190 protein-coding genes are annotated in these 200,923 nt (G+C 65.0%); 119 read left to right on the forward strand and 71 right to left on the reverse strand.

Annotated features, from left to right (window positions below; all coding sequences use genetic code 11):
- Nucleotides 1-3,216, forward strand: a 3,216-nt coding sequence (locus ACWKV7_RS08015; RefSeq protein ID WP_483857136.1) for a DUF5801 repeats-in-toxin domain-containing protein, incomplete at its 5' end; no start/stop codon positions are given.
- Between the two features lie 110 nt (nucleotides 3,217-3,326).
- Complete coding sequence (locus ACWKV7_RS08020; protein WP_483857137.1) at nucleotides 3,327-3,668, forward strand: tryptophan synthase subunit beta; 342 nt, start codon at nucleotides 3,327-3,329, stop codon at nucleotides 3,666-3,668.
- Nucleotides 3,669-3,775: 107 nt separating this feature from the next.
- On the opposite strand, the gene lapD is transcribed toward ACWKV7_RS08020, so the two are convergent.
- The 4 genes from lapD to ACWKV7_RS08040 are packed head-to-tail and all read right to left on the reverse strand — an operon-like array spanning nucleotide 3,776 to nucleotide 7,481.
- Nucleotides 3,776-5,713 carry a cyclic di-GMP receptor LapD gene (gene lapD / locus ACWKV7_RS08025; RefSeq protein ID WP_483857138.1) on the reverse strand — a complete coding sequence of 646 codons (1,938 nt, stop codon included), beginning with the start codon at nucleotides 5,711-5,713 and terminating at the stop codon, nucleotides 3,776-3,778.
- 9 nt (nucleotides 5,714-5,722) lie between these two features.
- Nucleotides 5,723-6,415 (reverse strand): cysteine protease LapG, encoded by a 693-nt coding sequence (gene lapG, locus ACWKV7_RS08030; RefSeq protein WP_483857139.1) that lies wholly within the window; start codon nucleotides 6,413-6,415, stop codon nucleotides 5,723-5,725.
- Between the two features lie 60 nt (nucleotides 6,416-6,475).
- Nucleotides 6,476-6,880: a YbaN family protein gene (locus tag ACWKV7_RS08035; protein ID WP_483857140.1), complete on the reverse strand. Its 405-nt coding sequence runs from the start codon at nucleotides 6,878-6,880 to the stop codon at nucleotides 6,476-6,478.
- A gap of 13 nt (nucleotides 6,881-6,893) precedes the next feature.
- Entirely contained in the window at nucleotides 6,894-7,481 is a 588-nt protein-coding gene (locus ACWKV7_RS08040; RefSeq protein ID WP_483857141.1) for a UPF0149 family protein, read from the reverse strand.
- Between the two features lie 232 nt (nucleotides 7,482-7,713).
- On the opposite strand from ACWKV7_RS08040, the gene recQ reads away from it, so the two are divergent.
- From recQ to ACWKV7_RS08070, 6 genes are all read left to right on the forward strand, one after another.
- Nucleotides 7,714-9,837 (forward strand): DNA helicase RecQ, encoded by a 2,124-nt coding sequence (gene recQ / locus ACWKV7_RS08045; protein WP_483857142.1) that lies wholly within the window; start codon nucleotides 7,714-7,716, stop codon nucleotides 9,835-9,837.
- A gap of 112 nt (nucleotides 9,838-9,949) precedes the next feature.
- The gene (locus tag ACWKV7_RS08050) at nucleotides 9,950-11,110 is read left to right on the forward strand and encodes a GGDEF domain-containing protein (RefSeq protein WP_483857143.1); all 1,161 of its coding nucleotides are present in this window, start codon (nucleotides 9,950-9,952) and stop codon (nucleotides 11,108-11,110) included.
- Nucleotides 11,111-11,274: 164 nt separating this feature from the next.
- A complete protein-coding gene (locus tag ACWKV7_RS08055) occupies nucleotides 11,275-12,291 on the forward strand; it encodes a DUF2804 domain-containing protein (protein WP_483857144.1) in 1,017 nt (338 codons plus the stop codon).
- Nucleotides 12,292-12,367: 76 nt separating this feature from the next.
- Nucleotides 12,368-12,805 (forward strand): MarR family transcriptional regulator, encoded by a 438-nt coding sequence (locus ACWKV7_RS08060; RefSeq protein WP_483857145.1) that lies wholly within the window; start codon nucleotides 12,368-12,370, stop codon nucleotides 12,803-12,805.
- Nucleotides 12,805-14,208: a DHA2 family efflux MFS transporter permease subunit gene (locus ACWKV7_RS08065; RefSeq protein ID WP_483857146.1), complete on the forward strand. Its 1,404-nt coding sequence runs from the start codon at nucleotides 12,805-12,807 to the stop codon at nucleotides 14,206-14,208. The genes ACWKV7_RS08060 and ACWKV7_RS08065 overlap by 1 nt, the downstream gene beginning before the upstream one ends.
- Nucleotides 14,209-14,417: 209 nt before the next feature.
- Entirely contained in the window at nucleotides 14,418-16,457 is a 2,040-nt protein-coding gene (locus ACWKV7_RS08070) for a FimV/HubP family polar landmark protein (RefSeq protein ID WP_483857147.1), read from the forward strand.
- Between the two features lie 63 nt (nucleotides 16,458-16,520).
- Here the strand turns inward: ACWKV7_RS08070 and ACWKV7_RS08075 are convergent, their stop codons facing one another.
- Nucleotides 16,521-18,701 carry a patatin-like phospholipase family protein gene (locus ACWKV7_RS08075; RefSeq protein WP_483857148.1) on the reverse strand — a complete coding sequence of 727 codons (2,181 nt, stop codon included), beginning with the start codon at nucleotides 18,699-18,701 and terminating at the stop codon, nucleotides 16,521-16,523.
- A 66-nt stretch (nucleotides 18,702-18,767) separates the two neighbouring features.
- On the opposite strand from ACWKV7_RS08075, the gene ACWKV7_RS08080 reads away from it, so the two are divergent.
- Complete coding sequence (locus tag ACWKV7_RS08080) at nucleotides 18,768-19,061, forward strand: Rdx family protein (RefSeq protein WP_483857149.1); 294 nt, start codon at nucleotides 18,768-18,770, stop codon at nucleotides 19,059-19,061.
- A gap of 92 nt (nucleotides 19,062-19,153) precedes the next feature.
- Nucleotides 19,154-19,921, forward strand: coding sequence for an EAL domain-containing protein (locus tag ACWKV7_RS08085; protein WP_483857150.1), 768 nt, complete (start codon nucleotides 19,154-19,156; stop codon nucleotides 19,919-19,921).
- Here ACWKV7_RS08085 and ACWKV7_RS08090 read toward each other — a convergent pair.
- Nucleotides 19,910-20,770: a DMT family transporter gene (locus tag ACWKV7_RS08090; RefSeq protein WP_483857151.1), complete on the reverse strand. Its 861-nt coding sequence runs from the start codon at nucleotides 20,768-20,770 to the stop codon at nucleotides 19,910-19,912. The genes ACWKV7_RS08085 and ACWKV7_RS08090 overlap by 12 nt on opposite strands.
- Nucleotides 20,771-20,932: 162 nt before the next feature.
- On the opposite strand from ACWKV7_RS08090, the gene ACWKV7_RS08095 reads away from it, so the two are divergent.
- Together ACWKV7_RS08095 and ACWKV7_RS08100 are read left to right on the forward strand one after the other, a co-directional pair.
- Nucleotides 20,933-21,751, forward strand: a complete 819-nt coding sequence (locus ACWKV7_RS08095) for a UDP-2,3-diacylglucosamine diphosphatase (protein WP_483857152.1) — start codon at nucleotides 20,933-20,935, stop codon at nucleotides 21,749-21,751.
- On the forward strand, nucleotides 21,748-22,791 hold the full coding sequence (locus ACWKV7_RS08100; protein ID WP_483857153.1) for a glycosyltransferase family 4 protein: 1,044 nt from the start codon (nucleotides 21,748-21,750) through the stop codon (nucleotides 22,789-22,791). The genes ACWKV7_RS08095 and ACWKV7_RS08100 overlap by 4 nt, the downstream gene beginning before the upstream one ends.
- 68 nt (nucleotides 22,792-22,859) lie before the next feature.
- Here ACWKV7_RS08100 and ACWKV7_RS08105 read toward each other — a convergent pair whose 3' ends face one another.
- Both ACWKV7_RS08105 and ACWKV7_RS08110 read right to left on the reverse strand, forming a co-directional pair.
- Complete coding sequence (locus tag ACWKV7_RS08105; protein WP_483857154.1) at nucleotides 22,860-24,248, reverse strand: adenylate/guanylate cyclase domain-containing protein; 1,389 nt, start codon at nucleotides 24,246-24,248, stop codon at nucleotides 22,860-22,862.
- Between the two features lie 194 nt (nucleotides 24,249-24,442).
- Nucleotides 24,443-24,760, reverse strand: a complete 318-nt coding sequence (locus tag ACWKV7_RS08110) for an Mpo1-like protein (protein WP_483857155.1) — start codon at nucleotides 24,758-24,760, stop codon at nucleotides 24,443-24,445.
- Between the two features lie 177 nt (nucleotides 24,761-24,937).
- Here ACWKV7_RS08110 and ACWKV7_RS08115 point away from each other — a divergent pair, with 177 nt between their 5' ends.
- The gene (locus ACWKV7_RS08115) at nucleotides 24,938-25,939 is read left to right on the forward strand and encodes an AraC family transcriptional regulator (RefSeq protein WP_483857156.1); all 1,002 of its coding nucleotides are present in this window, start codon (nucleotides 24,938-24,940) and stop codon (nucleotides 25,937-25,939) included.
- Between the two features lie 3 nt (nucleotides 25,940-25,942).
- On the opposite strand, the gene ACWKV7_RS08120 is transcribed toward ACWKV7_RS08115, so the two are convergent.
- On the reverse strand, nucleotides 25,943-27,394 hold the full coding sequence (locus tag ACWKV7_RS08120; protein WP_483857157.1) for a TrkH family potassium uptake protein: 1,452 nt from the start codon (nucleotides 27,392-27,394) through the stop codon (nucleotides 25,943-25,945).
- Nucleotides 27,395-27,635: 241 nt separating this feature from the next.
- Between ACWKV7_RS08120 and ACWKV7_RS08125 the strand changes: the two genes are divergently transcribed.
- Complete coding sequence (locus ACWKV7_RS08125; RefSeq protein ID WP_483857158.1) at nucleotides 27,636-28,004, forward strand: YkgJ family cysteine cluster protein; 369 nt, start codon at nucleotides 27,636-27,638, stop codon at nucleotides 28,002-28,004.
- Nucleotides 28,005-28,134: 130 nt separating this feature from the next.
- Complete coding sequence (locus ACWKV7_RS08130; RefSeq protein ID WP_483857159.1) at nucleotides 28,135-28,695, forward strand: NAD(P)H nitroreductase; 561 nt, start codon at nucleotides 28,135-28,137, stop codon at nucleotides 28,693-28,695.
- Nucleotides 28,696-28,707: 12 nt separating this feature from the next.
- On the opposite strand, the gene ACWKV7_RS08135 is transcribed toward ACWKV7_RS08130, so the two are convergent.
- The 6 genes from ACWKV7_RS08135 to ACWKV7_RS08160 form a co-directional block, all read right to left on the reverse strand.
- Nucleotides 28,708-30,018: a HAMP domain-containing sensor histidine kinase gene (locus ACWKV7_RS08135; protein WP_483857160.1), complete on the reverse strand. Its 1,311-nt coding sequence runs from the start codon at nucleotides 30,016-30,018 to the stop codon at nucleotides 28,708-28,710.
- A 92-nt stretch (nucleotides 30,019-30,110) separates the two neighbouring features.
- A complete protein-coding gene (locus ACWKV7_RS08140) occupies nucleotides 30,111-30,497 on the reverse strand; it encodes a Spy/CpxP family protein refolding chaperone (protein WP_483857161.1) in 387 nt (128 codons plus the stop codon).
- 106 nt (nucleotides 30,498-30,603) lie between these two features.
- Entirely contained in the window at nucleotides 30,604-31,281 is a 678-nt protein-coding gene (locus tag ACWKV7_RS08145; RefSeq protein ID WP_483857162.1) for a response regulator transcription factor, read from the reverse strand.
- Between the two features lie 12 nt (nucleotides 31,282-31,293).
- Nucleotides 31,294-31,695 (reverse strand): SH3 domain-containing protein, encoded by a 402-nt coding sequence (locus tag ACWKV7_RS08150; RefSeq protein WP_483857163.1) that lies wholly within the window; start codon nucleotides 31,693-31,695, stop codon nucleotides 31,294-31,296.
- 52 nt (nucleotides 31,696-31,747) lie between these two features.
- Nucleotides 31,748-32,047, reverse strand: a complete 300-nt coding sequence (locus ACWKV7_RS08155; RefSeq protein ID WP_483857164.1) for a YciI family protein — start codon at nucleotides 32,045-32,047, stop codon at nucleotides 31,748-31,750.
- Nucleotide 32,048: 1 nt separating this feature from the next.
- The gene (locus ACWKV7_RS08160) at nucleotides 32,049-32,648 is read right to left on the reverse strand and encodes a septation protein A (protein WP_483857165.1); all 600 of its coding nucleotides are present in this window, start codon (nucleotides 32,646-32,648) and stop codon (nucleotides 32,049-32,051) included.
- 77 nt (nucleotides 32,649-32,725) lie between these two features.
- Between ACWKV7_RS08160 and ACWKV7_RS08165 the strand changes: the two genes are divergently transcribed.
- From ACWKV7_RS08165 to scpB, 5 genes are all read left to right on the forward strand, one after another.
- Nucleotides 32,726-33,589, forward strand: a complete 864-nt coding sequence (locus ACWKV7_RS08165; RefSeq protein ID WP_483857166.1) for a PHP domain-containing protein — start codon at nucleotides 32,726-32,728, stop codon at nucleotides 33,587-33,589.
- Nucleotides 33,590-33,599: 10 nt separating this feature from the next.
- A complete protein-coding gene (locus ACWKV7_RS08170; RefSeq protein WP_483857167.1) occupies nucleotides 33,600-34,223 on the forward strand; it encodes an L-threonylcarbamoyladenylate synthase in 624 nt (207 codons plus the stop codon).
- Nucleotides 34,224-34,384: 161 nt separating this feature from the next.
- Nucleotides 34,385-35,599 (forward strand): tryptophan--tRNA ligase, encoded by a 1,215-nt coding sequence (locus tag ACWKV7_RS08175; RefSeq protein ID WP_483857168.1) that lies wholly within the window; start codon nucleotides 34,385-34,387, stop codon nucleotides 35,597-35,599.
- 8 nt (nucleotides 35,600-35,607) lie between these two features.
- On the forward strand, nucleotides 35,608-36,432 hold the full coding sequence (locus tag ACWKV7_RS08180; protein WP_487249202.1) for a segregation and condensation protein A: 825 nt from the start codon (nucleotides 35,608-35,610) through the stop codon (nucleotides 36,430-36,432).
- A complete protein-coding gene (gene scpB / locus ACWKV7_RS08185) occupies nucleotides 36,432-37,229 on the forward strand; it encodes an SMC-Scp complex subunit ScpB (protein WP_483857169.1) in 798 nt (265 codons plus the stop codon). The genes ACWKV7_RS08180 and scpB overlap by 1 nt, the downstream gene beginning before the upstream one ends.
- An 82-nt stretch (nucleotides 37,230-37,311) precedes the next feature.
- Here the strand turns inward: scpB and ACWKV7_RS08190 are convergent, their stop codons facing one another.
- Nucleotides 37,312-37,776, reverse strand: a complete 465-nt coding sequence (locus tag ACWKV7_RS08190; protein ID WP_483857170.1) for a methylglyoxal synthase — start codon at nucleotides 37,774-37,776, stop codon at nucleotides 37,312-37,314.
- A gap of 339 nt (nucleotides 37,777-38,115) precedes the next feature.
- Entirely contained in the window at nucleotides 38,116-39,117 is a 1,002-nt protein-coding gene (gene gap / locus ACWKV7_RS08195; protein ID WP_483857171.1) for a type I glyceraldehyde-3-phosphate dehydrogenase, read from the reverse strand.
- Nucleotides 39,118-39,250: 133 nt separating this feature from the next.
- On the opposite strand from gap, the gene edd reads away from it, so the two are divergent.
- The 10 genes from edd (at nucleotide 39,251) to ACWKV7_RS08245 (ending at nucleotide 51,443) form a co-directional block, all read left to right on the forward strand.
- Complete coding sequence (gene edd, locus ACWKV7_RS08200) at nucleotides 39,251-41,080, forward strand: phosphogluconate dehydratase (RefSeq protein WP_483857172.1); 1,830 nt, start codon at nucleotides 39,251-39,253, stop codon at nucleotides 41,078-41,080.
- On the forward strand, nucleotides 41,077-42,036 hold the full coding sequence (locus ACWKV7_RS08205; protein ID WP_483857173.1) for a glucokinase: 960 nt from the start codon (nucleotides 41,077-41,079) through the stop codon (nucleotides 42,034-42,036). Before edd ends, ACWKV7_RS08205 begins: the two co-directional genes overlap by 4 nt.
- Nucleotides 42,037-42,195: 159 nt before the next feature.
- Nucleotides 42,196-42,930 carry a response regulator gene (locus ACWKV7_RS08210; protein ID WP_483857174.1) on the forward strand — a complete coding sequence of 245 codons (735 nt, stop codon included), beginning with the start codon at nucleotides 42,196-42,198 and terminating at the stop codon, nucleotides 42,928-42,930.
- Nucleotides 42,920-44,371, forward strand: a complete 1,452-nt coding sequence (locus tag ACWKV7_RS08215; RefSeq protein WP_487249203.1) for an ATP-binding protein — start codon at nucleotides 42,920-42,922, stop codon at nucleotides 44,369-44,371. Before ACWKV7_RS08210 ends, ACWKV7_RS08215 begins: the two co-directional genes overlap by 11 nt.
- Nucleotides 44,372-44,716: 345 nt before the next feature.
- On the forward strand, nucleotides 44,717-45,970 hold the full coding sequence (locus tag ACWKV7_RS08220) for an ABC transporter substrate-binding protein (protein ID WP_483857175.1): 1,254 nt from the start codon (nucleotides 44,717-44,719) through the stop codon (nucleotides 45,968-45,970).
- A 170-nt stretch (nucleotides 45,971-46,140) separates the two neighbouring features.
- Nucleotides 46,141-47,049 carry a carbohydrate ABC transporter permease gene (locus ACWKV7_RS08225; protein ID WP_483857176.1) on the forward strand — a complete coding sequence of 303 codons (909 nt, stop codon included), beginning with the start codon at nucleotides 46,141-46,143 and terminating at the stop codon, nucleotides 47,047-47,049.
- Nucleotides 47,042-47,875, forward strand: coding sequence for a carbohydrate ABC transporter permease (locus ACWKV7_RS08230; protein ID WP_483857177.1), 834 nt, complete (start codon nucleotides 47,042-47,044; stop codon nucleotides 47,873-47,875). The genes ACWKV7_RS08225 and ACWKV7_RS08230 overlap by 8 nt, the downstream gene beginning before the upstream one ends.
- A gap of 10 nt (nucleotides 47,876-47,885) precedes the next feature.
- Entirely contained in the window at nucleotides 47,886-49,049 is a 1,164-nt protein-coding gene (locus ACWKV7_RS08235; protein ID WP_483857178.1) for an ABC transporter ATP-binding protein, read from the forward strand.
- Nucleotides 49,050-49,277: 228 nt separating this feature from the next.
- Nucleotides 49,278-50,483, forward strand: coding sequence for a carbohydrate porin (locus ACWKV7_RS08240; RefSeq protein WP_483857179.1), 1,206 nt, complete (start codon nucleotides 49,278-49,280; stop codon nucleotides 50,481-50,483).
- A 102-nt stretch (nucleotides 50,484-50,585) separates the two neighbouring features.
- Nucleotides 50,586-51,443, forward strand: a complete 858-nt coding sequence (locus ACWKV7_RS08245) for an aldose epimerase family protein (protein ID WP_483857180.1) — start codon at nucleotides 50,586-50,588, stop codon at nucleotides 51,441-51,443.
- 151 nt (nucleotides 51,444-51,594) lie between these two features.
- Here ACWKV7_RS08245 and treR read toward each other — a convergent pair whose 3' ends face one another.
- The gene (gene treR / locus ACWKV7_RS08250) at nucleotides 51,595-52,299 is read right to left on the reverse strand and encodes a trehalose operon repressor (RefSeq protein ID WP_483857181.1); all 705 of its coding nucleotides are present in this window, start codon (nucleotides 52,297-52,299) and stop codon (nucleotides 51,595-51,597) included.
- A 200-nt stretch (nucleotides 52,300-52,499) separates the two neighbouring features.
- Between treR and treP the strand changes: the two genes are divergently transcribed.
- The 9 genes from treP (at nucleotide 52,500) to rluB (ending at nucleotide 64,815) form a co-directional block, all read left to right on the forward strand.
- Nucleotides 52,500-53,942: a PTS system trehalose-specific EIIBC component gene (gene treP / locus ACWKV7_RS08255; protein ID WP_483857182.1), complete on the forward strand. Its 1,443-nt coding sequence runs from the start codon at nucleotides 52,500-52,502 to the stop codon at nucleotides 53,940-53,942.
- 62 nt (nucleotides 53,943-54,004) lie between these two features.
- Nucleotides 54,005-55,654, forward strand: coding sequence for an alpha,alpha-phosphotrehalase (treC, locus tag ACWKV7_RS08260; RefSeq protein ID WP_483857183.1), 1,650 nt, complete (start codon nucleotides 54,005-54,007; stop codon nucleotides 55,652-55,654).
- Nucleotides 55,655-55,937: 283 nt separating this feature from the next.
- Nucleotides 55,938-57,143 (forward strand): carbohydrate porin, encoded by a 1,206-nt coding sequence (locus ACWKV7_RS08265; RefSeq protein ID WP_483857184.1) that lies wholly within the window; start codon nucleotides 55,938-55,940, stop codon nucleotides 57,141-57,143.
- Nucleotides 57,144-57,208: 65 nt separating this feature from the next.
- Complete coding sequence (ptsP, locus tag ACWKV7_RS08270; RefSeq protein ID WP_483857185.1) at nucleotides 57,209-59,758, forward strand: phosphoenolpyruvate--protein phosphotransferase; 2,550 nt, start codon at nucleotides 57,209-57,211, stop codon at nucleotides 59,756-59,758.
- The gene (locus ACWKV7_RS08275; RefSeq protein WP_483857186.1) at nucleotides 59,751-60,041 is read left to right on the forward strand and encodes a PTS sugar transporter subunit IIB; all 291 of its coding nucleotides are present in this window, start codon (nucleotides 59,751-59,753) and stop codon (nucleotides 60,039-60,041) included. The genes ptsP and ACWKV7_RS08275 overlap by 8 nt, the downstream gene beginning before the upstream one ends.
- Nucleotides 60,042-60,443: 402 nt before the next feature.
- Nucleotides 60,444-61,913 (forward strand): glucose-6-phosphate dehydrogenase, encoded by a 1,470-nt coding sequence (gene zwf, locus ACWKV7_RS08280; protein ID WP_483857187.1) that lies wholly within the window; start codon nucleotides 60,444-60,446, stop codon nucleotides 61,911-61,913.
- Nucleotides 61,900-62,616: a 6-phosphogluconolactonase gene (gene pgl, locus ACWKV7_RS08285; RefSeq protein ID WP_483857188.1), complete on the forward strand. Its 717-nt coding sequence runs from the start codon at nucleotides 61,900-61,902 to the stop codon at nucleotides 62,614-62,616. The genes zwf and pgl overlap by 14 nt, the downstream gene beginning before the upstream one ends.
- 18 nt (nucleotides 62,617-62,634) lie before the next feature.
- Nucleotides 62,635-63,279: a bifunctional 4-hydroxy-2-oxoglutarate aldolase/2-dehydro-3-deoxy-phosphogluconate aldolase gene (locus ACWKV7_RS08290; protein ID WP_483857189.1), complete on the forward strand. Its 645-nt coding sequence runs from the start codon at nucleotides 62,635-62,637 to the stop codon at nucleotides 63,277-63,279.
- A 252-nt stretch (nucleotides 63,280-63,531) separates the two neighbouring features.
- Nucleotides 63,532-64,815: a 23S rRNA pseudouridine(2605) synthase RluB gene (rluB, locus tag ACWKV7_RS08295; RefSeq protein WP_483857190.1), complete on the forward strand. Its 1,284-nt coding sequence runs from the start codon at nucleotides 63,532-63,534 to the stop codon at nucleotides 64,813-64,815.
- A gap of 57 nt (nucleotides 64,816-64,872) precedes the next feature.
- On the opposite strand, the gene ACWKV7_RS08300 is transcribed toward rluB, so the two are convergent.
- The 5 genes from ACWKV7_RS08300 to ACWKV7_RS08320 form a co-directional block, all read right to left on the reverse strand.
- Entirely contained in the window at nucleotides 64,873-65,799 is a 927-nt protein-coding gene (locus ACWKV7_RS08300) for a GGDEF domain-containing protein (protein ID WP_483857191.1), read from the reverse strand.
- A gap of 262 nt (nucleotides 65,800-66,061) precedes the next feature.
- Nucleotides 66,062-66,802 carry a YciK family oxidoreductase gene (locus tag ACWKV7_RS08305; protein WP_483857192.1) on the reverse strand — a complete coding sequence of 247 codons (741 nt, stop codon included), beginning with the start codon at nucleotides 66,800-66,802 and terminating at the stop codon, nucleotides 66,062-66,064.
- 91 nt (nucleotides 66,803-66,893) lie between these two features.
- Nucleotides 66,894-67,565, reverse strand: a complete 672-nt coding sequence (mupP, locus tag ACWKV7_RS08310; protein ID WP_487249204.1) for an N-acetylmuramic acid 6-phosphate phosphatase MupP — start codon at nucleotides 67,563-67,565, stop codon at nucleotides 66,894-66,896.
- A 5-nt stretch (nucleotides 67,566-67,570) separates the two neighbouring features.
- On the reverse strand, nucleotides 67,571-68,266 hold the full coding sequence (ubiG, locus tag ACWKV7_RS08315; RefSeq protein ID WP_483857194.1) for a bifunctional 2-polyprenyl-6-hydroxyphenol methylase/3-demethylubiquinol 3-O-methyltransferase UbiG: 696 nt from the start codon (nucleotides 68,264-68,266) through the stop codon (nucleotides 67,571-67,573).
- A gap of 93 nt (nucleotides 68,267-68,359) precedes the next feature.
- Nucleotides 68,360-69,700 (reverse strand): TRZ/ATZ family hydrolase, encoded by a 1,341-nt coding sequence (locus ACWKV7_RS08320; RefSeq protein WP_483857195.1) that lies wholly within the window; start codon nucleotides 69,698-69,700, stop codon nucleotides 68,360-68,362.
- A gap of 113 nt (nucleotides 69,701-69,813) precedes the next feature.
- Between ACWKV7_RS08320 and mtnA the strand changes: the two genes are divergently transcribed.
- From mtnA to lapB, 11 genes are all read left to right on the forward strand, one after another.
- A complete protein-coding gene (gene mtnA, locus ACWKV7_RS08325) occupies nucleotides 69,814-70,890 on the forward strand; it encodes an S-methyl-5-thioribose-1-phosphate isomerase (protein WP_483857196.1) in 1,077 nt (358 codons plus the stop codon).
- Between the two features lie 125 nt (nucleotides 70,891-71,015).
- Entirely contained in the window at nucleotides 71,016-73,832 is a 2,817-nt protein-coding gene (gene gyrA / locus ACWKV7_RS08330) for a DNA gyrase subunit A (protein ID WP_483857197.1), read from the forward strand.
- 7 nt (nucleotides 73,833-73,839) lie between these two features.
- The gene (serC, locus tag ACWKV7_RS08335) at nucleotides 73,840-74,928 is read left to right on the forward strand and encodes a 3-phosphoserine/phosphohydroxythreonine transaminase (RefSeq protein WP_483857198.1); all 1,089 of its coding nucleotides are present in this window, start codon (nucleotides 73,840-73,842) and stop codon (nucleotides 74,926-74,928) included.
- Nucleotides 74,928-76,025 carry a prephenate dehydratase gene (pheA, locus tag ACWKV7_RS08340; RefSeq protein WP_483857199.1) on the forward strand — a complete coding sequence of 366 codons (1,098 nt, stop codon included), beginning with the start codon at nucleotides 74,928-74,930 and terminating at the stop codon, nucleotides 76,023-76,025. The genes serC and pheA overlap by 1 nt, the downstream gene beginning before the upstream one ends.
- 86 nt (nucleotides 76,026-76,111) lie before the next feature.
- The gene (gene hisC / locus ACWKV7_RS08345) at nucleotides 76,112-77,224 is read left to right on the forward strand and encodes a histidinol-phosphate transaminase (RefSeq protein ID WP_483857200.1); all 1,113 of its coding nucleotides are present in this window, start codon (nucleotides 76,112-76,114) and stop codon (nucleotides 77,222-77,224) included.
- The gene (locus ACWKV7_RS08350; protein ID WP_483857201.1) at nucleotides 77,217-79,457 is read left to right on the forward strand and encodes a bifunctional prephenate dehydrogenase/3-phosphoshikimate 1-carboxyvinyltransferase; all 2,241 of its coding nucleotides are present in this window, start codon (nucleotides 77,217-77,219) and stop codon (nucleotides 79,455-79,457) included. Before hisC ends, ACWKV7_RS08350 begins: the two co-directional genes overlap by 8 nt.
- Nucleotides 79,457-80,146, forward strand: a complete 690-nt coding sequence (gene cmk, locus ACWKV7_RS08355) for a (d)CMP kinase (RefSeq protein ID WP_483857202.1) — start codon at nucleotides 79,457-79,459, stop codon at nucleotides 80,144-80,146. Before ACWKV7_RS08350 ends, cmk begins: the two co-directional genes overlap by 1 nt.
- A 145-nt stretch (nucleotides 80,147-80,291) precedes the next feature.
- Entirely contained in the window at nucleotides 80,292-81,974 is a 1,683-nt protein-coding gene (rpsA, locus tag ACWKV7_RS08360; RefSeq protein WP_483857203.1) for a 30S ribosomal protein S1, read from the forward strand.
- 219 nt (nucleotides 81,975-82,193) lie between these two features.
- Complete coding sequence (gene ihfB / locus ACWKV7_RS08365; RefSeq protein ID WP_483857204.1) at nucleotides 82,194-82,478, forward strand: integration host factor subunit beta; 285 nt, start codon at nucleotides 82,194-82,196, stop codon at nucleotides 82,476-82,478.
- Nucleotides 82,479-82,520: 42 nt separating this feature from the next.
- Nucleotides 82,521-82,826: a lipopolysaccharide assembly protein LapA domain-containing protein gene (locus ACWKV7_RS08370; RefSeq protein WP_483857205.1), complete on the forward strand. Its 306-nt coding sequence runs from the start codon at nucleotides 82,521-82,523 to the stop codon at nucleotides 82,824-82,826.
- A 1-nt stretch (nucleotide 82,827) separates the two neighbouring features.
- The gene (gene lapB / locus ACWKV7_RS08375; RefSeq protein WP_483857206.1) at nucleotides 82,828-84,015 is read left to right on the forward strand and encodes a lipopolysaccharide assembly protein LapB; all 1,188 of its coding nucleotides are present in this window, start codon (nucleotides 82,828-82,830) and stop codon (nucleotides 84,013-84,015) included.
- Between the two features lie 11 nt (nucleotides 84,016-84,026).
- On the opposite strand, the gene ACWKV7_RS08380 is transcribed toward lapB, so the two are convergent.
- The gene (locus ACWKV7_RS08380; RefSeq protein WP_483857207.1) at nucleotides 84,027-84,407 is read right to left on the reverse strand and encodes a four-helix bundle copper-binding protein; all 381 of its coding nucleotides are present in this window, start codon (nucleotides 84,405-84,407) and stop codon (nucleotides 84,027-84,029) included.
- A 384-nt stretch (nucleotides 84,408-84,791) separates the two neighbouring features.
- On the opposite strand from ACWKV7_RS08380, the gene ACWKV7_RS08385 reads away from it, so the two are divergent.
- The 3 genes from ACWKV7_RS08385 (at nucleotide 84,792) to ACWKV7_RS08395 (ending at nucleotide 88,685) form a co-directional block, all read left to right on the forward strand.
- Nucleotides 84,792-85,718 carry an esterase/lipase family protein gene (locus ACWKV7_RS08385; RefSeq protein ID WP_483857208.1) on the forward strand — a complete coding sequence of 309 codons (927 nt, stop codon included), beginning with the start codon at nucleotides 84,792-84,794 and terminating at the stop codon, nucleotides 85,716-85,718.
- A gap of 105 nt (nucleotides 85,719-85,823) precedes the next feature.
- Nucleotides 85,824-86,888, forward strand: a complete 1,065-nt coding sequence (locus ACWKV7_RS08390) for a lipase secretion chaperone (protein ID WP_483857209.1) — start codon at nucleotides 85,824-85,826, stop codon at nucleotides 86,886-86,888.
- A 21-nt stretch (nucleotides 86,889-86,909) separates the two neighbouring features.
- Nucleotides 86,910-88,685, forward strand: a complete 1,776-nt coding sequence (locus ACWKV7_RS08395) for a hybrid sensor histidine kinase/response regulator (protein WP_483857210.1) — start codon at nucleotides 86,910-86,912, stop codon at nucleotides 88,683-88,685.
- On the opposite strand, the gene ACWKV7_RS08400 is transcribed toward ACWKV7_RS08395, so the two are convergent.
- From ACWKV7_RS08400 to ACWKV7_RS08415, 4 genes are all read right to left on the reverse strand, one after another.
- On the reverse strand, nucleotides 88,654-89,271 hold the full coding sequence (locus ACWKV7_RS08400; protein WP_483857211.1) for a response regulator: 618 nt from the start codon (nucleotides 89,269-89,271) through the stop codon (nucleotides 88,654-88,656). The two genes, ACWKV7_RS08395 and ACWKV7_RS08400, sit on opposite strands and share 32 nt — an antisense overlap.
- A gap of 425 nt (nucleotides 89,272-89,696) precedes the next feature.
- On the reverse strand, nucleotides 89,697-90,176 hold the full coding sequence (locus ACWKV7_RS08405; protein WP_483857212.1) for a hypothetical protein: 480 nt from the start codon (nucleotides 90,174-90,176) through the stop codon (nucleotides 89,697-89,699).
- A gap of 203 nt (nucleotides 90,177-90,379) precedes the next feature.
- Nucleotides 90,380-91,018 (reverse strand): tetratricopeptide repeat protein, encoded by a 639-nt coding sequence (locus ACWKV7_RS08410; protein ID WP_483857213.1) that lies wholly within the window; start codon nucleotides 91,016-91,018, stop codon nucleotides 90,380-90,382.
- 169 nt (nucleotides 91,019-91,187) lie between these two features.
- The gene (locus ACWKV7_RS08415) at nucleotides 91,188-92,042 is read right to left on the reverse strand and encodes a sulfurtransferase (RefSeq protein WP_483857214.1); all 855 of its coding nucleotides are present in this window, start codon (nucleotides 92,040-92,042) and stop codon (nucleotides 91,188-91,190) included.
- Between the two features lie 88 nt (nucleotides 92,043-92,130).
- Between ACWKV7_RS08415 and ACWKV7_RS08420 the strand changes: the two genes are divergently transcribed.
- On the forward strand, nucleotides 92,131-92,934 hold the full coding sequence (locus ACWKV7_RS08420; RefSeq protein ID WP_483857215.1) for a lysophospholipid acyltransferase family protein: 804 nt from the start codon (nucleotides 92,131-92,133) through the stop codon (nucleotides 92,932-92,934).
- Here ACWKV7_RS08420 and ACWKV7_RS08425 read toward each other — a convergent pair whose 3' ends face one another.
- A complete protein-coding gene (locus tag ACWKV7_RS08425; RefSeq protein ID WP_483857216.1) occupies nucleotides 92,935-93,417 on the reverse strand; it encodes a DUF1499 domain-containing protein in 483 nt (160 codons plus the stop codon). It lies immediately after the preceding gene.
- On the opposite strand from ACWKV7_RS08425, the gene ACWKV7_RS08430 reads away from it, so the two are divergent.
- From ACWKV7_RS08430 to maiA, 5 genes are all read left to right on the forward strand, one after another.
- On the forward strand, nucleotides 93,416-94,219 hold the full coding sequence (locus ACWKV7_RS08430; RefSeq protein ID WP_483857217.1) for an MOSC domain-containing protein: 804 nt from the start codon (nucleotides 93,416-93,418) through the stop codon (nucleotides 94,217-94,219). The genes ACWKV7_RS08425 and ACWKV7_RS08430 overlap by 2 nt on opposite strands.
- Nucleotides 94,220-94,521: 302 nt before the next feature.
- Nucleotides 94,522-95,604 (forward strand): 4-hydroxyphenylpyruvate dioxygenase, encoded by a 1,083-nt coding sequence (gene hppD / locus ACWKV7_RS08435; protein WP_483857218.1) that lies wholly within the window; start codon nucleotides 94,522-94,524, stop codon nucleotides 95,602-95,604.
- A gap of 19 nt (nucleotides 95,605-95,623) precedes the next feature.
- Complete coding sequence (locus tag ACWKV7_RS08440; protein WP_483857219.1) at nucleotides 95,624-96,760, forward strand: homogentisate 1,2-dioxygenase; 1,137 nt, start codon at nucleotides 95,624-95,626, stop codon at nucleotides 96,758-96,760.
- Nucleotides 96,761-96,834: 74 nt separating this feature from the next.
- Nucleotides 96,835-97,818, forward strand: coding sequence for a fumarylacetoacetate hydrolase family protein (locus ACWKV7_RS08445; protein ID WP_483857220.1), 984 nt, complete (start codon nucleotides 96,835-96,837; stop codon nucleotides 97,816-97,818).
- Nucleotides 97,819-97,905: 87 nt separating this feature from the next.
- Nucleotides 97,906-98,547 (forward strand): maleylacetoacetate isomerase, encoded by a 642-nt coding sequence (maiA, locus tag ACWKV7_RS08450; RefSeq protein WP_483857221.1) that lies wholly within the window; start codon nucleotides 97,906-97,908, stop codon nucleotides 98,545-98,547.
- A gap of 95 nt (nucleotides 98,548-98,642) precedes the next feature.
- On the opposite strand, the gene rne is transcribed toward maiA, so the two are convergent.
- Complete coding sequence (gene rne, locus ACWKV7_RS08455; protein ID WP_483857222.1) at nucleotides 98,643-101,618, reverse strand: ribonuclease E; 2,976 nt, start codon at nucleotides 101,616-101,618, stop codon at nucleotides 98,643-98,645.
- A gap of 569 nt (nucleotides 101,619-102,187) precedes the next feature.
- Here rne and rluC point away from each other — a divergent pair.
- Genes rluC through sppA form a run of 3 tightly spaced genes read left to right on the forward strand, consistent with a single transcriptional unit; the run spans nucleotide 102,188 to nucleotide 104,799 of the window.
- A complete protein-coding gene (gene rluC, locus ACWKV7_RS08460; protein ID WP_483857223.1) occupies nucleotides 102,188-103,141 on the forward strand; it encodes a 23S rRNA pseudouridine(955/2504/2580) synthase RluC in 954 nt (317 codons plus the stop codon).
- Complete coding sequence (locus tag ACWKV7_RS08465; protein WP_483857224.1) at nucleotides 103,134-103,829, forward strand: HAD-IA family hydrolase; 696 nt, start codon at nucleotides 103,134-103,136, stop codon at nucleotides 103,827-103,829. Before rluC ends, ACWKV7_RS08465 begins: the two co-directional genes overlap by 8 nt.
- A complete protein-coding gene (gene sppA, locus ACWKV7_RS08470; RefSeq protein WP_483857225.1) occupies nucleotides 103,819-104,799 on the forward strand; it encodes a signal peptide peptidase SppA in 981 nt (326 codons plus the stop codon). The genes ACWKV7_RS08465 and sppA overlap by 11 nt, the downstream gene beginning before the upstream one ends.
- Nucleotides 104,800-105,163: 364 nt before the next feature.
- Here the strand turns inward: sppA and ACWKV7_RS08475 are convergent, their stop codons facing one another.
- A complete protein-coding gene (locus tag ACWKV7_RS08475) occupies nucleotides 105,164-105,742 on the reverse strand; it encodes a Maf family protein (RefSeq protein ID WP_483857226.1) in 579 nt (192 codons plus the stop codon).
- Between the two features lie 106 nt (nucleotides 105,743-105,848).
- Here ACWKV7_RS08475 and ACWKV7_RS08480 point away from each other — a divergent pair, with 106 nt between their 5' ends.
- The 13 genes from ACWKV7_RS08480 (at nucleotide 105,849) to ACWKV7_RS08540 (ending at nucleotide 115,983) form a co-directional block, all read left to right on the forward strand.
- Nucleotides 105,849-106,376, forward strand: a complete 528-nt coding sequence (locus tag ACWKV7_RS08480) for a YceD family protein (RefSeq protein WP_483857227.1) — start codon at nucleotides 105,849-105,851, stop codon at nucleotides 106,374-106,376.
- Nucleotides 106,377-106,389: 13 nt separating this feature from the next.
- Entirely contained in the window at nucleotides 106,390-106,572 is a 183-nt protein-coding gene (gene rpmF / locus ACWKV7_RS08485; protein ID WP_108105224.1) for a 50S ribosomal protein L32, read from the forward strand.
- 2 nt (nucleotides 106,573-106,574) lie between these two features.
- Nucleotides 106,575-107,585: a phosphate acyltransferase PlsX gene (gene plsX, locus ACWKV7_RS08490; protein WP_483857228.1), complete on the forward strand. Its 1,011-nt coding sequence runs from the start codon at nucleotides 106,575-106,577 to the stop codon at nucleotides 107,583-107,585.
- Nucleotides 107,586-107,722: 137 nt separating this feature from the next.
- Nucleotides 107,723-108,661, forward strand: a complete 939-nt coding sequence (gene fabD / locus ACWKV7_RS08495) for an ACP S-malonyltransferase (RefSeq protein WP_483857229.1) — start codon at nucleotides 107,723-107,725, stop codon at nucleotides 108,659-108,661.
- Nucleotides 108,662-108,675: 14 nt separating this feature from the next.
- Nucleotides 108,676-109,419, forward strand: a complete 744-nt coding sequence (gene fabG, locus ACWKV7_RS08500) for a 3-oxoacyl-ACP reductase FabG (RefSeq protein ID WP_483857230.1) — start codon at nucleotides 108,676-108,678, stop codon at nucleotides 109,417-109,419.
- Nucleotides 109,420-109,614: 195 nt separating this feature from the next.
- Nucleotides 109,615-109,851 (forward strand): acyl carrier protein, encoded by a 237-nt coding sequence (gene acpP, locus ACWKV7_RS08505; protein WP_003283670.1) that lies wholly within the window; start codon nucleotides 109,615-109,617, stop codon nucleotides 109,849-109,851.
- 109 nt (nucleotides 109,852-109,960) lie between these two features.
- Nucleotides 109,961-111,205: a beta-ketoacyl-ACP synthase II gene (gene fabF, locus ACWKV7_RS08510; protein ID WP_483857231.1), complete on the forward strand. Its 1,245-nt coding sequence runs from the start codon at nucleotides 109,961-109,963 to the stop codon at nucleotides 111,203-111,205.
- The gene (gene pabC, locus ACWKV7_RS08515; protein WP_483857232.1) at nucleotides 111,205-112,029 is read left to right on the forward strand and encodes an aminodeoxychorismate lyase; all 825 of its coding nucleotides are present in this window, start codon (nucleotides 111,205-111,207) and stop codon (nucleotides 112,027-112,029) included. The genes fabF and pabC overlap by 1 nt, the downstream gene beginning before the upstream one ends.
- Nucleotides 112,030-112,031: 2 nt before the next feature.
- Nucleotides 112,032-113,087: an endolytic transglycosylase MltG gene (gene mltG / locus ACWKV7_RS08520; RefSeq protein ID WP_483857320.1), complete on the forward strand. Its 1,056-nt coding sequence runs from the start codon at nucleotides 112,032-112,034 to the stop codon at nucleotides 113,085-113,087.
- 9 nt (nucleotides 113,088-113,096) lie between these two features.
- Complete coding sequence (gene tmk, locus ACWKV7_RS08525; protein ID WP_483857233.1) at nucleotides 113,097-113,729, forward strand: dTMP kinase; 633 nt, start codon at nucleotides 113,097-113,099, stop codon at nucleotides 113,727-113,729.
- Nucleotides 113,722-114,708 carry a DNA polymerase III subunit delta' gene (locus tag ACWKV7_RS08530; protein ID WP_483857234.1) on the forward strand — a complete coding sequence of 329 codons (987 nt, stop codon included), beginning with the start codon at nucleotides 113,722-113,724 and terminating at the stop codon, nucleotides 114,706-114,708. Before tmk ends, ACWKV7_RS08530 begins: the two co-directional genes overlap by 8 nt.
- A 36-nt stretch (nucleotides 114,709-114,744) precedes the next feature.
- Nucleotides 114,745-115,101: a PilZ domain-containing protein gene (locus tag ACWKV7_RS08535; RefSeq protein ID WP_003245164.1), complete on the forward strand. Its 357-nt coding sequence runs from the start codon at nucleotides 114,745-114,747 to the stop codon at nucleotides 115,099-115,101.
- Between the two features lie 96 nt (nucleotides 115,102-115,197).
- The gene (locus ACWKV7_RS08540) at nucleotides 115,198-115,983 is read left to right on the forward strand and encodes a TatD family hydrolase (RefSeq protein ID WP_483857235.1); all 786 of its coding nucleotides are present in this window, start codon (nucleotides 115,198-115,200) and stop codon (nucleotides 115,981-115,983) included.
- A 235-nt stretch (nucleotides 115,984-116,218) separates the two neighbouring features.
- Here the strand turns inward: ACWKV7_RS08540 and ACWKV7_RS08545 are convergent, their stop codons facing one another.
- Nucleotides 116,219-117,352, reverse strand: coding sequence for an aminotransferase class V-fold PLP-dependent enzyme (locus ACWKV7_RS08545; protein ID WP_483857236.1), 1,134 nt, complete (start codon nucleotides 117,350-117,352; stop codon nucleotides 116,219-116,221).
- Nucleotides 117,353-117,427: 75 nt separating this feature from the next.
- On the opposite strand from ACWKV7_RS08545, the gene ACWKV7_RS08550 reads away from it, so the two are divergent.
- The 5 genes from ACWKV7_RS08550 (at nucleotide 117,428) to ACWKV7_RS08570 (ending at nucleotide 121,294) form a co-directional block, all read left to right on the forward strand.
- Nucleotides 117,428-118,048, forward strand: coding sequence for a TetR/AcrR family transcriptional regulator (locus ACWKV7_RS08550; RefSeq protein ID WP_483857237.1), 621 nt, complete (start codon nucleotides 117,428-117,430; stop codon nucleotides 118,046-118,048).
- Between the two features lie 107 nt (nucleotides 118,049-118,155).
- A complete protein-coding gene (locus ACWKV7_RS08555; RefSeq protein ID WP_483857238.1) occupies nucleotides 118,156-119,124 on the forward strand; it encodes a GTP 3',8-cyclase MoaA in 969 nt (322 codons plus the stop codon).
- 24 nt (nucleotides 119,125-119,148) lie between these two features.
- Nucleotides 119,149-120,045 (forward strand): radical SAM protein, encoded by an 897-nt coding sequence (locus ACWKV7_RS08560; RefSeq protein WP_483857239.1) that lies wholly within the window; start codon nucleotides 119,149-119,151, stop codon nucleotides 120,043-120,045.
- Nucleotides 120,046-120,111: 66 nt separating this feature from the next.
- On the forward strand, nucleotides 120,112-120,714 hold the full coding sequence (locus ACWKV7_RS08565; RefSeq protein WP_483857240.1) for a DUF4823 domain-containing protein: 603 nt from the start codon (nucleotides 120,112-120,114) through the stop codon (nucleotides 120,712-120,714).
- Nucleotides 120,715-120,724: 10 nt separating this feature from the next.
- Nucleotides 120,725-121,294, forward strand: a complete 570-nt coding sequence (locus ACWKV7_RS08570; RefSeq protein WP_483857241.1) for a DUF1285 domain-containing protein — start codon at nucleotides 120,725-120,727, stop codon at nucleotides 121,292-121,294.
- A 55-nt stretch (nucleotides 121,295-121,349) separates the two neighbouring features.
- Here ACWKV7_RS08570 and ACWKV7_RS08575 read toward each other — a convergent pair whose 3' ends face one another.
- Nucleotides 121,350-123,014 carry an electron transfer flavoprotein-ubiquinone oxidoreductase gene (locus ACWKV7_RS08575; RefSeq protein ID WP_483857242.1) on the reverse strand — a complete coding sequence of 555 codons (1,665 nt, stop codon included), beginning with the start codon at nucleotides 123,012-123,014 and terminating at the stop codon, nucleotides 121,350-121,352.
- A 319-nt stretch (nucleotides 123,015-123,333) separates the two neighbouring features.
- Here ACWKV7_RS08575 and ACWKV7_RS08580 point away from each other — a divergent pair, with 319 nt between their 5' ends.
- Together ACWKV7_RS08580 and ACWKV7_RS08585 are read left to right on the forward strand one after the other, a co-directional pair.
- Nucleotides 123,334-124,083, forward strand: a complete 750-nt coding sequence (locus ACWKV7_RS08580; RefSeq protein ID WP_483857243.1) for an electron transfer flavoprotein subunit beta/FixA family protein — start codon at nucleotides 123,334-123,336, stop codon at nucleotides 124,081-124,083.
- On the forward strand, nucleotides 124,084-125,013 hold the full coding sequence (locus tag ACWKV7_RS08585; protein ID WP_483857244.1) for an electron transfer flavoprotein subunit alpha/FixB family protein: 930 nt from the start codon (nucleotides 124,084-124,086) through the stop codon (nucleotides 125,011-125,013). It begins immediately after the preceding gene.
- Between the two features lie 53 nt (nucleotides 125,014-125,066).
- Here ACWKV7_RS08585 and ACWKV7_RS08590 read toward each other — a convergent pair whose 3' ends face one another.
- Nucleotides 125,067-125,996, reverse strand: a complete 930-nt coding sequence (locus ACWKV7_RS08590; RefSeq protein WP_483857245.1) for an alpha/beta fold hydrolase — start codon at nucleotides 125,994-125,996, stop codon at nucleotides 125,067-125,069.
- Between the two features lie 105 nt (nucleotides 125,997-126,101).
- Here ACWKV7_RS08590 and ACWKV7_RS08595 point away from each other — a divergent pair, with 105 nt between their 5' ends.
- The 9 genes from ACWKV7_RS08595 to ACWKV7_RS08635 all read left to right on the forward strand — a co-directional run bounded on the left by ACWKV7_RS08595 (nucleotide 126,102) and on the right by ACWKV7_RS08635 (nucleotide 136,065).
- Complete coding sequence (locus ACWKV7_RS08595; protein ID WP_483857246.1) at nucleotides 126,102-126,920, forward strand: substrate-binding periplasmic protein; 819 nt, start codon at nucleotides 126,102-126,104, stop codon at nucleotides 126,918-126,920.
- A 42-nt stretch (nucleotides 126,921-126,962) separates the two neighbouring features.
- Nucleotides 126,963-127,283, forward strand: a complete 321-nt coding sequence (locus ACWKV7_RS08600; RefSeq protein WP_483857321.1) for a DUF4398 domain-containing protein — start codon at nucleotides 126,963-126,965, stop codon at nucleotides 127,281-127,283.
- On the forward strand, nucleotides 127,280-128,089 hold the full coding sequence (locus ACWKV7_RS08605; protein WP_483857247.1) for an OmpA family protein: 810 nt from the start codon (nucleotides 127,280-127,282) through the stop codon (nucleotides 128,087-128,089). The genes ACWKV7_RS08600 and ACWKV7_RS08605 overlap by 4 nt, the downstream gene beginning before the upstream one ends.
- A gap of 417 nt (nucleotides 128,090-128,506) precedes the next feature.
- Complete coding sequence (locus ACWKV7_RS08610) at nucleotides 128,507-129,946, forward strand: aminotransferase-like domain-containing protein (protein WP_483857248.1); 1,440 nt, start codon at nucleotides 128,507-128,509, stop codon at nucleotides 129,944-129,946.
- 90 nt (nucleotides 129,947-130,036) lie between these two features.
- Nucleotides 130,037-131,758 (forward strand): vWA domain-containing protein, encoded by a 1,722-nt coding sequence (locus ACWKV7_RS08615; protein ID WP_483857249.1) that lies wholly within the window; start codon nucleotides 130,037-130,039, stop codon nucleotides 131,756-131,758.
- A gap of 1 nt (nucleotide 131,759) precedes the next feature.
- Nucleotides 131,760-132,341 carry an RNA polymerase sigma factor gene (locus ACWKV7_RS08620; protein WP_483857250.1) on the forward strand — a complete coding sequence of 194 codons (582 nt, stop codon included), beginning with the start codon at nucleotides 131,760-131,762 and terminating at the stop codon, nucleotides 132,339-132,341.
- Nucleotides 132,338-133,054, forward strand: a complete 717-nt coding sequence (locus ACWKV7_RS08625; protein WP_483857251.1) for a hypothetical protein — start codon at nucleotides 132,338-132,340, stop codon at nucleotides 133,052-133,054. Before ACWKV7_RS08620 ends, ACWKV7_RS08625 begins: the two co-directional genes overlap by 4 nt.
- A gap of 69 nt (nucleotides 133,055-133,123) precedes the next feature.
- Nucleotides 133,124-135,565, forward strand: a complete 2,442-nt coding sequence (locus ACWKV7_RS08630; RefSeq protein WP_483857252.1) for a hypothetical protein — start codon at nucleotides 133,124-133,126, stop codon at nucleotides 135,563-135,565.
- An 83-nt stretch (nucleotides 135,566-135,648) separates the two neighbouring features.
- Nucleotides 135,649-136,065: a hypothetical protein gene (locus ACWKV7_RS08635; protein WP_483857253.1), complete on the forward strand. Its 417-nt coding sequence runs from the start codon at nucleotides 135,649-135,651 to the stop codon at nucleotides 136,063-136,065.
- Here the strand turns inward: ACWKV7_RS08635 and ACWKV7_RS08640 are convergent.
- From ACWKV7_RS08640 to ACWKV7_RS08680, 9 genes are all read right to left on the reverse strand, one after another.
- Nucleotides 136,062-137,882 (reverse strand): long-chain-acyl-CoA synthetase, encoded by a 1,821-nt coding sequence (locus ACWKV7_RS08640; RefSeq protein WP_483857254.1) that lies wholly within the window; start codon nucleotides 137,880-137,882, stop codon nucleotides 136,062-136,064. The two genes, ACWKV7_RS08635 and ACWKV7_RS08640, sit on opposite strands and share 4 nt — an antisense overlap.
- Before the next feature lie 161 nt (nucleotides 137,883-138,043).
- Nucleotides 138,044-138,868 (reverse strand): SDR family oxidoreductase, encoded by an 825-nt coding sequence (locus tag ACWKV7_RS08645; RefSeq protein ID WP_483857255.1) that lies wholly within the window; start codon nucleotides 138,866-138,868, stop codon nucleotides 138,044-138,046.
- 15 nt (nucleotides 138,869-138,883) lie between these two features.
- Nucleotides 138,884-141,457 (reverse strand): bifunctional diguanylate cyclase/phosphodiesterase, encoded by a 2,574-nt coding sequence (locus tag ACWKV7_RS08650; protein WP_483857256.1) that lies wholly within the window; start codon nucleotides 141,455-141,457, stop codon nucleotides 138,884-138,886.
- Nucleotides 141,458-141,574: 117 nt separating this feature from the next.
- Entirely contained in the window at nucleotides 141,575-143,551 is a 1,977-nt protein-coding gene (locus ACWKV7_RS08655) for an acetyl/propionyl/methylcrotonyl-CoA carboxylase subunit alpha (RefSeq protein ID WP_483857257.1), read from the reverse strand.
- Between the two features lie 138 nt (nucleotides 143,552-143,689).
- Nucleotides 143,690-144,487 carry an enoyl-CoA hydratase/isomerase family protein gene (locus tag ACWKV7_RS08660; protein WP_483857258.1) on the reverse strand — a complete coding sequence of 266 codons (798 nt, stop codon included), beginning with the start codon at nucleotides 144,485-144,487 and terminating at the stop codon, nucleotides 143,690-143,692.
- A gap of 115 nt (nucleotides 144,488-144,602) precedes the next feature.
- On the reverse strand, nucleotides 144,603-145,763 hold the full coding sequence (gene atuD, locus ACWKV7_RS08665) for a citronellyl-CoA dehydrogenase (protein ID WP_483857259.1): 1,161 nt from the start codon (nucleotides 145,761-145,763) through the stop codon (nucleotides 144,603-144,605).
- A 107-nt stretch (nucleotides 145,764-145,870) separates the two neighbouring features.
- Nucleotides 145,871-147,487 (reverse strand): geranyl-CoA carboxylase subunit beta, encoded by a 1,617-nt coding sequence (gene atuC, locus ACWKV7_RS08670; protein ID WP_483857260.1) that lies wholly within the window; start codon nucleotides 147,485-147,487, stop codon nucleotides 145,871-145,873.
- 5 nt (nucleotides 147,488-147,492) lie between these two features.
- Nucleotides 147,493-148,362, reverse strand: a complete 870-nt coding sequence (locus ACWKV7_RS08675) for an SDR family oxidoreductase (RefSeq protein WP_483857261.1) — start codon at nucleotides 148,360-148,362, stop codon at nucleotides 147,493-147,495.
- 21 nt (nucleotides 148,363-148,383) lie between these two features.
- On the reverse strand, nucleotides 148,384-150,171 hold the full coding sequence (locus ACWKV7_RS08680; RefSeq protein ID WP_483857262.1) for an acyclic terpene utilization AtuA family protein: 1,788 nt from the start codon (nucleotides 150,169-150,171) through the stop codon (nucleotides 148,384-148,386).
- A 188-nt stretch (nucleotides 150,172-150,359) separates the two neighbouring features.
- Between ACWKV7_RS08680 and ACWKV7_RS08685 the strand changes: the two genes are divergently transcribed.
- From ACWKV7_RS08685 to ACWKV7_RS08695, 3 genes are all read left to right on the forward strand, one after another.
- Nucleotides 150,360-150,983 carry a TetR/AcrR family transcriptional regulator gene (locus ACWKV7_RS08685; protein ID WP_483857263.1) on the forward strand — a complete coding sequence of 208 codons (624 nt, stop codon included), beginning with the start codon at nucleotides 150,360-150,362 and terminating at the stop codon, nucleotides 150,981-150,983.
- A 150-nt stretch (nucleotides 150,984-151,133) separates the two neighbouring features.
- Nucleotides 151,134-151,865: a substrate-binding periplasmic protein gene (locus ACWKV7_RS08690; protein ID WP_483857264.1), complete on the forward strand. Its 732-nt coding sequence runs from the start codon at nucleotides 151,134-151,136 to the stop codon at nucleotides 151,863-151,865.
- Nucleotides 151,866-151,939: 74 nt separating this feature from the next.
- Nucleotides 151,940-152,758, forward strand: a complete 819-nt coding sequence (locus ACWKV7_RS08695; protein WP_483857265.1) for a substrate-binding periplasmic protein — start codon at nucleotides 151,940-151,942, stop codon at nucleotides 152,756-152,758.
- Here the strand turns inward: ACWKV7_RS08695 and ACWKV7_RS08700 are convergent.
- The 3 genes from ACWKV7_RS08700 to ACWKV7_RS08710 all read right to left on the reverse strand — a co-directional run bounded on the left by ACWKV7_RS08700 (nucleotide 152,709) and on the right by ACWKV7_RS08710 (nucleotide 155,112).
- Nucleotides 152,709-153,467 (reverse strand): lysostaphin resistance A-like protein, encoded by a 759-nt coding sequence (locus tag ACWKV7_RS08700; RefSeq protein WP_483857266.1) that lies wholly within the window; start codon nucleotides 153,465-153,467, stop codon nucleotides 152,709-152,711. The two genes, ACWKV7_RS08695 and ACWKV7_RS08700, sit on opposite strands and share 50 nt — an antisense overlap.
- Nucleotides 153,468-153,575: 108 nt before the next feature.
- Nucleotides 153,576-154,925, reverse strand: coding sequence for a hypothetical protein (locus ACWKV7_RS08705; protein ID WP_483857267.1), 1,350 nt, complete (start codon nucleotides 154,923-154,925; stop codon nucleotides 153,576-153,578).
- A gap of 19 nt (nucleotides 154,926-154,944) precedes the next feature.
- Complete coding sequence (locus ACWKV7_RS08710) at nucleotides 154,945-155,112, reverse strand: DUF2897 family protein (protein WP_483857268.1); 168 nt, start codon at nucleotides 155,110-155,112, stop codon at nucleotides 154,945-154,947.
- A gap of 219 nt (nucleotides 155,113-155,331) precedes the next feature.
- On the opposite strand from ACWKV7_RS08710, the gene ACWKV7_RS08715 reads away from it, so the two are divergent.
- The 4 genes from ACWKV7_RS08715 (at nucleotide 155,332) to ACWKV7_RS08730 (ending at nucleotide 158,047) form a co-directional block, all read left to right on the forward strand.
- A complete protein-coding gene (locus ACWKV7_RS08715; protein ID WP_483857269.1) occupies nucleotides 155,332-156,099 on the forward strand; it encodes a substrate-binding periplasmic protein in 768 nt (255 codons plus the stop codon).
- Nucleotides 156,100-156,164: 65 nt separating this feature from the next.
- Nucleotides 156,165-156,860 (forward strand): orotidine-5'-phosphate decarboxylase, encoded by a 696-nt coding sequence (gene pyrF / locus ACWKV7_RS08720; protein WP_483857270.1) that lies wholly within the window; start codon nucleotides 156,165-156,167, stop codon nucleotides 156,858-156,860.
- Between the two features lie 297 nt (nucleotides 156,861-157,157).
- Nucleotides 157,158-157,754 carry a TetR/AcrR family transcriptional regulator gene (locus ACWKV7_RS08725; protein ID WP_483857271.1) on the forward strand — a complete coding sequence of 199 codons (597 nt, stop codon included), beginning with the start codon at nucleotides 157,158-157,160 and terminating at the stop codon, nucleotides 157,752-157,754.
- 5 nt (nucleotides 157,755-157,759) lie between these two features.
- On the forward strand, nucleotides 157,760-158,047 hold the full coding sequence (locus ACWKV7_RS08730; RefSeq protein ID WP_483857272.1) for a YciI family protein: 288 nt from the start codon (nucleotides 157,760-157,762) through the stop codon (nucleotides 158,045-158,047).
- 79 nt (nucleotides 158,048-158,126) lie between these two features.
- Here the strand turns inward: ACWKV7_RS08730 and ACWKV7_RS08735 are convergent, their stop codons facing one another.
- Nucleotides 158,127-159,134: an NADP-dependent oxidoreductase gene (locus tag ACWKV7_RS08735; protein WP_483857273.1), complete on the reverse strand. Its 1,008-nt coding sequence runs from the start codon at nucleotides 159,132-159,134 to the stop codon at nucleotides 158,127-158,129.
- Nucleotides 159,135-159,363: 229 nt separating this feature from the next.
- Between ACWKV7_RS08735 and ACWKV7_RS08740 the strand changes: the two genes are divergently transcribed.
- Both ACWKV7_RS08740 and ACWKV7_RS23730 read left to right on the forward strand, forming a co-directional pair.
- On the forward strand, nucleotides 159,364-160,125 hold the full coding sequence (locus ACWKV7_RS08740; protein ID WP_483857274.1) for an SDR family oxidoreductase: 762 nt from the start codon (nucleotides 159,364-159,366) through the stop codon (nucleotides 160,123-160,125).
- Nucleotides 160,126-160,456: 331 nt separating this feature from the next.
- Nucleotides 160,457-162,424: a HAMP domain-containing methyl-accepting chemotaxis protein gene (locus ACWKV7_RS23730; protein ID WP_487249205.1), complete on the forward strand. Its 1,968-nt coding sequence runs from the start codon at nucleotides 160,457-160,459 to the stop codon at nucleotides 162,422-162,424.
- Nucleotides 162,425-162,450: 26 nt separating this feature from the next.
- Here ACWKV7_RS23730 and ACWKV7_RS08755 read toward each other — a convergent pair whose 3' ends face one another.
- Entirely contained in the window at nucleotides 162,451-163,647 is a 1,197-nt protein-coding gene (locus tag ACWKV7_RS08755; RefSeq protein ID WP_483857275.1) for a benzoate/H(+) symporter BenE family transporter, read from the reverse strand.
- Nucleotides 163,644-164,258, reverse strand: a complete 615-nt coding sequence (locus ACWKV7_RS08760; protein ID WP_483857276.1) for a LysE family translocator — start codon at nucleotides 164,256-164,258, stop codon at nucleotides 163,644-163,646. Before ACWKV7_RS08760 ends, ACWKV7_RS08755 begins: the two co-directional genes overlap by 4 nt.
- A gap of 155 nt (nucleotides 164,259-164,413) precedes the next feature.
- Here ACWKV7_RS08760 and ACWKV7_RS08765 point away from each other — a divergent pair, with 155 nt between their 5' ends.
- Complete coding sequence (locus ACWKV7_RS08765; RefSeq protein ID WP_483857277.1) at nucleotides 164,414-165,046, forward strand: hypothetical protein; 633 nt, start codon at nucleotides 164,414-164,416, stop codon at nucleotides 165,044-165,046.
- Between the two features lie 33 nt (nucleotides 165,047-165,079).
- On the opposite strand, the gene ACWKV7_RS08770 is transcribed toward ACWKV7_RS08765, so the two are convergent.
- Complete coding sequence (locus ACWKV7_RS08770) at nucleotides 165,080-165,529, reverse strand: MarR family winged helix-turn-helix transcriptional regulator (protein ID WP_483857278.1); 450 nt, start codon at nucleotides 165,527-165,529, stop codon at nucleotides 165,080-165,082.
- Nucleotides 165,530-165,611: 82 nt separating this feature from the next.
- Between ACWKV7_RS08770 and ACWKV7_RS08775 the strand changes: the two genes are divergently transcribed.
- On the forward strand, nucleotides 165,612-166,778 hold the full coding sequence (locus ACWKV7_RS08775) for an aminotransferase-like domain-containing protein (RefSeq protein WP_483857279.1): 1,167 nt from the start codon (nucleotides 165,612-165,614) through the stop codon (nucleotides 166,776-166,778).
- Between the two features lie 19 nt (nucleotides 166,779-166,797).
- Here the strand turns inward: ACWKV7_RS08775 and ACWKV7_RS08780 are convergent, their stop codons facing one another.
- A complete protein-coding gene (locus ACWKV7_RS08780; protein ID WP_483857280.1) occupies nucleotides 166,798-167,547 on the reverse strand; it encodes a substrate-binding periplasmic protein in 750 nt (249 codons plus the stop codon).
- Nucleotides 167,548-167,713: 166 nt separating this feature from the next.
- Between ACWKV7_RS08780 and ACWKV7_RS08785 the strand changes: the two genes are divergently transcribed.
- Complete coding sequence (locus ACWKV7_RS08785; RefSeq protein WP_483857281.1) at nucleotides 167,714-168,058, forward strand: GFA family protein; 345 nt, start codon at nucleotides 167,714-167,716, stop codon at nucleotides 168,056-168,058.
- On the opposite strand, the gene ACWKV7_RS08790 is transcribed toward ACWKV7_RS08785, so the two are convergent.
- The 3 genes from ACWKV7_RS08790 to ACWKV7_RS08800 form a co-directional block, all read right to left on the reverse strand.
- Entirely contained in the window at nucleotides 168,055-168,909 is an 855-nt protein-coding gene (locus ACWKV7_RS08790; RefSeq protein WP_483857282.1) for a substrate-binding periplasmic protein, read from the reverse strand. The genes ACWKV7_RS08785 and ACWKV7_RS08790 overlap by 4 nt on opposite strands.
- A gap of 76 nt (nucleotides 168,910-168,985) precedes the next feature.
- Nucleotides 168,986-169,531 (reverse strand): GTP cyclohydrolase I FolE, encoded by a 546-nt coding sequence (gene folE, locus ACWKV7_RS08795; protein ID WP_483857283.1) that lies wholly within the window; start codon nucleotides 169,529-169,531, stop codon nucleotides 168,986-168,988.
- Nucleotides 169,532-169,612: 81 nt separating this feature from the next.
- On the reverse strand, nucleotides 169,613-169,954 hold the full coding sequence (locus tag ACWKV7_RS08800; protein WP_483857284.1) for a winged helix-turn-helix transcriptional regulator: 342 nt from the start codon (nucleotides 169,952-169,954) through the stop codon (nucleotides 169,613-169,615).
- An 89-nt stretch (nucleotides 169,955-170,043) separates the two neighbouring features.
- On the opposite strand from ACWKV7_RS08800, the gene ACWKV7_RS08805 reads away from it, so the two are divergent.
- Entirely contained in the window at nucleotides 170,044-170,592 is a 549-nt protein-coding gene (locus tag ACWKV7_RS08805) for a carboxymuconolactone decarboxylase family protein (RefSeq protein ID WP_483857285.1), read from the forward strand.
- Between the two features lie 4 nt (nucleotides 170,593-170,596).
- Here ACWKV7_RS08805 and ACWKV7_RS08810 read toward each other — a convergent pair whose 3' ends face one another.
- The 4 genes from ACWKV7_RS08810 to ACWKV7_RS08825 all read right to left on the reverse strand — a co-directional run bounded on the left by ACWKV7_RS08810 (nucleotide 170,597) and on the right by ACWKV7_RS08825 (nucleotide 172,992).
- Entirely contained in the window at nucleotides 170,597-171,160 is a 564-nt protein-coding gene (locus ACWKV7_RS08810) for a Smr/MutS family protein (RefSeq protein WP_483857286.1), read from the reverse strand.
- 50 nt (nucleotides 171,161-171,210) lie between these two features.
- Nucleotides 171,211-171,534: a hypothetical protein gene (locus ACWKV7_RS08815; protein WP_483857287.1), complete on the reverse strand. Its 324-nt coding sequence runs from the start codon at nucleotides 171,532-171,534 to the stop codon at nucleotides 171,211-171,213.
- A 134-nt stretch (nucleotides 171,535-171,668) separates the two neighbouring features.
- Complete coding sequence (locus ACWKV7_RS08820) at nucleotides 171,669-172,262, reverse strand: cysteine hydrolase family protein (RefSeq protein ID WP_483857288.1); 594 nt, start codon at nucleotides 172,260-172,262, stop codon at nucleotides 171,669-171,671.
- Nucleotides 172,263-172,392: 130 nt separating this feature from the next.
- A complete protein-coding gene (locus ACWKV7_RS08825; protein ID WP_483857289.1) occupies nucleotides 172,393-172,992 on the reverse strand; it encodes a cysteine hydrolase family protein in 600 nt (199 codons plus the stop codon).
- 105 nt (nucleotides 172,993-173,097) lie between these two features.
- Between ACWKV7_RS08825 and ACWKV7_RS08830 the strand changes: the two genes are divergently transcribed.
- A complete protein-coding gene (locus ACWKV7_RS08830) occupies nucleotides 173,098-173,967 on the forward strand; it encodes a LysR substrate-binding domain-containing protein (protein ID WP_483857290.1) in 870 nt (289 codons plus the stop codon).
- Between the two features lie 199 nt (nucleotides 173,968-174,166).
- Here the strand turns inward: ACWKV7_RS08830 and nhaD are convergent, their stop codons facing one another.
- Nucleotides 174,167-175,456, reverse strand: a complete 1,290-nt coding sequence (nhaD, locus tag ACWKV7_RS08835) for a sodium:proton antiporter NhaD (protein ID WP_483857291.1) — start codon at nucleotides 175,454-175,456, stop codon at nucleotides 174,167-174,169.
- 180 nt (nucleotides 175,457-175,636) lie between these two features.
- Between nhaD and prmB the strand changes: the two genes are divergently transcribed.
- Nucleotides 175,637-176,560 (forward strand): 50S ribosomal protein L3 N(5)-glutamine methyltransferase, encoded by a 924-nt coding sequence (gene prmB, locus ACWKV7_RS08840; protein WP_483857292.1) that lies wholly within the window; start codon nucleotides 175,637-175,639, stop codon nucleotides 176,558-176,560.
- Nucleotides 176,561-176,613: 53 nt separating this feature from the next.
- On the opposite strand, the gene ACWKV7_RS08845 is transcribed toward prmB, so the two are convergent.
- The gene (locus tag ACWKV7_RS08845; protein WP_483857293.1) at nucleotides 176,614-177,396 is read right to left on the reverse strand and encodes a hypothetical protein; all 783 of its coding nucleotides are present in this window, start codon (nucleotides 177,394-177,396) and stop codon (nucleotides 176,614-176,616) included.
- 158 nt (nucleotides 177,397-177,554) lie between these two features.
- Between ACWKV7_RS08845 and aroC the strand changes: the two genes are divergently transcribed.
- From aroC to ACWKV7_RS08875, 6 genes are all read left to right on the forward strand, one after another.
- The gene (gene aroC / locus ACWKV7_RS08850) at nucleotides 177,555-178,646 is read left to right on the forward strand and encodes a chorismate synthase (protein ID WP_483857294.1); all 1,092 of its coding nucleotides are present in this window, start codon (nucleotides 177,555-177,557) and stop codon (nucleotides 178,644-178,646) included.
- 133 nt (nucleotides 178,647-178,779) lie between these two features.
- Entirely contained in the window at nucleotides 178,780-179,931 is a 1,152-nt protein-coding gene (locus ACWKV7_RS08855) for an MFS transporter (RefSeq protein ID WP_483857295.1), read from the forward strand.
- Nucleotides 179,928-180,548, forward strand: coding sequence for a methylthioribulose 1-phosphate dehydratase (locus tag ACWKV7_RS08860; protein WP_483857296.1), 621 nt, complete (start codon nucleotides 179,928-179,930; stop codon nucleotides 180,546-180,548). Before ACWKV7_RS08855 ends, ACWKV7_RS08860 begins: the two co-directional genes overlap by 4 nt.
- A gap of 95 nt (nucleotides 180,549-180,643) precedes the next feature.
- A complete protein-coding gene (locus ACWKV7_RS08865; protein ID WP_483857297.1) occupies nucleotides 180,644-181,189 on the forward strand; it encodes a 1,2-dihydroxy-3-keto-5-methylthiopentene dioxygenase in 546 nt (181 codons plus the stop codon).
- Between the two features lie 50 nt (nucleotides 181,190-181,239).
- On the forward strand, nucleotides 181,240-181,923 hold the full coding sequence (gene mtnC, locus ACWKV7_RS08870; protein WP_483857298.1) for an acireductone synthase: 684 nt from the start codon (nucleotides 181,240-181,242) through the stop codon (nucleotides 181,921-181,923).
- 93 nt (nucleotides 181,924-182,016) lie between these two features.
- Nucleotides 182,017-182,208, forward strand: a complete 192-nt coding sequence (locus tag ACWKV7_RS08875; RefSeq protein ID WP_483857299.1) for a PLDc N-terminal domain-containing protein — start codon at nucleotides 182,017-182,019, stop codon at nucleotides 182,206-182,208.
- A 37-nt stretch (nucleotides 182,209-182,245) separates the two neighbouring features.
- Here ACWKV7_RS08875 and ACWKV7_RS08880 read toward each other — a convergent pair whose 3' ends face one another.
- The gene (locus tag ACWKV7_RS08880) at nucleotides 182,246-182,746 is read right to left on the reverse strand and encodes a methylated-DNA--[protein]-cysteine S-methyltransferase (protein WP_483857300.1); all 501 of its coding nucleotides are present in this window, start codon (nucleotides 182,744-182,746) and stop codon (nucleotides 182,246-182,248) included.
- Between the two features lie 3 nt (nucleotides 182,747-182,749).
- Nucleotides 182,750-183,643 (reverse strand): DNA-3-methyladenine glycosylase family protein, encoded by an 894-nt coding sequence (locus ACWKV7_RS08885; RefSeq protein WP_483857301.1) that lies wholly within the window; start codon nucleotides 183,641-183,643, stop codon nucleotides 182,750-182,752.
- Nucleotides 183,644-183,827: 184 nt separating this feature from the next.
- Between ACWKV7_RS08885 and speE the strand changes: the two genes are divergently transcribed.
- From speE to ACWKV7_RS08905, 4 genes are all read left to right on the forward strand, one after another.
- A complete protein-coding gene (speE, locus tag ACWKV7_RS08890) occupies nucleotides 183,828-184,688 on the forward strand; it encodes a polyamine aminopropyltransferase (RefSeq protein ID WP_483857302.1) in 861 nt (286 codons plus the stop codon).
- A 285-nt stretch (nucleotides 184,689-184,973) separates the two neighbouring features.
- Nucleotides 184,974-185,441, forward strand: coding sequence for a DUF3015 domain-containing protein (locus ACWKV7_RS08895; RefSeq protein ID WP_483857303.1), 468 nt, complete (start codon nucleotides 184,974-184,976; stop codon nucleotides 185,439-185,441).
- A 125-nt stretch (nucleotides 185,442-185,566) separates the two neighbouring features.
- Nucleotides 185,567-187,444, forward strand: coding sequence for an Lnb N-terminal periplasmic domain-containing protein (locus tag ACWKV7_RS08900; protein ID WP_483857304.1), 1,878 nt, complete (start codon nucleotides 185,567-185,569; stop codon nucleotides 187,442-187,444).
- The gene (locus ACWKV7_RS08905; RefSeq protein WP_483857305.1) at nucleotides 187,414-188,244 is read left to right on the forward strand and encodes an alpha/beta hydrolase; all 831 of its coding nucleotides are present in this window, start codon (nucleotides 187,414-187,416) and stop codon (nucleotides 188,242-188,244) included. Before ACWKV7_RS08900 ends, ACWKV7_RS08905 begins: the two co-directional genes overlap by 31 nt.
- Before the next feature lie 22 nt (nucleotides 188,245-188,266).
- Here the strand turns inward: ACWKV7_RS08905 and ACWKV7_RS08910 are convergent, their stop codons facing one another.
- The 3 genes from ACWKV7_RS08910 to ACWKV7_RS08920 all read right to left on the reverse strand — a co-directional run bounded on the left by ACWKV7_RS08910 (nucleotide 188,267) and on the right by ACWKV7_RS08920 (nucleotide 191,457).
- Entirely contained in the window at nucleotides 188,267-190,216 is a 1,950-nt protein-coding gene (locus ACWKV7_RS08910) for a M48 family metallopeptidase (RefSeq protein ID WP_483857306.1), read from the reverse strand.
- Between the two features lie 13 nt (nucleotides 190,217-190,229).
- Nucleotides 190,230-190,826, reverse strand: coding sequence for a LemA family protein (locus ACWKV7_RS08915; RefSeq protein ID WP_483857307.1), 597 nt, complete (start codon nucleotides 190,824-190,826; stop codon nucleotides 190,230-190,232).
- 115 nt (nucleotides 190,827-190,941) lie between these two features.
- The gene (locus ACWKV7_RS08920; RefSeq protein ID WP_483857308.1) at nucleotides 190,942-191,457 is read right to left on the reverse strand and encodes a hypothetical protein; all 516 of its coding nucleotides are present in this window, start codon (nucleotides 191,455-191,457) and stop codon (nucleotides 190,942-190,944) included.
- Nucleotides 191,458-191,671: 214 nt separating this feature from the next.
- On the opposite strand from ACWKV7_RS08920, the gene ACWKV7_RS08925 reads away from it, so the two are divergent.
- Nucleotides 191,672-192,421: a DUF4336 domain-containing protein gene (locus tag ACWKV7_RS08925; RefSeq protein WP_483857309.1), complete on the forward strand. Its 750-nt coding sequence runs from the start codon at nucleotides 191,672-191,674 to the stop codon at nucleotides 192,419-192,421.
- A gap of 9 nt (nucleotides 192,422-192,430) precedes the next feature.
- Here ACWKV7_RS08925 and ACWKV7_RS08930 read toward each other — a convergent pair whose 3' ends face one another.
- On the reverse strand, nucleotides 192,431-194,368 hold the full coding sequence (locus ACWKV7_RS08930; RefSeq protein WP_483857310.1) for a DUF389 domain-containing protein: 1,938 nt from the start codon (nucleotides 194,366-194,368) through the stop codon (nucleotides 192,431-192,433).
- 369 nt (nucleotides 194,369-194,737) lie between these two features.
- Between ACWKV7_RS08930 and ACWKV7_RS08935 the strand changes: the two genes are divergently transcribed.
- Nucleotides 194,738-195,079 (forward strand): ribonuclease E inhibitor RraB, encoded by a 342-nt coding sequence (locus ACWKV7_RS08935; RefSeq protein ID WP_483857311.1) that lies wholly within the window; start codon nucleotides 194,738-194,740, stop codon nucleotides 195,077-195,079.
- 126 nt (nucleotides 195,080-195,205) lie between these two features.
- Entirely contained in the window at nucleotides 195,206-195,913 is a 708-nt protein-coding gene (locus tag ACWKV7_RS08940) for a type 1 glutamine amidotransferase (RefSeq protein ID WP_483857312.1), read from the forward strand.
- Between the two features lie 27 nt (nucleotides 195,914-195,940).
- Here ACWKV7_RS08940 and ACWKV7_RS08945 read toward each other — a convergent pair whose 3' ends face one another.
- The 5 genes from ACWKV7_RS08945 to ACWKV7_RS08965 form a co-directional block, all read right to left on the reverse strand.
- Nucleotides 195,941-197,662 carry a di-heme-cytochrome C peroxidase gene (locus ACWKV7_RS08945; RefSeq protein ID WP_483857313.1) on the reverse strand — a complete coding sequence of 574 codons (1,722 nt, stop codon included), beginning with the start codon at nucleotides 197,660-197,662 and terminating at the stop codon, nucleotides 195,941-195,943.
- 280 nt (nucleotides 197,663-197,942) lie between these two features.
- Nucleotides 197,943-199,094 carry a mechanosensitive ion channel family protein gene (locus tag ACWKV7_RS08950; RefSeq protein WP_483857314.1) on the reverse strand — a complete coding sequence of 384 codons (1,152 nt, stop codon included), beginning with the start codon at nucleotides 199,092-199,094 and terminating at the stop codon, nucleotides 197,943-197,945.
- A 178-nt stretch (nucleotides 199,095-199,272) separates the two neighbouring features.
- Nucleotides 199,273-200,070, reverse strand: coding sequence for a c-type cytochrome (locus ACWKV7_RS08955; RefSeq protein ID WP_483857315.1), 798 nt, complete (start codon nucleotides 200,068-200,070; stop codon nucleotides 199,273-199,275).
- Nucleotides 200,067-200,429 (reverse strand): rhodanese-like domain-containing protein, encoded by a 363-nt coding sequence (locus ACWKV7_RS08960; RefSeq protein ID WP_483857316.1) that lies wholly within the window; start codon nucleotides 200,427-200,429, stop codon nucleotides 200,067-200,069. Before ACWKV7_RS08960 ends, ACWKV7_RS08955 begins: the two co-directional genes overlap by 4 nt.
- Nucleotides 200,430-200,578: 149 nt before the next feature.
- Nucleotides 200,579-200,923 (reverse strand): hypothetical protein (locus ACWKV7_RS08965; protein ID WP_483857317.1); only part of this gene is annotated, 345 nt, incomplete at its 5' end.

Consider the following 200,923-nt stretch of genomic DNA (forward strand, 5'->3'; position numbering starts at 1 on the left):
GAAACCAACTTGGCGGTGGACGCCACGGCGGACTTCAGCGGCGCCTTCAGCTCCGCCTTCGGTGCCGACGGTGCCGGTGCGGTGACCTATGCGCTGAGCATCAGCGGCGATCCGAGCGGCCTGGTGGACGTGGCCACCGGCCTGGACATCGTGCTGGGCATGAACGGCGGGGTGGTGGAAGGCTGGGTCGGCGGTAACTCCAGCATCGTCGCCTTTACCGTCAGCGTCGACGGCAGCGGCAACGTCACCCTGGATCAACGACGCGCCCTGCAACACTCGGACGGCAGCGATCCGGACGATCCGGTCAGCGTCGCCGGCAGTGCCATCGCCTTGGTGGCGACCATCACCGATGCGGATGGCGACCAGGCCAGCGCCAGCCTCAACCTGGGCAACTTCCTGGTCTTCCGCGATGACGGCCCGAGCATTTCCCTGGCCGATACCGAGCGGCCCAGCCTGGTGGTCGACGAAACCAACTTGGCGGTGGACGCCACGGCGGACTTCAGCGGTGCCTTCAGCTCCGCCTTCGGTGCCGACGGTGCCGGCGCGGTGACCTATGCGCTGAGCATCAGCGGCGACCCGAGCGGCCTGGTGGACGTGGCCACCGGCCTGGACATCGTGCTGGGCATGAACGGCGGGGTGGTGGAAGGCTGGGTCGGCGGTAACTCCAGCATCGTCGCCTTTACCGTCAGCGTCGACGGCAGCGGCAACGTCACCCTGGATCAACGACGCGCCCTGCAACACCCGGACGGCAGCGATCCGGACGATCCGGTCAGCGTGGCCGGCAGCGCCATCGCCTTGGTGGCCACCATTACCGATGCGGACGGCGACCAGGCCAGCGCCAGCCTCAACCTGGGCAACTTCCTGGTCTTCCGCGACGATGGCCCGAGCATTGGGCTTTCTCAAAGCGAGCTGCCCAGCCTGGTGGTCGACGAAACCAACCTGGCGGTGGACGCCACGGCGGACTTCAGCGGTGCCTTCAGCTCCGCCTTCGGTGCCGACGGTGCCGGCGCGGTGACCTATGCGCTGAGCATCAGCGGCGACCCGAGCGGCCTGGTGGACGTGGCCACCGGCCTGGACATCGTGCTGGGCATGAACGGCGGGGTGGTGGAAGGCTGGGTCGGCGGTAACTCCAGCATCGTCGCCTTTACCGTCAGCGTCGACGGCAGCGGCAATGTCACCCTGGATCAACGACGCGCCCTGCAACACCCGGACGGCAGCGATCCGGACGATCCGGTCAGCGTCGCCGGCAGCGCCATCGCCTTGGTGGCGACCATCACCGATGCGGATGGCGACCAGGCTGCCAGCAGCCTGAACCTGGGCAATTATCTGACTTTCCGCGATGATGGCCCGCGTCTGGCTGGCACGCCCCAGGCACCAGTCCGGATCAGCGGGCTGGTCCATGAGGACCCGCTGATCAGCCCCTACCAGGGCAACACTGAGGTTGGCCAGACCTTGACTGTCAGTGGTGTCGCCGGTGCGCTCTTTGCGCTGGTCAACTTCGGTGCCGATGGTGCCGGTGCCATGGGGCTGAGCAGCGATCTCAGCTCGCTGTATGCTCAGGCACTTAAGTCCGGTGGCGAAGCGCTTAGCTACAGCCTGTCGGGCGATACGCTGACTGGGAGTGTCACGGGGCATACCGTGTTCACTTTGCAGGTGGGGGCCGATGGTAGCTATCAATTCACGTTACTCGGGCCGATCGATCACCCATTGGCCAATGGCAACGACAGCGAGACCCTGGCTGGCTTCGGCATCGACTTCTCGGCAGTGCTGACGGCCGTCGATCGCGATGGCGATCCTGTGGCGGGGGGCTTCCCGGCGGGCAGCTTCGCCATCAATGTGGAAGATGACGTGCCCATCCTGCTGGGTGTGCAGCATGGCATCACTGCCAACGTTGCAGGAATCCTGCACGGCGCGGTCGACATTGCCTTCGGCGCGGATGGCTTCGGGAGGTTCGACCTGAACGGCACGCCGCCCGACAGTGCACTCACCTACAGCAAGGTGAACAACCCCGATGGTTCTGTGGTGCTCACGGCCACGGTCACCAGTTCGGGGGCGACCTACTTCACCCTGACGATGAATGCCAACGGTACCTATGACTTCCAGCTGGTCACGCCGAACCCGACGGTGGCGATCACCAAGTCGCTGCTCGGCCTTACCGCCGGCGGACCGGTACTCAGCCTGGTATTGCCGGTCAATGGGCTGACCGCGACCTTCACCGAGCTGGCGCCTACTCCGGCCACCGGTGGGGTGAATGCCTCGGGCAACGGCATGGGTATCGACAACAACCTGATCACCCCCGGTGAGGTTCTCAAGGTGGCGTTCAGCTCGATGCTGAACAACATCGGCTTCCAGATTAACAAGCTGAGCACCAGCGACATTCTCACCTGGGCGGTGTACACGACGGGTGTGCTGGTCGCGTCCGGCACTTGGTCGCCGCCGGCGGGCAGTGGAGAAAGTAGCAATACCAACTTCGACATCCTCCACCCGGTGGCGGGCTCGACCTTGACCTACACCTTCGGTTCGGCCGCGGCCATCCAGGATAGTGGCTTCAATGAGTTGCGCCTGGGCAGCGCCAGCGGCGACTACCGGCTGCTGTCGATGACCGTTCATGAGGAAATCTTCCCGGATGACGTGAACCTCGCGTTCACCCTGAGCGGTTCGGACAAGGACGGCGATAGCGTGACCACGCCGCTGAACATAACCATCGAGGGCACTGGCAGTACGGCGGCTGGCTTCGTGCTGGCCGGCACCGGCGCCAACGAGGTCTTGCAAGGCAGCAGCGGGAACGACAACTTGCTTGGCGGTGCCGGCGATGATGTGCTGATCGGTCGGTTGGGCAACGATACCCTCACCGGTGGTGCCGGCTCAGATACCTTCAAGTGGCTGTCGGGCGATCAGGGCACGGATACCGTCACCGACTTCGCCAAGGGCTTCAACAGCGGCGGCGACCGTTTGGATCTGTCCGAACTGCTGGTGGGCGAACATGGCGCGCCTGGAGACATCGGCAACCTGCTCAGCTATATCGATATCTCGGTGTCTGGCGCGGATACCGTGCTAAAAGTGACCAGTACCGCGGTCGCCGATCCAGCGGTGGCACCCGATCAGACCATCGTGCTGCAGAATGTCGACCTGTATGCCAGCTATGGGGTGGGCAACGAGGCCGATCTGGTCCTCAGCATGCTCGGCGACGGTTCGCTGAAGGTGGATACCGTCTAATCTCACTTAACCGGACCCGCCCGCCACTCTCCAGGGTGGCGGGCTTTTTTATGCGGTCTGGAAAGGGCATGGAGCGGTCCGGCGTGCAGCGGTCAATATCGGGAGGCGGCATGGTTTATGTGCAGCGTGATGGGGCGGGGCGGTTGCTGCGGGTCGAGCACCAACCTTTCGACGGCATGACCGAGACCCTGGCGGTCGAGGACGAGGAGTTGCATGCATGGCTCAGCGCCCGCGAAGAGGTGCATGAGCGGTTGGCGCGGTTGAAGGACAGCGACCTGGAGCTGGTACGGGTGATCGAGGACTTGGTGGACGTGCTGGTTGGTCGTGGCGTGATCCGCTATACCGATCTGCCCGAGGCCGCCCGTCGCAAACTGCACGACCGCGCCGAAACCCGTTCCCGACTGGATGGCCTGAGCGGGTTGCTGGGGGATGACGAACACAAGCTGATCTGAGCCGCCGCGCACTCGTAGGTTGCGGTTGAGGAGCGCGGCGGCGACGCCCAACGAGCGGCCTGCCGTTTGCCGGCAAAGCCTTGCTCCGCTCCCTCCGCGTGTTTGGTTCATGGGGCTGGCGCACCAATCAGGCGACCTGTGACGCCATGGATGCCAAGGTCTTCCAGCACCAGCAGTTCCCCTTCGGTTTCCACCATTTCGGCGATCAGCGGCAGGTCGATGCTGTTGGTCGCCCGGTAGATGGCCTCGATGAACAGGCGCTTGTCGCTTTCCTGGTCGATGTTGCGGATGTAGCTGCCGTCGATCTTCAGGTAGGCCAGGCCGAGGTGGGTCAGGTTGCCGATCAGGCTGAAGCGCCCGCCGAAGTGCTGCAGGCCGATGTGGTAGCCGGTCTCGCGGATGCGCTGGCTCAGCTGCTCGAATTCGGCCGGGGGCGGCAGGTGGTGTTCGTCCACTTCCAGGGTCAGCAGGTGGGCCAGCTGCGGTCTGGCCCGCAGCATGGCGAGCAGTTGCTCGAGGCCGTCGGGTTCCCGCAGGGTGGCGGCAGCCAGGCTCAGCGCCAGCGGCTCCGGATTGACCGCCAGGTGCGCCAGGCAGTGTTCGAGCATCGCCAGGTCGAAGCGCGTGGTCCAGCCCAGGCGCTCGATCCACGGCAGGAAGCGCCCGGCCGCCACCGCATCGCCCAGCGGATCGAGCAGCCGTGCCAGGACCTTGCGGTGCAACACCCGCTGGCGATCGCTGCATTGCACCACCGGTTGGAAGTACAGCAACAGCTTGCCCTTGCTCAGCGCTTCGTCGATCCAGTCGCGCCATTCGTGCAGGCTCTGGCCGGGCTGGGCGGCATAGTCGTCCACGCGGGCCCAGGGCTTGCCGGCGACGCTCTGTGCCTGGGCCAGCGCCTGGTCTGCACGGCCGATCACCGTTTCCGCCTGTTCGCCGGGCGTGAAGGCCGCGACGCCGATATGGGCCACCGGCACGCGGTCGCTGGCCCCGGTCTGTTCGAGGCTTTGCAGGCCCTCGCTCAGTTCCTCGGCCAGCCGTTCGGCATCGGCGCCGGCCAGGCCGGGGGCGAGCAGGGTGAACTCGCCGCCACGGCTGCGCGCCGCCAGCCAAGCAGGCTTGCCATGGTGCGCCTGCACGCGCTTGAGCAGCTCGCCGATGGCGCCGATCAGCGCATCGGTGCGCTGGCCGCCGAGACGCTGGTTGAGGCCGCCGAGATCATGCACGCGCAGCACCAGCAGGTAGCCTTCCGGATGGTGCTCGGCAATGGTCAGCTGGTTGGCCAGACGCAGGTCGAACAGACGCCGGTTGGCCAGCCCGGTCAGGCTGTCCTGGTAGGCTTCCTCACGCAGTTTCTCGCTGCGGGCAGCTTCTTCGGCGAACAGCATCTTCAATTTGTCGACCATCTGGTTCATGGCCAGGACCACGCGCTTGAGTTCCGGCGTGCGCGGCACCCGCGGCAGGGTGAGGAACTCGCGGCGGGTGATCGCCTGGGCTTGCTGGACCATCTTGTCCAGCGGGCGCAATTGGGTGCGCAGCAGCCAGCCGCCGAGCACCGCGCTGACCAGCCCGCAGAGCAGCAGCCAGAGCAGGCTGCCGATAGCGCCTTCCCATAGCCTGGCCAGGGCGAACTGCGGGTGGCTGAACACCTCGACCCGCGCCGCCTGCTCCCAGCCCCGCATGATCAGCGCGTCGCCGCTCTGCGGGCGCAGGTCCACCAGCCTGGCGAACCAGGCCGGGGTCGATCCGGTGGCGGTGTCGGCGAAACGTTCGACGATCACTGTTTCGTCCGGGATGCGCACCACGCGAATGCTGGTGAAATAGCCGCTATCGAAGATCGAACTGACCATCAGCTCGACCATGGCCGGGTCGTCGATGTGCGGCGTCATCGACAGCCCCAGGGCGGTCGCGGCGTCCTGGGCGTGGGAGCGGAGCTGGCCGATCATCTGCTCGCGGGAGCTTTCCACCCCGGCGATGAAGCTGCCGGTGAAGGCCACCACCAGAAACAGGCAAATGGCGAGAAACAGCTGCTTGAGTAACGACATGACGTTCTCCTAGCCCTCTCCGATGGCGAAGCCTTCGGCGCGCATTTTTTTCAACAGGTCCTGCCAGCGCGACAGCTTCTTGCTGTCGCCACTGCGTTTGCCCGCGGCCAGGTACAGCCCCTCGGCATTGAAGGCGTATACCGGCAGCAGGTCCTTACGTTGCGAGGCGGGGCGGATTTCCCCGATCAGGTTGTCCAGCACCAGCGGCTCACCGCCGGGCGTGGCGTAGTAGGTCAGCACCATGTGCGCCTGGTTCAGGCGCAGCGCCTTGACGTAAGTGATGCGCAGCTTCTCGCTGGGCACCCCGAGGCGGCGCAGGGTGAAGTACTTGGCGATGGAGTAGTCCTCGCAGTCGCCGGCACCCTTGACCAGGGATTCGATGGGGGTGGCCCAGTAGTCGGTCTGGCGCCAGACGTGAACATCGTCGGAAAAGCGGATCTGCCGGTTGAAGAAGCGGTTCACCTCGACCAGCTTGTCCCGCTCCGACAGCCCGCCCGCGTGCCGCAGCAGTTCGTCCCAGGCCTCGATGCGGCCTTTGGCAATGCCCAGGGCGCCATAGCGCTGTTCGGCGTTCTTGATGATCAACGGGAAGTTCCAGGCCCAGTCACCCCAGGCGAGGCCCAGCCCCAGCAGCAGGCCGAACGCCAGCGCCGGCCCGCGCCGGAGCCGTTGCCATCGTTTCGCACGCTGCCTTGGCTGCATGCCATCTCTCCGCCGAAGATGGAGCAAGTCTAGGCGCTGCCCGGGGCTTTTGCCGATTCGTCAGCGCCGGGTCGGCAGGGTTTTCTGCTTGAGAATGTAGAGGGTGACCAGCACTGCGCTGGCGAGCATGAACAGCCGTGCCCAGGGCATCGGTACCAGGTAGCAGGAGAGGGCGATGCTCGTCCACATCAGGCCAATGGCGTAGACCTTGCCTTTGAGCGGAATGCCCTGGCCATCGAGATAGTCGCGAATCCACGGGCCGAGGCGCGGGTGGGTCACCAGCCAGAGGTAGAACCGCCGCGAACTGCGCACGAAGCAGGCGGCGGCCAGGAGCAGGAAAGGCGTGGTCGGCAGTACCGGCAGGAAGATGCCGATCACCCCGAGTGCGATGCACAGCCAGCCGATGGCCAGCAGCAGGTAGCGCACCCAGGGTTGGCGGGCTTCGCGGATGTCGCCGTGCGCCATAGGCGGCGGACTGTCAGCGTTGGCGCGGCTTGAGCAGCGCGGGCTTCTCTTCGGGCGCGTTGAACAGCAGGAACATGGCGGTCAGCAATTCGGGGATCTGCTCGATCATGCTGTCCACCAGGTCGCGATCCTGGGCGATGTCGGCGAACTCCGGCTGGTCTTCGAACAGCCCCGAGCCGACCATGATCGGTAGCAGCAGCTCGCTGATCTCGTCTTCGGCGTCTTCGAACCAGATGCCTTCGCGCAGGAACACGCCTTCCATGAAGCCGATGCACCAGCCTCGCAGGTCGGAGTCGTCCGGCTCTTCGCCGAGGTCGAGGTCGCAGGGCAGCTCCGGGTCGTCGTCGCTGGCCAGCTGGCGACCGATATGAGCCTTGAGCTGGCGCAAGCTGGTCTCGATCTCTTCGCGCTCGGCCTCGCTGCGGTAGTGCGGCGGCTCGGCGAACAGGGCGTCGATCCATTCGCTCTCCGGTACTACCTCGGGGCAGATCGACAGGGCGGTCAGATAGCCGTGGGTGGCCACATAGTCCAGGGCCTCGTCGTGCAGCTCATCGGCATCGAGGAAGGCTTGCAGGCGGGAGAGTTGTTCGGCGAAGGACATGACGGGGCAACCTTGAGGGGATATCGAGGCTGGATTCTAGCCCGGATAGCGCTGCGTGGGCGTTTGCCGCGCGGTTTTTTTTGCCGAATGGGTGTCGCGATGGGCGTGCGCCTGCCAAGCGCGACGCTCGCGTATAATGCGCGACTTTTCGCATCGTAGCGGCCGCCCGACCGGGCGAACCGCCTGGGAAGGGCCACGGAGCGGTCCTTCGAACGACACAGTGGGAGTTTTCATGCTCGAACAGGCCCGGCGCATCCTCAAAGACGTATTCGGTTACGACGCCTTCCGCGGCAACCAGGCGGCGATCATCGAGCGCGTGGCCAGCGGTGGCGATGCCCTGGTACTGATGCCCACCGGCGGCGGCAAGTCGCTGTGCTACCAGGTGCCGGGCATCCTGCGTGACGGCCTGGCGGTGGTGGTTTCGCCGCTGATCGCGTTGATGGACGACCAGGTGGCGACGCTCGACGAACTGGGCGTAGCTGCCGTGGCGCTGAATTCCACCCTGGGCGCCGACGAGCAGCGGCAGATCGCCGAGCGCATTCGCCGCGGCGAGATCAAGATGCTCTACCTTGCCCCCGAGCGGCTGGTTCAGCCGCGCATGCTGGATTTCCTCAGTCGCCTGCAGGTCGCGCTGTTCGCCATCGACGAAGCCCATTGCGTCTCGCAATGGGGGCACGACTTCCGCCCGGAATACCTGCAGCTCGGGCAACTGGCAGAGCTGTTCCCCGGCGTGCCGCGTATCGCCCTGACCGCCACGGCGGACAAGCGCACCCGCGAGGAAATCGTCCAGCGCCTGCACCTGGAGCAGGCCGAGCGTTTTCTGTCCAGCTTCGACCGGCCGAACATCTTCTACCGCATCGTGCCCAAGGAGCAGCCGCGCAAGCAGTTGCTGGGCTTTCTCGCCGAGCGCAAGGGCGACGCCGGTATCGTCTACTGCATGTCGCGCAAGAAGGTCGACGACATGGCGGCCTTCCTCACGGAGCAGGGCTTCCCGGCGCTGCCCTACCACGCCGGCTTGCCCAGTGAGTTGCGGGCCTACCATCAGAAGCGTTTCCTCAACGAGGAAGGGCTGATCATGGTGGCGACCATCGCTTTCGGCATGGGCATCGACAAGCCCAACGTGCGCTTCGTCGCCCATCTCGACCTGCCCAAGTCGCTGGAGGCCTACTACCAGGAAACCGGCCGCGCCGGCCGCGATGGCCTGCCGGCGGATGCCTGGATGGCCTACGGGCTGCAGGACGTGATCTTCCTCAAGCAGATGCTCAACAACTCCGAGGGGGACGAGCGGCACAAGCGCGTCGAGCAGCACAAGCTGGAGGCCATGCTCGCGCTCTGCGAGGAAACCCGCTGCCGCCGCCAGGCGCTGCTGGCCTACTTCGACGAGGAACTGCCCAAGCCCTGCGGGCATTGCGACAACTGCGTCGACGGCGTGCAGACCTGGGATGCCACCGAGCCGGCCCGCCAGGCGCTGTCGGCGATCTATCGCAGTGGCCAGCGCTATGGCGTCGGTCACCTGGTGGACATCCTGCTCGGCCGCGACAACGACAAGGTGCGCGGCCTGGGCCACCAGCACCTGTCGGTATTCGGGGTTGGCAAGGCGCGCAGCGAGGCCGAGTGGCGCACGTTGTTCCGCCAACTGGTGGCGCGCGGCCTGGCCGACGTCGACCTGGACGGCTTCGGCGGGCTGAGGCTTTCCGAGAGCTGCCGACCGCTGCTGCGCAGCGAGGTCAGTCTGGAACTGCGCCGCGACCTGGCCACCAAGGCACCGAAGGCCACCTCCAGTGCCGCCAGCCAGTTGGTGCGCGGCGAGGAGCGCGAGCAGTGGGAGGCGCTGCGGGCCCTGCGGCGCCGGTTGGCCGAGGAACATTCGGTGCCGCCGTATGTGATCTTCCCTGATGCGACATTGCTGGAGATGTTGCGCAGCAAGCCCTCGTCCATGGCGGAGATGGCGCGGGTCAGCGGGGTCGGTGCGCGCAAGCTGGAGCGCTACGGTGAGGCCTTCCTCGACGTGCTCAACGGTGCCGCCGAGGCGCCGCGCTCGGCCAGCGACCTGCGCCATGAACTGATCAGCCTGGCCCGCGCCGGCATGACGCCGGCGCAGATCGCCCGGCAACTGGACTGCACCGAGAAGAACGTCTATAGCCTGCTGGCCGAGGCTATCGGTCGCCAGCAACTGAGCCTGGAGCAGGCGCTGGACTTGCCCGAGGGCCTGCTTGGCGAGATCCAGGATGCCTTCCTCGACGGCGAGGGCGAGCTGCCGCCGGCGGCGGCCATCGCCGCGCAATTCGCCGGCCGCGTGGATGACGGTGTACTACAGTGTGTCCGTGCGGCCTTGCAGGCTGAGTTCGAACTCTGACGGCCTGCCTTTAGGCCGGTTGAACGCCATTTTGCCGTCGCGACATCGCGACAATGTTGTGACGCATGTCGCGAACGGCTAAGGTGGGTCCAGGCTCCTATCCATGAGGTGAATGTTGCCTCCCCACGCCTGGCTGGACGATGTCCGTCCCAATCCCTATGCCGACCAACTGTTGCTGGGCTTCCCCTGGCTGCGTTTCGTGCGGCCCCTGGAAGACGAGTACCGTGCCTATCTGCGCGACGACAGCTTCGTGCTCAAGCGTATGGCGCTCGGCATCGGCCTGCTGGTATGGCTGGCATTCGCCGCCCTCGACGTGGTGCTGATCGATACCGCCGAGCGTTGGTGGATGCTCACGGTACGCGTCATGGTGCTGGGCCTGCTGGTCGGCTGCGGCTGGCTGATCCTGCAGCGGCGCATGCGGCATCTGCTGGTACCGCTGAGCCTGGCGTGCATCATCGGCCTGGGGCTGGGCGCTGCGGCAGTGGTGGCCATCGCTCATCGGGTGGACCCCAGCTATCCCTATGAAGGCTTGCTGCTGGTGTGCATGTCGGCTTACTTCCTCATCGGCCTGCGCCTGAAGGAGGCGCTCGCCAGCTCGCTGGTGGTGCTGGCGGCCTATATCGTTTTCGAGCTATGGGTCGGGCTGCCGGCGCCGCGGCTGGTCAACAATGTGCTGTTCCTGTTGTTCGGCAACCTGATCGGCGCGGTCGGCTGCTATCTGCTGGAGCACAAGTCCCGCGAGCATTTCCTGGTCAGCCGCCTGATGCGCGAGCTGGCCGACCATGACAGCCTCACCGGGTTGAACAACCGCCGCAGCTTCAACCGCCAGTTGGAGCGCCTATGGCGCCAGGCCCAGCGGGAAGAGTGCCCGCTGGCCCTGCTGCTGTGCGATATCGATCACTTCAAGGCGTTCAACGACCGCTACGGCCACCAGGCCGGCGACCTGGTGCTGCAACGGGTGGGCCAGGTGCTGGCGGATGCGGCGCGGCGGCCGTTGGACATGTCGGTGCGCCTCGGCGGCGAGGAGTTCGCCGTGCTGCTCTACGATATCTCGGAAGCGGAAGCCTGCCAGCGCGGCGAGAGCCTGCGGGCGGCGCTGGAAGCCCTGGATATCGAGCACGCCGGCTCGGATACCGCCCGCATGGTCACCATGTCCATCGGCATCGCCTGCCTGCAACCGGCCCAGGGCGGCGAACTGGACCAGCTCTACGAGCATGCCGACCGTGCGCTCTACGAAGCCAAGGCGTTCGGGCGCAACCAGGTGGTCTGCTAGCGCCAGGCAAGGCGGTTGGCGCCTACAACGGGGCTTCACAGCCCCGACTAAAGTCCGGAAATGCGCCGACTGGCCCGTTCTGCCCCTGTCGCTGGCGCCGTTGGTGAGTCGTCGACCCGGGAGGCGGTGCTAGCATCGCCGTTCTTTGCAGCGAGCAGCCCGCCATGGAGCGATTGATTCAGGCCAACGGCCAACCGCATTACGGCATCTTCGACAGCACGCCCGGCACCATCAACTACCGCGATTTCGACTTTCGCTCGCCGATGGGCCGGCGCCTGGGGGCGCTGGCCAAATGGCGGCGCTTCCACCAGTTCCAATATTTCGGCCTGATCAGCGAGCAACTGATCGGCGGCTGCGCCCTGGCCAATCTCAGCCTGGCCGGAGTCGGTTTCGTCTACCTGTTCCATCCCGCCTCGGGGCGAATGGTCGAGCGCCAGTTCAAGCTGCCGCTGGGACTCGGCTCCCGCTTCTGCCAGACCCCGGACGACGGCGTCTGCGAACTGCGCAGCGGGCGCAATCGCCTGCGCCTGGAAAACCGCGCCGCCACCCGGGAAAAGCGCCTGCTGGTGGAACTGGACGATGGCACCCATATCGACGCCCGCTTCAGCGAGCGCATGCCGGCGTTCGAGCCCATGCGTATCTGCACGCCGACCGCGGTGAACGGCTGGGTCTACGCGCAGAAGGTGGCCGGAGTGCGCTGTAGCGGCGAAGTGCGCAGCACCCTGGGCCAGTTCGACCTGGCGGCGATCGACGCCTTTGCCCACCACGACTGGTCGGCCGGTTACATGCGCCCGGAAACCTGCTGGAACTGGGCCTGCCTGTCCGGCCGGGCGGGCGGCCTGCGCGTGGGCTTGAACCTTTCCTGCGGGGTGAACGAGACCAGCTTCAGCGAGAACTGCTTCTGGCTCGATGGCGAAATGATCAAGGTCGACGGTGTGCGGTTCGAGTTCGACCGCGACCAGCCGCTGCGGCCCTGGCGCCTGCATTCCCACGATGGCCAGGTAGAGCTTGCCTTCGAAGGCAAGGGGCTGCACAAGGAGCGCCTGAACCTCGGCTTCATCGCCAGTAACTTCAAGCAGATCTTCGGGCGTTTCCAGGGGGTGTTGCGTCCCCATGGCCGGCCGGCGATCGCCATCGAGAATCTCTGGGGCTTCGTCGAAGACCAATATGTGAAGTGGTAGGAGCGGGCCGGGCCTTGCCTCCGCGGGCGCGAATATGGTTAGCTGGCTAACAGTTTGTTCCATTCGTGAAGTGCGTATGTCCGCGGAATTCGATCAACACCGTTTCGGTATGCAACTCGCCCAGCTTTCCCGAGGCTGGCGGGCCGAACTGGACCGCCGCCTATCCGGCCTCGGTCTGTCCCAGGCGCGCTGGCTGGTGCTGCTGCACCTGGCGCGCTTTCCCGAGCCGCCGACCCAGCGCGAACTGGCCTGCAGCGTCGCGGTGGAGGGGCCGACCCTGGCGCGGCTACTCGATGGCCTGGAGGCCCAGGGCCTGATCAGCCGGCAGACGGTGGCCGAGGATCGGCGAGCGAAGAAGGTCAGCCTGAGCCCCCCGGCGCTGCCATTGATCGAACAGATCGAGACCATCGCCAGCCAACTGCGCCAGGAGCTGTTCGCCGGTATCGATGCCGAGCAGCTACGGCTCTGCCAACAGGTCCACGCACGCATCCTGGCCAACCTGGAAAAGCGCTGATGGGGCAGGACCTGCCGGCCTTGCAGGCCCGCTTCGGCCCACGTTACCCACAGTGGCTGCTGGCGCTGCTGATGGCCGGCACCATGGCCATGGTGTTGGCGTCCACCAGCGTGAACGTGGCGCTGCCGGCGATCATGGCCCATTTCGACATCGGCCGGCCGCTGGCGCAATGGCTGTCGACCGGCTATCTCGCCGCCATGACCGCCGGCTTGCTGCTTGCGGCCTGGGCCCAGGCGCGGCTCGGCGCACGCCTTACTACCCAGGTCGGTCTGGGTCTGTTCATCCTTGCCTCGTTGCTGGCGCTGGTCGCTACCCAGGCCTGGCAGCTGATTCTTTTACGCATCGTGCTCGGGCTTTGCGCTGGGCTGATCCAGCCGTTGGCGATGATCCTGATCTTCCGCGTGTTTGCCGGTGGCGGCCGGGGCATGGCCCTGGGCATCTACGGCCTCGGCGTGATGATCGCGCCGACCCTGGGGCCGACCATCGGCGGCTATTTGATCGATCATTTCGACTGGGCGGCAGTGTTCTGGCTGCCGCTGCCGCTGTGCCTGGTGGTGTTGGTCGCCGCGCAATGGCTGCTGCCCAGCCGGCGCGAACCGGGCGCCGTGTCTCTCGACCTGTGGGCCTTCCTGCTGCTCGGGGTGGCGCTGTTCGCCTGGCTGGGAGCGCTGGCCGAGGCTCAGCGCTTCGGCGTGCTGACGATGCAGGCCGGCCTGCCGGGGTTGCTCGGGCTGGTTGCCGGCGGCTTGTTCCTGCGTCGCAGCCGGCGCAGCCCTACGCCGCTGCTACCCTTGCGGCTCTGGCGCCACCCGGCGTTTCGCCGGGCGAGCTGGGTATCGCTGGCGCTGGGCATGGGCCTCTACGGCTCGACCTATCTCATTCCGTTGTTCCTGCAGACGGTGGAAGGCTATAGCGCCGGCCGCGCCGGTCTGTTGTTGCTGCCGGCCGGGGTGGTGCTGGGCATTGCCTCGTTTTGCGGCGGCTGGCTGAGTGATCGCCTGGAAGCGCCGTTGCTGCTGATGGCGGGGTTGCTGGTGTTCGCCCTCTCGGCCGCTGGGCTGGGCTGGGCCGGGCAGGGCAGCTCGTTCCTGCAACTGTGCCTGTGGGCATGCCTGGGGCGTGTCGGGCTGGGCCTGTTGCTGCCGGCCTTGAGTACCGGTTCGCTGGACGTCCTGGGCGCGGAGGAGCTGGCCCATGGTGCAGGAGCCATTACCTTCGTGCGTCAACTGGGCGGGGCCTTCGGCGTCAACCTGCTGACCTTCTTCCTCGAATGGCGCCATGCCGCCGAAGGTGGCCACGCGCTGGCCGAGGCACTGGCGTTCCGGCAAAGCTTCTGGCTGGTTGCCGCGCTGTTCCTGCTGGCGGTCTGGCCGGCCCGGGGCATGCGCAGGGCCGGCAGCTGAGCTGGCTTATGCCGACAAGTTTGATGGCATATAGCCTGATTGTCGGACAATGAAGCGTGACGGCGTTCATACTCTGAAGGCCGGGCTTTCCAGGGAGCGGTGTTCCCCCGACACAGTCTTTCATGCGGCGCCCACCTCTCCATCCCTCCCGGATGTCCAGCTAGGAGCTCGAGCGGTAGCGTTTTGCAGAACGTTTCCGGGGAGGCCCCATGGCGCGTGTCAGCCGACTTCTACTTACCCTCGCTTCTGGCTCTGCCCTGTACTCGGGCATGGTGCCCGCGCTGGGATTGGGCGAAATCACCTTGCACTCGGCTCTCAACCAGCCGCTCGAAGCCGAGATCGAATTGCTGGAAATCGGCGACCTCAACGCCGACGAGGTCAAGGTCAGCCTGGCCACCGCCGATGCGTTCCGACGATCCGGCGTCGAGCGCTTCGTGTTCCTCAACGACCTGCGCTTCACCCCGGTACTGCGCGGCGGTCGCGGAGTGATCCGCGTGGTTTCAAACCAGCCGGTGCGCGAGCCCTACCTGAATTTCCTGATCGAGATCCCACGGCCGAACGGCAGCCTGCTGCGCGAATACACCCTGCTGCTCGACCCGCCGGGCTCAACGGCCTACCGCACCACGGCAGCGACACAACCGAGCGTCGTGCCGGACCGCATCGCCGAGCCGCGCCCGGTGCCGCGCAAGCCGCAGCCACAGGTCGCACCGCCCGAGGCGCTGCGGGGCGAGCGCTACAGCGTGGTTCGCGGCGACAGCCTGTGGTCGATCGCCGAGCGGCTGCGCCAGGCCGGCAGCCTGGCCTCCCAGCAGGCGTTAATGAGCGGCATCCAGGCGCTGAACCCGCAGGCGTTCATAGGCGGCGATGCCAGTCGCCTGAAGCTGGGGGCCGAACTGCTGTTGCCGGACATGGCTGTTGCCGAGGCGACCGTCGATGCGGCCGAGCCATTGGTTGAGCCGAGCGCAGCGGTCGAGCCCGTCGTCGAAACGGCGAGCGAAGCCCTGGCAGAACGGGCCCTGGCCGATGGCAGTGCGCAGCAGCTCGCGGATTTGCAACGCCTGGTCGACAACCAGTTGGCGGCGCAGTCGGCCGAGCGCCGGCAACTGAGCGCGCAACTGGGCGACCTGCAGCGGCAGGTAGAAAGCCTGCAACAGCAACTGCACGAGCGCGACAAGCAGATCGCCGCGTTGCAGGCCGAACTGGCCAACGGCACGGCAACCCAGGCCGTGCCGCCGCGGGCCGAGCAACCTGCTCCCTCCTCGCAAAGCCTGCCGGCAAGCCGCGGGCTGGTCGCGGGCGGGGTGCTGCTTCTGCTGCTGGCCGGTGGGCTGTTGCTGCGGCGGCGTTATCTGGATCAGCGCGCCGAGGTCCTGCGCAGCAAGTTGCAGGCCCACCGGGTTCCACCGCTGCGCGAGGCGCCTGCCGAGCCGGCCTCGGGCCCGTTGCGCCTCGACCAGCCACGCCACGCGCTGGCCAGCGATCCGCTGGAGGGCGCAGACATCTACATCGCCTATGGCCGCTTCGAAGAAGCCGCGAGTACCCTGCGCAGCGCCATTCGTCAGGCGCCGCAGCGGCTCGATCTGCAACTGCGCCTGCTGGAGGTACTGGGCATGTTGAACGACAGCGCAGGCTTCGCCGCCCAGGTGGCGGTCGTGGGCGGGCTGGGGGCTGGCGAGCAGCTGGAGACCATCAAGGCGCACTACGCCGAGCAGTGGGCGACTTCAGCCCCGGATCCGCTGGGCGATACCGTGCTGACGCTGGACGACGAGCCGGCTAGCGCTGCGCAGGCCGACGAGGTGCAGCTCAACCTGGAGGATCTGTCGCTGGATGCCGACTGGGACCAGCTCAGCCCGTTCCCGGCGCCGCCGGTGCGCAGCAAGCCCAGTCTGGTGCTGGCCAGCGACTCGACGTTCCGCTCCAACCTGCGGGAGTTCCCCGAGGTGCGCGAGCTGACCGCCGACCGCGAAAACCTCAGCGCCTTCGGCGAGCCGCCGCGGGTCGAGCCGGGCGAGGACGTGCTGACCGAGGAGTTCGCCGCCTGTGCCGAGCCTTCCATCGGCGGGTTGTTGGACCGCGATCTGGAGCATCTGGCCGGCAACCGCGAGCACCTGACCATGCTCAACATGGCGCTGGCGTATATCGAACAGGGCAACCTGGACAGCGCCTGCAATATCCTTAATGAGCTGATCAGCGAGGGCGACGACGAGGAGAAGCAGGTGGCGCGCAAGCTGCTGGCGAGAATCGCCTGAGTCGAACGATGCTTCGCCGCAACGCCGCGCTCGTCCCGCGGCGTTGTCGTGAAGGGCGCCAGCCTAGAAGCTTCGCCCCAGGTTCATGTACAGCGCCTTTTCCCCGTCGTCGTTGCGGCCGTAGCTGAAGTTCAGCGGTCCCAGCGGCGTGTCGTAGCCGATGAAGACGCTGGCGGCGTTCATCGTGCCGCTGTCGAAGTCGCCGTCGCTGTTCCAGATGCGGCCGCGCTCCAGCGAGGCACCCAGGTAGAGCGGGAAATCCAGCGGCAGAAGGGAGCGTTCGGTCAGCCGGCGATAGTAGATCAGCCGCGCCAGGCTGAGGTTCTGACCGCTCAGAGCGTCCTGGCGGAAGCCGGACAACTGGCGCGCGCCGCCGAGCAGGAAGCTGGAGGTGACCACCTCGGTGTCGTCCAGCGTGCGCCCGTAGCGGCCGCCCAGTACCCAGGTGTTCGCTCCGTGGCTGAGAGCCTTGTCCAGGTTGAATTGCCATTGCCGGTAGCGCGCGTCGGAGCCCAGGGCGCTGTCGTACTGGCGCAGGGTCAGGCCGATGTCTTCGCCTTCGCGGGGAAAGTCGACGCTGTCCAGGGTATCGAAGGAATACTTCAGCTCGTAGTAGCCCTCGCTGAAACCGAAGCTCGGCAGGTCCCGCGGACCGACCCGCACGTCCGCTTCGCCCCAGGCCTGGCCGATGCCGAAGCGAATCTCGCCGTTGTTGGCGATCTGCCGGCCGACGCTGAAGCCATAGCCATAGCGTTCCAGCCGGTATTCGGCGATCGGGTCGTTGTTCAGGATCGCCTCGATATTGCGCGCCTCGCCGAACATATAGGGCGCGACGAAGTAGCGCGATCCGGCGTCCAGGGGCTGGTAGAACTCGCTGTACAGCTCCTGGCGGTCCCCGAGCTGCGCGCGGGTCAGCCACTCGGCACCCAGCGTGTTGATGCCATTGATGCGCAGGCTGGCACCGATGTTGAACGCACTATCGCCACGCAGATCGTCGGAGAGAGCCAGCCCGAGGCGAAGGTAGTCGGTGCCGGAGCGCTTGCCGCGGGCGTGGATCACCAGGGTATTGCCGAGGTGGCGGCGCTGCACGCGGTATTCCACCCGCTCGAAATAGTCGAGGCCATAGAGCGTGCCCATGTCCTTCTGCAGGCGATCGAGGTCGAGCGGCTCGCCGATTGGCTGGCGAATGTGTCGGCGGATCACCGCATCGCCCACCTTCGAGTCGTTTTCCACGCGGATCGCAGTAATCACCGGGCTGCGCTGGCCCGGCGCACGGGCCAGGCTCAGCGCCGGCTCCACCACCGGCGGGCGTAGCTCGGCCAGGCGTTCGTCGAGGTAGCGGGTAGCGCGGTAGCCGGTCTCGATCAACTGCTCGGCGCGGGCGAAGTCGGTGACGCCGTAGGCCGCCAGCTGCGGTTGCACCAGCAGGTCGTCGGTGCCCAGCGTCGCCAGCTGCGCTTCGGAATTGCGCCGGGTCATCATGGTGATCGACTGGTTGAGCACGTCGACCACCGTCAGCAGGTCCTTGCGGCCTTTCAGCGGCGTGCCGATGTCCACCACGATCAGCCGATCGACGCCCATCGCCCGCGCCACGTCCACCGGGATGTTGTCGACCATGCCGCCATCCACCAGCAGCCGGCCGTCCAGTTCCACCGGCGCGAACAGTGCCGGGATCGACATGCTCGCGCGGATCGCCAGGGGCAGGTGGCCGTGGTCGAAGACCACCTGCTCGCCGTTGGCGATATCGGTGGCCACGGCGCGGAAGGGAATCGGCAACTGGTCGAAGTCGCGGGTATCGCTGGTGTGCACCAGCAGGCTTTCCAGCAGCAGCGCGAGGTTCTGCCCCTGGATCACCCCCAGCGGCAGGCCGAGGCTGGCATCGTCGCGAAAGCTCAGGCGCTCCTTGATCAGGAAATCACGGTCGTCCTGCTTGCGGCGGAAGGGGATGTCCTTGCGCGGCGGCGCGTCGGACAGCACCTGTTGCCAGTTCAGGGTCAGCGCCAGTTTCTCCAGCTCCTCGACCCGGTAGCCGGAGGCGTAGAGCCCGCCGATCACCGCCCCCATGCTGGTGCCGGCGATGGCGTCGATGGCGATGCCTTGCTCCTCCAGCACCTTGAGCACGCCGATGTGGGCCAGGCCCCGGGCGGCGCCGCCGGACAGTACCAGGCCGACCTTGGGGCGGGCTTCCCCGGCCAGGACGATGAGAGGGAGCATCAGCAGCAGGGCGCAGAGCAGGCGGCGCATGACTCGTTCCAGGGCGGTGGCACAAAGGCCGCTATTATAGGGCGCCCACTTCCCTGGAGCCCTGCCATGCCCGCCGCCAAACCGGAAATCGTCATCACCTATTGCACCCAGTGCCAGTGGCTGCTGCGCGCCGCCTGGCTGGCCCAGGAGCTGCTGTCCACCTTTGCCGACGATCTCGGCCGGGTCTGCCTGGAGCCCTCCACCGGCGGCGTGTTCCGCATCACCTGCGAGGGCGAGCAGGTCTGGGAGCGCAAGGCCGACGGCGGTTTTCCCGAGGCCAAGGTGCTCAAGCAGCGGGTGCGCGACCTGATCGACCCGGCACGCGATCTCGGTCACAACGAGCGCCCGCGCGGCGAGTGAGCCCCTGACCGCCGCCATTCCATTGCACCGAGCATCCGGGAGCGCTCATCTACACTCACAGGCATTTACGGATTCGACTGAGGACATGACCCATGGGCAAGAGCTTCTTTCCCCAGCCATTCGAGCCGGTCGGTTGCGCCGAATGCCGTGCCGGCGACGGCCTGGATTTCGAATTCACCATGGCGTTCCAGCCGATCTTCGACCTGCGCAGCCAGCGCCCCTATGCCTATGAAGCGCTGGTGCGCGGGATGAACGGCGAGCCGGCAGGGGAAATCCTGAGCAAGGTGAACGACAGCAATCGCTACCGCTTCGATCAGGCCTGCCGGGTGCGGGCTATCGAGCTGGCATCGCGGCTGGGTCTGCAGGAAATCGAAGATTGCAAGCTCAGCATCAACTTCCTGCCGAACGCGGTATACCGGCCGGAAACCTGTATCCGCGCCACCCTCGAGGCCAGCCGGCGTTTCGACTTCCCGACCGATCGGCTCATGTTCGAAGTGACCGAGGGAGAAAAGGTCAGTGATCCCGAGCACCTCAAGCGCATTTTCAGCGAGTACGTGCGCCAGGGCTTCACCACCGCCATCGACGACTTCGGCTCGGGCTATTCGGGTCTCAACCTGCTGGCCGACTTCCAGCCCCACGTCATCAAGCTCGACATGGCGCTGCTGCGCAATATCTCGAGCGACCCGGCGCGCCAGGCGATCGTCGCCGGCATTGCCCTGGTGGCCGAGCGGCTGGACATCCAGATCATCGGCGAGGGCATCGAAACCCAGGCGGAAAGCGACACGCTGCAGGAGCTCGGGGTGCATTACATGCAGGGCTACCTGTTCGCCAGGCCCGGGTTCGAATCGCTACCGCGCTGAGCCTTCCAGGCGCGCCGAAACGAAGATCGCCAGGATGATCAGCCCACCGCCGACAAGCATGCGGGCTGTCGGCACCTCGTGGAACAGCCACCAGGCGAAGGCGATGCCGTAGACCGGTTCGAGGGCCAGGATCACCGCCGTAGTACGCGCCTTGAGCACCCGCAGGCTGGCGACCAGCAGGCTGTGTACCACGCCGGTACAGAACACCCCGAGCAGGGCGAACCACAGCCAGTCGAGCGCCGGCACGGCCGGCAGCAGCGACCAGGCGAACGGCAGCAGGCAGGCGAATACCGTGAGGTTCTGCACCAGCGCTGCCTGCACCGGGTCGAGGCCGTGGGTGGTGGCGCGATTGAGCAGTGAGAGCAGGGCGAACAGCAGGCCGGAAAACACCGCCCAGAGCAGGCCGCCGGTGGCCTGGCTGGCCAGGTCGAAATCCGGGGTGACCAGCACCAGGCCGAGGCTGACCAGGCCGACCATGGCGAACTCCGAGGGGCGGGTGCGCTCGCGAAACAGCAGCCCCTCGAGCAGCACGGTAAAGGCGGGAAAACTGGCGAAGCCGAGGGTGGCAATGGCCACGCCAGCGTGTTTTACCGCGGCGAAAAAAGCCAGCCAGTGGCCACCCAGCAACAGGCCGCCGACCACCAGTGCCAGCAATTGGCGCAAGCCGGGGCGTCGCCCCCGCACCTGGGCGAAGAGGCTGGCGAACAGCCCCAGGGCGAGCACTGCGAACAGCGCCCGCACGCAGGCGATCAGCAGCGGCCCGCTCTCGGCCAGCTTGCCGAACACGCCGGCCAGGCCGAACAGCAGGGCGCCCAGGTGAACGGCCAGCAGGGCGGAGCGGTACTGCATCGTTGCGTCCTCATGGCGAACCGGGGCCCGTACTCTACGGGCGATTCGAGCGCGCCGACAGGGGCGAGGCGCAGGCAGGCCTGTCATCGAACTGACCCTGGCCCGTCACGTGCGCTTCACCCGCTGCGCCGATCATCGGCGAAACCCTGGCGGAGAACGCCCATGAGCAGCGCCCAGCTTGTCCAACCGACCCGCAAGCAACGCGTCCGCACGCTGTGGATCTCGGACGTCCACCTCGGTACCCGCGACTGCCAGGCCGAGCACCTGGCGCGCTTTCTCAAGCACTACCATACCGACCGCATCTACCTGGTCGGCGACATCATCGATGGCTGGAAGCTGCGCGGCGGCATCTACTGGCCGCAAGCCCATACCAACGTGATTCGCCGCTTGCTGACCATGAGCAAGCGCGGCACCGAGGTGATCTACGTCACCGGCAACCATGACGAGTTCCTGCGCCGTTATTCCAAGCTGCTGCTGGGCAATATCCAACTGGTGGACGAAGCCGAGCACCTGACCGCCGACGGCCGCCGGCTGCTGGTGATCCATGGCGACCAGTTCGACGTCATCACCCGCTACCACCGCTGGCTGGCGTTTCTCGGCGACTCTGCCTACGAGTTCACCCTGACCCTCAACCGCTGGCTCAACCATTGGCGCGAGCGCTGGGGCTACGGCTACTGGTCGCTGTCCGCCTACCTCAAGCACAAGGTGAAGTCGGCGGTGAACTTCATCAGCGACTTCGAGGAGGCCATCGCCCACGAATGCGTCAAGCGCGGCTTCGACGGTGTGGTCTGCGGGCATATCCACCACGCGGAAATCCGCCAGGTGGGCGCGGTGGAATACCTCAACTGCGGCGACTGGGTGGAATCCTGTACCGCGCTGATCGAGCACTGGGACGGCAGCATCGAGCTCTATCGCCTGGCCGAGCAGCAGGCGCGCCTGGCGCAGGCCGAGCGCGATGTCGCGGTCGAGCCGGCACTATGAGGATTCTCATCGTCAGCGATGCCTGGTTGCCGCAGGTCAATGGCGTGGTGACCAGCCTGCAGGCGCTGGTGGCCGAGCTGCATGGCCTCGGCCACCAGGTCAAGCTGCTGTCGCCGCAAGACTTCCGCGCGCTGCCTTGCCCGACCTACCCGGAAATCCCCTTGGCCTGGAATCTCTGGCGGGTGGGGGCGGCGATTCGCGAGTTTCGTCCGGATTGCGTGCACCTGGCCACCGAAGGGCCGCTGGGATGGGCCGCGCGGCGTTGGCTGAACCGGCGCGGGCTGGCGTTCTCCAGCGCCATTCACACGCGCTTTCCGGAGTATGTGAACACGCGCTGGCCGTGGCTGCCGCTGTCCTGGGGCTACGCCTTCCTGCGCCTGTTCCACCGGCCGAGCCAGGCGGTGCTGGTGACCACCGAACGGCTGCGCGACGAGTTCGCCGGCTGGGGCCTGACTAGGCTCGGTCTGTGGCGCAAGGGCGTCGACGTGCGGTTGTTCCGTCCGCAACCCGAGGTGCCGCGGCCGCTGGCGCCGGTATTTCTCTACGTTGGGCGGATCGCCGCGGAGAAGAACCTGGAGGCCTTTTTTACCCTCGACCTGCCGGGCGAGAAACGGGTGGTTGGTGACGGCCCGCAGCGCCTGGAGCTGGAGGCGCGCTATCCCCAGGTGAAATTCCTTGGCTATCGTCGTGGCCAGGCCCTGGCGCAGGCCTATGCCGAAGCCAGCGTACTGGTGTTTCCCTCGCGCACCGATACCTACGGGCTGGTGATGCTCGAAGCCCTGGCCTGCGGCACGCCGGTGGCGGCGTTCCCGGTACCGGGGCCGCTGGACGTGCTGGAGCAGAGGCTGACCGGGGTCATGCATGAAGACCTCGGGGTGGCTTGCCGCGCTGCCTTGCAACTGAGCCGGGAGGTCTGCGCCGAGCGCGCTGCCCGGCAATCGTGGCGCGCTTCGGCGCTGGAATTCCTCGCCCAGCAGCCGCTACTGGATGGCGAGCCCTGCGTGGTGTTGCAGCCGGCGGTGGAAGGCACGGCCTGCTAGGCTGGCCGTCCATAGCCAGGTGGAGCGATTTCCCCTAAACGAAAAAACCGCCTCCCGGCGGTTCTTTCTTAGAGAATGACCTTGTCCCGCAACTTTTCCGCCGCCACCTGCAGGGCCTGGATCACCCGTTCCTTGTCGACGTTCTGAATGCCGTTGGTATCCAGGTACATGGAGAATCCCGGCAGCTCATGCTCGACATAGCTGGAGCTGGCGCCCAGGTCGCGGCGGAAGTCCACCACCTGGTAGATCTGCACCGGACGGCTGAAGCCCTTGACGGCGATCTGGCCCTTGTCGCGGCACATGATCACATCCTTGATCAGCGAATAGGTCTCGTGGGAGATCAGGATTTCCCCGGCTTCGGCGGCGCTTTCCAGGCGGCTGGCGAGGTTCACGTCGCGGCCGATGATGGTGTAGTCCATGCGCGTGTCGGCGCCGAAGTTGCCCACGGTGCAATAGCCGGTGTTCAGGCCCATGCGGATTTCCAGCGGCTTGGTGATGCCCTGGGCGCGCCATTGCTGCCGCAGCACCTTCATGTGCTTGCGCATGGCGATGGCCATGGAAACGGCCGCCACGGCGTCCTTCTTGGCACCCTGGGTGCTCGGGTCGCCGAAGAAGATCATCACGCAGTCGCCGACGAACTTGTCGATGGTGCCGCCGTACTTGAGGGCGATCTTCGACATTTCGTTGAGGTAGTTGTTGAGCAGGTCGGTGAGGGCCTCGGCTTCCAGTTCCTCGGAAAGCTCGGTGAAGCCCTTGATGTCGGAGAAGAACACCGTGAGCTTCTTGCGCTGGGTTTCCAGGCGCACATGCTTCTTGCCGCTGAAGATCATCTCCCACACCTGCGGGGACAGGTACTTGGCCAGGTTGCGTGCCAGCCGCGCGGCCTTTTCCTGCTCGCGCTTGATCTCGCCGCGGATCTGCGCCAGGCGCAGGCTCTGCTGGTGCACGAAGTAGGCGGTGATACAGACGTACAGCGTGGTGAACAGAATGCTTGCCAGCGCCACCTCGGTGGGCGTGGTGCCCTGCCATTGCGGACGAACCACGGCGGCGGTGATCAGCACCCCGGCCAGTGCGACGATCAGCGCCAGGCACAGGTGGCGCAGGCCGCCCAGGACCAGCGCGCTGTAGGCGAGGGTGAGCAGGAACATCAGGCTCGGCACCACCGAGAAGCCCAGCAGCACGCTGCCGGCACCGGCATGCACGGCGTCGACGAACAGCAGGGTCATCTGGGTGTGTTGCGGGTAGCTGTTCTTGTAGCGGCGGCTCAGGTGATGGGCCAGGTGCGGATAGAGCAGGGCGTAGGGCACCATCCACAGGATGTCGTAGGTGAAATATTGCGTATAGGTGCCGGCGGCGATGCTGGCAGCGCTGGCGATGTAGGCCAGCACCCGGGAGTAATACTCACGAAGCGGCGGAACGGACACACTTTGGGTCTGTCCTGAGGTGACTGCATTCATTGGGTAAAACGATCCCTGCTGTTTGTACGCCTCTGCCGGGCACATGAAGCGATAAGCAAACTTAAGTCGTGCTTATATTGGCCGGGGATCATAACCAAGCGGGTGCTTGGCCGCCAAGTATGCCTGCCGAACGGTGTGGGGATGCGTGCGGACGGTTGTCGTCCGCAACCCCGTCCGTGAGGGTTTGGCGAGGGCTAGAAGCGGATGCGTCCGGTGAAGGCATCCTTGAGCATTACCCAGTCGCCCATGAAGCTGTACAGGGGGTACTTGAAGGTGGCCGGCCGGTTCTTCTCGAAACCGAAGTGACCGATCCAGGCGAAGCCGTAGCCGGCCACCGGCACGGCCAGCAACAGCCACCACTGCTGGCTGATCAACGAGTAGCCCAGCAGGCCGAGTACCAGCAGGCTGCCGACATAGTGCAGGCGACGACAGATCGGGTTGCTGTGTTCCTGCAGATAGAACGGGTAGAACTCGGCGAAGCTGTTGAAGCGCTCGGCGGATTCGTTGTGCATGGCATGCCTCCTGTCGTCGTGGTCGCAGGTGCGACAGGCTCTCAGTGTAGGACAGCCATGCGCCGGGCCAATGACCCTGGGTGCCACATTAGCGGCTCTGCGGGCCGTTACCGACGACGCGTAAAAAAGCCTAATATCCTCGCCCACCGTGACGGATCAGCAGAACTAGAAGGCGCCATGAGCGAACGCACCACCTCTTCGAACTGGGCTTTGGGCATCGTGCAGGCTTTGGAAATGGGCGGAGTCGACTGCCGTGGGCTCTTCGCCGAGCTGGGGCTGGACTATGCCGCCCTCGAAGACTCCGACGCGCGCTTCCCGCAGGACGGCATGACCCGTCTCTGGCAGCGCGCCGTGGAGCTGTCCGGCAATCCGGCGATCGGCCTGAACATGGCCAAGGTGGTGCGTCCGGCGTCCTTCCATGTGGTCGGCTATGCGTTGATGTCCAGCCGCACCCTCAAGGAAGGGTTCACGCGGCTGGTGCGCTACCAGCGCATCATTGCCGAGGGCGCCGACCTGAGCTTTCGGCCGCTGCCGGAGGGCTACGGGCTGCTCCTGGCGATCCATGGCGACCGCCTGCCGCCGGCGCGGCAAAGCGCCGAAGCCTCCCTGGCCTATGCCCTGGCCTTCTGCCGCTGGATGACCGGCAAGCCGATCCAGCCCTTGGAAGTGCGCTTCCAGGGCGCCCCGCCGGCGGACCTTGAGCCCTACCGCCAGGTTTTCCAGGCGCCGTTGAAGTTCAATGCCGACCACTATGCCCTGGTGTTCGACCGGGTCGACCTGGAAAGTCCCTTGCCCACTGCCAATGCCTCGCTGGCGCAGTTGCACGACCGTTTTGCCGGGGAGTACCTGGCGCGTTTCGAGGAAAGCCGGGTGACCCACGTGGTCCGGCAGGTACTGTGCCGCCTGCTGCCCCAGGGCGAGCCCAAGCGCGAAGCGGTGGCGCAGTCGCTGCACCTGTCGCAGCGTACCTTGCAGCGACGCTTGCAGGAGGAGGGCACCAGCTTCCAGCAACTGCTCGACGATACCCGGCGCGAGCTGGCCGAGCAGTACCTGGCGCAGCCCAACCTGACGCTGCTGGAAGTTTCCTACCTGCTGGGCTTCGCCGATCCGAGCAATTTCTTTCGCGCCTTCCGCCGCTGGTTCGACGTCACGCCCGGCGAGTACCGGGCGCGGCTCTGACGGTCAGTGGCGCCAGAAGGAAGAGGTCAGCAGCACCAGCACGGTGATGATTTCCAGGCGACCGAGCAGCATGCCGATGGACAGCAGCCACTTGGCGGCGTCAGGCAGGCTGGCGAAGTTGCCGGCGGGGCCGATGATCGGGCCGAGGCCGGGGCCGACGTTGCACACCGCGGTGGCGGCGCCGGTCAGCGCGGTGATCGGGTCGAGGCCCAGCAGGCTCAGGGCGAGGGCCAGGGCGCCGATGGTGATGGTGAAGAAGAATGAGAAGGTCAGGATCGAGCGAACGATTTCTTCGTCCAGGTTGTGGCCGTTGTACTGCTGCTTGATCACCGCGCGCGGATGCACCAGTTGCTTGAGGGCGCTGCGCAGCAGCGTGTAGGCCACCTGGAAGCGAAACACCTTGATGCCGCCCGAGGTGGACCCGGAGCAGCCGCCCATGAAGGTCAGGTAGAAGAACAGCATGAAGGCGAAGCCGCCCCACTGGCTGTAGTCGCCGACGGCAAAGCCCGTGGTGGTCACTACCGAAATCACGTTGACCGAGGCCAGGCGCAGCGCGTCGAGGAACGGATAGTCGCTGTTCAGCCAGAGCCAGACGCCGGTGGCGACGCAGATCAACAGCATGATGCCGAGGAAGCCGCGCACCTGCTGGTCCTTGTACATCGCCAGGCGATTGCCGCGCAGCATGGAGACGTAGAGCACGAAGGGCAGCGCCCCGAGCAGCATGAACAGCACCGCGACCCAGTGGCTGGCCGGGCTGAAGTTGGCCAGGGAAGCGTCCGAGGTTGAGAAGCCGCCGGTGGCCAGCGTGGTCATCGCGTGGTTGATCGAGTCGAACACGTCCATGCCGCTCAGCCAGAAGCCGATGCCGCAGAGCACGGTGAGCGCCAGGTAAACCAGGGTGATGTACTTGGCCACCATGTGCGAGCGTGGCATCACCTTTTCCCCCCAGTCGGACGATTCGGTCTGGAACAGGCGCATGCCCCCCACGCGCAGCAGCGGCAGGATCGCCACGCCCATGCCGATGAAGCCGATGCCGCCCATCCATTGCAGCAGCGAGCGCCAGATCAGCAGCCCCTCGGAGGCATCGTCCAGTCCGACCAGCACTGTCGAACCAGTGGTGGTGATGCCCGACATGGTCTCGAAGAACGCATCGGTGTAGCTGATGTGCTGCAGGAACATCATCGGCAGGGCGGCGAAGAAGCCCACCACCAGCCAGATCGAGGTGGTCAGCAGGTACATGTCCCGTGGTCGCAGCTGGGCCTGCGCCGGCCGGCCGGGCACCACCAGGGCCAGGCCCGCGACGAAGGTGATCAGGCTGGACCAGAGGAAGGCGTTGAGACTCTCCGGGTGTTGCATGATCAGCAGGGTCAGCATGGGAATGACCATGCTGATGGCCAGGGTGATCAGGAAAATGCCGAGAATGAAACCGATGATGCGCAGAGTCGGCAGGGCCATGGATCGGGCTCGGGCTCGAAATGAGGAAAGGGCGCCATTCTACTCGCGACGGTGCCCCTGTAAACCGCTGGCGGCTCGCGAAAGGGCGGTGGCCAGGTGCATGTTTCGGCGATTTTCGGCGCGTCTTGCCAGCACGAAAATTTTCTTTGGGCGGGGTCCTGGCGCCCCTTCACAAGCGAATGCCGATGCATAGAATAGCCCCTCGGGTGCCGGCCCATTCCGGTTTCTGAGTTTCCTCTCGATGTCCTCCAATCCTTGTCTCGACTGTGGCGCCTGCTGCGCGCATTTCCGTGTGTCTTTCTATTGGGGTGAGTGCCGGGACAACGGCGGCGGCGTACCGGATGAACTGGTGGTGCCGATCAGCCCCTATCACGTCGCCATGCGCGGCACCGAGAGCAAACCGGTGCGCTGCGTCGGCCTGCTGGGCGACGTCGGTTGCGGTGTGCGCTGCACGCTCTATGAGAACCGTTCCAGCACCTGCCGGGACTTCGAGGCGTCCTGGGTCAATGGCGAGCCCAATGCCCATTGCGACATGGCCCGTGCCGCCCATGGCCTGCCACCGCTGACGCCGCCCCTGCAACCGCACCTGGCGCCTGATCGGGTGGCCTGACGCCGCCGGCACGGTACCCTTGCCGATTGGCACGGGAGCGTTTGCCGATCCGGCAATGGGTGCAAGGAACAGCAAGTTTTCGCCCGGAACACTAGAATCCCCCTTCGATTTTTTGAAGGGGAAACGACCGATGCAGGCTCTGGATCTTTTGCTCAACCGCGTGTCCATGGCGCGACTGTGCGAACCGGCACCCACCGCCGAGCAGCGCGACCTGCTTTTTCGCGCCGCCTTGCGTGCGCCCGACCACGGCCAACTGCGGCCATGGCGCTTCCTGACGGTTGAGGGTGAGGCCCGCGTGCGCTTGGGTGAGTTGTTCGCCCAGGCGCTGGCTGCCGGCTCCGGCGAAGCCAAGCCGGAGGCGTTGGAAAAAGCCCGCAAGAACCCGCTGCGTGCGCCCTTGCTGGTGGTGGTGATCGCTCGTTTGCAGGAGCACGCCAAGGTGCCGGAAAGCGAGCAGCTATTGGCCGCTGGCTGTGCCGCCCACGGCTTGCTGTTGGCCGCTCACGCCCAAGGGTTGGGGGCAATGTGGCGTACCGGGCCGCTGGCCTACGATGCCCATGTGATGGCCGGCCTGGGCCTGGGCAGCGAGGAGCGCATCGTCGGCTTCCTTTACCTGGGTACTCCCCAGGGCGATCTGCGTACCCCGGCGACGCTCGATCCGGCAGACTTCGTCGACACCTGGCGCGGTTGAAGCCAGGTCGCCTCAGGCCGGCAGATCCAGGGTCGCGCTGAAGCCGCCATCGAGGCGGTTGGTCAGCACCAGGCGGCCGCCATGGCGTTCGGCGGCGCGGCGGGCGATGGCCAGGCCCAGCCCGTGGCCGGCGCTGTCCTGGTTCGGGGCGCGGAAGAACGGCTCGCCGAGGCGCGGCAGGTACTGCTCGGCGACTCCGGGGCCATGGTCGTGCAGGCTGATCAACAGGCGATCCGCCTGGCGGTGTGCGCTGATCTCGACCGGCTGGCCAGGTGGATTGAAGCGCAGGGCGTTGCGCAGCAGGTTGTCCACCGCCCGCTCGAGCATGTCCGGCCAGCCCTGGAGCTGCAGGCCGGGGTCGACGCTCAGCTCGATGCGCTGGTCGGGCGCGGACAGCCCGGCGTCGTCGCGCAGGCGCGAGAGCATCGCGGCCAGGTCGATCGGGCGAGCGGCGCCGGGGTCGGCGTCCAGGCGGGCAAGGGCGAGGATCTCGCCGATCAGCGCTTCCAGGCGGTCGCATTCCTGGGTCAGGCGCGGCCAGAGCTTTTCCCGCTCGGCCGGCTCGGCGCGCTCGGCCAGTGCCAGGGCGATGCGCAGGCGCGCCAGCGGTGAGCGCAGCTCGTGGGAGACATCCCGCAGCAACTGGCGCTGGCTGGCGATCAGGCTTTGCAGGCGGTCGCCCATGCGATTGAAGTCGCGTGCCAGTACGCCCAGCTCATCGCGCCGGCTGGCCAGGCGGGCCAGGCTGTGCTGCTGGTAGGCGGTCTGGCCGAGGTCGTGCACCGCGCCGCGCAGGCGGTCCAGCGGGCGGGTGATCGACAGGGTCAGCAGCAGGCTGAACAGCGTCAGCACGACCAGCGCGACCGCCAGCGGTATCAGCGGCCAGACCAGGCTGCCGCGGTGCCACTCATCCAGCTCCGGATGGGGGACGCGGTAGATCAACAGATAGGTTTCCCCGCTCGTCGGGCTGGTGTATTCGCTGGTGAGGCGCCGCCAGGGCAGGCGACGTTCGCCCTGGCGCGCCTCGAAGGCGGCGGCCCGTGGCGGAAAGGTGCCCGGCACCAACGCGCGGCCCCGGTCGTCCAGTACCTGCACATGGATGCGAAAGCGCTGGCGGTGTTGCTCCAGATAGCGCTGTGCGGCGCCTTCACCCTGGCTTTCGTAGATCCGCACCCAGTTCTCGTCGAGGTCTTTGAGCCCGGGGTGCTGGCTGAGAATCCAGGAGTCCTGGTTCAGGGCGCGTCCGAATAGCATGGAGAGCCCTGCAACCAGGGCGATGGCCAGCCAGAAGCTGGCGAGGATGCGCCAGAACAGTGAACGCACAAGACCTCCTTGCAGAGCGAAAGCCCAGCGAGCGAGGGCTCCGCTGGGCTGTTCAGGCGGTTCGACGAGCGCCTCGGGTGCCCGCCGGCGGGTTACTCGGGCATCGGCTCGCCGTGTTCGGCGCGGCGCTGCTCCATTTTCTGCCGATGCTGCTCGAAGCGCTCGCGCTGCTCCGGGGTAAGCAGGGCGTCGATGGCTTCGCGGTGCTTGGTCCGGGAGGCTTCCAGCTCATCGCGCATGGCCTTTTTTTCCGCTTCCGGCAGCTTGTCCAGATAGCGTTGGGTAATGTCGCGGTGGGCTTTCATCTGCTCGCCCATCAGCTTCTTGAATTCGCTGCGCTGTTGGTCATTCAGATTCAGCTCCTTGAACAGCTTGTGCGGGCCGTGCTCGCCGCCTTGGCGCGGACCGCCGTCGGGCATGGCGGTGGCGATGCCGGGCAGGAAGGCTGCAAACAGCAGGGCAGTGAAAATCTTGCGCATGGTCATTCTCCTGTCTCGATCCCGGCTGGTTGCCGGATGAGTTCAGTCTAGGGAGATCGAGGTCAACGGCGGTCAGGCCAAGGTAAAGGCTGGGTAAAGGCCGCGGTCAGGCGCTGTAGTAGTAGCCGCGGCTGCGCAAGGAAAGGATGCGCGGGCGGCCATCCGGGTGCGGGCCGAGCTTCTTGCGCAGATTGCTGACGTGCATGTCGAGGCTGCGGTCGTAGAGGGTCAGCTTGCGGCCGAGCGCCACTTGCGCCAGCTCCTGTTTGTCCAGTGGATTGCCCGGTTGCTGCAGCAGGGCTTCCAGCAAGCGGCCTTCGGAGACCGTCAGGCTGATTTCCTGGCCGCCGACGTTGGCCACGCCGCGCGCCGGGCTGAAGCTCAGGTCGCCCAGCTCCAGGCGGGCGGGGGTGGCGGCCGGCACGCTGCGGCGCAGCACGGCGCGCAGGCGCGCGGTCAGCTCGCGGGGGTCGCAGGGCTTGGCCAGGTAGTCATCGGCGCCCAGCTCCAGGCCGAGGATGCGATCCAGCGGCTCGCCGCGGGCGGAGAGCATCAGCACCGGCAGTTCCGGATAGTCGTTGCGCAGTTGCTTGAGCAGTTCCAGGCCGCTGCCGTCGGGCAGCATCACGTCCAGCACCACTGCTGCCGGTGCCTGGGCGGCAAGGGCGGTGCGAGCACTGCCGCCGTCATGGCAGGCGCGCACCTGGAAACCTTCCTGGCTCAGCCAGCGGCTGAGCAGTTCGCAGAGTTCCTGATCGTCGTCGATCAGCAGCAGGTCGCTCATGGGGCGCTCGCGTCAGTTCAACCACTCGCGGTTGGTTCGTCGTCCGCCGCGCAGCAGGGTGCCGCAGATCAGGCCGGTCAAGGCTACGCCCGCACCGATCAGGAACCACAGCTGCTTCTCGCTGAGCAGCCGTGGCGGCTGTCCGGCCTGACTATCGAGGAGTCGCTTGAGCTGCCGGCTCTCCTCGCGCAGTCGCGCTTCCCGCTGGCTGCCGGCCTGCAATTGCGCGCTCAATTCGCTGCGCAGGCGTTCGCTCTCGGCGAGCCGCTGCTCCAGTTCATCGACATGCGCCTCGGGGCTGGTTTCCTCCGCCAGCGGCTGGCGGTCGACCGGAGCGCTTGCCTCTTCCTCGGCCCGCAGGCCGGGAACGGTGAGCAGTACAGCGAACAGCAGAAGCAGCGGAGCTTGACGCATTGGAACTCCTGTTTGCCGGTTTCTGGCCTGGGCGGACGGTGCGTGCTATCGGTTAGGGAAACACCTGCTTGAACGGTTTGACCACCGCGCTGGCGTAGACACCCGCGGCGCGATAGGGGTCGGCATCCGCCCAGGTCTGGGCAGCGATCAGCGATTCGAATTCGGCGACGATCAGGCTGCCGGAAAAGCCAGCCGGGCCGGGGTCGCTGCTGTCCACCGCCGGATGCGGGCCGGCCAGCACCAGGCGGCCTTCGCTCTTGAGCTGCTCCAGGCGGGCGAGATGGGCAGGGCGGGCGGCGAGGCGCTTGTCCAGGGAGCCGGCAACATCGGTGGCAATGATCGCGTAGAGCATGTCAGTCCTTATTGGCTGGGGCAGCGGAGGGTTCGCTCGGCTGCATGTGGCGGGCCAGGTACAGGCCCTGGCCGACCAGGAACAGCAGGGTCATACCGAGGCTGCCGAAGACCTTGAAGTCCACCCAGATGGCCGGGAAGGTGAAAGCGACGAACAAATTGGCACCGCCGCAGATCAGAAAGAAGGCGATCCAGGCCAGGTTCAGCCGCGACCAGATCGGCGCCGGCAGGCTGATGGCATGGCCCATCATGCGCTGGATCAACGGCTTGTCGCCGATGAAGTGGCTGGCGATGAAGGCCAGGGCGAACAGCCAGTTGACCACCGGTGCCTTCCACTTGAGGAAGGTCTCGCTATGGAACGCCAAAGTCAGGCTGCCGAACACCAGGCAGGCGACCAGCGTCAGCCACTGGCCTTTTTCGAGTTTGCGCTGGACCAGGTAAAGGCCGCCGTAGACCAGCAGGGAGCTGGCGATCAGCGCTGCGGTAGCGCTGAAGATGCCCCCCAGGGTGAAGCTGTGGCCAGCCAGTTCGACGGTGCTTGGATCGAGTTTGTAGACGATGAAGAAAAGAATCAGGGGGATGAAATCGATGAATTGTTTCACGGCGGCAGCCAGAAGCGGGATGTGCCGGCATAATAACAAACATCAATGAACGGGAAAGCCATCGTGCGAACCGCCTTATGAAGGTCGATCTGCATTGCCACAGCACCGCTTCGGACGGCGCCCTCGCGCCGGCCGTGCTGGTCGAGCGCGCCCATGCCCAGGGCGTGAGCCTGCTGGCGCTGACCGACCATGACACCCTCGAAGGGCTGGATGAGGCGCGGGCGGCGGCGACGGCGCTGGATATGCAACTGGTCAATGGTATCGAGCTGTCCTGTACCTGGGGTGGCGCGACCATTCATGTGCTCGGCTATGCCTTTTCCGCTGAGGCGCCGGCGCTGCGCCAGGCCCTCGGCGAGCTTTACGAAGGGCGCTGGCTGCGTGCCGAGGAAATCTCCCGGCGCCTGGCCGCCAAGGGCATGCCCGGTGCGCTGGACGGTGCGCGGGCAATCCAACAGGAGCTGGGTGACAGCGGTAACGCGCCGGCCCGCCCGCATTTCGCCGAGTTCCTGGTGCGTGCCGGCCATGTCCAGGATCGCGCCGAGGCGTTTCGCAAGTGGCTGGGCTCGGGCAAGCTCGGCGACGTGAAGCAGCACTGGCCGAGTCTCGAGCAGGCGGTCGGCACGTTGCGCGCGGCGGGTGCCTGGATCAGCCTGGCGCATCCGTGGCAATACGACTTCACTCGTAGCAAGCGACGCAGGCTGGTTGCCGACTTCCTTCAGGCCGGCGGCCATGCGCTGGAAGTGGTCAATGGCATGCAGCCGGCCGAGCAGGTTGGCGGGCTGGCCATTCTGGTTCGAGAATTCGGTTTGCTGGCCAGTGTCGGCAGCGATTTCCACGCACCGGGAGATTGGTCGGAGCTGGGCATGTACCGCCCATTGCCCGACGACCTGCCGCCCCTTTGGGAGCGCTTCTCACATGCACGCGCTACTACTGCCATCTGAGGTCGAGCCAGTGAGTCAATTCTTCCAGGTCCATCCGGAAAACCCCCAGGCGCGCCTGATAAAGCAGGCGGTAGAAATCGTTCGGCGCGGCGGGGTGATCGTCTATCCGACCGACTCTTCCTATGCCGTCGGTTGCCATATCGGCGACAAGGCGGCCATGGAGCGCATTCGCCGCCTGCGCCAGCTGGACGACCGCCACAACTTCACCCTGGTCTGCCGCGACCTGTCTCAGCTGGGCCTGTTCGCCAAGGTGGATACCGCCGCCTTTCGCCTGTTGAAGAACCATACGCCCGGCCCCTACACGTTCATTCTCAACGCCACTCGGGAAGTGCCGCGCATGCTGCTGCATCCCAAGCGACGCACCATCGGCTTGCGGGTGCCGGAGCACGCCATTGCCCAGGCGCTGCTCGAGGAGCTGGGCGAGCCGCTGATGAGCGTCAGCCTGATCCTGCCCGGCGAAACCTTGCCGATGAGCGATCCCTACGAGATGCGCCAGGTGCTGGAGCACCAGGTCGATCTGATCATTGACGGCGGCTACGGCGGCCTCGAAGCGTCCACGGTGATCAACCTGGCCGACGGCGAACCGCAGGTGACGCGGGTCGGTTGCGGCGATCCGTCACCGTTCGGCGGCTAGCGGTACGCCGCCTGTCGCAAACCGGCGGGACAGCCCCGTGAAACCTCGGGCCGCATCGCATTGTCGCTTCGCCGACGGGCCCGCTGCCTTGCGGCGTTTGCCGCTCCGCCCTTGGGCCCCGCTATACTTCGCCCCTTGTCCGTCCGCCAAAGGAAACCCGTTTGAGCCTCACCGATCCCCAGCGCCGCGTGCTGTCCGGCATGCGCCCCAGCGGTCGCCTGCACCTGGGCCACTACCAGGGCGTGCTGAAGAACTGGGTCAAGCTGCAGCATGAGTACGACTGCTATTTCTGCATCGTCGACTGGCACGCGCTAACCACTGACTACGATGAGGTGGGCTCGATCGCCCAGCACGTCATGGACATGGCGGTCGACTGGCTGGCCGCGGGCGTCAGCCCTAGCTCGTCGACGCTGTTCATTCAGTCTCAGGTGCCCGAGCACGCCGAGCTGCATCTGTTGCTGTCGATGATCTGTCCGCTCAGCTGGCTGGAACGCGTGCCTTCCTACAAAGAGCAGCAGGCCCAGCTCGATCACAAGGACCTCGGTACCTTCGGCTTTCTCGGTTATCCGTTGCTGCAGGCGGCGGACATCCTGCTCTACCGCGCCGGGCTGGTGCCGGTGGGCGCCGACCAGCTGCCGCATATCGAGTTCGCTCGCGAGGTGGCAAGGCGTTTCAATCACCAGTACGGGCGCGAGCCGGGGTTCGAAGAGAAGGCCGAGGCGGCCATTCTCAAGCTCGGCAAGAAGACCGCCAAGCTCTACAACAGCCTGCGCAAGGCGTTCCAGGAGCAGGGCGATGGCGAGGCCCTGGAGACCGCCCGGGCGTTGCTCAAGGAGCAGCAGAGCATCACCCTGGGCGACAAGGAGCGGCTGTTCGGCTATCTCGAAGGCGGCGGCAAGGTGATCCTGCCGGAGCCCCAGCCGTTGCTCAGCGACGCCCCGCGCCTGGCCGGGCTGGACGGCCTGAAGATGGCCAAGTCGAACAACAACGCGATCTTCCTGCGCGATGAGCCGGATGCGGTGGCGGAAAAAATCCGGCGCATGCCCACCGACCCGGCGCGGGTACACCGCAGCGATCCGGGCGAGCCGGCGAAATGCCCGGTGTGGGCGTTGCATCAGGTCTATTCGGACGCTGCCACCTGCAACTGGGCGGAACAGGGGTGCCGCAGCGCCGGTATCGGCTGCCTGGATTGCAAGGCGCCGCTGATCGAATCGATCCAGGCGGAGCTGCGCCCATTGCAGGCACGTGCCGCCGAATACGAGGACAATCCCGACCTGGTGCGCAGCATTCTCGCCGAGGGCGCCGAGCGTGCCCGCGACGAGGCCCGCGACACCCTGATCGAGGTTCGCCAGGTCATGGGCCTGAACTACCGCTAGAGAGCCCTATGTCCGACGACGTCCAGACGCATGCGATCGACCAGGCCGGCGCCCAGCAGGAGCTGCCGTTCGCCCTGGTCTACGGCCAGGCGGTCACCGCGCTTCCGCTCGACCTTTACATTCCGCCGGATGCGCTGGAGGTATTCCTCGAGGCCTTCGAGGGCCCACTGGATCTGCTGCTGTACCTGATCCGCAAGCAGAACATCGACATCCTCGATATCCCGGTGGCGGAAATCACCCGCCAGTACATGGGCTACGTCGAACTGATGAAATCGGTGCGCCTGGAGCTGGCCGCCGAATACTTGGTAATGGCCGCCATGCTCGCCGAGATCAAATCGCGCATGCTGTTGCCGCGCTCGGCCGAAGCCGAGGAAGAGGAAGACGACCCGCGTGCCGAGCTGATCCGTCGGCTGCAGGAATACGAGCGCTTCAAGGCCGCCGCCGAGGATCTGGACGAGCAGCCGCGGGTGGGGCGCGACATTACCGTGCCGCGCCTGGAGGCGCCGGAAGCCAGGGCACGCAAGCTGTTGCCGGACGTCAGCCTGGAAGAGCTGCTGCTGTCGATGGCCGAAGTGCTGCGCCGTGCCGACATGTTCGAGAGCCACCAGGTGACCCGCGAGGCGCTGTCGACCCGCGAACGCATGAGCGAGGTGCTGGAGCGCCTCAAGGGTGGGGCGTTCGTGCCTTTCGTCGAACTTTTCACCGCCGAGGAAGGACGCCTCGGGGTGGTGGTGACCTTCATGGCGGTGCTGGAACTGATCAAGGAATCCCTGGTGGAGCTGGTGCAGAATGAGCCCTTTGCGCCCATCCACGTTCGCGCAAGAGCTGAATGATGAACCTGTCCGACCCACAAGACCTCGCTTCGCTGCTGGAAGCCTACCTGCTCGCCTCGGGCAAGCCGCTGTCGCTGGAGCGCCTGGGCGAGCTGTTCGAGGAGGGCGAGCGCCCCGAACCGGCGCAGCTCAGGGCGGCGCTGGAAGTGCTGGGGAAATCCTGCGAAGGGCGAGCGTTCGAACTCAAGGAAGTGGCGACCGGTTACCGGCTGCAAGTGCGCCAGCGCTTCGCGCCCTGGGTCGGTCGACTCTGGGAGGAACGCCCGCAGCGCTATTCGCGGGCAATGCTGGAAACGCTGGCGCTGGTCGCCTATCGCCAGCCGATCACCCGTGGCGAGATCGAGGATATCCGCGGCGTGGCGGTCAACAGCCAGATCGTCAAGACGCTGCTGGAGCGCGAGTGGATTCGCGTCGTTGGCCATCGCGACGTGCCCGGTCGCCCGGCGATGTTCGCTACCACCAAGGCGTTTCTCGACCACTTCAACCTGAAGAGCCTCGAGGAGCTGCCGCCGCTGGCCGAGTTGCGCGAGCTGGAGCCGGAACCGCAGTTGCCGCTGGAGGATGATGTCGCCACGGCACGCCTGACCCTGGAGTTACCGGAAGAGGGCGAGGCCGTCGACGGGGAAGCCGCCGAGCCGCGGGAAGAGAAAAGTTTCCGCAGCCTGCTGGCCGAGCTGGATGCCATGGAGCAGGGGCTCAAGACCGATTTCGACGATCAGCGCCTGTCCGACGAGGCCGGAGCCGAAGCGGCGGACGATGCCCAGGACCACGATCACCCTCAGGAAGACCATCCGTAGGGGCGAATTGATTCGCCAGCCGCGCCCTGGCAAGTTCGCGGCGTCGGTATCCCGGCCTTTGCAGACGGAAACCCGCCGTGTCCTAGCTCCTTCCTTGCAGATAGGCGCTGTAGTCCGGTATCCGGCATGCGTGTTCCTGCTCTAGCAGGCTGCTACTGAGCAGGTAGTCGGCGCTGCTCTCGTTGCAGGCCACCGGAATGTTCCACACCGCCGCGACCCGCAGCAGGGCCTTGATGTCCGGGTCGTGCGGTTGCGGTTCGAACGGGTCCCAGAAGAACACCAGCATGTCCACCCGGCGCTCGGCGATGCGCGCGCCGATCTGCTGGTCGCCACCCAGCGGGCCGCTGATCATGCTCTCCACTGGCAGGTTGAGATGCTGGCTGAGCAGCATGCCGGTGGTGCCGGTGGCAATCAGGTGGTGGCGAGCCAGGCGCTCCTGTTGGCGCTTGGCCCAGTCGAGCAGGAACGCCTTGCAGTGATCGTGGGCCACCAGCGCAATGCGCTTGCGTGCCGGCAGGCTGGCGGTGGTGAAGGCTATGCGGTCCATATTGACCTCTCGGCATCTTTGTAGGAGCGGGCCATGCCCGCGAGACCAGGCGACGCAGGCGCATCGCGGGTATGGCCCGCTCCTGTGATCGCGCTACGGTGCCTTGCACAGGGCCAGGCAGCTTCGTACGGGGTCTTGGCTGTAGGGGCGAATTTATTCGCCCAGCGAAGCCTGGCAGGCGAATGAATTCGCCCCTACCCCAGAGAACCTGGCCGGAGAAGTCCGGATTGCGCTGGCGCTTCTCCGGGCTACGGCGTTGGGATCTGTAGGAGCGGGCCACGCCCGCGAATACCGGGCGATACAGGCGCATCGCAGGCATGTCCCGCTCCTGCGGTTACGTTACGGCGCTTCGCAGAGGGCCAGGCAATTGTCCAGCATGCGGTTGGAGAAGCCCCACTCGTTGTCGTACCAGGCCATTACCTTGAGCAGCTTGCCGCTGGTCTTGGTGTGGTTGGCATCGAAGATGGACGACAGCGGGTTATGGTTGAAGTCGCAGGAAACCAGCGGCAGGGTGTTATAGCCCAGTACCGGCGATTGCTCGCTGGCGGCCTTGAGCAGTGCGTTGACATCCTCGGTGCTGGCTTCCTTCTTCAGGTTCAAAGTCAGGTCCACCAGCGAGACGTTGATCACCGGCACGCGAACGGCCATGCCGGTCAGCTTGCCGGCCATCTCCGGCAACACCAGGCCGACCGCTTCGGCGGCGCCGGTCTTGGTCGGGATCATCGATTGGGTGGCCGAGCGTGCCCGGTACGGATCGCTGTGGTACACGTCGGACAGGTTCTGGTCGTTGGTGTAGGCGTGAATGGTGGTCATCAGGCCATTCTCGATACCCAGTTCGCGGTTCAGCACTTGTGCCACCGGTGCCAGGCAGTTGGTGGTGCAGGAGGCGTTGGAGATGATCTGGTGGCTCTGGCGCAGCACTTGGTGATTGACGCCGTAGACGACGGTGGCGTCGGCCCCCTTGGCCGGAGCGGAGATGATCACCTTGCGGGCGCCGGCGGTCAGGTGGGCAGCCGCCTTGTCGCGGTCGGTGAACAGCCCGGTGCACTCGAACACCACGTCGATGCCCAGTGCTTTCCATGGCAGGTCGGCGGGGTTGCGGATGGCGCTGACGGCGATGCGGTCGCCGTTGACCAGCAGGTTTTCCTGGTCGGCCGACACGCTGCCGTCGAATGCGCCATGCACGCTGTCGAACTGGAACAGGTGGGCATTGATCGCCGTATCGCCCAGGTCGTTGATCGCCACCACCTGCATATGCTGGCGATACTGCTGGGTGTAGAGGGCGCGGAGAACGTTGCGACCGATGCGACCGAAACCGTTGATGGCGATACGTAAAGTCATGGTGAGGTCCTGCTTTTAAAATTTTGTTGTAGGAATTACAAGATTATTGCCTTGAGCATAGAAATCAAGGCTTATTGATGGCAGAATTTTGTAAAAAGTACAATCATGTTGATGGCTAGCCTGGAGGCATTGCATGCACCCCCGAGTTCTTGAGGTCACCGAGCGGCTGATCGAGCGCAGCCGCGCCACCCGCGAGCGCTATCTGGCCCAGATGGGCGCGGCCGCCAGCGAGGGGCCGCAGCGCGGCAAGCTGCAGTGCGCGAACTTCGCCCACGGCGTCGCCGGCTGCAATTCAGCCACCGACAAGCAGCGCCTGCGGCTGATGGACGAGGCCAACGTGGCCATCGTCTCGGCCTATAACGACATGCTGTCGGCCCACCAGCCCTACGAGCACTTCCCGGAAATTATCAAGCAGGCGCTGCGCGAGATCGGTTCGGTCGGCCAGTTCGCCGGCGGTGTGCCGGCCATGTGCGACGGCGTGACCCAGGGCGAGGCGGGCATGGAAATGAGCCTGGCCAGCCGCGAGGTGATCGCCCTGTCCACCGCCGTCGCTCTGTCCCACAACATGTTCGATGCGGCGCTGCTGCTGGGCATCTGCGACAAGATCGTGCCCGGCCTGATGATCGGCGCGCTGCGCTTTGGCCACCTGCCGATGGTGTTCGTGCCGGGCGGGCCGATGCCATCGGGCATTTCCAACAAGGAGAAGGCCGAGGTACGCCAGCTCTACGCCGAGGGCAAGGCGACCCGCGCGCAGCTGCTGGAGTCGGAGATGAAGTCCTACCACAGCCCCGGCACCTGTACCTTCTACGGCACCGCCAACACCAATCAGATGGTCATGGAGATGATGGGCCTGCACCTGCCGGGCTCGTCCTTCGTCAATCCCTACACGCCCCTGCGCGATGCCCTGACTCGCGAGGCGGCGCGCCAGGTGACGCGGATGACCAAGCAGAGCGGTCACTACCTGCCGCTGTGCGAGATCATCGACGAGAAGGTGATCATCAACTCGGTGGTCGCGCTGAACGCCACCGGCGGCTCGTCCAACCATACCCTGCACCTGCCGGCCATGGCCCAGGCCGCCGGCATCCAGTTGACCTGGCAGGACATGGCGGATATTTCCGCCGTGGTGCCGACCCTGGCCAAGGTCTACCCCAACGGCCAGGCCGACGTGAACCACTTCCACGCCGTCGGCGGCGTGCCGTTCCTGGTGCGCACGCTGCTCGACGCCGGCCTGCTGCACGAGGACGTCAATACTGTCATGGGGCGCGGCCTGCGCCGCTACACCCAGGAGCCGTTCCTCGATGGCGACAAGCTGGTCTGGCGCGAAGGCAGCGACCAGAGCCTCGACGAAGCCATCCTGCGACCGGCGGCGCGGCCGTTCTCGCCCGAAGGTGGGCTACGGGTGCTCAGCGGCAACCTCGGCCGTAGCGTCAGCAAGATTTCCGCGGTAGCGCCGGAGCACCGCCTGGTGGAGGCGCCGGCGCGGGTCTTCCATGACCAGAACGAACTGGCCGAGGCATTCAAGGCCGGCGAGCTGGAGCGCGACTTCATCGCAGTGGTGCGCTTCCAGGGGCCCAAGGCCAACGGCATGCCGGAACTGCACAAGCTCACACCCTATCTTGGTGTGTTGCAGGACCGTGGTTTCAAGGTGGCGCTGGTCACCGATGGACGCATGTCCGGCGCCTCCGGCAAGGTGCCGGCGGCCATTCACGTGTGCCCCGAGGCGATCGACGGCGGCCCGCTGGCCAAAGTACGCGACGGCGACCTGATTCGCGTCGATGCGGTCAGCGGCGAGTTGAACGTGTTGGTGGATGCCGCTGAATTCGACGCCCGCGACTGCGTACCGGCGCCGCAGGACCAGGGCATCGGCTGCGGTCGCGAGCTGTTCGCCTTCATGCGTGCCGCCTTCAGTCCGGCCGACCAGGGTGCCAGTGCCTTTACATCCAGCCTGGAGGCGCTCAAGTGAAACTGGCGCTGGTGGGTGATATCGGTGGGACCAACGCGCGCTTCGCGCTATGGCGCAACGAGGCCCTGCATGAGGTGCGGGTGCTGCCGACGGCGGGCTACCCGCGGCCGGAGGATGCGATCCACGCCTACCTGGCGGCAATCGGGCAGGCGTTGAGCGAGGTGGACTCGATCTGCCTGGCCTGTGCCGGGCCGGTTCAGGGCGACGAGTTCGTCTTCACCAACAATCACTGGCGCCTCAGCCGCGAGGCGTTCTGTACCGAGCTGGGGCTGAGCGAGTTGTTGTTGATCAACGATTTCACCGCCATGGCGCTGGGTATGAGCCGGGTACGCGAGGACGAGCTGCTGCAGGTGTGTCCCGGTCAGGTAGAGGAAGATCGCCCGCGCCTGGTGATCGGCCCAGGCACCGGTCTCGGCGTCGGTACCCTGCTGCCGCTCGGCGAGGGGCGCTGGGGCGCCTTGCCGGGGGAGGGCGGGCATGTCGACCTGCCCGTCGGCAGCCTGCGCGAGGCGCAGCTATGGCGGCATCTGCATGGCCAGCTCGGGCACGTCAGCGCGGAAAACATTCTCAGCGGCGGTGGCTTGTTCACGCTCTACCGGGCCAGTTGCGCAGTGGACGGCCGTGAACCCTGGCTGGCCTCCCAGGTCGAGGTGGTGAGCGCGGCGCTGGCCGGCGATGCCTACACCGGTGAGGTGCTGGAGCAGTTCTGCTGCTGGCTCGGGCGCGTCACCGGCAACAACGTGCTGACCCTGGGCGCGCGGGGCGGGGTGTATATCGCCGGTGGCGTGGTGCCGCGCTTCGCCGAATTGTTCCTGCGCAGCGGCTTTGCCCGCAGCTTTGCCGACAAGGGCGTGATGAGCCGCTACTTCGAAGGCATTCCGGTCTGGCTGGTGCTGGCCGAGTTCCCGGGCCTGATGGGCGCAGGCGTGGCGTTGACCCAGGCATCGAGACACTAGGAACGGGCCATGTCCGTCAAAGACCGGCCCTGTGGTGCATCGCGGGCATGGCCTGCGGGGTGCCGGCGCCGCATGCATTCTTTGCAGCGCATGGCGCAGCCCGGTCCGCCCGCCCCGAGGTAAGCTACTGGCCTTGTGACAACAACGAAGGTGGCGCCTGTGAGCCAACCCGGCAAGACCATCCTGCTGGTCGACGACGACCAGGAAATCCGCGAACTGCTGGAAACCTACCTGAGCCGCGCCGGCTTCCAGGTGCGCAGCGTGGGCGACGGCGCCAGCTTCCGCCAGGCGCTGTGCGACGAGCCGGCCGACCTGGTGATTCTCGACGTGATGCTGCCCGACGAGGACGGCTTCAGCCTGTGCCGATGGATCCGCCAGCACAAGCGCCTGGCACAGATGCCGATCATCATGCTCACCGCCAGCTCCGACGAGGCCGACCGGGTGATCGGCCTGGAGCTGGGGGCGGACGACTATCTGGGCAAACCCTTCAGTCCTCGTGAACTGCAGGCGCGTATCAAGGCCTTGTTGCGGCGTACCCAGTTCGCCCAGGAACCACGGGGTGCAGAGGTGTTGGCCTTCGATGAGTGGCGGCTGGATCTGGTCAGCCACCGGCTGTTTCATCAGGACGGTGAAGAGTCGTTCCTCTCCGGGGCCGACTTCGCCCTGCTCAAGCTGTTTCTCGACCATCCGATGCAGATTCTCGACCGCGACACCATCGCCAATGCCACCCGCGGCCGCGAGGTGCTGCCGCTGGAGCGCATCGTCGACATGGCCGTCAGTCGCCTGCGCCAGCGGCTACGCGACACCGGCAAGGCGCCGCGGCTGATCCGCACCGTGCGCGGCGCCGGCTATCTGCTGGCGGCGCAGGTCACGGTCCACAGCGATGCGCACTGAGGGCCGGCGCTGGCGCCTGGTGCCGCGCTCGCTGCTCGGGCGCATGCTACTGCTGACATTGCTGGCGGTGCTGCTGGCGCAGACGCTGTCCAGCGTCATCTGGGTTTCGCAGCTACGCGCCAGCCAGATGGAGGGCCTGCTCACCAGTGCGCGCAGCCTGGCCCACTCGATGGCCGCCAGCGTCAGCTACTTCCGCTCCCTGCCGCTGGGCTACCGGCCGCTGGTGCTCGATCAGTTGCGCAACATGGGCGGCACGCGTTTCTTCGTTTCCCTCAACGACAAGCCCTTGTCCATGCGTGTGTTGCCGGAAACGCCGCGCAAGCGTGCGGTGCTGGACGCGGTGGACGAGGTGCTGCGCGAGCGGTTGGGCAAGGCAGTGGACCTGTCGCTGCAATTCGTCGATCCGGACGATCTGCGCATCTTCAACAGCGAGCTGAAGCTCGACGAACTGCCGCGCTCCTGGGCCCACTACGCACTGAGCCTGGAACCGCTCAATCCGCCGGTATTGGTGACACAGATCCAGATCGCACCGAACGAATGGCTCTACCTCGCCTCGCTGCTGCCGGCGCCCTACGTCAGCCTGGAAGACCAGGGCCTGCCGGCCCAGCAGCTGTGGTTCATCGTGCTGACCAGTGGCTTCCTGCTGCTGTTCATCGGCATCCTGGTGCACTGGCAGAGCCGGCCGCTCAAGCGGCTGGCGGCGGCGGCGCGGGACATGTCCCTGGGCAGCGAAGTCGAGCCGCTGGCCGAGGCGGGCGGCAGCGAGGTGGTGGAGGTGAGTCGCGCCTTCAACGCCATGCGCGACCGCATCGGCCGCTACCTGACCGAGCGCAGTCAGCTGTTCAGTGCCATTTCCCACGACCTGCGCACGCCCATCACCCGGCTGCGCCTGCGCGTCGAGCTGCTGGAGGACGAGGCGCTGCAAGTCAAGTTCAGTCGCGACCTGGACGAGCTGGAATTGCTGGTCAAGGGCGCGTTGCAGTGCGTGAAGGACACCGACATCCACGAAAATATCGAGCCGGTGGATCTCAACCTGCTGATCCAGCACGTCGCCGAGCCCTACCTGGCACCGGCCGGCAATGGCCGGGTGACCCTGCAGGGGCAGGCGCTGGCGACCTATGCCGGTAAGCCGCTGGCGCTCAAGCGCTGCATCGGCAACTTGTTGGACAACGCCTTGAAGTACGGCGAGAAGGCCCACCTGCTGATCGAGGACGACGGAACCACCTTTGTGCTGCATGTCGACGACGAGGGGCCGGGTGTGCCCGAGCAGCGCCTGGAGCAGATCTTCGAACCGCATTTCCGCCTGGCCGGCAACCAGCAGGGCTATGGCCTGGGGCTGGGCATCGCACGCAACATCGCCCACGCCCACGGCGGCGAGCTGGGGCTGCGCAACCTGCGCGAGGGTGGCCTGCGTGTGACGCTGACGTTGCCGCGCCTGTAGTGCCCGGGCAGGGCGCTTGAGCGTTCGCCGGGGTAGGGGCTCGCTGCCCGAGCTTCCACGCCATCCATATTCGCGTGCAGGAATCCATCGGCGGTACTGGTTCGCGTCGGGCCCGGCCCTTCGTTTTGGCAGGGTGGGGGATATTCAGCCGATTGCACAATCCAAGGAGGGCCTCCGGTGAGGACGCTGCACAACGAGGCCCGGTTGCATTGTCTCGCGCTATGTAACAGAACGGTGACCTTTGCCCATCCCTTCGTTACCCCCGCGTCTTTGTCCCGTGCATAGAATCCATGCAACGCAAGCTTCCGACTTGCTTGGCATAACAACAAAAAAGGAAATTCCTTCATGAAAGCGATCCATCGCCTGGCCACTGCCATTTCACTTGCTTCCCTGCTGCCATTCGCTGCCCAAGCCGGCGAGGTCGAAGTGCTGCACTGGTGGACCTCGGGTGGCGAAAAGCGTGCTGCCGATACCCTCAAGCAACTGGTGGAGAAGCAGGGCCATACCTGGAAGGATTTCGCCGTGGCCGGCGGCGGTGGCGAAGCCGCCATGACCGTGCTGAAGACCCGTGCGGTATCCGGTAATCCGCCTGCCGCTGCCCAGATCAAGGGTCCCGACATTCAGGAGTGGGGCGAGCTGGGCCTGCTGGCCGACCTCAACGAGGTGGCCGAGAAAGCCAAGTGGGACGAGCTGTTGCCCAAGCAGGTCGCCGCCGTGATGAAGTACGACGGCGACTACGTGGCCGTGCCGGTCAACGTGCATCGAGTGAACTGGCTGTGGATCAACCCTGAGGTGTTCAAGAAGGCTGGCGCCACGCCGCCGAAGACCCTCGACGAATTCTTCGCCGCCGCCGACAAGCTCAAGGCCGCCGGCTTCATGCCCATCGCCCATGGCGGCCAGCCCTGGCAGGACGGCACCGTGTTCGAAGACCTGGCGTTGAGCATTCTCGGCCCGGAAGACTTTCACAAGGCGTTCGTCGACCTGGACAAGGATGTGCTGACCGGGCCGAAGATGGTCGAGGCGTTCGCTGCGCTGAAGAAGCTGCGTGGCTATGTCGATGCCGACGCCGCCGGACGCGACTGGAACAGCGCCACCGCGATGGTCATCAACGGCAAGGCCGGCATGCAGATCATGGGCGACTGGGCCAAGAGCGAATTCACCGCCGCCGGCAAGGTGGCCGGGCAGGACTATGAATGCCTGGCATTCCCCGGTACCCAGGGCAGCTTCGCCTACAACATTGATTCCCTGGCCATGTTCAAGCTGAGCCGTGAGGAAGACCGCAAGGCGCAGCTCGACCTGGCGCGCACCGTGCTGGAGCCGGAGTTCCAGGAAGTCTTCAACCAGAACAAGGGCTCCATCCCGGTCCGCCTGGACCAGGACATGAGCAACTTCGACGCCTGCGCGCAGAAGTCCATGACCGACTTCAAGCAGGCGGCGCAAGGCCCCGGCCTGCAACCGAGCCTGGCCCACGGCATGGCGGCCTCCAGCTACGTGCAGGGCGCGGTGTTCGACGTGGTCACCAACTTCTTCAACGATCCGAAAGCCGACCCGCAGAAGGCTGCCCAGCAACTGGCGGCGGCGATCCAGGCGGTGCAGTAAGGCATTCGCGACCGCCGTGCGGCGGTCGCTTTCGGAAACCCGCCGGCTCATAGCTTCCAACCCCAGGTGCATGCCCTCCGGTACGCACCGCGGGATCGGCCGCGCCGCTTTTACCCCTCTCCCGGAGGGAGGGGGGGCTAATCGTGCAACCCGCATCAACGGAGTCATCCATGAGTTCAACCGCGGTCTTCGCCAAGCCTTCCCCGCTGGACGCCTTGCAGCGCTGGCTGCCGAAGCTGGTCCTGGCGCCGAGCATGCTGATCGTGCTGGTCGGTTTCTACGGCTACATCCTCTGGACCTTCCTGCTGTCGTTCACCAACTCGCGCTTCATGCCCAGTTACAAATGGGTGGGCCTGCAGCAATACGCGCGCCTGTGGGACAACGACCGCTGGTGGGTGGCCAGCCAGAACCTGCTGGTGTTCGGCGGCCTGTTCATCGCCGTCAGCCTGGCGATCGGCGTGCTCCTCGCCGTGCTGCTGGACCAGCGCATCCGCCGCGAAGGCGCGATCCGCACCATCTACCTGTACCCCATGGCGCTGTCGATGATCGTCACCGGTACCGCCTGGAAGTGGCTGCTCAACCCCGGCCTGGGCCTGGACAAGCTGTTGCGCGACTGGGGCTGGGAGGGTTTTCGCTTCGACTGGCTGGTGGACCCGGACCGGGTCGTCTACTGCCTGGTGATCGCCGCCGTGTGGCAGTCCTCCGGTTTCGTCATGGCGCTGTTCCTCGCCGGCCTTCGCGGGGTCGACCAGTCGATCATCCGTGCGGCCCAGGTGGACGGCGCCAGCCTGCCGAGCATCTACCTGCGCATCGTGCTGCCGAGCCTGCGGCCGGTGTTCTTCAGCGCGCTGATGATCCTCGCGCATATCGCCATCAAGAGCTTCGACCTGGTGGCGGCGATGACCGCCGGCGGCCCAGGCTACTCCTCCGACCTGCCGGCCATGTTCATGTATGCCCATACCTTCACCCGCGGCCAGATGGGCCTCGGCGCCGCCAGCGCGATCCTGATGCTCGGCGCGGTGCTGGCGATCCTGGTGCCGTACCTCTACTCGGAACTGAGGAACAAGCGCCATGACTAGTCGTCCCCTGAGCATCAGCCGTCTGGCGATCTACGCGACCCTGCTCGGCGCCGCCGCGCTCTACCTGGTGCCGCTGGTGGTCATGCTGCTGACCAGCTTCAAGACCCCGGCCGACATTCGCAGCGGCAACCTGCTGTCCTGGCCGGAGGTGTTCACCGCCATCGGCTGGATCAAGGCCTGGGATGGCGTCGGCGGGTTCTTCTGGAATTCGGTGAAGATCACCGTGCCGGCGGTGCTGATCTCCACCATGCTCGGCGCGCTGAACGGTTATGTGCTGTCCATGTGGCGCTTCAAGGGCTCGCAGCTGTTCTTCGGCCTGCTGCTGTTCGGTTGCTTCCTGCCGTTCCAGGTGGTGCTGCTGCCGGCATCCTTCACCCTGGGCCAGCTCGGCCTGGCCAATACCACGCCGGGGCTGGTGCTGATCCACGTGGTTTACGGCCTGGCCTTCACCACCCTGTTCTTCCGCAACTTCTACGTCAGCATCCCCGACGCTCTGGTGCGCGCGGCCCGGCTGGACGGGGCGGGGTTCTTCACCATCTTCGGCCGCATCCTGCTGCCGATGTCGGTGCCGATCATCATGGTCTGCCTGATCTGGCAGTTCACCCAGATCTGGAACGACTTCCTGTTCGGCGTGGTATTCGCCAGCGGCGATACCCAGCCGATCACCGTGGCCCTGAACAACCTGGTGAACACCAGCACCGGGGCCAAGGAATACAACGTCGACATGGCCGCGGCGATGATCGCCGGGCTGCCCACGCTGGTGGTCTACGTACTGGCCGGCAAGTACTTCCTGCGCGGGCTGACCGCCGGCGCCGTCAAAGGTTGAGGTAACGCAAATGGCAACGCTCGAACTGCGCAACGTGCACAAGTCCTATGGCAGCGGCCTGGCGGACACCCTGAAGAACATCAACATCCGGATCGACTCCGGCGAGTTCCTGATCCTGGTCGGCCCTTCCGGGTGCGGCAAGTCGACCCTGATGAACTGCATCGCCGGGCTGGAGGAAATCACCGGCGGCGAGATCCTGGTGGACGACGCCGACATCAGCGGCGTGAGCCCGAAGAACCGCGACATCGCCATGGTGTTCCAGTCCTACGCGCTGTACCCGACCATGAGCGTGCGCGACAACATTGCCTTCGGCCTGAGGATGCGCAAGGTGCCGGCGGCACAGATCGACGCCGAAGTGGAGCGGGTCGCCAAATTGCTGCAGATCGAGCACCTCTTGGCGCGCAAGCCGTCCCAACTGTCCGGCGGCCAGCAGCAGCGCGTGGCCATGGGCCGGGCCCTGGCGCGGCGGCCGAAGATCTATCTGTTCGACGAGCCGCTGTCGAACCTCGACGCCAAGCTGCGAGTCGAAATGCGCACCGAGATCAAGTTGATGCACCAGCGGCTCAAGACCACCACGGTCTATGTCACGCACGACCAGATCGAGGCCATGACCCTCGGCGATAAAGTGGCGGTGATGAAGGATGGCATCATCCAGCAGTTCGGTACTCCCCAGCAGATCTACAACGATCCGGCCAACCTGTTCGTGGCGAGCTTCATCGGCTCGCCGCCGATGAATTTCATTCCCCTGCGCGTCCAGCAGCGCGACGGTCAGTGGCTGGCGCTGCTTGACAGCGGTCAGGCGCGCTGCGAGTTGCCGTTGTATCCGGCGCAGGGCGAAGCCCTGGAGGGGCGTGAGGTCATTCTCGGTATTCGCCCCGAGCAAATCGCTGTGGCCGCGGATGGCGAGACCCAGCCGGGCAGCGTGCGTGCCGAGGTGGAAGTGACCGAGCCCACCGGTCCGGACACCCTGGTGTTCGTCAGCCTCAACCAGACCAAGGTCTGCTGTCGCTTGGCGCCGGATGCGGCGCCGCGGGTCGGGGAAAGCATCGGGCTGCAATTCGATCCGGCCAAGGTGCTGTTGTTCGATGCGCAGAGCGGCGAGCGGCTGGCGTTGCGCGGTCAGCCGCAGTCCTCCGCGGCTGCGGCCAAGGTGGCGCAATTCAAGCCGCGCTAGGAGGCGATGGCACGGAAAAACCCTGTAGGGGCGAATTTATTCGCCAGAAGTGCGCCGGCAGGCGAATGAATTCGCCCCTACAGAAGAAGGCCGGTGAGACCGGGCAGCCTGCTGTCTTGCCGAGCCCGGACGAGCGATCGGGAGTGCGCCCAGCGTGCTCCGTGGGAGTACTGATCGCACAGGGATGTGCACAAAGCAGCAAACAATAAAAACAAAGCGGAGCAGCGAATGAAGACAACAAGAAACCTAACCCTGGCGTTGGCCCTTGCCGGCCTGCCGTTGTCCAGTCAGGCCCTGGAGTTCAGCGGCTACCTGCGCAGCGGCGTGGGCGACTCGGTCAACAGCGACGAGCAGTCCTGTTTCAAACTGCCCGGCGCGCAGAGCAAGTACCGCCTGGGTAACGAATGCGAGCACTACGCCGAGCTCGATCTGCGCCAGGACCTGTTCACCTTCGACGACGGCTCCGTGCTCAGCATCGAGGGTATGGCGGCGCTGTACAACCAGTACGACCATTCGCTGAAATTCACCGGCGACCATGGCTTCGCCCGGATGAACCAGGCCTACCTGGAGTGGAGCAAGGTGCCGGCGCTCAATGGCGGTTCGCTGTGGGCCGGCCGACGCTTCTACAAGCGCAACGACATCCACATCTCCGACTTCTACTACTGGAACCAGAGCGCCACCGGCGCCGGCATCGAGGACTACGAACTGGGCGGGCTGAAATACAGCTACGCCTTCTCGCGCAAGGACAGCGTGTTCCAGGAAGCCTACATCAACCGCCATGATTTCAACGTCGGCGGCTTCGACACCAACCCTGGCGGCGAGCTGGAGTTCGGCCTGAGCTACATCGACAAGCCGGATTCCCGCGATGCCCACAGCGGCTGGGCGTTCACCGCGCAGCACACCCAGAGCGACTTCCTTGGCGGCAAGAACAAGTTCGCCGTGCAGTACGGCAAGGGTCCGGGCACCGGCCTGGGCTACACCGGCGACGTCACCCTGGATCGCGACAACACCAGCTGGCGGGTGGTCGAGTTCTTCGATTGGCAGATGACGCCGCGCTTCGGTGGCCAGTTCGAGGTGGTCTACCAGAAGGACAAGCGCGACGGTGGCGGCGACCAGGACTGGATCTCCGTCGGCGTGCGGCCAAGCTACGCCTTTACCGAGCAGTTCAAGCTGGTTACCGAGCTGGGGCATGACCAGGTGGATGCCGCCGACGGCACGCGCAAGCTGAGCAAGTTCACCATCGCCCCGACCTGGTCGCCGAGCGGGCCGGGCTTCTGGGCGCGCCCGGAAATCCGCCTGTACTACACCTATGCCTCCTGGAACCAGGCGGCGCAGGACGCGGCCGGCCCTGGCGATGCGCTGTCGGACACCGGCGCCTTCGGCAATGCCCGCCACGGTTCCAACTTCGGCGTGCAAGTCGAGCACTGGTGGTAAGGGTCGCTACCCACGGCAATAGAGGCGGGCCATGACTGCGGAGGTCCTCGGACTTTCGCGGGCGTGGCCCGCTTCCCGCTCTCCGGGCATCGGGTCGCCTCCGTGAAGTCGCCTGGAGAGCATCCGCTCGCCGGATTCTTTCCGTTGCCCATGGGGCAGGTATACGCCTGGGCGCAATGCCAAGGGCGCGAGTTGCTGCTGATCGAGCATGCCTGTTTCCGCGCAGCTTTCAGTCGCCAGGGGGCGCAACTGCTGCACTTCCAGCCCAGTGGCGAGCGTCCCTTGCTCTGGTGCGCGGAACAGTGGCCGAAGCTCGGCGCCATTCGCGGGGGAATCGCCGTGTGCTGGCCGTGGTTCGGTCTTCATCCCCAGCAGGCCGGTTGGCCTGCCCACGGCTGGGCCCGTCTGGCTGACTGGACGCTGGACGTGCTTGAAACCGAGGTGGATTCGGTGCGGCTGACCTGGCGGCTCGACCTGCACGACTGGCAGGCACGTCTGGAAGTCGAGTTGGGGCAGGGCCTGTGCGTGCGCCTGATCAGTCGTCACCAGGACCGCCAGCCCTGCCTGCTCAGCCAGGGCCTGCAGCCTTATTGGCGCGTTTCCAATGTGTCCAGGGTGCGGTTGTTCGGCCTGGAGGGTTTCTCGGGCACCGATCGCCAGACCGGGCAGGTGCGGCGGCGCATACAGCCGCTGCGGGCGCATCTGGGCATCGAGCGCCTCTATAGGCACTGCGGTTCGCTGACCCTGCATGACCCCCTTTGGCGTCGTGCCCTGCATATCCGCAAAGCCGACAGCGGCGGGACCCTGGTGCTGCATCCGGGCAACCGCATCATCGGCGAGGTCGGCTTTGCCGAGGCGCTGGGCTTTCTTTGTGTCGGCGGGACCGCAGGCGAGGACAATCGCCTGGCTCTGGAACCAGGACAGGAGGCGCGCCTGGAGCTGCGGGCGGGGTTGGAATGACGGGGCCAGTGCGGCCCGTAGGTTGGTGCTGAGTCTGCGAAGCCCAACACCCGGTGCGCGGAACCTGCTTGCCGAGTGTCATGGGAACGCTGGGCATTCCTCGTTGGGCTTCGCTTCGCTCAACGCCAACCTACGGCGTGCGGGGGGGGGCTCAACGCCGTGCCACATCGGAGAAATAGAACTTGTCCAGGGTATGCCGCGATTCGGTGTATTCGAACTGGCGGCCGTCCTGCAGGAAGGTATGGTTCTTGATCACGATGACATGGCCGAGGCCGTCGAGGTCCAGGTACTGGCGGTCGTCCCTGCTGCAGCGCTGGGCCTCGATGACCCGCTGGGCGTAGCTGATGTTCAGGCCCAGTTGCCCTTCGATGTACTCGTAGATCGAGCCCTGGGCGATCTCTACGCTGAGGCCGGGAATGAGGTCGTCGACGAAGTGGTTGATATCGAGGATCTCGCGCTTGCCCTCGATGCGACGGACCCGCTTGATCTGTGTGATCAGGCTGCCCTCGGCGCCGTGCAGATGCTCCAGCAGCGGGCCCTCCAGCGGCACCTGGCGGAAGTCCACCACCTCGGTGGTGATGCGGTTGCCCAGGCGCTGGTGGATTTCCTGAAAGCTGACGATGCCGCCGAGCTGCAACTCGATATGGCTCGGCGCCAGGACGAAGGCGCCCTTGCCGTGCATCTTCTGCACGAAGCCGCGCTCCTGAAGCATCTCGATGGCCTTGCGCACGGTGCCCCGGCTGGACTGGTAGCTGTCCATCAGCTCGCTCTCGGAGGGCAGGCGAGCGCCCTTGGGCAGGCGTTCGGCAGTGATCTCGGCGAGCAGATCGGTATAGATCTGGTTGTATTTGCTCATGGCGATCCGGCCCTTGGTCTGCAGGCGCGTCCTGGCGCGCCGATAAAAGCCTGGAACGTTACAGAGAGCGCCTGCGCTTTGTCCATTCGTCGGGCCTGTCATTGGCTCGTCTATACGAGTTGTTGCCTTAACTCGTATGTACGAGTAATCTCACCCTCGGCATGCTGCCAATAACAAAAACCTCATCGACAGGAAAAAGCATGAGCCAGGACTACAAGCAATCCGCCGCCGAGATCCTCGAAGCGCTCGGTGGAGCGGACAACCTCGAACAGGCTGCCCACTGCGTCACCCGTCTACGCCTGACCCTCAAGGATCAAAGCCAGGTCAACGCCGCCCGGCTGTCCCAGGTGGAGCTGGTCAAGGGCAGCTTCGTCACCGGTGGCGTGTTCCAGATCGTCATCGGCCCCGGCGAGGTGGAGCGCGTCTACGCTGCGCTGCGTGAGCTGACCGGCCTGGCCGCCGCCAGCATCGCCGACGTCAAGAACCAGGGCGCCGCCAAGGGCAACGCCATGCAGCGCCTGGTGCGAGTGTTCTCCGATGTATTCATGCCGATCCTGCCGGCGATCATCGTGGCCGGCCTGCTGATGGGCATCAACAACCTGCTCGGCGCCGAGGGCATGTTCATCGAGGGCAAGACCCTGTTGGCGGCCTATCCGAATCTGGAAGGCCTGTGGCAGCTGATCAACATGATGGCCAACACGTCCTTCGTGTTCCTCCCGGCGCTGGTCGGCTGGTCGGCGGCCAAGCGCTTCGGCGGTAGCGAGATCCTCGGCATCGTGCTCGGCTTGCTGCTGGTCCACCCGGACCTGCTCAACGCCTGGAACTATGGCAAGGCAGTGGCCGGCCTGGAGGGCGCGAGCCTGCCGTACTTCGATATCTTCGGCCTGTTCAAGATCGAGAAGGTCGGCTACCAGGGGCAGATCCTGCCGATCCTGCTGGCGACCTGGGTGATGAGCCAGATCGAGATGTGGCTGCGTGCCCGCGTGCCGAACGCCATTCAGTTGCTGGTGGTGCCGATCACCACCATCGTCATCACTGGCGTGCTGGCCCTGGCGGTGATCGGCCCGATCACCCGTCACCTGGGCATCCTGATCACCGAGGGCATGGTGCATCTGTTCGAGCTGGCGCCGCTGCTCGGCGGGCTGATCTTCGGCACCCTCTACGCTCCGCTGGTGGTCACCGGCATGCACCACATGTTCATTGCCGTCGACCTACAGCTGATTTCCAGCAGCGGCGGCACCTTCATCTGGCCGATGATCGTGATGTCCAACGTGGCCCAGGGCAGTGCGGCGCTGGCGGTATTCTGCGCCACGCGCAACGCCCGCGAACGCAGCATGGCTTCCACCTCGGCGATCTCCGCCTACTTCGGCATCACCGAGCCGGCGATGTTCGGCGTCAACCTGCGCTACAAGTTCCCGTTCTACTCGGCGCTGTGCGGTTCGGCGGCCGGCTGCATCTTCCTCTCGCTGAGCAAGGTCAAGGCGGCAGCCATCGGCGTCGGCGGGCTGCCGGGGTTCATCTCGATCATTCCGCAGCACATCCCGGTGTTCATGGTCGGCATGTTGATCGCCATCGTCGTGCCCTTCGTCCTCACCTACGGCCTCAGCCGTCGCATCATCCTGCCCGGCTACCGGGTGGCGTGAGTCCAGCGGGGCGGCCGCCGGCCGCCCCTGATCCAACTCGCAATCGAATCAGGAAACCTGCAATGCAAGACTGGAAGCGCTCGGTGGTCTACCAGATCTACCCGAAGAGCTTTTGCAGCCACGCCGGCGGTGCCACCGGCGACCTGCTGGGTGTGGTCGACAAGCTCGACTACCTGCAGTGGCTGGGCGTGGACTACCTGTGGCTGACGCCGTTCCTGCAATCGCCGCAGCGCGACAACGGCTATGACATCAGCGACTACTACGCCATCGACCCCAGCTACGGCAGCATGGCCGACTTCGACCGGCTGGTCGCCGAGGCCGGCAAGCGCGGCATTCGCCTGATGATGGACATCGTGGTCAGCCACACCTCCATCGAGCACCCCTGGTTCCAGCAGGCGCGGCAGGGCCGCGACAACCCGTATCGCGACTTCTATATCTGGCGCGACACGCCGAACAACTGGCAATCCAAGTTCGGCGGCTCGGCCTGGGAGTACGACGCGGTCAGCGGCCAGTACTACCTGCACCTGTTCGACCGCAGCCAGGCCGACCTCAACTGGGACAACCCGCGGGTGCGTGCGGAAGTCTTCAAGATGATGCGCTTCTGGCGCGACAAGGGCGTCGGCAGCTTCCGCCTGGATGTGATCAACCTGATCTCCAAGCCCCACGACTTTCCCGACGGCGACTGCGATGGCCGGCGCTTCTATACCGATGGCCCACGGGTGCATGAGTACCTGCAGCAGATGAACCGCGAGGTGTTCGACGGCCATCCGGTGATCAGCGTTGGCGAGATGTCTTCCACCACCCTGGAACACTGCATCCGCTACTCCCATCCGGAGTCCCGCGAACTGTCGATGACCTTCAACTTCCATCACCTGAAGGTGGATTACCCAGGGCAGCAGAAGTGGGTCTATGCCGATTTCGACTTCGTCGAGCTCAAGCGCATCCTCTCCGACTGGCAGACCGGCATGCAGCAGGGCGGCGGCTGGAACGCGCTGTTCTGGTGTAACCACGACCAGCCGCGGGTGGTGTCGCGCTTCGGCGACGACGGTGAGCACCGCGTGCGCTCGGCGAAGATGCTCGCCACCGCGTTGCATTTCCTGCAGGGCACACCCTACGTCTACCAGGGCGAGGAGATCGGCATGACCGATCCCGGTTTCGCCGATATCCGCCAGTACCGCGACGTCGAGACCCTGAACATTCACCGCCTCAAGCTGGAAGCCGGTGTGCCGGAAGCCGAGATCATGGCGGCGATCCGCCAGAAGTCCCGTGACAACGCGCGCACGCCAATGCAGTGGAACGCCGGGGCCAACGCCGGCTTCAGTCGCGCCCAGCCGTGGATCGAGCTGGCGCCCAATTACCCGCAGATCAACGTCGAAGCGGCCCTGGCCGACCCCGACTCGGTGCTGCATCACTACCGCCGGTTGATCGCCCTGCGCAAGGCCGAGCCGCTGCTCACCAGCGGCGAATACCGCTGCCTGCTGCTCGAACATCCCCAGGTGTGGGCTTACCTGCGCGAGGGCGAAGGGGAGCGGCTGTTGGTGGTGAATAACTTCTACGCCGCCCATTGCGAAGTGCGCTTGCCTGACAACGCATTGCCGGCCGGCTGTAACCAGCGCCTGCTGATCGGCAACTACCCGGACTGCCCGCCGCGGGACACCTGCCTGTACCTGCGGCCCTACGAGTCCTTCGTCCTGCATCTGGAGGACCTGTAGGGGCGAACTCGTTCGCCCGGCGGAGCCTGGCTAGGCGAATAGATTCGCCCCTACACGACGCTAGCCCGGAGTCCCGACGCAATCCGAGAGGCTTTCGAAGAGTGGGCTAGTGGCCAGGAGGCCACAGATGTAGGGGCGAATTCATTCGCCCGAGGGAGCCTGGATGGGCGAACGAATTCGCCTCTACACAGCTGTAGTCCGGATCGGCTTTGGCCAATCCGGAAAAACCAAGCCCGGCCCTTCGCAAAGGCCGGGCTCACAACAACAAAAAAGCGGAGCAGCAATGACAACAACAAGAAACCTCACCCTGGCCCTGGTGCTCGCCGGGCTGCCCTTGAGCGGCCATGCCCTGGAATTTTCCGGCTACCTGCGTAGCGGTGTCGGCGATTCGGTCAACAGCGACGAGCAGTCCTGCTTCAAACTGCCCGGTGCCCAGACCAAGTACCGCCTGGGCAACGAATGCGAACACTACGCCGAACTCGATCTGCGCCAGGACCTGTTCACCCTCGACGACGGTTCGGTGATCAGCGTCGAAGGCATGGCCTCGCTGTACAACGCCTATCATCACTCGCTGAAGTTCACCGGCGATTATGGCTCCGCGCGCATGCCGCAGATGTTCGCCCAGTGGAGCAAGATCCCGGCGTTGAATAACGGCTCGCTGTGGGCCGGCCGCCGCTACTACAAGCGCAACGACATCCACATCTCCGACTTCTACTACTGGAACCAGAGCGCCACCGGTGCCGGCATCGAGGATGTGGAACTGGGCGGGCTGAAGTACAGCTACGCCTTCTCGCGCAAGGACAATCTCTGGCAGGAAGCCTACGTCAACCGCCACGACTTCAACGTCAGCGGCTTTACCCCCAATGCCGGCGGCGCCCTGGAGTTCGGCCTGAGCTACATCGACAAGCCGGATTCCCGCGATGCCCACAGCGGCTGGGCGTTCACCGCGCAGCACACCCAGAGCGACTTCCTCGGCGGCAGGAACAAGTTCGCCGTGCAGTACGGCAAGGGTCCGGGCACCGGCCTGGGCTACACCGGCGACGTCACCCTGGACCGCGACAACACCAGTTGGCGGGTGGTCGAGTTCTTCGATTGGCAGTTGACGCCGCGCTTCGGCGGCCAGTTCGAGGTGGTCTACCAGAAGGACAAGCGCGACGGTGGCGCTGACCAGGACTGGATCTCCGTGGGCGTGCGGCCGACCTATGCCTTCACCGAGCAGTTCAAGCTGGTCACCGAACTCGGCCATGACCAGGTGGATGCCGCCGATGGCACGCGCAAGCTGAGCAAATTCACCATTGCCCCGACCTGGTCGCCAAACGGCCCCGCGTTCTGGGCCCGCCCGGAAATTCGTCTGTACTACACCTATGCGGTATGGAACCAGGCGGCCCAGGACGCTGCCGGCCCCGGCGATGCGCTGTCGGATACCGGCGCCTTCGGCAATGCCCGCCACGGTTCCAACTTCGGCGCGCAGGTCGAGTACTGGTGGTGACAACCCGGAGGTCGGCGGGTTGCTCCGCCGGCCTTCGCCTGACAAGAACAGCAGCAGGTGACGCTATGCCCGCAAGCCAAACCCTGGAACTGCTCGCACCCCTCTCGGGGCTGCTGGTTCCACTCGAACAGGTTCCCGATCCGGTGTTCGCCGGCAAACTCGTCGGCGACGGAATCTCCATCGATCCCACCTCGCAAACCCTCTGCGCGCCGCTGGCTGGCGTGGTCGGGCAGGTGCAGGCTTCCGGTCACGCCTTGAGCGTGATCGGCGAGCAGGGCGTCGAGGTGCTGATGCACATCGGCCTGGATACCGTGCAGCTGGCCGGGCAGGGATTTCGCTGCCTGGTGACCAATGGCGAACGGGTGGCGGCGGGGCAGCCGCTGATCGAGTTCGACGCCGACCACATCGCCCTGAATGCCCGCAGCCTGCTGACCCAGGTGCTGGTGGTCAACGGCGAGCGGGTCGCCGCTTATGTGCCGGCAAGCGGATTGGTCGAGTGCGGCCAGCCGGCGCTGCGCCTGACCCTGGCCGATCCCGCCGTGCCGGCGGTGACGCTGGAGCAGGGCGGCGCCCTGCATCTGTCGGGGCCGGTCGCGGTGCCCAATCCCAGCGGCCTGCATGCGCGGCCGGCGGCCACGCTGGCTCACGCCGCCAAGGCTTTTGCCGCGCGCATTACCCTGCACAAGGGGGAGGTCGAGGCCAACGCCAAGTCGCTGGTGGCGATCATGGCGCTGGAAGTGGCCTGCGGCGATGTGCTGGAAGTGCGCGCGGTCGGCGTGGACGCCGAGCAGGCGGTGGCCAGCCTGCGCGAGCTGATCGCCGAAGGCTGTGGCGAAAGCGGCGCCGCTGCCGAGCAGCTAGCCGACGCGGCTCCCGTTGCCATCGCGGCAGCGGCGGATGAGGGTGGGCCTCTGCGTGGCGTGTGCGCTTCGCCGGGGCTGGCGCTAGGTGTGGCGGTGCAGATTGCCGAGCCGGAGCTGGAAGTGGAAGAGCAGGGCCAGGGCGAGGCGACCGAGCGGCTGGCCTTGCGCAAAGGGCTGAGCAGCGCCTGGGAAGAACTCGCCACGTTACGCCTGGCCCAGGCGGGCGGCCCGCAGGCGGAAATCTTCCAGGCCCATCAGGAACTGCTCGAGGACCCGGATCTGCTGGAGCAGGCCGAGGCGCTGATCGTGCAGGGCAAGAGCGCGGCGTTCGCCTGGCAGAGCGCCTGTCGCTCCACCGCCGAGCGCCTGGCCGGCCTGCACAGCGCCCTGCTGGCCGAGCGCGCCCAGGACCTGCGCGATGTTGGTCGGCGTGTGCTCAAATGCCTGCTTGGCGTGCAGGACGGCCCGCTGGAGCTGCCGGAGCAGGCGATCCTGATCGCCGATCAACTGACGCCGTCGCAAACCGCCGGCCTGGATACGCGCAAGGTGCTGGGCCTGGCCACCGTCGGCGGCGGGCCCACCAGTCACGTGGCGATCCTTGCCCGCGCGCTGAACATTCCCGCGCTGTGCGGTCTGCCGGCGCGGGTTCTGGAACTGGCCAACGGCACCCCTGTACTGCTGGATGCCATCGGTGGCGAACTGCAGGTCGCGCCGAGCGCCGTCGAGATCGACGCCGTGCGCGCCGCGCAGAAGGCCCAGCAGCATCGCCAGCGCCAGGAGCACGATGCGGCCGCGCAGCCGGCGGTGACCCGCGATGGCTGTCGCATCGAGGTGTCGGCCAACGTCGCCTCGCTGGATGAGGTACGTGAGGCGCTGCGCCTGGGCGGAGAAGGTGTCGGTCTGCTGCGTTCGGAGTTCCTCTATTTGCACCGCGACGCCGCGCCTGGCCTGCAGGAGCAGCGCGATACCTATGCCGCCATCGCCGAAGCGCTGGGGCCGCAACGCAACCTGATCGTGCGCACCCTGGATGTCGGCGGCGACAAGCCGTTGTCCTACGTGCCGATGGCGGCGGAAGAAAACCCCTTTCTCGGCATGCGCGGCATCCGCCTGTGCCTGGAACGTCCGGACTTGCTGCGGGATCAGTTGCGCGCGGTACTCGGTGCAGCCGGCAAGGCCCGTTTGCACCTGATGCTGCCGATGGTCGCCAGCCTTGAGGAGTTGCGCCAGGTTCGCGCCATGCTGGAGGTGGAGGCCGCTGCCCTTGGCGTTGCCGAGTTGCCCAAGCTCGGCATCATGATCGAAGTGCCGGCCGCCGCATTGCTCGCCGAGCAATTCGCCGCCGAGGCGGACTTCTTTTCCATCGGCACCAACGATCTCACCCAGTACTGCCTGGCCATGGACCGTGGCCATCCGCGCCTGGCCAGCCAGGCCGATGCCCTGCATCCGGGTGTGCTGCGCCTGATCGAACTCACCGTGCGCGGTGCCCATGTCCATGGCAAGTGGGTTGGCGTCTGCGGCGGGCTGGCCTCCGAGCCGTTGGCGGTGCCGCTGTTGCTGGGGCTGGGGGTCGACGAACTGTCGGTCAGCGTGCCGGCGATCCCGGCAATCAAGGCCGCCGTGCGCCGCCAGCGCCTGAGCGAGTGCCAGGCCCTGGTCCGAGAGGTGCTGGCGCTTGGTACGACCGCCCAGGTCCGCCAGCGTCTGCAGATCGCGGCGCAAAGCATGTGCGAGAGGAGCACCGAATATGTTTGAGCGAGTCAATGCCTGGTTCTGGAAAGCCCTCACTCCCGACCTGGTACCGGATGAAAGCCAGGCCGCATCCTTGGGGCTGGCTCCGGAAATGATCGCCGCTCTCGGCGGGCCGGCCAACGTGAAGTCCTGCCAGCCGGTGGCGCTGACCCGCCTGCGCGTGGAGCTGCGCGATACTGGCCTGTTGCAAAGCGCTGCCCTCGGCCCCGCGGGCGTGCAAGCAGTGATGCCGCTGGAAAACGGTGTGGTCCATCTGTTGTTGGGCGTGCCCAGCGCCAATGCCTAAACCCGCACGTTGGGTGAGGGGGCGTAGGTTGGGTTGAGGTACGAAGCCCAACAGAGCGGAGCTCGGCGGCCATTCCGCAGGTAGGCGCTGCGCTGGAATGTTGGGCTTCGTCGCTACGCACTTCAACGCCAACCTACGATTTCACCCTTGCGGTGCCGTAGGTTGGGTTGAGGCACGAAGCCCAACAAAGCGGAGCCAGGCGGCTATCCCAAGCGCTTCTGCGATTCCCGTTCCCCGGCCGGGAGAATTGCAGCCCATTGCCGGTCTCTTCCCTATAGGAACGGCTCGTAGCAATACCGAGAAAATGCCCCTGACAAAATGTTGTATTTTTACTACTTTGCAGGCTTAATGCTCGAAAGCGATCGGTGTTGACTTCTTATAACTTGCTAATAGAACGAATATATGCCCGCGATTAAGGTTGATTCCTGCACCCTTGCCCTGTTCGGCGCCCTCGGCGACCTGGCCCTGCGCAAGCTGTTTCCCGCGCTCTACCAGCTCGACCGAGCCGGCCTGTTGCACGACGACACGCGCATCCTGGCGCTGGCCCGCGATGCCGGCGAGCCAGGCAAGTACCTGGCCCAGATCGAAGAGCACCTGCGCCGCCATGTACCGGCCAAGGAGCTCGAAGCCGCCTCGCTGCAACGTTTCCAGGCTCGCCTTAGCTACCTGACCATGGACTTCCGTCGCGCCGAGGACTACGCCGTCCTGTCTGAGCAGGCCGTTGGCAGTGAAACGCTGATCGCCTATTTCGCCACGCCGGCATCGGTGTATGGCTCGATCTGCGAAAACCTCGCCGCTGTCGGCCTCGCTGACAACACGCGGGTGGTACTGGAGAAGCCCATCGGCCATGACCTGGAGTCCTCGCGCACGGTCAACGATGCTGTGGCCCGTTACTTCCCGGAAAGCCGCATCTATCGCATCGACCACTACCTGGGCAAGGAAACGGTGCAGAACCTCATCGCCCTGCGCTTCGCCAACAGTCTGTTCGAGACCCAGTGGAACCAGCACCACATCTCCCACGTGGAAATCACCGTGGCCGAGAAGGTCGGTATCGAAGGGCGCTGGGGCTACTTCGACCAGGCCGGACAGTTGCGCGACATGGTGCAGAACCACCTGCTGCAACTGCTCTGCCTGATCGCCATGGACCCGCCCAGCGACCTGTCGGCCGACAGCATTCGCGACGAGAAGGTGAAGGTGCTCAAGGCGCTGGCGCCGATCACTGCCGAAGGCCTGAGTCGTCACGTGGTGCGCGGGCAGTACGTGGCCGGCAGCATCGACGGCAAGCCGGCGCCCGGCTACCTGGAAGAAGAGAACTCCAACACCGAGAGCGACACCGAAACCTTCGTCGCCCTGCGGGCGGACATTCGCAACTGGCGCTGGAGTGGCGTGCCCTTCTACCTGCGTACCGGCAAGCGCATGCCGCAGAAGCTGTCGCAGATCGTCATCCACTTCAAGGAACCGCCGTTCTACATCTTCGCCCCCGAGCAGCGTGCGCTGATCAGCAACAAGCTGATCATCCGCCTGCAGCCGGACGAAGGCATTTCCCTGCAGGTGATGACCAAGGACCAGGGGCTGGACAAGGGCATGCACCTGCGCAGCGGCCCGCTGCAACTGAGTTTTTCCGAAACCTACAAGAGCGCGCGCATTCCCGATGCCTACGAGCGGCTGCTGCTGGAGCTGATGCAGGGCAACCAGTACCTGTTCGTGCGCAAGGACGAGGTCGAATACGCCTGGCACTGGTGCGACCAACTGATCGAGGGCTGGCAGCAGTTGGGCGACAAGCCCAAGCCCTACGCCGCCGGTAGCTGGGGGCCAGTCGCCTCCATCGCGCTCATCACTCGAGATGGGAGGTCCTGGTATGGCGATCTGTGACATCGAACTACCCACCGGGGTGGTCGCCCACAGCCTGAGCGACGCCGCGCAACACGCCGATGCCCTCGCCAAAGCGGTGGCCGGCGCGCTGCGTACGGCCATCGACGCCCACGGCACGGCAAGCCTGGTGGTTTCCGGCGGGCGCAGCCCGATTGCGTTCTTCGAGCGCCTGGCCGAGCAGGAACTGGACTGGCCAAAGGTGCTGGTCAGCCTGGCCGATGAGCGCTGGGTGCCGGTCGAGCATGGCGACAGCAACGAGGGGCTGGTGCGCCGCCACTTGCTGCGCGGCAATGCCGCCGAGGCGCGCTTCCTCGGCTTGTACCGGCCGACGCCGACCCTGGATGAGTCCGCCACGCTCGCCGACCAGGCGCTGGCCGAACTGCCGCAGCCCATCGACGTGCTGGTGCTGGGCATGGGCGACGACGGTCATACCGCCTCGCTGTTCCCCAACAGCCCGAACCTGGCCAGTGCCTTGCAGCCAGGCTGTGCGCGCCGCTGTCTGCCGATGCAGGCGCCCAGCGTGCCGCGCCAGCGGCTGACGCTGACCTTGCCGGTCCTGGCTTCCGCCCACCTGCCGCTGCTGGCGATCCAGGGCGAAGCCAAGCTCGACACCCTGCGGGCCGCGTTGGCGGGCGAAGACGTGCTGGAAATGCCGATCCGCGCCTTCCTGCATCATCCCTTGGAGATTTACTGGTGCCCTTGAGGCCCTGAGATTATCGCTATGAACATGGCCGACAAAATCACCCGAATCGACGAAATCTGCGAGCGCGCCCGCATCCTCCCGGTGATCGTCATCCAGCGCGAGGAGCACATCCTGCCGCTGGCCGATGCGCTGGCCGCCGGTGGCTTGCGCACCCTGGAAATCACCCTGCGTTCGGCCCATGGTCTGACTGCTATTCGCCGCTTGCGCGAGGAGCGTCCCGACCTCTGCGTGGGTGCCGGTACGGTGCTGGACACGCAGATGCTGGCCGATGCCGAGGCTGCCGGCGCCCAGTTCATCGTCACCCCCGGCAGTACCGACGCGTTGCTGCGTGCCAGCCTCGACAGCGAGGTGCCTCTGCTGCCCGGCATCGGTACTGCCTCCGAGCTGATGCAGGGCTATGCCCTTGGCTATCGCCGCTTCAAGCTGTTCCCAGCCGAGATCTGCGGCGGCGTCGCCGCGCTCAAGGCGCTCGGTGGCCCCTTCCCGGGCGTGCGCTTCTGCCCCACCGGCGGCGTCAATGCCGCCAATGCCCGCAGCTACATGGACCAGCCCAACGTGATGTGCGTCGGCGGTACCTGGATGCTCGACAGCGCCTGGATCGAGCGCGGCGACTGGGCCCAGATCGAACGACGCAGTGCCGAGGCCCTGGCCCTGTTTCCCTGAACCCTCGTAAGGTGTTTGCCCGCTTCGGTTGAACGGCTCCGAAGCGGGTTTTTTTATTTGTCGGGCTGCGCGCCGTAGGGGCGAATGTATTCGCCTTGCTTGGCTCGCCCGGACGAATGATTCGCCCCTGCCGGACAGCATCCGGGCAGCGCTAGCGTTCCCACGCTAATCTGAATCCCGTGCGCCTTGTCGGCGATACGCGTATCATCCGCGCCCCATTCAATCGGAACTGCCACACCGGGAGGTGCCCAGATGACCGAACATACAGACAATCCCTCAAGCCCCTACGGCGAAAAGCTGCAGAAGGTCCTGGCCCGCCTCGGGCTGGCCTCGCGCCGTGACGTCGAGGCCTGGATCAGCGAAGGCCGGGTCAAGGTCAACGGCGTCGCCGCCAGCCTCGGCCAGCGCGTCGGCCCGCGGGACGCCATCGCCATCGACGGCCGGCTGATCAAGCGCGAGGAAGTGGCGGAGCATGTCCGCCGCGTGCTGATCTACAACAAGCCGGAAGGCGAAATCTGCACCCGGGACGATCCTGAAGGCCGGCCCACCGTTTTCGATCGACTGCCGCGACCGAAGGAAGGGCGCTGGATCAATATCGGCCGGCTCGACATCAACACCACCGGCCTGCTGCTGTTCACCACCGACGGCGAACTGGCCAACCGCTTGATGCATCCGTCCTACCAGATGGATCGGGAGTACGCCGTGCGGGTGCGCGGCGAAGTCACCGAGGAAATGATCGAACAACTGAAGACCGGCGTGATGCTGGAGGACGGCCCGGCGCGCTTTACCGATATCAAGGAAGCCCCAGGCGGCGAAGGCTTCAACCACTGGTACCACTGCGTGGTGATGGAAGGTCGCAACCGCGAGGTGCGCCGCCTGTGGGAATCCCAGGGGTTGGTGGTCAGTCGCCTGAAGCGCGTGCGCTTCGGTCCGGTCTTCCTGACCTCCGAGCTGAGCATGGGACGCTGGCGCGAAATGTCGCAGCAGGAAGTCGACATTCTCAGCGAAGAGGTCGGCCTCAAGCCGGTGGCTCTGCCGGGCATGAAGGAGAAGCTGCGCGATCGCCTTGACCGCATGCAGCGCAAGTCCGCCAAGCCGGTGCCGCGTGGTCGTGCGCCGCGTCAGGAGGAAGGCGAGCGCCCAGCCCGTGCGCCGCGAGCCCATGAAGACCGCCCGACGCGCGCTCCGCGCAAGAACGACGAGCGTCCCGCCCGTGTCTTGCGCGACGAGCACGGCAAGCCGATGCGCCCTGCGCGGGAGGGCGAGCGCGCGCCGCGCAGCCAGGATGGCCGGCCGGCACGCGCACCGCGCCAGTCGGACGACCGCCCGGTACGCGCTCCCCAGGGCGAGCGCAAGCAGGGCACGCCGCTGGCGGAGCGGCCGAGCAATGTGAATAAGAAGCGCCCGGCCAAGCAGGAGCGTGCCACCCCCGAGCTGGCCGATCGGCCGGCGCGCAAGCCCAAGCCGGCCCCGGCCAAGCGTCGCGGGCCTCCGGCGGGGGAGGGGCAGCGTCCGGGGTTTGGTCGCAAGCGCTGAGACGGCAAAAACGAAAAAGGGGCTCCAGAGAGCCCCTTTTTCGTGTCCGGCGTTTGCTCAGCCGGCCATGGTCAGGCGATTGCGTCCGTTGCGCTTGGCGACATAGAGCGCGTTGTCGGCGCGACGCAGCAGGCTCTCCACCGATTCGGCCGGCAGCAGGGTGGCGCAGCCAAGGCTGATCGACAGATCGACCGGTTTCGCCTGTACCAGGTACTGCAGTTCGAGCACCGCCATGCGCAGGCGCTCGCCCACCATGGAAGCGGATTCGCGGCAGGTATTGGACAGCAGCACGAGGAACTCCTCGCCGCCGTAGCGGAACACCATGTCGACGTTGCGCAACTGGTTCTTCAGTGCGGTTGCCACCGCCTTGAGTACCTCGTCACCGGTGCTGTGGCCGTAGGCGTCGTTGATCTGCTTGAAATGGTCCAGGTCGAGCATCAGCACCGACAGCGGCTGCAGGTGACGGCGCGCCATGTCCACTTCACGGCTAAGAATCTGTTCCATGGCGATGCGGTTGCCGGTGCCGGTCAGCGGGTCGCGCAGGGAAGTCTGGATGGCTGCCCGGTACAGCAGCGCGTTGCGCAGCGGGAACAACAGGCAGGCCAGCAGGGATTCCAGTTGCGAGAGCTCTTCTTCGTTGAAACGCTGGTTGCGGCGGAAGACCAGCTCGCCGAGGTATTCGCCTTCGTTGCTCAGGCGGTAGCCGGCCGAGTGGCTGGCGCGCGCGCCGAATTCCAGGCGCATGTCGTAGGCCGAGTGCTGGTAGGCCAGGCTGTCCAGGGGCACCAGGCGCTGCACTTCATGGAGGAACAGGTCGAGAATGCGCTCTACGTCCAGGCTGGTCTGCAGTTGCAGGCTGAGCTGGCGGTGCAATTCGGCCAGGCTGACGGGTTGCAATGCATTGCGCCGGCTGCTGGCAAAGCCCAGCCGCTGCAGCTTGGCCGCATCGAAATCGATGGTATTGGTCTGAGTTGGCTGAACCATGCATTGAACCTCTGGCGCATAATGCGACGACGACAGCAGTCCTCTAGCGAATTCCATGCCAGGGAATCTTCCGTCTAAAAAGGTCTTATCAATCAGTTGGTTATGCATGTTCCGCAGTCCCGGACGGCAAAGGCTTGCCGAGTACTTGACGTGACAGATGGCAAATTGCTGCCGCTTGCGGATGGGTCGTCGGAAAACTGGCGTGGAACGGCTCGAGTGACCATCGAGCATCGGCGGCCGCAATGGCCGCCGGGAGGGAAGGCTACTGCGCGTCGAAGGCCTGTCCGTTGACGCCGGTGCTGTCCGGGCCCATCAGGTACAAATAGACCGGCATGATCGCTTGTGGTTCCGGGTTGCTGGCCGGGTTTTCCCCGGGATACGCCTGGGCGCGCATGTCGGTGCGGGTGGCGCCCGGGTTGACACTGTTGGCGCGCACGGCACAGGTGCCGTCCAGTTCGTCCGCGAGGGTCTGCATCAGCCCCTCGGTGGCGAACTTGGAGACCGCGTAGGCCCCCCAGTAGGCGCGGCCCTTGCGGCCGACACTGCTGGAAGTGAACACCACCGAGGCGTCGCTCGACAGCTTGAGCAGCGGCAGCATGGTGCTGGTGAGCATGAACATCGCGTTGACGTTGACCTGCATGACGCGCATGAAGTTTTCCCCGGACAACTGCTCCAGCGGCGTGCGAGGGCCGAGGATGGACGCGTTGTGCAGCAGCCCGTCGAGGCGGCCGAACTCGCGCTCGACGGTGGCGGCCAGTTCGTCGTACTGGTGCGGAAGCGCGGTTTCCAGGTTGAACGGAATCACCACCGGCTGCGCATGGCCGGCCGCCTCGATTTCATCGTAGACCTGGTTGAGCGAGGCTTCGGTCTTGCCCAGCAGCAGCACGGTAGCGCCGTGGGCGGCGAAGGTCTTGGCGGCGGCGGCGCCGATCCCGCGGCCGGCTCCGGTGACCAGAATCACCCGGTCCTTAAGCAGGTCGGGGCGGGCGGAATATTGGAACATCTTCTTCTCCTTCGCAGAGCGGCAAGCCGGAGTCAGGGGCAATGGCCGGCTGTAGGGCGGGTGCAGCCCGCCAAGTTGCGTGGCGGCGGGTTCAGCACCCGCACAGGGCCTGGTCGAGCAGTCGGCGCAATTCCAGGGGATGGTCGATCACCGCGTCGGCGCCCCAGGAGCGCGGATTGTCCTGTGGGTGAATGTAGCCGTAGGTGACGGCAACGGTGCGGGTGCCCGCGGCGCGGCCGGACTCGATGTCGCGCAGGTCATCGCCGACGAACAACACGCTTGCCGGGTCCAGCCCGAGCGTGCTGCAGGCGAGCAGCAACGGCTCGGGGTCGGGCTTGCTGTTGGTCACGTGGTCGGGGCAGACCAGCACCGCCGAGCGCTCGGCGAGGCCCAGCTGCTGCATGATCGGCTCGGCGTAGCGCACCGGCTTGTTGGTCACCACGCCCCAGGTCAGGCCGGCGCGCTCGATCTCGGCGAGCAGCTCGGGCATGCCGTCGTAGGGGTGGCTGAGTACCGCGCAGTGCGCTTGGTAGCGCTCGAGGAATTCCAGGCGCAGCGCCTCGAACTCGGCGGCGAACGGGTCCACATCGAAGGCGTTGATCACCATGGCGCGGGCGCCGCCGGAGACCACGTCGCGCACCGTCGCTTCCGTTACTGGCGGCAGTTGCCGAGCGGCACGCATGGCCTGGATCACCGCGATGAAGTCCGGCGCCGTATCCAGCAGGGTGCCGTCCATATCGAAAAGTACTGCTTGTAGACGCATGCGCCTCACTCCTCGCGCAGGGTCTGGATCATGTAGTTGACGTCGACGTCCGCGGCCAGCTTGTAGTGCTTGGTCAGGGGGTTGTAGGTCAGGCCGACGATGTCCTTCAGCGTCAGGCCGGTGGCGCGGCACCAACTGCCGAGCTCCGAGGGGCGGATGAATTTCTTGAAATCGTGGGTGCCACGCGGAAGCAGCTTGAGCAGGTACTCGGCGCCGATCACGGCGAACAGGTAGGCCTTGGGATTGCGGTTGATGGTCGAGAAGAACACCTGCCCGCCAGGCTTGACCAGTGTGTGGCAGGCGCGGATCACCGAGGATGGATCGGGCACGTGCTCGAGCATTTCCAGGCAGGTGACGACGTCGAACTGGCCGGGCATTTCGTCGGCCAGGGCTTCGGCGGTGACCTGCCGATAGTCCACCTCGACCCCGGACTCCAGCTGGTGCAGTCGGGCCACCGCCAGCGGTGCCTCGCCCATGTCGATACCCAGTACCTGGGCGCCGCGCAGGGCCATGGCTTCGCTGAGGATGCCGCCGCCGCAGCCGACGTCCAGCACCTTCTTGCCGGCCAGGCCGGCGCGCTCGTCGATCCAGTTGACGCGCAGCGGGTTGATGTCGTGCAGCGGTTTGAATTCACTCTCGCGGTCCCACCAACGATGGGCCAGGGCTTCGAATTTGGCGATTTCGGCGTGATCGACGTTCATGTTGGTCCTTGGTAAAGCTGAAAGCGGAAAGCCTGGGCGGTGGCATCCAGGCGTCGAATCATCTCTTGGCCGATGGCGGTTCCCGCATGAGCGTCAGGCTGCGGGCTTCGAACTTCCGGCAATCTTTCGGCCCCATTCGCCGGCGGTCGCGATCAGGCGTTGTTCGTCGAGGCGTGTCAGGTGGCCGTCGTCGAGCAGTTGCTTGCCACCAACCCAGACGTGCCTCACGCAGTCCCGGCCGCAGGCGTAGATCAATTGCGACACTGCGTCGTAGACCGGCTGCTGGGCCAGGCCACGAAGGTCGAGGGCGATCACGTCGGCCGCCTTGCCGACCTCCAGCGAGCCGACCTGATCGTCCATGCCCAGCGCGCGGGCGCCGTTCAGCGTCGCCATGCGCAGCGCGCGGTGGGCGTCCAGCGCGACGGCCGAGCCGGCGACGGCCTTGGCCAGCAGGGCGGCGGTACGGGTCTCGCCGAGCAGGTCGAGGTCGTTGTTGCTGGCCGCGCCGTCGGTGCCGATGGCGACGTTGACACCGGCCTGCCACAGGCGTTCCACCGGGCAGAAACCGCTGGCCAGCTTGAGGTTGGATTCAGGGCAATGGATCACGCTGCTGTTGCTTTCTACCAGCAGGGCCAGGTCTTCGTCGTTGATTTGGGTCATGTGCACGGCCTGGAAGCGCGGGCCGAGCAGGCCGAGGCGGGCAAGGCGGGCCAGCGGGCGCTCGCCGTACTGCTGCAAGGCCTGCTCGACCTCGAAGGCAGTCTCGTGCACGTGCATGTGGATACCGGCATCCAGCTGTTCGGCAAGCATGCGGATGTTTTCCAGCTTGTCGTCGCTCACCGTATAGGGCGCATGGGGGCCGAAGGAAACCTTCAGGCGCGGGTGCTGCTTGAGGTCGTCGAATAGTTGCAGGCCGTGGCGGATGGCCTCGTCGGCATCCAGTGCGCCCGGAATCGGGAAGTCCAGTACCGGCACGGTGAGTTGCGCGCGCACCCCGGCGTTGTGCATCGCCTGGCTGGCCACGTGGGGAAAGAAATACATGTCGGAGAAGCAGGTGATGCCGCCCTTGAGCTGTTCGGCGATGGCCAGTTCGGTGCCGTCGCGAACGAAGCTCTCGTCCACCCACTTGGCTTCGGCCGGCCAGATGTGGCCTTCCAGCCAGGTCATCAGCGGCAGGTCGTCGGCCAGGCCGCGGAACAGGCTCATCGCGGCGTGGCCGTGGGCGTTCACCAGGCCGGGCGCGAGCAGCATGCCGGGCAGTTCACGCACTTCCCGGGTCGGATGCTCGAGCGCTTCGGCGCGCGGGGCGATCAGCGCGATGCGGCCGTCGCGAATGCCGAGCCCGTGATCCTGCAATACCACCCCGGCGGGCTCCACCGGCACCAGCCAGGTTGGCAGGAGCAAAAGGTCGAGCGGAGCGGTCTGGTCGAGCATGGCGAAGCGTCCTGATGGCTTATATAAAAGAGACCGAAGTATACCCGAGCGTCTTGGCGGTGGGCTCGCTATAATCGGCGGCTTTTTTGGTTTCTGAATGTGAGGGGTATGCCATGCGCGAGCAACTGCTGGCGGCGGAGAAAGTGAAGGCCATCGATTGGCGCGATGGCGTTCTGTACCTGCTCGACCAGCGCCTGCTGCCTCTGCAGGAGGTGTGGCTGGGCTATTCCGATGCCGCGGGCGTGGCCGAGGCGATCCGCTCCATGGTGGTGCGCGGGGCGCCGGCCATCGGCATCAGTGCGGCGTATGGGGTGGTGCTCGGTGCGCGGGCGCGCCTGGCCGCGGGCGGCGACTGGCGCTCGGCGCTGGCCGAAGACTTCCAGGTGCTGGCCGATTCACGGCCGACGGCGGTCAACCTGTTCTGGGCGCTCAATCACATGCAGGAGCGCCTGGATCGCCTGAAGGAAGGCGACGATGCGCTGGCGGTGCTGGAGGCCGAGGCGATTTCGATTCACCAGAGCGATCGCGAAGCCAACCTGACCATGGCCCAGCTCGGCGTCGACCTGATCCGCAAGCATCAGGGCAACGCGCAGGCGCTGCTCACCCATTGCAATACCGGTGCGCTGGCCACGGGCGGCTTCGGTACCGCGCTGGGGGTTATCCGCGCGGCCTATCTGGAGGGGTTGGTCGAGCGTGTCTATGCCGACGAAACCCGACCCTGGCTGCAGGGGTCGCGGCTCACTGCCTGGGAGTTGGCGGGCGAGGGCATTCCGGTCAGCCTGAATGCCGACTCGGCGGCGGCGCACCTGATGAAGACCAAGGGCATCACCTGGGTCATCGTTGGCGCCGACCGCATCACCGCCAACGGCGACGTGGCCAACAAGATCGGCACCTACCAACTGGCGGTGAACGCCATGCACCACGGCGTGCGCTTCATGGTGGTGGCGCCCAGCTCGACCATCGACATGAGCCTGGAAAGCGGCGAGGACATTCCCATCGAAGAGCGTGATGGCCGCGAACTGTTGGAAGTCGGCGGGCAGCGTATTGCCGCCGACGTGGAGGCGATCAATCCGGTGTTCGATGTCACCCCGGCCGACCTGGTCGATGCCATCGTCACCGAGAAGGGCGTGGTCGAACGCCCCGATGCCGCCAAGATGGCGCAATTGATGTGCCGAAAGCGCTTGCATTGAAGTGCTCGGCCGCCTGGCGATGCTGTTATCCGGATGCTTCCGGCTTGAGGCTTGCCGCCGCCGTCTGTGTTACTATCCGGCGCTTCCCGCTGGACCTCGCGTACTACTAAGGAACCTGGCTTCTTATGGGCGAACTGGCCAAAGAAATCCTCCCGGTCAACATCGAAGACGAGCTGAAACAGTCCTATCTCGACTACGCCATGAGCGTGATTGTCGGGCGTGCCCTGCCGGATGCGCGTGATGGCCTGAAGCCCGTGCACCGCCGCGTGCTGTTCGCCATGAGCGAACTGGGCAACGACTGGAACAAGCCGTACAAGAAATCCGCCCGTGTGGTCGGTGACGTCATCGGTAAATACCATCCCCACGGCGACACCGCGGTGTACGACACCATCGTGCGCATGGCGCAGCCGTTCTCGTTGCGCTACATGCTGGTCGACGGCCAGGGCAACTTCGGTTCGGTGGACGGCGACAACGCCGCGGCCATGCGATATACCGAAGTGCGCATGGCCAAGCTGGCCCATGAGCTGTTGGCCGACCTGGACAAGGAAACCGTCGACTGGGTGCCCAACTACGATGGCACCGAGCAGATCCCGGCGGTCATGCCGACCAAGATTCCCAACCTGCTGGTCAACGGCTCGTCGGGCATCGCGGTGGGCATGGCCACCAACATCCCCCCGCACAACCTCGGCGAAGTGATCGACGGTTGCCTGGCGCTTATCGAAAACCCCGAGCTGACCGTCGATGAGCTGATGCAGTACATCCCCGGTCCGGACTTTCCGACCGCGGGCATCATCAACGGCCGTGCCGGCATCATCGAGGCCTATCGCACCGGTCGCGGGCGCATCTACATGCGTGCCCGCGCCGAGGTCGAGGACATCGACAAGGTTGGCGGCCGCCAGCAGATCGTCATCACCGAGCTGCCCTACCAGCTGAACAAGGCACGCCTGATCGAGAAGATCGCCGAGCTGGTGAAGGAGAAAAAGCTCGAAGGCATCACCGAGCTGCGCGACGAGTCCGACAAGGACGGCATGCGCGTGGTCATCGAGCTGCGTCGCGGCGAAGTGCCGGAGGTGATCCTCAACAACCTCTACGCGCAGACCCAGCTGCAGAGCGTGTTCGGCATCAACGTGGTGGCGCTGGTCGATGGCCAGCCGCGCACCATGAACCTCAAGGACATGCTCGAAGTATTCGTCCGCCACCGCCGCGAAGTGGTGACCCGGCGGACCGTCTACGAGCTGCGCAAGGCCCGCGAGCGCGGTCATATCCTCGAGGGTCAGGCGGTCGCGCTGTCGAACATCGATCCGGTCATAGAAATGATCAAGACCTCGCCGACCCCGGCCGAGGCCAAGGAGCGGCTGATCGCCGCCGCCTGGGAGTCCAGTGCGGTGGAAGCCATGGTCGAGCGCGCCGGTGCCGACTCCTGCCGTCCGGAAGACCTCGATCCGCAGTACGGCCTGCGCGAGGGCAAGTACTACCTGTCTCCGGAGCAGGCCCAGGCGATCCTCGACCTGCGTCTGCATCGCCTGACCGGCCTGGAGCATGAAAAGCTGCTGGCCGAGTACCAGGAAATCCTCGCCCAGATCGGCGAGCTGATCCGCATCCTCACCAATCCCGCGCGGCTGATGGAAGTCATCCGCGAGGAGCTGGAGAAGGTCAAGGCCGAATTCGGCGATGCCCGTCGCACCGAGATCGTCGCCTCCCACGTCGACCTGACCATTGCCGACCTGATCACCGAGGAAGATCGCGTGGTCACCATCTCCCATGGCGGCTATGCCAAGTCCCAGCCGTTGGCCGCCTACCAGGCCCAGCGTCGCGGCGGTCGCGGCAAGTCGGCCACCGGGGTGAAGGACGAGGACTACATCGAGCACCTGCTGGTCGCCAACAGCCATGCCACGCTGCTGCTGTTCTCCAGTAAGGGCAAGGTCTACTGGCTGCGCACCTTCGAGATACCCGAAGCGTCGCGCACCGCCCGTGGCCGCCCACTGGTCAACCTGCTGCCGCTGGACGAGGGCGAGCGCATCACCGCGATGCTGCAGATCGACCTGGAGGCGCTGCAGCGCGAAGCCGGTGACGAGGACGAGATCGAAGACGCCGAGGGCGTGGTGCTCGAAGGCGAGGTGGTCGAAGCCGAGGCTGAGGAGATCGAGGGCGACACGCCCGAACTGGTCGCGGAGCCGACTGGTGCCTACATCTTCATGGCCACTGCCTTCGGCACCGTGAAGAAAACGCCGCTGGCCCACTTCAGCCGGCCGCGTTCCAGCGGCCTGATCGCACTACGCCTGGATGAGGGCGACACGCTGATCGCCGCCGCCATTACCGACGGTGCCAAGGAAGTCATGCTGTTCTCCAGCGGTGGCAAAGTCATCCGCTTCGCCGAGAGCGTAGTGCGCACCATGGGTCGTACGGCCCGTGGCGTGCGCGGCATGCGCCTGGGCAAGGATCAACAGCTGATTTCCATGCTGATCCCGGAAACCGGCGCACAGATCCTCACCGCGTCCGAGCGCGGCTTCGGCAAGCGCACCAGCCTCGGCAAGTTCCCACGTCGTGGCCGTGGCGGCCAGGGCGTGATCGCCATGGTCATCAACGAGCGCAACGGCAAGCTGGTGGGCGCCATCCAGGTTCAGGACGGCGAGGAAATCATGCTGATTTCCGACCAGGGAACCCTGGTCCGGACCCGTGTGGACGAGGTGTCCAGTTCCGGTCGCAACACCCAGGGCGTGACCCTGATCAAGCTGGCCAGCGACGAGAAGCTGGTGGGCCTGGAGCGTGTGCAGGAGCCGTCCATCGAGGAAGAGCTGGAAGGGATCGAGGCCTCGCTCGACGAGGAGCTGCGTGAGAAAGAAATGCCGGTGGTCAGCACCGAGCCCGACGCCGACGAGCTGCTGCCGGGCGGTGTAAGCGATGTGCCGCCGGATGTCGTGCCGACCGATGATGAAGAGTGACCTGTAGATGAGCAGTCAACGCGCCCATAACTTCTGCGCCGGTCCGGCCGCACTGCCCGAGGCGGTGTTGCAGCGTGCCCAGGCGGAACTCCTCGACTGGCAGGGCAAGGGCCTGTCGGTCATGGAAATGAGCCATCGCAGCGACGAGTTCGTCGCCATCGCCGAGAGGGCCGAGCAGGACTTGCGCGATCTGCTCGGCATTCCGTCGAACTACAAGGTGCTGTTCCTCCAGGGTGGCGCCAGCCAGCAGTTCGCCCAGATACCGCTGAACCTGCTGCCCGAAGACGGCAAGGCCGACTACATCGATACCGGCATCTGGTCGAAGAAGGCCATCGAGGAAGCGCAGCGCTACGGTGCGGTAAATATCGCCGCCAGCGCCAAGTCGTTCGACTACTTCACCATTCCCGGGCAGAACGACTGGCAGCTATCGAAGGACGCCGCCTACGTGCATTACACGCCGAACGAAACCATCGGCGGCCTGGAGTTCGGCTGGATACCCGAGGTGGGCGACGTGCCGCTGGTGGCGGATATGTCTTCCACCATCCTTTCGCGACCGCTGGACGTCTCGCGCTTCGGCCTGATCTATGCCGGCGCGCAGAAGAACATCGGCCCGTCCGGCCTGGTCGTGGTGATCGTGCGCGAAGACCTGCTCGGTCGTGCCCGCGCCATCTGCCCGACCATGCTCGACTACAAGGTCGCCGCCGACAACGGCTCCATGTACAACACCCCGCCAACCCTGGCCTGGTACCTGGCCGGCCTGATCTTCCAGTGGCTGAAGGAACAGGGCGGTGTCGAGGCCATGGGCAAGGTCAACGAGCGCAAGCAGCGCAAGCTGTACGACTTCATCGACGCCAGCGGCCTGTACACCAACCCCATCGCCAGGAACGACCGGTCCTGGATGAACATTCCATTCCGCCTGGCCGACGAGAAGCTCGACAAGCCGTTCCTCGCCGGCGCCGAGGCTCGTGGCCTGCTCAATCTCAAGGGGCACCGCTCGGTCGGTGGCATGCGCGCCTCGATCTACAACGCCGTTGGCGAGGCGTCTGTCGATGCCCTGCTGGCCTACATGGCGGAGTTCGAGAAGGAGCACGGCTGATGAGCGAGAAAGACCAGCTCAATGCGCTGCGCCTGCGCATCGATAACCTGGACGAGAAGATTCTCGACCTGATCAGCGAGCGTGCCCGCTGTGCCCAGGACGTCGCGCGGGTGAAGATGCAGTCGCTGCCGGAAGGCGAGAAGCCGGTGTTCTATCGGCCCGAGCGCGAAGCCTGGGTGCTCAAGCACATCATGGAGCGCAACCAGGGGCCGCTGGACAATGAGGAAATGGCGCGGTTGTTCCGCGAAATCATGTCCTCCTGCCTGGCGCTTGAGCAGCCGCTGAAGGTCGCCTACCTCGGTCCGGAAGGTACCTTCTCCCAGGCGGCGGCGACCAAGCATTTCGGCCACGCGGTGATCAGCGTGCCGATGGCGGCCATCGACGAGGTATTCCGCGAAGTCGCCGCCGGTGCGGTCAACTTTGGCGTGGTGCCGGTGGAGAACTCCACCGAAGGCGCGATCAACCACACCCTCGACAGCTTCCTCGAGCACGACATGGTGATCTGCGGCGAGGTCGAGCTGCGCATCCACCACCACCTGTTGGTGGGCGAGAACACCAAGACCGACAAGATCACTCGTATCTATTCCCACGCCCAGTCCCTGGCCCAGTGCCGCAAGTGGCTGGACTCGCACTACCCGAGCGTCGAGCGGGTGGCGGTGTCGAGCAACGCCGATGCGGCCAAGCGGGTGAAGAGCGAGTGGAACTCGGCAGCCATCGCCGGTGATATGGCAGCCAATCTCTACGGCCTGACCAAGCTCGCCGAAAAAATCGAGGACCGCCCGGACAACTCCACGCGCTTCCTTATCATCGGCAGCCAGGAAGTGCCGCCGACCGGCGACGACAAGACCTCGGTCATCGTTTCCATGTGCAACAAGCCGGGTGCGTTGCATGAGCTGCTTGTGCCGTTCCACAACAACGGCATCGACCTGACCCGTATCGAAACCCGCCCGTCCCGCAGTGGCAAATGGACCTACGTGTTCTTCATCGACTTCATCGGCCACCACAAGGACCCGCTGATCAAGGACGTGCTGGAAAAGATCAACCAGGAAGCCGTGGCGCTCAAGGTGCTGGGGTCCTATCCGAAGGCGGTACTTTAAACACAGCCGCAAGCTCCAAGCGACAAGCCCCAAGCGGTCCCGCCCGGCTTTTCCTGCAGCTTGCCGCTCGAGGTTCGAGGCTTGCGATGAGTTGCGACTTTCTGACCCTGGCTCAGCCAGGGGTGCAAAAGCTGTCCCCCTATGTGCCGGGCAAACCGGTGGACGAATTGGCCCGCGAGCTGGGCCTGGACCCGGCGAAGATCGTCAAGCTGGCCAGCAACGAGAACCCACTGGGCCCCAGCCCCAGCGCGCTTGAAGCGATTCGCGGCGAACTCGCCGAGCTGACCCGCTATCCCGATGGCAACGGTTTCGACCTCAAGCGCAAGCTGGCCGAGCGCTGCGGTGTGGCCCCGCCCCAGGTGACCCTCGGCAACGGCTCCAACGACATCCTCGAACTGGTCGCCCGCGCCTATCTGGCGCCGGGGCTCAATGCCGTGTTCAGCCAGCACGCCTTTGCCGTCTACCCGATCGTCACCCAGGCCGTCGGTGCCGAAGGGCGGGCGGTGCCGGCCAAGAACTGGGGGCACGACCTTGAAGCCATGCTCGCCGCCATCGACGACCACACCCGGGTGGTGTTCGTCGCCAACCCGAACAACCCCACCGGCACCTGGTTCGGCGCCCAGGCGTTGGCCGACTTCCTCGCCCGGGTACCCGAGCAGGTATTGGTGGTGCTGGACGAGGCCTACATCGAGTACGCCGAGGGTAGTGAGCTGCCGGACGGGCTGGACTACCTGGCCCAGTACGGCAACCTGCTGGTCTCGCGCACCTTCTCCAAGGCGTTCGGTCTCGCCGCGCTGCGGGTCGGCTACGGCATTTCCTCCGCGGCCACTGCCGACGTGCTCAACCGTGTGCGCCAGCCGTTCAACGTCAACAGCCTGGCGCTGGCAGCCGCCTGCGCCGCGCTGGACGACACCGATTACCTCGCCGAAAGCCGGCGGCTCAACGATGCGGGCATGGCGCAGTTGGAGGCAGGGTTTCGAGAGCTGGGTCTCGACTGGATACCGTCCAAGGGCAACTTCATTGCCGTTGATCTGGGGCGCGATGCCGCGCCCCTTTACCAGGCACTCTTGCGCGAGGGCGTGATCGTGCGTCCGGTGGCCAGCTACGGCATGCCGAGCTTCCTGCGCATTTCCATCGGCCTGCCGGAGGAGAATGCCCGCTGCCTGGAGGCGCTGGCCAAGGTGCTCGGTCGTGGTTGATGTCATGCCGCTGCAACAGGGTGCGCCTATCTTCGGCCGCCTGGTGGTCATCGGTCTCGGGTTGATCGGCGGATCCTTTGCCAAGGGCTTGCGTGAGCGCGGGCTGTTCTTCGAGGTGGTCGGCGTCGACCTGGACCCGGAGTCCTGCCGCATCGCCGTCGAGCGTGGCGTGGTGGACCGCTGCGAGAGCGATCTGGCGACCGCCTGTCGCGGCGCCGATGTGATCCAGATGGCGGTGCCGATCCTGGCGATGGAGCGCCTGTTGGCGGAGATGGCCAGGATCGATCTCGGCGATGCCGTGCTTACCGATGTCGGTAGCGCCAAGGGCAATGTGGTGCGCGCGGCGCGGCTGGCATTCGGCGGCATGCCGGCGCGCTTCGTGCCGGGGCATCCGATAGCCGGTTCCGAACAAAGCGGGGTGGAGGCGGCCAAAGGCAGTCTGTTTCGGCGGCACAAGGTCATCCTGACTCCCCAGGACAATGTCGACCCGGCAGCGCTGACCCGGGTCGAGTTGCTCTGGCGGGAGCTGGGTGCCGACGTCGAGCGCATGCAGGTCGAGCATCATGACGAGGTGCTCGCGGCGACCAGCCACCTGCCCCATCTGCTGGCCTTTGGGTTGGTGGACTCGCTGGCCAAGCGCAGTGAGAATTTGGAGATTTTCCGCTATGCCGCCGGGGGGTTTCGCGACTTCACGCGAATCGCCGGCAGCGATCCGGTGATGTGGCACGACATCTTCCTCGCCAACCGCGAGGCGGTGCTGCGCATCCTGGACGCGTTTCGCGGCGACCTGGACGCTTTGCGCGCGGCGGTCGACGCAGGGGATGGGCATCAACTGCTGGGCGTGTTCACCCGCGCCCGGGTGGCCCGCGAGCATTTCAGCAAAATTTTGGCCCGTCGGGCCTATGTGGACGCCATGCATTCGAACAATCTGATTTTCCTCGCCCAGCCGGGCGGCAGCCTCTCCGGTCGCATTCGCGTGCCGGGCGACAAGTCCATCTCCCACCGCTCGATCATGCTCGGCTCGCTGGCCGAAGGTACCACCGAGGTGGAAGGCTTCCTGGAAGGCGAGGATGCCCTGGCGACCCTGCAGGCGTTTCGCGACATGGGCGTGGTGATCGAAGGCCCCCACCACGGTCGGGTGACCATCCATGGCGTCGGCCTGCATGGCCTCCAACCGCCGCCCGGGCCGCTCTACCTCGGTAACTCGGGCACTTCCATGCGCCTGCTCGCTGGCCTGCTCGCCGCCCAGTCGTTCGACACCACCCTGACCGGCGACGCCTCCCTGTCGAAACGGCCAATGAATCGCGTGGCCAAGCCGCTGCGGGAGATGGGCGCGCAGATCGAGACCGCCCCGGAAGGTCGCCCGCCGCTGACTATCCGCGGTGGCCGCCGCCTCGGCGGCATGACCTACGAGATGCCGATGGCCAGCGCCCAGGTGAAATCCTGCCTGCTGCTGGCCGGCCTCTATGCTGCCGGCTCCACCACCGTCATCGAACCGGCGCCGACCCGTGACCACACCGAGCGCATGCTGCGCGGCTTCGGCTATCCAGTGCAGGTCGAGGGCAATGCTGCGACCGTCGAGTCCGGGCACACGCTCAAAGCCAGCCACATCGAAGTGCCTGCGGACATCTCCTCGGCTGCCTTCTTCCTGGTCGCGGCGAGCATCGCTGACGGCTCCGAACTGGTGTTGGAGCACGTCGGTATCAATCCGACCCGCACCGGGGTGATCGACATCCTGCGCCTGATGGGTGGCGACATCACCCTGGAAAACCAGCGCGAAGTCGGCGGTGAGCCCGTGGCGGACCTGCGCGTGCGCAGCGCCAGGCTCAAGGGCATCGACATCCCCGAGCACCTTGTGCCGCTGGCCATCGACGAGTTCCCGGTGCTGTTCGTCGCCGCGTCCTGCGCCGACGGGCGGACCGTGCTGCGCGGTGCCGAGGAGCTGCGAGTCAAGGAGTCGGACCGCATCCAGGTGATGGCAGACGGGCTGCAGACCCTGGGGATCCGTGCCGAGCCGACGCCGGACGGCATCGTTATCGAAGGCGGCCAGCTCGGCGGCGGCGAAGTCTACAGTCACGGCGATCATCGCATCGCCATGGCCTTCAGCGTCGCCTCGCTGCGTGCCGGCGCCCCGATTCGCATCCATGATTGCGCCAACGTCGCCACCTCCTTCCCGAATTTCCTTGGCTTGGCCGCTCAGGCCGGCATCCGCGTGGCCGAGGAGGGCAAGTGATGACTGCTCCGGTTCCGGTCATCGCCATCGACGGGCCCAGCGGTTCGGGCAAGGGCACCATTGCCGGCATCCTCGCCAGGAAACTGGGCTGGAGCCTGCTGGACTCAGGGGCCCTGTACCGCCTGCTGGCGTTTGCCGCGCGCAACCATGGCGTCGATCTGACCAACGAGGAAGCGCTCAAGGTCCTGGCCGCGCATCTGGACGTGCAGTTCGTCGCCGCGGGGAAAGGGCAGGGCCAGCGCATCGTTCTCGAAGGCGAAGAGGTGACCGAGTCGATTCGCAACGAGCAGGTCGGCGCCGGTGCCTCCCAGGTCGCCGCGCTGCCAGCGGTGCGCGAAGCCCTTCTGCAGCGCCAGCGGGCCTTCCTTGAGGCACCGGGCCTGGTGGCCGATGGTCGGGACATGGGCACCGTCGTGTTCCCCGATGCACCGCTGAAGGTTTTTCTCACCGCCAGCGCCGAAGAACGCGCCAGGCGGCGCTACCTTCAGTTGAAGGCCAAGGGGGATGATGTTAGTCTGAGTAGTCTGCTAGACGAGATTCGTGCGCGTGACGAACGCGACACCCAGCGAGCCGTCGCCCCGCTGAAGCCGGCGCCCGACGCCATTCAGCTGGATTCCACGGAACTCTCCATCGAGCAGGTGCTGGAAAGAATTCTGAGCGAAGTCGCCAATCGCGATCTCGCCGGATGACCAGGCCGCAGGAATTCTTCCCGGTCTGACAAGGAGGCGTGCGGGGGACCAGTCCGAGTCCCGCAGGCCTTTTTTACATAACGAACCCACATTGTCTGGAGTGTGGTTTGGGCAGATTCCCTGCCCTTGATCAACAGGAATCAACATGAGCGAAAGCTTTGCAGAACTTTTTGAAGAAAGCCTGAAATCCCTCGACATGCAGCCGGGTGCCATCATCACCGGCATCGTGGTCGACATCGACGGTGACTGGGTCACCGTGCATGCCGGCCTCAAGTCCGAGGGCGTCATCCCGGTCGAGCAGTTCTACAACGAACAAGGCGAATTGACCATCAGCGTGGGTGACGAAGTTCACGTTGCGCTGGATGCGGTTGAAGATGGCTTCGGTGAAACCAAGCTGTCCCGCGAAAAAGCCAAGCGCGCCGAGTGCTGGATTGTTCTGGAAGCTGCTTTCGCTGCTGAAGAAGTGGTCAAGGGCGTTATCAACGGCAAGGTTAAAGGCGGCTTCACCGTTGATGTCAACGGCATCCGCGCGTTCCTGCCGGGCTCCCTGGTTGATGTCCGCCCGGTGCGTGATACCACTCACCTGGAAGGCAAAGAGCTGGAGTTCAAGGTCATCAAGCTCGACCAGAAGCGCAACAACGTTGTCGTTTCCCGTCGCAGCGTGCTGGAAGCCGAGAACAGCGCCGAGCGCGAAGCCCTGCTGGAATCCCTGCAGGAAGGCCAGCAGGTCAAAGGTATCGTCAAGAACCTCACCGACTACGGTGCGTTCGTCGACCTGGGCGGCGTAGACGGCCTGCTGCACATCACCGACATGGCCTGGAAGCGCATCAAGCATCCGTCCGAGATCGTCAATGTGGGTGACGAGATCGACGTCAAGGTCCTGAAGTTCGACCGCGAGCGCAACCGCGTCTCCCTGGGTCTGAAGCAACTGGGCGAAGATCCGTGGGTCGCCATCAAGGCCCGCTATCCGGAAGGCACCCGCGTTACCGCGCGCGTTACCAACCTCACCGACTACGGCTGCTTCGCCGAGCTGGAAGAGGGCGTGGAAGGTCTGGTGCACGTTTCCGAAATGGATTGGACCAACAAGAACATCCACCCGTCCAAGGTCGTTCAGGTCGGCGACGAAGTGGAAGTTCAGGTTCTGGACATCGACGAAGAGCGTCGTCGTATCTCCCTGGGCATCAAGCAGTGCAAGTCCAACCCGTGGGAAGACTTCTCCAGCCGCTTCAACAAGGGCGACAAGATCTCCGGCACCATCAAGTCGATCACCGATTTCGGTATCTTCATCGGCCTGGAAGGCGGCATCGATGGTCTGGTTCACCTGTCCGACATCTCCTGGAACGAAGCCGGTGAAGAAGCCGTGCGTCGCTTCAAGAAGGGCGACGAGCTGGATACCGTCATCCTCTCCGTCGATCCGGAGCGCGAGCGCATTTCCCTGGGCATCAAGCAGCTGGAAGACGATCCGTTCTCCAACTACGCGTCGCTCAACGAGAAGGGCACCATCGTTCGCGGTACCGTCAAGTCGGTAGACGCCAAGGGCGCCATCATCGACCTCGGCAACGATATCGAAGCGACCCTGAAAGCCTCCGAAATCAGTCGTGACCGCGTTGAAGATGCGCGCAACGTGCTGAAGGAAGGCGAGGAAGTCGAAGCCAAGATCATCAGCATCGACCGCAAGTCCCGCGTGATCAGCCTGTCCATCAAGTCCAAAGACGTCGAAGACGAGAAGGATGCGATGAAAGAGCTGCGCACCAAGCAGGAAGTAGAAAGCACTGGTCCGACCACCATCGGTGATCTGATCCGCGCGCAGATGGAAAATCAGGGCTAATCCTGACGATCCGCAAAAAGGGTGACTTCGGTCGCCCTTTTTTGTGCCCGCGCGGTGCGATGCATTTCGCTTGGCGTTACCTGGTCATGGTTCCACTCTCGTTCTTCAGGCCTGTATCTCCCTCTGGGCAAGCGCTTCGCGGTTAGGCTGTTCAAACCCTGGCGAGCATGCTAAAACCACTACCAGCTGATCTAGCCGCTTGAAAAAGAAGGGAAAACCATGACCAAGTCGGAGTTGATCGAACGAATAGTCACCCACCAGGGGCTGCTCTCGTCGAAGGATGTGGAGCTGGCCATCAAGACCATGCTGGAGCAGATGTCCCAGGCATTGGCGACGGGGGACCGTATCGAAATCCGCGGTTTCGGCAGTTTTTCTTTGCACTACCGTGCGCCGCGAGTGGGGCGCAATCCGAAGACCGGCCAGGCTGTGCGCCTGGACGGCAAGTTCGTTCCCCACTTCAAGCCGGGCAAGGAGTTGCGTGACCGGGTCAATGAAGACGAATAAACGCGCCGTTGCGCTCTTTCTATCTCGCCCAGGGAGCCGCTGATGCAGGGAATCAAGCGAATCATCCTCACGGCAGCTGCTCTGCTGCTTGCCCTCGTTACCTTGATCTTCATTCTGGAGAACCAGCAGCCGGTCGGGCTGGTGTTCTTCGGGTGGTCTGCGCCGGCCTTGCCGGTGGCCGTCTACATCGCCTGTGCCTTTTTGCTGGGTTTTTTGCTGGTGCTCCTGCTCGACTGGCTGCGGCTTGGCCGTTTGCGCATGAAGCTGTCGTCGCAGCAACGCGAACTGCAGGCCTACCACAAGCGCCTGGAGGAGCTGTCGACCCGGCAGCAGGTCGAACAGCATTGATATGCATGACGTGCTCTGGCTAGGGCTGTTCGTCCTGGCGATAGCTTGCGGCTGGCTGCTCGGCCGCTTCGATCCCTTGCGCTTGTCGCGTTCCCGGTCTCCAACCAGTTCCCCTCCACCGTATGCCTATCTGCTGGACAACCAGCCGGACGAGGCATTGCAACGCATGCTCGAGGGGCTCGAAATCAACGAACAGACCCTGGACACCCATTTCGCCGTAGGCCGTTTGTTGCGCAAGCGTGGCGAGGTCGGCAAGGCGATCCAGGTGCATCAGAACCTGCTGCTCGCTCCCCAGCTTACGCAGGCGCAGTCGATTCAGGTTCGGTTGGCGCTGGCGGAAGACTTTCTCGCCGCCGGGGTATTGTCGCGCGCCGAGAAGCTGTTTCTTGAACTGATAGAGCATCAGGAGGTGCTGAAGCCGGCCAGCAAGGGGCTGTTGCGCATCTACGAGCAAGAACGGGAATGGCCCAGGGCGATTGCTATTGCCGAGTCGCTGGTGGCGAAGGATGGCGTCTATCGCACGGTGTGCGCCCACTACCATTGCGAACTGGCCGAGCGCTGTCTGCGCCGTGGCGAATACCTCGAATGCCGGCAGCACTTGGCGCACGCGTTGCGTGCCGATCCATCCTGCGTGCGTGCCAGCCTGCTCCTGGCCGCGCTGGAAGAGCGCCAGGGGCGCTATGCCGAGGCGCTGGATGCGTTGATCGAGGTGCGCCTTCAACAGCCGATTTTCGTTGGCGAATCCCTGGAGGCACTGCAGCGCTGCGCCGAACAGTTGGGGGCTCGTTTTGATCTGCAGGCCTACCTGCACGAGGTGCTGGCCGCAAACAGGCAGTGCGCGCCTGCCGTGAGCCTGCTGTTGGCGAGGCAGGCTGCCGGGCGCAACCCAGTGGAAGCGAGCCAGCTGCTGCAGGAGCAACTTCGTCGCAGCCCGTCCTTGGAGGGCATGAAGAGCCTACTCGAGCTGAGCATCGAGCAGACCGCCGTCGGCAGCCAGCAGGATGTCCTGGCTACCCTCGCAGAGGCCATCGAGCGACTGGCGGCGACGCAGCCGCGCTATCGCTGTGAGCGCTGTGGATTTGCCGGGAAGCTATTGCACTGGCAGTGCCCGGCGTGTCATGGCTGGGGTGTGCTCAAGCCATCGATGGGCGAGGAACCGGGCAAGACCAGGGTGCTTTCGCTGCACTAGGCGCGGTTTACTCATTTGGCCGACATGACCTGTTTCTTCTCGGCGTTCTGCACGCTCAAGGCGGCAGGCGCTATCGCCTCGCATTCGTCCACGCAGTGCTGGCAGGTCTGCGCGCATTGTCGGCAGTGATCGTGTGCGTGCTTGGTGCACTCCTCGACGCAGGCCTGGCAGGCAATGGCGCTGAGCCGGCAGATCTCGTCCACCAGCACACTTTCCCGGGCCATCAGGCGGGCGGCGAGTCGACACATGTCGGCACAGTCGCGGGCGAGCCCGATGCAAGTGGTCAGGTCTTTCAGATTGCCTTCCTGCAGGCAGGCCGCGGCACAGTGTTCACAGGCGATGGCGCAGGCGTTGCAGGCTTGGATGCAGGAGGCATAGCGTTGCGGAGTCATACGCGGTTCTCCGATTGCGGGTGGCAATAGATAGTGGACTGGCAGCGGTTGCGAGGGTTCGCATGCAACTGACGGGCGGGCCAGGGCGACCGGGGTGGGTGTCGCCGGGCCGTACTGGTGCTCGCTGGTGTGTAGTCGGCTTGGAAAGTTCCTGGGGAGTTCGCACGCTTCTCATCTTCCGCGACTTCTGCACGCGATGACGTTTCATGTAGCCCGTTGCTCCGGTGGGCTGCTCTTCGCGCGGGTAAATCTGTCAACAGACCCTAGGGATGGTCAGGCGGCGCTTCACCCATCTGGGCGATGGGGGAGGGCGGGGCTACCCCATAGACTTGCCTCCACACCGGATGCCGTTCCCCGGTGCTCACAAAAATAAAGGAGGCATTCATGCGTCGCGTACTCTCCATAAGTCTTGCCGCCATGGCCCTCGCCGGGGCTGTCGAGGCCCAGGCTGGCTATACCCAGACCAAGTATCCAATCGTCCTGGTCCACGGTGTCACCGGTTTCGACACCATTGGTGGCCTGGTCAACTACTTTCATACCGTGCCCTGGAATCTCGAGCGCGATGGTGCCAAGGTCTACCTGGCCAGCGTCGCGGCATTCAACGACAGCGAACAGCGTGGCGCAGAGCTGGCCCGGCAGATAGTGCCCTGGGCTACCGCCAACGGCGGCAAGGTCAACCTGATCGGACACAGCCAGGGTTCGCCGACGTCGCGAGTAGCCGCCTCGCTGCGCCCTGACCTGGTGGCTTCGGTGACCTCGGTCAACGGCGTCAACAAGGGCTCCAAGGTGGCCGACGTGGTGCGCGGCATCATCCCGCCAGGCAGCTACATCGAGGGCGGTGCAGCTGCCGTCGCGAATGCCCTGGGCGCGATGATCAATCTGCTCTCCGGCGGCGGGAATCAGCAGAATGCCCTGGCCGCGCTGTACACCCTGACCACCCCCGGCACCGCCGCGCTGAACAGTCGCCATCCCTGGGGCGTCAACAATTCCAGTTACTGTGCGCAATCGACCGAGATGCAGAACGTGCGCGGCCACAGCATTCGCTACTACTCCTGGACCGGCAACACCTCCTACACCAACGTGTTCGATGGCATCGATCCGTTCCTGGCCATCACCGGCCTGGCGTTTGGCAGCGAGAAGAACGACGGTCTGGTCGGCACCTGCTCCACCTATCTCGGGCAGATGCTTGGCGACAGCTACAACATGAACCATGCCGATGCGGTGAACCACCTGTTCGGTATTCGTGGCTGGACCGATCCGGTATCGCTCTACCGCCAACACGCCAACCGCTTGAAGAACAAGGGCATTTGATCCGGTAAACAGGTTTCGCTGGTCACTACCGGTGACCAGTGGATGAAGGGTGCTTGCGTTGGCAGGAAGCCACGCAGGCTCCTGGCCGGACTTGGAGAGTGATCGATGTCGCCGCGTAGTCTGTTTGCTTCCGCCGTGCTGCTGACCCTGGTCGGTGCCGGCTTGACTCTTTACTGGCAATGGCCCGAGCCGCCTGCCATGCCCGCCGCCCAGGCGCCTGCGGTGCCCGCTCAGCCCACTCCCCGGCAGCCGCTCGTGCAGATCCGGCCGGACCCGGCGGGCTCGCACTCCCTTCGTCAGCCGCTGGTACCGGCCATGGCCGATACCGAGGTCGACGGAGAGTTGAAAACCGATGCCGCGGGCAACCTGGTGCTCGACCTTGCGGTGCGGGATTACCTTGACTACTTCCTCAGCGCCGTGGACCAGGTCGGACTGGAGGCAGCGATCGGTGCCATGGTGGAAGACGCCAGCGGCCGCCTGCAGGAGCCTGCCTTGGGGCAGTTCTCGCGCCTGCTCGCCGATTACCTTGATTACAAACGAGCCAGCATGGAATTGCTGCAGCAACCACTGAGCATGGCCCAGCAGAGCCAGCCGCAAGAGCAACTGATTGCCTTGCAACAGGCGTTCGACCGTCTTGCCCAATTGCGTCGAGCTCACCTGAACGCGGCTGCGGTGGAGGCGTTCTTCGGTGCGGAGGAGGCCTACGCCCGCTATACCCTTGAGAGCCTGGCCATACAGAGCCGCGAGGACCTGTCCCCGGGTGCCAAGGCCGCTGCCGTCGAGGCGGTACGAGGGCAGCTGCCCGAAGCCCTGCGTGCCAGCGAAGTGCGCCAGGCCGAGATCGCGGAACGCCAAGCGCAAGGCGAGCGGATGTTGCGCCAAGGCGCCAGCGAAGAACAGATGCGAAGCTTCCTTGCCATGACCTATGATCCCCCCACTGTCGAGCGTCTGCTCGCCGAACAGCGAGCCGAGCGCGACTGGCAGCGCCGCTATGACGACTACCGCAAGGAAGTCGCGGCACTGCAGAAGAGCGGCTTGAGCGAGGCGGATCGGGCACAGGAAGGCCAGCGCTTGCGCCAGCGCCTGTTCGACGCCGATGACTTGCACCGGGTGGAGACCTATGACGCGATTGCCGCGAAGCAGACCGCTCTCGCCAATTCCAGCCCCTAGCTGCCTGGCGGCGGGCTGTCGATGAGCCTGGGCCAGGAACAGGAAGAACGCCTTCTGCTGGCCCAACAGCGCAGCGGCTACCGCGGGCTGCGTTTCGTCGACGAACTGGAGCGCCTGTTCGCCGAACATCGCATGCAGCGCATCCGCCGGCGCCTGCTGCTGATCGCCAGCGCCGCTGGCGGTTTTCAGTTGGTCTACACGCTGCTGGATTTTCTGCTGATGCCGCTGTCGGTGGCCCGGTCGGTGCTGCCGCTGCGCCTGCTCGCCTTGGGCAGCGTACTGCTGGTGTATTTCTACTGCCGCGAGGCGCAGCGTTCGCCACGCTCGGCGCAATGGGCCTATGCGGCCGCCTATGGGGTCAATGGAGCCTGCGTGGCGGCAATCATCCATGTCTGCTGGTCGCAGGGCGTACCCATGCCTTACGAGGGACTGTTCCTGATCCTGCTGTTCGGCTACGTGCTGCTCGGCCTATCTTTCCGTGCCGCCAGCAGTTCCGCCTGGGCCTTCTGCGGGTTCTTCCTGTTGCTCGGGCTACTGTTCACCGATGGCGGCCCCAGCCTGGGCTACCAGGGGCTGTTCCTCGGTTGTGCCAATCTGATCGGCAGCGTGGGTGCCTACATTCAGGAGCATGGCCAGCGCGGCGCCTGGCTGAATCTTCGCCTGCTCGATCTGGCCCGTCAGCGAGCCGAGGCGGACGACGCGCGCAAGCTGCGCCTGCTCGCCGCAGCCAGCCACGATCTGCGGCAGCCGTTGAATGCCATGGGGCTGTATGCCCAGCACTTGCTCGAGCGGGTGCGCGAACCGCATACCCGTCAGATCAGTGCGCGTCTGGCGACCTCGGTGGAGCAGCTCGGGCGTCTCCTGCAATCCCTGCTCGACTACACCCGTCTGACTTTGCCCGGCGGGGTGCAGGCCAAGCCCGAGCCGTTGCCGCTGTGGCCTTTATTGACCCGGCTGTTGGCCGAGGCGCGGGCGGAGAAAGGCGATGCGGGCAGCGACCTGCAGTTGCGCTGCCAGGGCGAACTCTGGGTGCGTAGCGATCCACTGCTGCTGGAACGCCTGCTGCGCAACCTGCTCAACAATGCGCTGCGGCATGCCCAGGCCAGGCACGTCTGGTTGCACGCGGAGAAGGACGGCCATCAAGTGCGTATCGAGGTCGGCGACGATGGCCGCGGGCTGACTGAGGCAGAGCAGAAGTTGGTGTTCGAAGAGTTCCGCCAGTTGAACAATCCGGGGCGCAATTCGGAACTTGGCCTGGGCCTGGGCCTGGCCATCGTCCAGCAGCTCACGGCGCTGCTCGGTCATCGGTTGCGGTTGCTGTCCAGTCCAGGGCAGGGGGCGCGCTTTCAGCTCTGGTTGCCACTGACCAGCGCCGGCCCGACGCCGCCACAGGCCGCTCCCAGCCAGGTGCTGAGCGGCCGCATCCTCTTGCTGGAGGATGATGCGGCCGGGCGCGAAGCGCTTCAGGGGCTATTGCAGCGCTGGGGTTGCGAGGTCTGGGCCTGTGCCGACCTGCAGCAGGCGCTCACTCGTCTCGACGAGGCGCAACCGCAGGTGCTGATCAGCGACTACCGCCTGGCTGCGGAGGAGGATGGCTTGCGCGCTATCGAGCGCCTGCGCGAAGCTGCCGGCTGCATGTTGCCGGCGTTGTTGATCAGCGCCGATATCAGTCCCGAACTGCACGAGCGCTGCGTTCCGGCCCACATCACCCTGCTGGCCAAGCCGTTGCTGCCGGCGCGGCTGCGCCAGGCCCTGGCCGTGCTGGTCAGATCCACCCCCGCTGGCGTGCCGAGCTGACGCAGGCGGTGCGGGTGTGCACATCCAGCTCTTGGAACAGTGCCTTGAGATGCGTCTTTACCGTGTCCTCCGAGAGACCCAGCTGGCGGCTGATCGACTTGTTCGGCAGGCCCTGGGCCAATAGCAGCAGGATTTCCCGCTGGCGCGGCGTCAGTTGCGCGTGATCCGCCGGGGCTGGGGGCGGCAGGGTTTCGCCGAGTAGCACGCGGGTGACCGCCTGGCGCAGATCGTCGCCATCGGCGCTCTTCGGAATGAAGCCGAGGGCGCCGGCGGCCAGTGCCGCCTGGGCGTCCTGGCTGGAGTCGCTGGCGCTGAGAATGGCGACCGGGACCAGCCGGCCCTGCTGTTGCCAGCGTTGTAGCAGTGCCAGGCCGGGCATGTCCGGCAGGCGCAGATCGAGCAGGATCAGGTCGAAGTCGCGCCCTTCGAGCAGGGCCTCGGCTTCGGCGGCGCTTTGTGCGGTATGGATCTGCAGGCTGGGGCTGAGTTGGCCAAGGGCGAGGGCCAGGCCGTCGAGAAAGATTCGGTGGTCATCCACCAGTAGCAGGGAGAGATGCTCGGGCAGGCTGGTGCAAAGGGCAGTCATAGGTGTCTCTTGGCGACATTTATTATGTTTATTTGGCGCGACGCAAGTGTAACTCAGGTGGCGGCGAAGCCATTCTCCACAATGAAAAAACGCCTTCGTGCAACCGTTCCTGTCTCGGCGGACCTTGCAGATGCTGCTGTGCCCGGCCTGCGGACAATGACTTCGCCGGGCCAGCAGGGCGAGAGCCGGTATTGCCTCGGTGCGTCATCCCGCATTTTGGCAGAGGGCATGATGCCCATTGGCTGACCCCGGTTAAATGCGAAAGGTTCCCAGGTCAGCGGAGCTGTGGCAGGAAGGTTGTGATGCCGTGCTCGCGTTAAGGCACGGAGCTGCCTAGGGACGGCGCGAAAGGTCAGGCCAGGCAGGAACCGCCGGGAAAGTGGCTGGGGATGTATTCGACGTCGCGTACTGCCGGTGGGCAGCGCCTAGGCGGCGTGGCTGAGGTCGCCCACACAGCGCCGCCAGGCTTCGATGAAATCGCGCGGTCGGCCTTGGGGCTGGAATACCTGACGCCAGATCAGCGCCATGCCGAGCAGATCGTTATCTGCCGGCAGCTGCGTCCGGGTGGCTTCGACCAACAGCCAGGCAATGGCGGTTGCGTAACGCAGGTTAACGGTCAGTTCCAGATGCGGCGCGGCGAGAAACGCGTGCTGGCTGGCCAGGCCGCGGACGCGGCTGGCAAGCTCGGGGTCGAGTGCCAGGTGGTTGTCCCAGAGCAGTTGGTGGCGGCTGGCGGCGATGCGATAGAGGCCATGGCCTCGGCAGTCATCGAGCGCTGCGCCCAGCGCCGACTGGCTGGCCGCGGTGCCCAGCAGGAGCGTCTCGGCGCTTGTGGAGTGCCGCCCCAGATAAACCAATGTCGGGCGGATAACGTGTTTGCACAGCTCGCTCGCAGCAATACCCATAGAAGCCCCCAGGTAGGGTGACCGGCGGGGGCCGGGCGTTTGGCAGCTTCTCGTTCTGGATAAGGCCCCGCCGGAAGCGCGGTTAGGCGCTTGTCTTGAAGTGTAGTGGGACCTTTCCTTTGTAAAAGCCTGTTTTTAAATTGTTTTCGGCTTTCGGGCATAACCGATATGACGACTGGCGATTAGCCCCCACCCGAGGCGGTTCATTCCAGGGCTTCGAGCTGCTCGGCGGCCTCTTCATGACCCTGGTCGGCAGCACTGCGATACCAGCGGCGAGCCAGCTCGAGATCCTTCTTGGTGCCGCGGCCCCTGGCGTAGTAGTTGGCAACTTCGAACTGCGCATCGGAGTCACCCTGTTCGGCTGATTTGCGATACCAGCTGAACGCTTTGGCGTAGCTTTGCTCGACGCCCGTGCCTTCTTCATAGCTCACCGCCAGGTTGTACTGGGCATCGCGGTCACCCTGTTCGGCCGATTTCTGATACCAGTAAGCGGCCTTGTCGTAGTCCTGCTCCACGCCCTGGCCGTTTTCGTAGCTGACAGCCAGGTTGTACTGGGCGCAGGCATGGCCTTGCTCGGCGGCCATGCCGTACCAGTGAATGGCTTGCTGGAAATCCTGCTCGATTTCATCGTCGCCGTATTCGTATTCCAGGGCGAGGTTGTACTGGGCAGTGGCGTGGCCATCCTCGGCAGCCTCGATCATGGCCGCACCGACCAGGTCCGAGTACTGGTCTTCGATGTCGCAGGGGCTGGCGTCGAGTTCCGCGGCGGTGGCGGCGGTGGCGTTCAGCAGCAGGCCGAGCAGCAGCGATCGGAACAAGGTGCGGGGCGGGAAAAGATCCATCTCGAAGTCTCCATGAGGACGTGGGTGCGAAAGCGCATAGCTTGTGCGAGGGCCAGCGAAGCGGCAAGCGCACGAACCACCGCTTTGTGCGTTGCCGCACTAAAAAACGCGACTGCAGGCAAGCCCTCGACCAGCGGGGAAGACTGGCCGGAGGCCGGGCAAGCGAGGTCTAGTCGCCCGTCGCCACCGGTCGCTGCGGGTCGGTGATCCATTCGCTCCAGGAGCCGGCATAGAGTGCGCCCAGCGGATAACCGGTGAGCGCCAGGGCGAACAGGTTGTGGCAGGCGGTGACGCCGGACCCGCAGTAGGCCACCAACTGTTCGGCGGGTTTGCCGGCGAGCAGCCCGGCGAAGCGCTGGCGCAGTTGCTCGACGGGCAGAAAGCGCCCGTCGCTACCGAGATTGTCGGTGAAGGCGGCGCAGCGTGCGCCGGGGATATGCCCGGCCACCGGGTCGATGGGTTCCACCTCGCCGCGAAAGCGCGCCAGCGCGCGGGCATCGAGCAGCGTCAGCCGGGCCTCGCCGAGGCGCTGTTGCAAGGTCTCGGCGTCGATCAGCAAGCTCGGGTCCGGCTGGCCGTCGAAGGTTCCCCGGTCGCTCGGGGGCGTTTGCCGGGTCAACGGGAATCCGGCCTCGCGCCAGGCCTTCAGGCTGCCGTCGAGCAGGAAGACGCCGTCGCGCTTGCCGAGCCAGGTCAGCAGCCACCAGGCACGTGCGGCGAAGGCGCCGGGGCCGTCGTCGTACAGCACCACCTCGCTGTCATTATCGATACCCCAGTCGCGCAGGCGCTGGATCAGGCGCCGTGCCTCCGGCAAGGGATGTCGCCCGGTGCGACCTTTGCTCACCGGTCCGGAGAGGTCCTGCTCCAGGTCGGCGAACCGGGCGCCGGGCAGGTGCCCTTCGGCATAGCTCCGGGCGCCGTAGGTCGGATCTTCCAGGGCGAAGCGGCAGTCGAGGATGACCAGGCCCGGCTGATCCAGGCGGGCGGCCAATTGCTGGGGGCTTAGTAGTTGCGCGAGGGGCATGCCGGGCTCCTGTGTCGTATCGGTGGCAGGGCGCATCATAAGACAGCCGCGTAGCCGTCGCGCGGCGTCTGCCGAGGAATAACGAGAAATGTCGAACCTGCAGTCGGTATTGACGCGTTTTATTCTGCTTCGCCGTTTGGGCGTAGTCTTGGGGTCGCTGGCGGTGACCCTGTGGATCTGTTGCCTGGTACTGCTCCGCGCCGCCTGTGGACGTCTCGACCGCGCCCGTGTGGATGCCTATTGCCGCTGGTGGTCGGTTCGCTTGCTGCGGTTGGTGCGCATGCGCCTGAGCGTGCAGGGCACGCTGCCGGACTTCACCGATGGGCGCCGCTATCTGATCCTCTGCAATCATTCCAGTCACTACGACATTCCGGCCAGCTTCGTCGCGCTGCCGGGCTCGATCCGCATGCTGGCGAAGAAGGAGCTGTTCCGCGTGCCCTTCCTCGGCAAGGCCATGCGGGCCGCCGAATTTCCCTTCATCGACCGGCGCAACCGCCGCCAGGCCCTGGCCGACCTGGCAGCCGCACGGCGCATGATGGAGGGTGGCATCGTGCTCTGGGCCGCGCCCGAGGGCACGCGCTCAAGTGATGGTCAGCTGCTGCCGTTCAAGAAGGGATGTTTCCATTTGGCCGTGGATACCGGCGCGATCATCGTGCCGGTGGCCATTCGCGATATCCATCGGGTGCTGCCCGCGCGCAGCTGGCGTTTCAATCTCGCTCAGCGGGTCCAGCTTCACATTGGCGAGCCGATCGATGCCAGCCGCTATGACGCTGAGCATCTGCACGTTCTGATGAGCGAAACGCGCACGTGCATGCAGGCGCTGCTCGAAGGCGGCAACCGCTCGCAGCTGGTCGAACCGTTGCGTGTTCCTGCACTGGCGCTGGCCGACTGATCAGCGCCGTGACTGCAGTGTCTGCCGCAACGCCTCGATGCGCTTGCGGTTGACCCCGAGGTCGGAATAGCCCAGCCGCGACGCCGAGCGCACCTGCACCGCCTGCGGGCCGATCAGGAACTCCACATCGTCGACGAAGCGCAGCAGGCGGCTGGTGAATTCCGCACGCAGGTAGTTCTCCTTCTGCACCACCACATTCACCCGGGGGAGGTCGGCCAGCGTTGCAAGCAGCAGGCGGTGGGTCTCGGCCGGGCTGCCGAGCAGAGGCAGCGGTTCGACGTGATGCTCATCGTCGCTGGCCTGGCTGCTGACACAATTGGGCGAGGACGGGCAGGGCGCCAGTTGCCCATCGGTGAGGCCAAGGTTTGCTGGCGGACTGCCGCCACAGGCACCCAAGGCAGTCAACAGCAGCAGACCAAGCACCTTGTAGCCGATGTCGGCAACTCGTATAAGGGCGTTTTGCCGATCAGGAAGCTGGCTCATGCGTCTCTCCGCGCTCTATCGTTTTCCGCTCAAATCCGCCATTGGCGAACCGCTGCAAAGGGTCCCGCTGGACGCCCAGGGCTTGCGGGGCGACCGTCGCTGGATGGTAGTCGATGCCGAAAGCGGCCGCTTCCTCACCCAGCGTCTGCTGCCGCAGATGACTCAGCTCGGTGCCCGCTGGCACGGTAGCGAACAATTGCTCCTGACCGCGCCGGGCATGGATCCGCTGATGGTCGACCTACCCGGAGCGGAGGCACCGTTGCGCGGCGTGACCGTCTGGCGCGACAGCTTGCAGGTGCCGGACGCCGGCGACGCGGCGGCGTCCTGGTTGAGCCGCTGGTTGCAGCGATCTTGCCGCTTGGTACATGTCCCCGTGGAGCGCGCGCGCACGGTCGAGGCCGGCTATGGCTTACCCGGAGATAAAGTGGGTTTCGCCGATGGCTTTCCCCTGCTGCTGATCGGTCAGGCCTCGCTGGACGACCTGTCGAATCGTGTCGGGCGGCCCCTGGAAATGCTGCGCTTTCGCCCGAATCTGGTGATCGAGGGCGGCGAGCCCTACGCCGAAGACGGTTGGAAGCGCATCCGTATCGGTGACCTGCAGTTCCGTGTGGTCAAAGGCTGTTCGCGCTGCATCATGACCACGCTGGACCCGGCCACCGGCGAGCGCAGCAGCGACCGCGAGCCGCTGGCCACACTGCAGACCTACCGTGAGCGGGAGGGCAACGTCTACTTCGGCCAGAACCTGATTCCCGACGGTTGCGGCGAGCTGGCGGTCGGCATGCCGGTGGAGGTGCTTGAGTAGGTCGATCCCTGTCTCCCGCGGAAAAGGCCCTGCTTGGTGGCCCTGGGAGTGTTCCAGCCGGGACGAGCTCGCATCGCACGGCAGCCTTTCGCACCGCCTTGGCAACTATTCTTTACGCATTCCCAGGTCGCGCGTCACCAGTTCGCAGGGTCTTCTATGCTGTAAGGAATAGTTGCCAGTCGCGCTGGCAAGGAAGCCGGCAACGCCTCTGAACCGAGCTTGTCCGGGCTTCGGTCGTCGGTTGTGATGAACCCAGTCACAGCGCCTTGCGCGGTTCGCACAACAATCAACAAGGAGGCCGGATGAACACCGTGGCCAGAATCGAACAGCACAACCCCATCGGCACCGACGGCTTCGAATTCGTCGAGTACACCGCCCCGACCCCGGAGGGCATCGAACAACTGCGCACGCTGTTCGTCGCCATGGGCTTCACCGAGACCGCCAAGCACCGCTCCAAGGAAGTCTGGCTGTTCCAGCAGAACGGTGTGAATTTCGTGCTCAACGGCAGCCCCACCGGCCATGTCCGCGAGTTCGGCGAGAAGCACGGGCCCAGCGCCTGCGCCATGGCCTTCCGTGTGCAGAACGCGGCCCAGGCGGCGAGCTATGTCGAGTCCCAGGGCGCCAAGCTGGTGGGCAGCCATGCCAACTTCGGCGAGCTGAACATTCCCTGCGTGGAAGGCATTGGCGGTTCGTTGCTGTATCTGGTGGACCGCTATGGCGACAAGAGCATCTACGACGTCGACTTCGAATTCATTCCCGGTCGCAGCGCCAACGACAACGCCGTGGGCCTGATGGAGATCGACCACCTGACCCACAACGTCAAGCGTGGCCACATGGACGTCTGGTCGGGCTTCTATGAACGCATCGCCAACTTCCGCGAGATCCGCTACTTCGATATCGAAGGCAAGCTCACCGGGCTGCTGTCGCGCGCCATGACCGCGCCCTGCGGCAAAATCCGCATTCCGATCAACGAATCGGCAGACGAGAATTCGCAGATCGAGGAATTCATTCGCGAGTACCACGGCGAGGGCATCCAGCACATCGCCCTGTCCACCGACGACATCTACGAGACCGTGCGCCGCCTGCGTGCCAACGGGGTGGAGTTCATGCATACCCCGGACACCTACTACGACAAGGTGGACACTCGCGTGGCCGGTCACGGCGAGCCGCTCGACAAACTGCGCGAGCTGAACATCCTGATCGATGGCGCGCCGGGCGACGACGGCATCCTGCTGCAGATATTCACCAACACGGTAATCGGCCCGATCTTCTTCGAGATCATTCAGCGCAAGGGCAATCAGGGCTTCGGCGAGGGTAACTTCAAGGCCCTGTTCGAATCCATCGAGGAAGACCAGATCAAGCGCGGCGTGCTCAAGGCCGAGTGAGACCGAGCGGGAGACAGCGATGAGTCGTAAATGGATCAGTTTTCCCATCCGCGAGGGTGAATGCTCCCGCCAGGCGCACTGCGATTTCCCGCAGGGCACCTACGAGCGAGAGATGGGGCGCGAAGGTTTTTTCGGCCCGGCGGCGCACCTGCACCACAAGCATCCGCCGACCGGCTGGGTGGACTGGCAGGGACCGTTGCGGCCCCATGCGTTCAATTTCAACCAGGTTTCCAGCGAGCGCGACTGCCCGCTGGAGGCGCCTGTCACCCTGCACAACCACGACCTTCGCCTGCGGGTCTGGAAGACCAACGGCGCCATGCGCCATCTGGTGCGCAACAGCGACGGCGACGAACTGTTGTTCGTGCACGAAGGCGCAGGGCACTTTTATTGTGATTTTGGCCATCTCGAATTCCGCGATGGCGACTATCTGGTGATTCCCCGTGGTACTGCCTGGCGTGTGGAGCCCAGCGCACCGTGTTTCATGCTGTTGATCGAGAACACCGACGGTGCTTACCAGTTGCCGGACAAGGGCCTGGTCGGGCCCCACGCGATCTTCGATCCGGCGGTGCTCGATCACCCGAAACTGGACGATGCCTTCAAGGCCCAGCAGGACGAAAACACCTGGCAGATCCGCATCAAGCGCCGCAACCAGATCAGCACCGTCACCTACCCGTACAACCCGTTGGACGTGGTCGGCTGGCACGGTGACAACACCGTGGTACGCCTCAACTGGCGCGACATCCGGCCGCTGATGAGCCATCGCTACCATCTGCCGCCGTCGGCGCACACCACCTTCGTCGCGAATGGCTTCGTGGTGTGTACCTTCTGCCCGCGCCCGGTGGAGTCCGATCCGGGCGCATTGAAGGTGCCGTTCTACCACAACAACGACGACTACGATGAAGTGCTGTTCTATCACCGCGGTAACTTCTTCAGTCGCGACAACATCGAAGCGGGCATGGTTACCCTGCATCCTTGCGGTTTCCCCCATGGCCCGCACCCGAAGGCCCTGAAGAAGAGCCAGGAAAGCCCCGCAACCTTCGCCGACGAGGTGGCGGTGATGATCGATACCCGCCGCGCCCTGGAAATCGGCGAAGCGGCGGCCGCGGTGGATGTGCCCGAATACGTGAATTCCTGGCGCGCGCCGGGCAAAGCCTGAATCTGACAGCGGCGGGGTGTCCGCCGAAGCATCGCGGGCACGGCCCGCTCCTACCGGAATCCAAGGATCGTTAGATGAAACTCGCATCGTTGAACCAAGGCCGTGACGGCGTACTCCTGGTGGTCTCCCGCGATCTCGTGCGTGCAGTGAAGGTGCCGCAGATCGCCACGACCCTCCAGGCCGCCCTGGACGACTGGAGCCACTGCAAGCCGAAGCTGGAGGCCGTCTACCAGCGCCTCAACGATGGCCTCTGCGGGGAGGCCTTCCCGTTCGACCAGAGCGCCTGCCACAGCCCCCTGCCGCGTGCCTACCACTGGGCCGATGGCAGTGCCTACGTGAACCACGTGGAACTGGTGCGCAAGGCGCGTGGCGCGGAAATGCCGGAGTCGTTCTGGCACGATCCGCTGATGTACCAGGGTGGCGCGGACGCCTTCATTCCTCCGCAGGCGCCGATCCGCCTGGCGGACGAAGCGTGGGGCATCGACCTGGAAGCCGAGCTGGCGGTCATCACCGACGACGTGCCCATGGGTGCCACGCCCGCCGAGGCGGCTTCCCACATACAGTTGCTGATGCTGGTCAATGACGTGTCGTTGCGCAACCTGATCCCCGGCGAGTTGGCCAAGGGCTTCGGCTTCTACCAGAGCAAACCGTCGTCCAGCTTCTCTCCTGTGGCGGTCACTCCGGACGAGCTGGGCGAAGCCTGGAAGGAGGGTAAGGTGCACCTGCCCCTGGTTTCCCACATCAACGGCGCCTTGTTCGGCAAGCCGGACGCCGGCGTCGATATGACATTCAATTTTCCGACTCTGGTGGCCCACGCCAGCAAGACTCGTCCGCTGGGCTGCGGCACCATCATCGGCTCGGGCACCGTGTCCAATTACGACCGCAGTGCCGGTTCTTCCTGCCTGGCGGAGAAGCGTATGCTGGAGATCGTCGAGCATGGCGAGGCGAAGACGCCGTTCCTCAAGTTCGGTGATCGCGTGCGCATCGAGATGTTCGACGCTGCAGGCCACAGCATCTTCGGCGCCATCGACCAGAAGGTGGAGCGCTATGAGCGCTGAGCTTCAAACCACCTGTATCAAGCGGCGTCAAGCCGTGCTCTTGACTGCAGCCAGTAGCTGGTCGCTTGCGGCAGGAGGCGAAACCGGATGCTGACCCTCTATTCCTACTGGCGCTCCAGCGCTGCCTACCGGGTGCGCATCGCCCTCAACCTCAAGGGCCTGGCGTATCGCCAGGAGCCTGTACATCTGGTCAGGGATGGGGGGCAGCAACATTCGGCGGAGTACAGGGCGCTCAATCCCCAGGCCTTGCTCCCGCTGCTGGTGGATGGCGACCACCGAATTCCGCAGTCGCTGGCGATTCTGGAGTATCTGGAGGAAGTCTTTCCGGTGCCGGCCCTGCTGCCGGCCGATACCGCCGAGCGTGCGCGGGTACGCTCGTTGGCGCTGCATATCGCCTGCGACATCCATCCGCTGAATAACCTGCGCGTTTTACAGTACCTATCCGGCCCGCTGGGGGTCGATGACGAGGCGAAGAACGCCTGGTACCGGCACTGGGTAGAAACCGGGCTGGCGGCGGTGGAGCAGGGGCTCGACGCATTCGACGGGAGACTGTCCCTCGGCCAGCGTCCCGGCTATCTGGAGGCATGCCTGATCCCGCAGGTCTACAACGCTCGCCGTTTCGACTGCGACCTGCAGTACTTCCCGCGCATTCTCGCCATGACCGACCGCTGCGAAGCCCTCGACGCTTTCAGGAACGCAGCGCCTGAAGCCCAGCCGGACGCCCAGTAGAGCCCTGGGGCGGTGCGCGCCGCCGCGACGGTAAATGCCGCGCAAACAAAAAGGGGATGCCAGTCGGCATCCCCTTTTTGCTGGACAGAATTGCATCAGGCGTGCGGTTTGACCTCTTCCGCGTCCTGCTGCTCTTCTTCGGCCGGCCCTTGTGCTTCATCCACCGCCGGCTCGCTGGCCTGCGACGGTTGTTCGGCCTTGACCGGCTCCTCAGCCTCGACAGCGGGCTCGGTCGCTTCTACCTGCGGCGCTTCCGCGACCGGAGACGCTTGTTCTTCCGGTGCGGGTGCCGGCTCGACCGGAGCGGCTTGGGCCTGCGCCTCAGCATTCGCCGCGGCTTCGCGGGCCAGGCGCTCGGCTTCGCGTTGACGACGACGCACTTCGCGCGGGTCGTTGGCGGCACGGCCGGTGCTGGTTACGCCGGCAGCCGGTTGCTCGGCAGGTGCTGCCGGAGCGGGCTCCTGCGGTGCGGCAGGCGTAGGCGCGGCGACTTCAGTGGGTTGTTCCACTTCGGGCGTTGCCACGGGCGCGGCGGCCTGCGGCTCTTCGACAGGAGCCTCGGCTACGGCTTCTTGCGCAACGAAGGTGACCGCCTCGGCTTCGGCGACGCCGGCTGCCGGGCTAACTTCGGCGGGCTTTTCCTCGGTTTCGGCAGTGGCAGGTTCCGGAGTGTCGGCCAGCATGCCACTGACAGCGGCACTGGTAACAGCCGCGGCAGCAGCCTGTTCGCTCTTGTCTTCCGTACCGCTGGTCTCCTCGGTCGCCAGCTCTTCGCCGTTGACGTCGCGCTGACGCTCACGACGGTTGCTGCGACGACGCTGGCCGCGGGAACGGCGGCGCGGACGCTCGCTGCCTTCGGTGTGCTCCTGGCCTTCCTCTTGCGACTCTTCGTCCAGCAGTTCCTCTTCGTTCACGGCTTGCTCGGCACGCGGTTGACGTTCTTCGCGCGGCGGACGCGGCTGGCGCTCTTCGCGCGGCTGGCGGGCCGGACGCTCTTCGCGGCTGGCTTCCTGGCCGTCGAGCGGCTCACGCAGTTCGCGGACGCGCTCCTCGCGTGGTTTGCGCTCCTCGCGCTGCGGACGCTCGCGACCTTCGCGTGCCTCGACCGCGGCGGCTTCGCGCGGCTGGCGTGGCTGGCGCTCTTCACGCGGTTGGCGCTCTTCGCGCGGCTCGCGGGCTTCGCGTGGTTGACGCTCCTCGCGAGGTTCGCGAGGTTCGCGGGCTTCACGCGGCTGGCGTTCTTCACGCGGCTTGCGCTCTTCGTCACGGCCACGGCCATCGCGGCGGCGATTCTGCTGGCGGCCACCACGGCGCTCGTCGCCACGGGGCTGGCGCGGGGTGGTCGGCTTCTCGATGACCACCGGCTCCGCCTCTTCCTTGGCGAACAGGCTCACCAGGGACTTCACCAGGCCCTTGAACAGACTCGGCTCGGGAGTGGGGGCGGGGGCCGCCACCGGCTCGGCCGGAATCGGCGCGCTGCGCTGCGGAGCGGTCTTCACCGCGGCTTCCTGGCGGGCCAGGGTGCGGGTGGCGCTGATCGGCTGCACTTCCTCGGCTTCGCTCGGGGCCATTTCATAGCTGGACTGGCCGGCCATGACTTCCGGGCTGTCGTCGCGCAGGCGCTGTACTTCGAAGTGCGGAGTTTCCAGGTGGTCGTCCGGCAGGATGAAGATGCGCGCGCGGGTGCGCAGCTCGATCTTGGTGATCGCGTTGCGCTTTTCGTTGAGCAGGAAGGCGGCAACCTGGAAGGGTACGCGGGCGCGGACTTCGGCGGTGCGGTCCTTCAGGGCTTCTTCCTCGATCAGGCGCAGGATCGCCAGCGACAACGATTCGACATCGCGGATGATGCCTTGGCCATTGCAGCGCGGGCAGACGATGCCGCTGGTCTCGCCGAGGGATGGACGCAGACGCTGGCGGGACATTTCCAGCAGGCCGAAGCGCGAGATGCGACCGACCTGGACGCGGGCACGGTCGGCCTCCAAGGCTTCGCGGACTTTCTCTTCCACGGCGCGCTGGTTTTTCGCCGGGGTCATGTCGATGAAGTCGATGACGATCAGGCCACCGATGTCGCGCAGGCGCAGCTGGCGGGCGATTTCTTCGGCCGCTTCCAGGTTGGTCTGCAGCGCGGTTTCTTCGATGTCGCCGCCTTTGGTCGCACGTGCCGAGTTGATGTCGATGGACACCAGGGCTTCGGTCGGGTCGATGACGATGGAGCCGCCGGACGGCAGCTTCACTTCGCGCTGGAAGGCGGTTTCGATCTGGCTTTCGATCTGGAAGCGGTTGAACAGCGGCACGCTGTCTTCGTACAGCTTGATCTTGCTCGCGTACTGCGGCATCACTTGGCGGATGAAACTCAGCGCTTCTTCCTGGGCTTCGACGCTATCGACCAGCACTTCACCGATGTCTTGGCGCAGGTAGTCGCGGATCGCACGGATGATGACGTTGGATTCCTGGTAGATCAGGAACGGCGCGGCGCGCTCGCCGGAGGCTTCCTTGATGGCGCTCCACAGTTGCAGCAGGTAGTCGAGGTCCCACTGCAGCTCTTCGCTGCTGCGGCCAAGGCCCGCAGTGCGAACGATCAGGCCCATGTCGGCCGGGGCGTCGAGGCCGTTCAGCGCTTCGCGCAATTCGTTGCGTTCTTCGCCTTCGATACGACGGGAAATGCCGCCGGCGCGGGGATTGTTCGGCATCAGTACCAGGTAGCGCCCAGCGAGACTGATGAAGGTGGTCAGGGCAGCGCCTTTGTTGCCGCGCTCTTCCTTCTCGACCTGGACGATGACTTCCTGGCCTTCGGAAAGCACTTCCTTGATGTTGATGCGGCCTTCCGGCGCCTTTTTGAAGTATTCGCGGGAAATTTCTTTGAGGGGGAGGAAGCCGTGGCGCTCGGCGCCGAAGTCGACGAAGGCGGCTTCGAGGCTGGGCTCGACGCGAGTGATGCGGCCCTTGTAGATGTTGGCCTTCTTCTGCTCGCGGGCGCCGGACTCGATGTCCAGATCGTAGAGCTTCTGGCCGTCTACCAGGGCGACACGCAACTCTTCAGGCTGAGTTGCGTTAATGAGCATTCTTTTCATGTAGTACCGTCGGTTCCGGGCTGCCGGAAACGCGTTCGGCACACACGACTCTCGCGGTCGGTGTCAGGGCGCGTCAGAAACGGTTGTCAGTCGTTCCAGTGTCTAGCGATGTCGAGCCAGTTGGGCCGGCGTCGCGACTACGTCTCCTGCTTTGCTGTGGGTGACAGAAAGCACTTTAGTCAGGAGGAGGAATCAACCAGTCGGCGGAGGACGAGATAAAGCGTCTTGAATAAAGCCTGTGCTACGCAGTCCGACGGTTGTGCATCTCCACCCTACACGTATCCTTTGAAAATCGGGTGCCGCTCGCAGAATCCGCAGCGGGTTGGCATTTACCGCAACCGCCCACCTGGGTGATTGCGCGTCATGGCTCAAGGCTTTTATTTCCGGGTATCTCGCGGCCTTTTGCGGCGAAAACCCGTCGGACGGCCTTACGTCCCGAATGGGTTGCGCTCGGTCGGGATGGCAGTTTTGTCGATCATCCCCGAACCGGGCCGCTTTTGGCGGCGTTCTCAACTATAGCAGCAATCATTAAGTGCTTCAATTGCATGAAAAATTGTTATCATGCCCGGATGACTATTTCCCCCTCCCAAACCTCCGGCGTGCAATTGCTCGAGGTTGCGCCGGAACTCGCCGGTCAGCGCATCGACAACTTCCTGCGCGCCCAGCTCAAGGGCGTGCCCAAGACCCTGATCTACCGCATCCTGCGCAAGGGCGAAGTGCGGGTCAACAAGGGTCGGATAAAGCCCGAATACAAGTTGCAGGCCGGCGATATCGTGCGTGTGCCGCCGTTGCGGCTGGCCGAACGCGATGAGCCGGTACCGCTCGCCCAGGGGCTGTTGGAGCGCCTCGAGGCGGCCATCCTGTACGAGGACAAGGCGCTCATCGTGCTCAACAAGCCGACCGGAATCGCCGTTCATGGCGGCAGCGGGCTCAGCTACGGCGTGATCGAGGCATTTCGCCAGCTGCGACCGGATGCCAAGGAGTTGGAATTGGTCCATCGTCTGGATCGCGATACCTCGGGGCTTCTGATGATCGCCAAGAAGCGCAGCATGCTGCGCCATCTGCACGAGGCGCTGAGAGGCGATGGCGTGGACAAGCGCTATCTCGCTCTCGTGCGTGACAGTTGGCCGGCGGCCAAGAAGCAGGTGTGCGCACCGCTGCTCAAGAGCAATCTGCGTTCGGGTGAGCGCATGGTGGAGGTGAATCAGGAGGGCAAGGAGGCGCTGACCGTATTTCGCGTGCTGCGTCGATTCGGTGAGTTCGCCACGCTGGTCGAGGCCAGCCCGATTACCGGGCGCACCCATCAGATTCGCGTGCATGCCAAGCATGCCGGCCATCCCATCGCGGGCGATCCGAAGTACGGTGACGATGATTTCACGCGGGAGATCCGCGAACTGGGTGGTAAGCGCCTGTTCCTACATGCCCATGCGCTGAAAGTGACGCTGCCGGATGGCGGTGAGTTGCACCTCGAGGCGCCGGTGGATGAGATGTGGGCGACCACTCTGGAGCGCCTGGATGCCTGATTATCGACTGCTGATCTTCGATTGGGACGGCACGCTGGTCGACTCGATCGGGCGCATCGTCGAGTCGATGCATCTTGCGGCGGCGGCGTGTGACCTGCCGCGCCGCGCCGATGCGCAGATTCGCGGCATCATCGGGCTGGGGTTGCCGGAAGCGATCCGCGAGCTTTATCCGGAGTTGCAGGAACTCTCGCGTGTCGAGCGTTTTCGTCGGCTCTACAGCGAGCACTATCTGGCGCTGGAAAGCGAGCCTTCGGTGTTGTTTCCTGGCGTTGCCGATGCGTTGGAGGCCTTTCGGGCCGAGGGTTATCTCCTGGCTGTGGCGACCGGTAAGGGGCGTCATGGGCTGGATCGTGTGCTTGCCGGTCGTGGCTGGCTGGATTACTTCGATATCACCCGTTGCGCCGATGAAACCGCGAGCAAGCCCGATCCTCTGATGCTGCATGAGATTCTTGTGCACTGCGGGGTTGGTGTGGAGCAGGCGGTGATGGTCGGGGATTCGTCGTTCGATCTGCTGATGGCGCGCAGCGCTGGCATGGATTCGGTGGCGGTTGGCTATGGTGCGCAGCCGCTGGAAACTTTGCGCCGGTACGGGCCGAGGTTGGCGATCGAGCGTTTTTCGGAATTGCGGGCCTGGCTGGCCGGCAGTCCAAATGGACAAACCAGAGAGGTGGGTGAGTATGTCGGATGAGTGGAAGGCATCGGCCGGCGGCAGCGGTGACGAGCGGAGTTGGGCGCTGCTGGAGAAGGCGGTGCTGGCGGGGGTTCAGGAACAGCGTCGGTCTCGTCGCTGGGGTATTTTCTTCAAGCTGCTGACCTTCACCTATCTGTTCGTTGCCCTGGCTCTGGTGATTCCCGGGTTGGATCTGTCCAAGGGCGCTGCGCGCAGCGAAAGCCATACGGCGTTAATCGAGGTGCGCGGGGTTATCGCCGATCAGGAGTTGGCTAGCGCCGACAATATCGTGGGCAGCTTGCGCGAGGCCTTTGAGGACAAGAAGACCAAGGGCGTGATCCTGCGCATCAATAGCCCAGGCGGCAGCCCGGTGCAGTCCGGCTACATCTATGACGAGATTCGCCGCTTGCGCGCGTTGCACCCGGATATCAAAGTCTACGCCGTGATAACCGACGTGGGTGCCTCCGGGGCCTACTACATCGCCAGTGCGGCTGATGAGATCTATGCGGACAAGTCGAGCTTGGTCGGGTCCATTGGCGTAACGGCAGCAACGTTCGGTTTCGTCGGCACGATGGATAAGCTCGGTGTCGAGCGTCGGGTGTACACCTCCGGCGAGCACAAGGCGTTCCTCGATCCGTTCCAGCCGGAAAAGGAAGAGGAAACCCGTTTCTGGAAAGAAGTGCTGGAAACCACGCATCGCCAGTTCATTGCCAGCGTGAAGCAGGGGCGCGGAGAGCGCTTGAAGGTCGAGCAGCATCCGGAGCTCTTTTCCGGCTTGATCTGGTCTGGCGAGCAGGCGTTGGAGCTGGGTCTGATCGATGCGCTGGGCAATGCCAGCTATGTGGCGCGCGAGGTAATCGGCGAGAAGCAAATGATTGACTACAGCGTCAAGGAAACCCCGTTCGACCGTTTCACCAAGCGCCTGGGTGTCAGCGTGGCGGAGCGCCTGGCGCTTTGGGCTGGATTGCAAGGGCCGACATTGCGCTGAGGTTCGGTGCATGAGGAAAAGCCCTGCTCTTGGTTGTATGCAGTTCGCTTAAGCATCTGAGTCCCGACGGGGTTTTCCCCGGAAATCCGATGCCAGGTCTCTGGCATCGGATTTTTTGTCTCTCCAAAGCAGGTGACCCTGCAAGGCTAGGTCGAAGGGCTGGTCTGTCAGGATGTGTGGGGTGGCCTACAGCACCATCCGTCGTGAGACGAGCTGCGCCGTGGTGGGCTGTTTCTGGATCACCGTCCAGGGCCCTCAAAAACCGGGACGGCGACGATTTCCAAGACACGCTATTCAATGGATCGGAAGGCAGCTTCGCTTGAGTGAGCAGCGCTGCGGCTCCTGGTCGGGCTTTTGCCTGGGGTCAGGGGATTTGTACACCTTCCGCCAGCAGCATGTCGACCAGGCGTATGAGCGGCAGGCCGATCAGGCTGGTGGCGTCCGGGCCTTCGGTGCTGCGAAACAGTGAGACTCCTAGTCCTTCCGCTTTGAAGCTGCCTGCGCAGTCGAAGGGCTTTTCGGCTTCCAGGTAACGCCTGATGCGTGCCTCGTCCAGCTTGCGGAAGTGCACGGTGAACGGTACGCAGTCCACCTGGCAGTCGCCGGTCAGGGTATTGATCAGCGCCAGCCCGGTCAGGAAGGTCACGCTGGTGCCGCTGGCCGCGCTCAGTTGGGCTTGTGCGCGGTGCATGTTGTGGGGCTTGCCGAGGATTTGCCCTTCCAGCACGGCAACCTGGTCGGAGCCGATGATCAGGTGTGCCGGATGAAATGCCGCCAGGGCGCGGGCTTTTTCTTCCGCCAGACGGCGCACCAGGGGTTCGGCATCCTCGTGGGGGTGGCGCGTTTCGTCGATGGCGGGAGCGCTCCAGGTGAACGGCAGGCGCAGGCGGGAGAGCAGTTCGCGGCGATAGGTCGAGCTGGAGGCGAGCACCAGGGGCAGCATGGGATTCTCCTTTAGTCGAGCGGCGATTCTAGGAGGAATGCCTTACGGCGGACAGGGCGGAATTTCCTTTGACAGGGGCGGGGGGCATCCCTAGAATGCGGCGCCTATGTTGAATGGGCCGATTCCAACTCACGTTGACCCGCGCAAGCTGGCTGATCGTGGCGCCACCCTCGAAGGGGATATGCCGCTAGCCAACCTGTCGCGACTCTGCGATCCGCTTGCGGATCAGGCAGGGGCGGTGCACGCGAAAATGACTTTCGAACGCGATGAACAGCGTGCCGTGGTCATTCAGAGCGAGCTCGACGTTGAGGTCAAAATGGTTTGTCAGCGTTGCCTGGAACTGGTCTCCCTGCCGATCCACAGCGAATGTACTTACGTCGTGGTGAAGGAAGGGGCGGACACTGGGTCGCTGCCGAAGGGCTATGACGCACTGGAAGTGGGCGAAGATCCGGTGGATCTGATTGGATTGATCGAGGATGAGCTGTTGCTCGCCCTGCCGATCGTCCCGCTTCACGACCCCGAAATTTGCCAGCAGCCGGCGGGGCTCGAAGAGCCTGAGCCGAGCGAGGACGAGGTGTCGCGGTCCAACCCGTTCAGCGTACTGGCACAGTTAAAGCGTGACCCAAACGTTTAGGAGTTAATTAGTTATGGCTGTTCAGCAGAACAAAAAATCCCGCTCCGCGCGCGACATGCGTCGCTCCCACGATGCTCTCGAGGCGAGCGCCCTGTCCGTCGAGAAGAGCACCGGTGAAGTGCACCTGCGTCATCACGTGTCGCCGGATGGCTTCTACCGTGGTCGCAAAGTGATCGACAAGGGCGCTGACGAGTAATCTTGTCCGCTCCGGTCATCGCGATTGATGCAATGGGTGGGGACTTCGGTCCCCACTGCGTTGTTCCGGCTTGCGTTTCCTGCCTGGCCGAAAACCCCTCGCTCCATCTGGTCCTCGTTGGCCAAGCTCCCCTTCTCGAAGAATTAATTGCCCTCCATCATGGCGTGGATCGTGCGCGCCTGCGCGTCGAACATGCGAGCGAGGCGGTGGCTATGGATGAGCGCCCGGCCCAGGCGCTGCGCGGCAAGCCGGACTCCTCCATGCGCGTGGCGCTGGAGTTGCTGCGTGACAGGCGCGCGCACGCCTGCGTGAGTGCCGGCAATACCGGTGCGTTGATGGCGCTGTCGCGCTACGTGCTGAAGACCCTGCCGGGCATCGACCGGCCGGCCATGGTGGCGGCCATTCCCGCCGGTCGCAGCAGGTGTCTGTTGCTCGATCTGGGGGCGAATGTCGATTGCAGTGCCGAGCATCTCTACCAGTTCGCAATCATGGGTGCCGTGGCTGCCGAAGCGCTGGGTGTCGCCAGGCCGCGGGTGGCGCTATTGAATGTCGGCACCGAAGAAATCAAAGGCAACCAGCAGGTCAAGCTGGCGGCCAGCCTCCTGCAGCAGGCCGAAGGGCTCAACTACGTGGGTTTCGTCGAGGGTGACGGCCTCTATCGAGGCGAGGCGGATGTAGTGGTTTGCGATGGTTTCGTCGGCAATATCCTGCTGAAGTCCAGCGAAGGTCTGGCGAGCATGATTTCCGCGCGGGTCGAGGCGCTATTCAAGTCGGGCATTTCGGCGCGCCTGGTCGGTGCCTTGGCGATGCCCCTGCTGCGCCGGTTGCAGGGCGAACTGGCGCCTGCGCGCTACAATGGCGCCAGTTTTCTCGGCTTGCAGGGCATCGTCGTGAAAAGCCACGGCGCTGCGGGGGCCGAGGGTTTTCAGAGCGCCATTCGGCTGGCGCTGGCGGAGGTGCATGAAAACCTTCCGCAGCGTTTACATGGTCGACTGGAGCACCTGCTCCTCTAAACAGGGCAAGTCTACTGTTGTCGCTTTCGAGTTGGTGGATGTGACTGCTCAGGTAGGCTCGCCATCCAACTGTCAGCTCGAAGCGCTCGCTCAGTCGGCGCTTCCTTTGGTGACCAGACCCTTAGGGACCCGTTCATATGTCTGCATCCTTTGCATTTGTCTTTCCTGGCCAGGGTTCGCAATCCCTGGGTATGCTCGCTGAACAGGGCGCGCAGCAGCGGTTGATCCTCGATACGTTTCAAGAGGCTTCCGAAGCGCTCGGTTACGATCTGTGGGCGTTGACTCAGGAGGGGCCGGAAGAGCAACTCAACCAGACCGACAAGACCCAGCCGGCGATACTTGCCGCTTCCATTGCGCTCTGGCGCCTCTGGCTGGCCGAGTCGGGCTCGCGTCCAGCGTATGTTGCAGGTCACAGTCTAGGTGAGTATTCCGCACTGGTGGCTGCGGGTAGCCTGGGTTTTGCCGACGCCGTCAAGCTTGTTGAGCGTCGCGGCCAGCTGATGCAGGAGGCCGTGCCGGCCGGGCAGGGCGGTATGGCCGCGATTCTGGGGTTGGAGGATGCCGACGTGCTGGCCGCCTGTGCCGAGGCGGCACAAGGCGAAGTCGTCAGTGCGGTGAACTTCAACGCTCCCGGGCAAGTGGTAATCGCTGGCGCGGCTGCTGCGGTCGAGCGGGCCATCGAGGCATGCAAGGCGCGCGGCGCCAAGCGGGCCATGGCGTTGCCGGTCAGCGTGCCGTCCCACTGTGCGCTGATGCGTCCTGCGGCCGAACGCTTCGCCGAGTCCATCGAGGCGTTGAGCTGGCAGGCGCCGCAGATTCCGCTGGTGCAGAATGTCAGCGCAGCGGTGGTCGCCGATCTGGATACGCTCAAGCGTGATTTGCTGGCGCAGTTATACAACCCGGTGCGTTGGGTGGAGTCCATGGTTTGCCTGGCCGACAACGGTGTGGCGAACCTGGTCGAGTGTGGTCCTGGTAAGGTGTTGTCGGGCCTGAACAAGCGGTGTGTCAAAGGTATTGGCACACTCAATCTGGATACCCCGGATGCCTTCGTCGCCACTCGCGCGGCGTTGGCTTGAACAAGGAGAAGCTTATGAGTCTGCAAGGCAAGGTCGCACTGGTGACTGGGGCGAGTCGTGGCATTGGCCAGGCGATCGCTCTGGAGTTGGGTCGCCAGGGGGTCGTGGTGATCGGTACCGCGACCTCGGCCAGTGGCGCCGAGCGCATTGCCGAGACGCTGAAGGCCAATGGCATCGAAGGTGCAGGCCTGGTGCTGGACGTCGGCAACGACGAGTCGGTGGCCAGCACCTTGGAACACATTCAGCAGCACCTCGGCCAGCCGCTGATTCTGGTCAACAATGCCGGCATCACGCGCGACAACCTGATGCTGCGCATGAAGGATGAGGAGTGGCACGATGTCATCAATACCAACCTCAGCAGTCTCTATCGCTTGTCGAAGGCGGTTCTGCGCGGCATGACCAAAGCTCGTTGGGGTCGGATCATCAATATCGGTTCAGTCGTCGGCGCCATGGGCAATGCCGGGCAGGTGAACTACGCGGCTGCCAAGGCCGGGCTGGAGGGCTTCGGCCGGGCGCTGGCCCGTGAAGTGGGTTCGCGCTCGATCACCGTCAACTCGGTGGCCCCCGGCTTCATCGACACCGACATGACCCGTGAGCTGCCGGATGCCCAGCGTGAAGCCATGCTGTCCCAGATCCCGCTGGGGCGCCTGGGCCAGGCCGATGAGATTGCCAAGGTCGTCGCGTTTCTCGCTTCGGATGGCGCGGCTTACGTCACTGGGGCTACTATCCCGGTGAATGGCGGAATGTATATGGCTTGAATGTGACGAAACCCTTCGAATAACTGTCATACGAGCTGTCTAAAATCCGTTATAAAGCTGCAACAGGTTTATAGGCTGATCGTTGTACATGGTCTTCCAAGGGTTCAGCATTCAGCTTGAAAAGCAGAAAACCCTTTCTATACACTTGGCCGCAGACTAGCTGCCTCGACTTTTCCATAGGAGTGAAAACAAGGTATGAGCACCATCGAAGAACGCGTCAAGAAGATCGTTGCCGAGCAACTTGGCGTCAAAGAAGAGGAAGTAACCAACAGCGCTTCCTTCGTCGAGGACCTGGGTGCCGACTCTCTTGACACTGTTGAGCTGGTGATGGCTCTGGAAGAAGAGTTCGAAACCGAAATCCCGGACGAGCAAGCTGAAAAAATCACCACAGTTCAGGAGGCCATCGATTACATCAACGCGCATGCGCAATAAGATGTAATCGTCGGTTCCCGACTCGGAAAAGCCGCACTGCCCTAACCAGGCGTGCGGTTTTTTCTTTAGACGCGCAGTGATGCGCGGTAATGGATGAGAGGAGATTGCTGTGTCGCGTAGACGCGTTGTGGTCACCGGAATGGGTATGTTGTCGCCACTGGGCACCGATGTGCCAAGCAGTTGGCAGGGCATTCTGGCCGGTCGCAGTGGTATCGGTCTGATCGAGCATGTGGATCTTTCCGCCTATTCCACCCGTTTTGGCGGCTCGGTAAAGGGTTTCGATGTCGAGCAATACCTTTCGGCGAAAGAGGCCCGTAAGCTCGACCTATTCATTCAGTATGGTCTGGCGGCCAGTTTTCAGGCCGTGCGCGACTCGGGCCTGGAGGTCACCGATGACAACCGAGAGCGCATTGGCGTGGCGATTGGCTCCGGTATCGGCGGTCTGACCAATATCGAGAACAACTGCCAATCGCTTCACGAGCAAGGGCCGCGGCGGATTTCGCCGTTCTTCGTGCCGGGCTCGATCATCAACATGGTTTCCGGATTCCTGTCGATTCATCTGGGTGTCCAAGGGCCGAACTATGCCGTCGCCACGGCCTGTACCACGGGCACCCATTGCATCGGGTTGGCGGCGCGCAACATCGCCTATGGCGAAGCTGACGTGATGATCGCCGGCGGCGCTGAGATGGCGTCCTGCGGTCTGGGCCTGGGCGGCTTTGGTGCGGCTCGTGCGCTCTCCACGCGCAACGACGATCCGACCCGCGCCAGCCGCCCTTGGGACAAGGGACGTGATGGCTTCGTCCTGGCCGATGGGGCTGGTGCGCTGGTACTCGAGGAGCTCGAGCACGCCAAGGCCCGTGGGGCGACGATCTATGCCGAGTTGATCGGCTTTGGCATGAGCGGTGACGCCTACCACATGACTGCCCCGCCGGAAGACGGAGCCGGTGCCGCGCGTTGCGTTCGTAATGCCTTGCGGGATGCCGGGTTGAATGTCGACCAGGTGCAATATGTGAACGCCCATGGCACCTCGACTCCGGCCGGCGATATTGCCGAAGCCACGGCACTCAAGACCGTGTTCGGCGAACATGCCTATCGGCTGGCGGTCAGTTCCACAAAGTCAATGACCGGCCATTTGCTCGGCGCTGCCGGTGCGGTGGAAGCCATCTTCAGCATCCTGGCGATCCGCGACCAGGTCGCCCCGCCGACCATCAACCTGGATGAGCCGGACGAGGGCTGCGACCTGGATTTCGTGCCGCACCAGGCCAAGAGCCTGCCGATCGACGTGGCGCTGTCGAACTCCTTCGGTTTCGGCGGTACCAACGGCACGCTGGTGTTCCGCCGGTTTGCCGAGTGATGCCAGGGCTGCCTGCGTGGGTCGATGGTCGCCCCGCTGAAGGGGTTGCCCTCATGGATCGCGGCCTGGCCTACGGCGATGGTTTGTTCGAAACCATCGCCGTCAGGGCCGGCCGACCACTCTTGCTCGACAGGCACCTGGCGCGCTTGCTCGAGGGTTGCGCACGCCTGGGCATTGCCTGCGATGGCGCGTGGGTCCGGAAAGAGCTAGAAGCTTTTTGCGCCGAACTGGTCGAGGGGGTCGCCAAGCTGATCCTCACCCGTGGCGACGGCCTCCGTGGGTACGCCCCGCCAGCGTCCGCGCGGCCGCGTCGCATCCTCCTGGCGAGCCCCTTGCCGGCATGGCCATTGACCTATGCACAGCAGGGCGTTCGCTTGTATGCCTGTAGCACTCGACTGAGCGAACAACCGCTGTTGGCGGGACTCAAGCACCTCAATCGCCTCGAGCAGGTGTTGGCTCGTGCCGAATGGCAGGATGCCGAGCATGCCGAAGGCTTGATGCGGGATGTTTCCGGGCGGGTCATCGAGGGCGTGTTCAGCAATCTGTTCCTGGTCCGTGACGGTACCCTGCTGACCGCCGACCTGTCCCGCTGCGGTGTTGCCGGGGTGATGCGGGCGGAGTTGCTGGCGCGAGCCGAAGCGCAGGGTATCGCGATCGCCGTCAGGGATATCGCCTATGCTGAGCTGCTGGCCGCGGACGAGGTGTTTCTCTGCAACAGTCTCTATGGAATCTGGCCAGTTCGCACATTGGGCGAGCACGGCTGGCCGCTGGGTCCGTTGACCCGTAAACTGCAGGCCCTGGCTGGCGATCTTCTGGATTCTTAGTGTTGATACGCAAATTCTTGCTGCTGCTGGAAAGCGCTGTGCTGCTCGCTGGTTTGATGCTGGCGCTGGTGGCCTGGCAGCAGCGCACGGCCCTAGAGCAGCCTCTGCAATTGAGCGACGACTATCTGCTGGAAGTGCCGGTGGGCTCTACGCCAAGCGGTCTGCTCAATCACCTGCAGAGCGAGGGTGTGCTGAGTGGAGCGTTCTGGCTGCGCCAGTATTGGCGCTTCAATCTGGCCGGACAGACGCTGCATAGCGGCGAATATCGCCTTAGCCCTGGCATGAGCGCCGGTGAGTTGATCGAACTGTGGCGCCGTGGCGAGGTGGTGCAATACAGCCTGACCCTGGTCGAGGGCTGGAATTTCCGCCAGGTGCGCGCAGCGCTGGCGCGGGAGAGCAAGTTGGAGCAGACCCTCGATGGGCTCAGCGACGCCGAACTGATGAAGCGGCTGGGCCAGCCCGGCAAGCACCCGGAAGGCCGGTTTTTCCCCGATACCTATCGCTTCGTCCGCGGCATGAGCGATCTGGACCTGCTCAAACAGGCCTATGCGCGCCTGGAAATGGTTCTCGACGAGGAATGGCAACAGCGCGCCGCCGACTTGCCCTACCGCAAGCCGTATCAAGCATTGATCATGGCGTCGATCATCGAAAAGGAAACCGGGGTCCCGGAGGAGCGTGGGCAGATCGCCGGCGTGTTCATTCGACGCTTGAAGCTGGGCATGTTGCTGCAGACCGACCCCACTGTGATCTACGGGCTCGGCGAACGGTTCAACGGCAAGTTGACCCGTGCCATGCTTCTGGCGCCGACGCCCTACAACACCTACGTCAAGCCCGGCCTGCCGCCGACGCCGATTGCCATGGTCGGGCGGGAGGCGATTCATGCCGCTCTGAACCCGGTGGATGGCAAGAGCCTGTATTTCGTCGCGCGTGGCGATGGCAGTCATGTCTTTTCCGACAGCCTCGACGCGCATAATCGAGCGGTTCGCGAATACCAACTCAAGCGCCGCGCCGATTACCGTTCGAGTCCGGCGCCCTTGCCGCGGGCGCGCAATGAATAAGGACTATCCGTGAGCGGTCTGTTCATCACCCTCGAAGGCCCTGAAGGTGCGGGCAAGAGCACCAACCGCGAGTACCTGGCGGCACGCCTGCGTGAGCAGGGCATCGAGGTCTTGCTTACCCGCGAGCCCGGCGGCACACCCTTGGCCGAGCGCATTCGCGAGTTGCTACTGGCGCCCGGCGATGAGCCGATGGCTGCCGATACCGAATTGCTGTTGATGTTCGCCGCTCGCGCCCAGCATCTCGCTTCGGTCATCCGGCCAGCGCTGGCTCGCGGTTGCAGCGTGCTTTGCGATCGGTTTACCGACGCCACCTACGCCTACCAGGGCGGTGGGCGGGGCGTGGACATGGCGCGCATCGCCGCACTGGAGACCTTCGTGCAAGGCGACCTGCGCCCCGATCTCTGCCTGGTCTTCGACTTGCCGGTGGAGGTGGGATTGGCGCGTGCTTCGGCTCGCGGTGTGCTGGACCGCTTCGAGCGGGAAGATCGGAGTTTCTTCGAAGCAGTGCGTCGCACCTATCTGGACCGCGCCGCCGTAGCTCCTGAGCGGTATCGCGTGCTGGATGCGGCGCAGCCGCTGGAACGCGTGCAGCAGGCGCTGGATGCGCTGTTGCCGGAGTTGCTGGAGCGTTGCAATGGCTGAAGCATTTCCCTGGCAGGAGTCGCTCTGGCAGCAGCTGGCGAGCCGCGCCCAGCACGCCCATGCCTATTTGCTGCATGGTCCGGCGGGGATCGGCAAGCGTGCGCTGGCCGAGCGCCTGATGGCTCGGCTGCTCTGCCAGCAGCCCGCCGGGCTCGAAGCCTGCGGCCGATGCAAGGCGTGCCATCTGCTGGCGGCCGGCACGCATCCGGATAACTTCGTGCTCGAGCCGGAAGAGGTGGACAAGGCGATCCGCGTCGATCAGGTTCGCGAGCTGGTGGCCTTCGTCACCCAGACCGCCCAGCTCGGAGGGCGCAAGGTCGTGTTGCTGGAGCCAGCCGAGGCCATGAACCTGAATGCCGCCAATGCCTTGCTGAAAAGCCTGGAAGAGCCGTCCGGGGATACCGTGTTGTTGCTGATCAGCCACCAGCCCAGCCGGCTTCTGCCGACGGTGAAGAGTCGCTGCGTGCAGCAGGCCTGTCCGTTGCCCGGCGACGACGCCAGCCTGGCCTGGCTGGCGTCGTCACTGCCCGATTGCAGCGAGGAGCAGCGTCGCGAGTTGTTGGCCCTGGCCGGAGGGTCGCCGCTCAGCGCCGTGAGCCTGCATGGGCAGGGAGTGCTCGAGCAGCGTGCCCAGGTAGTGGATGGCGTGAAGCGGCTGCTGAAGCAGCAGGCTGGCGCCAGTCAGCTCGCGGAAAGTTGGAAGGAGGTCTCGCTGATTCTCCTGTTCGACTGGTTCTGTGACTGGGCGCAGCTGATGCTGCGCTATCAGTTGGCGCGCGACGAACAGGCCCTGGGTCTGGCCGATATGCGCAAGGTGGTGCAGTACCTGGCGGACAAGACGCCCCAGGCCAAGTTGTTGAGCACGCAGGACTGGCTGCTGGAGCAGCGGCAGAAAGTGCTCGGCAAGGCCAACCTCAACCGTGTCTTGCTTCTCGAAGCCTTGCTGGTGCGGTGGGCAAGTCTGCCTGGACCGGGCTAGAATCAACCATTGCCATTTGTGAGCTAGGACCCTTCAATGAGCTTGCCACCCAATCTGGGCCCGCGTAACGGCATCCTGTCCCTGACCATCAAGGACAAGTCCGTGCTGTATGCCGCTTATATGCCCTTTATCAAGAATGGCGGCCTGTTTATCCCCACCAACAAGAGCTACAAGCTCGGCGACGAAGTCTTCATGCTGCTCAATCTGATGGATGAGCCGGAGAAGATTCCGGTGGCCGGCAAGGTGGTCTGGATCACTCCCAAGGGTGCCCAGGGCAACCGCGCCGCCGGTGTCGGCGTGCAGTTCAACGACGGCGACAATACCGCGCGCAACAAGATCGAGACCTATTTGGCCGGTGCGCTGAAGTCCGACCGTCCCACCCATACGATGTAACGGCAGCCACACGCTCCGAGCTGCAAGCCGTCAACGAGCCATCGCTCTTCGCTTCGGGTTTCGCGCTTGGAGTTCGGTGCCGCCTGAGGTTCTTGCATGCTTGTAGATTCCCATTGCCATCTCGACCGGCTCGATCTGACCGTCCACGGCGGTTCCCTCGACGCCGCCCTGGAGGCCGCCCGGGCCCGCGGTGTCGGGCATTTTCTCTGCATCGGGGTAAGCGCCGACAATGCGGGCGCGGTCAAATCCCTGGCCGAGCGCTATGCCGATGTGCACTGTTCGGTCGGCGTGCACCCATTGGATCTTGAACCCGGCGCGGCGCCAGCGCTGGACTGGCTGCTGGGTGAGCTGGACCATCCACGCGTGGTCGCCATTGGCGAAACCGGCCTCGATTATCATTACGAGCCGGAGGCCGCCGAACTTCAGCAGCAGGCGTTTCGCCTGCACCTGCGGGCCGCGCAGATCACCGGCAAACCGGTGATCGTGCATACCCGCGAGGCGCGCGCCGATACCCTGGCATTGCTCCGCGAAGCCGCGCTATCCCAGGCCGGCGTCCTGCACTGCTTCACCGAAGATTGGCCGATGGCCAAGGCCGCGCTTGACCTGGGCTTCTACATCTCGTTGTCCGGGATCGTCACCTTTCGCAATGCGGAGGCGCTGCGCGACGTCGCCCGCCAGGTGCCGGCCGACCGACTGCTGGTAGAAACCGACTCGCCGTACCTGGCGCCAGTGCCTCACCGGGGTAAGTCCAACCTGCCGCAGTACGTGCGCGAGGTAGCGGAATGTCTTGCCGAACTGCGCGGGGTGAATCTCGAAACGCTGGCCAGGCAGACAACCGAAAACTTCCATCGACTGTTCCCGTTGGCAAAGGGTATGCAATGAAGCGCTCGTGCCAAATTGCGGGCAAAAAAAACCCGGGTTCTGGGGGATGAATCCGGGTTAAGACCATTAGGAGTAAAACAAAAGGTACGCGGTCCACGGTACCTTCGCTGACGGGGCACTTGGGGGGAGATGCCGCACGTCAGTAAGTAGAAGTATTGGCGAAGATTGCTGAGCGTCCAGGCGGGTTCGCCTCGTTTTTAAACAAATTTGGAATACCGCGTGTACTGCTGAGCACTCAGCCCCTCGCGATCTGGTGCAGCAGTGCCAGGGTTTCCTCGATCACCTGGGGTTCGGTGTAGAAGTGTGGCGAGAAGCGAATGCCTCCGCCGCGCTGGGCGCAAACCACCTGTTCGGACTTCAGGCGTTCAAAGAGGGCTTGCTTGTCCCAGCCATCCAGGCTGAATGTCAGGATGCCCGCCCGCCGTGCCGGGTCGCCTGGGCTGTGCAGCTGGCAGCCGGGCAGGCTCCGCAGGCCGTCTTCCAGCCGCTGTACGCGCTCGACGAGGGCCTTGCCGACGGCGACCATGCCTATTTCCTCCAGTAGCGACAGGCTGGCTTCCAGGGCCATGGCGCCGAGCATGTTCGGGCTGCCGCATTCGAAGCGCCGTGCGGTGCGCGCCGGTTGCCAGTCGAGGCGGTCGTAGTCGCCGGCGTGTTCGAGCATGTGCCAGCCGTACTCGTGCAGCTTCAGTTGCTCGCGTAGATCGCGATGGCAGTAGAACACTCCCAGTCCCTCCGGCCCCATCAGCCATTTGTGTCCATCCGCCATTGCAAAGGCGCAGTCGGCGGCGCGCACGTCGAAGGGCAGGGCGCCCAGTTGCTGGATGGCATCCACGCAAAACAGCACACTGCGCTGGCGGCAGCCGCTGCCCAGCCGTGCCAGGTCCAGGCGCAGGCCACTGGCGTATTGCACTGCGCTGATCGACAGCAGCCGCGTGCGCGGCCCGCAAGCGGCGAGCAGATCCGCTTCCGGATCGTCGCCTTGCAGGCTGACCTGGACGACTTCCACTCCCAGCGGCTCGAGTGCCTGCCATACCACGCGGTTCGACGGGAACTCCTCGTCGCTGATGACTACCTGGTCGCCCTTTCTCCAGTCCAGACCAAAGGCGACGAAGGATAGGGCCTCCGAGGTGTTCTTGACCAAGGCGATATCTGCGGTACTGTACGCGTTCAACAGGTGCGCCAGGCGTTCGCGCAGGCGGTGTTCGACTTTCAGCCAGTCCGGGTAGTCCCGTGCTCCGACGATCGAGTTCTGTTCAGCGAAGGCTCGCACCGCCAGCGTCGCGCGTCTCGGCCAGGGCGCGACGGCCGCGTGGTTCAGATAACGTAGCCCGTGGGCCAGGGGAAATTCGTCTTGAAAGGCATACATGGTCGGATGATCCGTGCAATTTGGCGCTAAATAGGCATAATACGCCGCTTCGAAATTTGACCCCGCAGTCCCTTTATGCAGAAAGAACCCCGTAAGGTTCGCGAGTTTCGTCGCCGCGAGCAGGAAATCCTCGATACCGCGCTCAAACTGTTCCTGGAGCAGGGCGAGGACAGCGTTACCGTAGAGATGATCGCCGACGCCGTCGGTATCGGCAAAGGCACCATCTACAAGCATTTCAAATCCAAGGCGGAGATCTACCTGCGCCTGATGCTCGACTATGAACGCGACCTGAACGAGCTGCTGCTCTCTGCCGATGTGGATCAGGACAAAGAAGCCTTGTCCCGAGCCTATTTCGAGTTCCGCATGCGCGATCCGCAGCGCTATCGCTTGTTCGACCGCCTCGAAGAGAAGGTGGTCAAGGGCAATCAGGTACCGGAAATGGTCGAGCAGTTGCACAAGATCCGTGCGTCCAACTTCGAGCACCTGACCCAGTTGATCAAGGGGCGCATTGCCGAAGGAAAGCTGGAGGACGTGCCGCCGTATTTCCACTACTGCGCCGCCTGGGCGCTGGTGCACGGTGCCGTGGCGCTGTACCACTCGCCATTCTGGAGCAACGTTCTGGAAGACCAGGAGGGCTTCTTCCAGTTCCTCATGGACATCGGTGTGCGCATGGGCAACAAGCGCAAGCGTGACTGATCCAGCCACCGTTTATCGATATTCAGACCGCCTATAACGGCAGGCGCCGTCTGCTGGCGGGGCGGTCCTGGGGATATACTCGGGATCTTCACCCGTCGGAGCGCGCCATGATCGTCGACCGCCAGGGCAGGCGCTTCCGCAATCTGCGGGTCAGCCTGACCGCCGCCTGCAACTACGCCTGCACCTATTGCGTGCCGGATGGCAAACGCCTGGTGGCGGCCCAGGACGAGCTTTCCGCCGAAGCCATGGCCCGCGGTGTGGCCTACCTGATCGAAGCCGCTGGCATCGAGCGCTTGCGCATTACCGGCGGCGAGCCACTGGTCAGTCCCAAGCTGGACGTGTTTCTACGCCAGGTTTGCGATCTGGGTCTGCAGGACATCAGCCTGACCACCAACGGCCAGCTGTTGGCGCGCAAGCTGCCGCTGCTGCTGGATGCCGGCCTTCGCCGATTGAATGTCTCCCTGGATACCCTGGACCCGGATGCCTTCCGCCGTATCGCCCGCGGCGGGGACCTGGCGGGGGTGCTGCAGGGGTTGGAGCTGGCGCGTGCCGCGGGGCTGAAGATCAAGGTCAATATGGTGCCGCTACGCGGGCAGAACCTGGATCAGGTGCTGCCGCTGCTGGACTATTGCCTGGAGCGTGGCTTCGAATTGCGTTTCATCGAGTTGATGCGCATGGGCCACCTGGCGCGTGATGCCAATGCCTTCCGTCAGCAATTCGCCGGGATGCCGGAGTTGCTGAGCCTGATTGGCGAGCGCCATGAGTTCGTTCAGGCGGATGCGCCGCTGGATGCCACTGCACTGCGTTATGAGATACCCGGTCGCGGCTGCTTTGGCGTGATCGCCAACGAGAGCGTACCGTTCTGTCGGACCTGCTCGCGCCTGCGGCTGTCTTCCACCGGCTGGCTGTATGGCTGCCTGTCTTCCGGCAACCGGCACTATGTCGGCGATCTGCTGGACAAGCCGCGGCACCAGGCGCTACCGGCTCTGCAGCGGCTGCTGGTCAAGGCGCTTGCCGACAAGCAGGACCTGGCCTTCGCTGGTGGCGTCACGGTCATGAAAATCATCGGCGGCTGAGTTGCCGCCCGTCAGTGAGTTGGTATGTCGATAGCCGAATTTCCCATCGCTTACATCGAGCCGGTATTCCGTCCGCCGAGCGAGGCTCACTCGCTGATCTTGCCGGTCACTAACGGCTGCTCCTGGAACAAGTGCACGTTCTGCGAGATGTATACCGCACCGCAGAAGAAATTCCGTGCCCGCGACGAGGCCGAGGTGCTGGAGGAGATCCGCCGCTGCGGCGAACGCATGATCGTGCAGCGGGTATTCCTTGCCGATGGCGATGCGCTGGTGCTGCCAACCCGGCGGTTGCTGACCATTCTCCAGGCGATTCGCCAGCACATGCCCGAGGTGGAGCGCGTCTCCAGCTACTGCTTGCCGCGCAACCTGCGCAAGAAGTCGGTCGATGAACTGAAAGAGCTGGCCGATGCGGGCCTGAAGATGGCTTATGTGGGCTGCGAGTCCGGCGATGACGAGGTGCTGGCGCGTATCAGCAAGGGCGAGACCTTCGACTCCAGCCTGGGTGCGCTGGACAAATTGGGGCAGGCCGGGATCACCCGTTCGGTGATGATTCTCAACGGGCTCGGCGGCAGGGCGCTGAGCGCCCAGCATGCGGACAACTCGGCACGGCTGATGAATGCGGCGCAGCCGGAATTCCTGTCCATCCTGGTGGTCAGCTTCCCCATGGGCGACGCTCGCCTTCGTGAGGGGTTCCCCGACTTCGAGGTGCTCGATCAGCCGGCATTGTTCGTCGAGCTGGAGCGCCTGCTGCAGGGGTTGGAGTTGCGCGATACGGTGTTTCGTAGCGACCACGCCTCCAACTATCTGGTGCTCAAGGGGCTGTTGGGGGCCGACAAGGCGCGCTTGCTGGCCCAGGTCCGTGAGGCCATCGAGCGTCCGGAGCAGGCGCGCTTGCGCGAGGAGTGGCAGCGCGGACTTTGATGGCGCGGAAGCTGCATCGGTCGTCTATCCGCCGGTTTTCCGTCGCCGGCGCATGGAGGAACTGCAATGCGTAGCTTGATCCTGTCACTGTTGTTGTCGGTCTTGGGCGGCTGCATGAATGTCAGCGATATGGCCGAAGTCGGGCGCTATCACCTGGGCGATGTTGGTGTGCTCGACCACAGTGAAATCCGTCGCGCCAGCCCCTGGCGTCTGCAGGCGGATTCGTTCATCTATATCGCCCAGGGGCATTTCGTGCCGCCGGGCACGGCCTACCCGCGGCCGAATGTGGTGGCCGAAGAGGCGTTCAAAGGGTTCGTCGAGTATTTCCCTTTGGTGCGGCGGGCCAAGGCGCCTGCCGGGCTGGAGGAGTCTCTTGCGGAGGCCCGCCGTGTTGGCGCGCATTATCTGTTGTACACGCGTTTCGCCAGCGCCGATGACCGCATCGGCAACTGGGACGAGTGGTCAGATGAGGAGGCGTTGGATCGCCTCGGTATTGACCGTGGTGTGATCCAATTGATGTTGATCGAAACCGGCACCCGTTATCTCGTGGATACCGCGCGCATCAGTAGTCGCGGTGGTTTCCTGACGTTTTACAATGCCAAGCCGGAAGACCTGCTGGGCCCGCCGCTGCGCGACTATGCCCGGCGCCTGCTTGGCCTGAGCCGCTAAGGAGCACGCAATGAACGATTCGGGCAAGGCCGGCGACCTGCTGTCGCAGATTCCCAAGGGCGAGAAGAAGGGGTTGCCGCCCGTGCATCTGTGGAATCCCGATTTCTGCGGCACCATCGACATGCGCATTGCCCGCGACGGCACCTGGTATTACCTGGGCACGCCGATTGGTCGCAAGCCGATGGTTCGCTTGTTTTCCACGATCATCCGTCGCGACGGCGACGACTATTTTCTGGTCACGCCGGTAGAGAAGGTCGGTATCACGGTCGATGACGCACCGTTCGTGGCGGTCAGTGTGCAGGTGGAGGGCGAGGGAGAAGGTCAGGTCCTGCACTTCACCACCAATGTCGAGGATGAGGTGACGGCAGGCCGGGAGCATGCAATCCGGGTCGAACTGGACCCCACTACCGACGAGCCGGCGCCCTACGTTCATGTGCGCAGCAATCTGGAGGCCCTGATCCATCGCAACGTGTTCTACCAACTGGTGGAACTGGCGGTGCCTCGGGAAGTCGACGGTAAACAGTGGCTGGGGCTATGGAGCGACGGGCAGTTCTTCCCGATAGGGCCGCTACCGGACTGATATCCGCAGGCAAGAAAAAGGCTCCCGAAGGAGCCTTTTTCATATCGCTATGTTGTTACATGTTCGGATAGTTCGGACCGCCGGAGCCTTCCGGGGCCACCCAGGTGATGTTCTGGGCCGGATCCTTGATGTCGCAGGTCTTGCAGTGCACGCAGTTCTGCGCGTTGATCTGGAAGCGCTTGCTTCCGTCCTCGTTGCTCACCACTTCATATACGCCGGCCGGGCAGTAGCGCTGCGCGGGCTCGTCGTAGAGCGGCAGGTTCTGCTCGATCGGAATGCTCGGATCGGTGAGCTTGAGGTGGCAGGGTTGTTCCTCTTCATGGTTGGTGTTGGAGAGGAATACCGAGCTGAGCTTGTCGAAGCTGAGCTTGCCGTCCGGCTTCGGATAATCGATCTTCGGCGCCGCGGCGGCGGTCTTCAGGCAGGCATGGTCAGGCTTGTTGTCATGCAAGGTGACCGGAATCTTGCCGCCGAAGATGTTCTGGTCGATGTAGTTGAACGCTGCGCCAGCCAATACGCCGAACTTGTGGATCGCCGCACCGAAGTTGCGGCTGCGGAACAGCTCGTCGTACAGCCAACTGGCCTTGAACGCATCGACGTACCCGGTCAGTTCGTCTCCGCCATCCTTGCCGGCGAACAGTGCATCGGCCACCGCTTCGGCGGCGAGCATGCCGGATTTCATCGCGGTGTGGCTGCCCTTGATCTTGGCGAAGTTCAGGGTGCCCAGGTCGCAACCGATCAGCGCACCGCCATTGAAGACCATCTTCGGCAGCGAGTTGAGGCCGCCCTTGCAAATGGCGCGGGCACCGTAGGACACGCGCTTGCCGCCTTCCAGGTACTGCTTGACCACCGGGTGGTGCTTGTAGCGCTGGAACTCGTCGAACGGCGACAGGTGCGGGTTGCTGTAGGACAGGTCGACGATCAGGCCGACGACGACCTGGTTGTTTTCCAGGTGGTAGAGGAACGAGCCGCCGGTGTTATCATTGCCGACCAGATCCAGCGGCCAGCCGGCAGTGTGCACCACCAGGCCCTGCTTGTGCTTGGACGGGTCGATATCCCAGATTTCCTTGATGCCGATGCCGTAGTGCTGGGCATCGGCCTCGGACGCCAGGTCGTATTTATTGATCAGTTGCTTGCCGATGTGGCCGCGGCAGCCCTCGGCGAACAGCGTGTACTTGGCGCGCAGCTCCATGCCGGGGGTGTAGTAGCCTTCCTTCGGGTGGCCCTCGCGGTCGACGCCGAGGTCGCCGGTGATGATGCCGCGAACTGCACCGTTCTCGTCGATCAGCGCTTCCTGGGCAGCGAAGCCCGGGTAGATTTCCACGCCGAGGTTCTCGGCCTGCTGCGCCAGCCAGCGGCACAGGTTGCCGAGGGAAATGATGTAGTTGCCTTCGTTGTGCATGGTCTTGGGCACAAAGAAGTTGGGAACCTTGATGGCGCTCTCGGCGTCCTTGAGCATGTAGATGTCATCGCCGGTGACGGCGGTGTTGAGCGGGGCGCCCAGCTCCTTCCAGTTGGGGAACAGCTCGTTCAGGGCGCGCGGCTCGAAGACTGCGCCGGAGAGGATGTGGGCGCCGACTTCGGAACCTTTCTCGACCACGCAGACACTGATTTCTTGGCCCGCTTCGGCGGCCTTCTGCTTCAGTCGGCAAGCGGCGGACAGGCCAGCCGGGCCAGCGCCGACGATGACGACGTCGAATTCCATGTATTCGCGTTCCACAGGCTATCTCCTCAAGGCTTTTCGCTGTTTTATGGTGGAGGGCCAGGCTCGTTCCTTGACCTGAGCGAGGGCATTATATCCGGAGCCTCTGAAGGGTCCAATACAAACGTTTGTTTGAATTTCGTAAAAGCCTGATAGAATCAGGCTTCGGCGGCTTATGACGGGGTATTCGCCTTATTGACCGTGATGGGTGATGCGGTCAAGATACGGGCGGTTTTGCGCTCGCCGTATGGGCTCATCGTCGGTTCCGGCCGACCTGCATCACCGGCCAGGCTCGCCTTGGCGACATTCTTATTCACCGGAGAGTAACGAGGAATCCATGAAGGTTCTTGTAGCTGTCAAACGAGTGGTCGACTACAACGTCAAGGTTCGCGTCAAGGCGGACAATTCCGGCGTCGACCTCGCCAACGTCAAGATGTCCATGAACCCCTTCTGCGAAATCGCCGTGGAAGAGGCCGTCCGTCTGAAAGAGAAGGGCGTGGCGAGCGAGATTGTCGTTGTATCCATCGGTCCGAATGCCGCTCAAGAGCAGCTGCGTACCGCTCTGGCCCTGGGCGCCGATCGCGGCATCCTGGTCGACACCAGCGAGGAACTGAACTCCCTGGCCGTGGCGAAGCTGTTGAAGGCCGTGGTCGACAAGGAGCAGCCGCAGCTGGTGATCATGGGCAAGCAGGCCATCGACAGCGACAACAACCAGACCGGCCAGATGCTCGGCGCCCTGACCGGCTTCGGCCAAGGCACCTTCGCCTCCAAGGTCGAGGTTGCAGGCGACAAGGTCAACGTGACCCGCGAGATCGACGGCGGTCTGCAGACCGTTGCGCTGAACCTGCCGGCCATCGTTACCACCGACCTGCGCCTGAACGAGCCGCGCTACGCGTCGCTGCCGAACATCATGAAGGCCAAGAAGAAGCCGCTGGAAACCGTTACTCCGGACGCTCTGGGCGTTTCCACCGCTTCCACCGTCAAGACCCTGAAAGTCGAAGCGCCTGCTGCTCGCAGCGCCGGCATCAAGGTCAAGTCCGTGGCTGAACTGGTCGAGAAACTGAAGAACGAGGCGAAGGTAATCTAAATGACTATCTTGGTTGTTGCTGAACACACGAATGCCGCCCTGGCTGCTGCCACCCTGAACACTGTGGCTGCTGCCCAGAAGATTGGTGGTGATATCCATGTGCTGGTCGCTGGCGCCGGTTGCGCTGCTGCCGCCGAAGCCGCTGCCAAAGTCGCTGGCGTGTCCAAGGTTCTGCTGGCCGACAACGCCGCCTATGCCAACCAGCTGCCGGAAAACGTCGCGCCGCTGGTTGCCGAACTGGGCAAGGGCTACAGCCACATCCTGGCTGCCGCTACCAGCAACGGCAAGAACATCCTGCCGCGCGTCGCCGCTGCACTGGATGTCGACCAGATCTCCGAGATCATCGCCGTTGAAAGCGCCGACACCTTCAAGCGTCCGATCTACGCCGGTAACGCCATCGCTACCGTGCAGTCCTCGGCTGCCATCAAGGTGATCACCGTGCGCTCCACCGGTTTCGACGCGGTGGCTGCCGAAGGTGGTTCCGCTGCCGTTGAAGCGGTATCCGGCCCGGCCGATGCCGGCAAGTCCGCCTTCGTCGGCGAAGAGCTGGCCAAGTCCGATCGTCCGGAACTGACCGCTGCCAAGATCGTCGTATCCGGCGGCCGCGGCATGGGCAATGGCGACAACTTCAAGCACCTCTACGCCCTGGCCGACAAGCTGGGCGCTGCTGTGGGTGCATCCCGCGCTGCTGTCGACGCCGGCTTCGTGCCGAACGACATGCAGGTCGGCCAGACCGGCAAGATCGTCGCGCCGCAGCTGTACATCGCGGTCGGCATCTCCGGTGCCATCCAGCACCTGGCCGGCATGAAGGACTCCAAGGTGATCGTGGCGATCAACAAGGACGAAGAAGCGCCGATCTTCCAGGTGGCTGACTACGGCCTGGTCGCCGACCTGTTCGAAGCAGTGCCCGAGCTGGAAAAGCTGGTTTAATCCCGCTTTCGCTCAAAAAAACCCGCTCATCGAGCGGGTTTTTTATTGCCTGCTCAACGCCGACTCTGTTCGAGAAAGGCGCGGTAGTGCCTGGCGGTCAGTTCTGGTCGTTCGATCATCGGCGCATGTCCGGTATCCGGCATGATCACTACGGTCGGCTGTTTCAGCAGCGGGCGCATGACTTCGATGCTGGAGACATGCAGTGCGCGGTCCTGCTCGCCCCAGAGCAGCAGGGTTGGGGCCTGGATCTTCGGCAGTTCCGGTTCCAGCGGGACAGGGCGCTGCACCAGTTGGGCGAACACTTTTTCATAGTGCGCGCTGTTGGCTATCGCCTGCTGGGCGAGGGATTGCTTCAGGCCGTCCGGCAGGAAGGGTGGTTCGACGAAGACGAAGTTCAGCAGGCGGTCGAAATCCTCCGGCTTTCTCACCACTAGCGGGTTGTCTTCGCCACGTTGCAGGCGCTTGTACAGTTCGCTGTCTTGCGGCGCTTTCACCCCGGCGTTATCCAAAAGTGCCAGCGATAGAATCTGTTCGGGATAGCGCGAGGCATAGAGTGCAGCGATGTGGCCGCCCATGGAGTTGCCGACCAGATGCAAGCGAGAAATTCCCAGTGCCTTGACGAAGCCAGCGACACGCTCGGTCTGGGTGCCGACGTCGTAGCTGCCTTGCGGCCTGCTGCTCTCGCCGAATCCGGGCAGGTCCAGCGCGATGACGTGGTAGCGGTCGGTGAGGTGACGGGAGAAGCGCAACCAGTTATCGCGGTTGGCGCCGAAGCCATGGATCATCAGGATGACTTCTCCGTCCCCTGGGCCGCCTTCGTAGTAATGGATGTTAAGATCGCCCACGGTCATCTGCTTGGCGCTGAGCCCGGCCAGTTGACGCTCGACGAATTGCACACTGGCGAACAGGGCGGCGGGGGAGACGTACAGCACACCAGCAACAACGGCGACTGTCAGTGTCAAGCCGAGCAGTATCTTTCTCATGGCATATCCTTATTTCTGGTAGTTCGAGGATTACGCTAACACGACGATGGTTCCGTGCGATTGGCGTGCTGCCTAGCCGATCGAACGTTCAGGCGAGAAGCCCTTATGGTGAATCATGTTTTTCTGACCGCTATTTTGCTGAGCCTCCTGTTCTCCGGGTTGGCCTCGGCGGCCGGCAGGTGCGAGCGCCTGGTGGCGACCGGCAATCCGGAGTATCCGCCCTATCTCTGGCGCGATCCCCAAGACCCGAGGCACCTGATCGGTGCCAATGCGGATCTGCTCCAGCACATCGCCAAGGAGCTTGGCCTCAAGGTTGAGGTGCTTTACACCGGGCCTTGGTCGCGCGCCCAGGAAGAGGTGCGCACCGGTCGGGTCGATCTGATCGTCGGTGCCTTTCTCACGCTGCCGCGTCTGGAGGTGATGGATTATGTCCACCCCGCCTTCTACCACACCCCCAGCGTAGTCTGGGTAAAGCGCGGAAGTGCCTTCACCTACAGCGGCTGGGACGACCTGCGTGGCCGCAAGGGGGGGACGCTGGTGAACAACAGCTTCGGCCAGCTCTTCGATGCCTTCGCCAAGGCCAATCTGCATATCGAGGAGGTCCCTGGCCTGACCCAGGCCCTGCAGAAGCTGTTGCTCGGGCGCACCGACTATGTGCTCTACGAGCGCTACCCCGGCCTGGCACTAGCCGAAACCCTGGGCATGCAAGATGACCTCGAAGTGCTGGAACCGCCGATTTCCAGCGAGGGTCTGTACCTGACCCTGTCCCATAATTCGGCCTGCAACGAACCGTGGCTGCGCGGACAGTTGGCGAAAAAGATGACAGAATTGTCCAGCGCCGGCCTGCCCGAAGCTCTGTTGCAGCGCAATCTTGAGCGTTGGAAGGAACAGCAGCTCCAGCCGGCCAGTGATACAACTCCCTAGGATGCATTCGTGAGCAAGCCACTTTTCCCCGTCCTTCTGGCCATGCTGGCCCTGGCCGGCTGTGCCAGTGATCCGGCCCCGGTCGAACAGATGCAGCTGACCGAGCAGGCCCTAGCCCAGGCCAAGGCGCTTGGCGCCGACGAAAAAATCCCCGAGCTGGTGATGGCCGAGGCGAAGTACGCCAGGGCACAGAAGAACATGGCCGAGGAAGATTACAAGCGCGCTCGTGTGCTGGCCGAGCAGGCCGAGCTTGATGTGCGTCTGGCCGAGGCGCGATTGTTGACGCAAAAGAGCCAGGAGCAGCTGGATGCGCTGATCTACCGGATCAACCGCCTGCGTGCGCAGTTGGGGGATCAGCCATGAATCGTGGTATTTACCTTTCCAGCCTATTGATCGGGCTGGCGGTGTTGGGCGGTTGTACTGCTCAGCAGGGCAGCGAGCAAGCGCTGGAACAGGCACGGATGAGCTTCCAGAGCGTGAAGGAAGACCCGGATGTACTGCGCAGCGCACCGAAGGACGTAATTCGCGCGGGCGAGTCCCTGGCCCGCGCCGATCGGCTTTCCAGCTACTGGGGCAGTGCCGACGATGTGGCGCATTATGCCTATCTCAGCCAGCGCTACAGCGAGATAGCCCGTGAGCATGCGGCGCTGAATGCCAACCAGGAGCGTGCCGCCAAGTTGGCCCTGGAACGTGACCGCCTGCAGCTAGCGCTGCGTGAAGCCAAGCTGCTCAGTGCGCAACAGCATGGTCGTTGGCTGGAGGAGCAAATGCTCAGCCTGGCCACCAACCAGACCGACCGTGGCCTGGTGGTGACCCTGGGCGATGTGTTGTTCGAGGCCGGCAGCGCCGAACTGAACGCGGCGGCCTACCGCTCGGTGCTCAAGCTGGTGCAGTTCCTCCAGCTCAATCCACGGCGGGTGGTACGCATCGAAGGTTATACCGACAGCCGCGGCGATGCCGAAAAGAACCTGGAGCTTTCCCGCTTGCGCGCGCAGGCGATTGCCGATCAGTTGATTGACCTCGGCATCGATCCCAAGCGTATAGAAGTGAAAGGATATGGCGAAGCGTTCCCGGTGGCTGAAAATGCTTCCTCCCGCGGGCGCGCGCAGAACCGTCGAGTGGAAATCGTGTTTTCCGACGAAAACGGCGAGCTGTCTCCCAGCCGCTGATCCTGCACTGCCGTCCTGCAAGCCCCCGGCTGTCCCTCTTGCTCCGCGGTTGTATGGTTTTCGCGAATTTTCGGGACGGGGCTGCTTGATACCGGGCTGGCAGGTTTGTCGCCGGTCTTGTGTCTGTTGGTCGGTGCGCAAGCGGCGCGCTCCGTAGGTTTCGGTTTAGGAGCGAAGCGACGAAGCCCAACGGGACCCCGCGAAGGTCAGTCCCTTCCGGGGGGCTGTGCGCCCTTATTGGGCTTCGCTGCGCTCAACACCAACCTCCTCCCAACTACGCCAGAGTAGCTGCGGACAGGACTTTTATGGCCCTCTGCGACAGTTGCCACTGTATCGTCCACAATGGATGGATCTGTATCGGTGCAGTTTTCTTGCATTCGGATACTGTTTCGGTTCAGTGATGCGGGAGGTGTTGCGATGACCAATCTGTTGCTCTATCAGCGTATTGCCCAGCAGTTGGCAGAGGATATTCGCTGCGGCGTCTATCGGCCCGGCGAGCGCGTGCCATCGGTGCGCAAGATGAGTGCGCAGCTCAATGTCAGCCATGCCACCGTGTTGCAGGCCTATGCCAATCTGGAGGATCAGGGCCTGATCCGCGCGCGGCCGCAGTCCGGCTTCTACGTTCACCAGACGCCCGCCTTGACGGCGCCGACCCCGGACATCGCCCGCGTCGAGCAGCCGAGCCTGGTCACCCGCAGCAGCATCATCAATCAGGTACTCACCGAGTCCCGCCGCGAGGGGGTATTCCCGCTCGGCGCGGCGGTGCCCCATGTGGACTACCTGCCGGTGCGGGCGCTGCATCAGCAACTGGCCAAGGTCACCCGTTTCCAGAGCCCGCGGGCTTTCAGCTACATGTTCAGCCCCGGTTTCGAGCCGCTGCGCCGGCAGGTGGCCATTCGCATGCGCGATGCCGGGGTGGTGGTCGACCCTTCCGCCGTGGTTATCACCCATGGCTGCGTGGATGCGCTGCAGATGTCGCTGCGCGTGCTGACCCAGCCGGGCGACCTGATCGCCGCCGAGTCGCCAACCTACTACGGCCTGCTGCAATTGGCCGACCTGTTGGGGCTGAAGGTGATCGAGATACCCAGCGACCCGTCCACCGGCATCAGCCTGGAAGCCTTGCAACTGGCCGCCAATCAGTGGCCGATCAAGGCGCTGGTACTGACCGCGCGGCTCAGCAATCCGCTTGGCGGCACCATGCCGGAAGCGCGGCAGAAGCAATTGCTGCGCCTGGCCGGGGATTTCAATATCCAGATCGTCGAGGACGACATCTACGGCGAGTTGATGTTCGAGCAGGGGCGGACCAGGGCGCTCAAGGCCCATGATCGCGAGGGCCGGGTGATCTATTGTTCGAGTTTCTCCAAGACCTTGTCGCCCGGTGTGCGCATCGGCTGGATCATCGCCGGCAGGTATCAGGACGAAATCCAGCGCCTGCAAACCTTCAGCACCCATTCGGCGTGCAGCGTCACCCAGATGGGCGTGGCTGCATACCTGGAGAACGGTGGCTACGATCGTCACCTGCGCTATATCCGCCAGGAGTACCGTAAGAATCTCAGCGCCTTCCAGCTGGCGGTGCAGCAGAACTTCCCGGAGGGCACGCAGATGACCCGGCCGAGCGGCGGGTTCATTCTCTGGGTCAGTCTGCCGGCGCGGGTCAATACCAAGGACTTGCATGTCCGGGCGCTGCGCCAGGGCATCAGCATCGCGCTGGGACTGATCTTCAGCAACACCGAGCAGTTCAACCATTGCATTCGCATCAATTGCGGGATTCCCTGGAATCGCGAGTCGGAGCGGGCGTTGATGACCCTGGGCATGCTGGCCAAGCAACTATGCCAGGACAGCGGCTCGACGTTCTGAGCGAAAGAATGCGCATCGGTTAACCCGTTCGAGCACGGCGCTTCGTCTACTGGGGCGAATGGATCATTCATTCGTTCCCAGGAGAGCGCCATGACCCCTTATCTGCTTGTTGTCCGTCGTCCTTTGCTGGCTGGTTTCGCCGGCGGTTTGCTACTGGCCCTGGTGGCTTGCAACTCGAAAAACGAGGGTGTGGTCTCGGCGTCGGCCCCCAGCCCCGATGCCGCCCCTTCCGGCCTGGCCGAGGAGCGCAAGGCCGAGCCGCTGGCCGATCAGTTGAGCAAGAGCGCCGGCTATGCGGCGCCTTCCAGCCCGGCGCTGCAGCGCATGATCGCTCCGGCGCCGATGGGCGAGATACCGCCGACGGGCTATCGCGATGAAGCGCGCGAGCAGTACCAGAAGTTGAAGAGCAGCCCGGTGCACTCGGTGGCGGAGGCACCGGTTTCCACCTTCAGCATCGACGTGGACACCGGCAGCTACGCCAACGTCCGGCGCTTCCTCAATCAGGGCCAGTTGCCGCCGCAGGACGCGGTACGGCTGGAGGAATTGGTCAACTACTTCCCTTACGCCTATCCGCAGCCCAAGGGCGATACGCCGTTCGGCGTGAGCACCGAGCTGGCGACCAGCCCGTGGAACCCGAACGCCCGGTTGCTGCGGGTGGCGATCAAGGCATCCGACATGCAGGTGGACGAACTGCCGCCGGCCAACCTGGTGTTCCTGGTGGACGTCTCCGGCTCGATGGACCGCCGCGAGGGCCTGCCCATGGTGCAGGGCACGCTCAAGCTGCTGGTCGACCAACTGCGCCCGCAGGATCGCGTGTCCCTGGTCACTTATGCCGGCACAGCCAGCGTGGTGCTCGAATCCACCGCCGGCAGCGAGAAGGCGACAATTCGCGCCGCCATCGACCGGCTCACGGCCGGCGGCTCCACCGCTGGCGAGTCGGGTATCCAACTGGCCTACCAGCAGGCGCAGAAGGGCTATCTGGCCAAGGGCATCAACCGCATCCTGTTGGCCACCGATGGCGATTTCAACGTCGGTATCAGCGACTTCGATGCGCTCAAGCAACTGGCTGTCGATAAGCGCAAGACCGGCGTATCGCTGACTACCCTGGGCTTCGGCGTCGATAACTACAACGAGCGCCTGATGGAGCAACTGGCCGATGCCGGCGACGGCAACTACGCCTACATCGACAACCTGCGCGAGGCCCGCAAGGTCCTGGTGGACCAGCTCAGCTCCACCTTGGCGACGGTGGCCAGCGACGTGAAGATCCAGGTCGAATTCAATCCGGCGCAAGTCAGCGAATACCGCCTGCTTGGCTACGAAAACCGGGCCCTGAAGCGCGAAGACTTCAGCAACGACAAGGTCGATGCCGGCGAGATCGGCGCGGGGCATACCGTCACGGCGCTCTACGAGGTCGTGCCGCGTGGCGCCAAGGGCTGGCTCGAGCCGCTGCGTTACCAGAGCGCACCGGTGGCCGAGGGCAAGGCCGGCGAGATGGCCTGGCTGCGCATTCGCTACAAGGCGCCTGGGCACGCCACCAGCAAACTGCTGGAAGTGCCGATCCAGGCCGGCACCGAGGTACCCGCGATCGACCGTGCCAGCGAGGACCTGCGTTTCGCTGCCGCCGTGGCGGCCTTCGCCCAGCAGCTCAAGGGCGGGCAATACACCGGCTCGTTCGACATGGCCGCCAGCGCCCAACTGGCCCGCGGCGCGCGTGGCGACGACCGCTTCGGCCTGCGTGGCGAATTCGTGCAACTGGTGGAATTGGCCCAGAGCCTGCAAACTCAGGCTCCCTCTACTGCCCGGTCGGATTGATGTGAGCGAGCTTTTCACGGATGACGACGCCGCCTTGCTGCGGCGTTACCGCAACGGCGAGGCCGAGGCCTTTGGCGTGCTCTACGAACGCCATCGCCTCGGCCTGTTCCGTTTCCTCTGCGGCCTGTGCGGCGACCAGCCGCTGGCCGAGGAGGTGTTCCAGGAAACCTGGCTGAGCCTGATCCGCAGCGACAGCGTGCTGCGCGAGCAGGTGAGCTTCAAGACCTGGCTGTACCAGATAGGCCGCAACCGGCTGATCGATCACTGGCGCAAGCAGGGCAAGCGCCAGGCATTGCAGGACGAATATGACGAGCAGGTGCACGGCGAGGTGTCCAGCGATGACGATCCCGCCCGCCACCTCAGCCTCAGTCGCGATCAGCAGCGCTTGCGCGCGGCGCTCGACGAATTGCCTGGCGACCAACGCGAGGTGTTCCTGCTGCGCGCCCATGGTGACCTGGACTTGAGCGAGATCGCCGAGCTGACCCGCACGCCGGCGGAAACGGTGAAGAGCCGTTTGCGCTACGCCTTGCAAAAGTTGCGTCGGCTGCTGGCCGACCCGGCCGCCGAGGAGGTATCCGCATGAACCAGACTCCGCAACGGCCCGATTCCGACGAGCTGGAGCTGTTGCAGCACTATCGTCGGCACACCCATGAACAACCGTCGGCCGAGCTGGATGACCGCATCCTCCGCGCCGCTCGCCAAGCGGCTGCCCGCCAGGCGCCCCGTTCCACCTTGTTGGCCCGCCTGCGAGTCTGGCTGTTCGCGGGTAATCCGCGCGCGCGCTGGTCGGTGGCCTTCGCCAGCCTGGCCACCGTCGGCCTGGGGCTGGGCCTGGCGATGCGTACCCTGGAACACATACCGCGCGAATTGGACACCATGCCGCCGATGCTGGCACCGGCGCCGGTGAGCAGCTACAGCGCATCGCCCCAGACGGAACGTCGCCTGCTCAGTCGGCAACGGGTGGAGGAAGCACCGGCCGCGCACGCCGCGCTTGCCGAGTCCCAGGCGGCGGGCGATGCGAACGCCGGTTATGGCGGGGCGAGCGCGGACATGCCCGGCTCGCTGGAGCGCAAGGCGGAGGCCCCGCGTGGCGTTGCCGACATGGCGAAGAAGACTGCGCCGAGCGAGACGGAAGATGAGTTGCTCCAGGCGCTGCGAGAGATTCTTGCGCTGCGCCGTGAGGGACGCCTGGAGGCAGCCGAGCAGCGACTGAAGGCATTGCAGGCGCGCTACCCCCAGCGCGATCTGCCGGCGGAACTGAAGCAGCTGGAGCAGGAACCCATCGGAAAGCCATAGCGGTTCGCGTTCGCCGCCCGGGCATTCGGCTAGCATGCCCGGATCTTTCACAGCCCTAGGACGCCCCGCATGGCCATCGATCCGGACCGCAGCTTGCCGGCGCTGCTGGTGCTACTGCTGTGGCAGTTGGCCATGCTGTTGGTGCCGATCTGGGCGGTCGCGCTGTTGCCGCCGCTCTGGGCGCTGGCTCTGGTCGCGTCGCTCGCGGGTCTGCTGACATTGGTGGCCTGGCTGGGCACGGCCGGAGCGCAGACGTTGAGCCGTCTGCTTACCTCCGTGCTGCTCGGCTTCGCCATTTCCCTGGCCCTGGCGTTGCCGGGGGCCTGGGGCGTCGTGGCAGGGCTTGCCTGTGCGGTGCTGGGCCTTGCCGGGCAGGCCGAGTACGAACGCCGGCTCGGCCTGAGCCCTGCGTCGCCAGCCGGGCCGGGTGCCAGCGCCTGGGGCGGAGACGAACCGCAAGAAACGCCCGAGGGCCAGCCGATCCGACTGTTCAATGGCGGCGAGATCGCCATGGGCGGCCCGGTGTATTACGACTATCTGTTCCCCGACGGCGTGCTGCTCGAAGGCATCGGCGCCTCGGCACGCTTTTCCCGCGATGGCCGCTACTTCGCCGCGCCGATACCCTCGCGCCAGGCCTGGGGCCTGTTGATCCTCGATCGCCAGGCGCGGCGTGTCTATCACTGCCAGCAGGATGACCGCTTCTGGGAATTGGACGATTTCAGCGACACCGAGCTCTGCGGGCGCCATAGCCCGCTGGTGGCGAACCAGGCCCATGGCGCCCGCCTCCAGGATCTTCTGGCCCGGGCGGACATGCAGGAGCTGGTGGCGGTGGCCGATCTCTGGCTGTTGCCGGGGCATTGGCAGGCGCTGTCCGACCATCATCCATGGCTGTCCGTCGCACCCGGAGGCCGGCATCGCCTGTGTGGGCATCCCTACCTGCCGGAAAGCCTGCGTGAACTGGAGCAACCCACCCAGCCGTTGCGCTATCCGAGTTATCGGCTGGAGTTGGACGGCGAGCCCAGCGGCCTGCTGCTGGATGACCAGCAGACCCTGGTCTGGCGCGCGGATGGCGAGGCGTTGGTGTGCCGTGCCCGTACCGAGCAGGCTACACAGCGTTGGCCGCAGGCTTGCTGGCTCTGGCAGGCGGGGCAGGGCTGGCGGGCACTAGCGCAACCGTGGCAGGAATCGGCGGATGAGCCGGGACTTTGCTGGGACCTGCCGATTAGCCTGGAACGGCAGACGGTCCGCTTCGAAGGTTACCTGGCGACGCCTCAGACCGATCACCTCGGCTTCGGCTATGGCCTTTCCCGTGTACACGGCGAGACGGAGGTAGTGATCGGCCATGATCTCCACGGCCGCGCATTGCCCGGTACGCTGCAGCCCGCTGGGCTGCACCTGTCGCAACCGCTCGATGCCAAGGGGCAACGTGGCGAGGTACGGGTATTCAGTGCTTGCCTCATGCACGGGCAGCGGGCGCAGCTGCACTGGCGGTACGACAGCCACGACGGCCGGCTCGGTGCCTACACCTGTCGCATCGGTGATTGGCAATTGGCCGGCGAATGGCTGCTCGATCACCGCGTATCCGACTGTGGCCGCTATCTGGCGCTGGTGACGTTCGCCCAGGCACCAGCCGCGCCCAGCCGGGTAGTGGTGGTCGATGTCGAGCATGAGCGTTTGCTGGAACTCGAATTGCCACACCCGGTGGCGTGCCTGATGGATTTTCGTGCCGGTCGATTGAGCTTGCTGTGTGTTCTTGGACGGCTTGCCGAGCACGAGGCCGGCGAGCCACTGAGGCGCTTCAGCGAGGCAGCGCCGGGGCCGCAGCGTGCCGCCGCCTTTCTCTCGCCGCGCGACAGATCGCGCCTGTACTACCAGCGCTTCGACGTGCAGGTGGGCGAGGGGTGTTTGCAGAGGGCGCCAGCCTGGCGACTGGCCGAGGCGCCGCCAGCGGCTAATGCGGAGGGCGATTTCGTCCTGCCGGCGCCAAGCGGCCGTGACGCCGCCTGGTTGTTCGGCGCGCAAAGCGAATATCAGGACAGTTACGTGCGCGAACGCTCTCCACGCCAGGGTGGTTGCCTGTTGACAGCCAGCGGTTGCGCCCTGGCCAATCTCGGCCCGGCGATGATCTGGTCGGCGGATGGCCGCTACCTGGCGCTGACCCGCTTCATCGACCGCCTGGACTCCGCCGCGGACGATGCGCAGAGCGACGTCTGGCGGTTGCTGCTGCTCGACGTGCGAGAGCGTACGCTGCGCAGCCGCCCAGGTTGCGTCGGTCTTATGCCATTGTTCGAGGCGTTCGATGACGAGGGGCTGGTGCTACGGTCCTTCGAGCACGACTGGCAGGTGGACGGCGACGCCGGAAAGCGCCGGCGCCTGGCTCTAGCCGAGCTGCTGGCGCTGCCGGCCGAGCCCTTGCAGGCCAGTGGCGAACTCTGGTTGCCGGCTGAACAGTTGCCGCGTGCCGAGCTATGGCAGGGGGTGAACAGCGAGCCGCTGCAAGCCTGGCGCTGATGTGCGCTCGGGCCTGGAGGACGCGCCCCACGCTCCCGACGTGTGGGGCCCTGGGGTGCAAATTGATCGGCTATTTTTCACGCATGGATAGAAAAATCATTCTCGTTTCGCTGTGCCTGCCATGGCTGCTGGCCGCCGGCGGGCAGGAGCCGGCGTCGTCCGATAGCGGGCCGGAAGCCCCGGCGATGGTTTTGCCGATCGCGGTTCCCAAGGTCGCGCCAGCCGAGTCCAGGGCGTCGGCCGATGATCGCTCTGGCTCCGCCAAGCCCACCGAGCGAGCGTTGCCCGAGGTGGAGTTGGATCTGAGCCTGCCCAAGGATGTGGTCAAGCAGTTGCAACCCCTGGAGCCCCTGCCGGATACGCCCCTGCTGCCGGAGTTCTTCGACAACCGGGTGGGTTCGAGCGATACCTTCCAGTTGCATGGTCGCCTGCTGGACGACGAATACGACGATGACCGGACCTTCGGCGGCGCCGAGCTGCAGTTCGAATTCAAGCGCTAGAAGCGGTACTCCCCACGCAGGATGGCCTGGTGCAGCGTGCCCCCCAGTGGGCTGAAGGTATCGCTACCAGGCAAGCGCACGAACAGTCGGTCGGTGGTTTTCTCCGGGTCGTAAGCCTCGCGCTTGAGGTCGGCCTTCTTGTATTTGAAGGTGCCGGTGGTTTCCACCTGAGCGAGCAGGCGCACGAACAGCGGCGCGGCATAGGCCGGCAGGGTGCGGTCGAGATGGCTGGCCAGGGCCTTGGGATCGAATGTCGCACCGTCGCCGAGGCGCAATGCGGCCATGCCGCAGCGCCCGTTGGTGGCAGGGATTTCTACGCCATAGACCACCACGTCCTCGATGCCGGCGAGGGCGCCCAGTTGGTTTTCCACCTCGGTGGTGGAGACGTTCTCGCCCTTCCAGCGGAAGGTATCGCCGAGCCGGTCGACGAACTGCACATGACGGCAACCGATGTCGCGCATCAGGTCGCCGCTGTTGAACCAGGCGTCGCCCTTCTTGAACACGTCGCGCAGGATTGCCGCCTCGTTCTTCGCCGGATCGCTGTAGCCATCGAACGGCCACTTGGCGCTGATTTCGCCGATCAGCAGGCCGGCTTCGCCCTTGCCGGCCTTCTCCAGAAAGCCCTTGCGATTGCGCAGCGGCCGGTCGCTGTCCAGGTCATAGCGCACGATGGCGTAGGGCGCCGGGGTGAAGCCCACGGTGTTGTCGAAGTTGAACAGGTTGGTGAAGCCGATATTGCCTTCGCTGGAGGCATAGAACTCGGTGATGCGCTGGATGCCGAAGCGCTGCTTGAACTCGCCCCATAGCGATGGACGCAGGCCGTTGCCGATCATGCTGGTGAGGCTGTTGCCTTGTTCTTCCGGGCATGCTGGCTGGTTGAGCAGGTAGCGGCACAGCTCGCCGATATAGCCGAAGCTGGTGGCGCGGAACAGTGCGACGTCGCGCCAGAAGGCGCTGGCGGAGAATTTTCGGCGCAGGGCGATGGCCGCACCGCCGGACAGCGCCGCGCTCCAGCACACGGTGACGGCATTGTTGTGGTAACAGGGTAGCGTCAGGTAGAGCACGTCCTGCTCGCCGAGGCCCAAGCCGCAGTGACCGAGGCCGCCGTAGGCCTTGAGCCATCTGCCATGGCTGAGGATCGAGGCCTTCGGCAGACCGGTGGTGCCGGAGGTGTAGATCAGGAAACAGGGGTCCTTGAGCTTGATGCGCGCACTCTGCGCCAGGTTGTGCGTCGCCTGCCCGCTGGCCAGGGCGAGCAGATTGCGCCACCCCGCCGGTGCCTCGCCGGGGTGGGCGAGGCTATCGCCCTCGGCGATCCAGTAGCGCGGCGCATAGTGTGCGGCGATGTCGCCACCGACCGCTTCGAACACGTCGCGCAATTCCTCGCCGACCACCAGATAACCGGGTTCCACCAGATCGAGACTATGGACTAGTACCGCGCCGCGCTGGGTATGGTTGATCAGCGCCGACACCGCGCCGAGCTTGGCCAGGGCGGCGAGCACCAGCAGCATTTCGCCACGGTTCTCCAGCATCACCGCGACCACGCTGCCGTGGCCCACGCCATCGGCCTGCAGCGCCCGCGCCAGGCGGTTGGCCCAGGCGTTGAACTCGGCGTAGCTGAGCCGCCGGTGCTCCTCCAGCAAGGCCGGGCGGTCGCCGTGCCGGGCGGTGGCGCGCTCCAGGGCCCAGGCCAGCGAGAGCTGCTTCTCGCGGTTGCGCAGGCTGGTGTAGTAGAGGCCGCGCAACAAGCGCGGCAGGCGTGGCAGATGATGGGGCAGGTGGGCGATGAAGCGGGCTGGGGAGATCAGGTCAGTCATGGCTTTCGTGCTTGTCGTGGTTATCCGGCGAGGCTAGCCGGGGGCGTCCTTGGCAGCCATGGCCCTGGCGCGGTCAGGCGAGGGCAGACGGGCAAATGGCGTCTTGGTCGGTCGAACGGGGCGGGGGAGCTGGCCACCCGCCCTCGACCCGGCGGTTTCCCTCAGTCGACGAAAAGGTCGGAAATCAGCGAGCCACCTTCGGGGTCGAAGCGGTAGTGCTCGAAGTCGCGCATGCCCTGCTCACTGAGCAGCTCCTCGTCGATCAGCAGACGCCCGGTGATGCTGCGCCCGCCGCTGGCGAGGATGGCATGGGCGGCGTCGGCCATGATCGCCGGGGTGCGGGCGCGTTTGAAGGCGTCGCGGCTGCCCAGTTCGAACTCGATGGCGGCGGTGGCGATCATGGTCTTCGGCCACAGGGCATTGACGCTGATGCCGTATTTCTTGAACTCCTCGCTCATGCCCAGGGTGAGCATGCTCATGCCGTACTTGGTGGCGGTGTAGGGACCGTGCTGGGCGAACCACTTGCTGTCCATGTTCAGTGGCGGCGACAGGTTGAGAATGTGGCCATTGGCGCTCTGCTTCAGGTAGGGCAGGGCTGCCTGGCTGCAGACCATCACCGCGCGGGTGTTGATCTGGAACATCAGGTCGAAGCGCTTGGGCTCCAGGTGCTCGACGCCGAGCAGCTTGATCGCCCCGGCATTGTTGACCAGCGCGTCGATGCCGCCGAAGTGCTCGGCGGCCTGGGCCATGGCGGCCTTCACCGCCTGCTCGTCGCGCACGTCCAGTTGCAGGGCGAGGGCCTTGCCGCCGGCCGCTTCCACCTCGGCGGCGACGCTGAAGATGGTGCCGGAAAGCTTCGGGTGGGGTTCGGCACTCTTCGCCGCGATCACCACGTTGGCGCCGTCGCGCGCGGCGCGCAGGGCGATTTCACGGCCGATGCCACGGCTGGCGCCGGTGATGAACAGGGTCTTACCGCCTAGTGTCATGTCTGAATCTCCTTTTCACGGATGGGAAACTTCCGGCTGTCGCTGGATGAGGACGTTCAGCTCCTCCGCCGGCAACGGCTTGCTCAGGTGGTAGCCCTGGGCCTCGTGACAGTGGTCGAGGCGTAGCAGGGCCAGCTGTTCCTCGTATTCCACGCCTTCGGCCACCACCTTCATGTCCAGGGCGCGGCCGAGGCCGATGATGGCCTGAACGATGGCGCGGTCGTCCGGATTGGCATGGATGCCGGAGACGAAGCTGCGATCGATCTTCAGGCTGTCGAACGGATAGGTGCGCAGGTAACTCAGGGAGGAGTAGCCGGTGCCGAAATCATCCATCGACAGGCACACGCCCAGGGCCTTCAGCGCGTTGAGGGTATGCAACGCACCTTCCGCGTCCTCAAGCATGACACTCTCGGTGATCTCCAGTTCCAGGCGGGCAGCCGGCAGGCCGGTTTCCGCCAGGGCTTGGCGTACTTCCTCGACCAGGTCGCCGCGCCGGAACTGCACCGGCGAGAGGTTCACCGATACCCGCATCTGCTGTGGCCAGTGCATGGCCTGCTGGCAGGCGCTGTGCAGGACCCAATTGCCGAGCGGAACGATCAGCCCGCTGTCTTCCGCCACCGGGATGAAGCTGTTCGGCGAGAGCAGGCCGCGCTGGGGATGCTGCCAGCGAACCAGCGCTTCGGCGCCGGCCAGGCCCTGGTCGTCGAGGCTGTAGCGCGGCTGGAAATGCAGGCGCAGCTGGTTTCCTTGGAGCCCTTCGCGCAGGTCGCGTTCCAACTGGTGGCGCTCGACCAGGCGCTCGTTCATCTCGCTGGAGAAGAAGCGCCAGCAGGCGCGCCCGTCCGCCTTGGCCTGGTACAGGGCGACATCCGCGCAGCGCAGCAATTCGTCGGCGCACAGGGCATCGTGCGGGGCCATGGCGATGCCGATGCTGGCACCGATGAACACCAGGTTGCCCTCGACCATGAAAGGTTCCTTGAGCCGCTCGATCAGCCGCCCGCAGAGCTTTTCGATATCCTCGCGACAGGTCAGGCCGTCGAGCACCAGGATGAATTCGTCGCCGCCCAGGCGCGCCACCAGGTCGCCCTCGCGCAGGGTATGGCGCAGGCGCTCGGAGACCTCATTGAGTACATGGTCGCCGGCGGCGTGACCGAAGGCATCGTTGACCGGCTTGAAGCGGTCCAGGTCGATGCTGAGCATGACCAATTGGCTGCCGGTCTTTTCCGCCAGCAGGTCCAGCTTGCCCTCGAGGAACTCGCTCATGCGGGTGCGGTTCGGCAGGCCGGTGAGGGCATCGTGCTGGGAGAGGTGCAGGATGCGCGCGTGGGCCTCCACTTCGGCGGTGATGTCGCTGGCGGTCCCGCGATAGCCAACTGGCTCCTGGCCGCCCTTGAGTACCGGCCGGGCGGCAATGCGGCAGATCCGGCGACGTCCGTCTTCCTCCGCATAGCGGCAACGCAGCGGCAGGTGCCGGGAGGAATGCAGCCAGGCGGGCAGCGGCATGCCTTCGCTTTCCAGCAGCTCGGTGAGCGGGCGTCCCAGCCAGTCCTCGGGGTGATGGCCGGTGACCGCGAGGAAGCGCCCGGAGAGGTAGGTCAGGCGGTACTCGGCGTCGATCTCCCAGAGCCAGTCGGACGCGGCCTCGGCAACGTCGCGGAAACGCTCCTCGCTGGCGGCCAGGGCTTCCCGGCTGCGCAGCAGGTCGGCGTAGCCGGCGTCGATCAGCCGCGCCGTGCGCAGGGCATGGCGCAGCACCAGCCAGGTCAGCAGTGCGAGTACCAGCGCGGCGAGGGCGACGATCGGCAGCAGCACGACCAGCACCCTGCGTCCGGGCCGCGCCGGGTCCCAGGCGAGCTGCAGAGGCGTGCCGTCCACCAGGGCGAGGGGCAGGGAAAGCGCGTGGGGCTCATCGACGCTGGCGATGCGCAGGCGGGTCAGGCCGAAGTCGTTGCCGAGGTCGATGAGCTTTTCCTCGCTCAGGACGTAGACGAACAGCAGTACGGCCGCCGGCTCCGGGCTGGGCGTCACCGCTTCGTCGCCGCCGGTGGTGAACTGGGCGGCGGCGACCAGGGCCGGGCGACCGTCGGCCAGCAGCAGGCCGGTCACGCTTTCCTCATCGGTCACGGCTTCGCGCGCCTGTTCCAGCAATTCCGGCAGGCCACCCTGCAGCCACTGGTGGGCATCCACATCGGCCAGTTCGCCGCGGATCACCGAATAGCTGGTGCTGCCATCGGCCTGTACCACCAGCACGCCCTCGTACTGGAAGTCTTCGTAGAGCGACGGGCCCAGGCTCTCCCGGTAGTAGGCCCAGTCCAGGTCGGTGCGCTTGTTCAGGTGTTCGTAGGCGTCGCCCCAGAAGGCGTTGTCCATCACCGTACGGGCGATACCGGCGCGGCGCGTATCCAGCGCCTTGCCGGCGAAGAACAGGCTGCTGTCGCGTGCCTGCCGGTCCTGGGCAGCGGCGATCAAAAGCAGGGCCACGACCATCGCGGCCAGGGCCAGGAGCAGCAGGCCGATGATGGCGGGCAGGGTGCGGCGGGTGAAGGTCGCACGCAGGTACGAAGGTGCGGTGTCTTGAACTGCAGACAAGTTGGCGGATCCTTAAGAGTGCTCGCAGCAATGATGGTCGCTGCTTGGGCAGTTCGCCATTATTGCCGCTCGCGAAGCCAGGCAGCGTGCCGGCTGTCGCAGTGGACCGCCAGATGTTCATTTCGCCTCCACCTCGATCAGCCCCTGGCGGCCTTTGACCTGGTCCCCTCGGCGTACCTGCACGCGGCGCACGATGCCACTGGTGCTCGCCTTCAGCGGGTGCTCCATTTTCATCGCTTCGAGCACCAGCAGCAGCTGGCCTTTTTCCACCGCGTCGCCTTCGCTGACCAGCAGGTCGACGATGGCGCCGTCCATCGGTGCGCGCAGCAGGCCACCGGCCGCGGCGTCCTGAACCTCGGCCGGTGCGTGGCTGACGTCGGTCAGCTCAAGGTTGCCGTTGTCGGTGTAGAGCCACAGGCGCTCCCCGGCAAGGTGATAGGCGACCCGCTGGCGGGTCCGATTGAGCTCGACCTGCGCCCAGCGACCATCGGCCTGCAGTAGACGCAGTTGCAGCGCCTGGTCGCCGGTGCGAACCCGCAGGCTGGGCTGGGCACCGCCTTCGAGTACCGTCAGTTCCACCGCATGGCGCTGCTCGCCCTGTTGCAGCAGCAGGCGCCAGATGGCGCCACCGGCATTGCTCCAGCCGAACAGCGCCGCCTGGTGGGCGCGGGATGTGCCGTGGTACAGCAATGCAGCGGCCAGGGCCAGTTCGGTGGCTGCCGCGGGCTGGGGGCTGAGGCTGGCATCACCCGCCAGGTGGCTATCGATGAAGGCTGTGGTGGCGTGGCCGGCGGCGAACTCGGGGTGCTTGAGCAGGGCGGCGAGAAAGCGCTGGTTGGCCTTGACCCCCAGCAGCACGCAGTCTTCCACGGCGCGCAGCAGCTTGCGCCGGGCTTCGTCCCGGGTCGCACCGTAGGCGACCAGCTTGGCCAGCATGGGATCGTAGAACGGGCTGATGGCCTGGCCCTCGACCAGGCCGTGATCGAGGCGAATGCCGGCGAACTGCGCAGGCTCCCAGCGCAGCACGTTGCCGGTTTGTGGCAGGAAGTCCCGGGCGCTGTCTTCGGCATACAAGCGTACCTCGATGGCATGGCCGTGGAAGCGGATCTCCTGCTGCGTCAACGGCAGCGGCAGGCCCTCGGCGACGCGCAGCTGCCAGGCCACCAGGTCCTGGCCGGTAACCAACTCGGTGACCGGATGCTCGACCTGCAGTCGGGTGTTCATCTCCAGGAAGTAGAAGTCGCCGGAGGCATCCAGCAGAAACTCGACGGTGCCGGCGCCGACGTAGTCCACCGCCGCCGCAGCCTTGACCGCCGCCGCGCCCATGGCCTGGCGCAGCTCGGCGGTCATCACCGGGCAGGGCGCCTCCTCGATGACCTTCTGGTGGCGGCGTTGTACCGAGCAGTCGCGCTCGCCCAGGTGCACGAGGTGGCCGTGGCTGTCGCCGAATACCTGGATTTCCACGTGACGGGGCCGCAGCACGGCTTTTTCCAGGATCAGCTCGGCGCTGCCGAAGGCGTTGAGCGCTTCGGAGCGTGCGCTCTTCAGCTGCGCGGCCAGGTCTTCGGCCCGGTGCACCAGGCGCATGCCGCGGCCGCCGCCGCCGGCGCTGGCCTTGATCATCAGCGGATAGCCGATGCGTTCGGCTTCCTGGGCGAAGCGGGCGTCGTCCTGCTCGGCGCCCTCGTAGCCGGGAATGCAGGGCACCCCGGCTTCAAGCATGGCGATCTTCGACAGGCGCTTGCTGCCCATCAGCTCGATGGCCTTGACGCTGGGCCCGATGAACACCAGCCCGGCGTCGGCGCAGGCCTGGGCGAAGCCGGCGTTCTCTGAAAGAAAGCCGTAGCCAGGATGGACCGCCTCGGCGCCGGTCAGGCGCGCGGCGTCAAGGATCGCCTCGATATTCAGGTAGGACTGGCCGACCGGCGCCGGGCCAATGCACACCGCCTCGTCGGCCAGCTGGACATGGCGAGCGTCGGCATCCGCCTCGCTGTAGACGGCGACCGTGCGGTAGCCCAGCTCATGGGCAGTCCGCATGATGCGGCAGGCGATCTCGCCACGGTTGGCTATGAGGATCTTGGTGAAGGCGGGCATTTATGGGCTCCTGCTATACGTCCCGAATATCGGGCTGCTTTCGCGTAGGGTGGATCGCGCTTTACCGATCCACCGGTGCATGTGAATAGCGACATCCACCCTACGAGCTTGGTCGGTCGTGACAGTCCGCCCGATCCATCATTGGGCCCACCCGGGCTTGCGCTTCTGCACGAAGGCGAGGGTGCCTTCGACGCCTTCCGCACCGGTTACCGCGGCGGCGAACCGCTCGGCGGCGCTGTCCAGCAAGGGGGCCAGTGGTTCGCGGGTGCTGGCCAGCAGCAGCGCCTTGGTCTGGGCGTTGGCGCCGGGGGCGCAGCGGCGGACCTGCGCGAGGGTCTCCGCCAGGCGCTGTTCCAGCGCGGCCTGGTCGTCCTCGCAAAGGTGCACCAGCCCCAGGCGTTCGGCTTCGCGACCATCGAAGCGGGCGGCGGTCAGTGCCAGGCGGCGGGCCTGGGTCAGGCCGATGCGCTGGACCACGAAGGGGGCGATCTGTGCGGGAATGACTCCCAGGCTGGTTTCCGGCAGGCCGAACTGGGCATTGACCTGGGCAATGGCGATGTCGGATACGCAGGCCAGGCCGAAACCACCGCCGAGTACTGCGCCTTCGAGCATCGCGATCAGCGTCTGCGGCGCTGCCTGGGCTTCTTCCAGCAGGCTGCCGAAGGCGCGGTTGAGATCGCGATAGCCGTCGGCGCCGGTTGCGCGGGCGCTAGCCATGTCCTTGATGTCGCCGCCGGCACAGAAGTGGCCGCCGGCGCCGCGCAGGACGATAGCGCGAACGTCCGGGTCATGACGCACGGCTTCCAGGGTGGCGCGCAGCTCGCCGACCATGGCCAGGCTCATGGCGTTGCGACTGTCCGGACGGTTGAGGGTGACGTGCAATACGCCACTTTCGAGGCTCAGCAGCAGGGTTTCGCAGCGGGGCAGGTCGCTCATCACATACCTCGGTGTAGGGCGGGTGAAACCCGCCGCAACGGTTTGGCTGACGGGTTGCACCCGCCCTACGGCTCAGTCGTGGCGGTGGACGTAAAGAGCGACGTCCACCCTACGGTTAGCCCTTCTTCTTACCGGGCAGGATGCCCATCAGCTTGCAGATGATGCCGAGCATGATTTCATCGGCGCCGCCGCCGATACTCACCAGACGCACGTCGCGGTAGGCGCGGGAGACCGGGTTGTCCCACATGTAGCCCATGCCACCCCAGTACTGCAGGCAGGCGTCGGTGACCTCGCGGCCGAGGCGGCCGGCCTTGAGCTTGGCCATGGAGGCGAGGCGGGTGACGTCCTTGCCGGCCACGTACTGTTCGGTGGCCTGGTAGACCAGCGCGCGCAGCGCCTCGATCTCGGTCATCAGCTCGGCCATGCGGAAGTGGATCACCTGGTTGTCGATCAAAGGCGCGCCGAAGGTCTGGCGGTCTTTGCAGTAGTCGATGGTGACGTCGACGCAATGCTCCAGGCCCTTGATCATGTTGGCCGCGCCGAACAGGCGCTCTTCCTGGAATTGCAGCATCTGCATCATGAAACCCGCGCCTTCGGCGCCAATGCGGTTGCGCTGCGGGACGCGCACCTCGTCGAAGAACACCTGGGCGGTCTCCGAACTGCGCATGCCGAGCTTGTCCAGGTGCGGGCTGACGCTGATGCCGGGCGTATTCATCGGCACCATGATCAACGACTTGTTGGCGTGCGGCTTGCCGTCCGAGGTGTTGGCCAGCAGGCACATGAAGTCGGCCGATGGCGAGTTGGTGATCCACATCTTGCTGCCGTTGATCACATAGTCGTCGCCGTCCTTGCGCGCGCTGGTCTTCATGCCAGCCACATCGGAGCCGGCGCCGACCTCGGAGACGCCGATGCAGCCGACCATCTCGCCGGCAATTGCCGGCTTGAGGAATTCCTCGCGCAGTTCATCGGAGCCGAAGCGTGCCAGGGCCGGGGTGCACATGTCGGTCTGCACGCCGATGGACATGGGAATGCCGCCGCAATGTATGGTGCCGAATTCCTCGGCGGCGACGATGGAGTAGCTGTAGTCCAGGCCCATGCCGCCGAATTTCTCCGGTTTGGAGATGCCCAGCAGGCCCAGCGCGCCGGCCTTCTTGAAGATGTCGTGGATCGGGAAGCGCCCGTCCTTTTCCCATTCGGCTACGTGCGGGTTGATTTCTTTCTCGACGAAGTTGCGCACGGTGCGGCGCAGTTCTTCGTGTTCCTGGGTGAAGATCATTGTTGTTGTTCTCCTCGTTCTGACTCCCTCTCCCCCTTGGGAGAGGGCTGGGGTTAGGGTGTTGGGGGCTGCCCCTCACCCTAACCCTCTCCCGGAGGGAGAGGGGATTAAAGCCGGGCCACCCCGAACGTATTGGGCTTGAGTGGCCGCACCTCGGCTTCGGCGCAGATGTCCAGCAGGTAGCCGAGCAGGGTGCGGGTGTCGCGCGGGTCGATCAGGCCGTCGTCCCACAGGCTGGCGGTGCCGTAGAGCGCGGTGGACTGGCTGTCGAGCTTCTGCGCGGTGGCCATCTCCAGCATGTCGAGCATCTTCGGGTCGGCTTCCTTGCCCTCCTTGGCGTGTTTCTCCTCGGTGACGATGCGCAACACCTTGCCGGCCTGGGCGCCACCCATCACTGCGGTACGGCTGTTCGGCCAGGCGAAGATGAAGCGCGGGTCGAGGCCGCGGCCGCACATGGCGTAATTGCCGGCGCCGTAGGAGCCGCCGACGACAATGGTCAGCTTCGGCACGCGGGCATTGGCCACCGCCTGGATCAGCTTGGAACCGTGCTTGATCACGCCGTGCTGCTCGGACTCGGTGCCGACCATGAAGCCGGTGGTGTTGTGGAAGAACAGGATCGGCGTGTTGCTCTGGTCGCACAGCTGGATGAACTGCGCCGCCTTGGCCGCCCCCTGCGGGGTGATCGGCCCGTTGTTGCCGATCAGCCCGCAGCGGTGGCCCTGGATGCTCAGGTGGCCGCAGACGGTCTGGCTGTCGAACTCGTTCTTGAAGTCGAGGAACTGCGAGCCATCGGCGATGCGGGCGATGATCTCGCGCACGTCGTAGGGCTTCTTGGCATCGGCCGGGACCACGCCGAGCAGCTCCTCGACCGGGTACAGCGGCTCCTCGAAGCGGCGCTGCGGGCGAGGCGGCAACTGCGCATTCCACGGCAGCGCGGCAAGAATCTCGCGGGCCAGGCGCACGCCGTCCGCATCGTTCTCGGCCAGATATTCAGCAGTGCCGGCGACCTGGGCGTGCATTTCCGCGCCACCCAGTTCCTCGTCGGTGGCGACTTCTCCGGTGGCAGCCTTGAGCAGCGGGGGGCCGGCGAGGAACATCTTCGCCTTGCCGCGCACCACCACCACGTAATCCGACAGCCCCGGCTGATAGGCGCCCCCAGCAGTGGATGAACCGTGCACCACGGTGACCTGCGGAATGCCGGCGGCGGACAGTCGCGCCTGGTTGGCGAAGGCCCGCGCGCCCTCGATGAAGATGTCGGCGGCGTAGGTCAGGTTGGCGCCGCCGCTCTCGGCCAGGGTGACGATGGGCAGCTTGTTCTCCTGGGCGATCTGTTGCAGGCGCAGCGATTTGCGCAGGCCGCTGGGGGAAATGGTGCCGCCCTTGATCGCACTGTTGTTGGCGATCACCAGGCAGCGCACGCCGCTGACGTAGCCGATGCCGGCGATGATGCCGCCGCCGGCCAGGGTGCCGTCCTTGTCGTCGTGCAGCTTGTAGCCGGCCAGGGAGCAGAGTTCGAGAAACGGGCTGCCGGCGTCCAGCAGCAGGTTCAGGCGCTCGCGGGGCAGCAGTTGGCCGCGTTTTTCGAATTTGGCCTTGGCGCTGGCCGCCTTCTCCTGCACCAGGACTTCCACCGCGCGAAAGCTGTCGATGGCCGCCAGCATGGCCTCGCGGTTGGCGGCGAAGGCTTCGCCATGCGCGTCGATGTCGGAGCGAATGATCGGCATGGCACTTACTCTTTCAACACATCGGGCAGGTAGGCCCTGTGGAAGCCGTTGTAGGGTTGCTGCTGGCCGGGCTTGGCGGCGAACAGCGGGAAGGCGCGGCTGCCCTGGCTGGCGGCACCGTCGATACGCAACGTGGTGCCGCTGATAAAGGCAGCGGCCGGGGAGAGCAGGAAGACGATGGCCGCCGAGACTTCCGATTCGGTGCCGATGCGCTTGAGCGGCACGTGCTCGCGCAGGGTCGGGATCACCGCCTTGAACGCGCCCTCGTAGGTGTCCATGCCGCTGGAGGCGATCCAGCCCGGCGCCACGGCGTTGACCCGCACGCCGGCGTGGCCCCACTCGAAGGCTGCGGTCTTGGTGAAGTTCTCCATGCCGGCCCGTGCCGCGCCGGAGTGACCCATGCCGGGCATGCCGCCCCACATGTCGGCGAGCATGTTGACGATGGCGCCGCCGGTCTGGCTCATCGACTGGTTGAACACCTCGCGGGCCACCAGAAAACCGCCCACCAGGTTGGTGCGCACCACGGTCTCGAAGCCCTTCTGGTTGATCGAGGCGAGTGGCGCCGGAAACTGGCCGCCGGCGTTGTTGACCAGGTGGTGGATCGGCCCGCGGGCGGCGATCACCGCGGTGACCATGCCACGCACCTGCTCCTCGTCGCGGATATCGCAGGCTTGCCAGCTGACGCTGCCGCCGTCCTCGATGATTTCGCCGGCGGTGCGTTCGAGCTTTTCCGGCTTGCGCCCGACCAGCACCACATGGGCGCCGAGGGCCGCCAGTTCGTGGGCGGTACAGCGACCGATGCCGCTACCGCCGCCGGTGACCAGTACTGTCTGGCCGCTGAACAGGCCGGGTTTGAAAACGGAGTCGTAGCTCATCCAGAAAGTCCTGTGGCGTGCCTAGAGTGTCTCTGCCAGCGCCCTGGGCACCGGCACCGGGAATTCCAGCAACTGCTGGGCGAAGGCCTTGCCCTGCGGGTCGATGCGCAGGCTGGCGACGCCACCGCCGCCCAGGCTGTTCTCCAGCAGGAAGTTGAGGCTGTGGCTGCCCGGCAGGTACCAGCGGCTGACGCGGCCGGTCTGCGGGTCGAGCACATGGCCGAACCAGTCCACCAGCGCATCGTTGGTCAGCGCCTCGGCGATCCACGGCAGGTAGTCCGGCTTGCGCGCCATGACGCCGATGTTGCTGTGGTTGCCCTTGTCGCCGGAGCGCGCCACCGCCAGTTTGATCAGCGGAACGCTGACGTCGGCCTGGCCTTGCGGCTTGGGCGGGTCGCAGGCCAGCGGCAGGTCGGCGCTGTGCAGCGTGGCGGGCGTGGGCAGGGCTAGCGGCCGGCGCTCACCGCTCGCTTCGACTTCCAGGGTGCAGGCGGATTTGTCGATCAGGAATGAAAACAGACGAATGACCGGGTAGACCGTAGGGCGACCCCCGACCAGCCCGGTCAGCCCCGGCGCCATGCCGGTGGCGGCCTGGGCGATCTCGCGCGAGAACAGCACCAGCGCCTCCTTGCGCGCATGGCTCACCGCCAGCTTGATCACCACTTCGCGGGTGTCGCGGCGTTCGCCATGCGGGCCGTAGGTCGCCTCGCTGCCGAGCAGTTCGATGCTGGTTTCCCGGTAGGGTCCCCAGCCGCGGGCGGCGAACAGTTCTTCGGTCTTGGCGAGAATGGCACGGCCGACCCGGTCGGCTTTCTTCACCGCATCGATGCCCGCCAACAGACAGGTAGCGGTGCAGCGAAAGCCATCCGGGTAGGTGGCGCTGACCTTGTATCGGTCGGTGGGCGGCAGGCCCCTGGCGCCGCGCACGGCGACGCGGTTGTCGCCGGCCTGTTCAAGGCTTACCTGGCTGAAGTCGCAGGTCACGTCCGGCAGCAGGTAGGCACGCGGGTCGCCGATCTCGTAGAGCAGCTGTTCGCCGACGCTGAACGGCGTGACCAGCCCGCCGGTGCCTTCGGGCTTGCTGACGGTGAAGCCGCCATCGGCCGCCACTTCGACGATGGGAAAGCCGATGTGCTCGTAGTCCGGTACCGCTTCCCAGTCGGTGAAGTTGCCGCCGGTGCACTGGGCGCCGCATTCGATCAGGTGGCCGGCCAGCGCGGCCTGGGCCAGCTTGTCGTAGTCGTTCCAGGCCCAGCCGAATTCGTGGACCAGGGCGGCGCTGACCACTGCGCTGTCCACCACCCGGCCGGTGATGACGATGTCCGCGCCGGTCTCCAGTGCGGCGACGATGCCGGGCGCGCCGAGGTAGGCGTTGATGGACACGCACATCGGCGGCAGCGGCGTGCCGTCGAACATCTCGCTGATGCCGGCCTTGGCCAGCTCCGCGCGCTGAGGCAGCAGATCATCGCCGTGCAGCACGGCGATCTTCAGATCCACGCCGGCCTTCTCGCAGGCGGCGGCGAGGGCAGCGGCACAGGCCTGTGGGTTAACCCCGCCGGCATTGCTGATGACACGGACCTTGCGCTGCTTCAGCTCCTCCAGCAAGGGAGCGAGCACCTCGACGAAGTCGGTGGCATAGCCGGCGTCCGGCTGTTTCAGGCGGGCGCCGGCCATGATGGACAGGGTGATTTCCGCCAGGTAGTCGAAGACCAGGTAATCCAGGGCACCGTGGCGGACCAGTTGCGCCGCGGCGGTGGAGGTGTCGCCCCAGAAGGCCGAAGCGCAGCCGATGCGTAGGAGCTTGCTCATGGGTGTCCGCCGTCCTGTTCGATGCCGGAACATTACCAAGCAAGCGCTTGGTTGAAAAGCCCTGGCGAGACTTTCTGGGCCAAGCGCTTGCTTGGTCGGCTCGTGAGGCATAAATTCGCCAGCAGCGACAAGCACTTGGCGTCACAATCGAGAAGCAGACGTAATTGAAAAAGCGGGGAACGACCAGCGTGGACGAGCAGCAAGCCCAGGCCGTGATGCAGCAATTGGTGGCCGCCGGGCAGGTCACCGATCCGGACAGCGCGCGGGGCAAGCTGTTGCAGACTGCCGCGCACCTGTTTCGCAGCAAGGGCTATGAGCGCACCACGGTGCGCGACTTGGCCAGTGCGGTGGGCATCCAGTCCGGCAGCATCTTCCACCACTTCAAAAGCAAGGATGAAATCCTGCGGTCGGTGATGGAAGAAACCATTCTCTACAACACCGCGATGATGCGGGCCGCGCTGGCCGACGCCCATAGCCTGCGCGAGCGGGTGCTGGCGCTGATCCGCTGCGAGCTGCAATCGATCATGGGCGGCACCGGCGAAGCCATGGCGGTGTTGGTCTATGAGTGGCGCTCGCTTTCCGACGAAGGGCAGAAGTACATCCTCGAGCTCCGCGACATTTATGAGCAGCTCTGGCTGGAGGTGCTGGGCGAGGCCAGGGCGGCCGGCTACTTCAAGTCCGATCCGTTCATCCTGCGGCGTTTCCTCACCGGAGCGCTGTCCTGGAGCACCACCTGGTTCCGCCCAGAGGGGCCGATGACGCTCGATCAGCTGGCCGAGGAAGCACTCTCGCTGGTGATCAAGGAAGTTTGAGCCGGATGGTCTAGGCTATAAGGGCCTTTGAGCCGTAAGTCTGGCTCCGACACACGGATGTGCAGGTAACGCCGTTTCCCGAGGGTGCCCTGTGTCGAGGTAGACAGCTTGCGCGTTGTATTCAGATATCTGCTGATTGCGCTCGGAGTTTTGAGTGTACTTCCCGCCGAAGCCCAGCAGCGGGTGAGGGTCGGTGCGTATCATTTTCCTCCCTATGTGATGAAGCCGGAAAACCCCGATGCCGGCGGCCTGCTGCCCGAGCTTCTTGCTGCCCTGAACCAGGTCCAGAGCGACTATCGCTTCGAGCTGACCGCCACCTCGGTTACCCGGCGCTATCGCGACTTCGAGCAGGGCCGTTTCGATGTGATCCTGTTCGAGTCGCCCAGCTGGGGCTGGCAGGATATCGCGGTGGAGGCCCTCGACCTGCAGATCGACGACGCCGAGGTGTATGTCGCGCGCGCCGAGCCGGGGCGAGGGCAGGACTACTTCGATCAGCTCAAGGGCAAGCGCTTGGCGCTCTATAACGGATACCACTACGGTTTTGCCGGCTTCAATGCCGACCAGGACTATCTCAGTCGCGAATTCAACGCCGTGCTCACCTATTCCCACGACAGCAATCTGCTGATGCTGTTGCGCGGACGGGCGGACATCGCGGTGATCACGCGCTCGTACCTTCACCTCTACCGCCAGCGCCACCCCAAGGAAAGCACTGACCTGCTGGTGTCCGAGCGCATCGACCAGGCCTATCATCACCAGGCGCTGCTGCGCCCGCATGGGCCGCTGGGCAAGGAGGAGTTCGCCGCCTCGATGCAACTGCTGCGCGACAACGGCAGCCTGCAGCGGTTGCTGGCCCGCTACGATCTTTCCAGCAGCACCCCCTGAGTGCGTCTAGGCTGTCAGCAGAGCTTGCGTTAGGCTGGCTTTTTCCAGCCCAGTTACCGTGTGAGGGGGCGTTGATGCGGTTTTCGCTCGGGATCCTGAGGGGCGCGCTGTTGGTCGGCTGTATCGGTTTTGGCGGGCAGGCGACCGCCGAGCAGGTGGTGCATATCGGCGGAGCGCATTTCCCTCCCTATGTGATCAAGCCAGAAACCTCGGTGGCCACAGGTCTGCTGCCGGAGCTGATCAAGGCGCTCAATGCGCTGCAGACCGACTATCGCTTCATCATGCTGCCCACCGCCGTGCCACGACGATTTCGCGATTTCGAGCAGGGTCGCATCGACATGGCGGTGTTCGAAAACCCCGAGTGGGGCTGGCAGGACATTGCCCACCAGGCAGTCGACATGGGTCTGGAGGACGCCGAGATTTTCGTCGCCCGCGCCGAGCAGCTACGCGACCAGAGCTACTTCGATGTGCTCGAAGGCAAGCGCCTGGGGCTTTATCACGGCTATCACTACGACTTCGCCGGCTTCAATGCGGACCCGGAATTCCTGACGCGCGAGTTCAACGCCAAGCTGACCTATTCCCATGACAGCAACCTGCTGATGGTCCTGCGCAAGCGCATCGATGTCGCCCTGGTCAGTCGTTCCTACCTGGGGGTCTTTCTCCGCGAACATCCCGAATACCGCGGCAAGCTGCTGATATCCGATCGCATCGATCAGATCTACCACCACCATGCGTTGCTGCGGCCGCAGGCACCGATCAGCGCCGAGCGCTTTCGCGCGCTGATGGAGCGCTTGCGGGCGAACGGCACGCTGGCGGCCATCTTCACTCCCTATCGGATCGACGTCATACCAGCCGCAGCGGATAACTCAGTAGTAGCAGGTGCAGAAGATTGACCGCGCCGTGCAGCGCCACGGCAACGCTCAGCCGTCCGCTGTAGTGGAAGGCCAGGCCATACCCCAGTCCGGCGACTGCCGCGACCAAGCCGAACAGCGGGCTGAAGGGCACGTGCACCGCTCCGAACAGCAGCGCGGTGAGCAACACGCCCGGCCATGGACCCAGGCGGGCCACCAGGCTGCGCTGTAGCCAGGCACGAAACAGCAGTTCTTCCGCCAGGGCCGTCACCCCCAGGTTCACCGCCAGCCATAGCGGCAGCTCCGGCGGCCATTTCGGCTGCCAGCCCACCAGGCCAAGGGCCAGGGCGGTCGCGGGCACGGCCAGCAAGGTCGCCAGTACCGCCAGGCCGGCCCGGTACGGCCGCGGAGCCTCATCGCGGGGCTGGCCCAGCCACCAGGCCAGCAATGTAAGGCCTACCAGCAGCTTGTCCCAGGACAGGCGCAACCCATAGGCCGGCGCGTCGGCGCTGAGTTGGCGCGGCGGCAGCAGCGTCCAGGGTTGGAAGCCCGGCAGCAGGTGGGCCGCCAGGGCGATACTGGCCGCGAGGCTGAGCAGCCACCAGAGCAGACGCGGCAGGTAGTCCCGCCCATACAGCAGCAGGGCGATATACAGCGTGCCGAGCAGCACGCCGAGCGGTTGGATGAACACCGAAAAGAAACCGCAGACCAGCATTAAGGCCGGTAGACAAAAACGAAAAGTGATCGGCATCGCGCCTCCGGATGAGGGCGCGCAGTTTACCGGGATGACGCGGGACGCGGCAGCGAGGCGGCAGAATGCTCGACTTCGTCACAGCCGGGTGAGGCTCAGCCGGTCGGTCTATCGCGGTGTCGATGTCGTGAAATAGCGCTCCAGCAAGGCAGGGTCGTCGAAATGGGCGCGGCCGATGAAGGCGGTGGCGTGGTGGCCCCACTGACGCATGGCGCCCGGGGAGATCACCCCGGATGGCCACAGCAGCCAGCGCTCCAGTCGCTCGCTGCCGGGCACCAGGCCGTCGGTGCTATATAGGCTGCGGCTGCCCTCGGCAGTGGGGAGCCGGCGCAGCTCATCCAGATCGGCCTGCTGGTAGGCGACGGCGGGATAGCCTGGGCGGCGTTGGTCGACCCAGCGAATCTGATGGTCGCCGGCGCTCAGCCAGAGGGTTGCGGCCGTGCTGCCATCGATGGCCAGTCGAGTCTCCCGGCGCTCTTCCTCGCCTTCCGGCTGCTGGAAGCGCAGAGGGGATTCCCGGGGAAGGTAGAAGGCATGCCAGCAGCCGCACGGGTGGATGCTGTCGTAGAGCAGCGCTTGCCCCTGGTCATCCAGCGTGACCCGCCAGATCAGCCCGTCCAGCTCGCCGGCATAGAGGTCCAGGGGGCGCTTCGCGGGGCGTTCGGCGAACCAGAACTGGTAGATCAACTGCAGGTGCCAGCGACCCTGCAGGCGGCTCCAGCCCATTTGCCGATAGAGCTGCGGCGCGACGTTGTCGAACCCGCGGCGGCGGTACTGGCGCATGTCGGGGCGGCCCAGCCGGTCGGCGCGACTGGCCTGTTCGACCCGCAACCAGGGCGCATGCCGGGCGAACAGGGCGGCGCGCTGCTCGGCGTCGGGCTGCGGCAGGCCGAGGGCATCGGCTGTCAGGGGCCTGCCGAAGGCGCTTTGCCGGATCAGGGGCTGGTAGGCCAGCCAGGTCGGGCGGTCGTCCGGTGCCATCGCCGCTTCGTCCCGCCAGGCGGCGATGGCGCGGCGATAGAAGGGCGTGGACAAGGGATAGAGGCCGAGGATGCGTGCCCAGCCCCGGTAGTCGTCCGGTACCTGGGCATCGGCCAGCGCTCGCTGGAAGGCCTGCGGGTCTGCCGTCAGCCGCTCCACCTGGGCGTCGCGGCACGCCTGCAGAGCTTGCTGGCGGTCCTGCCAGTGCAATCGCTCGATCGAGGGCAGATTGCCCAGTTCGATGGCGCTGGCCTCGGCGTCCCGTTCTGCCAGGTAGCTCAGCCAAAGGCGCCGCTGTGGCGCCGTGCGGGCAGTTGGCCCGAGGCTGGCCAGCAGGCGGTCGCTGCGCAAGCCGGGAAACGCCGGCAGGGCACGATATTGCGCGTCGGCCGTGGCGCGGGTGGCGGCATCGCGGGCGGCGAACAGGGCGTCGCACTCCTGCACCGGTGCCGGCGGCAGCCGGGCGCAACCGGCCAACGCCAGTGCGGCGCAAAGGCTAGCGCTCCTGAGCGTCCTTGGCATCCTGTTCGGCATTGCGCTGCTTGATGCGTTCGAGTTGTTCCTCGCTCAGCGGCAGCTTCTTCGCGGTATCGCGCAGCAACAGCAGGCTGCCTAGGATGGAGCCGAGGGCGAGGATCAGTATGAGCCAGGCGTACCAGGGCATGGACAGTCTCCGTGGGAATCAACGGGTCCACCTTACGCCCGGTACCGAACGAGGTCTACGCGTGCCAGTCTTCTCGGCAGTGTCACTTCGGGTTGCTGGCAACTGCCTTGTCGCTAGGCTAGACCTTTACGAGTGCGCCGGTGCGGTACGGAATCGTCTTGTTGGCGTGCGGCGTGGTTGGAACCATCCAATGTGGTTTGCTTGAAAGGACAGTCGGCGATGGCGCTGCGCAAGCTCGAATGGGCGTTGGGGATGATTGTCCTGCTGATGGCGGGCATGAGGAATGTGGCTGAGGCTGAAGAAGTCCGGCTGGTGACCGGTGAGTTCGCACCTTATAGCGGTGAGAACCTACCCAACGGCGGCATGCTCACCGAGCTGGTCACCAGCATCTTTTATCAATTGGGTTATCCGGTCAGTGTCTCCTATCTGCCATGGAAGCGCGGCTATCAGTCCACCCGCGAAGGCAGGTTCAGCGCCACCTATCCCTATAGCTTCAGTGCCGAGCGAGCCCGGGAAATGCTCTACTCGGCGTCGCTGCACAGCAACCCGGTTTATCTCTTCGCCCATGTGGCGGCACCGCTGAGCGAAGGTGCCCCGCAGGACCTGAAGGGGCTGCGATTGTGTTCGGCGCTGGGCTACAACGTATTCCCGCCTATACAGGAGGCGCTGAATCAGCAACAGATCGAACTGATAACCGTGCGTGAAATGGACAGCTGCGTGCGCATGATGGAAAACCGGCGCGCCGATGCCATCTTCCTCAACGAGGACGCCGGCTGGCGCCTGATCGAGCAGGCGGCCGGCAGCCGGCGAAATTACCGAATGCTCGGCGAGCCGATCTACACAGTGCGGGAGTACCTGCTGATTTCCAGGCGCTATCCCGGCGGCGCCGAGCTGATCGAGAAGTTCAACGATGAGCTGGCGCGACTGATCGACAATGGTCGCTATCGACAGCTGGCCAATAAGCACGGCGTAACCGATTTACCCTGACCCGCCAGCCGTGCCGGGCATTGCGCTACAATGCGCGGCGTTTTCGTCCCGCCTGAGAGCCCGCCATGTCCTGCCAGACCCCGATCATCGTCGCCCTCGACTTTCCTTCCCGCGAAGCCGCGCTGGCCCTGGCCGCACAACTCGATCCCACGCAGTGCCGGGTCAAGGTCGGCAAGGAACTGTTCACCCGCTGCGGACCGGGGATCGTCGAGGCATTGCACGGGTTGGGCTTCGAGGTATTTCTCGACCTGAAGTTCCACGACATTCCCAATACCACCGCGATGGCGGTCAAGGCGGCCGCCGAGATGGGTGTGTGGATGGTCAACGTGCATTGCTCCGGCGGCCTGCGCATGATGGCGGCCTGCCGTGAAACCCTCGATCGGCTCGCCGGACCCAAGCCGTTGCTGATCGGCGTGACCGTGCTGACCAGCATGGAGCGCAGCGACCTGGCCGGCATCGGCCTGGATATCGAACCGCAGCAGCAGGTGTTGCGCCTGGCCGGCTTGGCCGCCGAAGCGGGCATGGACGGCCTGGTCTGTTCGGCGCAGGAAGCCGTGGCGCTGAAGGCTGCGCAGCCGGCGTTGCAACTGGTCACCCCTGGCATTCGTCCGGCCGGCAGCGCGCAGGACGACCAGCGCCGCATCCTCACCCCGCGCCAGGCGCTGGACGCCGGCTCCGACTATCTGGTGATCGGCCGCCCGATCAGCCAGGCCGCCAACCCGGCCGAGGCGTTGGCGTCGGTAGTGGCTGAGCTGGGCTGAACCAGCGCGCCGAGTGACGGCGCGTCGACGCGCTCGGTACCTGCTGGCGGTATCCCGGCAACCTGTCGGCCCCTTGCCCCTCCGCGGTGTGGCCGCAGTGGCCGTCATGCGGTCGAGTCCCCAGCAGTGCGCCCGGATTGGGCGCGCGCATGGCGCTGCACCACCGGTAATGCCGAGCGCGCATAAGCGCAGAAGATCTGCCGAGTCCCGTGCCTTGACGCATTAGGATGGCTGTCCTATTTTGCTTGCCGTCTAGGATGGATGTCCTAATCATTCGGTAGTCGGGAGAGATTGCTCATGAGTGGCGCCACGACCCGCGATCAAATCGTTGAAGCGGCCGATCAACTGTTTTATCGCCAAGGTTACGAACACACCTCGTTTTCCCACATTGCCGATGCCGTGCGCATATCTCGTGGCAATTTCTACTACCACTTCAAAACCAAGGACGAAATTCTGGATGCGGTAATCCAGATGCGCCTGCACACCACTCAGGCGATGTTGGATCAATGGGAAAGTGAAGGCCGGCGACCCGAGGAACGTATTCGCAAATTCATCCACATCCTCATCGCCAACCGGACCAAGATAAAACAGCACGGTTGTCCGGTCGGAACGCTTTGCACGGAACTGGCGAAGTTGAACCATGCCGCGCAAGCCGAGGCAAACAGGCTGTTCACGTTATTTCGTGTCTGGCTGTGCCGGCAATTCACACTGCTCGGCCGCGAAGCCGATGCCGATGAGCTGGCGATGCACCTTCTCGCACGTAGCCAGGGCGTCGCCACGCTGGCGAATGCCTTTCATGACGAGAAATTCATCCGGCAAGAGGTCAGGCAACTCTGCGACTGGCTTGAGGCCGTCGCGATCGAATCCGCCGTCCATCCACAAAAAGGAGAATGAAGCCCATGTTTATCGTCCTTCTGCGGTTTTCAGACAATAAAAGCCAGGCCAGCCAGTTCATGGAGGGGCATAAGAACTGGATCGCGCGGGGCTTCGAAGAAGGTGTGTTTCTGCTGGTTGGAAGTCTTCAGTCAAATTCGGGGGGTGGAATCCTGGCGCACAACACCTCGCTGGCCGATCTGCAGCGTCGAGTCGGCGATGATCCGTTTGTCGCGGAAAACATCGTGAGCGCGGAAATCCTTGAAATCACTCCGGCGAAAAGCGACGAACGACTGAACTTTCTGTTCGGCTGAGTCGCCGGGCGCCATTCAGGCCGATTTTTTGGCGCCGGGGCGCAAGCCTGAATCTCCCGGCGCCTGGTCCAACTGGTGTTCAGCGCACCTTCAGCACCAGCTTGCCGAAGTTTTCCCCGGAGAACAGCTTGAGCAATGTGGTGGGGAAGGTCTCTAGACCCTCGACGATATCTTCCTTGCTCTTCAGCTGCCCGCTGGCCAGCCAGCCGGAAATGTCCTTGATCGCCTCGGGGAAGCGCGCGGCATAGTCGAAGACCACCATGCCTTCCATGCGGGCGCGGTTGACCAGTAGCGACATGTAGTTGGCCGGGCCTTTCACCGCCTCCTTGTTGTTGTACTGGCTGATGGCGCCGCAGATGACCACGCGGGCCTTGAGGTTGATGCGCGAGAGCACGGTGTCGAGGATGTCGCCGCCGACGTTGTCGAAGTACACGTCCACGCCGTTGGGGCATTCGCGCTTGAGGCCGGCACGCACGTCCTCGTTCTTGTAGTCGATGGCACCGTCGAAACCCAGCTCGTCGACCAGGAAGCGGCATTTATCGGCACCCCCGGCGATACCCACCACTCGGCAGCCCTTGAGCTTGGCGATCTGCCCGGCCACGCTGCCCACCGCACCGGCCGCGCCGGAAATCACCACGGTTTCTCCGGCCTTGGGCTCGCCCACGTCGAGCAGAGCGAAATAGGCGGTCATACCGGTCATGCCCAGCGCCGAGAGGTACAGCGGCAGCGGCGCCAGGTTCGGGTCGACCTTGTGGAAGCCCTTGCCGTCGCCCAGGTAGTAATCCTGGATGCCGACCAACCCGCTGACGAAGTCGCCGGGGGCGAACGCGGGATTCTGCGAGGCGACTACCTTGCCTACGCCGATGGCCCGCATCACTTCGCCGATCTGCACCGGCGGGATATAGGACTTGGCATCGTTGAGCCAGCCGCGCATGGCCGGGTCGAGGGACAGGTAATGGCTTTCCACCAGGATTTGCCCGGCGCCCGGTTCGGCTACCGGGGTTTCCACCAGCCTGAAAGTGTGCTGGTCGATGGCGCCGCTGGGGCGCTGGGCGAGCAGGAACTGGCGGTTGGTCTGGCTGGTCATGACATTACTCGCTGTTGGAATGAGCTTTGTTGATAGTTCGATGTCCAGGTTTGGGCAAGTTTGCCCTGGATGCCAAATGGGGCTTCATCCATGTGAGTGATCGAGCTATCGGTTGCTGAATCATTTTCATGGATAAGACTCCAACCGAGCGCTCAATAGTGCTGCCGCGACAGCCATCGGTCTGACTAGACTGGTTCGGTTTCTACATTTCCATTTCGAGGATGCACAGATGAGCATGACCTTTTCCGGCCAGGTTGCCCTGGTTACCGGCGGTGCCGCCGGTATCGGCCGCGCCACGGCCCTGGCCTTCGCCGCCGAGGGACTCAAGGTGATGGTGTCCGACGTCGATGTCGGCGGCGGCGAGGGTACCGTCGAGCTGATCCGTGCCGCTGGCGGCGACGCCACCTTCGTGCGCTGCGACGTGACCCGGGACGCCGAGGTCAAGGCGCTGATGGAAGCCACCGTGGCGACCTACGGGCGCCTGGACTACGCCTTCAACAACGCCGGCATCGAGATCGAGAAGGGCAAGCTGGCCGAGGGCAGCGAGGCCGAGTTCGACGCCATCATCGGCGTCAACGTCAAGGGCGTGTGGCTGTGCATGAAGCACCAGATCCCGCTGATGCTGGCGCAGGGTGCTGGTGCCATCGTCAACACCGCTTCGGTGGCCGGCCTCGGCGCGGCGCCGAAGATGAGCATCTACGCCGCCTCCAAGCATGCGGTGATTGGCCTGACCAAGTCCGCCGCCATCGAGTACGCGAAGAAGAAAATCCGCGTCAATGCCGTGTGTCCGGCGGTGATCGATACCGACATGTTCCGCCGTGCCTACGAGTCCGACCCGAAGAAGGGCGAGTTCGCCGCCGCCATGCACCCGGTCGGGCGCATCGGCAAGGTCGAGGAAATCGCCACTGCGGTGCTGTACCTCTGCTGCGACGGCGCCGGTTTCACCACCGGTCATGCGCTGGCGGTGGACGGCGGGGCGACGGCCATCTGACGATGCGGCAAGGCGCCTGATCAGGCGCCTTGCCGCGTGTCGCGCCTGGGCCATGGTCCGGGCGTCCAGCCCGCCGTGTGGCCCGCGCCGCACTCCGGTTCCTCCCTTCTCCCGTTGTGGCCCCATCCCGCTGGGCATTCCCGCCTGAGCCGTTTCCTGCTCAAGTCGTTGTCGCTTCGGCCGACAGCTACTATGTCTAAAAACGACTTCGATATAGCAGATGACTCTGAATCGCGGCATCGAGCCTTGTGCCGGTTACGGTTTCAGGGCATGTCTGCAATGAGTCTCGCGGCGTTCCGTGGCGCCGCTCTGCATTGGATAGGGGATAGCGATGATGTCGGCCTTGCAACGTGGTCTTGCCAGCATGGGGATGGCAAAGAAGCTGGGCATTGGCTTTGGTCTGGTGCTGCTGCTCACCGGGGTGGTGGCGGCGATCGGGATCAGTTCCTTGCAGGCAATCAGCCAGCGTTTCGACGGGCTCAACAAGATGTCCTCGATCAATCGTTCGGTATTGCGCGTGCGCCTGCAGGAGCAGGCATTTTCCTTGACCGGCGATGCCAAGTCGGTGGAAGCGCTGCGTGCCGGCGTCGAGGCAATACTTGGGCTGACCGCCGAACTGAAGGAGCAGTCCAGCGCCACCCGCGCGGCGATGGAGGAGGTGGAGCAGGCGGTTGCGGCCTATCGCGAATCCTTCGACAAGTTCGTCGAACTGGCCCTGGCCAAGGACCTGGCGCTGGAAACCGCCAGTTGGTCGGTACAGAGCGTGTCCAATAACATGGACTTGCTGCAGGCCGGCCTGATCGACGACGGGCTGTATGAAATGAAGGACTCCGGCGGCCAGGTGGGTGCCGAGTTCATCGAGCAGGCGAACCAGATCAGCCAGGTTTCGCGGCTGATGCTGCAAGCGATGAACGAAGCCCAGGCACGTCTAGACAAGAGCCGCAAGTCTGGCGAAGAAGAAGCAGCGTCGACCCGCATCAAGGAGGCCGACGAGGCGCTGGCCCAGGCCGAGAAGCTCAAGGCGAGCATCCAGGACCCCGGCTATCGCTCGGTGCTCAACGAAGTCGGTAACCATATCAGCGTGTTCAACGCCAAGCTGGCCGAGTACACCGACCTGCTGGGCAAGGAGCGCCAGGTCTATGCGCAGATGCGCAGCCGCGCGGAGCAGGTGGTGCAGCGGGTCGACGAGTCCTATGCCGAGCAGGACAGCGCCATGCAGGCGGACCTGAAGGCCAACGCCGGGCTGATTCTCGCGTCCTCGGTGTTGGCGCTGCTGGTCGGCCTGGCGGCGGCAATGCTCATTACCCGCATCACCGTGCGCCCGCTGCGCAGCGTGATCCGGGTGGCCAACCGCATCGCCGAGGGCGATCTCTCGGCGAAGATCGAGGTACGCGGCAGCGATGAGATCGGCCAACTGATGAGTGCCATGCAGCAGATGTCCGCCGGCCTCAGCAGCATCGTCCGCGGCTTGCAGTCCGGCATCGACCAGATCGCCGGTTCGGCCAAGACCCTCTCGGCGGTGACCGAGCGCACCAATGCCGGGGTCAGCAGCCAGAAGGAAGAGACCGAGCAGGTCGCCACCGCGATGAACGAGATGGCCGCCACCGTGCATGATGTGGCGCGCAACGCCGAGGAGGCGGCGGTGGCTGCCGAATCCGCCGACAGCAAGGTGGTCAACGGCCAGCAGGTGGTCAAGCAGAGCATGGAGCGCATCGAGCAGTTGGCCGACGCTGCCAGTGCCGCCAGCCAGAGCATCCAGAACCTCAGCAACGAGGTGCAGAACATCGGTTCGGTGCTGGACGTGATCAAGAGCGTCGCCGAGCAGACCAACCTGCTGGCGCTCAATGCCGCCATCGAAGCGGCCCGAGCCGGCGAGCAGGGGCGCGGTTTTGCCGTTGTCGCCGATGAGGTGCGGGCGTTGGCCAAGCGTACCCAGCAGTCCACTGCCGAGATCGAGCGGCTGATCGTCGCGCTACAGCAAGGCGCGCAGACCTCGGTAACGCAGATTCAATCCAGCAGCGAGCTGGTCAAGCTGACCGTGAGCGATGCGCTGCAGACCGAGAGTGCGCTGGGCAGCATCGCTGCCGCGGTATCGGTAATCCACCAGATGAACCAGCAGATCGCCGCGGCGGCGGAAGAGCAAAGCTCGGTGGCCGAGGAAATCAACCGCAGCATCACCAATATTCGCGCCAGCACCGATCAGTCGGCGACGGCGATGGAAGGCACCGCCGCTTCCAGTATCGAGTTGGCGAAGTTGAGCGATGAGCTGCAGGGCATGGTGGGGCACTTCCGCCTGTAGGCACGCAGACAGGTGCCGCGGGCCGTTCAGCCCGCCTTGCGCCAGTTGAGCACCAGCAGGGTCAGGACCCCGCCGATCAGGCCCCAGAAGGCCGAGCCGATACCCGCCAGGGTCATGCCCGAGGCGGTGATCATGAAGGTCACCAGCGCCGCTTCGCGCTCCCTGGGTTCCTGCATGGCGTTGCTCAGGCCGTTGCCGATGGAACCGAACAGCGCCAGGGCAGCGATGGACAGCACCAGGGTGCTCGGCAGGGCGGCGAACAGCGCCGCCAGGGTCGCCGCGAAAATCCCCGCGATGGCGTAGAACAACCCACACCAGAGCGCTGCGGTGTAGCGCTTGCGCGGGTCCTCGTGGGCCTCGGCACCGGTGCAGATGGCTGCGCTGATGGCGGCAAGGTTGATGCCGTGGGAACCGAACGGCGCCAGCAGCAGCGAGGCAACGCCGGTCACTGCCAGCAGCGGCGAGGCGGGTACCTGGTAACCGTCGGCCCGCAGCACGGCGATGCCGGGGATGTTCTGCGAGGCCATGGCCACCACGAACAGCGGGATACCGATGCTGACCGCCGCGTTCAGGGAAAAGCTCGGAGTGGTCCAGACCGGCATCGCCAGACGTACCTCGAAGGCGCTGAAATTGAGCAGGCCGAGCACCCCGGCCGACACGCCGCCTACCAGCAGGGCGGCGAGCACCGCGTAGCGCGGCAGCAGTCGCTTACCCAGCAGATAGCTGAAGAACATCGCCACCGCCAACACAGTCTGCTGTTCGGCGGCGATGAAGATCTCGCTCCCGATCTTGAACAGCACGCCCGCCAGCAGCGCAGCGGCCAGTGAGCCGGGTAGGCGGCGCATCAGCCGCTCGAAGTTGCCGGTCAGCCCGACCAGCGCCAGCAGTGCTGCGCAGACCACGAAGGCGCCGATGGCATCGGCGTAGTCGACGCCGGGTAGGGTGCTGATCAGCAGCGCCGCGCCGGGTGTCGACCAGGCCACCACGATGGGGGCCCGGTAACGCAGCGACAGGCCGATGGTGCAGATCGCCATGCCGATCGACAGCGCCCAGAGCCAGGAGGAAATCTGCGCGCTGCTCAAGCCGGCGGCCTGTCCGGCCTGGAACATCAGCACCAGCGAACTGGTGTAGCCGGTGAGCATGGCGACGAACCCGGCCACCAGGGCCGAGGGGGAACTGTCCGCCAGCGGGCGCAGGCGGGGCTGCAGGGCTTCTTCGGTCATGGGACTTCCTGGACGGTCATGAAGATCGGGTACAGCGAGGCTACCAGCAACAGCGCCATGCCGACGTTGAAGATGCGCAGGATGCGCGGCTGTTCCAGCCAGCGGCGCAGCAGGCTGCCGGCGACCGTCCACAGGCCGACGCTGGGGCAGTTCACCAGGGCGAACAGCGCGGCGATCAGCAGCACGTTGACGGCGAAGTTTTCCTGCGGCGTGTAGGTGGTGATGGCGCCGATGGCCATCACCCAGGCCTTGGGGTTGACCCACTGGAAGGCCGCCGCCTGCAGGAAGCTGAATGGTTTGCCGTGGCTGGCGCCATTGGCCTCCGGCGCGCCGGAGCGGGCGATCTTCCAGGCGAGGTAGAGCAGATAGGCCGCCCCCAGGTAGCGCAATGCGGTGTACAGCGGCGGAAAGCGCTCGAACAGTTGTCCGAGGCCCAGGCCCACCGCCACCACCAGCACCATGAAGCCGAGGCTGATGCCGAGCATGTGTGGCACGCTGCGACGCAAGCCGAAGTTCACTCCGGAGGCGAGCAGCATCATGTTGTTCGGCCCCGGCGTGACCGAGGTGACGAACGCGAAGGCGATAAAGGCGACCAGCAGTTCCAGGCTCATCGGACGGGCTCCCAGGCAAGGGATACAGCCTATGCTTGCTGCCATTCGACGTCGCGATACAGCGATTCCAGCGATCGGCCGTACAGTTTGGGCTGGCCAGGCACTGTACTGCTAGGTACTGTGCGCCGCTGTAATTTTCCCAGGAGAGGGCGCTTATGGAACAAAACCCCTATGCGGCACCCCAGGTGACGCTGACCGACGAGCGGGTCCCCGCCGAATTGCCAGGCTGGTCGGCCGGACAGTTGCGTCTGCTGGGCTGGCTGAGCCTGGCGGCGGCCATCGGCACCGTGATGAGCCTGGTACTGATTGTGCTGGGTGGCATCGTCGAGGATTCGCGGCTGGCAGACTACGACCGTTGGCTGCTCATGGCCACGACGCTGCTGGATTGCTACCTGCTGGTGCGCCTGAAAGGCTTCCTCGAAGCGCGCTTCGCCGCCCGCAAGCTGGGTTGGCCGGTATGGCTGTCGGTTCTGTTCTATCTTGCCGGGGCTGTTGCCGGTTTCCTGCTCACCGATGAGCAGATGGGGCACCTGGGATGGGAGTTGTTCAGCTATTTCGCTGTGCTGGCGCTCAATGGCGTGGCCATTCTCTGGCTGGGCATTGCCTTGTTGCGCATGCGGCATTCCTACCCCGCGCTGAGCGTGCTGGCCTGGCTGGATATCGTCGGCGGCGGGCTGATGGCCAGCGGCATTCTGATGATGCTCGCGGTTCTGCCGTTGCTGGCCGCCAGCATCGCCATCATGCTGGTGTTCTTCAAGGGTGCCGAGGAGTTGGGCGGCAAGGCTTAGGGCGTGCCTCCGGAGCGGCCTTCGCGCCCTGGCTCATTCGCCGCCCGGTTTGCGTATCTGCCCCAGGGCCTGGTTCATCGCCAGCCAGCCCTCCACGGCGTCCTGCCCAGTCTCGCCGAAGGCCCGTTGCAGTAGCCTGGCCTGTTCCCGGCGCAGGGCCTGTTCCAGCTTCGCGCCTTCCGCGGTCAGCTCCAGCAGGCGCTTGCGCTTGTCGCTTTGTGCCGCTTCGCTCTGCACCAGATGCATTTCCACCAGTTGCCGCAGCGGCGTGTTCAGCGCCTGCTTGCTCACCCCCAGGGTGGCCAGCAGTTCGGTCACGCTCAAGCCGGGATAGCGGGCCACGAAGAACAGGATGCGATGGTGAACGCGCCCCAGGCCCCGGCGGGCGAGCATTTCGTCGGCCTTGGCGGTGAAGGCCTGGTAGCCGTAGAAGAAGGCTTCCATGGCCTGTTGCTGAACGGTTGGGTTTTTAAGGTCAAGCATATTGACGTACTTACCGGTGGCAGCGTAGTTTCGGTCAACCAGTTTGACTCAATTTCGCTGCCTGCGCAGCCGGTGACTTCCCATGGCCTTCTCCGAACGCATCACCCGCCTGAAAAGCTCCTTGATCCGTGAAATCCTTGCCGCGGCCCAGCGTCCAGAGGTCATGTCCTTCGCCGGCGGGTTGCCGGCCGAGCCGATGCTGCCGACGCTGGACTGGAGCGAGTTGCCGGCCAGCCTCGGCCAGTACGGCATGAGCGAGGGTGAGCCGGCGTTGCGTGAAGCCGTTGCCGCCGAAGCGCGCGCTCTGGGCGTGCCCTGCGAGGCCAGTCAGGTGCTGATCGTCAGCGGCTCGCAGCAGGCCCTGGATCTGGCCGCCAAGCTGTTCATCGACCCGGGCACCGAGGTGCTGCTGGAGGCGCCGACCTACCTGGCGGCGCTCCAGGCCTTCCAGCTGTTCGGCGCCGATTGCATCGGCGTGCCCCAGGAGGCCGACGGTCCCGAACTGGGCGCCCTGCGCCAACGCCTGGAGCGGCACAAGCCGGCCTTCGCCTATCTGATCCCGACCTTCCAGAATCCCTCCGGGACGCGCTACAGCGAGGCCAAGCGCGATGCGGTGGCCGCCGTGCTCGACGAGTTCGGCGTGACCCTGATCGAGGATGAACCCTACCGCGAGCTGGTGTTCGACGGCGGTAGCGCCACGCCCATCGTCAGCCGTCTGCGCAAGGCCAGTTGGATCTACACCGGCACCGTTTCCAAGACGCTGCTGCCGGGCCTGCGGGTCGGCTACCTGATCGCCACGCCGGACCTTTTCCCGCATCTGCTGCGGTTGAAGCAGTCGGCCGACCTGCATACCAATCGCATCGGCCAGTGGCAGGCCGCGCAGTGGATCGGCAGCGAACAGTACCGGCGGCACATGGCGGAGTTGCGGGACTTCTACCGGGTACGCCGGGACGGCATGCAGCAAGCGCTGGAGCAGCACTTCGGCGACCTGGCCGACTGGCAGGTCCCCGAGGGCGGGCTGTTCTTCTGGCTGACCCTCAAGCAGCCGCTGGATACCCGCAGCCTGCTCAAGCCGGCCCTGGAGCGCGACGTCGCCTTCATGCCGGGCGAGCCGTTCTTCATCCAGCCGGACCAGAACCTGGGCCATTTGCGGCTGAACTTCAGCCACGTGGCGCCGGAGCGCCTGGGCGAGGGGCTCCGGCGGCTGGCCGAGGTCGTGCGCGAGGCACAATCCAGCGCCGCCGCCTGACCTCGGCGGCGGGCGTGCTTCAGTGGTTGGCGGCTTCGGCGACGATGCGATCGAAGCTGCCATCGGCCTTCATCTGCGCGATAGCGTCGTTGAACCTGCTCAACAGCTCCTTGCGGTTGGCGGACTTGTTGAACGCCAGGTAGGACTCGGCGGACGACAGGTACTTGGCGTTCATTTGCACGCCGGGGAAGCGCCCGGTGGCGAGCAGGGCGTTGCCGGACTGTTCGATGGCCAGTACGGCGTCGACGCGCTTGGCCGCCAGCTTCTCGAAGTTCTTCTCGTCGCCGCTCACTTCGTCGACTGTCAGCTTGCCGGCCTTGCCCGCTTCGCTGAACTCGTCGGTATACAGCCAACCGCGAATGGTGCCGACCCGTTTGCCGCTCAGGCTGTTCATGTCCTGGTAGTCCACCGGGTTGTCCTGGTGAAAGTACACCGCGATGTTTTCCACCATGATCACGTCGCTGTAGTCGTACTTCTGCCGGCGTTCTTCGCTGGAATAGATGCCCGCGACGCCCGCTTCGCCCTGGTCAATTTCCTCGATCACCCGCTTCCAGGGCCGAGCGGCGAGGGTGACGGGTACGTTCATGCGGGAAAAGGCTTCTCTCACCAGCTCCGGATAGATGCCCTTGGCTTGTCCGTTCTTGGCGTACATGAAGGGCGGGTTCTCGATGTCGACATCGATCACGACGGGTTCGTCTGCCCAGGTCAGGCTGCCGGCGACGGCGAGCAGCGCGAGCAGCCATTTGCTTTTCAACCAGGATCTGGCCACGGGGTTCTCCTTGTGGGTGTCGTTGGTGTCTGCTGGAAGTATCGACCAGTCCCGGTGCCCTGCAAGCCGACGAGCTGGCCGTGGCGGCGCAATCGACATATGGCGGGCAAGGCAGCGTCGTCGGGCCGTTCTATAGTGTTGGCTTTGGACGACTCGGGAGCAGGCCATGATTTATCAAGGGGGATGTCATTGCGGGCGGATCGCCTTCGAGGTCGAGGGCGACATCGAGCGAGTGCTGGAATGCAATTGCTCGTTGTGCAGCAAGCGCGGCTATCTGCTCTGGTTCGTACCGCGCGGGCAACTGCGCCTGGCGACGGCGGAGTCGGACCTGGCGACCTATCGCTTCAATACCATGCAGATCCAGCACCATTTCTGCCCCACCTGTGGCTGCGCGCCCTTCGGCGAGGGGGTCGAAAAGAGCGGGGCGATGGCTGCGGTGAACGTGCGCTGCCTGGAGGGCGTGGACCTGGCCGCGCTGCCGGTGGTGCAGGTGGACGGTCGTAGCCGCTAATTCAGCGGGTCGTACCACAGGCTGGCGTCGTCGAGCGGGGTTTCCGGCGGCAGCAATGGGTTGTCGAGGCGTATCACCCGCCGGCTCTTGATGCGCGCCCGCGCCAACGCGGCACCGTTGTACTTCTGGAAGACCGCCTCGAAGCTGCCGTCGGCGATCATGCGCCTGAGGCCGACGCCCAGGCGCTCGGCCAGCCTGGGATTGTCCTTGTTGGTGAAGAAGTAGTACGGCCACGGGTAGTGGATCAACAGGTTGTTTTCCACCTTCAGGCCGGTGAGCTTGCCGTTGCGCGCATCGAACTCGGCGAAGCCCTCGGCGATGCCGCGGGGGAACAGGTCGAAGCGCTTCGCCTGCAACATCTTGAACAGGCTGTCGTAGCCCGCCGTGGTGACCTCAATGCCGTTGGCTCGGTAGATGGCGCTGTCGCCCCAGCCGGAGCCCTGGCCGATGCGGAATCGGCGAAGATCCTCGAGTGTGCGCACGCCATCGATGTCCGCCTGACGGTCGCGGTGGATCAGGCAGACCCGATAACCCAGCAAGCCTTTGCGCAGCGGTATGCGGACCGGCAGCAACTCCCGCTCTTTCTTCAGCGAGGTGGAGGTCCAGATCAGGTCGATACGCCCGCTCTTCAGCTCCTGGATATAGCGGCCTTCGCGCATTGAATGCGCGGATGCGCGGAGCTGGAACGGGCCGAAGTCCGCCTCGGTCTTGCTCAGGGCAAGCTGGAGAATTTCGATCAGGTCGTTGAAGCGGGTGTCGCTTGGGGATTCGTGGGGTGGATGGACCACCACCTGGGCGGACCAGGACGAGATGGACAGAAACATCAGCAGCAATGGCAACAAGCCACGCATGGCAACTCTCTCCTCAGGGCCAGGATTTGAGCATAGCCCCGGGAGAGCAGGGGTGGCGCATTGATGGCAGGCGCGCTCAGCGCACCAGGTTGAGGAACTCGCTACGGGTGGCGGCGTTTTCACGGAATTCGCCGAGCATCACCGAGGTGACCATCGAGGAATTCTGCTTTTCAACGCCGCGCATCATCATGCACATGTGCTGCGCTTCGATGACCACCGCCACACCGAGGGCCCCGGTGACCTGCTGCACGGCCTCGGCGATCTGCCGGCTGAGGTTCTCCTGGATCTGCAGGCGGCGTGCATGCATATCGACGATGCGTGCCACCTTCGACAGGCCCAGCACCTTGCCGTTGGGGATGTAGGCCACATGGGCCTTGCCGATGAACGGCAGCAGGTGGTGTTCGCACAGGGAATACAGCTCGATGTTCTTGACCAGCACCATTTCGCTGTTGTCGGAGCTGAACAGGGCGCCGTTGACGATTTCTTCGAGGCTCTGCTGATAGCCGCGGCAGAGGTACTGCATGGCCTTGGCGGCGCGCTTGGGCGTATCGAGCAGGCCTTCGCGGGCGGTGTCCTCGCCGAGTTGGCCGAGAATCGCGGTGTAGTGCTGTTCCAGGGACATCTCAAATCCTGACAGAGAAGATCAGCGCGGGAGGGTAGGGCGCGGGCGCGCGGCTGGCAAGAGCGAGCGCGGCAAATCCGCTCAGCCGTCGTCCTTCGCCGCGAGCTTCTGTGCCCATTCCGTCGCCCACGCATCCAGCGGGACGAACCGCTGTACGAGGTCCGCGCCGCTCTCGCTGAGCCGATAGCCGGCATCGCCATGCTCGATCAGCAGCGCCTCGCGCAATTCCGCCAGCCGGGTGTTGAGCACCGAAGGCGACAGCCCTTCGCAGCGACTCTGCAATTCGCGAAAGTTCGCCGGCGCCTGGTACAGCTCCCAGAGCACGCGCATCGCCCAGCGCCGACCGAGCAGGTCGAGCAGCGCCATGATCGGCCGGCCGCTGGTGGAGCCGCGCACCGGCTGGCCGGGAATCGGTAGAGCCATGAGTTCACCTCTTGCTTCTATTTTAGTAGCGTGCCTATAGTCGGCTTGCTACGTTTTCAGTAGCTTAACAGTCGAATGGAGAACGGACCATGCACAGCCCCCGCGTAGAACCCTTGAATCCGCCCTACGAACCCGCCATCCAGGCGGCCTTCGACAAGGTCATGCCGCCCGGCGTGCCGCCGTTGAAGCTGTTCCGCAGCATGGCGCACAACCCTCGGGTTCTGCAGCGCATGCTGGCTGGTGGCCTGCTCGATCACGGCTGCATCTCTTTGCGCGAGCGTGAGTTGTTGATCCTGCGCAGCACCGCGCTGTGCGGCGCGGAATACGAATGGGGCGTGCACGTGGCGGCCTTCAACGGCAAGGCCGGCTTCAGCACCGAGCAACTCGCCGACAGCTGCCGGCAGCCGTTCGACGCCGCGCTGTGGAGTGCCGCGGAGCAGGCGCTGTTGAGCCTCGCCGACTCCCTGCACGCCACCGCCGATGTGGACGACGGACTCTGGGCGCGATTGCGAGGGCACTTCCGCGAGGATCAGTTGATCGAGTGCCTGCTGTTGGTCGGTTTCTATCACGCGGTGTCGTTCGTGGTGAACGGCTTGCGCGTGGAGCATGAGGCGCACGCACCGCGTTTCGCCCCGTGAGACTCTACTCGTCGCGGCCTTCCAGCATGGTGCGCTTGAGCAGCACGTAGAGGGCGCCGGTGCCGCCATGCCTGGGCAGGCAGGAAGCGAAGCCGAGAACCTGCGGGTGCTGGCGCAGCCAGGTGTTGACGTGGCTCTTGAGCAACGGTCGCTTGCCGTCCAGGCGCGCGGCCTTGCCGTGGGTGATGCGCACGCAGCGCACTTCGAACTTGGCCGCTTCGGCGAGAAACTCCCAGAGGGTGTCGCGCGCTTTCTCCACGCTCATGCCATGCAGGTCGATGCTGCCCTCGAAGCCGACCTGCCCGGCCTTGAGCTTGCGCATCTGGGCTTCCTGGACGCCGTCGCGGGCCCAGTACAGCTCGTCCTCGGCGCCGACATCGATGACGAACTGATCGGACAGGCCATCGACCCTGACCGCATTGTCGGCCACGGTGGCCGCCTGGCGACGCTTGGCCACCAACTGGCGATCGGGCTTGGGCTTGCCGGTTTCCGCTCGGTCATGGCGCAGCGGCTTGACGCCGTGCAGTGCCGAGCGGAACAGGAAATCGTCGTCTTTATCGTCGTGCATGGGGGCCTCCGCGAAGGGGCGCTAGTTTACTCAATCGCGGCGCCGTGGGGTCAGTTGCGCTTCTTCAGCAGATGGGGCGCCAGGCTCAGGTCGCCCTTCGGGCGGCGCAACCGGCGGCGGCAGATGCGCCAGGTGTAGACCCCGAACCACAGCGAGACGACACCGAGCACCAGGAGCACGCTGGCGTCGGCCGGGGTATCGTTCAGGGTGCCCAGCGCCGGTGGTCGGCCGAGCAGGGTGGCGGTGCCGCCCATGCTCAGAAGCACACCGAGGGTGGCGCACAGCGCCGCCAGCGCCGCGCCCAGGCGCCAGCGCCATAGCTGCGGCCCACGGGGGCGCAAGCGGCGGGCGTCAAAACCATCGGATAACTTCATTCCGACTCCTCATCTGATAACGGGCCTATGACCGGTGGATGGCGGGGGTGGTTCAGTTTGCCAGTCGAGCCGTCGCAGGGCTGTGACGATAGCCGCGTTGAGCGCGATCCACCGGTTCCAGGCAGGCGGCGAAGCTAGCTGAAGGCCTTGGCCTGCTCGACCAGGGTCGCGAAGTTGTCCGCCAGAGCCGCCATCTCCATGCGGTGCAGGTCGGCGGCGGCGATCACGCCGTCGCCACAGGGCAGGTCGCGGGTAGCGCAGGCGCGATCGACCACGGTGCAGCGGTAGCCGTAGTCCTTGCAGGCGCGCACGGTGCTGCTGACGCTGGAGTGGCTCATGAAGCCGCAGACGATCAGGTCGAGATGCCCCAGGCTTTGTAGTCGTTCATGCAGCTCGGTCCCGGCGAAGGCGTTCGGCAGGCGCTTCTCCACCACCGGTTCGCCGGGCAGCGGTACCAGCTCTTCGAGGAAATACCCGCGCGGGCCGCGTGGGTCGAACAGGCCATCGGGAATGCCCAGGTGCTTGATATGCACCACCGGCGTGCCACTGGCGCGGGCCGCGGCCAGCAATGTGGCGATTTCCGCCGCGGCGGGCTCCAGCCCCGGCAGGCGCAGCACGCCGCTGCGGTACTCTTCCTGGGCATCGATGATCAACAACGTGGCATGACCCAGGGTGGCCGGAGCGTGGCCTCGACCGCTCAGTTGGAACAGGGTTTGCGGCTGGGACATGGCGCGGACTCCTAGAGGCGAAAATGATTGCGCCCGATTGTCCACTCCTGACCAGCGGTTGTGAACCGCTATGGCCAACTCTTTGCGAGTCGGCGCCGATCCGCTGGGGGGGCGAACCGGCGTTCGCGGCTCAGTCCGCCAGGCTGGCGGCGCTTGGCAGCACCACGGCGAAGTTGTCGGCCAGCTCGGTCATCGCCACGCGATGCACGGTCGCCGCCTCGACGGTGCCTTCCAGGCCTGGCAGGTCGCGTGTGGCGCACGCACTGTCGATCACCGTGCAGCGGTAGCCGTGGTCCTTGGCGGCGCGCACCGTACTGCTGATGCACATGTGGCTCATGAAGCCGCAGACCACCAGTTCGCGGCGACCGAGCTCGCTGAGCACGGTCTGCAGTGCGGTGCCGGCGAATGAATTAGGCAGGCGCTTGGTGACCACCGCCTCGTCCGGCGTCGGGCTCAGTTCGGACAGAATGCGCCCGCGCGGCCCTTCCGGATCGAACAGACCCCCGGGTATCCCCAGGTGGCGCACGTGCACCACCGGCACATCCAGGGCGCGGGCCCGCTCCAGCAACTGACGGATCTGCGCGACGGCCTCAGTCAGGCCGGGCAGCGGCAGCTCGCCGCTGCGGTACTCCTCCTGGGCATCGACGATCAGCAGGGTAGCCTTCGACAGATCGGCCGGGGCATAGGCGGATCCGCTCAGCTGGAACAGGCTCTTGGCTGCATGAGGCATGGTGGTACTCCATTGCGTTTGAGTGGGAGGGCGATTGTGTGCCTGCACGGATGCGGTGAGAATGACCAGCAGTGCCGACCGATACTGCAAGAATGCAGGGTGACCATGAGCTTCGACTGGAACGATGTGCCGCTGCTACTGGCTCTGGCTCGACAGGGCAGCCTGGCGGGCGCCGCCCGTGAACTGGCGGTGGACGCCACCACCGTCGGCCGGCGCCTGGCGGCTGCCGAGGCGTCCTTGAACGCCGCCTTGTTCGTACGCGAGGGTGGGCGCTACCAGCCGACCGCCGCCGGCGAGGCCGCCCTGGCCCGGGCGGCGGTGCTCGCCGGAGAAATGCGCGAGCTGCTGCAGGAGGTGCGGGCCGAGCAGGGCAGCCTGGCGGGCAGTGTGCGGCTGACGTCGGTGGAGTTCATCTTCAGCCACTGGCTGGTGGCGCGATTACCGGATCTGCTCGACCGCTATCCGTTGTTGAACGTCGAGCTGGTGGGCGACAACCGCAACCTATCCTTTACCCGCCGGGAGGCCGACCTGGCCCTGCGCCTGGGTCGTCCCGAGCGGGACAGCGCGCTGGTCATGCGCAAGGCCGGCGAGGTGGGCTATGCGGTCTTTGCCGGGGTCGCGCTGGGGGACTGCCCGGCCGAAGCCTGGCCGCAGCAGCCTTGGCTGGGCTACGACCAGAGCCTGCGCCATCTGCCGGAAATGCAGTGGCTGGAACGCTTGCTCGGCGGGCGGCCACCGCGGGTCCGGCTGGGCAACCTGGCGGCGGCCTGCAAGGCCGGTTGCGGCCTGGCGCTGCTGCCGTGCGTGGTTGGCGCGTCGGCGGGGCTGAAACGGCTGGGCGAGCCGGTGCTGACCCGCGAGCTCTGGCTGCTCAGCCATCGCGAGTTGCGGCACACTGGGCGAATCAAGGCGGTCAGCGATTGGCTGTGGAGCCATCTGGAAGCGTCCGCCGCGAGCCTGCGCGGCGAGACGTGAATCGGGCGAACTATTTCTGGCGCGGGAAAGTCGTAGGCAAAAGGAGATTTGCCATGTCAATGATCAGCGAACTGTCCGCCAACTTCTGGCTGCTGTTTTCCCTGGCGGTGGCTATCGCGGTGTGGCGCGAGCTCAAGCGCGAACGCAGCTAGCCCGATGTCGCGGCGAGGCGCCCGGCATTGCACCGGGCGCCATGGCATCAGTACAGGCCGAAAATCTGGTATTGCAGATACCAGACGCCCAGCGAGCCGAAGAAGTTGACCAGGATGGCCGGCAGGAACTTGATGTGCACGCCGAAGCTGTAGCTCTTGTCCAGGGTCATGGCCATGACTCCGGCGGCCGAGCCCACCACTGTCAGCGAACCGCCGATCCCCACCATCAGCGCGTTCAGCGCCCACTGGTCGGCGCCCAGTTCGGGATTGGACAGCAGTGCTGCGGCTTCCACCGGCACGTTATCCATCACCCCGGAAATCACCCCGAGAATGATGTTCACCGTCGACGGGTCGAGCAGCTCGAACAGCCGGGAGATATAGGACAGCCAGCCCACGTGGTTGAGCGCGGCCACCGAAGTGATGATACCGATGAAGAACAGCAGGGCGTTCCACTCCACCTTCTGCAACTGATCCTGCCAGGGCAGTTCGATGCCGCGGTGGGTCAGCAGCCAGGCATAGAGCGCGACGATGCCGAGGCCAATGCCGATGGCGAACTCGATGCCGACCTTCAACAGGATGTTGCACAGCACCGCGCCGAGCACGGCGAAGAAGCCGACCACCGCCAGCCCTGCGCCGCCGGGTTTGAGCGCCGAGTCTTCCTGGTCGGCGACACGGATCAGGTCGCCGCCGTTCACCCCGCGCAGGTAGAAGAAATGCAGGGTGGCGGCGAACAGCAGCCAGCCGATGAAGGCCGAGGGGAACAGCAGCAGCAGGCCGGCGATGCTGATCTTGCCGGCCAGCAGCACCATCAGGCTGGTGGAGGTGCCGAGGAACCAGACGCCGCTGTTGGAGGCGACCACGATGTTGCACAGGGCAACGTGGGTGTAGCGCTGGTTGACCGAGATGTTCTTCACCGAATTGCCGAAGATCATCGCCGTGGTGAAGTTGTTGATGAACGGCGAGAGCATCGCCGAGAGCGCGCCGGTGGCCCAGAACATGCCCTTGGCGCCGAGGCCCTTGCGCAGCAGAAAGCCATTGAGCGCGGTGAACACGTTCCGCTCGTTGAGCAGCTCGACGATCATCCACATGAACGCCATGAAGGCGATCAGGCCGAACAGTTCGCCCTTGGTTTCCTCCTGCGTTTCGAGGAAGAACTGGAAGCCGTTGGGGTCGGTGAGCGCGTAGTGGAAGCCGATGACGATCAGGCCGGACATCATGAACATGGCCGGCTTGAATTTATCCATCTCCAGTTGTGCTTCAAAAACGATGAGTGTCATTCCAATGAGGAATATCGCCAGCACGAGCAAGCCCGTCAGCGAAAAGGGTTCTATGACCATGGGTGGGTAAATCTCGGTGAGAAGGGATGGGAAGGGTTAAGAAATCGGCGCGAATTATAGCGAGGCGGCAGGTCCACCGGCACTGCTAGTTGCGGTCCGACGCGGCGTTTTCTTATGGCTATGCGCCGCTTCGCGGTGCTTCGGCTAAACTGCCGCCTTTTCAGCTCGGAGAGACCCGCTGTGACCGCCACCGCTTCCCGTTTGCGCAGCTTGCGCGACCACATTCGCTGGGCTGTCAGCCGCTTCCATGCCGAGGAGTTGTTCTTCGGCCATGGCACCGACAATGCCTGGGACGAGGCGCGCCAACTGGTGCTGGGCGCCTTGCACCTGCCCTGGGAAATCGCCGACAGCTATCTGGACTGCCGCCTGGAAGACGACGAGCGCGAGCATCTGCAAGGGCTACTCAAACGCCGCATCGAAGAGCGCGTGCCGACCGCCTACCTGCTCGGCGAGGCCTGGTTCTGCGGCTTGCCATTCCTGGTCGACGAGCGCGTGCTGATTCCGCGCTCGCCCATCGCCGAGCTGATCGAGCGGCACTTCGAGCCCTGGCTGCCGGCCGAGCCGGGCCGCGTGCTCGACCTCTGCACCGGCTCCGGCTGCATCGGCATCGCCTGTGCCTACGAATTCCCCGACGCCGAGGTGGTGCTCGCCGATCTGTCCTTCGAGGCGCTGGAAGTGGCCAACCGCAATATCGAGCGGCACGGCCTGGAAGAGCGCGTCTACACCGTGCAGGGCGACGGCTTTGACGGTTTGCCGGGGCAGCGTTTCGACCTGATCGTGGCCAACCCGCCCTATGTCGATGCCGAGGACTTCGCCGACATGCCCGCCGAGTATCACCACGAACCAGCACTGGGTCTGGCCTGCGGCGACGATGGCCTGGATCTGGTGCGCCGCATGCTGGCCGAAGCGGCCGATCACCTGAGCGAGAAGGGCTTGCTGATCGTCGAGGTCGGCAACAGCCAGGTGCATGTCGAGGCGCTGTACCCGGAAGTGGACTTCACCTGGCTGGACTTCGACCGTGGCGGTCATGGCGTCTTCCTGCTCGCCGCCGCCCAGTGCCGCGAGCACCAGGCGCTGTTCCGCCAGCGACTCCGAGGACAATAGGGGCTGTCGCGGGGGCAGGCGGTATCTCGCTCCAGCGTGCGCGGCCCGCTGTTTCAGCGGGTGGCGATCCAGATCAGCAGGCCGGCCTGGAACATGGCGAAGGCGGCCAGGCAGACGATGGTGAAGCGCAAGGTACCGTCCTCGCGGCTGATCACGGCGATGCGCTCCTGCAGTTTGCGCAGGCGTACCTCCTGCTCCCGCAGGTTCTGGTCGGCCTGCTGCAACATGGCGGCGGCGTCCAGCAAGTCGACGATCTGGACCTTCTCCTGATTCCACTCGCTTTGCAGGTCGGCGACCTTGGCGGCGCCGTACTGGGCCTTGAGCAGTTGCGCATCCAGGTACGTGACGTCGAAGCCTTGGGCCCGGAGGAAGTGATCGCGACGTTGGCGGGCGTCTTCGGTCGGTACGTCCCTGGCCGCCAGCGCGCCGCCCTCCACCTGGTAGTGCGACCAGCGCCGCTGGGCCCAGGCAATGCCCTGGGCGAGCAGCAAGCGCCCGAGGCCGCGATTCTGCGGCTCGATCATCAGGCCGCTGTCGATGCCGAAGCGCACCTCCTGGCTGCGGTGGTCGGCCCACACCTCCAGCAGGTTCTGCTCCCGGTGAACCCGCTGTCCGGGTATCTGCACGGTGAGGCGTAGCATGCTCTGGGTCTCCCGGTGGCGCTCGACCCGGCCGAGGCGGAGAAACATCAGCGGCCGCTGGCCGCTGCCGCGCAAGGTCGGCAGCGGGGCGAGGCGCAGCAGCTGGAAGTGCTCGGGCTCGAGCGCACTCCAGGGGTGGACCTTGGGCGCGGCTTGCTCGAGCGCGCCAGGTTGCGGGGCAGGGGTGTCGTTCATCGGTGGCGTCCTGGTGCCTCTGTCGGGCCAGCTTAGCGGCACTAGGGTTATCGGCAAGCGTTGCCGGCGCTGGAGGCCCGTCGAGGGTGAACTGCCGGGGCACCGCGGGTATACTCCTTCGCCTTCGATTTGTGGCTGATTTTCGCGGAGCGCCCTGCATGTCCGGCAATACCTACGGCAAGCTGTTCACCGTCACCACCGCCGGCGAAAGCCATGGCCCGGCGCTGGTCGCCATCGTCGACGGCTGCCCGCCGGGACTGGAAATATCCCTGGACGACCTGCGGCGCGATCTCGACCGCCGCAAGCCCGGTACCAGCCGCCACACGACCCAGCGCCAGGAAGCCGACGAGGTGGAAATCCTCTCCGGCGTGTTCGAGGGCAAGACCACCGGTTGCCCCATCGGCTTGCTGATCCGCAATACTGACCAGAAATCCAAGGACTATTCGGCGATCAAGGACCTGTTCCGCCCGGCCCACGCCGACTACACCTATCACCACAAGTACGGCATCCGCGACTACCGCGGCGGCGGACGCAGCTCGGCGCGGGAGACCGCCATGCGCGTGGCCGCCGGTGCCATCGCCAAGAAATACCTGGCGACCCTGGGTATCCAGGTGCGCGGCTACATGAGCCAACTCGGCCCCATCGAGATTCCGTTCAAGACCTGGGACAGTGTCGAGCGGAACGCCTTCTTCAGCCCGGACCCGGACAAGGTGGCCGAGCTGGAGGCCTACATGGATCAGCTGCGTCGCCACCAGGACTCGGTGGGTGCGAAGATCACCGTGGTTGCCGAGGGAGTGCCGCCGGGCCTGGGCGAGCCGATCTTCGACCGCCTGGACGCCGAGCTGGCCCATGCGCTGATGAGCATCAATGCGGTCAAGGGCGTGGAGATCGGCGCCGGCTTCGCCTGTGTCGCCCAGCGCGGCACCGAGCACCGCGATGAGCTGACGCCGCAAGGCTTCCTGTCCAACCATGCCGGCGGCATTCTCGGCGGCATCTCCTCAGGCCAGCCGATCGTCGCCCACCTGGCGCTCAAGCCGACCTCCAGCATCACCACGCCGGGGCGTTCCATCGACGTCGACGGCAACCCGGTGGAACTGATCACCAAGGGCCGCCACGACCCCTGCGTCGGCATCCGCGCCACGCCCATTGCCGAAGCGATGATGGCTATCGTGCTGATGGATCATCTGCTGCGTCACCGCGGGCAGAACGCCGGCGTGCAGGTGGCCACCCCGGTGCTGCCGCAACTGTGAGGAAGGCCGTAGGTTGGGTTGAGCGCAGCGAAGCCCAACGCTGCTCCGCGTCTGAACGGCGTACCGCTTGTTGGGCTTCGTCGCAGGCTCCTCAACCCAACCTACGGTCTTCGATCCAGGCGACGACCGGCCCATGAGTTGCGCATTGCCGTACTGGCGGCTGTCCGGCTTTTACTTCTTCTATTTCGCCTTGCTCGGCGCGACGGCGCCGTTCCTGGCGCTGTATTTCGATCACCTGGGGTTTTCCGCCGCGCGCATCGGCGAGCTGGTGGCGATCCCCATGCTGATGCGCTGCGTGGCGCCGAACCTGTGGGGCTGGCTCGGCGATACCACCGGCCGGCGACTGGCCATCGTGCGTTTCGGCGCCCTCTGCACCCTGGTGTCGTTCGCGCTGATCTTCGTCGATCAGAGCTATGCCTGGCTGGCCCTGGTGATGGCGCTGCATGCGTTCTTCTGGCATGCCGTGCTGCCGCAGTTCGAGGTGATCACCCTGGCGCACCTCAACGAGCAGGCGGCGCGCTACAGCCAGGTACGCCTATGGGGCAGCATCGGCTTCATCGTGACGGTGGTCGGGTTGGGCGAGCTGTTCGACTGGGCCAGCCTGGCGCTGTTTCCCTGGGCGCTGGTGCTGATCATGGCCGGCATCGTGATCAGCAGCTACTGGGTTCCCAATGCCCAGCCGCAGGTGCGCGAAGGCGTTGGCAGCACCGGCGGTTTCCTCAGCCAATTGCGCCGGCCGGGCGTGCCGGCGTTCTACCTCAGTGTGGCGCTGATGCAGCTGTCCCACGGGCCTTACTACACCTTTCTCAGCATTCATCTGGAGAACCTTGGCTACTCGCGCGGGGTGATCGGCCAGCTGTGGGCGCTCGGCGTGGTGGCGGAGATCCTGCTGTTCCTCGGCATGGCCCGCCTGCTGGGGCGCTTCTCGCTGCGCCGGGTGCTGCTGGCAAGCTTCCTGCTCGCGGCGCTGCGCTGGCTGCTGCTGGGCAACCTGGCCGATCACCTGTGGGTGCTGCTGTTCGCCCAGCTCATGCATGCGGCGACCTTTGGCAGCTTTCACGCGGCGGCCATTCACTTCGTGCAGCGCAGCTTCGGAGCGAGCCAGCAGGGCCAGGGCCAGGCGCTGTACGCCGCCCTGGCCGGTGTCGGCGGCGCACTCGGCGCGCTGTATGCCGGCTACAGTTGGACCCAGTTGGGGCCGGCCTGGACCTTCGCCTTGGCCAGCCTGGCGGCGCTGGCGGCGGCCGCTATCATTGCCACGCGCATCAGAGAGGAGGGGGCATGACTGCCACTCGCGAACAACTCGCCCGGGAAATCATCGAGGCCGGACGGTTCCTGTACGGCCGCGGCTGGTCGCCGGCTACCAGCAGCAACTATTCGGCGCGCCTGACCAGTAGCGAGGTGCTGCTGACCGTGTCCGGCAAGCACAAGGGGCAATTGGGCGAGCAGGACCTGCTGTCCACCGACCTGGCCGGCAACAGCCTGGAGCCGGGCAAGAAGCCGTCGGCGGAGACCCTGCTGCACACCCAGCTATACAAGTGGCGGCCGGAGATCGGTGCCGTGCTGCACACCCATTCGGTGAATGCCACCGTGCTGTCCCGCCTGACCCTGAGCGACTCGCTGGTATTCGCCGACTACGAGTTGCAGAAGGCCTTCGCCGGTGTTTCCACCCACGAAAGCCAGGTGTTGGTGCCGATCTTCGACAACGACCAGGATATCGCCCGCCTGGCGAGCCAGGTGCAGCCGTGGCTGGACGAGCATGCCGACTGCGTTGGCTACCTGATTCGCGGTCATGGCCTGTATACCTGGGGAGCGTGCATGAGCGATGTGCTGCGCCAGGTCGAGGCTTTCGAGTTTCTGTTCGAGTGCGAGTTGAAGATGCGTGCCCTGCAGGCGCGCTGAGCCGAGGTGCAGGGGCGAATTCATTCGCCTGTCGTTAAGCCGTCGGGCGAATGAATTCGCCCCTACAAGAGATGCAGAGCCTGGGGAAAATCACCATGAGCAGCCTGAGCGTTTACCACGAATCCAGCCCCGACCTACCGAACAAGGTGTTGACCCATGTCGAGGACATCGCCGCCACGCTCGCTGCGGTTGGCGTGCGTTTCGAGCGCTGGCAGGCGTCCGCGCCCATTGCCGCCGGCGCCAGCCAGGAAGAGGTGATCGCGGCCTATCGCCCGCAGATCGACAGGTTGATGAACGAGCGTGGCTACGTCACCGTCGACGTGGTCAGCCTCACCGCCGACCACCCGCAGAAGGCCGAGCTACGCGCGAAGTTTCTCGACGAGCACCGTCATGCCGAGGACGAGGTGCGGTTCTTCGTCGCCGGCCGTGGCCTGTTCACCCTGCACATCGACGACTACGTCTATGCCGTGCTCTGCGAGAAGAACGACCTGATCTCGGTGCCGGCCGGCACCCGTCACTGGTTCGACATGGGCGAGCATCCGCACTTCGTGGCGATTCGCCTGTTCAATAACCCGGAGGGCTGGGTAGCGCAGTTCACCGGCGAGGACATCGCCAGCCGCTTCCCACGGCTGGACGACTGAGCCCAACGCGGGCATGGCCCGCTCACATGCAGACCCGATTTGGAGTTGTCATGCCGATCAAGGCCATCCTGACTGACATCGAAGGCACCACCAGCGCGGTGAGTTTCGTGTTCGACGTGCTGTTTCCCTATGCCGCTGCGCACCTGCCGGCGTTCGTCCGAGGGCATGCGGACCACCCCGAGGTGATGGCGCAGCTGCAGGCGGTGCGCGTCGAGAGCGGCGAGACCCAGGCCGATATGGAGCGAGTCATCGAGATCCTGCTCGGCTGGATCGCCGAAGACCGCAAGGCCACGCCACTCAAGGCGCTGCAGGGCATGGTCTGGGCCGAGGGCTACCGTGCCGGCCAGCTCAAGGGGCATGTCTATCCCGATGCGGTGGAGGCGCTGCGGCGCTGGAAGGCGGAGGGTTACGACCTCTACGTGTATTCGTCCGGCTCGATACAGGCGCAACGGCTGATCTTCGGCTGCTCCGAAGCCGGCGACCTGGGCCCGCTGTTCTCCGGTTACTTCGACACCACATCCGGGCCCAAGCGCGAGGCGGCGTCCTACACACGCATTGCCGAAGCCATCGGCCGGCCGGCGCAGGACATCCTGTTTCTCTCCGACGTGGTGCAGGAACTGGATGCCGCCCAGCAGGCCGGCATGGTCACCTGCGGCCTGGCGCGCGAAGGCGGCGAACTGGCCGGTCACCCCTGCGTGGCAAGCTTCGCGGTCATCGATCCGGCCACGATGTAAGTCGTGACGTACCGGCCGGCGGTTCGTGAGGAACCCTCGGTCGGACCGGGCATCCTAACAACGAGACCTTTCGCCAACTCAGCGGAGAACGTTATGGACATGTTCGGCGGCCTACTTGGCCTGATCGTCTTGGCCCTGGATATCTGGGCAATCTACAACATCGTCACCAGCGGCACCTCGACCGGCAAGATGGTGCTCTGGGCATTGCTGGTTGTCTTCCTGCCGGTGGTCGGCCTGATCATCTGGGCCATCGCGGGGCCGCGCGGCGGCACGCGGACCGTCTAGCGCCGGTGTTGTGCCGCCCCCTGGCGCGCTGTTCGGTTCAGCCGAACAGCGCTGCCTGGCGGGGCGGTTCCCAGGCGCCTTCCAGGCGCAGCAGCAGTTCCTTGCGCGGCAGTCCGCCGGCGTAGCCGGTCAGGCTGCCGTCGCGGCCGATGACCCGGTGGCAGGGCACGATCACCGCGATGGGGTTGGCGCCGTTGGCGGTGCCGACCGCGCGTATGGCCTGGGGTCTGTCGATTCGCCGGGCCAGCTCGCTGTAGCTGCAGGTGCGGCCGAACGGAATCTTCAATAGCGCGTTCCAGACCGCCTGCTGGAAGGGCGTGCCGCTGGGCGCCAGGGGCAGGTCGAACTGTCGGCGCCGGCCGGCGAAGTAGTCGTCCAGTTGCCGGCACACCTCATCCAGTTGGCCGCCCGCCATCTGCCAGTGCTCGTTCACGGACCACGGGCGGTCGGCGATATCCATGTGCAGCATGCGCAGTCCGGCCTGGTCGCCGACCATCAGCAGGCGTCCGATCGGGCTGTCGTGATAGCGATAGTGCATGGCTCAACCCTCCGAGTAGTTGTGCCAGAGGTGAATGGCGGCATAAGCCCGCCAGGGTCGCCAGGCTTCGGCGCGCTGCGCCAGGGCGCGGGCGCTGATGCCGTCCGGCCCCCACAGCGGTGCCTTGAGCAGACCGAGGTCGGCGGCGGGAAAGGCATCCGCCTCGCCGAACGCGCGCAGGGCGATATAGCCTGCCGTCCAGGGGCCGATGCCGGGCAGGGCGCGCAAGCGTTCGATCAAGTCCGGCAGGCCGCCATCCGCCTGCAGCTCCAGCTCGCCTGCGGCAACTGCCCCGGCGAAGCGCCGTAGCGTATCGACCCGCTTGCCGGGCATGCCGATGTCTTGCAGCGGGTCGTCGGCAATGGCCTCTGGCGTAGGAAACAACCGATGCGGCCCTTCTGGCTGCGTCTCGACCAATGGCTCGCCAAGACGTGTCACCAGGCGGCCGGTAAGGGTGACGGCGGCCTTCACGGTGACCTGCTGGCCGACAATCGCACGCACCGCCTGTTCGAACGGGTCGAAGGCCATGGGCAGGCGTAGGCTCGGGTGGCGGGCCAGCAGCGGGGCGAGCAGCGGATCGGCGGCAAGATGGGCAGCGATCGCTTCCGCGTCGGCGTCCAGGTCGAACATGCGCCGGACCCGCGCCGCCAGCGGTTGGGCATGGTCGGCGAGCGCGGGGCTCAGGGTCAGTTCCAGCGCATCGTCCAGCGGCTGCACCCGCAACCAACCCTGGCGAGCGCCCATACGCAGGCTGCGGGCATAGCTGTGCGCGGTCAGCTGCTCCACACCGGGCAACAGGCGCAACTGGAAGTGATCATGGAACTGCCGCCAGTGCAACGGCCCGCGAAAGGGCAGTCGCAACGGCAGGGCGGGGCTTGGTGGGGCGAGACTGTTCATGCGCCGACAATAGCGCTTCCGGCGATGTACTGTCTTCCCGGCGCTGGCTTTCAAACCCGGTCGGCGGCGCAGCGCGCGGACGACGAGGTTCCACCGGTCATCGATGCCGACGTAGAATGCGCCCCTTTCCTTCATGGGGCGGGAAACACCGTCCGTTATTGCCAGCCATCACGGGAAGATACCCATGAGCGACTACCAAGAAACCCTGTACGAGGGCTACGGCCAGCGTTTCCGCATGGACAAGCTGCTGCACGAGGTGCGCACCGAGCACCAGCATCTGGTGATCTTCGAAAACGCCCGCATGGGCCGGGTCATGGCACTGGACGGTGTGATCCAGACCACCGAGGCCGACGAGTTCATCTACCACGAGATGCTCACCCACGTGCCGATCCTCGCCCATGGCCTGGCCCAGCGTGTGCTGATCATCGGTGGCGGCGACGGCGGCATGCTGCGTGAGGTGACCAAGCACCGCAGCGTCGAGCACATCACCATGGTCGAGATCGACGGCACAGTGGTGGACATGTGCAAGGAGTTCCTGCCCAACCACTCGAAGGGCGCCTTCGACGATCCGCGGTTGAACCTGGTGATCGACGACGGCATGCGCTTCGTCGCCACCACCGAGGAGAAGTTCGACGTCATCATCTCCGACTCCACCGATCCCATCGGCCCTGGCGAAGTCCTATTCTCGGAGAACTTCTACCAGGCCTGCCGTCGCTGCCTTAACGACGGCGGCATCCTGGTCACCCAGAATGGCACGCCCTTCATGCAATTGGCCGAAGTGCAGACCACCGCCGGGCGCATGAACGGGCTGTTCGCCGACTGGCACTTCTATCAGGCGGCCGTGCCCACCTACATCGGTGGCGCCATGACCTTCGCCTGGGGTGCCACTGACAGCGGGCTGCGCAAGCTGCCGCTGGACACCCTGCGCCAGCGCTTCGCCGGTAGCGGCATCGTCACGCGCTACTACAATCCGGAAATCCACTTGGGTGCCTTCGCCCTGCCGCAATACGTGCTGCAGGCGATCAACAAGCCAAGCAACGACTGAGGCGACCGCCTCGAGCCGTCTGTTTTCAGGCTCTCGCGGATGCAGGGCCTGTTGCGGTACGAGAGGTGGAGACCGGGTGACACGGCCGAAGAGTTGGTGGCGCAAGGTCAAGTTCTGGTAACGCTTCTCGCCCATCCCCGCGCGCTCCTGCCACGAGGGCCTGCCGACTGCAGGCCCTTGCCATTTCCTGGTCTGAACTAAACTCGCTTGGCGTGTTTCAGATGTGTGTCCCCGACGATGTACCTCGGGCGAAATGCAGCACAATCAGAAAACCAGGAGGGATTTATGAAAAAGCTCATCGTGGGCGCTGTTTTGCTCGGTGCATCTTCGCTGGCCATGGCCGACACCGGTCCGGGCTGCGGGGTCGGCTCGATGATTTGGGAAGGCAAGTCCGGCGTGCCCGCCCATGTCCTGGCGGCCACCACCAATGGCACCTTGGGTAACCAGACCTTCGGCATGACGACTGGCACCCTGGGTTGCCAGACCAGCGAGACCATTCGGTCGATGGCCATGTACATGGACAGCAATATCGACAAGGTGGCCCGCGACATGTCCCGTGGCGAAGGCGAGAACCTGGAAACCCTGGCCGTCCTGCTGGGCGTGCAGCAGCAAGATCGCGCCGCCTTCAAGCGTGTGCTGCAGGACAACTTCGCGACCGTTTTCCCGAGCGCGGATACCACTGCCGACCAGGCCGTGGTTGCCATCCTCGAAGTGCTCAAGACCGATGACGACCTGAGCAAGTACGCCAGTTGACGATGCAATAGCCGAGCCCCCGTCTGCGGGGGCTTTTGACTTCGAGCCTGCCGATTCGGTGCCCCGCTGGCGTGGTCATCACGGTGAATGGCTCAGGCGTTGCCAATCTGATGTGAATGGATTCCTTGAAGCTGCGACCTCCTGTTCTCTTCCTCTGTCTCCTCGCCGTCGCCTTGCCGCTCCTGGCCCAGGCTGATGCTGCGCGCCCGGCCGACCCGATGGCCCTGGCGACCAACCCGGAGTGGCTGGCCTTGTTGCATTACCCACCGGTCCAGCTGGGGCGGCGGGCAGCCAGCCAGGCGGACGATCCGGCGTTCTTCCTCAGCAAGACGGGCAAGTATTCGCCGGAAGCAGAGTTGCGCGCGAGCCTGGCCGAACTGTTGCAGCCGGCCACCGGCGACGACAGCGCCGTTTGCCGTTTTCCCGCTCGGGCCCAATGGCTGCGTCGGCAGCTCGGCCTGGAAAGCCCGGACCTGCACCCCTGCGGCCAGCTCGATGCGTGGCTGGGCGAGTTGAATACCGAGCGGGTGACCCTGGTGTTCGCTGCATCCTATCTGAACAGCCCCTCGTCGATGTTCGGTCACACGCTGTTGCGCCTTGACCCTCCGCAGGGCACCGGCGAGACCGACCTGCTGCTGGCCAGCACCATTTCCTACGCCGCCGATGCCGCCGCCCACGACAGCGAGCTGCTGTTCGCCTACCGCGGGATCTTCGGTGGCTATCCCGGCGTCACCAGTGTGGAGCCCTACTACGAGAAAATCCGCCTGTACTCGGATATCGAGAACCGCGACCTCTGGGAGTACCAGCTCAACCTGAATGCCGAGGAAACCCGGCGCCTGCTGTTGCACACCTGGGAAGTGCGGGACAAGCGCTTCGACTACTACTTCTTCGATGAGAACTGTGCCTACCGGCTGCTGGCGCTGATCGACGTGGCGCGTCCCGGCACCGGTCTGTTGCAACGGGTGCACACCCACGCGATTCCTTCGGACACGGTGCGCTGGGTGCTGGACAGCGGCCTGGTGGCCGACATCCGTTACCGCCCTTCGGCGGCCACCACCGTGGCCCACTACCTCGACCAGTTGACCCCGGAGGAGCGCCGGCTGGCCAAGGCCCTGGGCGCTGGCGAAGTGACGGCGAGCGACGTGCAGATCGACCGCTTGCCTGCCTCGTCGCGGGCGCATCTGCTGGATGCCAGCTACGAATACGTGCGCTACGCCGCCGCCGAACAGGAGTGGCCGCGTGAGCGCGCCGCGCCGCTGTCCTACGAGCTGCTCACCGCGCGCAGCCGCATTCGCGACGAGTCGCCCCTCGGCCTGCCGCAGGCACCGACGGTGCGCGACGACCAGGGACACGACACCCTGCGCCTGAGCCTGGCAGCCGGGCGTGAGGCGGGCCGCGATTACCTGCAACTGGGCGTGCGCCCGGCCTACCATGATCTGCTCGATCCACCGGAGGGTTACCGTGACGGTGCGCAGCTGCAATTCCTGCGGCTGGATGCGCGCCTTTACGGGGACAACCAGGAGTGGCAGCTGGAGCGCCTGGTGGCGGTGGAAATACGCTCGCTGTCGCCGCGCGACGATTTCTTCCAGCCGCTGTCCTGGCAGGTGGGCTTCGGCGCGCGGCGCAGTACCCTGGAGTCCGGGCGGCGTCTTCTCACGCCCTATCTGGAGGGCGGCAGCGGATTCGTCTATCCGCTGGGGCGCGGTCGTCTACTGGCGCTCGGCACCGCCGATCTGGAAATCGACAGCGACCTGCCGGACGGCTATGCCGTGGCGCCGGGCGTGGACCTGGGTTACCTGCGCCAGGGGCCGCGCTTCAGCCTGCTGGGCGGGGTGCGTAGCAAACTCTGGCGCTTCGACCGCGGACAGCGCGAAGATCAACTCTATCTGGGCGGTGCCTGGCACCTGGGACGCGACTACAGCATTTCCCTGGAAGCCCGCCGCAGTCATCGGCACGACGACTACGAGAATCAATGGCAACTCGCATTGCACGCCTACTATTGAGCGCCGTTTGGGTCCTGCTGGCCTCGGGGTGCAGCGGGTTCTTCTTCTATCCGGACCGTTACACCTATACCAGCCCGCCAGCGCTGGGCCTGGACTATGAGGATGTTTTTCTCGACACCCCCGATGGCGAGCATCTGCATGCCTGGTGGCTGCCGGCCCAAGGCCCGGCGAAGGGCACGGTGTACTTCCTGCACGGCAATGCGCAGAACCTCAGCGCCCATCTGCTCAACGTCGCCTGGCTGCCGGCGGCCGGCTATAACGTGCTCGCCCTGGATTATCGCGGCTTCGGCCGCTCCAGCGGAAAACCTGACCTGGACGGGGCGCTGACCGACGTGCAGCGCGGGTTGCAGTGGTTGCTTCAGCGCGACGACACCCGGCCGCTGTTCCTGCTTGGCCAGAGCCTCGGTGGCGCCCTGGCCAGTAACCTTGCCGCGGGGCAGGGCGGGGTGTTTCAAGGGGTGGTGCTGGACGGCACCTTTGCCGGGTTCCGCCAGATCGGCCGGGAGAAGCTGGCCAGCTACTGGCTGACCTGGCCCCTGCAGGTGCCCTTGAGCTGGACCCTGCCGGCGGACCATGAGCCGCGCGATCAGGTGGCCCTGATCAGTCCGGTGCCGTTGCTGATCATCCACAGCGAGGAAGATCCGATCATTCCCTTTGCTCACGGCCGCCGGTTGTTTGCTGCGGCCCGCGAGCCCAAGTCCTTGCTGATCACCCATACCCCGCATACCGCGACCTTCCTGGTCGCGCGGTATCGCCAGGAAGTGCTGGCATTTCTCGCCAGGTCTGCCGGTGGCGAATGAGCATCGGGGCTGGCGCCCACGTTCATTGACCCAGCAGCAGGGGCGGCATCGGGCAATCCAGCACATCGGCCACCGCGCGGAACAGCTCCGCCTCGGCGCTGGCGATCTGGCCATCGTGCACGATGCAGCGAGCCAGTGCCTTGAGCAACTGAGGCTTCTGCAGCGGGACGAGTTGATTGAGGCGGCCTAGCGCCGCATCCAGCACCTTCGGTTCGATTTCCCGCCGGGGCTGCTGCTGCACGGGAAACGGCAGTGTCGCGGCGGCCGCCGCGAATGCCGCCTGCGCCTGTTGCGGATCGTCATGTCCTGCCTGGGCCAACACCGACAGCAGCAAGCCGATCTCGTCCGGCAACTGCGCCAGCTTGAAGCGGTGCGTGACCTTGCCCGGCTTTTCCAGGTTGTGCACCAGGATGCGGTACAGCGCCCACTCCATCAGGCTGATGTGCTGGTCGGCTCGGATCAGCAAGATCAGGCATTTCTTGAACGTGGCATATTGCTCCGCCGAAAGCTGCTTCAGCGCCGGCAGGGCCAGCTCGATCAGTGGCAGACGGAAGCGTTCATCCAGGGTGCGCAGCCGTTCGCCGAAGCGCTCCAGCAGTTCGCTGGCGTCCGCTGCGCCGTTGCCTTCCAGCAGGCGCAACTGCTGTTCGCGAATCGCTTCGTCCTGGCTCAGCAGCAGTCCATAGATCAAAGCTCGGGCGGAGTAGGGCACATGGGCCGCTTCCTGGAGCTGGTCATCGAGGCGGTCGAGGGTCTGGCGCGCATAAGCCAGGTGTTCCGCCTTGGGTTGGCCGATGGCGTCGATGGCCTCGCTAGCCGCCTGTTCGGCCGATCCGGCGACGGCGACGCTGAGGCCGGCCAGCGCGTCGTTCCAGCGGCCTGCCACCGGCGGCATCTCGGTGGGCTGAACGTTCGCGTTCGATGTCTGCGGGAGCGCTACCGGAATGAAGCGGCCATCCCAGCCCGGTTCGATGCGGCGGATGCGTTCGGCCAGCGGTGGGTGGGTCGCCATCATCGAGCTCAGCGCGCTTTGCACGCCCTGGCCGAAGAACATGTGGCTGAACTCCGCGGCATGGGAGGCGCTCAACTGCGAGCTGAGCGGGTATCCACCGATTTTCTTCAAAGCCCCGCTGATGCTGTCCGGGTCGCGGGTGAACTGCACCGCGGAGGCATCGGCGAGGAATTCGCGCTGGCGGCTCACGGCAGCTTTGATCAGGTTGCCGAAGAAGGTGCCGGCGTAACCGATGACCGCCAGGGCGGCGCCGATGGCCAGCATCGCCGCCGCCGAGTTGTTCCTGTCCGAGCTGCTGGAGGAGTGCCGGTGGCTGGAGCCGCGTAGCAACAACTGGCCGATCAGGCCGATCACCAGAATGCCGTGCAGCAGCGACACCAGGCGGGTGTTCAGACGCATGTCGCCATGGAAGATATGGCTGAATTCATGGGCCACCACGCCCTGCAGTTCGCTGCGCGACAGCAGGTTGATGCAGCCGCGGGTGATGCCGATCACCGCGTCCTGTGGCGTCAGGCCGGCGGCGAAGGCGTTGATGGCGTAGTCCTCCAGCACATACACAGGTGGCACTGGGGTGCCCGAGGCGATGGCCATTTCCTCGACCACGTTGAGGATCTTGCGCTCGTCCGCGTCGCGCGCGCTGACATTGAGCTGCCGGCCGCCCAGCAACTCGGCCACCGCCGGGCCGCCGCGGTTGAGTTGCAGGCTCTTGTAGAGGCTGCCGAGCAGCACAACGGCGATCACCACCAGGGCGATCTCGCCGGCCAGCGTCCAGTCCAGCCGGTCGAGCAGGCCGGCGCCACCCTGTTCGGCATAGTGCGCGGTGGTGCCGCCGAAGAAGTACAGCAACACGGTGACCACCAGGGTCGTGATGGCTACCAGGCTGATGACCGCCAGGCCGAGCAATACCACCAGTTGCGTGGTATTGCGTTTGGCACGGTCCTGCTGCTCGAAGAAGTTCATGCCGGGGCAGACCTCAGAAGGTCACTTTCGGCGCGGCCTGGATCTGCTCGCTGTCGGCGAACTCCAGCAGGGTGGCATCCTGGGCATGGCCGAAGAAGCCGGCGAAGGCCACCGGCGGGAAGCTCTGCTTGTAGGTGTTGTAGGCCATCACCGCATCGTTGAAGGCCTGGCGGGCGAAGGCGACCTTGTTTTCGGTGGTGGTCAGCTCTTCGGTCAGTTGCTGCATGTTCTGCGAGGCCTTGAGGTCCGGGTAGGCCTCCATGACGACGTTGAGGCGGCCCAGCGCGCTACCCAGGGCACCTTCGGCGCCAGCCAGTTGGGTCATGGCCTTGGCGCTGCCCGGCTCGGCGGCGGCGGCCTTCAGCCCGGAGAGGGCGGTGTTACGCGCGGCGATCACCGCTTCCAGGGTTTCCCGCTCGTGCTTCAGGTAACCCTTGGCGGTTTCCACCAGGTTGGGGATCAGGTCGTAGCGGCGTTTGAGCTGCACTTCGATCTGCGAGAAAGCGTTCTGGAAGCGATTGCGCAGCGCCACCAGCCGGTTGTAGATGGAGATCACGTAGAACACCAGCACGGCCAGGATGACCAGCGTGACGATGGTGGAGATTGCCATGATGAGTCCTTGCATGGAGGGAAAGGGGGTTAGGGTAACCAAAAGCCGGCCACCCGTGCCAAGCATGGTGGCGGAATGTGATCACCTGCTAGCAGTTTGTGCAGTACGGCGCTGATCAGGGTATGCCATAGACGAAGTCGTTGCCTCGAATGAAGCCGGGTATCTCTTTCATATCCGGCGTCTCTTGAGCGTTCAGGCTCTTGCCATCGATCGTCCATTGCATACGCGGCAGCCAGCCGGCGATGAGCGAATTCGGCTCGTCGTGGCACTTGATGGGGAGGCGCTCGTCGATCTGGTTTTCGCTGAGCGTCGGCCCAAAGTTCTCGCAGAGGAACGCCGTGCTCCACCAATGGCGCTCCGGCATCGCTACCGCTCCCGAATCTGTTGTGCGCACGAACCAGACCTTGATCGTGCCGTCGTTTTTGCGCAGCAGAAGAAGAGAATTCGTGTAGTAGCGCCAACTGTCGCTCCAAGGGGCATCCATGTATTTGAAGCTGCCGGGCGCAAAGTCCGAGATATCGATTCGCAGGCGCTCCGCCTCAGCTTTCGCATTGGGCTTCAGTGATGCGACAAAGGGGTACGCTGCCATTCCGATACCCAGCAGGAGCATGCCGAGGGTCGTGTATTTCAACAGTGGTCTTGAATGCATGGCGAAGCCTGTTCCCTGGCAAAGCGATTGGCGGTCATGGTCGGTGTGCTCCCTCCCGCGAGGCTCAGCGCCAGGAAGGAGGGTCAGCGAGCTGGGTATCCTAGCCGCTTCGCTTGAAAGTGTCCTTGCCAAGTGGTCATCAGATGTTCGCTCTTGTCTGTCAAACCCTGTGATCCGATTGCCAAAGGAGTGACCCATGCCCGTGCTCAGCCTGTACGAGCCTATCGATACCCTCAAGCCGGTCGCCGAGAACCTGTGGCTGGTGGACGGCCCCTTGATCGACATGAACTATTTCTTCGGCGTCACGATGCCGTTCACCACGCGCATGATGGTGGTCCGGCTGGAAACCGGCTCACTGTGGATCTGGTCGCCGATTCCGCTCACGCCGGCGCTCAAGGCGCAGATCGATACACTCGGGCCGGTGGCGCACCTGGTGTCGCCGAACAAGATCCACTATGCCCATATCGCAGACTGGAAGACGCAGTATCCGCAGGCCACGGCCTGGGCCTCGCCGGGGGTGCGTGAGCGCGCCCGGGACCAGGGTATCGAAGTGCGTTTCGATGCGGACCTCGCTGACCAGCCGCCCGCCGCCTGGGCTGGCGAGTTCGACCAACTGCTGTTTCGCGGGTCGCGCTTCATGGAGGAGGCGGTCTTTCTGCACCGCGCCAGCCGCACGCTGATCCTGGCGGACCTGATCGAGAACTTCGAGAAGGACAAGGTCAACAGTCGCCTGATGCGCGGCCTGATGCACCTGGGCGGGGTCATGGCGCCGGGGCAGACGCCAAGGGACCTGCAACAGAGCTGGCGCGGGCGCAAGGAACAAGGGCGCGCCAGCCTGGCCCGGCTCCTCGCCTGGCAGCCCCGGCGCATCCTGCTGGCCCATGGCCGCTGCATCGAAACCGATGTCGAGCAGGCGCTGCGGCACGGGTTTCGCTGGCTGAAGTGATGTCTTCTGCTAGAGCTGAACGCGCGGGGTGACTTCCAACTGCAGCGGCCGGCCGAGTCGCTTCTCCAGCTCCTTCTTGAGCGCTTGCAGGTCGTGGAAGAACACGCCGTTGCGGGCGCTGACATCGGCCCGTAGCAGCGGGCCCTCCGGGGTCAGACGCACCTCCAGGTCGCTCAGGCTGAGGGACTTGCCGTTGATCAGGAAAGGCCCCTGGCCAGCCAGCTTCTCCACCTGCCAGACGCGATAGGTGTTGTGGAATGCCCAGCTCAACGGTACTGCCACCAGGGCCAGCATCAATAGGCTGATGACCAGCCCGCGCTTGGCCTTGAGGATGGGCGCATAGCCGAGTACCAGGAAGGTGAGGGCGGCGGCCAGGGCGATACCCACCAGGTTGGTGACGAAGAGCAGGCTGGCGCCGCGAATGATCGATCCGTCCAGCCAGCCGATACCGATGCCGGCCACGCACAGTGGCGGTACCAGGGCCACGGCGATGGCCACGCCGGGCAGGCTCTTGGTGACGCTTTCCCGCGCATGGGCATAGGCCCCGGCGATGCCCGATGCGACGGCTACGCCCAGGTCCAGCAGGTTGGGATGCAAGCGCGCGGCAATCTCGCTGGTGACCCGTTCGAGCGGGACGATCAACGCGATCAGCGCAGCGGTCGCCAGGGCCAGCGCCACGCCGGCGGCGATGGTGCCAAGCGCACGGCGCAGCAGCGTGTGGTCGCCGCGCAGCAGGGCCATGGCCAGTGAGATGATCGGTGCCATCAGCGGCGCCAGGACCATCGCCCCGATGATCACCGCCGGGCTGGAAAGAAACAGGCCGAGACTGGCGACGATCGCGCTGAGCACCATCAGGGCGATGAAGCTGCCGTGGGGCCTGGCGTTCTCCCGCAACTGCAGGAACAGGTCGCGGAAGTCGTCCTCCAGGGCGCGGGTGAACAACGGCAGGTGCCGCTCGATCATCTCCAGGCGCTCCTGCTTCTGCGGCAGGTGCTCGACCTTGAGGCTGTCCTTGCCGGTCTGCCGATTGCTCGGCTGGGCGTGGTAGGCATCGCTGAGATTGATGCGTACGGCTTCGGAATGCAGTTCCAGCTCGATGCTGGAAGCGTCGCGCCGGCGCCCGTCGATGTGATAGCGCAGCGGGGTGGCGCAATCGATGCGCAGCCGGTCGCTGCGAATGTAGCTGATGGATTCGGGCAGGCGGCTGACCTGGCGGTCGCCGCCGAACACCGCGGTGAGCAGGAAGCCCAGGTACTCGCTGATCGACTTGGGCGCGATGATGATGCTGGACACCTTGCCGTCCTGCACGCCGAGACGGGTATTGATCAGCCGGGCGGCGGCATTGCCGACATTGTTCTCGATCACCAGCAGGCCGGTGATGGCGGTCTTCAGGGTCTGCTCGCGACCGGTGGTCAGCTCCACCGCAAAGGGGTGGATGCGCCACAGGTTGACCAGGCTGCTCCAGAGCAACGCCAGGCTGTACAGCAGGCGACGCCACAGCGAATGGTGGCGCATGCGGTAGCTGCGGCTGCGCTGGTCGACGAAGGGCAACTGGCCGAGGGCCACGGCGCCGAGCACGACTTCATCGTTGCAGCGCAGCACGTCGATGGCGCGGGGCTGGTCGTCGAGCGCCAGGGCGATGGCATCGTCGAGGTCGCCGGGAAAATGGAACCAGTCCTGCAGTTGCGCCTGGCCCTCCTCGGGAACGATGCCGAGCGAGCACTCGCAGCGCCGGGCTAGGTCCAGCAGGTCGGCCATGGTCGCGGTGTCGGCCAGGGCGATCAGGTGCGGGGCCTGCTGCAGCAGGGGCTGGGGCTGGTCGAGCAGCGCCTGCAGGTCGACTTCCCGCAGTTCTACGCCCTGGGCCTGGGCGACGTCGCGAATGCGCTGCGCGCGCTCGGAGTGCGGGTTTTTCGCGGCGAAGAGCGCTTGGCGGACGAGGGGCATGATGATTCCGTTGTCGGTGATGGCGCTGGGTGGGTGGCGCCATCCTAGAGGTTTTTCCCCGGCGAACAAGCCGCCACGGGGCTGCACCAGCGGGGCGGGACCCTGCACCGCCCGTCGCCGCTTTGGCGATAAGTGTTTTCTCCGTTCGGCATATCGCTGCCGATGACGCTACTCTGACAGGGCGGGCTTTCCAGAGAGCGCTCGCTCTCGTGGCCGCTTCGGGCTAGCCCGTCCAGGGTCGGCCTTTCACCACCCCGGCATTCTTTGCCTGGTGTCCGACATCGCAGCAACGCGTGTCGTAAAGCCGCCGCGGTCCACACGGCGACTGCGCAAAGCGGTATATCCATCGCCTGAAAGGAGGTCGTTTTTATGAGCACAGCCTTCCACGATGATGTCAGCAGCACTGTTCTGCGCCGCATGAAAGAGGGCGGTTTCGATTTCGCCCGCGTCCATCCCATCGAGTTCTACGCCATCTTCCCGGATGAGGACCGGGCGCGAATGGCAGCCAGAAACTTCAACGGCGAGTCCCTGAATGCCCAGGTCAGCGTGCGGGGCGACGGGGCCTGGCATCTGCAGGTCAGCAAGGTGATGTATGCCACCTACAACGGCATCGACGATTTCGAGCATGACTTGGAGTCGGTGGTGGCGCCGCTCGGTGGTGTGCTCGACGGCTGGGGCGTGACCCAGGAAATCCACCTGCCCACGTCCTAGCACCAGCGAGGCATCTGGCACCGGTTGCCGCAAGTCGGCCGGTGCCGTACAAGTCTTCCGTTCAATTGACGGGTTCGGCCCAGGCTGGGTCGTTGGGAACCTGCGAGATCGCGGAGGCTGTAGTAGATGTCCGACATCCTTATTCTTTGCCATATCGACTATTGCCCGCCGGCTCATCTGGCCGAGGTGCTGGATGCCGAGCGCCGCGACTTCCGGGTGCTGCGCGCCGACCTCGGCGAGTTGCAGGGCTATGACCTGGACCGGCCGAAGGCCGTGGCGCTGATGGGCGGGCCAATGAGCGTGAACGATCCGCTGCCCTGGTTGGCCGACGAGGTGGAGGCCCTGCGGCACTTCATTCGACGCGACATTCCGCTGATCGGCCATTGCCTCGGCGGACAGTTGCTGGCCAAGGCATTGGGCGCCGAGGTGCGGCGCATGCCCTATAGCGAGATCGGCTGGCAGCCGTTGCGGGTTCGCGACGCGGCGAACAGCCCCTGGCTGGCCGGCGTACCGCGGGAAAGCTCGGTCTATCAATGGCACAGCGATACCTTCGATCTGCCGGAAGGCGGGCAGTGGCTGTTCTCCAGCCCCTGGTGCGCCCATCAGGGCTTCGCCTGGGGCGACAAGCTGCTGGCCTTGCAGGGCCACCCGGAGGTCACCGAGGTCCTGGTGCGGCTCTGGACCACCGACTGGGCGCATCTGCTCGACGAACGCCAGCCCAGCCAGCAGGGGCGGGCGCAGATGCTCGCCGACCTGCCGGCCAGGGTGGCGGCACAGAATCGCCTGGCCGCCGGGTTCTACCGACACTGGCTGCGGCTGGCGTTCGATGCCTGAAGCGCGCCGGCGCGAAGCCCGCCGCCGCTAAAGGCTCTTCAGGTACTCCAGCAAGGCCTTCTTCTCGGTGTCCGACAGCTGGGTGCCGAATTCATGGCCGCAGCGGCTGTTGCCCGAGTCCCGCGCCGAGCAGTCGGTGGTCTGCAGGGTGTAGTCGAACTTGCTCTGCTGCACCGCCAGCCCGACGTTTTCCAGGTCGTAGGCGGGCCCTATCTTGAATGCGCTGACGCGTTGGGCCGCCGGCTTGAGCAGCTCGGCCAGGGTCGGCACCGAGCCGTTGTGCAGATAGGGCGCGGCGGCCCAGATGCCCTCCATGACGCGCGATTCGTAGGCAAAGCCCGGCGTCGTTTGCTTCGGCTTGCGGAAAGCGCCCTTCAGGTCCTCGGTTTCCGGCCGGAAGGGCGATTTCAGGCCGATCTTCTGCGCCTCGCCTTCTACATCCATCAGGATCGGCGCGTAGTGCTGCAGGATCGAACCGATTACCGAGAGCCCCAGCACGTTGAAGGCAGAGTCCTGGGCCTTCAGCGGGTCGGTCAGCAGGGGGATGTGCGCGCCTTCCAGCACACCGGTCTGTACCTGCATGTCGAGGATGCTGTACTGCTTGCTGTCGGTGCCGACGTCCAGCACCGGCGTCGCCCAGGTCTTCTGCTCGAAGAATCGCGTGGCGCCGGGGGCGATGCCATGGCATTCGGTGCAGCCGCCCTCGGCGGTCGGGCGTTCGTAGATAGCCTTGCCAGCGGACACCAGTTGCTGATCCAGTTTCCACGGCCATTTTGGCGGGCCGATTTTCTTGACCAGGTCCTCCAGGGCATCCAGGCCGTGGAAGTTGGCCGAGTTATTGGCCAGATAGTCGATGCCGAGCAGGCTCCAGTTGTCCTTCTGCGGATGGAAGACGGCGAACACGCCGTAAACCTCGCCGAGGTTGCGCGACAGCCCGAGGATGTTGTTGCCGTTGTCGGCGAAGCCCGGCCACTGGGTCTTGTCCTGCTTGGGTGCGTTCCACAGGAACGGATAGCGCACCGGCGCCACCGCCGGCTGGATGTTCTCGGGGATCATGTAGCTCGGCGGAGGGCCGATATCCAGGCCGGTCAGGCGGTTGAATATCATCGATACCGCATCCAACCGCGCCGGTCCCCAGGGTTGCTGCGGCAGCGCGCGGCTGATCAGCGTGTGGTAGCGCAGGTACCAGCTTTCGATCTCGCCGCGCAGTTCTTCCAGCTCGGCGGGGGTCGGTTTGGGGCCGATGACGATATGGGCGAAGTCGGTGAACGCCGCCTGGTCCTCGATCACCTTGCCCATGGCCGTGTCGAGGTCGCTCAGAAAACTCTGGAAGTCGGCGATCGCCGGGCCGCCGTCGATGCGGTAGGCGCTGCCGTCGACTTCGATCTGCCGGGTATGGCAGGCCGAACAGGTCATGCCGATGACGCGCCCGGACTGGCTGTTGGCGACGGTGAAGCCCACCGGCAGGCCCGGCGGCACGCTGTCCGGATTGGCCAGGTAACCGTAGCGGTCCAGGCTGTCGGCGAGAAAGGGCTCGCCGTTGGCTTGCTTCAGCGCGACCATCCAGTCCAACGGCATGATCTGCGAGCCCTGGTCGCGTCGGTAGAAGTCCTTGCGCTCGCTGGCCGTCCAGTCCTTGCCCTGGTCCAGCAGTGTCGGTTCCGCCGCCTGGGCTGCGGGCAGCGGCAGGTTCAACAGCGCGGCACCGACGATGGCGGGCAAGGGCGGCAGTAGGTGGGCTAATCGCATGATCGATGGCTCCTTCCATGATTGTTCTTATCGAGGGGAACGGAATCGTCCAGAGCGGCGAGTCGCTGTCCGAGGCTGCGCGGGTGACGGCCTGGGCCAGGAAGAGGAGCGGGGACAACACGCAACGGGGTGCATTGCAGACGGCTCCGAGCCAGATGAACGAGGTCCATACAGGCTCACGGTAGTACAGCGGGGTCGGATTGCCCGACCGTCTGTCTGCGTGGTTCAGGCAGCGCGGCGGTGGTGGGCACCTCCCCGCGATCCGGGGAGGTGCGGTGGCTCAGTTCAACCCGGTCGATTTCGGGTTGGCGGTGGCCGGAGGGGTGGCATCGTCGGCGCCATTGTCGTTGCGCGCCGGCAGGCCGGCGACGGTGATTTCCGGGAACTTCCCGCCGACGAACTCCAGGCTGCGGGTCGGGAAGGCGAATTGCACGCCCAGCTTGCGCATGCCTTGCAGCAGGCCCAAGTTGATCTCCTGCTGGATGTCCATGTACTTGTTGTAGTCGGAACTCAGCACGAAATAGACCACCTCGAAGGTCAGCTGGTAGTCGTCGAAAGCCAGGAAATGCGCACGGTCGAAGCGCGTCTCTTCGATACCCTCGATCACTTTGCGCACCAGGCTTCCCACCTCGCGCACCTTGTCCGCCGGGGTGTCGTAGGTGACGCCGAACTTGAAGACGATGCGCCGTTGTTCCATGCGCTTGTAGTTGTGCAGCGTCTGGCGCAGCAGTTCGGCGTTCGAGCAGACGATCTGCTCGCCGCTGAGGCTGCGGATGCGGGTGGTCTTCAGGCCGATATGCTCGATGGAGCCGGCCACCGAGCCGAACACCACGAAGTCGCCGATCTCGAAGGGCTTGTCCACGCCGATCGACAGCGAAGCGAACATGTCGCTGAGCAGGGTCTGTACCGCCAGGGCCACGGCGATACCGCCGACCCCCAGGCTGGCCACCAGTGCGGTGATATCGACCCCCAGGTTGGACAGGATCGACAGCAGCATCACCGACCACAACAGGATGCGCAGCAGGATCGAAATGATCGTGGTGGTCACCGGGTTGCGCATGCTGCCGTCTTCGCTGAACAGCATGTCGCGGGTCCACAGGCGAATGCCGCTATCCACCCACAGGGCAATCTGCAGGGCCAGGGCGATGAACCAGCCATGGGCCAGGGTGGCTTCCCACTTGTTGGGCATGTCCACCAGCTTCAGGGCCAGCAGCAAGGAGAAGGCGAACAGCAGGAAGCGGCTGGTCTGGCGGAAGATTTCGATCACCAGCGCGTACATGAGGCTGCGTTTGCCCTTGGCCCACACGGCCAGATGGGCGCTCAGCTTGCTGACCAGGGTGCGCAGTACAAAGTAGATCGCCAGGGTCGCGCCGAGTACCAGGGCAACATTGATCCACAAGGCGTGGTCGAGCCATAGATCCCAATTTTCCATTGGTCGTTTTTCCTCTGCTGCGGGCGTCGGTGCGCCCAGGTGACATGCTGCCTCGATGCGACAGCACCTTTCTTCGGCGAGTGGCCGCGGCCATTAGTTCCCGGTACGGTGCGCACCGGAAGGCCATTGGCCATGCCAGGACCCGCGCAGCACCTCTGCGCGGGGCGAGCGGCCGGGCTCAGTGCTTGCGCCCGGCCATATGTTGCAGGTAAGCGATCAACTGATGCAGTTCCCGGTCGCTCAGCACCGCTTCGCTGAAGCCCGGCATGCGTCCCTGGGGCCAGTGGCGCAGGGACTGCGGATCGCGGATATAGCGGGCCAGGTAGCCCTCGTTGAAATATTCGGTGGGGTTGTGGGGCACGTTCAGGTCAGGGCCGAATTGCGCATCGCCGGCGCGGTTCAGGCGATGGCAGGCCAGGCAATTCTTCTGGAACTGAGCGAACCCGGCCTGTACTTCCTGGCTGGCGTCGGCCGCCGGCAGCAGCGCCGGAAAACGTTCCGCCAGAGGCGCCGACAGGCTGATGCGGCTGACCTGGAAGGGCCACTGCTCCGGGCCGATGCCGCCGGCCTGCGGTTCGCTCCAGATCAGATAGAACGGGCCGGCACTGGGCTTGCCGCTGCCCAGCGGCGGCCAGGGGCTGGCCGGATCTTCGATCGCCAACCAGGCACGCGCACCGTTTTTGGCCAGCAATGGCGCCGCCGGCAACTCGGCGGCGAAGCCATCGAGGGCGACCGCCTGTACATGATCACCGGCGCTGACCCCTTCCAGCAGCTCGGCCAGGGGCACCGCACGGTAATGCATGGCACGCTTGTAGGCGACGTCATCATCGATGTTCACGTCTTGCACGGCCGGATGCTGCAACAGCGCCTCGCTGCTCCAGGTGCGCTCGCCGCCGGGCAGGTCGAGGTGCAGTTCGGCGGCGAACAGCGGGGCCGCCCAGGCCAGCAGCACGATTGGCAACAGACGCGTGTTCAATCCTTGGTTCCTCTGGCGAGTGCGCGTTTGAAGCTTTTGTAGCCCCCGGCGTTGACCACGTGCCGGTACCCCAGCGCAACCAGGGCGTCCTGGGCGAGGGATGAGCGCCTGCCGCTGCGGCAGTAAAGCACGATGGGCGTGTTTTTATCCGGAGCGACCTCGGTGATTTCCCTGGAGATATCGCCGAAATCCAGATGCCTGGCCGAAGCCAGGGCGCCGCTGGCGAACTCTTCGCTGCTGCGTACATCGATCAGTAACGCCTGCGGTTGTTGCAGCGTTCGTATGGCCCCGTTCTGATCGATCTCCGCGGCACTCACCGCGAGACTGACCAAGGCGAAGAGGGCGGCTAAACCACGCATCGACAAAGCTCCTCGTACGAATGATCGGGAACCCTAGCACAAATAGTTCCTGCCTTCGTGGCGATAAGGCACAGGCTTTTCTTTGTTTTTCAAAGGCTTTGCAAATAGCTGCTGGCGCTTTGAATGCATGACTGGCGACCTTGCCCTCACTAAGGGCGTTCTTTATCGCGTACCGCGAACTTGGTGCCAAAAAGAATCAGGTGCAGGCAAAACGCCATGGTCAGAATACCCACTGCTACGTTGAACCAGAACAATCCCGGTGTAGTGCTTCTTAGGACCATTCCGTGCTTCGTCGATATGCGGCCGTCCATCAGGGCGTCATAGATAATCATCAGCAGCAGATAGTGGACGAAGATGCACAGCAAACGGATCAAGAAGTCTAGGTACTGAATCGCCCCGGGTTTCGTGGAGGCCTCCACTCTTGAGAAGATGAGGCTATGAGAAAATCCACGACCTACTCCCCCGAAGTCCGTGAACGTGCCGTGCGCATGGTT

This window comes from Zestomonas ipomoeae (genome assembly GCF_057128665.1).

Coding starts and splice junctions, on each gene's coding strand:
- ACWKV7_RS08625 (WP_483857251.1), top strand. CDS start 132,338: ATGAACCAGACTCCGCAACGGCCCGATTCCGACGAGCTGGAGCTGTTG.
- mupP (WP_487249204.1), bottom strand. CDS start 67,565: ATGCGTCTACAAGCAGTACTTTTCGATATGGACGGCACCCTGCTGGAT.
- ACWKV7_RS08555 (WP_483857238.1), top strand. CDS start 118,156: ATGATCGTCGACCGCCAGGGCAGGCGCTTCCGCAATCTGCGGGTCAGC.
- ACWKV7_RS08660 (WP_483857258.1), bottom strand. CDS start 144,487: ATGAGCGACCTGCCCCGCTGCGAAACCCTGCTGCTGAGCCTCGAAAGT.
- ACWKV7_RS08700 (WP_483857266.1), bottom strand. CDS start 153,467: ATGCCGATCACTTTTCGTTTTTGTCTACCGGCCTTAATGCTGGTCTGC.
- ACWKV7_RS08765 (WP_483857277.1), top strand. CDS start 164,414: ATGGAACAAAACCCCTATGCGGCACCCCAGGTGACGCTGACCGACGAG.
- lapD (WP_483857138.1), bottom strand. CDS start 5,713: ATGTCGTTACTCAAGCAGCTGTTTCTCGCCATTTGCCTGTTTCTGGTG.
- ACWKV7_RS08115 (WP_483857156.1), top strand. CDS start 24,938: ATGAGCGAACGCACCACCTCTTCGAACTGGGCTTTGGGCATCGTGCAG.
- ACWKV7_RS08640 (WP_483857254.1), bottom strand. CDS start 137,882: ATGACTGACCTGATCTCCCCAGCCCGCTTCATCGCCCACCTGCCCCAT.
- ACWKV7_RS08615 (WP_483857249.1), top strand. CDS start 130,037: ATGACCCCTTATCTGCTTGTTGTCCGTCGTCCTTTGCTGGCTGGTTTC.
- ACWKV7_RS08820 (WP_483857288.1), bottom strand. CDS start 172,262: ATGTCCCAGCCGCAAACCCTGTTCCAACTGAGCGGTCGAGGCCACGCT.
- ACWKV7_RS08635 (WP_483857253.1), top strand. CDS start 135,649: ATGGATAGAAAAATCATTCTCGTTTCGCTGTGCCTGCCATGGCTGCTG.
- ACWKV7_RS08770 (WP_483857278.1), bottom strand. CDS start 165,529: ATGCTTGACCTTAAAAACCCAACCGTTCAGCAACAGGCCATGGAAGCC.
- ACWKV7_RS08910 (WP_483857306.1), bottom strand. CDS start 190,216: ATGAACTTCTTCGAGCAGCAGGACCGTGCCAAACGCAATACCACGCAA.
- ACWKV7_RS08475 (WP_483857226.1), bottom strand. CDS start 105,742: ATGCTGCCCCTGGTGCTCGCCTCCAGCTCGACCTATCGCCGCGAACTG.
- ACWKV7_RS08445 (WP_483857220.1), top strand. CDS start 96,835: ATGAAACTCGCATCGTTGAACCAAGGCCGTGACGGCGTACTCCTGGTG.
- ACWKV7_RS08530 (WP_483857234.1), top strand. CDS start 113,722: ATGGCTGAAGCATTTCCCTGGCAGGAGTCGCTCTGGCAGCAGCTGGCG.
- fabG (WP_483857230.1), top strand. CDS start 108,676: ATGAGTCTGCAAGGCAAGGTCGCACTGGTGACTGGGGCGAGTCGTGGC.
- ACWKV7_RS08085 (WP_483857150.1), top strand. CDS start 19,154: ATGGGCAAGAGCTTCTTTCCCCAGCCATTCGAGCCGGTCGGTTGCGCC.
- ACWKV7_RS08400 (WP_483857211.1), bottom strand. CDS start 89,271: ATGACTGCCCTTTGCACCAGCCTGCCCGAGCATCTCTCCCTGCTACTG.
- ACWKV7_RS08385 (WP_483857208.1), top strand. CDS start 84,792: ATGCGTCGCGTACTCTCCATAAGTCTTGCCGCCATGGCCCTCGCCGGG.
- ACWKV7_RS08535 (WP_003245164.1), top strand. CDS start 114,745: ATGAGCTTGCCACCCAATCTGGGCCCGCGTAACGGCATCCTGTCCCTG.
- ACWKV7_RS08585 (WP_483857244.1), top strand. CDS start 124,084: ATGACTATCTTGGTTGTTGCTGAACACACGAATGCCGCCCTGGCTGCT.
- fabD (WP_483857229.1), top strand. CDS start 107,723: ATGTCTGCATCCTTTGCATTTGTCTTTCCTGGCCAGGGTTCGCAATCC.
- ACWKV7_RS08805 (WP_483857285.1), top strand. CDS start 170,044: ATGCACAGCCCCCGCGTAGAACCCTTGAATCCGCCCTACGAACCCGCC.
- ACWKV7_RS08230 (WP_483857177.1), top strand. CDS start 47,042: ATGACTAGTCGTCCCCTGAGCATCAGCCGTCTGGCGATCTACGCGACC.
- ACWKV7_RS08785 (WP_483857281.1), top strand. CDS start 167,714: ATGATTTATCAAGGGGGATGTCATTGCGGGCGGATCGCCTTCGAGGTC.
- treR (WP_483857181.1), bottom strand. CDS start 52,299: ATGAGCAAATACAACCAGATCTATACCGATCTGCTCGCCGAGATCACT.
- aroC (WP_483857294.1), top strand. CDS start 177,555: ATGTCCGGCAATACCTACGGCAAGCTGTTCACCGTCACCACCGCCGGC.
- ACWKV7_RS08560 (WP_483857239.1), top strand. CDS start 119,149: ATGTCGATAGCCGAATTTCCCATCGCTTACATCGAGCCGGTATTCCGT.
- ACWKV7_RS08570 (WP_483857241.1), top strand. CDS start 120,725: ATGAACGATTCGGGCAAGGCCGGCGACCTGCTGTCGCAGATTCCCAAG.
- ACWKV7_RS08710 (WP_483857268.1), bottom strand. CDS start 155,112: ATGCCCTGGTACGCCTGGCTCATACTGATCCTCGCCCTCGGCTCCATC.
- ACWKV7_RS08040 (WP_483857141.1), bottom strand. CDS start 7,481: ATGTCCTTCGCCGAACAACTCTCCCGCCTGCAAGCCTTCCTCGATGCC.
- ACWKV7_RS08960 (WP_483857316.1), bottom strand. CDS start 200,429: ATGCGTGGTTTAGCCGCCCTCTTCGCCTTGGTCAGTCTCGCGGTGAGT.
- gap (WP_483857171.1), bottom strand. CDS start 39,117: ATGACTTTACGTATCGCCATCAACGGTTTCGGTCGCATCGGTCGCAAC.
- ACWKV7_RS08440 (WP_483857219.1), top strand. CDS start 95,624: ATGAGTCGTAAATGGATCAGTTTTCCCATCCGCGAGGGTGAATGCTCC.
- ACWKV7_RS08610 (WP_483857248.1), top strand. CDS start 128,507: ATGACCAATCTGTTGCTCTATCAGCGTATTGCCCAGCAGTTGGCAGAG.
- ACWKV7_RS08880 (WP_483857300.1), bottom strand. CDS start 182,746: ATGCACTATCGCTATCACGACAGCCCGATCGGACGCCTGCTGATGGTC.
- ACWKV7_RS08180 (WP_487249202.1), top strand. CDS start 35,608: ATGTCCGACGACGTCCAGACGCATGCGATCGACCAGGCCGGCGCCCAG.
- recQ (WP_483857142.1), top strand. CDS start 7,714: ATGCTCGAACAGGCCCGGCGCATCCTCAAAGACGTATTCGGTTACGAC.
- scpB (WP_483857169.1), top strand. CDS start 36,432: ATGAACCTGTCCGACCCACAAGACCTCGCTTCGCTGCTGGAAGCCTAC.
- ACWKV7_RS08130 (WP_483857159.1), top strand. CDS start 28,135: ATGCAGGCTCTGGATCTTTTGCTCAACCGCGTGTCCATGGCGCGACTG.
- ACWKV7_RS08395 (WP_483857210.1), top strand. CDS start 86,910: ATGAGCCTGGGCCAGGAACAGGAAGAACGCCTTCTGCTGGCCCAACAG.
- ACWKV7_RS08740 (WP_483857274.1), top strand. CDS start 159,364: ATGAGCATGACCTTTTCCGGCCAGGTTGCCCTGGTTACCGGCGGTGCC.
- ACWKV7_RS08165 (WP_483857166.1), top strand. CDS start 32,726: ATGAAGGTCGATCTGCATTGCCACAGCACCGCTTCGGACGGCGCCCTC.
- speE (WP_483857302.1), top strand. CDS start 183,828: ATGAGCGACTACCAAGAAACCCTGTACGAGGGCTACGGCCAGCGTTTC.
- pyrF (WP_483857270.1), top strand. CDS start 156,165: ATGTCCTGCCAGACCCCGATCATCGTCGCCCTCGACTTTCCTTCCCGC.
- rluC (WP_483857223.1), top strand. CDS start 102,188: ATGACTATTTCCCCCTCCCAAACCTCCGGCGTGCAATTGCTCGAGGTT.
- ACWKV7_RS08815 (WP_483857287.1), bottom strand. CDS start 171,534: ATGAAGTTATCCGATGGTTTTGACGCCCGCCGCTTGCGCCCCCGTGGG.
- ACWKV7_RS23730 (WP_487249205.1), top strand. CDS start 160,457: ATGATGTCGGCCTTGCAACGTGGTCTTGCCAGCATGGGGATGGCAAAG.
- ACWKV7_RS08430 (WP_483857217.1), top strand. CDS start 93,416: ATGCGTCTCTCCGCGCTCTATCGTTTTCCGCTCAAATCCGCCATTGGC.
- ACWKV7_RS08155 (WP_483857164.1), bottom strand. CDS start 32,047: ATGCTCTACGCGATCATTGCCACCGATGTTGCCGGCTCCCTGGACAAG.
- ubiG (WP_483857194.1), bottom strand. CDS start 68,266: ATGAACGTCGATCACGCCGAAATCGCCAAATTCGAAGCCCTGGCCCAT.
- ACWKV7_RS08645 (WP_483857255.1), bottom strand. CDS start 138,868: ATGACACTAGGCGGTAAGACCCTGTTCATCACCGGCGCCAGCCGTGGC.
- ACWKV7_RS08905 (WP_483857305.1), top strand. CDS start 187,414: ATGGCAACTCGCATTGCACGCCTACTATTGAGCGCCGTTTGGGTCCTG.
- ACWKV7_RS08305 (WP_483857192.1), bottom strand. CDS start 66,802: ATGTTCCAATATTCCGCCCGCCCCGACCTGCTTAAGGACCGGGTGATT.
- ACWKV7_RS08215 (WP_487249203.1), top strand. CDS start 42,920: ATGCGCACTGAGGGCCGGCGCTGGCGCCTGGTGCCGCGCTCGCTGCTC.
- ACWKV7_RS08290 (WP_483857189.1), top strand. CDS start 62,635: ATGAACATGGCCGACAAAATCACCCGAATCGACGAAATCTGCGAGCGC.
- ACWKV7_RS08320 (WP_483857195.1), bottom strand. CDS start 69,700: ATGCTCGACCAGACCGCTCCGCTCGACCTTTTGCTCCTGCCAACCTGG.
- ACWKV7_RS08895 (WP_483857303.1), top strand. CDS start 184,974: ATGAAAAAGCTCATCGTGGGCGCTGTTTTGCTCGGTGCATCTTCGCTG.
- ACWKV7_RS08860 (WP_483857296.1), top strand. CDS start 179,928: ATGACTGCCACTCGCGAACAACTCGCCCGGGAAATCATCGAGGCCGGA.
- ACWKV7_RS08695 (WP_483857265.1), top strand. CDS start 151,940: ATGCGGTTTTCGCTCGGGATCCTGAGGGGCGCGCTGTTGGTCGGCTGT.
- ACWKV7_RS08095 (WP_483857152.1), top strand. CDS start 20,933: ATGAGCAGCGCCCAGCTTGTCCAACCGACCCGCAAGCAACGCGTCCGC.
- rne (WP_483857222.1), bottom strand. CDS start 101,618: ATGAAAAGAATGCTCATTAACGCAACTCAGCCTGAAGAGTTGCGTGTC.
- lapB (WP_483857206.1), top strand. CDS start 82,828: ATGCATGACGTGCTCTGGCTAGGGCTGTTCGTCCTGGCGATAGCTTGC.
- ACWKV7_RS08075 (WP_483857148.1), bottom strand. CDS start 18,701: ATGCGCCGCCTGCTCTGCGCCCTGCTGCTGATGCTCCCTCTCATCGTC.
- ACWKV7_RS08150 (WP_483857163.1), bottom strand. CDS start 31,695: ATGCGTCAAGCTCCGCTGCTTCTGCTGTTCGCTGTACTGCTCACCGTT.
- rpmF (WP_108105224.1), top strand. CDS start 106,390: ATGGCTGTTCAGCAGAACAAAAAATCCCGCTCCGCGCGCGACATGCGT.
- edd (WP_483857172.1), top strand. CDS start 39,251: ATGCACCCCCGAGTTCTTGAGGTCACCGAGCGGCTGATCGAGCGCAGC.
- treC (WP_483857183.1), top strand. CDS start 54,005: ATGCAAGACTGGAAGCGCTCGGTGGTCTACCAGATCTACCCGAAGAGC.
- mtnC (WP_483857298.1), top strand. CDS start 181,240: ATGCCGATCAAGGCCATCCTGACTGACATCGAAGGCACCACCAGCGCG.
- atuC (WP_483857260.1), bottom strand. CDS start 147,487: ATGCCGATCATTCGCTCCGACATCGACGCGCATGGCGAAGCCTTCGCC.
- ACWKV7_RS08730 (WP_483857272.1), top strand. CDS start 157,760: ATGTTTATCGTCCTTCTGCGGTTTTCAGACAATAAAAGCCAGGCCAGC.
- ACWKV7_RS08405 (WP_483857212.1), bottom strand. CDS start 90,176: ATGGGTATTGCTGCGAGCGAGCTGTGCAAACACGTTATCCGCCCGACA.
- ACWKV7_RS08140 (WP_483857161.1), bottom strand. CDS start 30,497: ATGCGCAAGATTTTCACTGCCCTGCTGTTTGCAGCCTTCCTGCCCGGC.
- ACWKV7_RS08390 (WP_483857209.1), top strand. CDS start 85,824: ATGTCGCCGCGTAGTCTGTTTGCTTCCGCCGTGCTGCTGACCCTGGTC.
- ACWKV7_RS08545 (WP_483857236.1), bottom strand. CDS start 117,352: ATGTATGCCTTTCAAGACGAATTTCCCCTGGCCCACGGGCTACGTTAT.
- ACWKV7_RS08425 (WP_483857216.1), bottom strand. CDS start 93,417: ATGAGCCAGCTTCCTGATCGGCAAAACGCCCTTATACGAGTTGCCGAC.
- ACWKV7_RS08410 (WP_483857213.1), bottom strand. CDS start 91,018: ATGGATCTTTTCCCGCCCCGCACCTTGTTCCGATCGCTGCTGCTCGGC.
- ihfB (WP_483857204.1), top strand. CDS start 82,194: ATGACCAAGTCGGAGTTGATCGAACGAATAGTCACCCACCAGGGGCTG.
- ACWKV7_RS08680 (WP_483857262.1), bottom strand. CDS start 150,171: ATGAGCAAGCTCCTACGCATCGGCTGCGCTTCGGCCTTCTGGGGCGAC.
- folE (WP_483857283.1), bottom strand. CDS start 169,531: ATGTCCCTGGAACAGCACTACACCGCGATTCTCGGCCAACTCGGCGAG.
- ACWKV7_RS08235 (WP_483857178.1), top strand. CDS start 47,886: ATGGCAACGCTCGAACTGCGCAACGTGCACAAGTCCTATGGCAGCGGC.
- ACWKV7_RS08735 (WP_483857273.1), bottom strand. CDS start 159,134: ATGACCAGCCAGACCAACCGCCAGTTCCTGCTCGCCCAGCGCCCCAGC.
- acpP (WP_003283670.1), top strand. CDS start 109,615: ATGAGCACCATCGAAGAACGCGTCAAGAAGATCGTTGCCGAGCAACTT.
- ACWKV7_RS08915 (WP_483857307.1), bottom strand. CDS start 190,826: ATGGCAATCTCCACCATCGTCACGCTGGTCATCCTGGCCGTGCTGGTG.
- ACWKV7_RS08830 (WP_483857290.1), top strand. CDS start 173,098: ATGAGCTTCGACTGGAACGATGTGCCGCTGCTACTGGCTCTGGCTCGA.
- hppD (WP_483857218.1), top strand. CDS start 94,522: ATGAACACCGTGGCCAGAATCGAACAGCACAACCCCATCGGCACCGAC.
- ACWKV7_RS08050 (WP_483857143.1), top strand. CDS start 9,950: ATGTTGCCTCCCCACGCCTGGCTGGACGATGTCCGTCCCAATCCCTAT.
- ACWKV7_RS08810 (WP_483857286.1), bottom strand. CDS start 171,160: ATGCACGACGATAAAGACGACGATTTCCTGTTCCGCTCGGCACTGCAC.
- ACWKV7_RS08125 (WP_483857158.1), top strand. CDS start 27,636: ATGTCCTCCAATCCTTGTCTCGACTGTGGCGCCTGCTGCGCGCATTTC.
- zwf (WP_483857187.1), top strand. CDS start 60,444: ATGCCCGCGATTAAGGTTGATTCCTGCACCCTTGCCCTGTTCGGCGCC.
- ACWKV7_RS08675 (WP_483857261.1), bottom strand. CDS start 148,362: ATGAGCTACGACTCCGTTTTCAAACCCGGCCTGTTCAGCGGCCAGACA.
- ACWKV7_RS08240 (WP_483857179.1), top strand. CDS start 49,278: ATGAAGACAACAAGAAACCTAACCCTGGCGTTGGCCCTTGCCGGCCTG.
- rluB (WP_483857190.1), top strand. CDS start 63,532: ATGACCGAACATACAGACAATCCCTCAAGCCCCTACGGCGAAAAGCTG.
- ACWKV7_RS08090 (WP_483857151.1), bottom strand. CDS start 20,770: ATGCAGTACCGCTCCGCCCTGCTGGCCGTTCACCTGGGCGCCCTGCTG.
- mtnA (WP_483857196.1), top strand. CDS start 69,814: ATGCGCGAGCAACTGCTGGCGGCGGAGAAAGTGAAGGCCATCGATTGG.
- ACWKV7_RS08420 (WP_483857215.1), top strand. CDS start 92,131: ATGTCGAACCTGCAGTCGGTATTGACGCGTTTTATTCTGCTTCGCCGT.
- ACWKV7_RS08120 (WP_483857157.1), bottom strand. CDS start 27,394: ATGGCCCTGCCGACTCTGCGCATCATCGGTTTCATTCTCGGCATTTTC.
- lapG (WP_483857139.1), bottom strand. CDS start 6,415: ATGCAGCCAAGGCAGCGTGCGAAACGATGGCAACGGCTCCGGCGCGGG.
- atuD (WP_483857259.1), bottom strand. CDS start 145,763: ATGATCTTCACCCAGGAACACGAAGAACTGCGCCGCACCGTGCGCAAC.
- ACWKV7_RS08100 (WP_483857153.1), top strand. CDS start 21,748: ATGAGGATTCTCATCGTCAGCGATGCCTGGTTGCCGCAGGTCAATGGC.
- ACWKV7_RS08715 (WP_483857269.1), top strand. CDS start 155,332: ATGGCGCTGCGCAAGCTCGAATGGGCGTTGGGGATGATTGTCCTGCTG.
- ACWKV7_RS08465 (WP_483857224.1), top strand. CDS start 103,134: ATGCCTGATTATCGACTGCTGATCTTCGATTGGGACGGCACGCTGGTC.
- ACWKV7_RS08600 (WP_483857321.1), top strand. CDS start 126,963: ATGCTGGCCCTGGCCGGCTGTGCCAGTGATCCGGCCCCGGTCGAACAG.
- sppA (WP_483857225.1), top strand. CDS start 103,819: ATGTCGGATGAGTGGAAGGCATCGGCCGGCGGCAGCGGTGACGAGCGG.
- ACWKV7_RS08145 (WP_483857162.1), bottom strand. CDS start 31,281: ATGAGCGACCTGCTGCTGATCGACGACGATCAGGAACTCTGCGAACTG.
- ACWKV7_RS08060 (WP_483857145.1), top strand. CDS start 12,368: ATGTCCGCGGAATTCGATCAACACCGTTTCGGTATGCAACTCGCCCAG.
- ACWKV7_RS08265 (WP_483857184.1), top strand. CDS start 55,938: ATGACAACAACAAGAAACCTCACCCTGGCCCTGGTGCTCGCCGGGCTG.
- rpsA (WP_483857203.1), top strand. CDS start 80,292: ATGAGCGAAAGCTTTGCAGAACTTTTTGAAGAAAGCCTGAAATCCCTC.
- cmk (WP_483857202.1), top strand. CDS start 79,457: ATGACTGCTCCGGTTCCGGTCATCGCCATCGACGGGCCCAGCGGTTCG.
- ACWKV7_RS08380 (WP_483857207.1), bottom strand. CDS start 84,407: ATGACTCCGCAACGCTATGCCTCCTGCATCCAAGCCTGCAACGCCTGC.
- ACWKV7_RS08605 (WP_483857247.1), top strand. CDS start 127,280: ATGAATCGTGGTATTTACCTTTCCAGCCTATTGATCGGGCTGGCGGTG.
- ACWKV7_RS08370 (WP_483857205.1), top strand. CDS start 82,521: ATGCAGGGAATCAAGCGAATCATCCTCACGGCAGCTGCTCTGCTGCTT.
- ACWKV7_RS08020 (WP_483857137.1), top strand. CDS start 3,327: ATGGTTTATGTGCAGCGTGATGGGGCGGGGCGGTTGCTGCGGGTCGAG.
- ACWKV7_RS08630 (WP_483857252.1), top strand. CDS start 133,124: ATGGCCATCGATCCGGACCGCAGCTTGCCGGCGCTGCTGGTGCTACTG.
- ACWKV7_RS08540 (WP_483857235.1), top strand. CDS start 115,198: ATGCTTGTAGATTCCCATTGCCATCTCGACCGGCTCGATCTGACCGTC.
- ACWKV7_RS08925 (WP_483857309.1), top strand. CDS start 191,672: ATGCCCGTGCTCAGCCTGTACGAGCCTATCGATACCCTCAAGCCGGTC.
- ACWKV7_RS08865 (WP_483857297.1), top strand. CDS start 180,644: ATGAGCAGCCTGAGCGTTTACCACGAATCCAGCCCCGACCTACCGAAC.
- ACWKV7_RS08275 (WP_483857186.1), top strand. CDS start 59,751: ATGTTTGAGCGAGTCAATGCCTGGTTCTGGAAAGCCCTCACTCCCGAC.
- ACWKV7_RS08110 (WP_483857155.1), bottom strand. CDS start 24,760: ATGCACAACGAATCCGCCGAGCGCTTCAACAGCTTCGCCGAGTTCTAC.
- ACWKV7_RS08480 (WP_483857227.1), top strand. CDS start 105,849: ATGTTGAATGGGCCGATTCCAACTCACGTTGACCCGCGCAAGCTGGCT.
- ACWKV7_RS08935 (WP_483857311.1), top strand. CDS start 194,738: ATGAGCACAGCCTTCCACGATGATGTCAGCAGCACTGTTCTGCGCCGC.
- ACWKV7_RS08725 (WP_483857271.1), top strand. CDS start 157,158: ATGAGTGGCGCCACGACCCGCGATCAAATCGTTGAAGCGGCCGATCAA.
- pabC (WP_483857232.1), top strand. CDS start 111,205: ATGCCAGGGCTGCCTGCGTGGGTCGATGGTCGCCCCGCTGAAGGGGTT.
- ACWKV7_RS08225 (WP_483857176.1), top strand. CDS start 46,141: ATGAGTTCAACCGCGGTCTTCGCCAAGCCTTCCCCGCTGGACGCCTTG.
- ACWKV7_RS08825 (WP_483857289.1), bottom strand. CDS start 172,992: ATGCCTCATGCAGCCAAGAGCCTGTTCCAGCTGAGCGGATCCGCCTAT.
- ACWKV7_RS08945 (WP_483857313.1), bottom strand. CDS start 197,662: ATGCGATTAGCCCACCTACTGCCGCCCTTGCCCGCCATCGTCGGTGCC.
- nhaD (WP_483857291.1), bottom strand. CDS start 175,456: ATGGTCATAGAACCCTTTTCGCTGACGGGCTTGCTCGTGCTGGCGATA.
- ACWKV7_RS08930 (WP_483857310.1), bottom strand. CDS start 194,368: ATGCCCCTCGTCCGCCAAGCGCTCTTCGCCGCGAAAAACCCGCACTCC.
- ACWKV7_RS08940 (WP_483857312.1), top strand. CDS start 195,206: ATGTCCGACATCCTTATTCTTTGCCATATCGACTATTGCCCGCCGGCT.
- ACWKV7_RS08775 (WP_483857279.1), top strand. CDS start 165,612: ATGGCCTTCTCCGAACGCATCACCCGCCTGAAAAGCTCCTTGATCCGT.
- ACWKV7_RS08300 (WP_483857191.1), bottom strand. CDS start 65,799: ATGGTTCAGCCAACTCAGACCAATACCATCGATTTCGATGCGGCCAAG.
- ACWKV7_RS08415 (WP_483857214.1), bottom strand. CDS start 92,042: ATGCCCCTCGCGCAACTACTAAGCCCCCAGCAATTGGCCGCCCGCCTG.
- ACWKV7_RS08035 (WP_483857140.1), bottom strand. CDS start 6,880: ATGGCGCACGGCGACATCCGCGAAGCCCGCCAACCCTGGGTGCGCTAC.
- ACWKV7_RS08845 (WP_483857293.1), bottom strand. CDS start 177,396: ATGAACGACACCCCTGCCCCGCAACCTGGCGCGCTCGAGCAAGCCGCG.
- ACWKV7_RS08595 (WP_483857246.1), top strand. CDS start 126,102: ATGGTGAATCATGTTTTTCTGACCGCTATTTTGCTGAGCCTCCTGTTC.
- ACWKV7_RS08565 (WP_483857240.1), top strand. CDS start 120,112: ATGCGTAGCTTGATCCTGTCACTGTTGTTGTCGGTCTTGGGCGGCTGC.
- ACWKV7_RS08550 (WP_483857237.1), top strand. CDS start 117,428: ATGCAGAAAGAACCCCGTAAGGTTCGCGAGTTTCGTCGCCGCGAGCAG.
- ACWKV7_RS08760 (WP_483857276.1), bottom strand. CDS start 164,258: ATGAGCCTGGAACTGCTGGTCGCCTTTATCGCCTTCGCGTTCGTCACC.
- ACWKV7_RS08190 (WP_483857170.1), bottom strand. CDS start 37,776: ATGGACCGCATAGCCTTCACCACCGCCAGCCTGCCGGCACGCAAGCGC.
- gyrA (WP_483857197.1), top strand. CDS start 71,016: ATGGGCGAACTGGCCAAAGAAATCCTCCCGGTCAACATCGAAGACGAG.
- ACWKV7_RS08885 (WP_483857301.1), bottom strand. CDS start 183,643: ATGAACAGTCTCGCCCCACCAAGCCCCGCCCTGCCGTTGCGACTGCCC.
- ACWKV7_RS08755 (WP_483857275.1), bottom strand. CDS start 163,647: ATGACCGAAGAAGCCCTGCAGCCCCGCCTGCGCCCGCTGGCGGACAGT.
- maiA (WP_483857221.1), top strand. CDS start 97,906: ATGCTGACCCTCTATTCCTACTGGCGCTCCAGCGCTGCCTACCGGGTG.
- ptsP (WP_483857185.1), top strand. CDS start 57,209: ATGCCCGCAAGCCAAACCCTGGAACTGCTCGCACCCCTCTCGGGGCTG.
- ACWKV7_RS08080 (WP_483857149.1), top strand. CDS start 18,768: ATGCCCGCCGCCAAACCGGAAATCGTCATCACCTATTGCACCCAGTGC.
- ACWKV7_RS08055 (WP_483857144.1), top strand. CDS start 11,275: ATGGAGCGATTGATTCAGGCCAACGGCCAACCGCATTACGGCATCTTC.
- ACWKV7_RS08655 (WP_483857257.1), bottom strand. CDS start 143,551: ATGCCCGCCTTCACCAAGATCCTCATAGCCAACCGTGGCGAGATCGCC.
- ACWKV7_RS08875 (WP_483857299.1), top strand. CDS start 182,017: ATGGACATGTTCGGCGGCCTACTTGGCCTGATCGTCTTGGCCCTGGAT.
- ACWKV7_RS08790 (WP_483857282.1), bottom strand. CDS start 168,909: ATGCGTGGCTTGTTGCCATTGCTGCTGATGTTTCTGTCCATCTCGTCC.
- ACWKV7_RS08070 (WP_483857147.1), top strand. CDS start 14,418: ATGGCGCGTGTCAGCCGACTTCTACTTACCCTCGCTTCTGGCTCTGCC.
- treP (WP_483857182.1), top strand. CDS start 52,500: ATGAGCCAGGACTACAAGCAATCCGCCGCCGAGATCCTCGAAGCGCTC.
- ACWKV7_RS08950 (WP_483857314.1), bottom strand. CDS start 199,094: ATGGAAAATTGGGATCTATGGCTCGACCACGCCTTGTGGATCAATGTT.
- ACWKV7_RS08580 (WP_483857243.1), top strand. CDS start 123,334: ATGAAGGTTCTTGTAGCTGTCAAACGAGTGGTCGACTACAACGTCAAG.
- ACWKV7_RS08220 (WP_483857175.1), top strand. CDS start 44,717: ATGAAAGCGATCCATCGCCTGGCCACTGCCATTTCACTTGCTTCCCTG.
- ACWKV7_RS08590 (WP_483857245.1), bottom strand. CDS start 125,996: ATGAGAAAGATACTGCTCGGCTTGACACTGACAGTCGCCGTTGTTGCT.
- ACWKV7_RS08065 (WP_483857146.1), top strand. CDS start 12,805: ATGGGGCAGGACCTGCCGGCCTTGCAGGCCCGCTTCGGCCCACGTTAC.
- ACWKV7_RS08800 (WP_483857284.1), bottom strand. CDS start 169,954: ATGGCTCTACCGATTCCCGGCCAGCCGGTGCGCGGCTCCACCAGCGGC.
- pheA (WP_483857199.1), top strand. CDS start 74,928: ATGAGCGAGAAAGACCAGCTCAATGCGCTGCGCCTGCGCATCGATAAC.
- hisC (WP_483857200.1), top strand. CDS start 76,112: ATGAGTTGCGACTTTCTGACCCTGGCTCAGCCAGGGGTGCAAAAGCTG.
- serC (WP_483857198.1), top strand. CDS start 73,840: ATGAGCAGTCAACGCGCCCATAACTTCTGCGCCGGTCCGGCCGCACTG.
- pgl (WP_483857188.1), top strand. CDS start 61,900: ATGGCGATCTGTGACATCGAACTACCCACCGGGGTGGTCGCCCACAGC.
- ACWKV7_RS08105 (WP_483857154.1), bottom strand. CDS start 24,248: ATGAATGCAGTCACCTCAGGACAGACCCAAAGTGTGTCCGTTCCGCCG.
- ACWKV7_RS08855 (WP_483857295.1), top strand. CDS start 178,780: ATGAGTTGCGCATTGCCGTACTGGCGGCTGTCCGGCTTTTACTTCTTC.